163 protein-coding genes, 3 tRNA genes and 1 riboswitch (1 of these 167 running past the window's edge) are annotated in these 170,337 nt (G+C 68.1%); of the genes, 69 read left to right on the top strand and 97 right to left on the bottom strand.

Features of this window, described 5'->3' with window-relative positions:
* Window positions 1–111: 111 nt before the first annotated feature.
* Window positions 112–585 (bottom strand): Lrp/AsnC family transcriptional regulator, encoded by a 474-nt coding sequence (locus DL991_RS08440; RefSeq protein ID WP_034305441.1) that lies wholly within the window; start codon window positions 583–585, stop codon window positions 112–114.
* 122 nt (window positions 586–707) lie between these two features.
* Between DL991_RS08440 and hppD the strand changes: the two genes are divergently transcribed.
* From hppD to DL991_RS08400, 8 genes are all read left to right on the top strand, one after another.
* Entirely contained in the window at window positions 708–1,907 is a 1,200-nt protein-coding gene (gene hppD, locus DL991_RS08435) for a 4-hydroxyphenylpyruvate dioxygenase (RefSeq protein ID WP_125782657.1), read from the top strand.
* Window positions 1,908–2,160: 253 nt separating this feature from the next.
* Window positions 2,161–2,718, top strand: a complete 558-nt coding sequence (locus DL991_RS08430) for a YbaB/EbfC family nucleoid-associated protein (protein ID WP_125782655.1) — start codon at window positions 2,161–2,163, stop codon at window positions 2,716–2,718.
* Between the two features lie 32 nt (window positions 2,719–2,750).
* On the top strand, window positions 2,751–3,065 hold the full coding sequence (locus DL991_RS08425) for a type VII secretion target (protein ID WP_125782653.1): 315 nt from the start codon (window positions 2,751–2,753) through the stop codon (window positions 3,063–3,065).
* Window positions 3,065–8,191 (top strand): hypothetical protein, encoded by a 5,127-nt coding sequence (locus DL991_RS43225; protein ID WP_233598721.1) that lies wholly within the window; start codon window positions 3,065–3,067, stop codon window positions 8,189–8,191. Before DL991_RS08425 ends, DL991_RS43225 begins: the two co-directional genes overlap by 1 nt.
* The gene (locus DL991_RS08415) at window positions 8,175–8,621 is read left to right on the top strand and encodes a hypothetical protein (protein WP_125782651.1); all 447 of its coding nucleotides are present in this window, start codon (window positions 8,175–8,177) and stop codon (window positions 8,619–8,621) included. The genes DL991_RS43225 and DL991_RS08415 overlap by 17 nt, the downstream gene beginning before the upstream one ends.
* Complete coding sequence (locus DL991_RS08410) at window positions 8,621–9,064, top strand: hypothetical protein (protein ID WP_125782649.1); 444 nt, start codon at window positions 8,621–8,623, stop codon at window positions 9,062–9,064. The genes DL991_RS08415 and DL991_RS08410 overlap by 1 nt, the downstream gene beginning before the upstream one ends.
* Before the next feature lie 20 nt (window positions 9,065–9,084).
* Window positions 9,085–9,951 (top strand): ferredoxin, encoded by an 867-nt coding sequence (locus tag DL991_RS08405; protein ID WP_125782647.1) that lies wholly within the window; start codon window positions 9,085–9,087, stop codon window positions 9,949–9,951.
* Between the two features lie 120 nt (window positions 9,952–10,071).
* Window positions 10,072–10,350 carry a hypothetical protein gene (locus DL991_RS08400; RefSeq protein ID WP_125782645.1) on the top strand — a complete coding sequence of 93 codons (279 nt, stop codon included), beginning with the start codon at window positions 10,072–10,074 and terminating at the stop codon, window positions 10,348–10,350.
* 130 nt (window positions 10,351–10,480) lie between these two features.
* Here the strand turns inward: DL991_RS08400 and DL991_RS08395 are convergent, their stop codons facing one another.
* From DL991_RS08395 to DL991_RS08375, 5 genes are all read right to left on the bottom strand, one after another.
* Window positions 10,481–11,638, bottom strand: coding sequence for a cystathionine gamma-synthase (locus tag DL991_RS08395; protein ID WP_125782643.1), 1,158 nt, complete (start codon window positions 11,636–11,638; stop codon window positions 10,481–10,483).
* Between the two features lie 51 nt (window positions 11,639–11,689).
* Complete coding sequence (locus DL991_RS08390; protein WP_125782641.1) at window positions 11,690–12,280, bottom strand: hypothetical protein; 591 nt, start codon at window positions 12,278–12,280, stop codon at window positions 11,690–11,692.
* Between the two features lie 46 nt (window positions 12,281–12,326).
* Window positions 12,327–12,887 carry a hypothetical protein gene (locus DL991_RS08385; RefSeq protein WP_125782639.1) on the bottom strand — a complete coding sequence of 187 codons (561 nt, stop codon included), beginning with the start codon at window positions 12,885–12,887 and terminating at the stop codon, window positions 12,327–12,329.
* A 143-nt stretch (window positions 12,888–13,030) separates the two neighbouring features.
* Window positions 13,031–14,488 (bottom strand): hypothetical protein, encoded by a 1,458-nt coding sequence (locus DL991_RS08380; RefSeq protein ID WP_125782637.1) that lies wholly within the window; start codon window positions 14,486–14,488, stop codon window positions 13,031–13,033.
* Between the two features lie 233 nt (window positions 14,489–14,721).
* Window positions 14,722–16,092, bottom strand: a complete 1,371-nt coding sequence (locus DL991_RS08375; RefSeq protein ID WP_125782635.1) for a cystathionine beta-synthase — start codon at window positions 16,090–16,092, stop codon at window positions 14,722–14,724.
* 205 nt (window positions 16,093–16,297) lie between these two features.
* On the opposite strand from DL991_RS08375, the gene DL991_RS08370 reads away from it, so the two are divergent.
* On the top strand, window positions 16,298–17,518 hold the full coding sequence (locus DL991_RS08370) for an acetyl-CoA C-acetyltransferase (protein ID WP_125782633.1): 1,221 nt from the start codon (window positions 16,298–16,300) through the stop codon (window positions 17,516–17,518).
* Window positions 17,519–17,633: 115 nt separating this feature from the next.
* Here DL991_RS08370 and DL991_RS08365 read toward each other — a convergent pair whose 3' ends face one another.
* From DL991_RS08365 to DL991_RS08345, 5 genes are all read right to left on the bottom strand, one after another.
* Entirely contained in the window at window positions 17,634–19,166 is a 1,533-nt protein-coding gene (locus DL991_RS08365; RefSeq protein ID WP_125782631.1) for a DHA2 family efflux MFS transporter permease subunit, read from the bottom strand.
* Between the two features lie 224 nt (window positions 19,167–19,390).
* On the bottom strand, window positions 19,391–20,659 hold the full coding sequence (locus DL991_RS08360; RefSeq protein WP_125782629.1) for a YeeE/YedE family protein: 1,269 nt from the start codon (window positions 20,657–20,659) through the stop codon (window positions 19,391–19,393).
* A 212-nt stretch (window positions 20,660–20,871) separates the two neighbouring features.
* Complete coding sequence (locus tag DL991_RS08355) at window positions 20,872–21,453, bottom strand: hypothetical protein (protein ID WP_233598720.1); 582 nt, start codon at window positions 21,451–21,453, stop codon at window positions 20,872–20,874.
* Between the two features lie 111 nt (window positions 21,454–21,564).
* Window positions 21,565–22,077 (bottom strand): hypothetical protein, encoded by a 513-nt coding sequence (locus tag DL991_RS08350; protein WP_125782627.1) that lies wholly within the window; start codon window positions 22,075–22,077, stop codon window positions 21,565–21,567.
* 74 nt (window positions 22,078–22,151) lie between these two features.
* Complete coding sequence (locus DL991_RS08345; RefSeq protein ID WP_125782625.1) at window positions 22,152–22,991, bottom strand: Bax inhibitor-1/YccA family protein; 840 nt, start codon at window positions 22,989–22,991, stop codon at window positions 22,152–22,154.
* 315 nt (window positions 22,992–23,306) lie between these two features.
* Here DL991_RS08345 and DL991_RS08340 point away from each other — a divergent pair, with 315 nt between their 5' ends.
* The 4 genes from DL991_RS08340 to DL991_RS08325 all read left to right on the top strand — a co-directional run bounded on the left by DL991_RS08340 (window position 23,307) and on the right by DL991_RS08325 (window position 28,801).
* A complete protein-coding gene (locus DL991_RS08340) occupies window positions 23,307–24,773 on the top strand; it encodes a SpaA isopeptide-forming pilin-related protein (RefSeq protein ID WP_125782623.1) in 1,467 nt (488 codons plus the stop codon).
* Between the two features lie 10 nt (window positions 24,774–24,783).
* Window positions 24,784–25,476, top strand: coding sequence for a class F sortase (locus DL991_RS08335; RefSeq protein WP_125782621.1), 693 nt, complete (start codon window positions 24,784–24,786; stop codon window positions 25,474–25,476).
* Between the two features lie 99 nt (window positions 25,477–25,575).
* Complete coding sequence (locus DL991_RS08330) at window positions 25,576–27,567, top strand: SDR family oxidoreductase (RefSeq protein WP_125782619.1); 1,992 nt, start codon at window positions 25,576–25,578, stop codon at window positions 27,565–27,567.
* Between the two features lie 118 nt (window positions 27,568–27,685).
* Window positions 27,686–28,801 (top strand): cell division protein DivIVA, encoded by a 1,116-nt coding sequence (locus DL991_RS08325; protein WP_125782617.1) that lies wholly within the window; start codon window positions 27,686–27,688, stop codon window positions 28,799–28,801.
* Window positions 28,802–28,885: 84 nt separating this feature from the next.
* Here the strand turns inward: DL991_RS08325 and DL991_RS08320 are convergent, their stop codons facing one another.
* Both DL991_RS08320 and DL991_RS08315 read right to left on the bottom strand, forming a co-directional pair.
* Entirely contained in the window at window positions 28,886–30,211 is a 1,326-nt protein-coding gene (locus DL991_RS08320) for an amidase family protein (RefSeq protein WP_125782615.1), read from the bottom strand.
* Window positions 30,212–30,239: 28 nt separating this feature from the next.
* Window positions 30,240–31,334 (bottom strand): alkene reductase, encoded by a 1,095-nt coding sequence (locus DL991_RS08315; RefSeq protein ID WP_125782613.1) that lies wholly within the window; start codon window positions 31,332–31,334, stop codon window positions 30,240–30,242.
* Between DL991_RS08315 and DL991_RS08310 the strand changes: the two genes are divergently transcribed.
* On the top strand, window positions 31,333–31,815 hold the full coding sequence (locus tag DL991_RS08310) for a MerR family transcriptional regulator (RefSeq protein ID WP_125782611.1): 483 nt from the start codon (window positions 31,333–31,335) through the stop codon (window positions 31,813–31,815). The genes DL991_RS08315 and DL991_RS08310 overlap by 2 nt on opposite strands.
* 6 nt (window positions 31,816–31,821) lie before the next feature.
* Here the strand turns inward: DL991_RS08310 and DL991_RS08305 are convergent, their stop codons facing one another.
* Genes DL991_RS08305 through DL991_RS08295 form a run of 3 tightly spaced genes read right to left on the bottom strand, consistent with a single transcriptional unit; the run spans window position 31,822 to window position 33,268 of the window.
* On the bottom strand, window positions 31,822–32,397 hold the full coding sequence (locus DL991_RS08305; protein WP_125782609.1) for a TIGR03086 family metal-binding protein: 576 nt from the start codon (window positions 32,395–32,397) through the stop codon (window positions 31,822–31,824).
* Entirely contained in the window at window positions 32,394–32,888 is a 495-nt protein-coding gene (locus DL991_RS08300; protein WP_125782607.1) for an SRPBCC family protein, read from the bottom strand. The genes DL991_RS08305 and DL991_RS08300 overlap by 4 nt, the downstream gene beginning before the upstream one ends.
* Window positions 32,889–32,917: 29 nt before the next feature.
* Window positions 32,918–33,268, bottom strand: a complete 351-nt coding sequence (locus tag DL991_RS08295) for a helix-turn-helix transcriptional regulator (RefSeq protein ID WP_125782605.1) — start codon at window positions 33,266–33,268, stop codon at window positions 32,918–32,920.
* A 269-nt stretch (window positions 33,269–33,537) separates the two neighbouring features.
* On the opposite strand from DL991_RS08295, the gene DL991_RS08290 reads away from it, so the two are divergent.
* The 4 genes from DL991_RS08290 to DL991_RS08275 all read left to right on the top strand — a co-directional run bounded on the left by DL991_RS08290 (window position 33,538) and on the right by DL991_RS08275 (window position 37,931).
* Window positions 33,538–34,779, top strand: a complete 1,242-nt coding sequence (locus DL991_RS08290) for a glycoside hydrolase family 3 N-terminal domain-containing protein (protein WP_125782604.1) — start codon at window positions 33,538–33,540, stop codon at window positions 34,777–34,779.
* Between the two features lie 139 nt (window positions 34,780–34,918).
* Window positions 34,919–35,875, top strand: a complete 957-nt coding sequence (locus DL991_RS08285; protein ID WP_125782602.1) for a PHB depolymerase family esterase — start codon at window positions 34,919–34,921, stop codon at window positions 35,873–35,875.
* A gap of 108 nt (window positions 35,876–35,983) precedes the next feature.
* Entirely contained in the window at window positions 35,984–36,688 is a 705-nt protein-coding gene (locus DL991_RS08280; protein ID WP_125782600.1) for a TetR/AcrR family transcriptional regulator, read from the top strand.
* Between the two features lie 37 nt (window positions 36,689–36,725).
* On the top strand, window positions 36,726–37,931 hold the full coding sequence (locus tag DL991_RS08275; protein ID WP_125782598.1) for a cytochrome P450: 1,206 nt from the start codon (window positions 36,726–36,728) through the stop codon (window positions 37,929–37,931).
* Here the strand turns inward: DL991_RS08275 and DL991_RS08270 are convergent.
* Window positions 37,928–38,569 carry a histidine phosphatase family protein gene (locus DL991_RS08270; RefSeq protein ID WP_125782596.1) on the bottom strand — a complete coding sequence of 214 codons (642 nt, stop codon included), beginning with the start codon at window positions 38,567–38,569 and terminating at the stop codon, window positions 37,928–37,930. The two genes, DL991_RS08275 and DL991_RS08270, sit on opposite strands and share 4 nt — an antisense overlap.
* Before the next feature lie 98 nt (window positions 38,570–38,667).
* The gene (locus tag DL991_RS08265) at window positions 38,668–39,465 is read right to left on the bottom strand and encodes a TIGR03084 family metal-binding protein (RefSeq protein ID WP_125782594.1); all 798 of its coding nucleotides are present in this window, start codon (window positions 39,463–39,465) and stop codon (window positions 38,668–38,670) included.
* Between the two features lie 129 nt (window positions 39,466–39,594).
* Here DL991_RS08265 and DL991_RS08260 point away from each other — a divergent pair, with 129 nt between their 5' ends.
* Window positions 39,595–40,041 (top strand): MerR family transcriptional regulator, encoded by a 447-nt coding sequence (locus tag DL991_RS08260; protein ID WP_125782592.1) that lies wholly within the window; start codon window positions 39,595–39,597, stop codon window positions 40,039–40,041.
* Between the two features lie 109 nt (window positions 40,042–40,150).
* Here the strand turns inward: DL991_RS08260 and DL991_RS08255 are convergent, their stop codons facing one another.
* Complete coding sequence (locus tag DL991_RS08255; protein ID WP_125782590.1) at window positions 40,151–41,269, bottom strand: acyl-CoA dehydrogenase family protein; 1,119 nt, start codon at window positions 41,267–41,269, stop codon at window positions 40,151–40,153.
* 77 nt (window positions 41,270–41,346) lie between these two features.
* Entirely contained in the window at window positions 41,347–41,898 is a 552-nt protein-coding gene (locus tag DL991_RS08250; RefSeq protein WP_125782697.1) for a DUF4190 domain-containing protein, read from the bottom strand.
* Between the two features lie 224 nt (window positions 41,899–42,122).
* Here DL991_RS08250 and DL991_RS08245 point away from each other — a divergent pair, with 224 nt between their 5' ends.
* Window positions 42,123–43,322, top strand: coding sequence for a sensor histidine kinase (locus DL991_RS08245; RefSeq protein ID WP_199753860.1), 1,200 nt, complete (start codon window positions 42,123–42,125; stop codon window positions 43,320–43,322).
* Window positions 43,323–43,352: 30 nt separating this feature from the next.
* Complete coding sequence (locus tag DL991_RS08240; protein ID WP_125782693.1) at window positions 43,353–44,000, top strand: response regulator transcription factor; 648 nt, start codon at window positions 43,353–43,355, stop codon at window positions 43,998–44,000.
* Here the strand turns inward: DL991_RS08240 and DL991_RS08235 are convergent.
* The 5 genes from DL991_RS08235 to DL991_RS42570 form a co-directional block, all read right to left on the bottom strand.
* Window positions 43,973–44,551 (bottom strand): hypothetical protein, encoded by a 579-nt coding sequence (locus tag DL991_RS08235; RefSeq protein WP_125782588.1) that lies wholly within the window; start codon window positions 44,549–44,551, stop codon window positions 43,973–43,975. The genes DL991_RS08240 and DL991_RS08235 overlap by 28 nt on opposite strands.
* Window positions 44,552–44,597: 46 nt before the next feature.
* Window positions 44,598–45,434, bottom strand: a complete 837-nt coding sequence (locus DL991_RS08230) for an alpha/beta fold hydrolase (protein WP_125782586.1) — start codon at window positions 45,432–45,434, stop codon at window positions 44,598–44,600.
* 38 nt (window positions 45,435–45,472) lie between these two features.
* Entirely contained in the window at window positions 45,473–45,988 is a 516-nt protein-coding gene (locus tag DL991_RS08225; RefSeq protein WP_125782584.1) for a winged helix-turn-helix domain-containing protein, read from the bottom strand.
* A 1-nt stretch (window position 45,989) separates the two neighbouring features.
* The gene (locus DL991_RS08220; RefSeq protein ID WP_125782582.1) at window positions 45,990–47,249 is read right to left on the bottom strand and encodes a sulfite oxidase; all 1,260 of its coding nucleotides are present in this window, start codon (window positions 47,247–47,249) and stop codon (window positions 45,990–45,992) included.
* 100 nt (window positions 47,250–47,349) lie between these two features.
* The gene (locus DL991_RS42570) at window positions 47,350–47,778 is read right to left on the bottom strand and encodes a hypothetical protein (protein ID WP_158634394.1); all 429 of its coding nucleotides are present in this window, start codon (window positions 47,776–47,778) and stop codon (window positions 47,350–47,352) included.
* Window positions 47,779–47,994: 216 nt separating this feature from the next.
* On the opposite strand from DL991_RS42570, the gene DL991_RS08215 reads away from it, so the two are divergent.
* Complete coding sequence (locus DL991_RS08215; protein WP_158634393.1) at window positions 47,995–50,697, top strand: BTAD domain-containing putative transcriptional regulator; 2,703 nt, start codon at window positions 47,995–47,997, stop codon at window positions 50,695–50,697.
* 26 nt (window positions 50,698–50,723) lie between these two features.
* Here the strand turns inward: DL991_RS08215 and DL991_RS08210 are convergent.
* From DL991_RS08210 to nfi, 5 genes are all read right to left on the bottom strand, one after another.
* A tRNA-Leu gene (locus DL991_RS08210) sits at window positions 50,724–50,797 on the bottom strand.
* A gap of 24 nt (window positions 50,798–50,821) precedes the next feature.
* Window positions 50,822–51,313 (bottom strand): SLATT domain-containing protein, encoded by a 492-nt coding sequence (locus DL991_RS08205; protein WP_125782578.1) that lies wholly within the window; start codon window positions 51,311–51,313, stop codon window positions 50,822–50,824.
* Window positions 51,314–51,390: 77 nt separating this feature from the next.
* Window positions 51,391–52,719 carry an NAD(P)/FAD-dependent oxidoreductase gene (locus DL991_RS08200; RefSeq protein WP_007028829.1) on the bottom strand — a complete coding sequence of 443 codons (1,329 nt, stop codon included), beginning with the start codon at window positions 52,717–52,719 and terminating at the stop codon, window positions 51,391–51,393.
* Between the two features lie 84 nt (window positions 52,720–52,803).
* Window positions 52,804–53,496, bottom strand: a complete 693-nt coding sequence (locus DL991_RS08195; protein ID WP_125782576.1) for a uracil-DNA glycosylase — start codon at window positions 53,494–53,496, stop codon at window positions 52,804–52,806.
* The gene (gene nfi, locus DL991_RS08190; protein ID WP_125782574.1) at window positions 53,493–54,173 is read right to left on the bottom strand and encodes a deoxyribonuclease V; all 681 of its coding nucleotides are present in this window, start codon (window positions 54,171–54,173) and stop codon (window positions 53,493–53,495) included. The genes DL991_RS08195 and nfi overlap by 4 nt, the downstream gene beginning before the upstream one ends.
* A gap of 28 nt (window positions 54,174–54,201) precedes the next feature.
* On the opposite strand from nfi, the gene DL991_RS08185 reads away from it, so the two are divergent.
* The gene (locus DL991_RS08185; RefSeq protein ID WP_125782572.1) at window positions 54,202–55,707 is read left to right on the top strand and encodes a S10 family peptidase; all 1,506 of its coding nucleotides are present in this window, start codon (window positions 54,202–54,204) and stop codon (window positions 55,705–55,707) included.
* Window positions 55,708–55,830: 123 nt separating this feature from the next.
* Here the strand turns inward: DL991_RS08185 and DL991_RS08180 are convergent, their stop codons facing one another.
* From DL991_RS08180 to DL991_RS08125, 12 genes are all read right to left on the bottom strand, one after another.
* Window positions 55,831–57,489 carry a S8 family serine peptidase gene (locus DL991_RS08180; protein ID WP_199753868.1) on the bottom strand — a complete coding sequence of 553 codons (1,659 nt, stop codon included), beginning with the start codon at window positions 57,487–57,489 and terminating at the stop codon, window positions 55,831–55,833.
* Window positions 57,490–57,634: 145 nt separating this feature from the next.
* Window positions 57,635–58,633 (bottom strand): ABC transporter ATP-binding protein, encoded by a 999-nt coding sequence (locus DL991_RS08175; protein ID WP_125782568.1) that lies wholly within the window; start codon window positions 58,631–58,633, stop codon window positions 57,635–57,637.
* Window positions 58,626–59,618, bottom strand: coding sequence for an ABC transporter ATP-binding protein (locus DL991_RS08170; RefSeq protein ID WP_125782566.1), 993 nt, complete (start codon window positions 59,616–59,618; stop codon window positions 58,626–58,628). Before DL991_RS08170 ends, DL991_RS08175 begins: the two co-directional genes overlap by 8 nt.
* Window positions 59,619–59,624: 6 nt before the next feature.
* Entirely contained in the window at window positions 59,625–60,578 is a 954-nt protein-coding gene (locus DL991_RS08165; protein ID WP_125782564.1) for an ABC transporter permease, read from the bottom strand.
* The gene (locus DL991_RS08160) at window positions 60,571–61,497 is read right to left on the bottom strand and encodes an ABC transporter permease (protein WP_125782562.1); all 927 of its coding nucleotides are present in this window, start codon (window positions 61,495–61,497) and stop codon (window positions 60,571–60,573) included. Before DL991_RS08160 ends, DL991_RS08165 begins: the two co-directional genes overlap by 8 nt.
* Before the next feature lie 109 nt (window positions 61,498–61,606).
* Window positions 61,607–63,226 (bottom strand): ABC transporter substrate-binding protein, encoded by a 1,620-nt coding sequence (locus DL991_RS08155; RefSeq protein WP_125782560.1) that lies wholly within the window; start codon window positions 63,224–63,226, stop codon window positions 61,607–61,609.
* Window positions 63,227–63,482: 256 nt separating this feature from the next.
* Window positions 63,483–64,436 carry a Ppx/GppA phosphatase family protein gene (locus DL991_RS08150; RefSeq protein WP_125782558.1) on the bottom strand — a complete coding sequence of 318 codons (954 nt, stop codon included), beginning with the start codon at window positions 64,434–64,436 and terminating at the stop codon, window positions 63,483–63,485.
* Between the two features lie 22 nt (window positions 64,437–64,458).
* Window positions 64,459–65,667, bottom strand: a complete 1,209-nt coding sequence (locus tag DL991_RS08145) for a lytic transglycosylase domain-containing protein (RefSeq protein WP_125782557.1) — start codon at window positions 65,665–65,667, stop codon at window positions 64,459–64,461.
* 182 nt (window positions 65,668–65,849) lie between these two features.
* Complete coding sequence (locus DL991_RS08140; RefSeq protein WP_370305854.1) at window positions 65,850–66,365, bottom strand: DUF501 domain-containing protein; 516 nt, start codon at window positions 66,363–66,365, stop codon at window positions 65,850–65,852.
* 18 nt (window positions 66,366–66,383) lie between these two features.
* Window positions 66,384–66,746 (bottom strand): septum formation initiator family protein, encoded by a 363-nt coding sequence (locus tag DL991_RS08135; RefSeq protein WP_125782691.1) that lies wholly within the window; start codon window positions 66,744–66,746, stop codon window positions 66,384–66,386.
* Window positions 66,747–66,938: 192 nt separating this feature from the next.
* Window positions 66,939–68,225, bottom strand: a complete 1,287-nt coding sequence (gene eno, locus DL991_RS08130; protein ID WP_016337276.1) for a phosphopyruvate hydratase — start codon at window positions 68,223–68,225, stop codon at window positions 66,939–66,941.
* Window positions 68,226–68,329: 104 nt separating this feature from the next.
* Window positions 68,330–68,818 carry a glyoxalase/bleomycin resistance/extradiol dioxygenase family protein gene (locus DL991_RS08125; RefSeq protein ID WP_125782555.1) on the bottom strand — a complete coding sequence of 163 codons (489 nt, stop codon included), beginning with the start codon at window positions 68,816–68,818 and terminating at the stop codon, window positions 68,330–68,332.
* A 72-nt stretch (window positions 68,819–68,890) separates the two neighbouring features.
* Between DL991_RS08125 and DL991_RS08120 the strand changes: the two genes are divergently transcribed.
* Window positions 68,891–69,304 carry a tetratricopeptide repeat protein gene (locus tag DL991_RS08120; RefSeq protein ID WP_125782553.1) on the top strand — a complete coding sequence of 138 codons (414 nt, stop codon included), beginning with the start codon at window positions 68,891–68,893 and terminating at the stop codon, window positions 69,302–69,304.
* Between the two features lie 33 nt (window positions 69,305–69,337).
* Here DL991_RS08120 and DL991_RS08115 read toward each other — a convergent pair whose 3' ends face one another.
* The gene (locus DL991_RS08115; RefSeq protein ID WP_125782551.1) at window positions 69,338–69,907 is read right to left on the bottom strand and encodes a helix-turn-helix domain-containing protein; all 570 of its coding nucleotides are present in this window, start codon (window positions 69,905–69,907) and stop codon (window positions 69,338–69,340) included.
* Between the two features lie 54 nt (window positions 69,908–69,961).
* Here DL991_RS08115 and DL991_RS08110 point away from each other — a divergent pair, with 54 nt between their 5' ends.
* Window positions 69,962–70,882 (top strand): NAD(P)/FAD-dependent oxidoreductase, encoded by a 921-nt coding sequence (locus DL991_RS08110; RefSeq protein WP_125782549.1) that lies wholly within the window; start codon window positions 69,962–69,964, stop codon window positions 70,880–70,882.
* Here the strand turns inward: DL991_RS08110 and DL991_RS08105 are convergent.
* Complete coding sequence (locus DL991_RS08105; protein WP_125782547.1) at window positions 70,855–71,562, bottom strand: murein transglycosylase; 708 nt, start codon at window positions 71,560–71,562, stop codon at window positions 70,855–70,857. The genes DL991_RS08110 and DL991_RS08105 overlap by 28 nt on opposite strands.
* Before the next feature lie 153 nt (window positions 71,563–71,715).
* On the opposite strand from DL991_RS08105, the gene DL991_RS08100 reads away from it, so the two are divergent.
* On the top strand, window positions 71,716–72,126 hold the full coding sequence (locus DL991_RS08100; protein WP_125782545.1) for a PPOX class F420-dependent oxidoreductase: 411 nt from the start codon (window positions 71,716–71,718) through the stop codon (window positions 72,124–72,126).
* Between the two features lie 73 nt (window positions 72,127–72,199).
* Here the strand turns inward: DL991_RS08100 and DL991_RS08095 are convergent, their stop codons facing one another.
* From DL991_RS08095 to DL991_RS08055, 9 genes are all read right to left on the bottom strand, one after another.
* Window positions 72,200–72,760 (bottom strand): hypothetical protein, encoded by a 561-nt coding sequence (locus DL991_RS08095; protein WP_125782544.1) that lies wholly within the window; start codon window positions 72,758–72,760, stop codon window positions 72,200–72,202.
* A gap of 8 nt (window positions 72,761–72,768) precedes the next feature.
* Entirely contained in the window at window positions 72,769–74,142 is a 1,374-nt protein-coding gene (locus DL991_RS08090) for a hypothetical protein (RefSeq protein WP_125782542.1), read from the bottom strand.
* Entirely contained in the window at window positions 74,139–74,942 is an 804-nt protein-coding gene (locus DL991_RS08085; protein WP_125782540.1) for an ABC transporter ATP-binding protein, read from the bottom strand. Before DL991_RS08085 ends, DL991_RS08090 begins: the two co-directional genes overlap by 4 nt.
* A 17-nt stretch (window positions 74,943–74,959) precedes the next feature.
* Window positions 74,960–75,775: a zf-HC2 domain-containing protein gene (locus DL991_RS08080; protein WP_125782538.1), complete on the bottom strand. Its 816-nt coding sequence runs from the start codon at window positions 75,773–75,775 to the stop codon at window positions 74,960–74,962.
* On the bottom strand, window positions 75,772–76,314 hold the full coding sequence (locus tag DL991_RS08075; RefSeq protein ID WP_125782537.1) for an RNA polymerase sigma factor: 543 nt from the start codon (window positions 76,312–76,314) through the stop codon (window positions 75,772–75,774). The genes DL991_RS08080 and DL991_RS08075 overlap by 4 nt, the downstream gene beginning before the upstream one ends.
* Window positions 76,315–76,410: 96 nt before the next feature.
* The gene (locus DL991_RS08070; RefSeq protein ID WP_125782535.1) at window positions 76,411–77,334 is read right to left on the bottom strand and encodes a MazG family protein; all 924 of its coding nucleotides are present in this window, start codon (window positions 77,332–77,334) and stop codon (window positions 76,411–76,413) included.
* On the bottom strand, window positions 77,331–78,335 hold the full coding sequence (locus DL991_RS08065) for a hypothetical protein (RefSeq protein ID WP_125782533.1): 1,005 nt from the start codon (window positions 78,333–78,335) through the stop codon (window positions 77,331–77,333). The genes DL991_RS08070 and DL991_RS08065 overlap by 4 nt, the downstream gene beginning before the upstream one ends.
* 119 nt (window positions 78,336–78,454) lie before the next feature.
* Complete coding sequence (mfd, locus tag DL991_RS08060) at window positions 78,455–82,009, bottom strand: transcription-repair coupling factor (protein WP_125782689.1); 3,555 nt, start codon at window positions 82,007–82,009, stop codon at window positions 78,455–78,457.
* A 56-nt stretch (window positions 82,010–82,065) separates the two neighbouring features.
* Window positions 82,066–82,980, bottom strand: coding sequence for an LLM class flavin-dependent oxidoreductase (locus DL991_RS08055; protein ID WP_125782531.1), 915 nt, complete (start codon window positions 82,978–82,980; stop codon window positions 82,066–82,068).
* An 86-nt stretch (window positions 82,981–83,066) separates the two neighbouring features.
* On the opposite strand from DL991_RS08055, the gene DL991_RS08050 reads away from it, so the two are divergent.
* Both DL991_RS08050 and DL991_RS08045 read left to right on the top strand, forming a co-directional pair.
* The gene (locus tag DL991_RS08050) at window positions 83,067–83,831 is read left to right on the top strand and encodes a helix-turn-helix transcriptional regulator (protein WP_125782529.1); all 765 of its coding nucleotides are present in this window, start codon (window positions 83,067–83,069) and stop codon (window positions 83,829–83,831) included.
* A 47-nt stretch (window positions 83,832–83,878) separates the two neighbouring features.
* A complete protein-coding gene (locus tag DL991_RS08045) occupies window positions 83,879–85,063 on the top strand; it encodes a sorbosone dehydrogenase family protein (RefSeq protein ID WP_125782527.1) in 1,185 nt (394 codons plus the stop codon).
* Here the strand turns inward: DL991_RS08045 and DL991_RS08040 are convergent.
* Complete coding sequence (locus DL991_RS08040) at window positions 85,060–85,785, bottom strand: SDR family NAD(P)-dependent oxidoreductase (RefSeq protein ID WP_125782525.1); 726 nt, start codon at window positions 85,783–85,785, stop codon at window positions 85,060–85,062. The two genes, DL991_RS08045 and DL991_RS08040, sit on opposite strands and share 4 nt — an antisense overlap.
* Before the next feature lie 32 nt (window positions 85,786–85,817).
* Here DL991_RS08040 and DL991_RS08035 point away from each other — a divergent pair, with 32 nt between their 5' ends.
* Both DL991_RS08035 and DL991_RS08030 read left to right on the top strand, forming a co-directional pair.
* Window positions 85,818–86,339: an isochorismatase family protein gene (locus tag DL991_RS08035; RefSeq protein ID WP_125782523.1), complete on the top strand. Its 522-nt coding sequence runs from the start codon at window positions 85,818–85,820 to the stop codon at window positions 86,337–86,339.
* A gap of 3 nt (window positions 86,340–86,342) precedes the next feature.
* Window positions 86,343–86,735 (top strand): NUDIX domain-containing protein, encoded by a 393-nt coding sequence (locus DL991_RS08030; RefSeq protein WP_125782521.1) that lies wholly within the window; start codon window positions 86,343–86,345, stop codon window positions 86,733–86,735.
* A gap of 3 nt (window positions 86,736–86,738) precedes the next feature.
* On the opposite strand, the gene DL991_RS08025 is transcribed toward DL991_RS08030, so the two are convergent.
* The 3 genes from DL991_RS08025 to DL991_RS08015 all read right to left on the bottom strand — a co-directional run bounded on the left by DL991_RS08025 (window position 86,739) and on the right by DL991_RS08015 (window position 89,086).
* Window positions 86,739–87,341 carry a hypothetical protein gene (locus DL991_RS08025; RefSeq protein ID WP_233598714.1) on the bottom strand — a complete coding sequence of 201 codons (603 nt, stop codon included), beginning with the start codon at window positions 87,339–87,341 and terminating at the stop codon, window positions 86,739–86,741.
* Between the two features lie 102 nt (window positions 87,342–87,443).
* On the bottom strand, window positions 87,444–88,037 hold the full coding sequence (locus tag DL991_RS08020; RefSeq protein WP_037318732.1) for a TetR/AcrR family transcriptional regulator: 594 nt from the start codon (window positions 88,035–88,037) through the stop codon (window positions 87,444–87,446).
* Window positions 88,038–88,135: 98 nt separating this feature from the next.
* Complete coding sequence (locus DL991_RS08015; protein WP_125674120.1) at window positions 88,136–89,086, bottom strand: acyl-CoA desaturase; 951 nt, start codon at window positions 89,084–89,086, stop codon at window positions 88,136–88,138.
* A 173-nt stretch (window positions 89,087–89,259) separates the two neighbouring features.
* Here DL991_RS08015 and DL991_RS08010 point away from each other — a divergent pair.
* The 5 genes from DL991_RS08010 to DL991_RS07990 all read left to right on the top strand — a co-directional run bounded on the left by DL991_RS08010 (window position 89,260) and on the right by DL991_RS07990 (window position 94,637).
* A tRNA-Gln gene (locus tag DL991_RS08010) sits at window positions 89,260–89,331 on the top strand.
* Window positions 89,332–89,374: 43 nt separating this feature from the next.
* A complete protein-coding gene (locus tag DL991_RS08005; RefSeq protein WP_125782517.1) occupies window positions 89,375–91,123 on the top strand; it encodes a diguanylate cyclase in 1,749 nt (582 codons plus the stop codon).
* Window positions 91,124–91,167: 44 nt separating this feature from the next.
* Window positions 91,168–92,655: a bifunctional UDP-N-acetylglucosamine diphosphorylase/glucosamine-1-phosphate N-acetyltransferase GlmU gene (gene glmU, locus DL991_RS08000; protein WP_125782515.1), complete on the top strand. Its 1,488-nt coding sequence runs from the start codon at window positions 91,168–91,170 to the stop codon at window positions 92,653–92,655.
* Window positions 92,652–93,632 carry a ribose-phosphate diphosphokinase gene (locus DL991_RS07995; RefSeq protein ID WP_125782513.1) on the top strand — a complete coding sequence of 327 codons (981 nt, stop codon included), beginning with the start codon at window positions 92,652–92,654 and terminating at the stop codon, window positions 93,630–93,632. Before glmU ends, DL991_RS07995 begins: the two co-directional genes overlap by 4 nt.
* Before the next feature lie 129 nt (window positions 93,633–93,761).
* The gene (locus DL991_RS07990; RefSeq protein ID WP_125782511.1) at window positions 93,762–94,637 is read left to right on the top strand and encodes a TIGR03621 family F420-dependent LLM class oxidoreductase; all 876 of its coding nucleotides are present in this window, start codon (window positions 93,762–93,764) and stop codon (window positions 94,635–94,637) included.
* On the opposite strand, the gene DL991_RS07985 is transcribed toward DL991_RS07990, so the two are convergent.
* The 3 genes from DL991_RS07985 to DL991_RS43220 all read right to left on the bottom strand — a co-directional run bounded on the left by DL991_RS07985 (window position 94,631) and on the right by DL991_RS43220 (window position 96,466).
* Window positions 94,631–95,248 (bottom strand): NAD(P)-dependent oxidoreductase, encoded by a 618-nt coding sequence (locus DL991_RS07985; protein ID WP_125782509.1) that lies wholly within the window; start codon window positions 95,246–95,248, stop codon window positions 94,631–94,633. The genes DL991_RS07990 and DL991_RS07985 overlap by 7 nt on opposite strands.
* A 97-nt stretch (window positions 95,249–95,345) precedes the next feature.
* Complete coding sequence (locus DL991_RS07980) at window positions 95,346–96,353, bottom strand: hypothetical protein (protein ID WP_233598713.1); 1,008 nt, start codon at window positions 96,351–96,353, stop codon at window positions 95,346–95,348.
* Complete coding sequence (locus DL991_RS43220; protein ID WP_233598712.1) at window positions 96,308–96,466, bottom strand: hypothetical protein; 159 nt, start codon at window positions 96,464–96,466, stop codon at window positions 96,308–96,310. Before DL991_RS43220 ends, DL991_RS07980 begins: the two co-directional genes overlap by 46 nt.
* A 341-nt stretch (window positions 96,467–96,807) precedes the next feature.
* Between DL991_RS43220 and DL991_RS07975 the strand changes: the two genes are divergently transcribed.
* The 4 genes from DL991_RS07975 (at window position 96,808) to DL991_RS07960 (ending at window position 98,873) form a co-directional block, all read left to right on the top strand.
* Window positions 96,808–97,419 carry a 50S ribosomal protein L25/general stress protein Ctc gene (locus DL991_RS07975; protein ID WP_125782505.1) on the top strand — a complete coding sequence of 204 codons (612 nt, stop codon included), beginning with the start codon at window positions 96,808–96,810 and terminating at the stop codon, window positions 97,417–97,419.
* Window positions 97,420–97,429: 10 nt separating this feature from the next.
* Window positions 97,430–98,026 (top strand): aminoacyl-tRNA hydrolase, encoded by a 597-nt coding sequence (gene pth, locus DL991_RS07970; RefSeq protein ID WP_125782503.1) that lies wholly within the window; start codon window positions 97,430–97,432, stop codon window positions 98,024–98,026.
* 158 nt (window positions 98,027–98,184) lie between these two features.
* Window positions 98,185–98,544, top strand: a complete 360-nt coding sequence (locus DL991_RS07965) for a DivIVA domain-containing protein (protein ID WP_125782501.1) — start codon at window positions 98,185–98,187, stop codon at window positions 98,542–98,544.
* Window positions 98,544–98,873 carry a DivIVA domain-containing protein gene (locus tag DL991_RS07960; protein ID WP_125782499.1) on the top strand — a complete coding sequence of 110 codons (330 nt, stop codon included), beginning with the start codon at window positions 98,544–98,546 and terminating at the stop codon, window positions 98,871–98,873. The genes DL991_RS07965 and DL991_RS07960 overlap by 1 nt, the downstream gene beginning before the upstream one ends.
* A 64-nt stretch (window positions 98,874–98,937) precedes the next feature.
* Here DL991_RS07960 and DL991_RS07955 read toward each other — a convergent pair whose 3' ends face one another.
* From DL991_RS07955 to rsmA, 5 genes are all read right to left on the bottom strand, one after another.
* The gene (locus DL991_RS07955) at window positions 98,938–100,629 is read right to left on the bottom strand and encodes a fatty acyl-AMP ligase (RefSeq protein ID WP_125782497.1); all 1,692 of its coding nucleotides are present in this window, start codon (window positions 100,627–100,629) and stop codon (window positions 98,938–98,940) included.
* Window positions 100,630–100,680: 51 nt separating this feature from the next.
* Window positions 100,681–102,456, bottom strand: coding sequence for an ABC-F family ATP-binding cassette domain-containing protein (locus tag DL991_RS07950; protein ID WP_125782495.1), 1,776 nt, complete (start codon window positions 102,454–102,456; stop codon window positions 100,681–100,683).
* A gap of 67 nt (window positions 102,457–102,523) precedes the next feature.
* The gene (locus DL991_RS07945; RefSeq protein ID WP_125782493.1) at window positions 102,524–103,489 is read right to left on the bottom strand and encodes a 4-(cytidine 5'-diphospho)-2-C-methyl-D-erythritol kinase; all 966 of its coding nucleotides are present in this window, start codon (window positions 103,487–103,489) and stop codon (window positions 102,524–102,526) included.
* Between the two features lie 122 nt (window positions 103,490–103,611).
* Window positions 103,612–104,622: a methionine ABC transporter ATP-binding protein gene (locus DL991_RS07940; protein ID WP_125782491.1), complete on the bottom strand. Its 1,011-nt coding sequence runs from the start codon at window positions 104,620–104,622 to the stop codon at window positions 103,612–103,614.
* Window positions 104,623–104,832: 210 nt separating this feature from the next.
* A riboswitch (SAM riboswitch) is annotated at window positions 104,833–104,923 on the bottom strand.
* Between the two features lie 247 nt (window positions 104,924–105,170).
* Window positions 105,171–106,007 (bottom strand): 16S rRNA (adenine(1518)-N(6)/adenine(1519)-N(6))-dimethyltransferase RsmA, encoded by an 837-nt coding sequence (rsmA, locus tag DL991_RS07935; RefSeq protein WP_125782489.1) that lies wholly within the window; start codon window positions 106,005–106,007, stop codon window positions 105,171–105,173.
* A gap of 40 nt (window positions 106,008–106,047) precedes the next feature.
* Here rsmA and DL991_RS07930 point away from each other — a divergent pair, with 40 nt between their 5' ends.
* Together DL991_RS07930 and DL991_RS07925 are read left to right on the top strand one after the other, a co-directional pair.
* The gene (locus DL991_RS07930; RefSeq protein ID WP_125782487.1) at window positions 106,048–106,632 is read left to right on the top strand and encodes a GNAT family N-acetyltransferase; all 585 of its coding nucleotides are present in this window, start codon (window positions 106,048–106,050) and stop codon (window positions 106,630–106,632) included.
* Between the two features lie 145 nt (window positions 106,633–106,777).
* Window positions 106,778–107,800, top strand: a complete 1,023-nt coding sequence (locus DL991_RS07925) for a DUF222 domain-containing protein (protein WP_125782485.1) — start codon at window positions 106,778–106,780, stop codon at window positions 107,798–107,800.
* Window positions 107,801–107,860: 60 nt separating this feature from the next.
* On the opposite strand, the gene DL991_RS07920 is transcribed toward DL991_RS07925, so the two are convergent.
* The 3 genes from DL991_RS07920 to metG all read right to left on the bottom strand — a co-directional run bounded on the left by DL991_RS07920 (window position 107,861) and on the right by metG (window position 112,291).
* The gene (locus DL991_RS07920; protein ID WP_125782687.1) at window positions 107,861–109,240 is read right to left on the bottom strand and encodes a resuscitation-promoting factor; all 1,380 of its coding nucleotides are present in this window, start codon (window positions 109,238–109,240) and stop codon (window positions 107,861–107,863) included.
* 413 nt (window positions 109,241–109,653) lie between these two features.
* Window positions 109,654–110,490 (bottom strand): TatD family hydrolase, encoded by an 837-nt coding sequence (locus tag DL991_RS07915; protein WP_125782483.1) that lies wholly within the window; start codon window positions 110,488–110,490, stop codon window positions 109,654–109,656.
* 7 nt (window positions 110,491–110,497) lie between these two features.
* Window positions 110,498–112,291: a methionine--tRNA ligase gene (metG, locus tag DL991_RS07910; protein ID WP_199746447.1), complete on the bottom strand. Its 1,794-nt coding sequence runs from the start codon at window positions 112,289–112,291 to the stop codon at window positions 110,498–110,500.
* A 62-nt stretch (window positions 112,292–112,353) separates the two neighbouring features.
* Here metG and DL991_RS07905 point away from each other — a divergent pair, with 62 nt between their 5' ends.
* The 5 genes from DL991_RS07905 to DL991_RS07885 all read left to right on the top strand — a co-directional run bounded on the left by DL991_RS07905 (window position 112,354) and on the right by DL991_RS07885 (window position 116,895).
* Complete coding sequence (locus DL991_RS07905; RefSeq protein WP_125782481.1) at window positions 112,354–112,947, top strand: PadR family transcriptional regulator; 594 nt, start codon at window positions 112,354–112,356, stop codon at window positions 112,945–112,947.
* Window positions 112,948–113,035: 88 nt separating this feature from the next.
* Complete coding sequence (locus DL991_RS07900; protein ID WP_125782478.1) at window positions 113,036–114,046, top strand: ATP-binding cassette domain-containing protein; 1,011 nt, start codon at window positions 113,036–113,038, stop codon at window positions 114,044–114,046.
* Complete coding sequence (locus DL991_RS07895; RefSeq protein ID WP_125782476.1) at window positions 114,036–114,800, top strand: ABC transporter permease; 765 nt, start codon at window positions 114,036–114,038, stop codon at window positions 114,798–114,800. Before DL991_RS07900 ends, DL991_RS07895 begins: the two co-directional genes overlap by 11 nt.
* Window positions 114,801–114,892: 92 nt before the next feature.
* The gene (locus DL991_RS07890; protein ID WP_125782683.1) at window positions 114,893–115,507 is read left to right on the top strand and encodes a glycoside hydrolase family 25 protein; all 615 of its coding nucleotides are present in this window, start codon (window positions 114,893–114,895) and stop codon (window positions 115,505–115,507) included.
* Between the two features lie 110 nt (window positions 115,508–115,617).
* Window positions 115,618–116,895: an aminodeoxychorismate synthase component I gene (locus tag DL991_RS07885; protein ID WP_125782474.1), complete on the top strand. Its 1,278-nt coding sequence runs from the start codon at window positions 115,618–115,620 to the stop codon at window positions 116,893–116,895.
* A 1-nt stretch (window position 116,896) separates the two neighbouring features.
* Here DL991_RS07885 and DL991_RS07880 read toward each other — a convergent pair whose 3' ends face one another.
* On the bottom strand, window positions 116,897–117,856 hold the full coding sequence (locus DL991_RS07880) for a zinc-binding dehydrogenase (protein ID WP_125782472.1): 960 nt from the start codon (window positions 117,854–117,856) through the stop codon (window positions 116,897–116,899).
* Between the two features lie 177 nt (window positions 117,857–118,033).
* Here DL991_RS07880 and DL991_RS07875 point away from each other — a divergent pair, with 177 nt between their 5' ends.
* Window positions 118,034–118,510 carry a QsdR family transcriptional regulator gene (locus DL991_RS07875; protein ID WP_233598711.1) on the top strand — a complete coding sequence of 159 codons (477 nt, stop codon included), beginning with the start codon at window positions 118,034–118,036 and terminating at the stop codon, window positions 118,508–118,510.
* Here the strand turns inward: DL991_RS07875 and rsmI are convergent.
* A complete protein-coding gene (gene rsmI / locus DL991_RS07870) occupies window positions 118,507–119,343 on the bottom strand; it encodes a 16S rRNA (cytidine(1402)-2'-O)-methyltransferase (protein ID WP_125782468.1) in 837 nt (278 codons plus the stop codon). The genes DL991_RS07875 and rsmI overlap by 4 nt on opposite strands.
* 68 nt (window positions 119,344–119,411) lie before the next feature.
* On the opposite strand from rsmI, the gene DL991_RS07865 reads away from it, so the two are divergent.
* Window positions 119,412–120,983, top strand: a complete 1,572-nt coding sequence (locus DL991_RS07865; RefSeq protein ID WP_125782466.1) for a dolichyl-phosphate-mannose--protein mannosyltransferase — start codon at window positions 119,412–119,414, stop codon at window positions 120,981–120,983.
* A gap of 74 nt (window positions 120,984–121,057) precedes the next feature.
* Here the strand turns inward: DL991_RS07865 and DL991_RS07860 are convergent, their stop codons facing one another.
* Window positions 121,058–121,315 (bottom strand): hypothetical protein, encoded by a 258-nt coding sequence (locus tag DL991_RS07860; RefSeq protein WP_233598710.1) that lies wholly within the window; start codon window positions 121,313–121,315, stop codon window positions 121,058–121,060.
* Between the two features lie 10 nt (window positions 121,316–121,325).
* Here DL991_RS07860 and DL991_RS07855 point away from each other — a divergent pair, with 10 nt between their 5' ends.
* Window positions 121,326–121,667, top strand: coding sequence for a hypothetical protein (locus DL991_RS07855; RefSeq protein WP_233598709.1), 342 nt, complete (start codon window positions 121,326–121,328; stop codon window positions 121,665–121,667).
* A 78-nt stretch (window positions 121,668–121,745) separates the two neighbouring features.
* On the opposite strand, the gene DL991_RS07850 is transcribed toward DL991_RS07855, so the two are convergent.
* The gene (locus DL991_RS07850) at window positions 121,746–123,518 is read right to left on the bottom strand and encodes a serine/threonine-protein kinase (protein ID WP_125782464.1); all 1,773 of its coding nucleotides are present in this window, start codon (window positions 123,516–123,518) and stop codon (window positions 121,746–121,748) included.
* Window positions 123,519–123,702: 184 nt separating this feature from the next.
* Between DL991_RS07850 and DL991_RS07845 the strand changes: the two genes are divergently transcribed.
* Entirely contained in the window at window positions 123,703–125,574 is a 1,872-nt protein-coding gene (locus tag DL991_RS07845; RefSeq protein WP_125782462.1) for a propionyl-CoA synthetase, read from the top strand.
* Between the two features lie 108 nt (window positions 125,575–125,682).
* Complete coding sequence (locus tag DL991_RS07840; RefSeq protein WP_125782460.1) at window positions 125,683–127,260, top strand: family 20 glycosylhydrolase; 1,578 nt, start codon at window positions 125,683–125,685, stop codon at window positions 127,258–127,260.
* A gap of 55 nt (window positions 127,261–127,315) precedes the next feature.
* Here DL991_RS07840 and DL991_RS07835 read toward each other — a convergent pair whose 3' ends face one another.
* Together DL991_RS07835 and DL991_RS07830 are read right to left on the bottom strand one after the other, a co-directional pair.
* A complete protein-coding gene (locus DL991_RS07835; RefSeq protein ID WP_125782458.1) occupies window positions 127,316–127,927 on the bottom strand; it encodes a TetR/AcrR family transcriptional regulator in 612 nt (203 codons plus the stop codon).
* Window positions 127,917–128,612, bottom strand: coding sequence for an MOSC domain-containing protein (locus DL991_RS07830; protein ID WP_125782456.1), 696 nt, complete (start codon window positions 128,610–128,612; stop codon window positions 127,917–127,919). Before DL991_RS07830 ends, DL991_RS07835 begins: the two co-directional genes overlap by 11 nt.
* Window positions 128,613–128,652: 40 nt before the next feature.
* Here DL991_RS07830 and DL991_RS07825 point away from each other — a divergent pair, with 40 nt between their 5' ends.
* Window positions 128,653–129,225: a TIGR03086 family metal-binding protein gene (locus DL991_RS07825; protein WP_125782454.1), complete on the top strand. Its 573-nt coding sequence runs from the start codon at window positions 128,653–128,655 to the stop codon at window positions 129,223–129,225.
* Here the strand turns inward: DL991_RS07825 and DL991_RS07820 are convergent.
* Together DL991_RS07820 and DL991_RS07815 are read right to left on the bottom strand one after the other, a co-directional pair.
* Window positions 129,179–129,562 carry a DUF779 domain-containing protein gene (locus tag DL991_RS07820; protein ID WP_125782452.1) on the bottom strand — a complete coding sequence of 128 codons (384 nt, stop codon included), beginning with the start codon at window positions 129,560–129,562 and terminating at the stop codon, window positions 129,179–129,181. The genes DL991_RS07825 and DL991_RS07820 overlap by 47 nt on opposite strands.
* Window positions 129,562–131,085, bottom strand: a complete 1,524-nt coding sequence (locus tag DL991_RS07815; protein WP_125782450.1) for an aldehyde dehydrogenase family protein — start codon at window positions 131,083–131,085, stop codon at window positions 129,562–129,564. The genes DL991_RS07820 and DL991_RS07815 overlap by 1 nt, the downstream gene beginning before the upstream one ends.
* A 105-nt stretch (window positions 131,086–131,190) precedes the next feature.
* Here DL991_RS07815 and DL991_RS07810 point away from each other — a divergent pair, with 105 nt between their 5' ends.
* The 3 genes from DL991_RS07810 to DL991_RS07800 all read left to right on the top strand — a co-directional run bounded on the left by DL991_RS07810 (window position 131,191) and on the right by DL991_RS07800 (window position 134,080).
* On the top strand, window positions 131,191–132,672 hold the full coding sequence (locus DL991_RS07810; protein ID WP_125782448.1) for a helix-turn-helix domain-containing protein: 1,482 nt from the start codon (window positions 131,191–131,193) through the stop codon (window positions 132,670–132,672).
* 68 nt (window positions 132,673–132,740) lie between these two features.
* Entirely contained in the window at window positions 132,741–133,541 is an 801-nt protein-coding gene (locus DL991_RS07805) for an SGNH/GDSL hydrolase family protein (RefSeq protein ID WP_125782446.1), read from the top strand.
* Window positions 133,520–134,080, top strand: a complete 561-nt coding sequence (locus tag DL991_RS07800) for a TetR/AcrR family transcriptional regulator (protein WP_125782444.1) — start codon at window positions 133,520–133,522, stop codon at window positions 134,078–134,080. The genes DL991_RS07805 and DL991_RS07800 overlap by 22 nt, the downstream gene beginning before the upstream one ends.
* Here the strand turns inward: DL991_RS07800 and DL991_RS07795 are convergent.
* The gene (locus DL991_RS07795; RefSeq protein WP_125782442.1) at window positions 134,065–135,507 is read right to left on the bottom strand and encodes an NAD(P)/FAD-dependent oxidoreductase; all 1,443 of its coding nucleotides are present in this window, start codon (window positions 135,505–135,507) and stop codon (window positions 134,065–134,067) included. The genes DL991_RS07800 and DL991_RS07795 overlap by 16 nt on opposite strands.
* Window positions 135,508–135,601: 94 nt before the next feature.
* Between DL991_RS07795 and DL991_RS07790 the strand changes: the two genes are divergently transcribed.
* The gene (locus tag DL991_RS07790) at window positions 135,602–136,336 is read left to right on the top strand and encodes a DUF2786 domain-containing protein (RefSeq protein ID WP_125782440.1); all 735 of its coding nucleotides are present in this window, start codon (window positions 135,602–135,604) and stop codon (window positions 136,334–136,336) included.
* A 1-nt stretch (window position 136,337) separates the two neighbouring features.
* On the opposite strand, the gene DL991_RS07785 is transcribed toward DL991_RS07790, so the two are convergent.
* Window positions 136,338–136,673: a CPCC family cysteine-rich protein gene (locus tag DL991_RS07785; RefSeq protein ID WP_125782438.1), complete on the bottom strand. Its 336-nt coding sequence runs from the start codon at window positions 136,671–136,673 to the stop codon at window positions 136,338–136,340.
* Window positions 136,674–136,723: 50 nt separating this feature from the next.
* Between DL991_RS07785 and DL991_RS07780 the strand changes: the two genes are divergently transcribed.
* From DL991_RS07780 to DL991_RS07760, 5 genes are all read left to right on the top strand, one after another.
* Window positions 136,724–137,479 carry a GNAT family N-acetyltransferase gene (locus DL991_RS07780; RefSeq protein WP_125782436.1) on the top strand — a complete coding sequence of 252 codons (756 nt, stop codon included), beginning with the start codon at window positions 136,724–136,726 and terminating at the stop codon, window positions 137,477–137,479.
* A 28-nt stretch (window positions 137,480–137,507) separates the two neighbouring features.
* Window positions 137,508–137,849, top strand: coding sequence for a metalloregulator ArsR/SmtB family transcription factor (locus DL991_RS07775; protein WP_125782434.1), 342 nt, complete (start codon window positions 137,508–137,510; stop codon window positions 137,847–137,849).
* On the top strand, window positions 137,846–138,115 hold the full coding sequence (locus DL991_RS07770; protein WP_125782432.1) for a hypothetical protein: 270 nt from the start codon (window positions 137,846–137,848) through the stop codon (window positions 138,113–138,115). Before DL991_RS07775 ends, DL991_RS07770 begins: the two co-directional genes overlap by 4 nt.
* A 110-nt stretch (window positions 138,116–138,225) precedes the next feature.
* Window positions 138,226–140,406, top strand: coding sequence for an MMPL family transporter (locus tag DL991_RS07765; protein WP_125782430.1), 2,181 nt, complete (start codon window positions 138,226–138,228; stop codon window positions 140,404–140,406).
* Window positions 140,399–141,121 (top strand): class I SAM-dependent methyltransferase, encoded by a 723-nt coding sequence (locus DL991_RS07760; protein ID WP_125782428.1) that lies wholly within the window; start codon window positions 140,399–140,401, stop codon window positions 141,119–141,121. Before DL991_RS07765 ends, DL991_RS07760 begins: the two co-directional genes overlap by 8 nt.
* Here DL991_RS07760 and DL991_RS07755 read toward each other — a convergent pair.
* Entirely contained in the window at window positions 141,118–142,488 is a 1,371-nt protein-coding gene (locus DL991_RS07755; protein ID WP_125782426.1) for a UTP--glucose-1-phosphate uridylyltransferase, read from the bottom strand. The genes DL991_RS07760 and DL991_RS07755 overlap by 4 nt on opposite strands.
* 31 nt (window positions 142,489–142,519) lie before the next feature.
* Window positions 142,520–143,092 carry a 5-formyltetrahydrofolate cyclo-ligase gene (locus tag DL991_RS07750; protein WP_125782677.1) on the bottom strand — a complete coding sequence of 191 codons (573 nt, stop codon included), beginning with the start codon at window positions 143,090–143,092 and terminating at the stop codon, window positions 142,520–142,522.
* Window positions 143,093–143,310: 218 nt separating this feature from the next.
* Here DL991_RS07750 and glp point away from each other — a divergent pair, with 218 nt between their 5' ends.
* The 4 genes from glp to DL991_RS07730 all read left to right on the top strand — a co-directional run bounded on the left by glp (window position 143,311) and on the right by DL991_RS07730 (window position 146,374).
* Window positions 143,311–144,582: a gephyrin-like molybdotransferase Glp gene (gene glp / locus DL991_RS07745; RefSeq protein ID WP_005155621.1), complete on the top strand. Its 1,272-nt coding sequence runs from the start codon at window positions 143,311–143,313 to the stop codon at window positions 144,580–144,582.
* On the top strand, window positions 144,582–145,253 hold the full coding sequence (locus DL991_RS07740) for a GNAT family N-acetyltransferase (RefSeq protein WP_125782424.1): 672 nt from the start codon (window positions 144,582–144,584) through the stop codon (window positions 145,251–145,253). The genes glp and DL991_RS07740 overlap by 1 nt, the downstream gene beginning before the upstream one ends.
* 161 nt (window positions 145,254–145,414) lie before the next feature.
* The gene (glpR, locus tag DL991_RS07735) at window positions 145,415–146,230 is read left to right on the top strand and encodes a gephyrin-like molybdotransferase receptor GlpR (RefSeq protein ID WP_125782422.1); all 816 of its coding nucleotides are present in this window, start codon (window positions 145,415–145,417) and stop codon (window positions 146,228–146,230) included.
* 71 nt (window positions 146,231–146,301) lie between these two features.
* Window positions 146,302–146,374: transfer RNA gene (locus tag DL991_RS07730), tRNA-Ala, on the top strand.
* Window positions 146,375–147,295: 921 nt separating this feature from the next.
* Here the strand turns inward: DL991_RS07730 and DL991_RS07720 are convergent.
* The 3 genes from DL991_RS07720 to DL991_RS07710 all read right to left on the bottom strand — a co-directional run bounded on the left by DL991_RS07720 (window position 147,296) and on the right by DL991_RS07710 (window position 153,237).
* Window positions 147,296–147,766, bottom strand: coding sequence for a hypothetical protein (locus tag DL991_RS07720; RefSeq protein WP_125782420.1), 471 nt, complete (start codon window positions 147,764–147,766; stop codon window positions 147,296–147,298).
* 70 nt (window positions 147,767–147,836) lie between these two features.
* Window positions 147,837–152,168 carry an ALF repeat-containing protein gene (locus tag DL991_RS07715; RefSeq protein ID WP_158632634.1) on the bottom strand — a complete coding sequence of 1,444 codons (4,332 nt, stop codon included), beginning with the start codon at window positions 152,166–152,168 and terminating at the stop codon, window positions 147,837–147,839.
* 4 nt (window positions 152,169–152,172) lie between these two features.
* A complete protein-coding gene (locus DL991_RS07710; RefSeq protein WP_125782416.1) occupies window positions 152,173–153,237 on the bottom strand; it encodes a hypothetical protein in 1,065 nt (354 codons plus the stop codon).
* Between the two features lie 175 nt (window positions 153,238–153,412).
* Here DL991_RS07710 and DL991_RS07705 point away from each other — a divergent pair, with 175 nt between their 5' ends.
* A complete protein-coding gene (locus DL991_RS07705; protein WP_125782414.1) occupies window positions 153,413–155,500 on the top strand; it encodes an RICIN domain-containing protein in 2,088 nt (695 codons plus the stop codon).
* A gap of 1,089 nt (window positions 155,501–156,589) precedes the next feature.
* On the opposite strand, the gene DL991_RS07695 is transcribed toward DL991_RS07705, so the two are convergent.
* The gene (locus tag DL991_RS07695) at window positions 156,590–158,323 is read right to left on the bottom strand and encodes an NAD(P)/FAD-dependent oxidoreductase (protein ID WP_125782412.1); all 1,734 of its coding nucleotides are present in this window, start codon (window positions 158,321–158,323) and stop codon (window positions 156,590–156,592) included.
* Between the two features lie 169 nt (window positions 158,324–158,492).
* Between DL991_RS07695 and DL991_RS07690 the strand changes: the two genes are divergently transcribed.
* Together DL991_RS07690 and DL991_RS07685 are read left to right on the top strand one after the other, a co-directional pair.
* Window positions 158,493–159,068: a TetR/AcrR family transcriptional regulator gene (locus tag DL991_RS07690; protein WP_233598708.1), complete on the top strand. Its 576-nt coding sequence runs from the start codon at window positions 158,493–158,495 to the stop codon at window positions 159,066–159,068.
* Window positions 159,069–159,244: 176 nt separating this feature from the next.
* Complete coding sequence (locus DL991_RS07685; protein ID WP_233598707.1) at window positions 159,245–159,451, top strand: hypothetical protein; 207 nt, start codon at window positions 159,245–159,247, stop codon at window positions 159,449–159,451.
* Window positions 159,452–159,495: 44 nt separating this feature from the next.
* Here the strand turns inward: DL991_RS07685 and DL991_RS07680 are convergent, their stop codons facing one another.
* Genes DL991_RS07680 through DL991_RS07665 form a run of 4 tightly spaced genes read right to left on the bottom strand, consistent with a single transcriptional unit; the run spans window position 159,496 to window position 162,421 of the window.
* Complete coding sequence (locus DL991_RS07680; protein WP_125782410.1) at window positions 159,496–160,752, bottom strand: MFS transporter; 1,257 nt, start codon at window positions 160,750–160,752, stop codon at window positions 159,496–159,498.
* Window positions 160,749–161,096 carry a VOC family protein gene (locus DL991_RS07675; RefSeq protein ID WP_125782408.1) on the bottom strand — a complete coding sequence of 116 codons (348 nt, stop codon included), beginning with the start codon at window positions 161,094–161,096 and terminating at the stop codon, window positions 160,749–160,751. Before DL991_RS07675 ends, DL991_RS07680 begins: the two co-directional genes overlap by 4 nt.
* Window positions 161,093–161,251: a CopG family transcriptional regulator gene (locus DL991_RS07670; RefSeq protein ID WP_125782406.1), complete on the bottom strand. Its 159-nt coding sequence runs from the start codon at window positions 161,249–161,251 to the stop codon at window positions 161,093–161,095. Before DL991_RS07670 ends, DL991_RS07675 begins: the two co-directional genes overlap by 4 nt.
* Before the next feature lie 9 nt (window positions 161,252–161,260).
* Window positions 161,261–162,421 (bottom strand): MFS transporter, encoded by a 1,161-nt coding sequence (locus tag DL991_RS07665; protein WP_125782404.1) that lies wholly within the window; start codon window positions 162,419–162,421, stop codon window positions 161,261–161,263.
* Between the two features lie 77 nt (window positions 162,422–162,498).
* Between DL991_RS07665 and DL991_RS07660 the strand changes: the two genes are divergently transcribed.
* A complete protein-coding gene (locus tag DL991_RS07660) occupies window positions 162,499–163,056 on the top strand; it encodes a helix-turn-helix domain-containing protein (protein ID WP_125782402.1) in 558 nt (185 codons plus the stop codon).
* A 37-nt stretch (window positions 163,057–163,093) separates the two neighbouring features.
* On the opposite strand, the gene DL991_RS07655 is transcribed toward DL991_RS07660, so the two are convergent.
* From DL991_RS07655 to DL991_RS07615, 9 genes are all read right to left on the bottom strand, one after another.
* Window positions 163,094–163,501, bottom strand: a complete 408-nt coding sequence (locus tag DL991_RS07655) for a VOC family protein (RefSeq protein WP_125782400.1) — start codon at window positions 163,499–163,501, stop codon at window positions 163,094–163,096.
* Between the two features lie 59 nt (window positions 163,502–163,560).
* Complete coding sequence (locus DL991_RS07650; RefSeq protein ID WP_125782398.1) at window positions 163,561–163,848, bottom strand: DUF1905 domain-containing protein; 288 nt, start codon at window positions 163,846–163,848, stop codon at window positions 163,561–163,563.
* Window positions 163,841–165,223, bottom strand: a complete 1,383-nt coding sequence (locus DL991_RS07645; RefSeq protein ID WP_125782396.1) for an aminotransferase class V-fold PLP-dependent enzyme — start codon at window positions 165,221–165,223, stop codon at window positions 163,841–163,843. The genes DL991_RS07650 and DL991_RS07645 overlap by 8 nt, the downstream gene beginning before the upstream one ends.
* A gap of 12 nt (window positions 165,224–165,235) precedes the next feature.
* On the bottom strand, window positions 165,236–165,694 hold the full coding sequence (locus DL991_RS07640) for a DUF6463 family protein (RefSeq protein ID WP_125782394.1): 459 nt from the start codon (window positions 165,692–165,694) through the stop codon (window positions 165,236–165,238).
* An 80-nt stretch (window positions 165,695–165,774) separates the two neighbouring features.
* Window positions 165,775–166,419 carry a response regulator transcription factor gene (locus tag DL991_RS07635; RefSeq protein WP_125782392.1) on the bottom strand — a complete coding sequence of 215 codons (645 nt, stop codon included), beginning with the start codon at window positions 166,417–166,419 and terminating at the stop codon, window positions 165,775–165,777.
* The gene (locus tag DL991_RS07630; RefSeq protein WP_125782390.1) at window positions 166,416–167,648 is read right to left on the bottom strand and encodes a sensor histidine kinase; all 1,233 of its coding nucleotides are present in this window, start codon (window positions 167,646–167,648) and stop codon (window positions 166,416–166,418) included. Before DL991_RS07630 ends, DL991_RS07635 begins: the two co-directional genes overlap by 4 nt.
* A gap of 363 nt (window positions 167,649–168,011) precedes the next feature.
* Window positions 168,012–169,400 (bottom strand): tyrosine-type recombinase/integrase, encoded by a 1,389-nt coding sequence (locus DL991_RS07625; protein WP_125782388.1) that lies wholly within the window; start codon window positions 169,398–169,400, stop codon window positions 168,012–168,014.
* Entirely contained in the window at window positions 169,397–169,600 is a 204-nt protein-coding gene (locus DL991_RS07620; RefSeq protein ID WP_125782386.1) for an AlpA family transcriptional regulator, read from the bottom strand. Before DL991_RS07620 ends, DL991_RS07625 begins: the two co-directional genes overlap by 4 nt.
* Before the next feature lie 13 nt (window positions 169,601–169,613).
* Window positions 169,614–170,337 carry the end of a replication initiator gene (locus DL991_RS07615; protein ID WP_233598706.1) on the bottom strand. Its footprint extends 935 nt past the window's final position, so the window shows 724 of its 1,659 coding nt (coding positions 936–1,659); its start codon lies off the right edge, out of view; it ends in the stop codon at window positions 169,614–169,616.

The raw sequence follows: 170,337 nt of genomic DNA, 5'->3' as shown, positions 1-170,337 counted from the left end.
TGGCGGTGCGGGCGGATCGGCCTCGTACCGGGTCGTACTCGGCCGCATCCGCCCGTGCCGTCAGGGACCGCCTGGGCGCGAAGACCGCGAACATGACTTGCAGGACAGCGCCTAGCTCCGCGCCAGCCGTTCCAGCAGCGGCCGTACGCGCGGCGGAACCGGCGTCGACAACGCGATCGACGTCGACGTCCGCCGCACGTACGGCGCGCCGACCACCTCGTCCACCACCCGCTGCAGGTCGTCGTTGTTGCGCGCCACCATCCGCACGAAGAGGTCGCCCTGACCGGTCGTCGCGTAGACCTCGCACACCTCGTCGATCGCGGACAGCGCCTCCGCGACCTCGGCCCGGCGGCCCTGCGCGATCTCCAGGACGGCGAACGCGGTGAGGCCGTATCCCATCGCCGCGAGGTCGAGTTCGGGCGGGAACCCGCCGAGGATCCCGCGTTCGGTCAGCCGGTCCAGCCGGGCCTGCACCGTGCCCCGCGCGACGCCGAGACGGCGGGCGCATTCGAGCACCCCGAGCCGGGGCGAATCGGTGAGCAACAGCAGCAGCCGCGCGTCCAGCGCGTCGAGTGCTTCCGACATCGGGCCTACTTCCTACACAGGTTGTCCACTTTGACCGCGCTCTCGCAGCCATCACTGGTCATAGTGCACAGCGAAATCTTTGACCATTGCGCATTTTGTCACGCGCTCGGATCCTTCATGGCATGACGCACACAGTGGAACCCCAGGGTGCTCTTGACGACGTGAGCTACGACCAGCTGCGTCAGCTCGTCGGCCTCGTCGACCACGACTCTTCGACCGACCCCTTCCCGGTGAAGTCGATGGACGCGGTGGTGTTCATCGCGGGCAACGCCACGCAGACCGCGTGGTTCTACCAGGTCGCGTTCGGCATGCGGCTCGTCGCGTACTCCGGCCCCGAGACCGGGAACTTCGAGCGCAAGTCGTTCGTGCTGAAGTCCGGTTCGGCGCGCTTCGTGATCACCGGCGGCGTCAAGCCCGACTCCCCGCTGCTCGACCACCACCGCCGCCACGGCGACGGCGTGATCGACCTCGCGCTCGAGGTCGCCGACGTCGACCGGTGCATCGAGCACGCCCGCTCGCAGGGCGCCACCGTCCTCGAAGAGCCGCACGACGTCTCCGACGAGCACGGCACCGTGCGCGTCGCCGCGATCGCGACCTATGGCGAGACCCGCCACACGCTGGTCGACCGGTCGAAGTACACCGGCGTGTACCTGCCCGGTTACGAGCCGCGCGAGAGCAGCGTCGTCCGCCCCGAAGGCGCGCCGAAGCGGCTGTTCCAGGCCGTCGACCACTGCGTCGGCAACGTCGAACTCGGCAAGATGGACTACTGGGTCGACTGGTACCACCGCGTCATGGGCTTCGTGAACATGGCGGAGTTCGTCGGCGACGACATCGCGACCGAGTACTCGGCGCTGATGAGCAAGGTGGTCTCCAACGGCAACCACCGCGTCAAGTTCCCGCTCAACGAGCCGGCGATCGCGAAGAAGAAGTCGCAGATCGACGAGTACCTCGAGTTCTACGGCGGCGCCGGCTGCCAGCACATCGCGCTGGCCACCAACGACATCGTCGCGACGGTGAAGGCGATGCGCGCGGCGGGCGTCGAGTTCCTCGACACCCCGGACTCCTACTACGACGACCCGGAGCTGCGCGCCCGGATCGGCGAGGTCCGGGTGCCGATCGAGAAGCTCAAGGAGCACCGCATCCTGGTCGACCGCGACGAGGACGGCTACCTGCTGCAGATCTTCACCAAGCCGATCGGCGACCGCCCGACGGTGTTCTACGAGCTCATCGAGCGGCACGGTTCGCTCGGTTTCGGCAAGGGCAACTTCAAGGCCCTGTTCGAGGCCATCGAGCGTGAGCAGGAGCGCCGAGGCAATCTCTAACGGCGAGGCGCCATCGGCGCAGCGCCGCGGCAACCTCTGACCCCGGCAGTTCGCAGGGCGTGAAAGGGCTCTTCATCGCACTTTGTGCGGTGAAGGGCCCTTTCGCTGCGTGACGGGGCCGACTTTGTCGTCCCGGAGTGGTACACCGGATGAGCACTAGGCTGTTCGACGAAACTTTGCGCACACCGGAACCGGTGGCGTCTTCGGACCGTCAGTGTGAAGACGTCAGCATGCAGCTTTTGGAAGGGTCCCGATGCCGGACAACGTCGACGCCAGCGAACGAATGGTGGACAACTGGACGAAGCAGATCCAGGAGACCGCCGCGCGCTATCAGGCGATGGCCGCCCGCATGCAGGGCCAGACCGTGACGGAGCGGTCGAAGGACAACACCATCGAGGTCACGATCGACTCGAAGGGCCTGCTCACGAACCTCGTCATCGCCGAAGCCGCGAGCGGCAAACGGATGGCGGAGGTCTCGTCTCAGGTCATGCGCCTCGTCCAGCTCGCGCAGTCCCGCATCCCGGAACTGCTGCAGGCGGCGATGGCCGAGACCGTCGGAACCACCGACGAGACCGCGAGCCGGGTGATCGCGGAAGCGCAGAGCACCTTCCCGGAGGCTCCTCCGGAGGACGACACCGCCCCGCCCGAGCCCGAGCGGCACCACCGCTTCGGCCCGGAAGAGGAAGAGCCCCCGCCGCCGCCCTCGCAGGCGAATCCGCCCCAGAATCCACCTCAGCCGAAACCGATCCCGCGCCGCCGCCGCACGCAGGACGACGATGACGACGAATTCGGCGGCAGCATCCTTTCGTAGACGTTCATCCGGCCTGGTAGAGGGGAGAAACCATGGCAGGCAAGGGTTATGAGCTCGGTGCCGACCTCGACGCGCACGCCAAGCAGATCGACGGCATCGCCGACGGGCTGCGCACGGCGGTCGACGCCGCGCAACAGGTGAGCATGCCGACGGACGCGTACGGGATCATCTGCCAGCCGTTCCGGATGATGCTCGACCCGGTCGAGGAGTTCGGCATCAACGCGCTGAACAAGGCCGTCGAGGCCGCGACGACGGTGGCGAACAACGTGCGGTCCGCTTCCAACGCCTACCAGACGCAGGACGAAAACTTCGCCGCCGAGTTCAAGAACGCGCAGGTGCCTGACTGATGCCCGAGGGAAACCCGCTCGTCGCGAAGGCGCCGACGGATGGCGACGGTCCCGGACCGCTGACGGCCGGGAACAGCGAGTACGGCTACGCGGCGGGCATCGGTGTCGCCGAGTCGGCCATGGACGCCTTCAACGGCATCTCGAACGGTGACTGGATCGGCGGCGGGCTCGGCGTCCTGAGCCTCGCGGGCGAGATCGCCAGCGCCGCGATCGACCCGTTCGGCTACCTGATGTCGTCGGTGGCGTCGTTCCTGATGGAACACATGCAGCCGCTGAAGGACATGCTGGACGCCGTGGCGGGCGATCCGCCGGTCATCCAGTCGTATTCGGAGACCTGGGGCAACGTCGCCAAGAAGCTGGAAGACACCCAGGTCGAGTTCTCGAACGCGGTCAAGAACGGGACTTCGGGCTGGACCGGCGACGCGGCCGACCAGTACCGCAAGCAGGCCGCGGAACAGGCGGAGGCGATCAGCGGCGCGGCGACGGTCGCGGGCGCGATCAGCACCGTGGTGATGATCTTCGGCGAGATCGTCGCGTTCGTCCGCGAATTCATCCGCCAGCTCATCGCGGACGCGGTCGGCAAACTCATCGCGTGGGTCTTGGAGACGGTGTTCTCCCTCGGCTTCGGCACGCCCGTGGTGGTCGCGCAGGCCGTCACCGCCATCGCCGGGTGGGCCGCGAAGATCGCCGACAAGCTCAAGGAACTCTGCGACGCCATGCGGCGGGTCTCGCCGCTGCTGGGCAAGCTGGCAGACGTCTTCGAGAAGATCATCAAGATCTTCGGCAAGATCGCGGGCAAGGTCACCGGCCTGGACGTGATCAACACCAGGAACATCAAGCCGGGCGGCTTCGTCCAGCGCGGCGGCAGCGGTGGTGGGTCCGGCGGATCCGGCGGTGGCACGGGCTCCGGCGACGGCCCGGACGGCGATGGATCCGGCAGCGGCTCCGGCGACGGCTCCAACGGTTCGGGCGACGGCTCCAACGGTTCGAACGGCTCCAACGGTTCGAACGGCTCCGACGGTGACTCCGGTTCTTCCGGCGACTCCGGTTCTTCCGGCGACTCCGGTTCTTCCGGCGACTCCGGTTCTTCCGGCGACTCCGGTTCTTCCGGCGACTCCGGTTCTTCCGGCGACTCCGGTTCTTCCGGCGACTCCGGTTCTTCCGGCGACTCCGGTTCTTCCGGCGACTCCGGTTCTTCCGGCGACTCCGGTTCTTCCGGCGACTCCGGTTCTTCCGGCGACTCCGGTTCTTCCGGCGACTCCGGTTCTTCCGGCGACTCGGGTCGCTCTGGTGATTCCGGCGGCGACAGCCCGTCGAACACCACGCGAGCCGGCGACGGCGGCGGTTCACCGTCCACAAGGGACGGTGGCGGCTCCTCCCGCTCGGACGGCGGCTCTCCCGGCCGCGCGGGCGATGGACCGTCCACTTCGGACGGCAACTCCGGCGGCACGCCGGACGGGGGCTCTCCCAACGCCGCCCGCTCCGACAACGGATCTCCCGGCGATTCCGGCACCCCGAACCGCACACCCGACAACGGCTCCCCGAGCCGTGCGGACACCGGCGGTTCGCCGAGCAACACACCCGACGCCACTCCTCACACCCGCGCCGACAGTGGCGGCTCACCGAGCAACACACCCGCGCCCCACACCCGCACGGACACCGGCGGCTCGCCAAGCAACACACCCGACGCCACTCCTCACACCCGCGCCGACAGCGGCGGCTCACCGAGCAACACGCCGGACAGCGGCTCCCCCGCACCCCACACGCGCGCGGACAGCGGCGGCTCACCCAGCCACACACCCGACGCGCCGAACACCCGCGCCGACACCGGCGGCACCCCCAGCCACACCGGCGACGGCGGCGGCTCGCCCCGGACGCACGGCGGCGAGGGCGGCGGTTCACCCACGCCTCGTTCCGATCCGTCGCCCGGCCAGCACGGCGGCGGTAACGCCGGTGACGGCGGCAGTCCCACCCGGCCGACCGACAGCGGCACGACGACCAGCGGTACCGCGCCCACGGCACCACGTCTCGGCGACGCAGGCCCGTCACACGTGCCTTCGCAGCGTGGCGGTACCGGTGGCGACGGTTCGCCCGGTGTCCCGCCGCAGGGTCAGCCGATGGCAGGCGGCATGCCGCCCCAAGGCGCGCCGGGTGGCGCTCCCGGCGGCACCCCGGGCTCGCCCGGCGGCAGGCCGCAGGGTGGCGGCTGGACGGGCACGCCCGGTTCGCCGCGCACCCCGGACACGCACGCCCCGCGCACTCCCGACACCCACACCGGCCCCAGCCGCGGTCCGGGCCAGACCGGCCCCGGCGGACGGCCGAACCAGCCGCAGCCCGTCGCCCGTGGCAACGACTTCGGCCCCGGCGCCCAGCCGCACACCGGCACGCCCGGAACGCACGGCCCCGGCACCCGGCCCGGAGGCACCGGTCCCGGCAACACCGGACCGGGCGGCCGCGGCCCCGGCGGCCATTCCGGGCCGCCGCATTCGCCGGACGGTCACGGCCCCGACGGGCACGGCCCGCGCCAGGACCCGAACGGCCACCCCGACGGTTCACCGCACGACCGCGGCCCCGACGCCGAACCGGATCGTCCGCTGACGCCCGACGAGGTCAACCAGCGGCATTCCGAAGGCACCCCCGCGGGTAGCTCCTACCACCGCGGGGATCCCGACATGGGCGACCTCCCGCACCGGGTCCAGCCGGATCCGGACGGCCGCTACACGGTCGACGTCCACGTCACCCCGGACGGGCACGCCCGGATCGGCAACCGCACCTACACCCCGGAAGAGTTCGCGGACATCCTGCGGCGCAACGGGGACTACGACGGCCGCCCGATCCGGCTGATCGGCTGCGACGCCGGCTCGAACGACTTCGCGCGCCGTCTGTCGCGCGAACTCGACACCGAGGTGATGGCGCCGAGCAAGCCGGCGTGGACCGACTCGAACGGGCGCGTCTTCTCGTCCGACTACGAGATCGGCCCCGACGGCCGCACCCGGCCCCGGATCCCGCCGAACGGTGAATGGGACGTCCACAGCCCCGACGGCACCGCCCGCCGGGCGAGCGACGACGGCTTCACCCCGGACACCTCGCACGCGGACAAGCAGGACGTGGACGCCGACAGCGCCCGCGATCGCGGTCAGGGCGACGATCTCAACCCCCAGCACCAGATCGAAGGACGCTGGGACGAGCCCGATTTCACGCCGCCCGCCCGTCCCGTCCAGCTACGCGACGATCAGTCGTTCTTCGACCCGACGACGCCTCCGCGCAGGCTCGACCCGGACACGCGGTACGACGTCACCGACGCGGACGGCAACGTGCGCAGCCGGGTCTACACCGACGCGAACCGCAACGTGACGCACGTCGACGCCGTCGCGCCGAACAGGCTGCACGGCCCCGGTAACCCGGAGATCATGCGCCCGGCGCCGAACTCCGACTACCGCGTGCAGGTCGGTCATCGGCACGACACCTTCCCGACCGACGCGGACGGCAATGTCCGGACGGTGACGCACACCGATGTGAAGACCCCGCAAGGCACCCGGGACGTCACGAGGATCGGTGACATCGAGTCCCCGCCGAAGCCCCGTGACCAGGTGCGGATCGAGGCGGACGACCCGCGGGCGCCGGGTGCGGACGACGCGTTCAGCCACCGGACCGATCTGGACGCGAACACCCGCTACCACGTCACGGACGCGGACGGGAACTCCCGCGGCAGTTTCCAGACCGACGAGCACGGCAAGGTCAAGTGGGTCGACACCCACGAGGGAGCGAACAACCCGGAGCTGCGGGATCCGCTGCCCGACAGCAACTACCGGGTCGACCGCGGCCCGCTCCACCAGGAGTACCACGTCGGACCCGACGGGCGGCCGGAACACGGCCAGGGCTACCACCCGCCGCAGCCGACGGGGACCCCTGTCGATCACCCGAACGCGGTCAAGCAGGACGAGGCGTTCAACCGCCAGCACACCGACGAAAACGGGAACCCCAGGCTCGACGAGAACGACAGGCCGACGCTGGCGCCGAACAGCGTGCACCGGCCGACCGACGAGTTCGGCCACCCGCGGGGCGAGTTCCACACCGACGGGACCGGGCACATCAGCCACGTCGACACCACCAGCGGCCAGCGAGCCAGGACCAACCCGGAGGTCGCGGCCGCGCCGAAGGACGCGGACGTCACCCAGGACGGTCACTACGGAACCAGGAACGCCAAGAACGTCCAGGATTCGTGGCCCGCGCCCGACCGCGAAGTCACCTACTCGCACCAGGTTCCGCCCAAGAGCGAGAACGCGGTCGCCCACCAGAACAAGGACCCGCGCGGGTTCACCGACGGTGATCCGAGCTCGATGTCCGACGCCCAGCAAAAGGCGATCAGCGACAAGCTCGCGCACAAGGATCCGATCGCGGGCCGTGACGATCTGCCGCCCAACACCCGGATCCACGTGGTGGACAAGGACGGCCTGCCGTACGGGTCGTTCCAGACCGGGCCGGACGGCAAGATCACCCATATGCACACCGGGCAGCCGTTCAACGCGGATATGAACAACCCGCCGCCGAACGCGGTGGTCCGAGTCGACCACGGCCTGGAAATGCACGACGCCGACGGCAACCCGCTGGGCAGGCAGTCGCCCGGCGAAGTCCACCGGACGGACGCGCGAGGCAACACCGTGGTGACGTCGGCTCCCCCGGACCCGGGTGGCTCCAGCAACATCCGGCGTGACGGCTCGGCGCAGAGCCAGGTCGGCGGTATGGGCGGCAAGGACGCGTCCGGGAAGAACATCGACGACGGCGGCCACCACCGCGGCACGTCCGTCGGCGGCTCCGGCGAGGCGATCAACCAAGGCTCGCAAGGCCGTGTGGACAACAGCAACGCGGGCGCCAAGGAGCTCAAGGAGACCTACGACCCGGACGACAGCTGGTACCGGATGGAGCGGGATCGGGACGACACCGGCCTCGCGGGTAGGTTGGAGAACGAGGACACGTTCGAACTTCGGGATGCCGGTATCGACGACGCGCACACCCGCCAATACCGGGCTTACGGCCCGGACACCGAAGGCCGGATCTCGGTAATCGTCAGGAGTTTCCCCAATGACCACAACAACCCACTCTGGCCCGATGACTTCCGGGGGTGAGAGTCACGAGGACCTGATCCAGCAGATCGGCATCGCGCTGCTGAACCTCGTTCCGGAGGAAGGCTGGCGGCGCATCGACCTGGTCAGCTCGATGACCGTGCCCGTACAGGATCTCGGCCTGACCGTGATCATGGACGACGGCTCCCGTCCGGAGATCGCGCCGCCCACCGAGCTCAACGTGATCCTCGCGAAGCTGCGCACGCTGCTGTACGAGCCCGGCCGCGGAACCTGGTTCTCGGCACGCATTTCGCTGAATCCGCCGGGGCAGATCTTCTTCAACTACAACAACGACTACGAACCGGTCCTCACGCCGCCGATGGAACCGGGACACTACGTCGAAGACCTGAAGAAGTTCCCCAGGGATCCCGAGCACATCCCGGGCTGGCTCGACGCGAAGCTCGCGGCGGCGGAAGAGAAGGAGCAGAACTGATGCCGATGCCCGTTGTGCCCACGAGCGCGGCACAGGCGAACGAGCTGTTCAAGGACTTCACCACTTGGATGGTGCACTCCGTACCCGCGGACTGGGAGCAGCTGTTCATCATCTTCCGTTCCGTCGGTGACTACTACGAAATCTCCGCGCAGGTCCTGACCGTGATGGGCACCGGCACCCCGTGGACACCGCCTGAGGGCGTCGCGGACTTCTTCGTGGAACTGCGCGACAGCATGGCGAAGCCGGGCGAAGGCGCGTGGAGTTCGATCCGCTATCACCTCGTGCACCCTGGCGGGTACTCGGCCGAGTACAACTGGGACAACGAACCCGTTTGGGATCACGTCCCGCCCGCCGAGTTCTTCGCGCAGGAGCTGGAGCGCTACCCGCGGACCGGTGAGCGCGCGGAATGGCTTCAGCGACGTGCCGCCGGCCAGGCGGACTGACCATCGGTGAGCGAGGGCAGATGAGCCGACCACAACAACCGTTGAACCAGCAGCAGCAACAGCAGCTCGTCTGGCAGATCGGCCATGCCCTCGCGACGCCGCTGCCGCCCGGCTGGCAGCAGATGCGCGTCGAGTACCGGGCGGCGGGCAGGCATGTCGAGATCGACCTGCTCGTCACCGGTCAGGACGGTCTGCCGCGTCCGGTTCCGCCGAACCCGGAGGCCGCGCGACTGCTCGCGAACCTGCGGTCGGGGATGTACCAGCCCGGCCGAGGGACCTGGCTGAGCGCGATCCTGGTCTACGGTTCGGCGACCGTGCTCAGTACGGACTTCCTCGCGGATGTGGAGCCGCCGTGGCGGCAGGCGCCGCCATCGATCGGCTTCCAGGACGAGCTGCGCTTCTTCCCGCGAGCCGAACAGAACATCCCGGCGTGGCTGCGGCAGCGAGCAGGGCTCGACGCCGCGCCGCAGGCCGAGCCGCCGGTGGCCACTCCGCCCGCGCAAGCGCCGGAAGACTTGAAGTCGCCGCGGGTCTACGACGGGCTCGACGAGTCCGGTCGTCCGGTGGTGAACCGCGAGCCGTTGCCCCCCGCCGAACGGGATCGTGTGCTGGAGTACCTCGACGGCGCCCCGGTCGTACTGGCGTCGCGGACTTACGAAGCCGATGCCTTCGATCCTGACAGGGAACCGTTGGTTCCCTTGAACTTCCGCACGGACGGCCGCTGGTACTGGCCGGGCGCGGTCGCCTACTACCTGCGCGAGCACGACATGGCGCCCGACCCCGAACTGCTCGGCCACATCCGGGCGTCGCGGTTCACCCTGCCCGAGGTCGGCGAGCCCGAACGCGAACTCGCGGTCGCCGCCATCACCGGTCAACCGTCCACTTAGGACTACATGTTTCGCGGGCGTCCGGACGGCCGGATGATGCCACCTGACGGATACGTCACGTGACAAGTTCACCGTCCGGGTACTCTTGACGATGGCGGCGAAGGCGACCAGGGAGCGCGCATGACACGGGGGAACATCGGCAGGGTCCGGGCGACCCGTTCCGCCGGGATGCTCCCGGTCGTGCTGGCCCTCACGTCGGCCGCGCTGCTGACCGGCGCCGCCGTCTACACGGTCGACCGCGCCGGTTGCGTGGACCCGGGCCAGTACATCCGGCACGACAACCACATCGAACTCGTCGGCGGCTGCATCGACGGTTCCGAGTTGCCTGCCGCACCTCAGGGCACTTCGCACGAGGCGGACGCGAAGAGCGGCATCGCACCCAGCAACTTCCGCCCGTAACCGGGCGCTTCCTCCCACCACACCGCGCTGACCAGCGCGAACGGAGCAAGGGACCTTTGCTGTCACTTAGTTAGCGTGGGTACGCTAACGATAGCAAGGGTCCCTTGCTATCGCCTGGGCTCGGCGGCGGTCAGCCCAGGGCCTTGGCCAGATCGTCGACCAGGTCGCTGCCGTCCTCGATGCCGACGGAGAGGCGCACCAGGTTGTCCGGCACCTCCAGGGTGGATCCGGCGGTGCTCGCATGCGTCATCCGGCCCGGGTGCTCGATGAGTGATTCGATCCCGCCCAGCGACTCGGCGAGGATGAACAGCTTCGTCTTCGCCGCGACGTCGAGCGCGGCCTGCTCGCCGTCGATGTGGGTGAACGAGATCATCCCGCCGAAACGCCGCATCTGCTTCGAAGCGACCTCGTGGCCGGGGTGCTCCGGCAGGCCCGGGTAGTAGACACGCTCGACCTTCGGGTGCTTCAGCAGCATCCGGGCGATCAGTTCGGCGTTGTCGCTGTGCCGCTCCATCCGCAGCGCGAGGGTCTTGATCCCGCGCAGGGTCAGCCACGCGTCGAACGGACCGGGCACCGCACCCGCCGCGTTGCGCAGGTAGAACAGCTGCTCGCGCAGTTCGTCCTCGTTCGTCAGGATCGCGCCGCCGACGACGTCGGAATGCCCGCCGAGGTACTTGGTCGTCGAGTGCAGGACGACGTCGGCACCCAGCGAAAGCGGGTTCTGCAGGTACGGCGTGGCGAAGGTGTTGTCGACGACCAGGCGGGCGCCGGCGCCGTGCGCGGCTTCGGCCAGCGCGGCGATGTCGGCGATCCCCAGCATCGGATTCGTCGGCGACTCGCACCAGATCAGCTTCGTCTCCGGCCGGATCGCGGCGCGGACCTCGGCGATGTTGCCGAGATCGGCGACCGTGTGCTCGACGCCCCACAGGCTGAGCACCTTGTCGATCAGCCGGAACGTGCCGCCGTACGCGTCGTTGCCGAGCACGAGGTGGTCACCGGGCCGCAGGGTCGCCCGCAGCAGGACGTCACTGGCCGCCATCCCCGACGCGTAGGCCAGACCGTGCCGGGCGCCTTCGAGCGCCGCGAGCGCGACCTCCAGCGCGGTGCGCGTGGGGTTCGCGGTGCGGGAGTACTCGTAGTCGCCTTCGCGTGTGCCGCCGACGCCGTCCTGCGCGTAAGTCGAGGTCTGATAGATCGGCACGATGACCGCGCCGGTCCGGGGATCAGGGGTCTGCCCGGCGTGGATCGCGCGCGTCTCGAAGCCCAGCAGAGAGTAATCGTCGGCCATACGGTCCAGGGTACGACCACCCGCTCGAGATCCCATGGTCTGGGACCGAATTCACCACTGCCCGGGTGGTGGTCCACCCTGCTGCCGCCCACCGGGAGCGGGCGGATAGCCGGGCTGCGGGGGCGGATAACCGAAGTTCGGCGGCGGCCCGGCGAGGGCGGGCTGCTTCTTGGCCGCCAGCCAGCGCGCCGTCGGCGGGACCAGCGCCAGCACCAAGGTCGCGATCGCCGGGATCAGCACCACGATGAGGAGCCAACCGGCACCGAAGCGCAGGGTCACTCCGCTGTACGAGAAGAAGAAATGCGAGCCGATCGCCCGCATCAGGAAGATCGACGCCACGAGAAGGATCGTGGCCCCGGCCCCGATCACGGTGAGCACTCGCCCGGCGCTCTTGCGCAGGAGCAGCAGGAGCCCGCCGCTCAAGAGCAAGGCCGCGGAGAGGAAGTCGAGCACCGCGCCGACCACGAGGAACGAAACCGTGAAATCGACGAGTTCGATGACGTGGAACGCGAGTCCGGCGAGAAACCAGAGCCCGCCGAGGATCGCGAGGATCCCGGCGATCATCCCGGTGGCGCCGCTCGGTTGCCGTGCCGTTCCCGGTGGCGGGTAGGCGCCCTGCGGTGGGTACTGCTGATAAGTCATTTCTCCCCCTGTCGAAATCCTCGCCTCATCCTGCCAGCCGGACGGCTCACCAACCGCCTTGCCGGGGAAACTGATTCTGCGGCCGATAGGGCTGGACCGGGGCAGGCCGACGGCGCAGGTACTTCCACGTCGGCGGAAGGATCGCCAGCAGCAGCGCCAGCAGGCCGAACACGATCATGGCCAGGCGGAGAACGCCGTCGAAGGTCGCGAACCGGAGCAGGATGTCGAGGTGGATCCGGTACGGCACGCGGAACGCGATCGGCTCCAGCGCGACGGCCACGATGGCGAGCAGTGAGCCGAGGATCAGCAGGACGGCGCCGATCACCGATCGGAAGAACGTCGTCAATGCGCCGACCAGCAGGAACAGCGCGGCGAGCAGGTAGAGCACCAGTTCGACGAGCGCGAAGCCGGGCAGGTTCGAGAGGCTGAAGCCCGACGGGAGTCCGATGAAGTAGCGGATCGGGATGAAACCGGACGCGAGAGCACCGAGGAGCCCGAGCACCGCGGCGATGATCGCCGTCGCGCCGGAGGGCCGCGCCTGCTGCGCGGGATAGCCGAAACCTGCCGGTCCGGGCTGCTGTGCGGGATATCCGTACGGACCGGTCACGTCGCTCCCGTCGGCAAGGGGTGAGTCAACGGCGCTCACCCTAGCCCCGCGGCCTTGGCCGCGGCAGGCGAATCCGGAAACGCGGGAAGCCCCCGGCCGACGGGCCGGGGGCTTCCTGAGCGAAACCGTTCAGCGGTGGCGAGTCACCACTGCTGCGGCGGCTGACCGGGCTGCTGGCCCGGCTGACCGAACCCGCCGCTGGGCGGGCCCTGCTGACCAGGCTGCTGCCCGAAACCGCCGGGCTGCTGCTGCTGCTGCTGCGGCTGGCCGAAGCCGCCCTGCGGCGACTGACCCGGCTGGCCGAAACCACCGCTGGGCGGACCCTGCTGGCCCGGCTGCTGCCCGAACCCACCAGGCTGCCCCTGCTGCGGGAAACCACCCGAAGGCGGACCGGCCTGGCCGGGCTGACCGTACTGACCGGGCTGACCGGGCTGACCGGGCTGACCGGGCTGACCGTATTGCCCCGGCTGCTGCTGGCCGAACTGACCAGGCTGGCCGGGCTGCCCCGGCTGGCCGAAGCCGCCCTGCGGCGGTCCGCCGAATCCGCCGGGCTGGCCGCTCTGCGGGGCACCGAGCACCGAACCGCCGCCACCGAGACCGACGAACTGCGCGGTCGCCGGGATCAGGCCCAGCACACCCACGATCAGGATCAGGATGCCGAAGATCAGGTGCGGCAGGCCGATCCCGATGCTGACCCCGCTCGGGACACCGTCGCCCGACGCGGTCGTGGCGCCGAGGAGCAGGATGCCGAAGAGAAGCAGCAGCGCGCCGCCCGCGGTGACCGCGATCGGCACGATCTTCTTGAGCGAGGCCGGGAGCTTGCCTGCCAGCGCGAGACCGGCGCCGGCCGCGGTCGCGACGATCGAAGCGACCAGCAGCAGGATCACGTAGAGCCAGACGGTGCCGGGCGAAGCCAGGCCGAACTGGTCGAGGGCCTTGTTGATGGCCTCTTCGCCCATCCTGGAGGCCTGACCGTCGACGCCTTCGGAGAAGTCGCTCGCGTCACCGAAGTAGACGAAGCTGAAGACGAGCGCGAGAAGACCGAGAAGGCCGACGAGGCCACCGGCGATGAACCCGAACAGCGGGTTCCCGCCGGCACCACCACCGGCAGCGGGGCTGTAGCCCTGCGGCGGTCCGCCGAAACCGGGCTGCTGGCCGAAGCCGCCCTGAGGCGGTCCGCCGAAGCCCTGCTGCGGCTGGCCGTAACCAGGCTGCTGCTGGCCCTGCGACGGGTCGAACCCGCCCTGCTGGGGCCCGCCGAAGCCCTGCTGCTGACCGAAACCGCCACCCTGGGCGCCGTAGGCACCGGCGGCCGGGTTGTCGGCCGCGCTCGGCGGCGGGGCATACGGGATGGCGGGCGGCTGCGAACCCGGCGGCACGAGCTGGGTGGACTCGGCGGTGGGGGATTCCCCGCCGCCGCTCACCGGCTGCACGACCTGGGTCGCGTTCGCGTCGCCGGAACCGGGCTGGACCGGCTGCACGACCTGTGTGGGCTCCGGCGTGTCGCCGAACCCTCCACCCTGGGACTGCTCATAGGAGGGCTGCTGCCCGTACTGCTGTTGCCCGTAGTCGGGCTGGGGCGGCTGGCCGGGCTGGACCACCTGAGTCGGTTCCGGGGAACCGAACGGGTTGTCTTGCTGCGGCTGGGGGCCACTCGGGGGTCCCTGCGGTGGCTGGGCGCCACCCCAAGGCTGATTCGGTGGCTGCGGAGCACTCATTTGGGTCTTGAACCCCCTTGACGAGGACATAGAAGTTCAACTCACCCGACACGCTATCGGATAGCCGGGTGGGCCGCTCGTAACGCCCCGGCCCGACCATCCGATGAAATGCCTCTTTACCGTCCCGCGAGAAAAGCGAGCAGGTCGTGCCGGGTGACGACCCCCGCCGGCTTGCCGTCGACCAGCACCAGCGCGCCGTCCGCGCCCGAGAGCGCGTTCATCGCCACGCTGACCTGTTCACCGGCGCCGATGGTCGGCAGCGGCGGCGACATGTGCTGCTCGAGCCGGTCGGCCAGCTGGGCCTTGCCGGTGAAGAGCGCTTCGAGCAGGTCGCGTTCGTTGACCGCGCCGACGACCTCGGCCGCCATGACCGGCGGTTCCGCGCTGACCACGGGCATCTGGCTGACGCCGAACTCCGAGAGGATCGCCACCGCTTCGGCGACGGTCTCGTTCGGGTGGCTGTGCACGAGGCTGGGCAGCGAGCCGCTCTTCTTCATCAGGACGTCGCCGACGGTGGCGCCGCTGGAGTCCGGCGGCAGGAAGCCGTAGGAGGACATCCAGTCGTCGTTGAACACCTTGGTGAGGTAACCGCGGCCGCCGTCGGGCAGGAGCACGACGACGACGTCGTCCGGGCCGAGGCCCTCGGCGAGCTTGAGCGCGGCGGCGACGGCCATCCCGCACGAGCCTCCGACGAGCAGTCCCTCTTCGAGCGCGAGGCGGCGGGTGATGTCGAAGGAGTTCGCGTCCGACACCGCGATGATCCGGTCGGCGATGTCCCGGTCGTAGGTGTCCGGCCAGAAGTCCTCACCGACGCCCTCGACGAGGTACGGCCGTCCGGTCCCGCCGGAGTACACCGAGCCTTCGGGGTCCGCGCCGATGACCTGGACGCGCCCGTCGCTGACCTCCTTGAGGTACTTGCCGGTGCCCGAGATCGTGCCGCCCGTGCCGACGCCCGCGACGAAGTGCGTGATCTTGCCTTCGGTCTGGCGCCAGAGCTCCGGGCCGGTCGAGTGGTAGTGGCTGGCGGGGTTCTCCGGGTTGGCGTACTGGTTCGGCTTCCAGGCGCCCTCGATCTCGCGGACGAGGCGATCGGAAACGTTGTAGTAGGAGTCCGGGTGCTCCGGCGCCACAGCGGTCGGGCAGACGACGACGCGGGCGCCGTAGGCCTTGAGCACGTTGCGTTTGTCCTCGCTGACCTTGTCCGGGCAGACGAACACGCACTTGTACCCCTTGCGCTGCGCCACCATGGCCAGCCCGACGCCGGTGTTGCCGGAGGTCGGCTCGACGATGGTGCCGCCGGGCTTCAGCGCGCCCGAACGCTCCGCGGCCTCGATCATCCGAAGCGCGATGCGGTCCTTGACACTGCCGCCGGGGTTGACGTACTCGACCTTGGCCAGGATGAGCGGTTGCAGCCCCTCGGCCAGTGCGTTCAGCTTGACCAGAGGGGTGTTGCCCACGAGGTCCACGATGTGCTCGACGTATTCCACCCCGACAGCCTAAACGCCGCAGGTCGTGCTGTGTCCACTCAACCGGGCGGGGTGAAGACCGCGGCCGAACAGCGCGGTCCAGCGGCGCAGGTTAAAAGAGTGGCGTGGATCGCGTTCGCCTTTGACCCGCGCCTCCCTCCGGTGAAGGATGCGAGGTGAGCAACCGCTTAGCGCGTCTGGATCGAGAACAAGGGAGTGTCGTTCCATGCCCGAAGCCGTCATCGTCTCCACCGCCCGATCCCCGATCGGCCGCGCCGGCAAGGGATCGCTGGTGAGCATCCGCCCGGACGACCTCACCGCGCAGATGGTCCGCGCCGCGCTCGACAAGATCCCCGAACTCGACCCGACGCAGATCGAAGACCTCATGCTGGGCTGTGGTCTCCCCGGCGGCGAGCAGGGCTTCAACATGGGCCGCGCGGTCGCCGTCGAACTCGGCTACGACCACCTTCCCGGCTGCACGATCACCCGGTACTGCTCCTCCAGCCTCCAGACCACCCGCATGGCGCTGCACGCGATCAAGGCAGGCGAAGGCGATGTGTTCATCTCCGCCGGCGTCGAGACCGTGTCCCGCTTCGCCAACGGCAGCTCGGACTCGTGGCCGAACACCCACAACCCGCTCTTCGCCGACGCCGAGGCCCGCACCGCACAGGTCGCGGCCGAAGGCGCCGACAGCTGGACCGACCCGCGCGAGAACGGCACCCTGCCCGACGTCTACATCGCGATGGGCCAGACCGCCGAAAACCTCGCGCGGCTGAAGAACGTCTCGCGTGAAGAGATGGACGAGTTCGGCGTCCGCTCGCAGAACCTCGCCGAGAAGGCCATCGCCGACGGCTTCTGGGCCAACGACATCACCCCGGTCACCCTGCCGGACGGCACCGTGGTCTCGAAGGACGACGGCCCGCGCGCCGGCGTCACCCTCGAAGGCGTCTCCGGCCTCAAGCCGGTCTTCCGCCCCGACGGCCGGATCACCGCGGGCAACTGCTGCGCGCTCAACGACGGCGCCGCCGCCGTGATCATCATGTCCGACACCAAGGCGAAGGAACTGGGTCTGACGCCGCTGGCCCGCGTCGTCTCCACCGGTGTTTCCGGGCTGTCGCCGGAGATCATGGGCTACGGCCCGGTCGGGGCGTCGAAGCGGGCGCTCGCCCGCGCCGGGATGTCCATCGACGACATCGACCTCGTCGAGATCAACGAGGCCTTCGCCGCGCAGGTCATCCCGTCCTACAAGGACCTCGGGATCGACCTCGACAAGCTGAACGTCAACGGTGGCGCGATCGCCGTCGGCCACCCGTTCGGCATGACCGGCGCGCGGATCACCTCCACGCTGATCAACTCGCTGCGCCACCACGACAAGCAGTTCGGCCTCGAAACCATGTGCGTCGGCGGCGGCCAGGGCATGGCGATGGTCCTGGAGCGCCTCTCCTGACCCCCTGACCTGCGAAAAGGGAGCAAGGGACCTTTGCTACCGCTTGTCTCGACGTCGAGAGAAGCGAGAGCAAAGGTCCCTTGCTCCCTTTCGGGCCGGGCCTAGCGGGTCATGATCAGTGGGTCATGATCGGGGCCGCTGGGACCTCGCCGTCGGCCACGCCCTCGGGCAGCGCGGGCTTGGTCTTCGGCAGGAACGCCGCCGGGACAAGGCACAGCGCGAGCAGGATCAACGACCACAGGAACGTCGTCGAGAACGCGTCCGCGGTCAGCCCCGAAGCCGCTTCGTGCGTCGCCGGGTTCATCACCGCGGCCGTCGCGGCCAGCTGTCCCTGCGCGGTCGGCACGCCGAACTTCCCGGCGAGCAACGCCGCCAGGATGATCGACAGCACCGCCGCCCCGATCGCGCCCGCGGTCTGCTGCAGGATGTTCGTCGCCGTCGACGCCTTCGCCATGTCCTGCGGCTTGAGCGTCTGCAACGCGGCCGAGGTGATCGGCATCATCGTCGCGCCCATGCCGAGCCCCATCACGAACAGCGCCGAAAGCAGCAGCCAGTACGGCGTCGCCGCGGTGACCTGGGTGAAGGCGATCAGCCCGGCGAGCATCAGCACGAGACCGGGCAGCACGATCTTCCGCGCGCCGATCTTGTCCGCGAGCCTGCCCGCGATCGGCATGGTCAGCATCGCGCCGACCCCCTGCGGGGCGAGCAGCAGACCGGCGTTCATCGCCGATTCACCGCGTGCCAGCACGAAGTACGTGGGCAGCAACAGCATCGCGCCGAAGAACGCGACGCAGAAGAAGGTCATCGTCACCATGGCGACGGAGAACGACCGGTTCTTGAACAGCTTCAGATCGAGCAGCGGGTTCGTGACCCGGTTCGCCCGGAACACGAAAGCCACCAGCAGCGCGACCCCGGCCAGCGCGGGCAGCCAGACTTCCACCGCGCCGATCCCGCCTGCCGACGGGATGTTCGAAACACCGAAGATCAGCGCCGCCAGCCCCGGCGACACCATCAGCATGCCGAGGAAGTCGAAGCGCTCACTGGGCTCTGGCCGGTCCTTCGGCAGCACGCGCCAGGCCAGCACCATGGTGACGAGGCCGATCGGCACGTTGATGTAGAAGATCCAGCGCCAGCTCACCGCGTCGACCAGCCAGCCGCCAAGGATCGGGCCGCCGATCGGGCCGAGCAGCATCGGCACGCCGAGCACGCCCATCACGCGCCCGATCCGGTGCGGTCCCGCGGCCCTGGTCAGGATCGTCATGCCGGCGGGCATCAGCATGCCGCCGCCGAAGCCCTGCAGGACCCGGAAGATGATCAGCGATTCGACGTCCCAGGCCATGCCGGCGAGCATCGACCCGATCAGGAACAGCCCGATCGCGGTCATGTAGAGCCGCTTGGTGCCGAATCGGTCCGAGGCCCAGCCGGTGACCGGGATGACCGTCGCCAGCGCCAGCATGTAGCCGGTCGCGATCCACTGGATGGTGTCGAACGAGGTCTGGAACTCGATGGTCAGTTTCTGGAGCGCGACGTTGACGACCGTCGTGTCGAGGATCGCCATGATCGCGCCGAGGATGACGACGCCGGCGACCTTGAGCACGCCGGCGTCGAGTTTGTCGCCGCCCGGTGCGGCCGGGCTTTGCGTTGACATGAAAAGTCCGTCCCTGTTACTGAGTGGACGCGACGACCCCCGTGGTCGCGACTACGTAATCGACGCCCGGCACCAGGCCGAGCCTTCCCCAGTCGAGCTTGTGCCTTAATGCGCAAGCTCGGACATGTAGCCGAGCGTAGCCGAACACGGGTTTTACCTGCCAACTTTTTCCCCGTACGCGGGCCGAAAGGGCAGGCCCGCATACGGGTTGTCACGAAGAGTGATCAGCAGACGCTGTCCGTCGGAGCCGGGTTGCCCAGTCCGAACAGCGGTCGCAGCTTGAGCCCGATCCAGGTGCCGCCGAGCGCGAACACGCCCCACAGCCAGCCGTGCAGGCTGCCGACCGAGATACCGCCGAGGTAGGCGCCGATGTTGCAGCCGCCCGCCATCCGCGCGCCGACGCCCATCAGGATCCCGCCGAGCACCGCGGCGACGGCGGTCCGCCACGGGATCGAGCTGTGGATCTTCCACGCGCCCGCCGCCGCGGCCGCGACCCCCGCGCCGACCATGATGCCGATGTCGGTGAGGCTGTTCTTGTCCTTCCAGATCGGCCCGGCCAGCGAAGCCGCGTTCGCCTTGAGCCGCCAGAATTCCCAGGTCTCCGGGTGCAGGCCGAACACCTGAAGGATCTTGGCGCCCCACAGGCTGAACGCGCTCGTGACACCCCAGATCCCGCCGGAAACCAGGAAGACCGCGCCCGCCAGCACCCCGAGGACGACGGCGCCGACGAGGATCGGCCAGGAACCGCGGTAGATCCGGGCGAGACCGCGCGCGGTCGGGACGACGTCGACCGGCGGCGGGTTGCGGCGCTTCTGCACGAACCGCGTCCCCAGCACGATCGCGGCGAGGACGGCGACGGTGATCGCCCACGAACCGAACCAGCCGACGTGGTCGGCGAGCAGGACGCCCTTGAACTCGGGCCAGCCCGACAACAGCGGATACGCCCACGTGTAGAGGACGGAACCGGTGATGAAGCCGCCGAGGGTCAGGACGATCGTCGACTGGCCGGAACCGACCGCGAACAACGTTCCCGACGCGCAGGCGCCGCCCAGCTGCATGCCGATGGCGAAGATCGTCGCGCCGGCGAACAGCGCGAGTCCCAGCCCGCCCGCGGTCGGGTTCGGCGTGCTGCCGAAGAGGCCGGAACCGGTGCCCACGATCAGCGCGATCAACGTCGCGGCAGTACCGAGCAGCAGCGTGTGCGCCCGCAATCCCTGGCCGTTCCCGACCGCGATCAGCTGGCGCCAGGCCGAGGTGAAACCGAACCGGGAGTGGAACAGCGCGATGCCCAGCAGGAGGCCGAGGATAAGCAGGACCCCGAACTTCGCCCCGTGCGCCGCCCAGACGTACCAGGTCAGTCCGATCGCGAGGGCACCCGCGACCGCCAGCGGCACGATCTTGACCGGCTCCTCCGGTCGCGGGACCGGGGCGGCGCAGGAGGTCGGGAAGTCGAGGAGCTTCTTCTCACCGGCTTGGGTTTCTGTCGTCGCCACCAGGACTCCAGGTCGATCGGCGGGGTGGGGGACGAGCAACGTTAGGACCGGTGACCGCCCGGTCGCAGCCCGTCCCACACTGTGCGACGAATGGCGGCACGCGCGGAGCCGGATGGCGGCGGCGATACCAAAGGTCCCTTGCTCACCCGGAACGCGAGAAGGCCCCTTTCCCTCAGCCGAGCCGAGGGAAAGGGGCCTTCACGTGCTTGTGGTTACGGCGCCGTCTTGATGCAGATAGTGGTCGGCGGCGTCGAGTACACCGCCACTCGCGTCGCTTCGGTGCCCTCACAGGACGCCTGGTCCGCGGCGTTGGCGATCTTCACCAATTCCGCGTCCTTGGCGGGATCGGTGCAGGCCACCTTCTGATAGCCGGCGGTCTTCGACATGTAGCCCTTGAGACAGTCGCCCTGCTTGGCGTTGACGATCAGGCACAGCTTGTACGAGATCCGGCCGGACATCGAGATGCTGTCGTAGTCGCCCTCCGGGCAGGCCTCGTCGCCGCCCACGCGGGCGGCGATCTTGACGTTCGCCTCCTGCGCGCCGCAATCGGCCTTCTTAGGATCGTCGGCCGTCCGGGAGAACTCGGTCACGCTGAGGCATTCACCGGCCTGGGCGTTGCCCGTCCCGGTGAAGTGGTTGACCAGGAAGAGACCGCCGCCGATCACGACGACGAGCACCGGGATGGCGAAACGCAGCCAGCCGAGCTTGGATTTTTTGGGCGCTTCCGGCTGGCCGAAAGCGTCAGGCTGTCCCACCGGCATTTGGCCCCCAGGGGCCGGCTGGGAAGTGGTCACCGAGAAACCTCACAGTTGTGAAGAGGAATGAGAACCTCGGTATCCAACACTCATCGTGTTCAGCCCCGTGAAGCGGCCCCACGAACGGGTGAAAACCGCTGGCCGAGGCCGCTATTTCGTACTCTTCACACAGACCGTCGAAGGCGGGGTCGAGTAGCTCTTGAGATGCGTCGCTTCCGTGTCGTCACAGGTCGCGACACCGTCGACCACCTTCAGGACCTCCGCGTCCCGCGCGGGGTCCGAGCAGGGGACCTTCTGATACGCCACACTGTCGGCGAGGAAGTTCTCGAGGCAGTCGCCCTGCTTCGCGTTGAGGATCATGCAGAGCTTGTACGAAGCGAACGTCTTGTCGACGGTGAGCTGGTCGTACTCGCCCGCCGGGCACGCGCCGCCGGCGTCGGTCTTCGCCGCCGCCTTCGCGTTGGCCTCGGCCGAGCCGCAGTCCGCCTTGACCGGATCCTCGTCGATGTCTCCGAACGTGGTGACCGCGTAGCAGCCGCCCGCCTGGACGTCGTCCGTGTTGGAAAGATAACCGAGGATCCACGAAGACGCGCTGAGCACCACGATCGCGACCGGCACCAGGATGCCAACCCAAAACCATTTGGAACGCCTGTGTTCGGTCATGCCAGCAGGGTATTCGCCACCACGGAAAAGGGCGCCCCGATCGCTCGGGGCGCCCTTTCGCGAAGAGACTCCGGTCAGTCGTTTTGGAAGTACGACAGCAACCGCAGGATCTCGAGGTACAGCCAGACCAGCGTGGTCATCAGGCCGAAGGCGACGTACCAGGACCACTTCGAGGGCGTGCCTTCGCGGATCATCCGGTCGGCCTGGTCGAAGTCGAGCAGGAAGCTGAACGCCGCGACACCGATCACCACGAGGCTGAAGATGATCGCGATCGGACCGCCGTCACGCAGCGGGTTGAAACCGAAGAAGAGGCTGGTGACGAGGTTGACCAGCATCATGATCGCCACGCCGACCACGGCGCCGATGATCCACTTCGTCAACTTCGGGGTGACCTTGACGGCACCCGTCTTGTAGACGACCAGCATCGCGATGAAGACACCGGCGGTACCGACGATCGCCTGCAGCGCGATACCGGGGTACAGCGCTTCGAACAGACCGCTGATCGCACCGAGGAAGACACCCTCGACGGCCGAGTACGCCAGCGTGAGCGGGCCGCTCGGCATCTTCTTGAAGATGATCACCAGCGAGATCACGAGGCCGACGATCATCGAGCCGACGAGCGCGCCGATCACGGCACCGGGGATGCCCAGAATCTTGCCGGACGCCGACATCGGGATCTGGCTGATCGCCCAGATCGCGGTGAGCACACCGGTCACCAGCGCGGTGCCGAGGCTCAGCGCCGTCTTGATGACGACGTCGTCGACGGTCATCGGACGATCGCCGGCACCGGCGGAGGTCTGCGGAGGGCCGTAGCCGGGCACGCCGCCCTGGGGTTGGTTGAAGCCTACGTTGGGTCCGTACTCCGCCGCGCCACGCGGCAGGTTCCGGAACGCCGGGTTGCTACTGGATCGCACCTGATCCTCCTGGATCTACTGGCACCTGCATCGGGTTCAACGACCGCGTGGGCCGCCCGGTTCCCGTCGAAGTAAAGACGACTTTACTCACAATCGGCGCGACGCCCATCCCCCACACCGTATGCGGCGGAGATCACCGACCGTTCACCGATACCCCACCTGATGACCTCTTGCCAAAACCGCTGATCACACGGGACTCTCCACGGTGCGTGTTCGGACAAACACCGAAGGCGTGTCGGGGAACCTATCGATCGTGTGACCTGCGTCGACGTAAAGGCGCCGAAGGCAGCGCACGGCCAAAGGAGTCAACACACCATGGGGTGGACCACACGCCCGAGCGTGCGTTCGCGCGCCTTGACCAGCCTGATCGCGACGTGCCTGCTCGGCGCTTTGTCCGCCACCGTCGCGGCGACACCGGCCTCGGCCGTCGAAAACGAAGGTGTCGGCTACGAAGTCACACCTGGCCAGCCTCACAAGGCCGCGTCCGGCAGAGACTGGCTCGGTTCCTACGTCGTGAACGGCAAGCACGTGTTCTGCGTCTCGTTCCAGCTCAAGGCGCCGGGCACGGACGAGAAGTACAAGCCCGGCGACGAACTCCTCGACAAATGGGGCAAGAAGCTGCCTGCCGACGTCGCGGCCAACATCTCCTATCTTCTGCTGCGCTACGGCGCGGCGGAGAACAAGGCCGATTCCGCCGCGCTGGCCCACCTGCTCCACTCGTGGACGTCCAAGCCCCGCACCCCGGCCGATCTCGACCCGACACGGGACCCGGACCAACTCGGCTACGACGTCGGGTTCCACCTCGACAAGCTGAAAGCGCAGCACTCCGACGCCGCCGCGGCCGTCGAGAAGCTGACCAAGGACGCCGAGGCCAACCGCGGCCCGTGGACCACCGCCATCGCGCCGCCGAAGGACGACCAGCACATCGGCACCGCGGGCGAGTGGACCATCAGCGTCAAGAACGCCAAGGGCAAGGGTGTCTCCGGCGTGCCGGTGCAGCTCACGCCGTCGAACGCGACCGTCGACAGCGGCGAGAGCACGAAGCCCGCATCGACCTCCAATGCCAAGGCCGAGAAGGCCACCACGGTGAAGACCGGCGAGGACGGCACCGTCACGGTCAAGGTGACCCCGACCGGTGACCAGCCGAAACTGGCCAGCTCGCTGTCCGCCCCCGCGGACCGGCCGTACGTGCAGTTCCCCGTCGAGACCGGCGTGCAGAAGGTCGTGTCGACCGGCGGCGAGAAGGAACTGAAGGCCCAGGGTGTCGCGGTCGTCTCGAAACCGGGCAAGGTCCAGGTGACCAAGGTCGACGCGAAGACCGGCAAGGGCATCGCCGGCGCCGCGCTGCGGATCACCGCCAAGGACAAGGCCACCGCCGCCGTCGGCCACGACGGCAAACCGCTCAACGGCGCCGACGGCAAACCCGCCGTCGTCACCACCGAGGGCGAAACCGGCACGGTCACCGTGGAGAACCTGCGGACCCCGCAGGAGATCTGCGTGGTCGAGGTCAGCGCGCCGCCGGGCTACACCAACGCGTTCGACCCGAAGAATCCGCCGTCCGCCTGCGGTGAGCTCAAGCCGGGTGAGACGCTGGCGCTCAAGGTCGCCAACACGCCCAACGAGGTCCCGCGCACCATCCCCGCCGGCGACCGGCCGGTGGCGATGATGCAGGGCACCGTCGAGAACTCGGCGTCGACCGCCGGGATCCTCGGCGTCGGCGCGCTCGCGCTGCTCGGTTCGGTGCTGGTGGGCGTGGCCGCGCGGCGGTCCTCGCGACGCTAAGGATTCGGGAATGTCAGTACGACGCGGGTTCGCGCTGGGAGCCGTCACGATCCTGTGCGCGGACCTCGTCGCGGCCTTGATCATCTGGCCGCCGACGACCGTGGTGGCGGGGACGGCTCAGCCCGTCTCCGTCGCCGTCGCGGGCGGCGCCCCGGCCGCGCCCGCGCAGCAGGAGGTGCCGCCTCCGCCGGACATCGTTCCCACGACGCCGACGGCCGCTCCTCCCCCGCCGTCGTCTTCGAAACAACCCGAGGCTCCGAAACCCCAGGGTCCGGGGACGATCCAGCTGCCCGCGGGTGGCGCGGCGAAACTCGTGCGCAAGGAACTCGGACCGGGCGCGGAGCTTCCCGTGCCGGAGAACCTCGGCGAGGTGACCTGGTGGGGCGCCGAACTGAGCGCGGCCACGGGCGCGAGCGTGTTCGCCGGGCACGTGAACTGGAAGGGCGCGACGGGCCCCTTCGCGGAGCTGTGGACCGAACGGATCGGCGGCGCCGTCACCGTGGTCGACAAGGCCGGGAAGTCTTGGCGGTACAAGGTTTCCCAGCTGATCACGCTGAAGAAGAACGAACTGCCACAGCGGGCGGACGAGCTGTTCGGCCAGTCCGGTCCCCATCGGGTAGTCCTCGTGACCTGCGGCGGCCGCTGGGTCGGCGGGGAGACCGGCTACGCCGAGAACCGAGTCGTCATCGCCGACCCGGCATAGTTACCCGTGAGTAACTTCACTGGTGCCGTGGTGGTCCTCGCCGTCGTCATGCAGCACAATGCCGGTGGACGCGGGCGAGCACGGTGAAGGGTGAAGCGAATGGCGACTTTTCTGGTGACCGGGGCGACCGGACTGATCGGGCGCCACTTCACCCGGCTGCTGCTCACCAGGGAGGACGTCGAGAAGGTCGCGCTCGTCGTCCGCGCGTCCTCCCGGGACAAACTCGCGAAACTCGTGAACGCCTGGCCGCATCCCGAACGCGTCACCCTCGTCACCGGTGACCTCGGCGAGCCACTGCTCGGCGTCGGCGAAGACGACCGAGAGATGCTTCGCGGCGTCGATCATGTCGTGCACCTCGCCGCCCTTTACGACCTCACCGCCGACGACGAAGCCAGCATCAAGGCCAACGTCGAAGGCACCGCGCAGGTGATCGCGCTCGCCGCCGGACTGAACGCGGGCTGCCTGCACCACGTGTCCTCGGTCGCCGTCGCCGGTGACCACGAGGGCATGTTCACCGAGGAGATGTTCGACGTCGGCCAGCGGCTCGTCACGCCGTACCACCGCACGAAGTTCGAGGCGGAGCGCCTCGTGCGCGAGCAGCAGGACGTGCCGTGGCGGGTGTACCGGCCCGCGGTCGTCGTCGGGGACTCCGAGACCGGCGAGATGGACAAGATCGACGGCCCGTACTACCTGTTCCCCGCGATCAGCAGGCTGGCCGGACTGCCCGACGTGCCGATCGTCGGCCCCGACCTCGGCGACACCAACGTCGTCCCGGTCGACTACGTCGCCGAATCGCTGAACGCACTGGTCACCACGAAGGGGCTCGACGGGCGCGCGTTCCACCTGGTCAACCCGGAACCCCAGCCGGTCGTCTCGGTCTACAACGCCTTCGCGAAGGCGGCGGGCGCGCCGACGATCTCCGTGCAGCTCAACGACCGCTTGTCCAAGGGCATCGTCAACCTGGTGAAACTGAGTGAGCACATCCCCGGCTTCACGATCGCGCGCGACGCCGTGATGGAACGGCTCGGCATCCCGCCGGTGCTGCTGGAGACCATGGCGTTCCCGTCGGTGTTCTCGTCGGCGTCGACTCGCAAAGCGCTCATCGGCTCGGGCGTCGAGGTGCCCCGGATCGAGGACTACGCGCCCACGCTGTGGCGCTACTGGCGTGAGCACCTCGACCCGTTCCGCGCCCGTAAGCACGGCCCGCGCGGTGAACTGGACGGCCGCCGCGTGATCATCACCGGCGCGTCTTCCGGCATCGGCCGGGCGACCGCGATCAAGGTCGCGGCCGCCGGCGGGGTGCCGCTGCTCGTGGCGCGGCGCCGTCACGAACTCGAAGAGGTGCGGGACGAGATCATCGCCGCCGGCGGTACGGCGTCGGTGTACCCGGCCGACCTGACCGACGAGGAATCGGTGCACAAGGCCGTCGACGCGATGCTCGCCGAGCACGGCAGGGTCGACATGCTCGTGAACAACGCCGGCCGGTCGATCCGGCGATCGATCAAACTGTCGTACGACCGGTTCCACGACTACGAACGCGCGATGGCGATCAACTACTTCGGCGCGGTGCGGCTGATCCTCGCGGTACTGCCACATATGTCCGAGCGGAAATTCGGGCATATCGTCAACGTGTCGTCGATCGGCGTGCAGGGAATCGCGCCGCGCTTTTCGGCATATGCGGCTTCGAAGGCCGCTTTGGACTATTTCTCGCGGATCGCCGCGACCGAGACCCACGGTGACGGAATCACCTTCACGACCATCCACATGCCACTCGTGCGCACGCCGATGATCCGGCCGACGAAGATCTATGACGCGTTTCCGACCAAATCCCCGGATCAGGCCGCGAACATGGTGATGAAGGCGCTGAAGGAACGTCCGAAGCACATCGGCACGCCTGCCGGACAAGCGATCGGCCTCGCGTACACGCTCACGCCGGGGCTGACGGATGCCGTGGCCTACCAAGGATTCCGCGTGTTCCCGGACTCCGCGGCCGCGGGCGGCGAGGGCGGTCTCAAAATCGGGAAGGGCGAGCAGCATCTGTCCCGTGCGGCGATGGCGCTCGCCCGGCTCAGCCGCGGCTTCCATTGGTGACACTGCGCACACGGGTGGCGGCCGTTCAGGTGAGGGATCGCAGCTGAGAGCCGACACACGTCGGTGAATCACCAAGCCTGACAACGGCGACGCCGGGTACGCAGGTACCGTCGTGACCATGGTTCCCGAGCGAGACAACGGCCTGTTGCCCCTGCGGCGCGAGTACACCCAGGCCTGGCACGGCTTCGACCGGAACGAAGTGCGCCAGTATCTGGATCATCTCGAAGCCCAGCTGCATCGCGTGATCACCGACCGCGACGCCGCGATCGCGCAGGCGACCTCGGCCACCCGCGAACTCGAAACCGTCCGCCACGAGGTGGCGAAGCTGAACGCCCGGATCGAGGAGCTGAAGAAGCCGCCGGAGCGGCTCGAAGACCTCGACGAGCGGATGCAGCGCACCGTCACGCTCGCTCAGGCGCGCGCGGACGAGATCACGAAGCGTGCCGAGGTCGCGGCCGAGAAGCACTGGGCGTCTTCGAGCGAGGCTTCGAAGAAGCTCCGTGAGCGGTACACGCGGCTCGTCGCCGAGCTGGACAAGCAGGCGGACGCGCTGCACTCCGAACACGAATCAGCGCTCGCCGAAACGCGGGCCGAGGTCCACCGGCTGACCGTCGAGGCCGCCCAGCGCCGGGAACTGCTGGACAACGAGGCCGAGCGCAAGCGCCGGAAGATCGAGCGCGAGTTCGAGCAGACCATCGCGGCTCAGCGCGCCTCGCACGAGAAGCACATCACCGACCAGCAGACGGCCAGCAAGAATCAGGCCGAACGCCGGATCGCGGAGGCCACCGCGGAGGCCAAGCGCCGCATCGACGAGGCCACGGCCGAGGCCAAGCGCCGTCTCGACGAGGCCACGACGACAGCCGCCCAGCGCACGACCGCCGCCCAGCGGAAGGTCGAGCGGCTGGCGGAGATCCGTGAGCAGGCCCGCAAGAGCCTGATGCAGGCCGACGAGGTCCTGAAGGGCAGCGAGGCGATGCTCGCGGCGCTGCCAGAGGAGTCGGTGATCCCGCACGCTTCGAAGCTCGTCGGCGGCGACAGCAAGGCCGCGGAGACGAAGCCTGCCGGCAAGCCCGCCGAGCCGCCCGCGTCGAAGGCCCCGGCTCCCGCCAAGCCCGCTCCCGCCAAGCCCGCTTCTTCGGCGCCTGCCGCCGCTGCGCCGAAGAACGGACAGAACGAGCAGGGCGGCCCGAAGGCGAACGGCCAGAAGCCGTCACCGGCCAAAACCGGCTCCTGACCTGCGCGAAGTAGCAAGGGACCTTTGCTGTCACTCTCTCTCGGAGAGCGATAGCAAAGGTCCCTTGCTCTCTTTTCGACGCTGTCAGGAGGCGGTGGTGCGAGGCCAGGGATTGACCGCTTCGAGCTGGGCGGCGAGGCCGAGGAGGAGTGCTTCCCCGCCGGGTGCGGCGACGAGCTGGACGCAGGCCGGGATGCCCGAAGGATGTACGCCGACCGGAACCGACATCGCCGGGTAACCCGCGAGATTCCAGAAGCCCGCGAAGCCCGCCACGCGTACGGACGGTAGGACGTTGGCGATCCACCCGGCCTCATGCCACCTGCGGGCCTTGAGCGGAAGGGTCGCCAGCATGGGCGTCACCAGGACGTCGTGGCAGGCGAAGAACTCTTCGGCACGCTCCAGCCAGCGCTCGCGGGTGCTGTCCCGGACACGCTTGGCCAGCAGCCGCCCAAGCCGGACGTGGGTGCGCGTCCGAGGCTGGAGCGCACCGAGATCGAAGCCCTCGGCCTGCTCGGCAGGGCCCGCGACCCAGCGCGCGAAGAGACCACCGACGGCTCCGGCGCTGTATCGGGGCGCGCCGGGCGCGACGGTGTGCCCGGCCTCGCGGAACAGCTCGCCGGCCCTCGTGACGGCTCGGCCGAACGCACGCGGCAACGGCGCCCTCGTCAACGGGACCTGAGTCGACAGAGCGATGCGAGACCGCTTCGGGGCAGTGAGGTCCGCCAGGCCGGGCTCTTCGGCGAGGACCGACATCAGCACGGCCGCGTCGGCCACGGTGGTCGTCATCGGACCGTGCGTGGACAGGCCGAACCAGCCGCTCTCCCCCGGTACGCGGACCACGTCCTTACCCGGTTTGAGACCGACGAGCCCGCACATGGCGGACGGCAGCCGGATCGAGCCCAGCCCATCGGTGCCGTGCGCGATGGGCACCAGCCCGGCCGCGACGGCCGCGGCACTCCCGCCCGAGGAACCACCCGCGGCGTAGGCCGGGTTGCGCGGATTGCGCGCCACTCCGTCCGGACCGTCGCTCGATGGCCAGACACACAGCTCCGGCACCCGGGTCAGGCCGACGATCACCGCACCGGCGGCCCGCAGCCGCCGCGCTATCTCACCGTCCTCTGTGGACAACGCAGACGAACCCGCACGCGACCCCCACGAGGCGTATTCGCCCTCGACCGGCGCGACGTCCTTGACCGCGATCGGCACGCCGGCCAACGGCAGGTCCGCCAGGTCCGCGCGTTCGGCGACGGCGGCCGCCTCGGCGAGTGCCTCCTCATGCCTGACCCGGCGAAACGCGCCGACCACCCCGTCCGCCGCCGCGATCCGGGCCAACGCCTCTCGCGTCACCTCGACCGGGTCGAGCTCCTTGGCACGCACAGCCGCCGCGATTTCCACTGCCGTCTTGACCATCCCCGCACTGTAGAGCGACCGGCGAAGATCAGCTGCGCGCCGAACAGGCGAACACGGCCGAGTCCGGTTCGTACGCCGGGAAGTCGGTGTAGCCGTCGAGCCGGGCGCCGTAGTAGACGTCGTGGTCGGCCCGAGCGAGCGGGGCGCCCCGAGTGAACCGGGCGGGCAGGTCCGGGTTCGCGATGAACAGCCGTCCGAAGGCGACCACATCGGCGAGACCGGCTTCGATCAAGGACTCACCTTCGTCCCTGGAAGTCGGTTCCTCTGAACGCAGGTTCGCGACGAGCGTCCCCGGCCACAGCGGCCGCAGGTGGGACAACGCCACAGCGTCGGGAGTGTCGATGACGTGCAGGTACGCGAGCTCGTACCGGCGTAGTTCCTTGAGCAGTCGTGAGTACACCTCCTTCCAATCGTCTTCCACGATGTCGTTCTCCGGGTTGCCCGGCGAAATCCGCAGAGCGACCCTGGCCGCGCCGATCCGCTCGGTCACGGCCGCCACCACCTCGAGCGGGAAGCGGAGCCGGGCGGCGACCGAACCGCCGTAACGGTCCTCCCGGAGATTGGTGTTGCGGGCGAGGAACTCCTGGATGAGGTAGCCGTTGGCACCGTGGAGTTCCACGCCGTCAAATCCCGCCTCGACGGCCCGGCGTGCCGCCACGGCGAAGTCCCGGACGACCTCGCCTATCTCTTCCTCGCCGAGCGCGCGCGGTTCGACCGTGTCCGTCCAGCCGCCGGCCGAGAAGATCCGCCCGGCCTGCCGGACCGCCGACGGCGCCACCGGCGTCCGGCCCATCACACCGGGATGACTGACCCGGCCCGAGTGCCAAAGCTGCGCGAAGATCCGGCCGCCTTCCTTGTGCACGGCTTCCGTCACCGCACGCCAGGCCTCGGCCTGCCGTTCCGTCGCGAGTCCGGGGATGCCCGGACCGCTCTTGCCGGTCTTGTCGACCCAGATGCCTTCGCTCACGATCAACCCTGCGCTCGCGCGTTGCGCGTAGTACTCGGCCGTCCGCGGATGCGGCACGCCTGTGACATCGTCGGCGCGCCCCCGGGTCATCGGGGCCATCGCGATGCGGTTCGGCAACTGGATCGCGGTGCCGCGAAATGCTTCGAGCAACCTCATGAACGCGAAGCTAAACCCTGACACCGGCGTCACGGTCAACCTCGATTTCCGCGGCTACTGTGGACTGATGCGGATCGGCGAACTGGCGAAGCGGACCGGGGTGAGCGTCCGCTCGTTGCGGTACTACGAAACGGAAGGCCTGCTGCGTCCCGATCGATGTGGCAACGGCTACCGGACCTTCACCGAAGACGACATCGCCAGGGTGCTGCAGATCCAGCTCTTCTATTCGGCCGGGTTGTGCAGCGGCAAGATCGCGGAACTCCTTCCCTGTGTTTCCGGGGACCACACGCATTTGGTGCCTTCGCCGGGAATGGCCGACGAACTGGAGATCGCCAAGACTCGGATCCAGAACCAGATCTCCTTGCTCACCACCTCTCTATCGGTTCTGGAGCGTGTCCTGGCCGCGGCCAAGGGGACCGACACCGCCGAGGTACCGGTTCCTTCCCGGCCCGTCCGGCGGCACCGTGGAATCCATGTCTGAACCGGATCAGGCGTTCGGGTCGCGGCCCAGCAGCCCGAGCAGCCTGGCCTGCAAGGGCGCGTCTTCGGGCACCTTCACTTCAGGGCCGAAGACGACGATGCCGGGCCCGAAAGCGCCGGGGATCCTCATCTGTTCGGGGATCGCCTGCGCGCCTGGCCACATCCGGGCGACCTCCTCCGGATCGATCGTGTCGTCCTGACCGGTGGCACGGGCCAGATCCCAGCCATGGAGCACCATGTCGGCGCTGACGACCTGGTCGATGTGCTGTTCGGCGGTCAGCTTCCCGGCCGGTGTCTCGTGTTCGGTGGCCGCGAGCACAGGGTCGGCGAGGATGGCTTCGACATCGGCCCGAGCCGCCCGGAGGGCGCCGAGCGGATCATCCGAGAGCGCGGGCGCAGGCCCGAGATCACGTCCGAAGGGACGCAGCATCGCGCCGTGCATGTCGACGATGTGCCCGACGACATCCCTGGCGGTCCACTCTTCACAGGGCGACCTGTTCTCCCATTGCCCGGCTTCGACGGCGGCGACCTTGCTCTCGAAGGCGTCGGCCCGGGCGCGGTAGCGGTCCGCGATGGCGTTCATCGTGTTCCCGCCCTCTCCGGAGTGGCGACGACCTCGGCAAGCTTGTCGAAGCCCTCACCGACACCCCGCTCCATTCCGGATTCGAGCACTGCGTCCCGGATCCGCTTCGAGGCGTACCGCACGACCTGGGTCAGCGTGGTGACCCCGCCGTGTTCGACCAACGTCAGCGTCGCCAAGGCCTGACCTTCCGAGGCATCGCAATCCTCGTTCGTCTCGAGGGAGACGAGCCTTTCCGGACGGTCGATCTCCTGGTAGACACCCTGCAGCAGCATCTCCGTCCCGCCGTCTTGGCGCAACCGGTAACGCCATCCGCCGCCGACCCGCAGGTCGATCTCGCATTCGACGACCTCCCAGTCGCGCGGACCGAACCAGCGGCGTACCAGTTCCGGTTTGGTCCACGCGTCGAACACCAACGCCCTCGGCGCGTCGAAGGACCTCGTCATGACGATCTCGAGATCGCCGGATTTCGTCACGCTGAGAGTGCGTCCCATCGTGCTGTTCCTTTCCGCTCGTGCGGTGGTCAATCGGTCTCGTCCCGGCGCTCCGGGTGCTTCATCTCTTCGTCCAGGACGAGGTCCAGCCGCGAGAAGGTCTCGTCCCAGTGGCGGCGGTAGCCGCCGAGCCATTCGTTCGCGTTCTTCAGCGGATCGGCCACCAACCGGCAGGGGCGACGCTGGGCATCGCGCCCCCTTGCCACCAGTCCCGCCCGCTCCAGCACTTTCAGATGCTTGGAGATGGCGGGCTGGCTCATCGCGAACGGCTCGGCCAGCTCCGTCACCGTGGCCTCACCGTGGGCGAGCCGCGCGAGGATCGCACGGCGGGTGGGGTCGGCGAGTGCCGCGAAGGTGACATCGAGCAGATCCTGCGTCACGGTCGCCCGCCTTCCATTTCCCGAGTTCGAGTGGTTCTCACGACTTCCATTTCTCACGATCGGCGCTCATCGGCACCGCGACGGTGGATAACCTTGCGGTTTCATAACCATGTGGTAATCTACGGCGGAGCAGATCGAGTTGTCAAGGCCGAGCACCGGCTTGACGAGGGAGAACACGAAAGAGGAAGGAGGTGGGACCGAGCCGGCCTCGCACTAAAGGACACGCGAGCGCGTACGAAAGGGCAACTGGGGTTACCGTCGATACCGGCATGGACGACGAACGAAACGAGCCGATGAACTCCGGGCGACCGAAGACGACGAAGCGATGGACCACCGTCATCCTGGGAGCCGCCACCGTTCTCCTCACCAGCGTGCAGTGCGGCACGACGGACGACCAGGCAGGCTCGGCACAGCCGGCGGGGACGGCACCTCCGCCGAGCAGCAGTGTCGCTTCGAGCCCGTCCAGCTCCGGCAAACCCGCACCCTCGCCGTCACCGAGGGCGGAGCAGGCGCCTGCTCCGGGCTGCGAAGGGATCGTCGCCGGGATGAGCCCCCGGCAGCGACTGGCCCAGCTGGTGGTGGTCGGCGTGAACGCCGGCGACCCGCAGGCAGCGGTGAAACTGGTGCGCGATCAACAGGTCGGCGGGATCTTCCTCGGCGGCAACGAGACGGCCCTGTTGCAGAACGGTGCGCTGGACGAGGTCCAACGCGCGGCGAAGATCCCGGTATCGGTGGCGATCGACGAGGAAGGCGGTCGTGTTCAGCGGATCGACGCCCTCGACGGCAACATGCCCAGTGCCCGGAAGATGGCCTCGACCCTGACGCCGGCGCAGGTGCGGAAGAAGGCCGCCGAGCGAGGACGGCAGATGCGGGCTCGTGGCGTCACCGTCGACTACGCGCCCGACGCCGACATCACCGACCAGCCGGACCGCGACATCGTCGGCGACCGGTCGTTCGGCTCGGATCCGGAGGTCGCGCGCAAGTACGTCCTGGCGTTCGCGCAGGGCCTGCGGGACGCCGGAGTGCAGCCGGTGCTGAAGCACTTCCCCGGGCACGGACACGCCACCGGGGACTCACACAAGGGGCTGGTGCGGACGCCGCCGCTGGCCTCGCTGCGCAAGGTCGACCTGGTGCCGTACCGCGACATCGGCGAGTACGGCGAGATCGGCGTCATGGTCGGACATCTGAACGTGCCCGACCTGACCGGTGGGACACCGTCGACCCTGTCGGCGCCGGCGTACCGGCTTCTACGGAAGGACTACGCGTTCGACGGCCCGGTGATCACGGACGATCTCGGGGCGATGAAGGCGATCACGTCGCAGTACCCGTTGCAGACGGCCGTGCTCAAAGCCTTGCAGGCCGGGGCGGATCAGGCGTTGTGGTCTTCCGGCGGCAACGTCGGCACGGTGCTGGCCACACTGGAGCAAGCGCTTGCGTCCGGCGACCTCCCGGCCGCCCGGGTCGACGAGGCAGTGACCCGCGTACTCGCGGCGAAACACGCCTGCGGCTGACCTGCCCCAGCCCGCGCGGCGATCACGCCGGCGGGGTGACGTGAAAAGCGGCCCGAAAACTCAATGAACACAATGCTGACCAGGCCCGCGTCAGGGGTGACCCTGATCACCGCCCTGCCGCCCGATCAAGGAGGATCGCGTGCCTGGTCCCACGAAGTCCCTGCGCCGTCTCGCTCTGACGGCCGCCGCCGTTGCCGGACTGAGCCTGCTCGCCGCGCCGGTGGCGTCGGCCGCGCCGGTGACGTCGGCCGTGCCGTCGCCGATCGATCATCCGGTGCGGACCACCGGCTGTCACCGTCCGCCCCCGGTGCCGGCCGGGGCGACAACACTGCGGACCGTGACGTCCGGAGGCCTGGTCCGTGAGTACACGGTGCACGTTCCGGCGCGATACCGGCCTTCGCGGCAGTACCCGCTGGTGTTGTCGTTCCATGGCCACAAACGGACGTCGAAATATCAGGAGGAGCTGTCCGGGTTTTCCGCGTATGACGCGATTTCCGTCTACCCGCAAGGACTTCCGGGTACTGACGGCGAGTCGGCGTGGACCGGCGCGCCGTATTCCGCGGACGCTGACGACGTGCTCTTCACCAGCGATCTGCTGAACACGCTCCAGCGTGAACTGTGCGTCGACTCCCACCGGATCTACGCGACGGGCAAGTCGAACGGCGGCGGGTTCGTCGGCGTCCTCGCCTGCCGGATGCCGGGCCGGATCGCGGCGTTCGCCCCGGTCGCCGGCGCGTTCTATCCGCAAGGCGGCGAATGCCACCCGTCGCGTCCCGCTCCGATCCTCGACTTCCACGGAACGGCCGACGCGACGATCCCTTACACCGGAAATCCCGCAAAGGGCCTGCCGACACTGCCGGACTGGCTCGCCGCGTGGTCCGACCGGAACGGCTGCTTCCCGCGTCCGATCCAGTACTCGCCGCAGGCCGGCGTCACCGTCCAGCGCTGGCTCGGTTGCTCGCTCCAGCATTACCGGGTCGAAGGCGCCGGGCATGTCTGGCCGAGCACGGCGCCGAACAACGACTCCGCCACGCCGACCGTCATCGACGCCACGCCGGTGATCTGGAACTTCATGCTCGCCCATCGTCTGCGTTAAGAACTCGTCCATTTCCTTGCCGGATCCCCGCGCTTGGCGCTACCGTCGAACTTGACCGGATGACCAGATGAGCAAATCTGGTCACGAAGTCAGAGACTGGGAGCGCACGTGGCAGAACGTCCGGACCGCACCGCCGGCCGCGCCGATCGCATCCTCGACGCGGCCGGCGTCCTGCTGTCGCGGCTGGGCTATCGCAAGGTGACCATCGAGGACATCGCGAGCCAGGCGGGCATCGGGAAGGGCACGATCTACCTGCATTGGCCCACCAAGGAAACCCTCTTCCACGCGTTGCTCCTGCGTGAATCCCTTCGAGCCGCCGAGACCATTCTCGATCGGCTGGACGAGGATCCGGCGGAAGTCGTCCCGCATCGGTTCCAGCGGGCCGTTTTCCTGCACACCCAGCGAAACCCGTTGCTCGGCGCACTCATCACCGGCAACACCGAAATGCTGGGCAGGCTGAAGAAACATCCCTTGCAGGATCAGGACGCGGTCGTGACCGATCGGTACCTGAAGACGATGACGGACCGGGGTCTGCTGCGCGACGACATCCCGAACCTGCTCTTTTCCCTCCGCGCCTCGGCGCTGGGGTTCTACCTGATGGACAGCTTCACCACCGACGGCACCGGTCTCACCTCCGAAGAGAAGGCCGATGCCCTCGCGCACATCATCCGGTCGGCGTTCGAGCCGCCGGAGCCACCGTCCACGGCGGATGTGGCCGCCACCGCGGCCGAAGTGATCCAGGCGTTCCGTGAACTGATCTCGTCCTATCGCGCCTGGATCTACCGGAAGGACGGTGCCGGGGAGCCCGCTTGATCCGCGCTCCTCCACCACGAGAAGAAGGGGGCAAGCCATGACCACGATCGCCGAAACCTGGGGCATCCACGAAGGCCAGTTCTGGCTTCGAGGTGAATTCCCGGCCGACCCGGTCCACTTCGACGCCGAGACGGGCATGTGGAACGTCTACGGCCACGCCGAGGCGTTGGAGACCCTGAGTGATCACAAGGTGTTCTCGTCCGACACCGCCCGGCTGATCCCTCAGGAGATCGCACCGGACAAGGACCTGTTCGTCGAGGGCAACCTGCTCCAGATGGACCCGCCGGACCACAAGAAGCTGCGCACGCTGGTGAGTCACGCCTTCACGCCGAAGGTCGTCGCGGATCTCGAACCGCGGATCGCCGCGTTGACGAACGAGCTCCTCGACGCGGTCGACGGCGCGGACTCGATGGAACTGGTGACGCATCTGGCTTATCCGCTGCCGGTGATCGTCATCGCCGAACTGCTCGGCATCCCGGCGAGCGATCGCGACCTGTTCAAGGAATGGGTCGACACGATGCTGCGGAACAGCCAGCAGCGGTCGCTGATCAAGCAGACCGAGGAGGACAAGAAGGCCTCCGAGGAAACCTCGGAGCAACTGAAGAACCTGGTGAACTACCTTGCCGAGCACGTCGAGGACCGACGGAGGAACCCGCGCGAGGACCTGCTGACCAAACTCGTCGAAGCCGAGGTGGACGGCGCGAAACTCACGCAGAACGAGGTCGTCAACTTCGCGAACGTGCTGCTGCTCGCCGGGCACATCACCACCACGATGCTGCTCGGGAACACGGTGCTGTGCCTGGATTCCCATCCGGACGAGTACCGGCGCGTCCGCGAGGACCGTGCGCTGCTGCCCGCCACCATCGAGGAATCGCTGCGCTTCCTCAGCCCGTTCGCCCTCGTCGCCCGCGCCACGACGACCGACGTCGAACTGGGCGGACAGACGGTCCCTGCGGACAGCATGCTCGCCATCTGGGTCGCGGCGGCGAACCGGGATCCGCGCACGTTCACGGATCCCGGCACCTTCGACCCGGCGAGGGCGCACAATCCGCATCTGGCCTTCGGCCGCGGGATCCATTTCTGCATCGGCGCCCCGCTCGCCAGGCTGGAAGGCAAGACGGCGCTCAACATCCTGCTGGACCGGTTCCCGGCCCTGCGTACCGATCCGGCCGTTCCGCCGTCGTTCATCCCCAGCCCGAACATGACCGGGGTGAACAAGCTCCAGCTGCTGCTGAAGCCCTAGCGGTCGGCGAACCGGGAGACGAGCGGCACCACCACTCGCGGAGTCCGCTTTCCGGCGGTGTACCGCAATTCGGTGATGTTGCCGTTCGGCACCTGGTAGGTGTCGGCGAACGTCCGGAATCCGCGCATGGCCTCGCTGTCCGGGGTGGTGATCCCGGTCAGCAGTGACCACATGACCGCTCGGATGAAGAGCCCGTGCGTGAAGACGGCGATCGGCCCGGGTTCCCGTTCTCCCAGCCGCGCCAGGAAGTCCTGGGTCCGGGCGTAGAGGGCAGCGAAGGATTCCGCGCCGTTCACCGCGTGGTGGGGATCGGCCCGATCCCAGTAGGCCTCGGTGTACGGCTTACGGGTGGCGGTGGTGGTGACCTGTCCATGGAGTTCGCCGAGAAAGGTGAACTCCTGGACAGGCCACTCCTCGAGCTCCGCGCCGGGGAACCGCTCGATCGTCGGCTCGGCGGTCTGCCGCGCCCGCACGAACGGCGACGTCACGATCAACCGAGGCGGTTCGGCCAGCGAATCCGCGATTTCGACGGCTTGCCGCCTGCCGAGTCCGGTCAGCGCCGAAGCCCCCGGCTCCCCGCCGGGAAGACCCGCGTTGGACTCGCTTTCCCCATGCCTGATCAGCCACACCCTTGCCACGATCGCCTCCTAGACCCCGTGTGCCGACGACGATCGCACCGAGCGGAGTTGATCGCGACTTCCAGGATGCCGTAATCGCCACGGATGTGGCGCGGTTTTCAGCGGTCGAACTGTCCCGGCACGCGTCCCTCGCCCGCGGGGCCGCGGTACGCCTGCGCGATGTCCAGCCAGTGGTCCGCCAGCGCGCCTTCGGCACGGATGTCGAGGTCGTCGCGATGACGACGCCGCGTGACGAGGAGACAGAAGTCCTCCGCGCTCCCGGTGATCCGCTGCCGCGATTCCTCGGGTCCGAACGTCCACAACCGGCCGGACGGCGAGGTGATCTCGAACCGGAACTCCTGCTCCGGCGGAGTCAGGCCCCGCGCCTCGTAGCCGAAGTCCCGCACCCGGACGGCGAAGCCGACGAGGTACGCGAGCCGGTCCGTCCGCTCCGGCCGCACGCCCAGCGCGTCCGCGACGTCCTGCCCGTGGGCGAACAGTTCCATCATCCCGGCGCAGGCGAGGATCGCCGGCGGCAGCGGGTTGACCAGCCACGGCACGACCTGGCCCGCCGGGACCGCGGCGAGCGCCTTGATGCCGGCGTCACGTTCGGCGCGCCAGCGGCCGAGCAGGACCTCGTTGGGGTCGCCGAGGTAGTCGTCGAGGGCCGCGTTGACGGCGGCGTCGAACCCGCGCACCATCGAGCTCTTCATGACTTCGGCGAACTTCCGCGGCTCGCCCGCGGACAGTCCGGCGATCTTGAAGATGAAGGAGAGATGGGCGATCTGGTGTTTGACCGACCAGCCCGCCGCGGGTGTCGGCAGCTCCCATCCCGCGTCGTCCAGGCCGGCCACCAGGGCGTCGACCTGTTCGCCCTCCGTGGTGAGGTCCCTGATCACGTTCCGGAAGTCAGTCACCGTGCCGTCCTCTCGCCGTTTCCACCCTTTCGAATGATGCGGACGCGCGGGGCCGTCGTCTTCTCCTGGTGAGCCCAGTCGAATTCCGGGCTTGATTCTGGAGCCGGGTCCAAGTTCTACCCTCGTGTCATGCGAACCGAAGCGACGACGGCGCTGACGGCGTTGACCATGTCCCAGGTGACCGCCCGCGCCGGGGTGCGGCCGGACACCGTGCGCTACTACGAGCGCATCGGTCTCCTGCCCGCCCCGGCGCGGACGACCGGGGCGCATCGGCGCTACGACGAGAACGTCATCGACAGGCTGCGGTTCATCCGCGGCACCCAGCGGCTCGGGCTGACGCTGACGGAGATCGGTGACCTGCTGAGCGTGCGCGACACCGGGGTCTGCCCGTGTGAACCCGCCGAAACCATGCTGGAACGCCATCTCACCGAGATCGAAGCGGAGATGACGCGGCTCGGCGAACTGCACGCCGAACTCACTTCCATGCTGTCCGGGATGTCCGGCGCCAAGTGCGCCGATCCGCTTCCCGGCGCCTGGTGCCCGCCTGACCGCGAACCCGAGGGAGGAGGTGGATGACCATGCGTATCGACGATTGGTGCGACTGCGACTGCAGTGGCACCGGCTGCTGCTGACCCGCTTCGGCGGGACCGGCCGGGCTTGACGTCACCCGGCCGGCCATCCGAGGTCAGTCCTGCGGCAGGAGCACCGTCTTGCCGATCCGGTCCTTGCAGACTTCGGCCGAGTAGGCCATCAGGCCGCCCGCCTGCGCGTCCCGGAACAGCCGCTGGATCGGCGAAGTGCGCAGAAAGCCCGAACCGCCGCCCGCCTTCAGCGCCAGCTGGGCGACGTCGCGGGCGATCTCGTTCGCGAGCACCTTCGCGGTCATGGTCGCGGACAGGAATTCCGGCGAGTTCTGATCCGCCAGCCACGCCATGTTCCGGGAGTACATACGCGCGGCTTCGAGGCGCGTGTGGACGTCCGCGACTTCGAACTGCAGCCATTGCATTTCGGCTAGCGGCTGCCCGGTCACCGGGATGACGCGGCTTCGGGAGTGCGCGATCAGAGCGTCCTCCGCCGCGTCGGCGATCCCCAAGGACAAGAAGGCGAGGCCCGCCGCGATGTGGTTCGGACGTTGCTCGGCCGAGGGCGGGCACCTGCGGTCGTCTCGCAGGACCGTCCCTTCGAAGGAGACGAGCTGACTCCTGCTGGCGCGCAGTCCCATCGTGTCCCAGATGGGCACGAAGGTCATCGTTTCGTCCGGCGATACGCCGAAGAACGTCGGGACGCCGTCGACGAGCGCGTTCACCAGGAAGTGGTCGGCGACCTCGCAACCGGAAACGAACCGCTTGGCACCGGTGAGCCGGTGCCCGCCCTCGATGGGCTCGGCTATCTGTTGCGGCATCAGGAACATGTTGCCGCCGCTCGGTTCCGACAGCGCGTTGGCGAACCGCTTGCCGTCGATGAGCTCCCCGGCGTAGAGGCGGCCGACATCGGGAGCGGACAGCTGGACCAGCCCGACGGCGGCGCCGATGTGCATCACCCAGACGCACGCCGTCGACGAACAGGCCGCGCTGAGGATCCGGACGATCTCGCCGTAGGACCGGTAGCTGAGGTCTTCACCGCCGAATTCCGCGGGCAACGTCGCCCTGTCGAGTCCGGTCGCGTGCAACGCGCGGAGGTTGGCGATGGGCAGCTCGGCCGTCTCGTCGAACTCGGCGGCGCTCGCCGCGAAGTCCCTGGCCAGTTCGGTGACGGTTTCGATCCAGTGGCGTTCGTGGGCGGGCGGGGCGAACGGATGGGTCATGACCGCATCATGCCGGAATCGCGAAGGCCTCCCCGCCACCCCGAGAATGGCGAAGGAGGCCTTTCACGGTCCGGCCGTCACACTCCGGTGCAGGCGGCCATCGCGAATTCGCCGGAAGCGGTCTTGGTCGAAACCACGGCGCCGTCGACGGTGATCTTGCAGGTGACGGAGCCGCCGGTCTCGCCGGTGGTCACCGTGAGCGTCCCGCCCTTGTAGACGCCCTTGTTCTCGACTTCCTTGTTCCACGGCAGCGCCGGAATCGTTTCGGTGACGGGGTTGAGCACCTCGCCGTAGATGACCTCGACGTTCGTGGCGTCGCCGGTGATCTCGTAGGACACCTTCGCGGTGCGGTTGATCTCGTTGTTGACTTCGTTGACCGCCGCGTTGAACACGAAGATCCACACCACGCAGACCACGAGGCCGAGTGCGGACAAGGCGATACCGGTGATGGAGAGCCCCTTGTTGGAGGCCTTCCCGTTCTTGACGCGGATCAGCCCGATGATCGAGAAGATCAGGCCGAGGATCACCAGCGGCCACGCGATGACGCCGACGAACGGGATCGGGGAGAAGACCAGCCCCACCAGGCCGAGGACGAAGCCCGTGACGCCGATGCCGTTGCGGGGCGGCATCGGACTGGCGGGGGCTTGCGGGGCCGGCGTGTAGGGGGTTTGCTGGGTCACGAGGGTTTTTCCTTTCCAACGGGATGAACGAGGCGGCATACAACCAGTGATCCCGAGGCGGGCGCATCGTCCTCGGCGCGCCGACCCGTTACGACGAAAGTCGTAATCCGCGCGTTTCGAAGGATCGGTTCCGCTGATGCGGGTGGCCCGGCCCGCCTGCGTACGCTCAGCGCATGGCAAGGCGTGTGCTGGGTGTGGTGCTCACCGTGGTGGCGGTCGCGGCGTGCGTGATCAGCAGCATTTTCGTCTTCAGCGCCCAGGGTTATCTTCCGGCGACGCGATCGTTCGACCCGACTTGGTGGTCCACGCTCGGCTTCTTCACCGGTATCGGCGCCGCGGTCATGCTCTGCTGGCGGCACAAATGGCCGGAACTCGTCCTCGCCATCGCCTTGGTGCCGCCGCTTTGCTTCCGCTCCGACGCGCTGGCCGCGTTGGTCGCCCTCGCCGCGATGGCCGCGCGCCGCCGCGACCGTTTCCTTTGGCTCGGGTCCGTGCTCGTCTACCTCGCCACGGCGTGGGCGTTGTTCGGCGACGCCAACCGCCATCCCGACGTGACCGTCGCGGGGCAGGTCGTCGGCAAGCAGTTCTCCGCGGTGCAGGTGATGGGAACGCTGACGGTCGCCGTCGTGATGACGGCCGTGCCGCTCACCGTCGGGGTCGTGCGCGGGATGCAGGACACCCTCGCGATCCGTGAGGCCAAGGAAGAAGAACTCCGCGCCGAGATGACCCGTCGCGCGGAACGCACCCGGATCGCGCGCGAGATGCACGACGTCCTCGGGCACCGGCTTTCCCTGCTGTCACTGCAAGCCGGCGCGCTCGAGGTCAGCAAAGGACCCGCGACGACGGAAGCGGCGAAGACCGTCCGCACGACGGCGCGCCAGTCGCTCGAAGATCTGAGGCAGGTCATCGGTGTGCTGCGCGACGGCCAGGGATTCGGCGAAAACGGGGAGAACGGAACCCATCCGGAACCGCCGCAGCCGACGCTGGCCGACATCCCCGAACTGGTCGCCAACGCCCGCCGGGCCGGACTCGGGGTCAACGTGACGATCCTGCTCGACGACGCGGGCGGCGCGCCGGCGTTGCTCGGCACGACCGCGTACCGGATCGTCCAGGAGTCGATGACCAACATCCTGAAACACGCTCCGGGTGCGACGGCCGAGGTTTCGGTTCGCGGAGGGCCGGGGAACGGGCTCACCGTCGAGGTCGTCAATCCACTGCCCGCGACGGCTCCCGCCGGCAAGGCGCCGGGTGCGGGCTCCGGGCTGACCGGGATCGGCGAACGCGTCACGCTGATCGGCGGGAACGTCAGCACCGGCCCCACCGAAGAGCGCACATTCGCCGTCCGGGCTTGGCTACCGTGGGGACACCACTAACCTGTCCGGGTGAACCAGCGCCCACTGCGAGTGCTGCTCGTCGACGACGATCCCCTCGTGCGAACCGGCTTGTCGATGATCCTGTCGAGCGCGGGCGACATCCAGGTCGTCGCGGAAGCCGGCGACGGGGACGAGGCCGTGCCGAAGGTGACCATGCACGCACCCGACGTCGTGCTGATGGACATCAGGATGCGGCGGATGAACGGCCTCGTCGCGACCGCCGCCGTCACCGCGCTCCCCAACCCGCCGAAGGTCCTCGTCCTGACCACGTACGACCTCGACGAGTACGTCTTCGACGCGCTCGGCGCGGGCGCCAGCGGATTCCTGCTGAAAGAGGGGTCACCGCAGGAGATCATCGACGCGGTGCGCGTGGTCGCGGCGGGCGAGGCGATGTTGTCGCCGCGGACGACGCGGAAACTCATCGGGCATTTCGTCGCGACCAGGACGAGCCCTCGCCGCCATCGGGCGCGAGCGGGACTGAGGACCCTGACCGAACGCGAGCGGGACATCGTCACGGCTGTCGCGCAGGGCGGGACCAACGCCGAAATCGGCGCGGAACTGCACCTGAGCGAAGCGACCGTGAAGACCCACATCACCCGGATCTTCGCGAAACTCGACGCGACCAACCGGGTCCAGCTGACGATCTTCGCCTACGAAGCCGGGCTCGTCACTCCCTGACGGTCCGTCGCGAGCAACCCGGCGGCGACGGTCGCCCAGAGCACCACGGCGCCGCCGAAGCCCGGCACGAGCTGCCACGCGGCCGTCCACCCCGCGATCGCGAGCACGGCGGCCAGCACGGCGACGACGCACAACAAAGCGCTCAGCACCAGGAAACGCCGCGAGCCGAACAACTTCGCGAACGGCAAGAAGTGCAGCCCGACAACGAACAAAACCCACGCGGGCACGGCCTCGGGAACTTCGAAGACCGCCGAGAGCACCCGTGCCCCGGCGAAGATCCCCACCAGCATGAGCAGCACGGCGATCCCGTACCGCTTGCCGAACGGGCTTTCCTCCCGGCCTCCGCCCGCGGGCAGACCGGCACCGCGGCGGGCGGTCAGTGCCAGCCAGCCGGCCAATGCCAGCACCACGACGACACCCACCACGACCAGCGGCGCCGATCCGGCGGATGAAGCGCCGAAGAACCACCATCCGGCACCGAATCCCACGCCGATCGCGGAACTGATCAGCAACGTGATCAGATGTCCTTTGGTGAACTGTCCGTCCGTCATCGCTTTCGGGTCTCCTCCTCCCCCCGGCGGAACAGTACCCGCGGGACTACGCGAGCCCGGCGAGGACGGCGGCCGCCTCCTTCGGGTGGATGAGGAAACGGACGTGGCCGCTCACGAGCGAGCGCACGTCGGTCGGGTTGTCCGGGGTGAGCGCGTCCGCCTCCTTGATGAAGCGGTCCTGCAGCGCGAGCGGCATCGACCGGTCCTCGGTGAGCCTGAGATAGGTGCGCGGGATCCGGCCCCAGGTGGCCGCGTCGGCGCGTTCGGTACCGGCGTCGAGGCTCTCGTCCGGCTCAAGAGTGTTGAGGTAGGCCAAGAATTCCTGCTCGGTGCCGTCTTCGAGCATCGCCGTCTTCAAGGCGGCCAGCAGCGTGGGATCGGCGGTGCGCCAGTTCATCCGGAGCGCCCCGAGCACGGCGGGATCGGCGACGACGACACCGCCGACGTCGTTGAGCGCGCTGCTCGCGTACTCGGGTCCCTGCATGTACTCGCCCACCGTCGCGTCGACGCAGCACCACGCGGAGATGTAGACGATCCGGTCGATCAGTTCCGGGACGGCGTTGCCGACCCCGGTGAGCGTGACGCCACCCCGGCTGTGCCCGACCAGGACGACCGGCCCGTACTCGGCGACCTCGCGCACGACGTCCACCACCTGCTCGACGGCCTCGGCCAGCGTGACACCCGCCTGGTTCGACGGTGCCGTGGCCAGCACTTCGAGGTCTTGCGGCGCTTGGTAAGCGGCGTGGAAACCGGCGGCGAACCCGTGTCCGGGAAGGTCGACGGCCAGCGTGCGGTGGCCGAGCAGGGCGAGTTCGCGTTGCAGCGGACCCCAGGTGAACGAGGCGCTGCTGGAACCGTGCACGAAAACGTAGGTCGGAGTCACGGCTCGTATCCTGGCATCCAGGCTTTGTCCGGTGATGATCAGTCAGCGATGAGCACCTGGCCCGCCCCGTCGAACCGGTAGCCGACCCCGCGCACCGTCGTGATCGGCGTCAGCACGGGTTCGAGTTTCCCGCGGATCTTGCGGACGTGGACGTCCACGGTCCGCCCGTTGCCGCCGGACAGCCCCCACACCTGCGCCATCAGCGTGAGGCGGTCGAAGACGCGGTCCGGATTCCGGCTCAGGAACAGCAGGAGGTCGAATTCCAGTCTGGTGAACTCCAGTACCTCGCCACGCAGCAGCACTCGTCGCGAATCGGGTTCGATGCGCAGCGGCGGCGCGGGTTCGCCGGATCGTCGCCGTCGTCCGGCGAGTTCGATGACCTGGCCGGAATCCGCTGGGACGGTGCGAGCCGTCAGGGTCACGCCGACAGTGTCCTCAAAGGACTCAAGCAGGCGCGCGGCGATCGCGGCGGCGTGCTCCGAGTCGGTGCTCACCCGTAACGCCAGCGTCAGTTCGACGGCCGGTTCCTGGCTCAGCGCGAGCGGCTGTGTCATCTCACACCACCCGGACCGGATGCCGGACGACGGCGTCGAACAGGTAGCCCTGGGTGTTGAGCGGGGTCACTTCCGGCTGGGTGACACCGGTGATGTCCGTGGCCCGCGCCCGGAGGGTATGGGCACCGGAAACCGTGGGGCGCCAAGGGAATTCCCAGCGTTGCCAGCCCCGATCCGCCGCCGCGCCCACGAACTTCGCCTGCCGCCAGCCGTCGCCGGTGTCGACTTCCACCCGGCGGATCCGGCCGTTGCCCGACCATGACCGGCCACGCAGCACCGCCCTGCCGCCGGCCGTGAACTCGGCGTTCCACGGCAGTTCGAACGCGCTCTTGACCACCTGCCGGGTGACGACCGTGCCGTCGGCCGGATAGTCCGGTCCGAGCAGCCGGTAGTACTGCGTGCTCCACGGCGACACGAGTGGCGTTTCCGAGACTTCGATACGCCCCAGCCATTTGATGGACGAGATCCCGACCCAGGACGGCACGACGAGCCGCACCGGATGGCCGTGGTCCGGCGGGAGCGGGCGCCCGTTCATCTCGTAGGCGAGCAGAACGTCCTGCAACGCTTTCGCGACCGGCAGCGGGCGGCGCACCTTCCCCAGGTCGACCCCGCCGGTGACGTAGCCGGCGTCCAGCCCTTCCGGCAGGACGTCCACCGCGTGCCGCGTCAACCCGGCCTTGGCCAGCACGGTGGAGAGCCGGACACCGCGCCAGCGCGCGACCCCGATCGCGCCGAGCTTCCACGCCGTGCCGGACACCGCCTGCCCTTGCTGACCGGTGAAGAAACTCCGCCCGTTGCCCGCGCATTCGATCGCGGAAGTGATCGTCTCCGACGGCAACCGGAGCAGGTCACGGTAGGTGAATTCGACGGGCCTGTCCGCCGACGGCGCGCCGCGCAACCCGGTTCCGAACAGCTTCAGCCGCCAGGTGCCCGCGTCGATCGATGGGGTGGCGGTGTGGTTTCGCACGAAGAACCGCTCGACCGGCGTCAGATAGCCCTGCCCGCTCAACGCCTCCCAGCGCGTCTCCGCGTTGGTGCCGTAGACCTCGAAGATCTCCGGCGGCAAGGGCTTCACGATCGGCGAGGCCGCCGACGACGTTCCCGACACCGTGCCGAACACCGTCAGCGCGAGTGACCCACCGGCCGCCAGCCGAAGCAGCCCACGCCGCGATATCCCGTCACCCCGCGCCTCCCCCGCACGCCACTGGGCGAGCCGAACGCGGTCGTAGGTGGCTTCATCGGTCAGGCCGGTTCCGGTCATGCGGGTCATTGTCGGCAGCGGTGGACCGCGCGGACCAGGACGTCCACAGAGCGGAACGGGAACCCGGAAGCTGGCCGCCTTCCGGGTTCCCGTCAGGACATCACATGACCGCGACGTACTTCACCCAAATGCACAGTCCGCTGTCCCATTGCACGTCGACCTGGAACAGCACACCGTCGGCCTGCACCGCGGTGTTCTGCATGTTGATCACCGCGTTCCCGATGAATTCGACGCCACCGCTACCCGATTCGGCGACCGAAAGCACGGCCCCGTGACCGGGACGGAGACCGCCGATCGGCAGCCAGAGATTTCTCAGCCCCTTGATGCCGCAGTACTGGGCTCGTCCACCGTGGGCGGTCCCGGGAGCGAGGGTGGTTCGGTCGCCTTCGACCTTCTCCGCCCGCTGGACCTGCTGCGACGAAACACCGGACGCCCTTTCCTCCGTCGGCGACGCCTGCGCGGCGGCGGTACCGAAACCCGCCGCGGTCACCAGCGCGAACACCGCGGCCCACCTCAACGCTTTACTCATCGTTTCTCCCCTGAACTCAGAATTGTTTACCGGACCCCCACTGTGCGTTCTTCGGCGTACAAGCTCCGTACTCACCCGAGTACAGGAGCAGCTGCCCGAAAGGGCGAGATCATTGACACCGGGACGCCGGAATTGCTGGAATCGCCTCAGCGATCCGGGGGGGGGCGGGTTATGGAATTCCGAATATTGGGTCCATGGGAAGTGGTCGCCGAAGGGGTGCCTCGATCAGTGGGGCCGGGGCGGCGGCGCGCGGTGCTCACGGCGTTGCTGCTGCATTCCAACCGGGTCGTGCCGAGTAGCGAATTGATCGACATGGTGTGGGGTGAGCCGGCACCCCGGTCCGCCGCGGTCAACCTGCGCACCCACATCGCCGGGCTGCGGCGGGTGCTCGCGCCGGAGGGCGAGCGGCGGTTGACGGCAGGCAACGGCGGTTACCGGATCTCGGTGCGGCCGGAGGAGATGGACCTGGCTGTTTTCGAAGACCTCGTGGCACGAGGCCGAGCCGCTCAGCGGGCAGGTGAGCACGCGGCCGCGGCACTGCGGTTCGGGACAGCGCTGCGCCTGTGGCGCGGTCACCCTTTCGACGACGTCGAGTTGCACGGCGCCGCGGCGGCCGAAGCGGCTCGTCTGAACGAAATCCGGCTCACCCTCACCGAGGAGCACCTCCGCGCACGGCTGGGCACCGGGGACGACACCGTGGTCGGGGAACTGCGCGGCCTGGTGGTGGCACATCCGCTCCGGGAACCGTTGTGGATGTTGCTCATGCTCGCGCTTCACGGCACCGGGCGCCAGGCCGACGCGCTCGCCGCCTACGACCAGGCCAAGGAGCGTCTCGCGGGCGAACTCGGCATCGACCCCGGTCCCGCGCTGAGAGATCTGCGCCAGCGGATCCTCACCGAGGACCCGGCACTTCCCGGCACGGACGTCCGGGAGCGCACGGCCATCGCGCATCGACGCCCGCTGACTTCGCTCGTAGGCCGGGAATCGGAGCTGCGGACACTGGCGCGGCTGCTGGACGAGCAGAGGCTGGTGACCGTGGTCGGTCCCGCGGGAGTCGGCAAAACCCGGCTGGCCGTGGAGCATCTGGCCGGCCGGGAGGCGTGGCTGGTCCGGCTCGCCGATGTCGCTCAGGCGGCGGTGTTGCCGCAGGCCGTCGCCGACGCCGTCGGACTGGTCAAGATCGCGGGAGATCCGCGGCGCGCACTGGTCCGCGCGCTGGCGGTCCGCTCCGGCCTGCTGGTCCTCGACAACTGCGAGCATCTCGTCCCGGCCGTCGCCGGGCTCGTCGCGGAACTGCTCGCCGGTTGTCCCGGGCTGCGCGTCCTCACCACCAGCCGGGAACCACTGGACATCGACGGCGAGGCGATGCTGCCGTTGAGCCCGCTGCACACCGAAACGGCCGTGACGCTGCTCGTCGATCGGGTGCGCGCGGCTCGCCCCGGCTGGACGCCCTCACCCGACGAGCTCACCCACGCGACACGGGTGTGCGAGGCGCTGGACGGTCTTCCGCTCGCGATCGAACTCGCCGCGGCGCGCGCGAAAGTCCTCGGACTCGAGGAAATCGCCGAAGCGCTGTCAGATCGTTTCGCCGTACTCGGGCCGGTGCCACGCGGATCGCTGACCCCGCACGCGACACTCCGCGAAGCCATCGCCTGGAGCATCGAACCGCTTTCCGCCGCCGACCGGACGCTCCTGCTGCGTCTGTGGCCGTTCGAAGGCGGCTTCCCCATGGCCGCGGCCGCGGGCAACGCGTCGGAGTTCGCGTCGCTGTCCTCGCTGATCTCCCGCTCGGTGGTGCTGGCCGACACGACGACTACGCCATCGCGCTATCGGATGCTGGAAACGATCCGCGCCTACTGCGAGTCAGCGGATCCGACGCCGGGCGCCACCCGGGACGGGCACGCCGTATGGGTACGGGGGTTGGCGGCCGACTGCGCCGTGATGCTCATCGGCGACCAGTCGGGCCTGGCGGTGGCCGCGCTGAACCGTGAGTGGCCGAATCTGCGCGCCGGCATCAGCCACGACCTTGCCCACCGCCCCGCAGCGGCCCTGCGCACGGTCGGTTTGCTCGACTGGTTCTGGACCCGCAGCGGTCACCTCACCGAGGGACGGGAACTGGTCGGCGCCGCGCTGCGCGCCACGACCGACGCGGCGACAGCGGACCGGGCACACGCACTCTCCGCGGCCGCCAACCTCGCCTACTTCGCCGGCGACATCGCCGAAGGGCGCCGCCTCGGCGACGAGACCTTCGCTCTCACCGGCGGGCAAGTCGACGAAGAGCACCAGATTCTGCACGGCTCGGCGCTCTTCTATCACTCGGTGGCGTGGTTGCACACCGGCGAACTCGGCCAAGCACGAGCCGCCGCGGAGAAGGCGATCGTCATCGGCGGACTGACGCGGTCGGACTGGCTGATCCGGGGAGCCCGCATGGTCCTCGGTGCCGTTCTCGTCGAGCGGGGACAAGTCCGCGCCGGTGAGGAGACGCTGGCCGAGGTCGCCCGCTCGGCCGACAACGGCTGGCTCGCGGGATGGGCGGAGTTCGCGCTCGGCAAGTCCCTGCTGGGGCGCGCGAAAACCGCTGAGCAGCTCGGCGACGCCGCGGGCGCCGTGCGACGGGCCATCGTCCGGTTCCAAGCCGAAGGCGACGTCTGTCATGTCCTCTTCACGATGAACGTCGCCGTGGAGCTGCTGCTGCGCGTCGGCAGGCCCGTCGACGCGGCCATCTTGGAAACCGCGATCGTCCACCGCGCGGACCAGCTGGGATTGGACCGGGCGAGTGTCTCCTATGCCGGCGCGGGCCCGCACGAGACCGAGCTGGCCGAAACACTCACCCCAGCGCAGCGCCGCACCGCGAACGCCGAGGGCGTCCGCCTGAACTGGACGGAAATGATCGAACTAGCCATGACGGCGACGATCTGACGATCTTGGTGGGGTACGACTGGCTGTGCCCCGGACGGGGATCGAACCCGCACTGGGTCGATTTTAAGTCGACTGCCTCTGCCAGTTGGGCTACCGGGGCACGGGACAGCCTAGGCGATGTCCCTCAGTTCGCGGCTTCAGTACGCCGATATTCGAGCCAGCGGAGACCGAGTTCGTTCCAAACTGCCTGGTATTCCTCGAACTTCGCGTTGATCACCTGGGGATCGACCTGCTCCGGCGGGGTCGAAGCGAGGTAGAAGCTGAGCTCGTCGCGCAGCCGATAGAGCCGGAACTGGACCTCTTCCATGAGGACCCACAGGGAACGCCAGGCGAAGAAGGGTTCGAGTGCGCCGACCACGGTCGTCACGGCCACGAGAGCGAACGCCACACCGGTCCAGCCGTTGAGGTTCTGCAAGCCGAGAATGATCGTGGACGCCGAGGCCAAAGCGAGCAGCAGAAGCCTGATCGACACGGCACGCCAGCGAAAGCGCCTCTTCCTGGAGCGGGCGTGCGCGTTGTCACGCTCGATCCTCTCCAGAACGTGCTTCGCCAAGTCGGCCGGGGCCAGACCGGTGGCGAGCGGAACGGCGGGTACGGACTTCCGGAATGCCTGCACCGGCACACCTTAAACGCCGTGAAGGCCTCCTTCCCTACCTTGAGCGTAGGGAAGGAGGCCTTCACGGACCTCCGGACTCAGGACTTCGACAGCCGGTCGAACTCCTCGCGCGGGTTGTTGATCTGGCCGAGCGAGATGACCTCGCGCCGGAACAGGCCACCGAGCATCCAGTCGAACAGGATGCGGATCTTGCGGTTCCACGTCGGCATCGCCTTGAGGTGGTACGCGCGGTGGAAGAGCCAGGCCGGGAAGCCCTTGATCTTCAGGTTCAGCGCGTCGGCGACACCCTTGTGCAGGCCGAGGCTGGCCACCGCACCCAGGTTCTTGTGGTAGTAGTCCTTCGGCTTGCCGCCGCGGATCACCTTGATGATGTTCTTCGCCAGCAGACGCGCCTGGCGAACGGCGTGCTGCGCGTTCGGCGGGCAGGTCGCGGTCGGGTCCTGCTCGGTGCGCGACAGGTCCGGCACGGCGGCGTTGTCACCGGCGGTCCAGACGTCGGGGTGCCCGACGACCTGCATCGCGGCGGTGGCCTCGACGCGGCCGCGCTTGTCCAGCGGCAGGTCCGAGCTGGCGAGCACCGGGTTCGCCTTCACGCCGGCGGTCCAGATGATCGTGTCGGTGTCGAACTCGGTGCCGTCCGAGAGCACGACGTGGCCGTTTTCGAACGACTTCGCCGCTGTCGACAAATAGACTTCGATGCCGCGCTTTTCGAGCTGCTCGACGGTGTACACACCGAGCGTCTCGCGCACCTCGGGGAGGATCCGCCCGGCCGCCTCGACGAGCACCCAGCGGATGTCCTCGACCTTGAGGTTCGGGTAGTAGTTCTCCACCGCGAAGCGGGTCATGTCCTCGAGTTCGGCGAGCGCCTCGATACCGGCGAACCCGCCGCCGACGACGGTGAACGTCAACAGGCGTTTGCGCTGCTCGGGATCGAGCGTGCTGGCGGCCTCGTCCAGCTTCGTCATGACGTGGTTGCGCAGGTAGATCGCCTCACCGATGGTCTTGAAGGCGATACCTTCCTCGACCAGGCCCGGGATCGGCAGGATGCGCGCCACGGCGCCGAGCGCGACCACGAGGACGTCGTAGTTCAGCTGCTCGACGTGCCCGTCGGCGGCCTCGACCGTCACGGCTTTGCGCTCGTGCTCGATCTTCGTCACGCGCGCGGTGAGCACGTGACAGCGCTTGAGCACGCGCCTCAGCGGCACGACCACGTGCCGCGGTTCGATCGCACCGGCCGCCGCCTCGGGCAGGAAGGGGGCATAGGTCATGTGCGGCTGCGGGTCAACGACCGTCACGGACGCTTCGTTGGCCCGGAGCATCTTCTGGAGCCCGTACGCCGTGTAGAGCCCGACGTATCCACCACCAAGGACGAGGATCCGTGTCGGTTCCGACTTAACACCAGCCATATTCCTATAGTCGCACCCATCTGCTGAGATCGCTCGTAGACCCCATCCGGCTGTGACCAGCGTCGCCACGGCTTCCGCACCGATTCAGTTCAGGCCGGCCACCGAGGTCGCGGAGGCCAGGACGTCGCACACCATGTCAAGGGTCAGGCGGCCGGTCTGGACATTGCGCTGCGACACGTGATAACAGCCGAAAAGGCGCAGGTCGCCGAGGTCCACTTCGACGCCGTGGCCGAACTTCGGGCGTGGCGCGGGCACCGGCCAGCCCACCTCCGCGAGCACCGGCAGCAGCGCCTGCCAGCCGAAGGCGCCGAGCACCACGACGGCTTTCAGTGTCGGCCGCAGCAACTCCAGCTCGGCCGCGAGCCACGATCGGCAGGTTTCCCGTTCCTCAGGTGTGGGCTTGTTGGCGGGTGGCGCGCATCTCACCGGGGAGACCATCCGGGTCCCCCGCAGCTCGAGACCGTCACCGATATGGGTCGACGTCGGCTGCGAAGCGACCCCGACCCGGTGAAGTGCCTTGAAGAGAACGTCACCGGACGGGTCGCCCGTGAACAGGCGGCCGGTCCGGTTGGCGCCGTGCGCCGAAGGAGCGAGGCCGACGATCGCCAGCGACGCGTCCGGCGGGCCGAAGCCGGGCACCGGCCTGGCCCAATAGGTCTCGTCGGCGAAGGCCGCGCGTTTGACCACGGCGATCTCCTCGCGCCACGCGACCAGCCGCGGGCAGGCGCGGCAGCCGATGACCTCGGCGTCGAGTTCGGCGAGGTCATGGAACCTCATAACGCCTCCTTCAACGCGTCGCGGGCGAGACGGTCGGCGTGCCGGGTCGTCTCCGGCTGGCGGAACGAGGGGCACAGCCGCAGCACCTGGCGGCACGCGTTGTCCAGCGAGATCTTGTGGCCGACGGAGACATAAACGGGTTTCACGCCGTCCTGGGTGCGCAGGACCGCGCCGACGACCTCGCCGTCGTCCAGCAAGGGTGCCCGCGAGCCGCGTTCCGCGCCGGGTTCGCCGTGTTCGCCGACGAACCGGGTCTTGCCGACCCCGATGGACGGCAGGCCGGTCACGACACCGACATGGCACGCGAGCCCGAACCGGCGCGGATGCGCCAGGCCGTGCCCGTCGCAGACCAGGAGATCCGGGACGTGGTCGAGCGCGCGGAGGGCGTCGAGCAGCGGGGGCAGCTCGCGGAAGGCGAAAAGCCCGGGTTCGTACGGGAACGAAACCCGGGAAACGACGGTGCGCTTTTCCACGACGCGGAACCCGGATGTTTCGAGGGTGACCGCGGCGGCGGCGATGAGGTCGCTGCCCTCGTCGTAGGCGACGTCGAGTCCGGTGACCGTGACGATCTCTTGTGGACAGCGGTCCTCGGGATCGACCAGGCCACGCAGGGTTTCCTGGATCTCGATCGCCTGCCGAGGAGTGCTCGGGCGATCATGCGCCGTGACGATGTCCACTCCTACAGACTGCCAGTAAGTTGGGGGTATGCCGGACACCAATCCCGATTCGAACACCGCGAAGGCCGCCGACGAGAAGGACGCCCCGTCGGCGGAAACCAAGGTCGAGCCGACCGACGACCTGGTCACCACGAAGCACACGCTGACGCTCAAGCGCAAGAAGCTCGCCTACACGGCCCAGACCGGGCGGATCGTGCTGAGGAAGGAGGTCATCACCGACGGCAAGTCCGAGGGCTACAAGGCCAAGGCCGAAGTGTTCGTGACCTCCTACACGCTCGACGACGCGGAGCCCGGCTCGCGCCCTGTCACGTTCGCGTTCAACGGCGGGCCAGGCTCGGCGAGCGTCTGGCTGCACATGGGCCTGCTCGGCCCGCGCCGCGTACTCTCTGGCGACGTCGACGACCCGGCCACACCGCCCTACGGATTGACCGACAACCAGGAAACCCTGCTGGCGCACAGCGACCTGGTGTTCATCGACCCGGTGTCGACCGGCTACTCGCGCGCCGTGGACGGCGAGGCCGCCAAGGAATACCACGGCTACACCGCCGACATCGAGTCCATCGGCGAGGTCATCCGGCTGTGGGTCTCGCGTAAGCAGCGCTGGCTGTCGCCGAAGTTCCTGGCGGGCGAGTCCTACGGCACGCTGCGCGCGGCCGGGCTGGCGGCTCATCTGCAGGAACGCCACGGCATGTACCTCAACGGGCTCCTGTTGATCTCGTCCGTGCTGGATCTGGGCACCCTGCGGTTCACCGAGGGCAACGACCTGCCGTACTCGCTCTACGTGCCGACGTATGCGGCGATCGCGCACTACCACGGCCTTCACGGCGACCGGCCGCTCGACGACGTCCTCGCCGACGCCGAGGACTTCGCGGCCAAGGAACTCCCCTGGGCCCTCGCACGCGGCGCCCGGCTGTCCACACAGGACCGCGCGGAGGCCGTGGCGACGCTCGCTTCCCTGACCGGACTCAGCGAGTCCTATGTGGACCGGGTCAACCTGCGGATCGAGCACGTCCGGTACTTCACCGAGCTGTTGCGGGACAAGGGCCTCGTCGTCGGCAGGATGGACGGCCGGTTCACCACCTGGGAGCCTGACGGCGGCCGCGAGCACATGAGCGACGACCCGTCGATCTCGCGGATCATCGGCGCCTACACGGGCGGGCTCAACCACTACGTTCGCGCCGAACTCGGCTACGAGAACGACCTGCCGTACGAGGTCCTGTCGACGGACGTCTTCAAAGCCTGGTCGTACTCCGACTTCGAGGGTCGCTCGGTGTCCTCTGTGGACTCGCTGGCCTCGGCCATGCGGGCGAACCCGCACCTTCGGGTGCATGTCGCCTTCGGTCACTACGATGGCGCTACGCCGTACTTCGCTTCGGAGCACGTGCTGGCGCGCCTCCAGATCCCGGAGGAACTGCGGGAGAACATCGACACGGCCTACTACCCGGCCGGGCACATGATGTACGTGCACGAGGAGTCGCGGGTGCGACAGGCGAAGGACCTGGCGAAGTTCATCAAGACCGCCTCGGGTAAGTAACCCTCTCGGCCTCCCTTCTGCCTGCAGGTGCGCAGGAGGCCACCCCCAGCGCTGCAATGAAGGGGCCTTTCATAGCAAATTTTGCTATGAAAGGCCCCTTCATTGCACTAAAGAACCGAGGGATCAGCCCCGCAGGTACTGCGAACCCCGCGTAACAGCCGACCAGGCGTCCACGGCACCGTGACCGTAGAAGCCGTTGAACGAAGCGTCACCGGTGCAGGTCGCGGTGAACGACGCGTCCCGGCCTTCGTCCAGGTAGTCGACGGTGCGCGGCACCGGGCAGGCGACGTCCGAAGCCGTGCCCTCGAGCACCCGCTGCACGGAGTCCGGGTTCATGCCGAAGTCGCGCGAACCCTTGCCGTACTGCGAAACGATCAGCGCCGCGACACCCGCGGCGTGCGGGGACGCCATCGACGTGCCCTGCAGCCACTGGTAGTAGCCGACGCTGCCGTCTGCGGCGGTCGCCTTCTTGATGCCGGCGGTGACACCGGCGGGCGTGATGTTCCCGGCCGCGTCGATGTTGCCTTCCGCGACGCCGACGTTGCGCGGGTACGTCGAGAGGATCTGGTTCTCGATCGTGCGGAACCACGGAGTGCCGAAGCCGTCACGGAAGTACCCGCCGGGCGCGGAGACCGAGATCTGCTCGACGCCGTAGTTCGAGTAGTCCGCCTTCGCCTGCGAAGGACCGAAGGACGAGACGCCGATGGTGTGCGGGCCTTCGATGGGCAGCGAGAGGCAACTCGCGTTGTCGATCTGCCTCGGGTGCGTGCTGTTCGACGGGTAGCCGGGGCTGGAAGCGTCCGGCTGCGGGGCGGCGAGGTCGCTGTGCTGGTTGCCCAGCGAGACGACCTGGGTGACGCCCTTGCGGTGCGCGTAGTTCAGCGCGCGGGTCGTCGCCTCGATGATGGTGCGCTGCTCGGCCTGCTGCGCGGGCGTGTCCGCGGGGTTCGCGGCGCAGTTGTACAGCCACGGGTCCGTGAAGAAGCTCATGTTGACGACGTCCACACCGGCGTCGCCCGCGTAGGTGATCGCGTCCACGGTCGACTGCAGGAAGAAGAAGCCCGAGTCCTGCCCGGCGCGGATGTTCACCAGCGTCACATTCGGCGCGACACCCGAGACACCGAAGCCGTTCGCGGCGGCGCCGATGGTGCCGGCGACGTGCGTGCCGTGCCCGTTGTCGTCGTGGTCCGCCGGGTCGACACAGCTGCGGTATTCACACGGTCCGTCGACCACGGCGCCGTTGACGTCGGCGACGATGTCCTTGGTGAAGTTCCGCGACGCCGCGCGGTCGAAGTTCGGCGCGATGTCCGGATGGCTCCCGTCGACGCCGGTGTCGATGACGCCGACCTTGACGCGCTTGTCACCAGGCTGCTTGGTCCGCGAAAGATCCGACCGGACGGACTTGAGCCCCCAAAGCTGATCGTCGAGCGGGTCCATGCCGACGGCCTGCGCTTGCGCCGGCTTCTTGGCGGACGGGGCCGCGGCGCCGCGGCCCTCCTTCTCGACGACGCTCGGCTTGACCTTCGCCTTGCCGTTCTTCGGCGCGGTGCCGATCGGCTTCGCTTTCGCCGCGCCGAAGACCGAGCGGTCCGCGGAGACGCGTTCGGCGAAACCGTTGGCGGGCGCGGTCGCGGTGATCAGGCCGACCGCGGCGTTGCTCGCCACGACGGTGCCCCCGGCGGCGCGGATCGCCTTCTCGACCGAAGCCACACTTTGACCTTCGCGGGCCAGAACGGAGAATTCGGTGGCGGCGCCGGAAAGCTGTGGTTGCGCGGACGCCATCGGCGCGGCGACGATTGCACCGAACAGCGGTACCGCCAGCGCGATGACGAGAGATCTGGGCTTTTTCACTTCCTGCCTCCTGAAGAAAACTATTCGTGCAAGCTACGTCAGTGATCTCTTCTTATCAACGAAGTCCCTACGAAAGTCAGGGGACGACCGTTTTCTCCTCCGCGAAATGACAGGCCGACAAATGCCCGCCGGACCGCGTGATCAATTCGGGTACCTGATCCGCGCAAATGTCCTGCGCCTTCCAGCACCGCGTGCGGAATCGGCAGCCCGACGGCGGATCGAGCGGGCTCGGCACGTCGCCTTCCAGGCGGATCACCTGTCGCTGCCCGCGCAACGCCGGATCCGCGACCGGCACCGCGGACAGCAACGCCTGCGTGTAGGGATGCGACGGATGCTCGTAGATCTCCTCTTCGGTCCCCATTTCCACGATCTTGCCGAGATACATCACCGCGACCCGCGTGGAAAGGTGACGGACAACGGACAGGTCGTGTGCGATGAACACATAGGAAAGGCCGAATTCCTTCTGCAGTTCACCGAGCAGGTTCATCACCTGCGCCTGGATCGAAACATCCAGCGCGGAAACCGGCTCGTCGCAGATGATCACTTTCGGCCGCAACGCCAGTGCCCGCGCGATCCCGATGCGCTGACGCTGTCCGCCGGAGAACTGGTGCGGATACCGGTTGATGTGCTCGGGGTTCAGCCCGACGACGTCGAGCAACTCCCGCACCTTCGCCGCCCGCGACCCCTTCGGCGCCACCTCGGTGTGGATCTCGAAGGGTTCACCGATGATGTCACCGACCGTCATTCTCGGATTCAGCGACGTGTACGGATCCTGCAGCACGATCTGGATCTCACGCCGCAACTTCCGGAGTTCGGCACCCCGCAACGCGAAGATGTCGCGGCCTTCGAAGGTCGCGAGGCCGCCCGTGGGTTCCTCCAGCCGCATCAGCACCTGGGCCAGCGTGGACTTGCCGCAACCGGATTCGCCGACGACGCCCAGCGTTTCCCCTGGCATGAGGTCGAAGGAGACGCCGTCGACGGCCTTCACCTGCCCGATAGTGCGTTTGAACAGGATCCCGGCGCGCACCGGGAAGTACTTCACCAGGTTCTCGACCCGCAGAATGGGTTCAGACACGGCCGCTCACCACCTCGTCGGCGAAGTGGCAGGCGCTGACCCGGCCGAAGCCGAGGTTGCGCAGAGCCGGCCGTTCGGTCTCGCACCGGCTCTCCGCCCGCGGGCAGCGCGGATGGAACGGGCAGCCGGGCGGGACGTTCAGCAGGCTCGGCGGCAGTCCCTTGATGGTCTCCAGCGTCTGTCCTTTGAGGTCGAGCCGCGGCAGCGAGGCCATCAGCGCCTCGGTGTAGGGATGCCCCGGCGAGCGGAACAATTCGGCGACGTCGGCCTGTTCGACGATCCGGCCCGCGTACATCACGGCGATCCGGTCGGCGACCTCGGCGACCACGGCGAGGTCGTGCGTGATGAGGATCAACCCCATCCGCCGTTCGGCCTGGATCTCCGCCAGCAGGTCCATGATCTGGGCCTGCACGGTGACGTCGAGCGCGGTCGTCGGCTCGTCCGCGATCAGCAGATCGGGGTCGAGCGCGAGCGACATGGCGATCATCGCGCGCTGCCGCATCCCGCCGGAGAACTGGTGCGGGTACTCGCGGATCCGGCGGGCGGCGGCGGGGATGCGCACGGTGTCGAGCAGTTCGATCGCCCGCTTGCGTGCGTCCTTTTTGGACATCCCGAGCCGGACCCGCAGCTGTTCCTCGATCTGGAATCCCACGGTGAAGACGGGGTTCAGCGCCGAAAGCGCGTCCTGGAAGATCATCGCGATCTCCCCGCCCCGGACTTCACGCCGCCGCTCTTCGGTGGCCGTGAGCAGATCCTCGCCGCGGTAGCGGACGGCGCCACCGGTGACGACGGCGGGCGGACTGTCGAGGATGCCCATCACCGTCTGCGCGGTCACGCTCTTGCCGGAACCCGATTCTCCCAGCACGGCAAGGGTTTCCCCGGCGCGCACGGAGTAGTCGACGCCGTTGAGCACGGTCGCGACACCGTCGGACGTGCGGAACTCGACGTGGAGGTCTTCCACCTCTAGCAGCAATTCGTCGGTCACAGCCGCTCACCGGGCCTTCGGGTCGAGCGCGTCGCGGATCCCGTCACCGAGCATGACGAACGCGAGCACGGTCATGGTGACGAATCCGGCGGGGAACAACAGCATGTGCGGGTTCACCCGGAAGTAGTCCCGCGCGTCGCTGATCATCACGCCCCACGAGACGACCGGTGGCCGCACGCCGACACCGAGGTACGCCAGCGTCGCTTCCGCACCGATGAACGCGCCGAGCGCGATGGTCCCGTAGACGAGCACCGGCGCGACCGTGTTGGGCAGCAGATGCCGGAACACGATGCGCGGCGTGCTCGCGCCTAGTCCGCGCGCGGCCTTGACGTAGTCGAGTTGTTTGGCCACCAGCGTCGCCGACCGCATGATGCGCATCGCCACCGGCCAGCTCAGCGCCGCGATCGAGACCACCACCTGCACGATGATGGTGACCGCGCCGGGATTCGAGCCGGGTGCGTTGAAGGTGGTCAGGATGACGATCGCGCCGAGCACGAACGGCAGTGCCGCGAAGATGTCGCCAACCCGTGAGAACAGGCTGTCGACGAGGCGGCCGTAGTACCCGGCGACGATCCCGACCACCGAGCCGATCAGGATGGTCAGCACCGTGGCGAACACGCCGACCAGCAGCGACGCCCGCGCGCCGTGGATGGTCCGCGCGTAGACGTCGTAACCCTGGTTGTCGTAACCGAACCAGGCGTCCGCCGACGGTCCTTCGTTGGCGTGGAGCAGATCGCTGAAGCCGGCGGGCCGGGAACTGAACAGGTCGGGCGCGATCGCGATGAGCACGACGAGCACGATGATGACGGCGGAGATGACGAACGACGGCCGTTTGCGCAGCATCCGCCAGGCGTCACCGCCGAGGCTGCGCGGTTTGTGCGCCACCGCGGAATCGTCGGCGACTCCGGCGCCGGCGACGTCCACAGAGGACACGCCACCCGCCACATTGGGGTCAGTCATAACGGATCCTCGGGTCGAGAACGGCGTAGAGCAGGTCGACGGTGAGACTCACCAGCAGGTACACCATCACCAGCAGGACGACGACGCCGGTGACGGTGGCGCCCTCCCGGTTCTGGATACCGCGGAAGATGAGCCCGCCGATGCCGTTGATGTTGAACACGCCTTCGGTGACGATGGCCCCGCCCATGAGCGCGCCGATGTCGGTGCCGATGAAGGTCAGCACCGGGATCACCGAGTTCCGGAGCAGGTGCACGCCGACGACGCGGCTGCGCGGCTGTCCTTTCGCGATGGCCGTGCGGACGTAGTCGGCGTGCCGGTTTTCGGCGATGCTCGCTCTGGTCAATCGGGCGATGTAGGCCATGGAAAGGCTGCCGAGCGCTATTCCCGGCACGATCAGTTCGCCGATCGTGGCGTCCTCGGAGACGCTCGCGTCGATGATGCCCCATTCCGAACCGAGGACGATCTGGAGCACGATCGCGGTGACGAACACCGGGATCGAGATCAGGAACGTGGTGGACATCAGCACGAGGTTGTCGAGGAAACCCTTGCCTCGCAGGCCGGTCAGGATACCGGCGGACAGGCCGATGATCGCTTCGATGGCCACCGCGATGAGGGCGAGCCGGACGGTCACCGGATAGGCGTTCCCGATCAGTTCGCCGACCGAGACGCCGTTGAAGGTCTCGCCCCAGTCGCCGGTGAACAGGTTGCCGAGGTATTTGAAGTACTGGACGAAGATCGAATCGTCGAGGTTGAACTTCGCGGTCATCATCTCGATGTAGGCGGGCGGGCAGCTGACCTGACCGCATTTGCCGGCGAACGGGTCACCGGGCACCGCCCACACGAGGGCGTAGATGAGGAACGTCGTGCCGAAGAAGACCGGGATGAGTTGGAGTAGGCGTCGGAGGATGTACTGGGACATGGGCGTGCCGTCCTGGGGATCGCGTGGTGGGAGCTGTCGGTCCGGCGGGTCGTGAGTGGCGATTCGGGTTAGAACCCGAATCGCCACTCACGACCGCACGACCACGCGATTACTTCGCCGCGACCTCGATGGACGAGTAGTCCGCGAGACGACCGAAGTCGAGCTTCACGGTCTTGAGACGGTTCGACTTGCCGCCGACACCCTTCTCTTCCCACACGGGGATCTGCGGCAGATCCTTCGCGATCAGATCCTCGGCCTGCTGGTACAGCTTGATCGCGGCCGCCTTGTCGGCGGTCTGGTCCGCCTGGGTCAGCAGCGCGTCGACGGCCGGGTTGTTGTAGGTGGAGTCGTTCGACGAACCGGTGCTCTTGTAGCGCGGGTTCAGGTAGTTCTCGATCGACGGGTAGTCGGCGGACCAGTCGGAGCGGCCCATGCCGGTCAGCTGGCGGTTGTTGACGATGCTGCGCCACTGCCCGAAGTCGGTCGCCGGCACGAAGTCGCATTCGACGCCGAGCGCGTTCTTGATGCTGTTGCACGCCGCGACCAGCGGTTCCTTACGGCCACCGTCGGCGTTCGACGCGATGGTCAGCTTGCCGGTGTAGCCGGACTTCGCGAAGAACTCCTTGGCCTTCACCGGATCGAACTTGCAGAACTCGCCGCAGACACCGGGCCGGTAACCCTCGATTCCGCGCGACACGTAGCCGTCGGCGGGCGCGTAGGTGTCGTTCATGACGGTTTTGACGATCTGCTCGCGGTCGATGGCCAACGAGATCGCCTTGCGCAGGTCCAGGTTGTTGTAGCCGGGCACGTAGTACGGGAGCGCGAGCGCGCTGATGCCGAGCAGCTTCCCTTCGACCAGACGCTCACCGAGGTCGGTCTTGTACTTTCCACCGGCCTTCGCCGCGGGCGGGAGCGCCTCCATGAAGTCGAGGCGGTTGCTCAGCAGATCCTGGTACGCGGTCTCCTGGCTGGTGTAGATGCGGACTTCCAGGTCCTTGAACTTGACCTTGTCCTCGCCCTGGTACTCGTCGAACCGCGTGAGCTTCATGTTCTGGTTGGGCGTGCGCGAAACGAACTTCAGCGGTCCGTTGCCGATCGGGGCCTTGGCGAACGCCTCCGGGTCGGCGAAGAACTTGTCCGGCAGCGGCGCGAAGGCGAGGTAGCCGATTTTGGTGGCGAACACCGAGAACGGGCCCTTGAGGGTGGCCTGGAACTCGTAGTCGTTCACGACCTTGAGCCCGGACATCTCCTTGACGGCGGGCTCCTTGGCGCTGATCTCGTCGTAGCCCTGGATCTGCTCGAAGAACGACGCGTTCTGCATGCCGTTCTTGCCGTTCGCGCTGTAGTTCCAGGCGTCGACGAAGTTCTTGGCCTTGACCTCGGTCCCGTCGTGGAACTTCCAGCCCTTTTTGATCTTGATGTCGAAGACCTTCGAATCGGTCGTGGTGATCGATTCGGCCATCAGGTTGTACGGCTCGGCGGTGTCGGATTTGTAGCCGACCAGCGCCGAGAAAACCGGCTTGAGGGCCTTGGACCCACCAAGCTCGTTGGTGTTGGCGGGAATCAGCGAGTTCTCCGGCTCGGTGCCGTAGACCGAAACCGCCGCGTTGGCATCAGCGGCGCCGGATCCCTTGTTCTCACTGGACCCACCACCCCCACAGGCCGTCAGCAGCAGGGCCGCCGTGGCCACCACCGCCGTCGCTCCCCAGAACCCGCGTGAAGCCCGCATGTCCCCTCCAACTCTCGTCGTCGGATTGTCGGCGGGCGCTGGTCGCGCCCTACCGCCCAGAAGGTGAGACGACGCTATGGGACAGGTGAAGCCGATCACAGTGCGTTGGTGTTGCAAATGTGTGACGGTCTTCCGGACCACCCGGTCAGAGCACAACGTTGGTAGGAACACCGCTGCGCCGAATGGCCTAATCCGGACTGGAGGTCACCGCTTGATCACCTAAAGAAATGGCTTCACGTAAGAGAAAACCCGGACCTCAGGCCAACGAGAGCGCGATCCCGTCGAGGATGTCGTGCTCGGAGATCACCAATTCGTCGGGACCACTGCGCGTGGCGAACTGCTCGGCCAGCACCTGCACGATCACCGAACCGCCGCCGATCACATCGACCCGGCCCGGGTGGATCACCGGGTTCGCCGCGCGGGTCGCGTGGTCGGCCGTGAGAAGCGACCGCGCGACACGGTCGATGTCCGCGTGGGAGAGCTTCGAGAGGTGGGTGCGCTCGGAGTCGTACTCCGACAGGCCCTGCGCCACGGCCGTCAAGGTCGTGACCGTCCCGGCGACACCGATCCACGTCTTGGCGGTGGACACGTCCACGACGTCGAAGGCCTCGGTGAGGACCTTGGCGGCCAGCTCGCGGGCTTCGGCGATCTCGGCCGCTGTCGGCGGGTCGGACTTCAACGCGCGTTCGGTGATCCGCACACAGCCGATGTCGACCGACTTGGCCGCGATGACCTCGGCCTGGCGGCCGTCCCAGGTCCCGACCACGAGTTCGGTCGAGCCGCCGCCCACGTCGACCACCACGAACGGGCCGTCGTCGGGATCCTGCTCGCCGACGGCGCCGGTGAAGGACAGCCGCGCCTCTTCGTCCCCGCTGATGACTTCGGCCTCGGTGCCGAGCACCTCGCGCGTCATCGCGAAGAACTCGTCGCGGTTGCTCGCGTCACGAGTCGCCGACGTCGCGACCATGCGGACCTTTTCGACGCCCTTGCGGCGCGCGGCGACCGTGTAGTCGGCCAGCGCCTTGCGGGTGCGCTCGAGCGCCTCGGGGGCCAGCCTGCCGGTGGCGTCCACCCCTTGGCCGAGGCGGACGATCCGCATCTCGCGATGCAGGTCGCGCAGGTCGACCGTCCCGTCGTGACGGGGGGTCAGCTCGGCGACGAGCAGGCGGATGGAGTTGGTCCCACAGTCGATCGCGGCAACACGAGGCATGCCGCCAGGGTAGTCAATGCGATCAGGGGGACTTGGTACCGCTGGCGTCCGTCGGCGTCGTTGTCGTTGTCGTTGTGGTCGTCGTCGGCGACGTACAGGTCGACGGCGGAGTCGGAGTCGAAGTCGAAGTCGTGGTCGTCGGGCTGGTGCTCGTGGTCGAGGCCGTCTCCGTCACGGTCACCGTCGGGCATTGCGGCGGCTTCGAGCTTGACGTCGAGTTCGACGGCGAAGAACCCGGATTCGTCGGCGGCAGCGAACTCGACGGCGACGGCGTCAACGAACCGGGTGGCGTCGACGGCACCGGAGGCGGCGGCACCGACGCGGGCGGCGGGGCGGCTCCGGCGTTCGGGGCGCCGATGGGCACCCTGCTGTCCGGCGTCGGCAGCACACCTGTGCGGTAGGCCTCGGCCCAGATCAGCACGGTGTTCACGTAGGTGTCGGAGTTGTTGTAGCGGAAGACGGCCGCGCGCAACTGGTCCGGTTTGGACAGATCGAGCCCGCCGGAGCACAGGTACCGCCCGGTGCCCAGCGCCGCGTCGAAGATGTTGTTCGGATTGGACTCGCCGTCGCCGTTGCCGTCGGAGGCGTAGCCCTTCCACGTCGACGGGATGAACTGCGTCGGGCCGACGGCGCGGTCCCACACCGTGTCACCGTCGAATTTGCCGCCGTCGGTGTCCGGGATGGCCGCGAACGGTCCGGCGCCGTTGAGCTGCGGGCCGAGGATCGGTTCGAGGGTGTTGCCCTTCGCGTCGACGTAGCCGCCGCGCGCGTGGTTGGACTCGATGCGGCCGATACTCGCGATCAAAGCCCAGTCGATGTGACAGGTGGGCTGTTCGGCGATGAGGATGTCGGCGGCGTTGCGGTACGCGGCGAGCGCGGTGACCGGGATGCCGAGCGGTCCGTTGGGGAGTTCGTCCGCGGGGAGCGGGAGCGGGGTCGGGGCGTTCGGCAGGCTGCCGTCGACGCCGATCTGCTGGACGAGCGGGTTCTTCGGGTCATAGCCGCCGACGAGGGCGACGTTGTCGGAATGAACAGTGCTCGCCGTGGCGGCCCAGCTGCCGGCGGCGATGACCGCGGCACAGGCCGGGACGATGGCGAGGACACCTCCGGTCACCGCGGCGATCGTGCGGTGCCGGAGACAGAGTCTCCGGACGGCTCGAGGTACGCGTCTCAGGCGAGAGCCCATGGATACCGCACCGGTCACCGCGCCTGGCACGTGCCTCACGCGCATACCTCAGAACCCTCCCGGCGGATCGCGATGTGGCGATCCGGTACCTGCCAACCCCGTCAACCCCGACCGTGCCCAGCCTGCCGCATACGGTGACCGGTTTCACCCCATAGGGGAGGACCAGTTGGTCGACATCGGGTGAATTAACCCACCTGGAGGAACTATCTGTGCACCAGGGGTCGGTGTTACCCCTGGCAGTCGCCCGACGGCCACCCGTTGGCTTTGAGCAACGCGAGGGTTTCGTCGCCGAACGGGTTCACACCGGGGCCGACGGCGAGTGTGTGCGCCAAGTGGACGTGCAGGCATTTGACGCGTCCGGGCATCCCGCCCGCGCTGACCTCGTGGCCGAGCGGGTCGATGGCGTCGCGTTCGGCGAGGTAGCTCTCGTGGGTCCGCTGGTAGGCGGCCGCCAGCTCGGGGTCCTCCGCGAGCCGGTCGGTCATCTCCTTCATCAGCCCGGACGCCTCGAGCGTGCCCACCATCGACGTCAGCTTCGGGCAGGTCAAGTAGTAGAGCGTGGGGAACGGGGTGCCGTCGTCGAGGCGGGGACTGGTCTGCACGACCGACGGGTGGCCGCTCGGGCAGCGCGCGGCGACGGCACGCAGCGCACGGGGTGCCCGGCCGAGCTGTTCCGCGATGATCTCGCGGTCGGCGTCGGTCACAGGCTCGAAGGAAGACTTTTCCGTGCTGTTCACGTCCATAAGGCTAAACGGAGAGCTTCAGCCGCCCGCGACCTGATCCCACAGCTTCTCGTACCAGGAGCCCGCGGGCACCGGCTGCTGACCTTGCGGCTGTCCCGGTTCGGGCGCCTTGTCCTCGGGGAGCTGCACGATGTACGGCGTCTCGCCGGGCTTCACGAAACCGAACCGCTTCCGCGCCTCCGCCTCGATCTGCGCGGGATCGCTCAGCTCGGCCTTGCGGCCTTCCAGCTGAGTGACGCTTCTCTGCAATTCGGACTGCAACTGCTGCTGCTCGTTCACCTCGGACTTCTGGCTGAGGTACGTGCGCAGCGGGACGGCGATGGTGAACGCGAGCGCGCACACCACGATCGCCACCACCGCGGCCCGGCGGGTGGTGGACATGCCGAGCACCTTCGCGGCGCCCGATGCCCGTTTCGCCGCCAGGCTGCGGCGCAGCCGGGTTCGGGCGCGGACCTCCGTCGTCGTCGTGCGACGGGCACTCTCCGGACGGCGGCCCCTGCTGGAGCCACCGCCGCCCGCGCGCCCGCTGCTACGACGGGTCGTCCGCGCCCTCCCCCGGTCCGCCATGGCTGCTTACCCCTCCGGGCTGAACCGCGGGAACGCGAGGTCGCCGGCGTAGCGGGCCGCGTCGGCGAGGGTCTCCTCGATGCGGAGCAGCTGGTTGTACTTGGCGATCCGCTCGCCGCGCGCCGGGGCGCCGGTCTTGATCTGGCCGACACCGGTCGCGACGGCCAGGTCGGCGATGAAGGTGTCCTCGGTCTCGCCGGACCGGTGGCTCATCATCGACTTGTAGCCGTACGAAGTGGCCAGCGAGATCGCGTCGAGGGTCTCCGACAGCGTGCCGATCTGGTTGACCTTCACCAGCAGCGCGTTGGCGGCGCGGCGGGTGATGCCCTCTTCGAGGCGGTCGGGATTGGTGACGAACAGGTCGTCGCCGACCAGCTGGACCTTCTCGCCGATCTCGGTGGTCAGCTGGACCCAGCCGTCCCAGTCGTCCTCGCTCAGCGGGTCCTCGATGGACACGAGCGGGTAGTCGCGGACGAGTTCGCCGTAGTAGGCGGACATCTGCTCGGCGCTCTTCTTCGCACCTTCGAAGGTGTACGCGCCGTCGGAGAAGAACTCCGTCGCGGCGACATCAAGCGCGAGCGCGACGTCGCGGCCCGGGGCGTACCCGGCCTTCTCGATCGCCTGAAGGATCAGGTCGAGCGCCTCGCGGTTGTTCTTCAGGCTGGGTGCGAAGCCGCCTTCGTCGCCGAGGCCGGTGGCCAGGCCGCGACCCTTCAGGACCGACTTCAGCGAGTGGTAGACCTCGGTGCCCCAGCGCAGGGCCTCGCGGAACGACTCGGCGCCGATCGGCGCGATCATGAATTCCTGGATGTCGACATCGGTGTCGGCGTGCGCGCCACCGTTGAGGATGTTCAGCATCGGCACCGGCAGCACGTGCGCGTTCGGCCCGCCGAGGTAGCGGAACAGCTCCAGCTCGGCCGACTCGGCGGCGGCCTTCGCGACGGCGAGCGAAACGCCGAGGATGGCGTTCGCGCCGAGGCGGGACTTCGCCGGCGTGCCGTCGAGGTCGACCAGCTTCTGGTCGACGATGCGCTGGTCCACGGCGTCGGTGCCGACCAGGTCCGGGCCGATCTCGTCCAGGACGGCCGCGACCGCGCGCTCGACACCCTTGCCGTTGTACCGGCCGGTGTCGCCGTCACGCAGCTCGACGGCTTCGTGTTCGCCGGTGGACGCACCCGAGGGGACCGCGGCCCGCGCCAGCGTGCCGTCGTCGAGAGCCACCTCCACTTCGACCGTCGGGTTGCCTCGCGAGTCCAGAATCTCGCGAGCGCCTACCTGCTCGATGAGCGCCACGCCATGCTCCTCATGTGGGTTGTGCCTGCGGTGACCGCGCCCAGCCTAGCCGTCGGCGCCGTTCACCCGTTGGAGGCACGCGCCACAATGCGCGCCGACCAGACCTACGAGTCGGCTGGTTCACCTGCGCGAACTTCCCGCCACCCCGACGGCAGCTCGACGGTGTCGGAGAACTGCTGCCAGAAAGTCCAGCTGTTGCCGCCGATGTCGGAGACGGTGAACACGCGGGCGCCGTAGGGCTGATCCTGGGGCGCGTCGATGTCGGCGTCGTCGCCCAGCGCGGCGCGGACGCGCTCGTACTGCGCGTCGGCGTCGGGGACGTACACGATGTTCAGCTGCCCGACCGGGCCGTCGACGCCCTTCGCCTGCCAGTACTCGGGGCCGACCCCGGCCAGCTGGATCTTGGCCGGGCCGGCGCACAGCGTGGCCTGGAACACCTCTCCGGAGGCGTCGGAGAAGCGCACTTCCTCGGTGAACCCGAACACTCTGACCAGCCACGCGACCGCTTCGGTCGCGTCGGCGTAGTAAAGATACGGCGCGAGACCGAGGTAGCCGGGCTCGGTTTCGGGCCTATCCGCTTCGGCACTGCTCATGGCAGGACAGTCCACCATGACCGTTTCAGCGCCTCGTGAACGGCCCTGCTCCCGCGTATCATGGAGCGGACCATGATGGATGCCGAACCCGCCCCAGAACCCGGTCAGGACCCGTCCGGCGAGTCGCGGTTCCGTGCCTTCCGACAGGCGGAGGCACTGGTCGAAAGCCGCAGGCCGCTCGACGCCCTCAAAGCCCTCGAACCCCTGCTCGAAGAGGAAACCGACAAACCGAGTGTCCAGTTGCTGGCGGGCCGCGCGTACTTCCACTCCGCACAGTTGCGCCGGGCCGAACGCGCCTTCACCCGGGTGCTGGAACTGGACCCCACCGATCATTACGCCCGGTTCGTGCTCGGGCGGACCCTCCAGCGCCTCGGCCGGTTGACCGAGGCGCTCGCGCAGATGCGGATCGCGTCGGCGATGCATCCGATCCCGGAGTACCTGGAAGCGATCAGCGAGGTCAGCGCGCGGATCGCGTTGCGCGACTGACTTGCTCGCCGCGGGACCAAGGGACCTTTGCTCTCACTTCGACCTGGCCCGCAGGTGGGCGCGCTCGCCCTGCTTGCCGAACAGCACCAGCAGCTCCACCGGCCCAGGCCCCGCGCTGCCGAACCAATGCGGCACCCGCGTGTCGAACTCCGCGGCTTCGCCGGGCCCCATCGTGAAGTCACGGTCGCCGAGCACCGCCCGCAACCGTCCACTGAGGACGTACATCCACTCGTAGCCCTCGTGCGTCCGCTGCACCGGTTCGACGTCCTCGACCGGGATCAGCAGTTTGAACGCCTGCGGCTGCCCCGGCTGCGCGGTCAGCGACCAGGCGGTGAACCTGCCGAACTTCTGCGCTTTCATCCGGACGCGGGGATCCGCCGGTTCGGGTTCGCCGACCAGTTCGTCGAGCGGGACCTGATGTGCCGCGGACAGCGTGAGCAGCAGCTCCAGCGTGGCCTTCCGCGTGCCCGATTCGAGCCGCGAGAGCGTGCTGGCGGAGATCCCCGTCGCCTCCGAAAGCGCGGAAAGGGTAGTGCCGCGTTCCTTGCGAAGCTGCTTGAGCTTCGGGCCGACCTCGGCGAGCCGCCGTTCGATGTCCTCCATGTCTCCAGTTTGCCAAATCGGCAATGAACTTTGCCATCTTTCGAAGAAATCCGGATGCTCGGGAGCATGAACAACGACTACGACGTGGTGATCATCGGTGGTGGCGTCGCGGGTCTCAGCGCGGCACTGGTCCTGGGCAGGGCGCGGCGCGAGGTCGTCGTGATCGACGGCGGCACCCCGCGCAACGCGCCCGCCGCGCACGCGCACGGTTTCCTGACCAGGGACGGCATTCCACCCAAAGAACTGCTGGAGATAGGCCGTGACGAGGTCCGCGGCTACGGCGTCGAGATCGTCGAGGACGTCGTCCACCGGTTGCGGCACGACAAGGCGGTGGAACTGGCGAGCGGCCGGGTCATCACCGGTCGCCGCATCGTGGTGACCACCGGGCTGGCCGACGAACTGCCGGACGTCCCCGGCGTCGCGGAGCGTTTCGGCGCCGACGTGCTGCACTGCCCGTACTGCCACGGCTGGGAAGTGCGCGATCAGCGCTTCGGCGTGCTCGCGACCTCCGAGAAATCGGTCCACCAGGCGCTGATCGTCTGGCAGTGGAGCAAGGACTTGACCTTCTTCACCCATACGCAGCAGATCTCGGCCGAAGACCGGGCGAAGCTGACCGGGCTGGGCATCCGGATCGTCGACGGGAAGGTGTCCGAGCTGGCCGTCGAGAACGACCGGCTGACCGGGGTCCGGCTCGTCGACGGCGAGTTCGTCGAACGCGATGTCGTGTTCGTCGGCCCGAAGTTCGTCCCGCACGACCGGCTTCTCGCCCAGATCGGCTGCGTGCGTACCGAAACCGGCTCGATCGCGGTGGACGCGCAGGGCCGCACGAACGTGGACGGTGTCTGGGCGGCGGGGAACGTCGTCGATCCGATGGCCCAGCTGGTCGTCGCGGCGGGCGACGCCTACCGGATGGCGTCGGCGCTCAACTTCGACCTGGTGCTCGAAGATCAGGGCGCGACGCTGGCGTCCGCGTAGGCGTCGGCCGCGCTGAAGACTTCCTGGGCGTAGGGCACGGCCGGGTTGAACGTCCTCATCGCCTTCCACCAGCCGACCGGGGTGGCGACGTCGTCGCCGTCCGCACACAGGAACCGGGAGGTGGCGAAGGCGGCGTCGTCGAGGTCCTTCGGGTCCGGCTGCTTGCCGTCGCTCCTGGCCCTGGCGGCGTGCTTGGCCCAGACGTCGGGCGGGAGCGTGATCGGGCCGGGCCTGCCCTGCGCCGCCTCGACATGGGAGATACCCGCGAGGGTCGCCCACGAGAGGTGACAACCCGGCTTCTGCCGCCGAAGCCACATCTCGGCGCGGCCGTAAGCGGACAGCTCGGTTTCGGACAGCCGGGTCTTCGCCGCCACCCGTTTCGCCCAGGTCTCGAGTTCGGCCGCGTCGGAAACGGTGGGCCGGTCGGGCGGCGCGGCGAGCCCGGCGCGCGGCGTCGCCACCCCCGGCTGGGGTTTCTGGTCGGGGACCGCGAGCGCGGGCTGGGGCTGCGCCGGCGGGGGCGGTTCCTCCCCGCCCGGCCGGTTCACGCCGACGGTCATGATCAGCACCACGCCCGTGAGCACGAGCCCGCCCGCGAACGCGAGCCTGGGGACGTACGGCGGCAGAGGGCGCGCAGGGTGCTCCGGGGCGTCGGTGCTCGACTGGGTGGTTTCGGCCACCCGGTCAGGTTACTTCGCCACACTGCCGGGCGATGACCCATTCGGCTTACGAAGCCGACTGACGGTAAAGCGGATCGGCGATTCCGGCTGTCGCGAAAGTACCGGCACCGCACACTTGACCTCCAGTTAAGTGGAGATCGCAGACTGGATCCCATGTTCAGTGAAGCGGAACTCGACTACCTCGCCACCCAGGGACTCGGACGGCTCGCGACGGCGCAGCCGGACGGCACGCTGCAGGTCAGCCCGGTCGGTTACACCTACAACACCGAGACCCGCACGATCGACATCACCGGCTACGAACTGGCGAAGAGCAAGAAGTTCCGGAACGTGGCCGCCAACGGGCAGGCCGCGTTCGTGGTGGACGACATGCCGTCGCAGGATCCGCCGAGGATCCGCTGCCTCGAGATCCGCGGCCGGGCGGAGGCGCTGACCGGCGCCAACACCCCCGACGGCCATCTCGACGGCGCGGTGATCCGGCTCCACCCCTCGCGGATCATCAGCCTCGGTGTCGACGACCCGGACCACGACCCGCTCGATCTCGTCCCGCACAACCGAAACGTCTGACCGGGGACGTCATGAAAGGGTCGTTCCTGACGAAATTCGTCAGGAACGACCCTTTCATGACATTTCGGCGAAGTCAGCGACGGGCGCCGTAGACCGCGTAGCCACCGAAGCCCACGACGGCGAGCACCACGGCGGTCCACAGGGCGGTCGCCACGTCGGCAGGTTGGAACAACCAGGTCGCCACCAGGTTCACGGTGTCCGTACCCGACGACGCCATCATGACCACGAAAGCGACCACGAGCGCGAGCAGCGGCAACGTCCACCCGAACGCCCCACCGAACAGCACCGCGGCGAGCCCGGCGAGACCGAGCAGTCCGGCCGTGTTCCGCACGATGATCTCCATCGGCACCCGCTCCGCCTCCCACAGCCGCGGCAGGAGCACGGCTCCGACGCCGAGGCCGCCGATCAGCAGCAGATGCAGCCCGCGACGGGGAAGCCACCGGATCGCGGCGGTCCGGTCGAGATCGACGTCCTGCCCGCTCAGCCCGGTGGCCGTCACCGCGACCGCCACCGCGAGCGCCAGGGAAACCGGGATCTCCGACCAGCGGTCCCGCGCCAGGAACCAGATCACCGCCATGCTCACCGCCAGCGCCGCGAAGGACGCGGGCATGGCACGCGAGCGCGCGTACAGCACCGCCCACCTCATCGGGCGCCGCCGCGGAGGATGTGGAGCTGGTTGCCCTGGCAGGTCAGGCCCGCCTGCCGCTGCGCGATGATCCGCGTGCGCTGCACGTCGGGCGGCAAGGCACGGAAGGTCTCCCAATCGCGGAGGACCTCGTTCTTCTTCTCTTCGCTCAGCCAGGAACCCTCGAGCATCTTCCACTCACCCAGGAACCAGCTCGAGGTGATCGACCGCGCGGTGAGTTCGTCCAAAAAGGCCCGGTCGGCGCCGTAGATGGTGTAACAGGTCGGCGTCCCGGTGCCGGCGACCAGTGCCCGCGTCATGTCGTCCGCGTTCTTGGTCGAGCGGAAGGACCAATTCAGCAAGTCGACCAAGACGGTGTCGGCGGCACGCGGCGGCACCTCGTCGGAGGCCAACCGCCGGTTCAAGGCCGTGACCCTGACCGGTGCGTCCGGCAGTGTTCCCAAGAGCCGCAACGCTTCTTTGCCAGGCCCGGCGACACGGGCGAGGTCGGGTTCGAGCAGGCGGGGAACACAGACCGGGCCGTCACAGACCATCGCCGTCGCGCGCGGGTCGACGGCCACGGCCTCCGCGTAGGTCGCGGGCAGGATGGGCATCGCGATCGCGACCGCCACCAGCGCGGGGACGACGGAGAGTGCCTTCGTCCGCTTGGAACGAGCCGCCAGCAGAAGGAATCCGGTCGCGGCCAGCCCAGCGAGCCAGACCCCCTGGCCGAGATCCACCCTGCTCGCGGTACTGGTGAATGGATCGTTGGTCATGTCCACCGCAGGAGAGAGCGAAGAGACCCAGGCCGGAACAGCGCCCACGAGCACGCTGCCCTGCGCCCCGGCGAGCTGCAACACCAGCACCGTCACGAGAGCGGCGACGGCCACCGCGGGCGCGGTCAGCGGATGCGGCAGCAACCGGCCGATCCCCAGCCCGATCCAGGCGCCCGCGAGCATCGCGAGCACACCGACCACGACGAGCGGCAGCCAGCCGAAGGTGAAGAACGCGCCACTGAAGATCACTTGGGCGGCACCGACGGCGAAGATCAGCAGATAGCCCAGCACCAGCAGGCCGCCCAGCGCGCCGGCGAGTTTCGCGGCGCGGTGCCAGCCTGGTCGCGGCATCGTGGTGAGCAGTTCGGCCATCCCGGACCGGCTGTCCCGCATGCCTTGGATGGCCCCGGCGCCGATCGCGATCGGCCACAGGAAGACCAGCAGGAACCGGCTCCACTCCGCGGCGGGCACCCAGTTCTCGTCCCAGGCGAGCGGTGCCTTCGACCACGGACCGCTGAACGAATACAGGAACCCGAACGCGACGACGAGGATGGCGAGTGCCGCCCAGGGGGCGATGGAACGGCGGAGTTCGGTCCGCAGGATACGAGTGTTCACCAGTTCCCCCTCCCCGGCTCGTGCCCCAGCAGCGCCGAGTAGCCGCGCTCGATCGGGCTGTCTCCGACGTACTCCTCGCTCCCGGCCGCGGCCAGCTCGTCCGGCGTCCCCTGGAAGACGAGTTTCCCGTTTTCGAACAGGACGACATCGGTGCAGGCCGTCGCGACGTCCTCGACGAGATGCGTCGAGACCACCACACAGGCGTCACGGCCGATTTCCTGAAGAAGGTCCCGGAACCGCACGCGCTGTGCCGGGTCGAGTCCGGCGGTCGGCTCGTCCAGCAGGAGGACGTCCGGATCGTTCACGATCGCCTGCGCGATCCCGACCCGCCGCACCATGCCGCCGGACAGCGTCTTCATCCGGTCGTCGGCACGATCGGCGAGACCGACCCGTTCGATCGACCGCTGCACCGCTCCCGGGATGTCTTCCTTCGCCATTTCCTTCAGCCACGCGATGTACTCGACGAACTCGCGGACGGTGAAACGCTTGTAGAACCCGAAATTCTGCGGCAGGTAGCCGATACGGCGGCGCAGGCGGCGCTGATCGGTGAACCCCCCGACGGATTCACCGAGCAGCGCCAGCCCTCCCTCCGCCGGCCTGAGCACCGTCGCCAGTGCCCGGATCAGCGTGGTCTTCCCCGCCCCGTTCGGGCCGAGCAGACCGTGCACCCCCGTGCCGAGTTCCAGGTCGAGCCCGTCCACGGCGAACTTGCGTTTGCCGACCCGGACCTTCAGTCCCTCCGCCTTGATCTGCCACGCGTAGGTCGTCGGTGCGACCTCCGCGGCCCCGACAGCACGCATCATGTTCTCCCCTTCGTTCATCGTTCGGATCCGGTGAGCAGGCCGAAGACGCTCCTCCGGAGCACCACCACGACCGCGGTCAGCGCGAAGATCGCGCCCCACACCGGGAGCAGCCGGGGTTCGAGCGCGGTGGCACGCCCCTGTGAAGCCACCGCGGGTGCCAAGATCACCGCCACCCAGATCCCGGCCAGGACGTAAGCCGCCCGCACCACCCCGATCACACCGCCGAGCGCGAGCGTCCCGGTGGTGAAGGCCAGGCTCGGCAGGAGACCGAGCCCGAATCCGTCGCCGCCGAGCCAGCCCGAGAGGGCCTGTATCGGCAAGACGACGGCGAGGACCGCCGTCGTCCGGCGCAGCAGCAGGTACAGCCCGGCCCGCGGTGTGGAAGTGACGAGTTCGTAGGCGGGGTCGAGACCCTTGGACCACGACACCGCGACCCCGAGCACCGGCAGCAGCGGCGAGAAGAGCTGGACGAACGAGTACCCCTCGGTCCCGGTGAACCCGACCCAGTCCAGCAGGAAGCCCAATGCCGGGATCAGGACGATCATCACCAGCCACGGCAGCATCACCGGCGTCACCCAGGTGTGCAGCCGTCCGGCCCACCGGCTTCGCATCGGCCCAGGCCCCGCTTCGGCGAGTTTCGAATCCAATCCGGCCCAGACGTCGTCCACCAGCGCCGACACCGCCGGCATGCTGACCGCGGACAGCTTTCCCCGGCATTCCGCACAGGATTCGAGATGGGCTTCGACCGCCCAGACCTCGTCACCGGCCAAGCCGTCGTCCCCGCGCACGTAACCGGCGAGGAGCTGTTCGGACACGTGTTCCTTGTTCACGACAGCGCCTCCCGCATCGCGATCCGAGCCCGCCTGGCGCGGGTTTTGACGGTTCCTTCCGGCAGGCCGAGCAGCACCGCGGTCTCGCGGACGGTCAGCCCGTCGAGCACCATGGCCTGCAGGACCTGGCGTAGTTCGGGAGCGAGCCGGCGCAGCGCGTCGCCGACGTGGTCGCCGACCGCACCGGCCAGCGCCTCGTCCTCGGCGGCGGGCGCGACGGCCGCTTCGGCGACCGGCAGCGGCTGCGCGTATTTCGCCCGGCGGCGGAAGGCGTCGACCAGCCGCCGCGCGGCGATCGTCCACAGCCAGCCGACGGCGCTCCCGCCGACGGCGGAACCGGCGAACGCCCCCGCCGCACGCCAGACCGCGAGGTAGGTCTCCTGCATCACCTCGGCGACGATCTGCTCGTCGGCGCAGCGACGGCGCAGGCGCACGGCCAGCCACGGCGACGTGCGGCGGTAGAGCTCCTCGAACGCCGCCCGGTCACCTTTGGCCGTGCGGCGGACGAGCTGCTCTTCGTCCGGTTCCGTTCCCTTCACACCCGGCAAGACGCGGAGACCGCCGAAACGGTTCTCACTCGATTGTGTTCCGCGTCACAAGCGCCGATCACTAGTGGGAAAGGTGCGAACCGGCCATCAGGAAGTCGGCCAGAACTTGCGCCAGCCGTCGGCCTCCAGCGTCGTCGGTTCCAGACCGGCGTCGCGCGCGGCCTGTTCGGCGTCGCGGATATCGCGCGCGAAGCGCTTCGCCACGGCACGAAGCTCGCCTTCGGGATCGATTCCCGCCCGGCGCGCGGTCGCGGCCACCCGGAACAACTGGGCCGCCGCTTCGGAACCTTCGGGGAACAGGTCGAGCGGGATCCCGGCACGGCCGCTGCGCTGCCCGAGCTTCCCGGCGAGCGCCACGGCGGGCTGGCCGAGCGCGACGCCGTCCACAATGGACTGGCGGCTCTTCTCGGCCTGTTTCAGTTCTTCCCACTTGAGGTTCTGGTCGCTGACGGTCTCGACCCGGGGCGCGTCCGCGAAGACATGCGGATGACGGCCGACGAGTTTCGCGACCAGTTCGGAAGCGACCTCGTCGATCCCGAACGGATCATCCGCGTCTTCGAACGCGACGCGCGCGTGGAAGAGCACTTGGAGCAGGACGTCGCCGAGTTCCTCGCGCAAGGCGGCCCGGTCGCCCTCCTCGATCGCGTCGAGCAGCTCGTAGGTTTCCTCGACCAGGTACTGCCGCAGCGACTCGTGCGTCTGGACGGCGTCCCACGGGCAGCCGCCCGGCGAGCGGAGGCGGTCCATCACGTCGGCTGCCTCGACCAGCGGCGGAACGGGTGCTTCGACCACCCGCGCACCGGCCCCGATCAGCGCCGCGGCCTTCGGTTCCCTTCGCGAACCGGCGATGAGCACAAGGTCGCGCACCCGCGTGTCACCGAGCGCCGGTACCCCGAAGACCTCGGGGTCGACATCGGAAGCCGCGTACACGGCACTGCTGCTCCGCAAGATCGGGAGTGCCGCGGCGGGCAGCGTCGCCCCGCGGGCGATCACGACGACGGCAGCGGTCACGGGTTTTGCTGGGCGGCACCGTGCACAGGCAGCACGATGCCCTTCTTCGAAGCTTCGTTGGGCGCGAGGTCCATGCCGACAACATCCCATACGCCGTAGCGCGGGTTCACCTTGAGGTCGACCTGGTCGAGGTACGACTGGAGGAGCCGGACACCGACCTTCGCCAGCTGCTGAGCGCTGGGCTGCGCGGCCTGATCCGAAGCGACGGGCTTGTCGGCGGTCCGCTCACGCACCACGACGATGACCCACAGCGGCTGCTGCGGTGTCGGCTTGAACGCGGCGACGGTGTTGGGTTCGAGACCGAAGAGGACGGTGGCCGCGGTCGCGGGCGACTGCATCGCCGGCAGTTTCTGTCCGGTGCCCGCCTGCATACCGGGCGTCTGCTCGTCCTGCGCGATCAGCTCGGCCGCCGCGGTCGGCGAGGCGGCGAAGCGCCGGGCCTTCTCGATCGCCTGTTCGCGCAACTGGTCCGCGTCGGAACCGGTGGCGTCGGTCGAGGAGACCGAGCTGAAATCGAACGAGACGCTGAGCTTGTCCAGGTATTTCATCGCGAGCTGGGTCTGGATCGCCGCGTCGACCAGGGATTCACGGTGGTCCCGCACCCTCGCCACGAGCTGCTGGACGCTGAGCTCGGGATCGTCCTGGGGGTTGGCCTCCATCGGCTTCGCCAGCGGATCGTTCTGCAACGCGTTCACCACGAGGGATTCGTCGACCCCGATGCCTTCCCGCTGACCGGCGCGCACAGTGAGGTCGTGCAGGATCTCCTGGCGGACGATCTCGCGGCCGACGAGGTCGAGCTTGTGCTCCTTGGCGAGCTGCTGCCCGTACGGGTGCTCACGAACCGCCTTGTCGATCAGCTGCTGCACGCGATCCACCGAAACGGTCTTGCCGCCGACGATCGCCGCCGTACCGACCTGCCCGGGTCCGGCGTTGCATCCGGTGAGAATGAGAGAACCGGCAAGAACCCCGACCAGCGCGCGACGGCGCCCCATGATCCGCATCACAGCGCCTACCCTCTCACACCGCTCCGGGCGTGGAAACCAGTCGTGAGTGGCGATTCGGGTTCTAACCCGAATCGCCACTCACGACCAACGCGACCCGGTCCCGTCCGACGGCCGTGTCACGCGACGGGCGCCGGCGACTTCATCAGATTCGTCAGCAGCTTCGCGCACCAGTCCAGCAGCTCCTCGTCCCGCAGTGTCGGGGCGCCGATCCGGCCGCCGGCCGGGCCCTCGGTCGGCCTCGGCACGGAAACCGTGTTCGTCACCGCCTTGTAGAGAGCCTTGGGATACAAGCGCTTCAGCCGCACCAGCTGTGAATCCGCCAGCGGCAGCGGCGCGAACCGGATCGACGTGCTCTGCACGGCGACCTCGGTGACGCCCGCCGCGCGGCAGGTGTGCCGGAACGCGGCGACGGCGAGCAGCCTCCGCACGGGAGCGGGCGGCTGGCCGTAGCGGTCGATCAGTTCCTCGCGGACGGCGTCGAGCCCGGTCTGGTCGGGCGCGGCCGCGATCTTGCGGTACGCCTCCAGCCGCAGTCGCTCGCCGGGGACGTAGTCGTGCGGGATGTGCGCGTCCACCGGGAGGTCGACCCGGACGTCGGCGAGTTCTTCCTCCTCCGCCGTGTCCGCGCCCGCGTGACGGCGGAACGCGTCGACCGCTTCGCCGACGAGCCGCACGTACAGATCGAAACCGACGCCCGCGATATGCCCGGACTGTTCTGCGCCGAGGATGTTGCCCGCGCCGCGGATCTCGAGGTCCTTCATCGCGACGGCCATGCCCGCGCCCAGTTCGGTGTTCTGCGCGATGGTCGCCAACCGGTCGTGCGCGGTCTCGGTGAGCGGCGCCTCCGGCGGGTACAGGAAGTACGCGTACCCGCGCTCCCGCCCGCGCCCGACCCGGCCACGCAGCTGGTGCAGCTGCGCGAGCCCCAGCAGGTCGCCTCGTTCCACGAGCAGCGTGTTCGCGTTCGAGATGTCCAGCCCGGTCTCGACGATCGTGGTGCAGACGAGCACGTCGTACTCGTTTTCCCAGAAGCCCTGGATGATCTTCTCGAGTTTGTCCTCGTTCATCTGTCCGTGCGCGGTGACGACACGCGCCTCCGGCACCAGCTCGCGAATGCGCTTCGCGGCCTTCTCGATCGAGGAAACCCTGTTGTGCACGTAGAAGACCTGGCCGTCACGCAGCAGTTCGCGCCGGATCGCGGCGCCGACCTGTTTGTCGTCGTACGTGCCGACGTAGGTCAGGATCGGGTGCCTGTCCTCGGGCGGGGTCAGGATCGTGGACATCTCACGGATCCCGGCGAGCGACATCTCCAGCGTCCGCGGGATCGGCGTTGCCGACATGGTCAGCACGTCGACGTGCGTCCGCAGCGCCTTGATGTGCTCCTTGTGCTCGACGCCGAACCGCTGCTCCTCGTCGACGATCACCAGGCCGAGATCCTTGTACCGGACCCCGGTCTGCAGCAGGCGGTGCGTGCCGATCACGATGTCGACGTCGCCGGAGGACAACTGTTCGAGAACCGCGTCGGATTCGGTCTTGTTCGTGAACCGTGAGAGCCCCCTGATCTTCACCGGGAACGCACTCATCCGTTCGGTGAAGGTGTTCAGGTGCTGCTGCGCGAGCAGTGTCGTGGGCACGAGCACCGCGACCTGCTTGCCGTCCTGCACCGCCTTGAACGCCGCGCGCACCGCGATCTCGGTCTTGCCGTAGCCGACGTCACCGCAGATGACGCGGTCCATCGGGACGCCGCTTTCCATATCCGCCTTGACCTCGTCGATCGCGGCGAGCTGATCGTTGGTCTCGGTGAACGGGAAGGCGTCTTCCAGTTCGTTCTGCCACGGCGTGTCCTGCCCGAACGCGTGCCCCGGCGCGGACTGCCGCGCGGCGTAGAGCTGCACCAGTTCGGCGGCGATCTCCTTGACCGCCTTCTTCGCCTTGGCCTTGGTGTTCTTCCAGTCGGACCCGCCGAGCTTGTTCAGCGTCGGCAGCTCGCCACCGACGTAGCGGGAGACCTCGTCGAGCTGGTCGGTCGGCACGAACAGCCGGTCCCCCGGATGCCCGCGTTTGGAGGAGGCGTACTCCAGCAGCAGGTACTCGCGGGTGGCGCCGGCGACGGTGCGTTGCACCATCTCGATGAACCGCCCGATGCCGTGCTGGTCGTGCACGACGTAATCGCCCGTTTTGAGGGCGAGCGGGTCGACGGCGTTGCGGCGCCGCGACGGCATCTTGGTGCTGAAGTCCTTTGTGGACGTTCCGGCGCCGGAGCCGCGGCCGGTCAGATCCGATTCGGACAGCACGACGAGGGCTCGCTCCGGCGAGACGAAGCCGTCCGAAAGGCCGCCGCACGTCACCGTCACGACGCCGGGCGTCAGCGGACCGGTGATGCCTTCCGCGAGCGAGGCGGGCACCTCTCCGGCCGACAGCTGCTCGACGGCGCGGGCCGCGGTGCCGTGCCCGGCGACGACGAGAACCGCCGTCCCGCCCGCGGCCGTATGCGCGCGCAGGTCGGTCGTCGCCCGCTCGACCTCGCCGCGGTAGTTCGGCGCGGCCTCGATCGAGACGCGGTAGACGTCGGGATCGTCGCTGGCCAGCTGCGTCAGCGTCCACCAGGGGCGCTTCGTCTCCTGAGCGTGCTTCGCGATCTCCGCGAGGTCCTGGTACGCCGACGCGCCGAGGTCGATCGGCGCCTGCCCGCCCGCGGCGGCCGTGGTCCAGGACGCTTCGAGGAACTCCTGCCCGGTGCGGACCAGGTCGGCCGCACGGGCTCGGATCTTCTCCGGATCGGCCAGCAGCACGTGCGTGCCCTGGGGCATCGCGTCGGTCAGGAGGTCCAGCTCGCCTTCGCACAGCACCGGGATGAGGGCCTCCATGCCCTCGACGGGGACCCCGCCGGAAAGCTTGGTGAGCATCTCGGTGAGCTGGGCATCCGCTTCGTACGTCGTCGCCAGCTCGGCGGCCTTCGCGCGCACCTGCTCGGTGAGCAGCAGCTCACGGCACGGCGGGGCGCTGACGTGCCGGATCTCCCCCGGCAGCGACCGCTGGTCGGACACCGCGAACGCACGGATCTCGCTGACCTCGTCGCCCCAGAACTCGACGCGCACCGGATGCTGCGCCGTCGGCCCGAACAGGTCGAGGATGCCGCCGCGCACGGCGAACTCGCCGCGCTTCTCGACCATGTCCACCCGCGTGTAGGCGAGCTCGACCAGCCGTTCCAGCAGCCCTTCGAAACTCTGCTCCTCGCCGACCACCAGGTCGATGGGCGCGAGCGAGCCGAGCCCGGGCGCCATCGGCTGGATGAGGCTGCGGACGGTCGCGACGACGACGCGCAGGTCGTCGGCCCCCGTCTTCAGGCGATGGAGCACCTCCAGCCGCCGCCCGACGGTGTCCGCCCGCGGGGACAGCCGCTCGTGCGGCAGCGTCTCCCAAGACGGGAAGTCGGCGACGGCGCCTTCGCCGAGGAACGACTTCAGCGAAGCGGTCAGCTCGTCGGCCTCGCGGCCGGTGGCGGTCACCGCGAGCACGGGGCGGCCGGCGCCCTCGTCCGCGGCGAGGGCGCCCGCGACCAGCTGGCGGGTGGCGATGGCGCCCTGGAGTTCGAGCACCGGGGCACCGGCCCGCTCGACGACCCCGCGCAGGGCCGGATCGGGAAGGATGGAATGAAGGAGTCCGGACAATGGAGCGTTTGTCACCGTCCCAGCCTACGTGGGGGCACCGACAGTCCGCCGCGCGATTACCTCGGCAGAGCGCCGGCCACCTTCGGGAGCTGTTCGTCGAACTCGGCCGGTTCCTGCGTCGCGACGCGGATCAGCACGTGTTCGGCACCCGCGTCCTGGTATTCGCGCAACCTGTCGGCGACTTGCTCGGCGCTCCCGGCGATCTGCACTTGGATCTTCTCGACGAAGTCCAGCGGAACGCCGTAATTCCGCTGTGCGTAGTCCTCCAGCCGCTCGCGGGCCCTGATCGGGTCATTCTCGATGAGCACTGTCGCGAACAACGCGGGCGTCACGGGGCGCACGGCCGTTTCGCGGATCTTCGCGAGGCCGTCGACGTAGTCCGCGACATCGGGCGGATACGGCAACCAGCCGTCGTAGAGCCGTCCCGCGCGGTCCAGCGCGCCCGGCGTGAACGCCGCCAGCCAGACCGGCGGGCCACCGGGACGGTGCGGCTCCGGGTACTCCGGAAGCGTGTCGTAGTGCAGGACCTCTCCGTGGAACGGGCCGCTCTTCCCGTTCCAGACGTGCCGCCACAACATGACGATGTCGTCGAGCCGGGCGCGGCGCCGTTCCCACGGAACGCGGGTGAAGGCGAATTCGGGTTCGCTGCGGCCGGCGAACCCGGCGCCGACGCCGAGCGTGATCCGGCCCTGGCTGAGCAGGTCGAGCGAGAGGATCGCGTTCGCGGAAAGCACCGGATCCCGCAACGCCGGCAGCAGCGCGGCGGTGCCGAGGGTGACCCGTTCCGTTCTGGCGGCGAACGCGCCGAGAAGCGTCAACGGATCGATGGGTGCCTTCGCGAGGGTGTCGCCGACCCAGACCGAATCGAAACCGAGGCGTTCGGCTTCGACCGCGACGGCGACCATTTCCGGCGCGGTGCGCCCGGCGTCGAGGATGGACCGATAGGTGGGGACGACCAGACCGAATTTCATGCCGGAAGCATCGCCGCGGCGGGGAATCGTCTCAATTCCTTCGAGGGAATGGCGGCGCCGCGCGCGACTCGGCCAAGATGACGACCATGGTTTCCGGATTCGGCCCCGCGCTCCGGGGCTGGCGCGAGCGGCGGCGGTTGTCCCAGCTGGAACTGGCGCTACGGGCCGGAACCACCCAGCGGCACGTGAGTTTCCTGGAGGGCGGCCGGTCGATCCCCGGCCGCGGTCTGGTGCTGCGCGTCGCCGAATCGCTCGAACTCCCGCTCCGGGAACGCAACGGCCTGCTGCTCGCGGCCGGCTTCGCGCCCGGATTCCCCGAAACGGAACTGGACGATCCCAGGTTGAAGCCGGTCCTCGACGGCATGCGGCGGCTGCTCGACGGGCACCGGCCGTATCCGGCCATCGTGGTCGACCGGTACGGCGTGCTCGTCGCCCGCAACGACGCGCTCGACCTGCTCTTCGAGGACGTGGCGCCGGAGCTGCTGGAGGAACCGGTCAACACCCTGCGGCTCGCGCTGCATCCGAAGGGGATGGCGCCGCGGGTGCTGAACCTCGCGGACTGGGCACGGCACATCCTGGAACGGTTGACACAGGAGATCGCGCACGCGCCCGACGAGCGGCTCACCGCGTTGCTGGCCGAACTCGAAGGTTACGTTCCGGAGCCGGGACCGCCAGGGCCCGATCACCTCGGTTTCGCGGTGCCGATGCGCTTGTCCACTTCGGCGGGTGAACTGCGCCTGATCACCGCCATCACGACATTCGCGACCGCCGCCGACGTCACGGTGTCGGAATTGAAACTGGAGACGTTCCTTCCCGCCGACGCCGAAACCGCCGCGATCCTCACCGGATGACCGGTTCGTTCCTCGCGGGCGATTGGCGAGGCTGGCATGCTGATGCCATGCGCACAACCGCCGTCGTCGCGTTCGCGTCCCTGTCCTTGCTGGTCACAGCCTGTTCCGGGGCGTCGAGCGAACCGGTGCAGAGCGCCCCGCCGGTCACCTCGAAGCCGGCCGTGACGACGCTCAAGGTCGAGCAGGTGACGGCCGGGCTCGAACACGGCTGGGACGTCGGCTTCCTGCCGGACGGGAAGATCCTCGTCACCCAGCGGCCCGGGAAGCTGGCACTGGTCGACGGCGGCACGAAGCGTGACGTCGCCGCGGACTTCTCCGACGTCCACGTACGCGGCGAAGGCGGTCTGATGGGGATGGTGATCAGCAAGGACTTCGCGACGTCGCGCGAATTCATCACCTGCCAGACCCACAAGGAGGGTGACAAGGCCGTCGACATCCGGCTGGTCACCTGGCGGCTTTCCGAAGACGGCGCGAGCGCCACGAAGGTCAAGGACCTGCTCACCGGCCTGCCGGTGAACTCCAGCGGCAGGCATTCGGGCTGCCGTCCCGCGTTCGGAGCGGACGGCGCGCTGCTCGTCGGCACCGGCGACACGGCCCGCCCGCAGCACCCGCAGGACCGGACGAGTCTCGGCGGCAAGGTGCTGCGAATCGACGCGAAGACCGGGAACGCGTTGCCGGACAACCCGTTCATCTCGTCGGCGAACCCGAACGAGCAGCGCGTGTTCACCTTCGGGCACCGCAACGTCCAGGGCGTCACGGTGCGGCCGGGCTCGGGTCAGGTGTTCACCGCCGAGCACGGGCCGACCATCGACGACGAGGTCAACCTGGAACGCGCGGGCGCGAATTACGGCTGGGACCCGTCGAAGGGCGGCACCGAGACCAGCTACGACGAGAGCGTGCCGATGACCGACAAGCAACGCTTCCCGGACGCCGTCAGTCCTTTGTGGACGACCGGCGAGATCACCGAAGCCATTTGCGGCGCGGAATTCCTCACCGGATCGCAGTGGGGCCCGCTCGAAGGCTCGCTCGCCGTGACCGCGTTGAAGGGGCAGAAGCTCCTGCTGTTCCGCCTCGACGACACCGGCAAGGTCACCGAAGTGACGCTGCCGCCTGAGTTCGACGACAAGTTCGGCAGGCTTCGCGCCGTCCGCAGCGCGCCGGACGGTTCCCTCTACGTGACGACCTCGGAAGGCGAGGACGACAAGCTGCTCCGCGTCACCCCTGGCGCCTAGCTTCCGAGGTACGCGCCGCCGTTGACGTGCACGACCTGACCGGTGACGTGCCGCGCTTCCGGGCTCGCCAGGAAGGCCACCACTTCGGCGACGTCCGCGGGCTCGCCGGCGCGTTTGGTCAGCGTGTTGCCGATCAGCCACGCCCGGCGCTCGTCGGAGAGCTTGCCCTGGAAGAACTCGGTGTCGCCGACCAGTCCCGGCGCGACGATGTTCGCGGTGATCCCCCGCGGCCCGAATTCCCTTGCCACGTCGGCGTTCCATGCTTCCAGCGCGGCCTTGGCGGCACCGTAGGAACCGGCTCCGGTGTGGGCGGCGATGGAGCCGATGGTGACGATCCGCGCGTTGTCGGCGAACCTTTCCCGCAGAGCGCGGGTGACCAGTACGGCACTGAACACGTTCGCGTCGAGATTGGCCTGCCAGTTCGCGGCGAACGCTTTCAGGTCTCCGGCCGACCCGTTCCGGAAATCGGTGTTTCCGCCCGCGTTGTTGACCAGGACGTCGACGCGCTCCGGCAGTTCGGCCAGTGCCCGCTCCACCGCGTCCGGGTCGGCCGCGTCGAACGGGACCGGATTCGCGCCGAGCAACGTGGCGGCTTCGGTGAGGACCTGTTCGCGCCGGCCGGTGATCGTCACCCGGTCGCCTCGCGCGGCGAACGCCGCCGCGACCGCGTAGCCGATTCCCGTTCCGCCGCCGGTGACCACGATTTCCCTGTGCTTCCCCATATCTCCAGCATAGGGACACTAGGCTTCCTCGCATGACGAAGATCGACCCGGCGACGACCGCGCTCGTCCTGATCGACCTCCAGACGCGGATCGTCGCACTCGAGACTGTCCCGCTCGAAGGCACCGAAGTCGTGTCGAATGCCGTCCTGCTGCGAGACGCCTTCAGCGCGGCCGGCTCACCGATCGTCCACGTGCGGGCGCACCGGCCGGACGTCGACGAGCAGCCACCCGGCAGTGAGCTGGTCGCCGAGCTGACGCCCCGCGAAGGCGAGCACCTGATCACCAAGCACACGATCGGCGCGTTCTACCGCACCGGACTCGACGAACTCCTGCGCGGACTCGGCGTGAAGACGCTGGTGCTCGCCGGGATCGCCACGGAGTACGGCGTCGAATCGACGCTGCGGGCCGCGATCGACCACGCCTACGAGACCATCGCCGTTTCGGACGCGATGGCGGGCATCGCCGCGATCTCCCACGAATCGGCGATCACGAAGGTGTTCCCGCGGCTCGGCGAAGTGCTCACGACCGCCGAGACCGCCGCGGCACTGGGCTGAACCATGATCGACAAGATCGCTTGGCTGCATTTCCAGGACGGCCGTGTCCTCGGCGCTCGCTCGCGCGGGAAGTCCGTGTTCTATCTGCCCGGCGGCAAACGCGAACCCGGCGAAACCGACACGGAGACCCTGATCCGCGAAGTCCGTGAAGAACTGACCGTCGAGATCGATCCGGCGAGCATCGAGTCCGCCGGGGTCTTCGAGGCGCAGGCCGATGGCCACGCGACCGGACTCCTGGTCCGGACGACCTGCTACACCGCCGAATTCAGCGGAATTCTCAAGGCCGGCAGCGAGATCGACGAGATCACCTGGCTGGGCTACGAGGACAGGGACCGGCTTTCGGCGGTGGGCAAGATCATCTTCGACCACCTGCGGGAGACCGGCCTCCTGCGCTGACCGCTACTTCAGTTCTTCGAGGCAGAGCACGCGTTCGCGCGGGATCAGCCCACCCGCGCCCGACGCCCAGGTGAGCTTCATGTCCGTCCCTGGCACGGAGGCGCACGTCGTGGTCCCGATGGAGACCTCGGGTTCCCTTTCAATGGCGAGTACCTTGAAATGCGCTTCCGCGCAGTCCATCTTTTCGAGCTTCTTCGCCGCGAAGAGGTCCCCGGCGAAGCAATCCCCGACGGCCGGCAACCGCGGGCCCGGGTCCTTGAGGTTTTCCAGGCAGAGCAGCACGCCGTCGTCAGCCGTCTGCCTACCCTGGAAGTAGTACAGGTCGGCGTTGAGGTAGTCGTCGCATTCGGACCCGCCCGAAAGCAGTATCCCGCCTTCCGACTTCCCGCCCTGTTTCCCGACGACCTTGAAGTTCGCTTCCGGCGACCCGCACTCGACGTTTCTGATACTTTCCGCGTTGTCGACGTTGCCCTTGAGACAGGCGCCGACCTCGGTACGCGACGCCGTCAACGGATTCTCGGCGAAGATTCCGAGCAGGACGATGGCACCGAAGACCCCCAGGATGATGACCGGCTTCAGCCACGGTCTCTTCTTCTGCGGCACCATCTGATCGACAGCAAACGTGGGAAATTTCTCCACGGTGTTCCCCCAGTCGGATCTTCTCTATGGGGGACGTAGCGCTCACAACCCGGGAAACGTTACTGCTTCTCAGTACAGCCGCAGCTTCGGTTTGTGTTCCAAATTGGACAGACCGTTCCAGGCGAGGTTGACCAGATGCGCGGCGACCTCGTCCCGCTTCGGCTTCCGGGCGTCGAGCCACCATTGCCCGGTCAACGCGACCATGCCGACGAGCGCCTGCGCGTACAGCGCGGCCAGCTTCTCGTCGTAGCCCCGCGCGGCGAACTGCTGCGCGAGGATGTGCTCGACCTGGCTGGCGATGTCGTTCAGCACCGTGGAAAACGTGCCCGTCGAACTCGCGACCGGCGAATCCCGGACGAGGATGCGGAAGCCGTCGTGCGAGTCTTCGACATAGGAGAGCAACGCGATCGCCGCCTGCTCCAGCATCACCCTCGGGTGCCCGCCGTGGAGCGTGGAGACCATCCGGTCGAGCAGCAGCTGGGTCTCGCGGTCGACGACGACGGCGTAGATGCCTTCCTTGCCGCCGAAATGTTCGTACACCACCGGTTTGGAGACGTTCGCGCGGTGCGCGATCTCCTCGATGGACGTGCCTTCGAAACCCTTCTCCGCGAAAAGGGCCCTGGCGACGTTGAGCAGCTGCTGCCTGCGCTCGGTCCCCGTCATCCGCACCCGGGCCACCGGGGCGACAGGACGCGCCCCGGTGACCGCTTCACGTTTGGTCCGCCTTCTCCCCGCCATCGCAGAAGACTAACGCGACCTCGCTATTTGCTTTCAGTGGCGATGCGCGCGAGGCGCTGCGGGGTCGGCCAGCGCACGTCGTAGGCCCAGCCGAACTTCTCGAAGATCCAAATAAGCCGCGCGGAAATGTCGATCTGGCCGCGCTGGACACCGTGCCGTGCCGAGGTCGGGTCGGCGTGGTGCAGGTTGTGCCACGACTCGCCGAAGGAGAAGATCGCCAGCGGCCAGAAGTTGGCCGACTTGTCACGGGCGGCGAACGGGCGCTCACCGATCATGTGGCAGACCGAGTTCACCGACCAGGTCACGTGGTGCAGCACGCACACACGCACCAGACCGGCCCAGAAGAACGCGGTCACCGCGCCCCAGAACGACCAGGTGATCAGTCCACCGAGGATCGCGGGCAGCACCAGGGTGAGCAGGCTCCACAGCCAGAACAGGTCGTCGACCTTCTTGATGGCCGGATCCTTCACCAGATCCGGCGCGAACCGCTCCGCGTTGGTCTGGTCGCGGTCGAACAGCCAGCCCATGTGCGCGTGCCAGAAACCCTTGGCGATGGCGACCGGTGTCGTTCCGAACAGCCACGGCGAATGCGGGTCGCCGTCGCGGTCGGAGAAGGCGTGGTGGCGCCGGTGGTCGGCGACCCAGGTGATCACGGGGCCCTGGACGGCCATGCTGCCGGCGATCGCCATCGCGACGCGCAGCCACGGCTTGGCCTTGAACGAGCCGTGCGTGAAGTAGCGGTGATACGAAACGGTGATACCGAGTCCGCTGATCGCGTAGAAGACCACGAAAAGGCCGACGTCGACCCAGGTCAGTCCCCAGCCCCAGGCGAACGGGACGGCCGCGAGCAGCGCGGCGAGCGGGAAGATGACCCCGAGGTAGACCGAGAGCTGCACGCCGCTCGATCGATGTCCTTCGATTACCGGCTTGGGGCCCTTCGCGGGCTTCTGGGAACGGTCCAGGGTAGCCGTCATGCAGTCACTTCTTTTCTATGCGCAACCCTCGAGGTTTCCCTAAGGGTGACCTTACCTACGATGCCGTAAGTTACGGTACAGGAGGTTTCGTCCCCTGTGGAGCGCCCGCGAAGGTGAGGCAACCCCCGGGCGCACGCGGGCGTCTCCGGCATGGCTATCCTGACCAGGATCGATCCGCCGTAGTGTAATCGGCAGCACTTCAGATTTTGGTTCTGACAGTTCAGGTTCGAATCCTGGCGGCGGAGCAGACGAACAGATGACCAGCGGCGTTTTCAACGGTGGGGGTGTGTGCGGCTGACCGAGGACGCGACGACCAGCAGCAGGCGGCCGGCGCTTGCGGAGATGTCCGACGCCTGGCTTCATGGTCGCGCGCGCGAACTCGGTGCGGCCATCCAGCGCGTCAGCTTCGCCGAACAGCTGGACATCGTCACCAGTCTCGACGAACTCCTCGACGAGACGCAGCGCCGCGGCGAACCCTTGCTGGTGGCCCAGCTGCTGCGTTACTCGGCGATGGCGAGGCTGGTCACCCGCGGTCTGGCCGCCGAAGCCGAACCCAGGCTCGACGAGATGCTCGCGCACACCAGGCGGCACGGTCTCGCGCTGATGCGAGCCGACGCGCACGCCATGCGCGGCCGCCGTCTGGTGATCGCCAAACAGGAGGACGCCGCCCTCACCGAGATCGCCAGGGCGCTGGCCATCCTCGACGACTCCGCCGTTCCGGACCGCCAGGTCGGCAGGCGCAACTGGGACCGGATGCTCTCCACGACCCTGGTCGACTGCTGGCTGGTGCTGAACCAACTGGGCGTCTACGAGGCCGCTGAAGAGGCCATCGCCCGCGCCGCGCAGGCGATCCGCGACAGCGCGAGTCCGCACGAGATCGCGCTCCAGCTGATCAACCGGGTCAAGATGCTGCTGGGCTGGGGCCTGCGGCTCGAACGCATCGAGCGCTACGACGAGGGAGCGGACAAGTTCCGCACCGCGGCGTCGATGGCGCAGGCGGCCGAAGGTCCGTTCACCGAGTCGCTGTTCCCGCGCAAGGCCGGGGTGCCCGCGATCGACCAGGTCGGCGTACTCGCCGCGGCCGCCGCGCTGGCGTCACCCGATTCGTCCCATATCGACCGGTTGAACTCGCTGCTGCATCCGGAACTGGTGTTCCCGCACGAACGCGAGATCATCGCCATCGCGCTGGCCCGCTGCCTGGACAACGAGGGCCGCCGCGAAGACGCGCTGCAGGTACTCAAAGACGTTCGCGAGGACAACGAGGACGGCTCGCTGCCGTCGATGCGGTTGAACCTCGCCCGCGAGCTGGCCAGGCTCGACACCACCCCGGACTACGCGTCCGGGGCGAGCCAGTCGCTGATCGACTACGCGACCATCCTGGAAACGGAGATGTGGTCGCTGCGGGAATCGCAGATCGCCACGCTCAACGCGCGCCGGGAGCACGAACGCCTGTCCGCCGAGCACGGCGCGATCACCCAGCAGGCGTTGCAGGACCCGCTCACCGGGCTGCCGAACCGGCGCGCACTCGACGAAAAGCTGCGTTCGCTGGCGTCCTCCGCCGACGCGCAACCGCTCGCGGTCGCGCTGGTCGACCTCGACGGCTTCAAGGACGTCAACGACAAGCAGTCGCACGCCGAGGGCGACAACGTGCTCCGTGTCATCGCGAGCACGCTGCGCGACGCCCTGCGCGGCGACGATGTGGTCGCCCGCTACGGCGGAGACGAGTTCATCGTGCTTCTACCTGGGGCTCCGGCGTCGGCGGCGAAGCAGGCGCTCGGTCGTTCTGTGAATGCCGTCGCATCTCTGCCGCACCACCTTTCGCACGGCGTCACCCTCTCCGTCGGGCTCGTTTCCCTTCGGCCGCAGGAGCGGGCCGAACAGGTCCTCGCACGCGCCGACGCGGCCATGTACCAGGCGAAACGCGGCGGCGGGAACCAGGTTTCGTCGGTGAACTCGATGGCCATCGATCCGGCGACCGGATGGCCCGGTGAGGATGCTCCGACCGACCCCGCGTGGGACGCCGAGCAGCCCACGTAGGATCAATGCCCGACAACCACCGTTGGTGAAATGTTGGGAGTGCCGTGACCGGCCCGCTGAGCACGTTGATCCTCGCCGCGGGTGAGGGCACCCGCATGCGCTCGTCCACCCCGAAGGTGCTGCACCCGATCGCCGGCCGCCCCTTGGTCGAGCACGCGGTCCGGGCCGCCGCGGGACTGAGCCCGGATCATCTGGTCGTGGTCATCGGCCACGGTCGAGACTCGGTCGGCGCGCGGCTGGCGAAGGTCGGCGAAGCGCTCGGGCGCGAGGTCGTCACGGCCGTCCAGGAGGAGCAGAAGGGCACCGGGCACGCCGTGTCTTGCGCGCTCTCGGCACTGCCGGGCGGACTGACCGGCACCGTCGTCGTCAGCTACGGCGACGTCCCGTTGCTCGACACCGAAACACTGTCTTCCCTGGTCGCCGAGCACACCTCCACCGGAAACGCGGTCACCGTGCTGACCGCGGTCGTCGAGAACCCGACCGGCTACGGCCGGATCGTCCGCGACGAGAACGGCGTCGTCACCTCGATCGTCGAGCAGAAGGACGCCACCCCCGAACAGCACGAAATCGCCGAAATCAATTCCGGCGTCTACGCCTTCGACGCCTCGATCCTGGTCGACGGGCTTTCGAGGCTCTCGACGGACAACGCGCAGGGCGAGCTCTACCTCACCGACGTCCTCGGCATCGCCCGCGGCGACGGCAAGGGCGTCGGAGCGCTGGTCATCGACGACCCGTGGGTGACCGAAGGCGTCAACGACCGCGTGCAACTCTCCGTCCTCGGCGCCGAACTGAACCGCCGGATCGTCCGCGGCTGGCAGCGGGCGGGCGTCACCGTCGTCGACCCGGCGAGCACTTGGATCGACGCGGGCGTGACCCTGTCGCGCGACGTCGTCATCGAGCCCGGCGTGCAGCTGAAGGGCTCGACGTCGATCGGCGAAGGCGCGCAGATCGGCCCGGACAGCACCCTGGAGAACGTGTCCGTCGGCGCGGGGGCGTCGGTGGTGCGGACGCACGGTTCCGATTCGGAATTGGGCGACGGCGTGAAGGTCGGCCCGTTCACCTACCTGCGTCCCGGATCCAAACTGGGGACCAAGGGCAAACTCGGCGCGTTCGTCGAAACGAAGAACGCCGACATCGGCGCCGGCACGAAGGTTCCGCACCTGACCTACGTCGGCGACGCGACCATCGGCGAGAACAGCAACATCGGGTGTTCCAGCGTCTTCGTCAACTACGACGGCGTGAACAAGCACCACACCACGATCGGCTCCCATGTACGGCTCGGCGCGGACAACACGTTCGTCGCCCCGGTGACCATCGGCGACGGCGCCTACAGTGGGGCAGGCACCGTGATCAGGCAAGACGTGCCCCCGGGCGCGCTCGCCGTGTCCACCGGGCCGCAGCGCAACATCGAAGACTGGGTGTCCCGGCGCAGGCCGGGCACACCCGCGGCGGAAGCAGCTTCCGCCGCGAAGCAGGACACCACCGCCGTGTCCGATTCGAATAAGGGAAACGACGGGGAGTCGCCAGCATGAGCTCGAAGTCCGGTACACCGAAGAAGAACCTGATGCTCTTCTCCGGGCGCGCACACCCGGGACTCGCGGAGGAGGTCGCCAAGCACCTCAACGTGTCGGTCGTTCCGCAGACCGCGCACAACTTCGCCAACGGGGAGATCTTCGTCCGGTTCAACGAATCGGTGCGCGGGACCGACGCGTTCGTGATCCAGAGCCACCCGGCGCCCATCAACGAGTGGGTGATGGAGCAGCTGATCATGGTGGACGCCCTCAAGCGCGCGAGCGCCAAGCGGATCACCGTGATCATGCCGTTCTACCCGTACGCGCGGCAGGACAAGAAGCACAAGGGCCGCGAGCCGATCTCCGCGCGCTTGATCGCGGACCTGTTCAAGACCGCGGGTGCCGACCGGATCATGACGGTCGACCTGCACACCGCGCAGATCCAGGGTTTCTTCGACGGCCCCGTCGACCACCTGCTCGCGCAGAACGTGCTGGCCGCGCACATCAACAAGACCTACCAGGACGAGAACATCACCGTCGTCTCGCCGGACTCGGGCCGGGTGCGGCTCGCCGAGAAGTGGGCGGCCCAGCTGGGTGACCGGCCGATCGCCTTCATCCACAAGACCCGTGACCCGGACAAGCCGAACCAGGCCGTCGCCAACCGCGTCGTCGGCAAGGTCCGCGGTCAGCTGTGCGTGCTGATCGACGACATGATCGACACGGGCGGCACGATCGTGAAGGCCACCGAGGCCCTGCTCGACGAAGGCGCCGCCGACGTCGTCATCGCCTCGACCCACGGCATCCTGTCCGACCCCGCCACCGAGCGGCTGTCGAACTGCAAGGCGCGCGAGGTGATCGTCACCAACACGCTGCCGATCCCGGAGGAGAAGCGGTTCCCGGGCCTGACCGTGCTGTCCATCGCGCCGCTGCTGGCGCAGGCGATCCAGCAGGTCTTCGAAGACGGGTCGGTCACGTCCCTCTTCGACGGCAACGCCTGACCCCATCGCAGCAAGGGACCTTTGCTATCGCTCTCTTCCGGAGAGTGACAGCAAAGGTCCCTTGCTTCGTTTTCGGCTCCTCGCGAAACGGCGCGCGCCCGGGCACCCGGCGTGACTAGGTTGCCGTTCATGGGGAAATTCAAGTTCGGCGTGAACCTGTGGGGCGCCGAGAACCGCGAAGACTGGGTCGCGAAGTGCCGTCGCGTCGAGGCCCTTGGACTCGATGTCATCTCCGTGCCCGATCATCTCGGGCCGGGACGGAACGCGCCTTTCCCGGCGTTGACCATGGCCGCCGCCGTGACCCAACGGCCACGCGTCGGCACTCTCGTCACCAACATGGCCTTCTACAACGCCGCGCTCTTCGCACGCGAAGTCGTCACGACGATGAAGATGACAGGCGGGCGGCTGGACCTCGGCCTCGGCTCCGGCCACATGAAATCGGAATTCGACAGTGCCGGCCTGCCGTGGATCCCGGCCAAGGAACGGATCGAGCACCTCACCGAAAGCCTGGATCACCTGCGCGAACACTTCACCGACGAAGGGGCCACGCCCCCTCCGCTGCTCCTCGCGGGCAACAGCGACGGCGTGCTAGCCCTCGCCGCCCGCGAAGCCGACATCGCCGGCTTCGCGGGCCTTCGTCAAGCGCCGGGAAAGCCTCCGGGCACCTTCCGTCTCGACGACGCCGATCGCATGGACGAACGTGTCGCCTTCTTCCGCTCGCACACGAACGGCCGGACTCCCGAACTGAACATGCTCGTCCAGCGGGTCGTGATCACGGACGACCGGCGCGCGGCCGCCGAGGCCTGGCGTGAAGAGGTCAAAGACCAGGACGGCCTCGACGTCGACACTCTCCTCGAAACACCTCAGTTGCTTTTCGGCACCGTCGCCGAGATCGTCCGGCAACTCCAGGAGCGTCGCGAGCGGTACGGCTTCTCCTACATCACGGTGTTCGAGCCGATGCTGGAAACGTTCGCGCCGGTCGTGAAGGAGCTGTCCGGTCAGTAAGCGACGCAGAAACGCTGACGGCGGTGTTCCGGCTTGTCGATCTCGTCGACGAACGCGATCGCGTAGTCGGCACCGCCGATCTTCGAACCACCGTTCTCGTCGGTGAGGAGCACGTCGCCGCCGAGCCGGAACTCGCCGGTCCGCTCACCCTCGGCCCACGCGCCGAACTCCGCGGCCGGGCTGACGTAGAACCAGTCGACATCCTCAGGAAGCTTCCGGAACGCCTCCAGCACCTCGACGTGCGCCCCGGCTTCACCCTTGTACTCGTCCGGGAACTCGGGAGTGTCGATCAGCCGCGGCCCGCCCTCGGCCACGTGCAGGCTGCCCGCCCCGCCGACCACGCCGATCCGCGCGCCGTTGTCCTTCGCGACCTGGGCGATCGAGGGCACCGCGTCGAGCAGGCCGCTCTGCCCGTGCACCGCGATGACCAGGACGTCGGCGCCCTTGGCGGCCTCGGCGAGGAAGGCCTCGTCGTACAGCGACCCAGCCCGGGTCCCCTCACCTTCGGCGTTCCTCGACACCGCCAGGACCTCGTGACCGCGGCTACGAGCCTCCTCCGCGATCTTCCCGCCCGCGTATCCGGTTCCTCCGAAAACAACCAACTTCGCCATTCGCGTTTCTCCCTATTCATCGGCGACCACGCCGATGTTAAGAACGCGAGTTCGGCTACTTCAACGTATGCAACGCACCCCGGGGTGAGTGTGCAGGTCAGCCGCCCAGCGTGGCGAACTCGGACTTGAGCTTTTCGCGAACGCCGTTGACGTCGACCGGGACCCGGACTTCACCGCGCGCCGACGGCTTCGCCTGGACCTGGTAGCTGGCGTTCCGATTCGGCAGCTTGAACTTGACCTCGCAGGTCATGCTCGTCGTGGTGTCCGGTGCCGCGTCGGCGGCCGCCGTGCAGGACTGCGCGCCGAGGGACTGCGCGGTGAAGTCGACGGTCAGCGTCAGGTGCACGGGCGTCCCGCTCACGCCGCCGATGACGGTGTTGGCGACGTCGATGGTCGCCCGGCAGCTTCCGACGAAGTCCGTGCAGTCCAGCTTGTCGTTGACGACGCTGACGTTGACCTGGGTGAGCGCGTCGAACGGCTGCCCGATCCCGCCGACCGCGGCGTCCAGATCGGTCTGGAGTTTCTTGAGCGCGTCCCCCGCGAGCGGCTCGACCCGCGTCTCGGCACCGAGCGTCTTGCCGCCCGCCGCAGCGACGAGGGAAGGCGCGAAACTGACGACGCGGTGCGGCGCGGCTGCGGTCACCCGCAGTGCTCCGAGCCCGCTCCCGACGTCGTAGACCTCGGTCCCGTCCGGCAACTTCGACCGGACCGGATCGGTCAGCGGGTTCATCCCGGCCACCGCGGTCCGGAGTGTCGACGCGGCCTTGCGCGGGTTGAGCACCTCGACGGCGTTCACCGGCAGGTCCGAGCTGTCCGTGCGCACCCAGCCGGTGCCGTACAGGTCGCTGTTGCCGAGCCCGTGCGCTTTCCAGTACTCCGGGGTCGCCGAGACGTACAACTGCTTGTCCGCCGAGATGACCTGAATGGCCTTGCCGTCGACCGGAAGCGCACCGTGCGCGCTTCCGTTACGAGTGATCCGGAACTGCAGTTCCGAAGGTTGACCCGAAGCATCCTTAATTGTCGACTTGTAGACAACGGCTGGCGCCTGTTCGAGTGCTTTCAGCGCGCTCTCGACAGCGCCACGCTGCTCGGCACGCCGGTCCACCCGCTGCTGCTCGGCAGGCGCGTCCCCGCCGCGCCGTCGATCGCGACGTCGCAACCGGCCACGAGGCAGCACAGGGCGGCGATCGCGCCGATCCTCGACCGTCGTGCCGGCATACGGCCCCCTTTGTTCTCAAGTGCGAGGAGATCACACCTTAGAAAAGGGGTCACGCACCACCGCATCCGCGGGTTCCCGAAGCAGCTGTCACCGAGTTGTCACCTGAACGAGCCACCCGGCGGGACCCCCGCACGACCGGTTGGTCTACACTTTCCCGGTCTCGGCGAGGCGGGTTCCGTGAGCACCTGGTGCCCGACGTGATCGACGCGGCGGCTTGAGTGGCCACACGCGGTCGAGCACGCCTGTGGAATTCGCCGCCGAACACCAGAACCGCCCCGAACCATCCCCACCTCAGCATGATTTCGCTGAACATGTTGGTGAATTGAAGGAGTGCTACACCGTGTCCGAGGTACGCCTGTCCGTCGAGCCCCGCACCGAATTCGGCAAGGGTGCCGCGCGCCGCACGCGTCGCGCCGGCAAGATCCCCGCGGTGCTGTACGGGCACGGCTCGGAACCGCGCCACTACGCCCTGCCCGCCATCGAGTTCGCCCGCGTCGTGCGTGAGAACGGCAGCAACGCCGTCATCACCCTCGACCTCGAGGGCAAGAGCGAGCTGGCGCTGACGAAGACCATCGTCGTCCACCCGCTGAAGAACTACATCGAGCACGTCGACCTGCTGGTCGTCATCCGCGGCGAGAAGGTCACCGTCGACATCCCCGTCGTCGTCACCGGCACCCCCGGCCCTGGCACCCTGGTCACCACCGACCTCGACGCCATCCAGATCGAGGTCGAGGCGCTGCACATCCCCGAGCAGGTCGAGGTCTCGGTCGAGGGCGTCGTCGCCGGCACCCAGATCAACGCCTCGGACGTCGTCCTGCCGAAGGGCGCCTCGCTGGTCACCGACCCCGATGCGCTGGTCGTCGCCGTGAACGAGTCGCCGTCCGAGTCCGCGCTCGAGGGCGACGAGGGCGCCGGCGAGGCGGCCGAGACCCCCGCCGAGGACGCCGAATAAAGTCACTGGTGTGACCGAAGCAGTACTTCCCGGGGCCGGCGAGCAGATCCTGCTCGCCGGCCTTGGCAATCCCGGCCCCCAATACGCGGGCAACAGGCACAACGTCGGCTTCATGGTGCTCGACGAGCTCGCCCACCGCGTCGGCGGCAAGTTCAAGGCCCACAAGAGCGGCGCCGAAGTCCTCGAAGGCAGGCTCGCCGGGCAGCGAGTGGTCCTGGCCAAGCCTCGCACGTACATGAACCTCTCAGGCGGCCCTGTCGTGGGCGCGGCCCGTTTCTACAAGATCCCCCCGGCCGATGTCGTGGTCGTTCACGACGAGCTGGACGTCGACTTCGGCGCGCTCAAGATGAAACTGGGCGGCGGCGACAACGGTCACAACGGTCTCCGCTCGATCACCAAATCGCTCGGCACGAAGGACTACTACCGTGTCCGTTTCGGCGTCGGCCGCCCTCCGGGACGGCAGGATCCGGCGGATTTCGTGCTGAAAGACTTCTCGACGGTCGAACGCAAAGAGCTCGCTTTCGAGATCGACCGTTGCGCCGACGCCGTTGAAGCGCTTATCAGCACCGGTCTCGCCGCGGCCCAGAACACCTTCCACGCTGGGTGAAACCGCTCACATGGCGGTGTGTTACAACTCGTCACTCGAAGGCGTTTCACCACGCCCCTGATCGAGTCGTGGAATAGCGCGAGCTCTTCCGGGGAACTCTCAAACCCGTTAGGACGGAATGCGGAGATCGCATTCCCCACCGAACCGGAGAGAGTTTCATGTCGTTTACGGCCGAAGACATCACCGGCGCCACTTTCCCGAACGCCCCGATCGGGCGGCGCGGATACGCCAAACACGAGGTCGACGCGTTCCTGGAGCGGATCGCCGACACGATCTCGGACCGGGACGACCTGACGGCCGCCGAGGTCCACCACGTCATGTTCTCGCGCCCGTTGATCGGCAAGCGCGGCTACGACGAACGCGAAGTCGACGATTTCCTCGACAAGGTCGAAGAGCAGCTCGCCCACCGGACCGGCCAGCACGTACCCGGCGTGCCTGGCGCGCGTGGAGAGGACGAGGCGACCGCCGAACGCGCCGTTCCGGACCGCGGTCCCGTCGAATTCCTGCGGGAGCGCTAGTGCCCGTAAGCGCGTTCGAGGCCAGAACCCGGCAGTTCGACCGGGCGCCGATCGGCGCCCGGGGTTATCACGAACCGGCGGTCGACGCGTTCCTCGAACGGGTCGCGGCGACTCTCGACGGCGACGACGACTTGTCGGTTTCGGACGTCCACAACGTGGCGTTCGCCAAAGCACCGCTTTCGAAACGAGGCTACGACCCGACGGCCGTCGACGCGTTCCTCCGGGACGTCGAGGGAACGCTGGCCGGACTCTCCCAGTCGGCCGGTTACTACATCGCGCCCGCCTTGGAACACACCCACACCCGTAAGCCACCCTGGCGACGCCGCTGACCAACGGGAGGTGCTGCGAGAGGGCCGGGCCGCCCGGGATATTCGCGGGCCCGGCCCTTTCGGGTCAGCTGGCCGCCGCGTTCTTGGCGATCTTGTCCGCGAACTGGGTGGCGGTCGCGGCCCGCTTCACCTTGCCCGAGGGCGTCTTGGGCAGGCTTCCCGCCGGAAGCACCACGACCGCGAAGGGCCGCATGTCGACGGCGCCGCGCACCTTTGCCGCGACCTCCTTCGCCAGCGCCTTCTCTGTCTCCGGGTCCCCTGCGAGTTTCGATTCGACAACGACGGCGAACCGTTCCCGACGGCTGCCGGCGTCGATCCGCACGGCCACGGCGTTCCCCGCCCGGACCCCCTCGACCGAGGTCGCCGCCCGTTCGATGTCGGTCGGGTACAGGTTCCGGCCGCCCATGATGATGACGTCCTTGCGACGGCCGCAGATCACGATCATGCCGTCGACCAGGTAACCGAGGTCGCCGGTGAGCAGCCAGCCGTTCTCGTCCTGTGTCGCGAGCGGGCCTTCCATCGTCAGGTAGCCCGGCGTCACGGCCTCGCCGCGCAGCCGGATCTCCCCGACCTCACGCTCGCCGAGCACGGTGCCCTTGGCGTCGACGATCTCGGCTTCGAGCCCGTCGAGCGGCGGCCCGAGCACCGCGAAGGACCGGACCTCATCGGTCCCGCGCCGCGGGTCGCCTTCGGGGACCGGCACCGCGCGGTTGTCCGCCTCAAGCGCGTCGGCCTCGATGACGTCCAGTGTCAAACCGGTGAACAACGGCGCGAACGAAACCGCGAGGGTCGCCTCCGCCATGCCGTACGCCGGGAAAACGCATTCGGCGGGCATCTTGAACCGGGACCCTGCCTCGACGAATGTCTGGACGGCCGTCTCGTCGATCGGCTCGGCGCCGTTCAGCGCGATCCGCAGCTTCGAAAGGTCGTAAGCGTTGTCGTCCTCGACACGGGCCATGCGCCTGCCCACGATCGCGTAGGCGAAGTTCGGCGCGGCCGTGGTCGTGCCGCTGTACTTGCTGATCAGCTGCGGCCAGATCAACGGTCCCGAAAGGAACTCGAGCGGCGTGATCTTGACGAGCTCGACGCCGAACGTCATCGGGACCGTCAGGAAGCCGACCATCCCCATGTCGTGGAACGTGGGCAGCCACGAGACCATCACATCGACGTCGAAATCGAACTCGGCGCGTTCGACCATCGCCTTGACGTTCGAGTACAGGTTTCCGTAGGTGATCCGAACGGCCTTCGGGTCGGCCGTCGACCCACTGGTCAGCTGCAACAGCGCAGTGTCCGATTCGGCCGTCGGCACGGGCTCCGCCAGCGGTTCGGCCTCGAGCAGCTCGGTGATGACCTGGAAGGCGATGCCGTGCTCGGTGAGCACCGGCGCCAGCTGGTCGAACGGCTCACCGAGCAGCACCAGGCCGGAGCCGATCATCCGCAGCACACGAACCGTGTCCTCGGCCCATTCGGCGAGGTCGGTGCGCTGCGTGGGCTGGTGAAGCATCGTCACGCTGCCACCGGCGAGCCATACCGCCTGAACCGTCGGCGCGATCAACGACGGTGCCGCCGCCAGGACCGCCACCGCTTTGCCGGGCTCGAGCCCGGCAGTCACCAGACCGCCGGCGACCCGCTTGGCTTGCTCGTGAATCTCGGCCCACGTACGCCGAACCGGCTCCTTGGGCTCCCCGGTGACCATTCCCCGCTGCTGACCTCGCCCCGCCGCGGTGGCGACGAGCGTGTCCACGAACCGACTCATGCGCGTCACACTACTGTCCGCGCCGAAAGACGCGCGCGCCGTCGAGTGAACTCACTCCGCGTCTTCGGAGGTCTCCAGCCACTGGGCTTCGACCTCCTCTTTCTCCGTTTCGACGGCTTTCAGTTCGGTGTTCAGCTCGATGAGCTTCGTCGGGTCGGTGGCCGCCCCGAGGAGTGCCGCATGCAGCTTTTCTTCCTTCGCGTGCAGCTGGTCGAGCTTGCGCTCGAGGCGGGACAGTTCCTTCTGCGCCGCCCGCTGTTCCGCGGCGCTCTTCTTGGGACCGGAAACCTGCCCGTTGCCCTGCTTCCGGTCGGCACCGGCCTTCTCGAGACTCTTGGCGCGCCGGTCCAGGTACTCCTCGATCCCGCCAGGCAGATGCGTCACCTGCCCGTCCCCGAACAGGGCGACGATCGTGTCGCAGACGCGTTCAACCAGGTACCGGTCGTGCGAAACGACGACGAGGCTGCCCGGCCACGAATCGAGCAGGTCTTCCAGCTGCTGCAGAGTGTCGATATCGAGATCGTTCGTCGGTTCGTCGAGCAGCAGCACGTTGGGCTCGGCCATCAGCAGCCGGCACAGCTGGAGGCGTCGCCGTTCACCACCGGAAAGGTCTTCGACCGGAGTCCACTGCCTCGACGCGGGGAACCCCAGCTTTTCGGCCAGCTGCGAAGCGGTGAGTTCCTGCTTGCCGAACACGACCCGCCCCGACACCTCTTCGATCGCCTGCAGCACGCGCAGATCACCCGGCAGATCGTCGAGCTCCTGCCGCAGGTGCGCGAGGCTGACCGTCTTGCCCTGGATGCGCCGTCCGGTCTCAGGCTCGGTGTCGCCGCCGAGCAGCTTGAGCAGTGTGGTCTTGCCGGACCCGTTGACGCCGACCAGGCCGATCCGGTCGCCGGGCCCGATCCGCCACGTGACGTGATCGAGCAAGGTGCGGTCGCCGCCGACGGTCAACGTGGCGTCCTCGATCTCCAGCACGGTCTTCCCCAGCCGACGCCGGGCGAAAGTCTGAAGTTCGACCGAATCCCGCGGCTCCGGCACATCGGAGATCAAGGCTTCCGCCGCCTCGACGCGGTAACGCGGCTTCGACGTCCTGGCCTGCGGGCCGCGACGCAGCCATGCGAGCTCCTTACGCGCCAGGTTCTGCCGCTTTTCCTCGGCCGTCGCCGCCAGCCTCGCCCGCTCGGCCCGCGCGAAGATCCAGTCCGCGTATCCGCCTTCGTACTGCTCGACGCGACCGTTGGCGACCTCCCAGGTCACACTCGCGACCGTGTCGAGGAACCACCGGTCGTGGGTAACGACCACGACCGCGATCCTGCGGTTGAGCAGGTGATCCGCGAGCCAGCGCACACCTTCGACGTCGAGATGGTTGGTGGGCTCGTCGAGCACGACGAGGTCCAGTTCACCGGTGAGGGCCGCCGCCAACGCGACGCGGCGCCGTTCGCCACCGGACAGGTTCGCCGTCGCCTTCTCGATTCCGAGAGCGGTGATTCCCAGACCATCCATAATGGACCTGACTCGCGCGTCAGCGGCCCACTCGTGCTCAGCGCCGTAGCGCTCCAGAACGACATCTCCGACCGTGCTGCCGTCGGGAAGTTCGGTCCGCTGGGTGACCACGGCCATCCGCAAGCCCCGGACTTGACTGACACGTCCCGTATCCGGCTCGGCGATCCCCGCGAGGACCTCCAGCAGCGTCGTCTTCCCGCCCCCGTTGAGACCGACGACGCCGATACGCTGCCCCTCCGCCACACCGAGCGAAACACTGTCGAGCAGCGGGCGCACCCCGAAGGACTTGCTCACCGACTCCAGGTTGACCAAGTTGGCCATGCCTCAGCCGATCCTTTCCAAAAAGCTTGCAACACAACGAATTAGTCGGTGTCCATTTCGGACACCCTCATGCGTGCACCCGAGGCGGCGACGGTCGCGGCGCGTCATCCCCGCCGACCAGCCGGGCTCCGGGGACCGGCCCGTGCGCGACACGAACCGTGCGACAGACCCCCGCACCGGACAACTCCGCGGCGACCTCGACGGCCGACTGCGCGTCCGCGCACAGAAAGGCACAGGTCGGCCCGGATCCGGACACGGTGCCGGCAAGCGCACCGGCGTTGACCCCGGCCCGCAACGTGCGCCGCAGTCCCGGACGCAACGAGACAGCGGCCGCTTGCAGGTCATTGCCGAGAAGCAACGCCAGCTGCCGCGGATCACCGGACGCCAGCGCCTCGACCACCGGAGTGTGCGAACCGATCCGAGGCGGGCTGCCTTCTTCACGCAACCTGTCCAGCTCGCCGAACACCCGCGGAGTCGAAAGTCCACGCTGGTCGAACGCCAGAACCCAGTGGAACGTGTGCCTCGACAAGACCGGCACCAGCTGCTCGCCCCGGCCGGTACCCAACGCGGTTCCGCCGTAGAGCGCGAAAGGAACATCGCTGCCGAGCTTCGCGGCGATACCGGCCAGCTCGTCTCGGGAAATGTCGAGCTTCCAAAGCGACGCGAGGCCCACCAGGGTCGCGGCCGCGTCGGCGCTGCCACCGGCCATCCCGCCCGCTACCGGGATGCCTTTACGCAGCACCACTCGGATCTTGGACTCGCCGTCCGCCTTGCCGACGTGGGCCGCCAGTGCCTGCGCCGCCTTCCAGGCGAGGTTGTTGGCCCCTGTCGGCACGGCACCTTCGCCTTCGCCGTAAACCTCGACACCGGGGTCTTCTGTGACCGCGACGGTCACCTCGTCGGTCAGGGAAAGCGCCTGGAACACGGTCACCAGCTCGTGGTAGCCATCCGGGCGTACGTCACCGACCGACAGGTGCAGGTTGACCTTGGCGGGGACCCTGACGGTCACTGGAGGCGGTACGACGGCGAGCACCAGTCAAGACTACGTGGCCGCTCCACTTGTGCTGTCACCAGGAGAAAAGAGAACGGGACGAGTCAGACACGAAACGGGCCGCCCGGACAGCTTTCGTCCTGGACGGCCCGTTCGCGGAGTAATCAGGCGGCGACGCCCTGCGGTCCGCGGACCGGGTGGGTCACGTGGCCGCCGCGTTCGGCGATCCAGGCGAGCGCGGCGTCCGCGCGCTCACCGCGCACACCGAGGCGGAACCGGCCGACCGGCGTGTCACCGATCCGGGTCAGACCGCCGCCGATCGTGGCGAGTTCGACGTCGAAGCGACCGGCGGCTTCCGGGAGCAGCGCACCAACCGAAGCGAAGCCGACGAGCACGACGTCCACCGCGCGGTCGTACTTCGAGGCCTGTGCCCGCCCGGTCTCGATCGCGGGAAGCAGCGCCTGCGCGGTCCGGCTGTTCGGGTCGGAGACCAGGTCGAGCACGGTTCCCCGTTCGATGATCGCCCCGGCCTCCAGGACCGCGACGTCGTCGCAGACACGGCGAACCACGCCGGCGTCGGGAGTGGTGAGCAGCACGGTGACTCCGAGCTCGGCACGCGCCCGGTCGAGCACGGTCAGGACCGCGCCGGACTCCTCGGGCTGCACGCCCGCGGTCGGGTCGTCGGCCAAGAGCACGGACGGCCCGGCGGCGAGAGCCTTGGCGATGGCCACCCGGCGCAGCTGCCCCTCGGTCAGGTCGCCCGGCCGCTGCCCCGCCCGGGGGGTGAGCCCGACCAGGTCGAGCAGGTTGCCGACCCGGTTGCGGCGCTGCGGACCGTCGAGGCCGAGCTGTTCGAGCGGCGAAGCGATGTTGCCGGCGATGGTGCGCTCGGCGAGCAATTCCGGTTTGGTGCTCACGACACCGACCTGGCGGCGGATCTCGCGAAGACGCCGTCCGTCGAGGGTTCCGGTGTTGAGGCCGTCGAGCCGGACGACGCCGCGGTCGGGGCGCTCCTGCAGGCCGATGCAACGAGCGAGGGTCGACTTGCCGGAGCCGGCCGGACCCACGACTCCGAATAGCGAGCCCGCTTGGATGTCCACGCTCACATCGCGCAGGGCAACGACCGGATTTCCGTTGAGGGGAAAGGATTTGGACAGGTTTTCGACAGTGATCACGAAGGGCTCCATGCACATGGGGCGCTGCATCTTTCGAGCGCGCCGACCGTCACCGAGTAACCGTCCGGAACGGACGGATTCAGAGATAAGGGAAAGAACTCAGGCAGTAACGGTGGAGCGTCGACACGCACTTACCGTGCGGCGACCTTCATCGACAACGCGTCGCCTGGTCAGCAGGAGCGGGTGGGTGACCCTGTTCATTAGGCACAGCCTCCATCGGTCCTGGCTGTAGCACCTGCCCTGTGGAGGGTGGTTGCTGCGACTTCGGCGAGCCAGGTCTCTCAGTCGCTCGGGATGGTTCACTGAGTAAAACCGATCCCACTGGATGAAAGCAAGCGCGTAGGCGCAGATCACACGTCTGGTCGCGTCCATCATACAGGATTCGCTGCCCATACTTTGAGACAGCGACAGGTGCTCTTGGACCTCGGCAGGGACGCTGCCTGCTAAGACGTGCCGGACTCGGGCAGATCCAGAAGAGGGCTTACGCACTCGTGCTGACCTTGACCAACTCGCGTCGGCGCGGTGCCGGTCACATCTTCCACGGTCGGTCAGACGGCCGCCGCGGCGATCCGAGCGAACTCGTGCACATCCAGCTGCTCACCGCGGGTCTTGGGGTCGATCCCCGCCTTTTCGAGCAGCTCCCCCGCGCGTTCGGCGGAACCGGCCCATGACGCCAACGCGGCACGCAAAGTCTTCCGCCGTTGAGAGAAGGCGGCGTCCACCACCGCGAACAGCCGCTCCCGGTCAACGGACGACACCACTTCGCCCCGCTCGAAAGCGACCAGTGCGGAGTCCACATTCGGAACCGGCCAGAACACCGCGCGGGGCACCGCGGCGACCTTGCGCGTCTTCCCGTACCAAGCGAGCTTGACGCTGGGCACGCCGTAAGTCCGGCTCCCCGGGCCTGCCGCCATCCGATCCGCGACCTCGGTCTGGACCATCACGAGGCCGCTGGTGAGCGACGGCAGCTCGGCGAGCAGGTGAAGCACGACGGGAACCGCGACGTTGTACGGCAGATTCGCGACGAGCGCGGTCGGCTGCGTTGGCAGGTCGCCCGCCGTGATCCGCAAAGCGTCCGCACCGACGACCTTCAGCCTTTCGGCCCCGCCTCGTTCGGCCACCGTGTCCGGCAGCCGCTTCGCCAGCACGGGATCGATCTCGACCGCGACGACCTCGGCACCGGTCGCGAGCAGTCCGAGGGTCAACGAGCCGAGACCCGGCCCGACTTCCAGCACGACGTCACCTTCGCCGATCCCGGAAAGATCGACGATGCGGCGCACGGTGTTGGGATCGTGCACGAAGTTCTGGCCGAGCTTCTTGGTCGGACGTACGTCCAGCTCGGCCGCAAGCGCCCTGATCTCCGCAGGGCCGAGCAGTTCAGTCACCCGACAATCGTAGTCAGCCTCGGCAAGCCACGATTGGCCGGTGGACGACGTCGTACTCGAAGGTGAGAAAGTCCGGCTGCGCGACTGGCGGCCATCCGATCTCCGATCGCTCGAAGACCTGCTCGATCCCGCGCGGCCTTGGCACACGACCAACGGGCCCTACTTCGGCACCCCGACCGCAGCTGCTGTCGCATCCACGGCGAGCGAACTCACGACCACCAACGCCGAACGGCCCGATCCCCGCGCCAGCCTCGCCGTGTGCGACCTGAGCGATGGCAGGTTGATCGGCAGGGTCAGCTGGTACTGGGAAAGCAGGCAGACCGACTGGCGGCGGATGGGGCTGGTCATCTACGACGAGCGGTACTGGGGCGGCGGATTCGGCACCGAAGCCTTGCGCCTGTGGACGACTTACCTGTTCTCCCGCACCGACACGCTGCGCCTGGACTTCGCGACGTTCTCGGGGAACCCGGGAATGATCGCCGTCGGACGACGGCTGGGTTTCGTCGAAGAAGGCCGGTTCCGGCGCGCTCGACGCTGGTCCGGCGGCGTGCACGACGCCGTCGTCTACGGGGTGCTCCGCGAGGAGTGGGAACAGCTCACCCCCTCAGGCAGGGGTCCGACGTGATCCGCTCCCATCATCCTTGTGGCGTTTCGAACTGACACCCATCCCACTCCAGGGTGATACGCGCAGGTCGGCGCCCCCGGAGGGTAATGATCATCCACCCGATCGATACCGTGCATTAGTTCGAATCTGCCTCGACAATCGAGGGATGACCAGCACAAACATTCCCAAGGCCTTCCCGCTCAACCTGCCGGAAGGTGACGCCGAACTGCTTCTCGACGAGTTGCAGACACGGCTACGCGAAGGGCGACGTCTGATCGCCGAAGTCGGCCAGATCCTGGCCGAGATCGAGTCCCGTGGTGTCCGTGAGCTCTACGGATACAACTCGATCGCCGTCTTTTACGAGCATGTGGCTCGGGTTCCTCGAGCGGAGGCCCAGAAGGTGACCGCTCGAGCGGTCGCGCTCAATTCGAGACGGGTGCGCGACGGCACGTCGATCGACCCCGTCGCGCCTTTGACCGGTACCGCGGCCTCCACCGGAGCGCTGGCCGAGGCCGGCATCGACCGGATCGTCACCGTCATGAAGCGGCTGCCCGACCACCTCACCGCGAGCACGCGGCACGAGGCCGAGAAGGGCCTGGTCGAGCTCGCCTGCGTCGCCAGACCACGCGACGTCACGGTGGCGGGGACGGAGTTGCTCGCGCATCTCGACCCGGACGGGAACCCCAAAGAGGATCCCAGTCCGAAACTTCAGCGAAGCGAGTTCTGGTTGCGTCAGAAGCGCACCGGTCGTTGGGACCTGCGTGGCAACCTCGACCCCGAAACAGGCGCCCGCCTGAACGCGCTTCTGGTGCCGCGGGCGTATCCGGCTCCGAACAGAGAAGCCGACGACCGTACGCCGGCGGAGAGACGCGGTGACGCACTCTCGGAGATCGTCGATCTCGCGGAAAGCAGCCCGGACATCCCGTTGCCCCGGCAGGCGTCGGAGCGGGTCACCGAGCAGCCTCCGCCCGCGGAGCCGGCCGAGACCCCGGTAAGCCGCCCCAGACCGCCCCAGGCACGGTCCCAGGGCTACCAAAGCCCACACCGTGGTGACGGAGGCGTCCGAGAGGGCAGTGCGGCTCAGCGATCCCGGAATGTGGCCCACATACGGCCGCCTCGCTGGTGGGCACGACTGTCGAGACCGAGATCCGGAGGCACTACACCACCGCAGGAGCCCTTAACGGCCTGAAGGCCACCTTGCGGGACGGAACCCACACGATGGCCTTCAGGAAGGAGAACTATTTGGCGGTCAGGCCTTCTTGCCACAGTGCGGCCAAGCGCCGTAGCCACCGCGGTCCTCGCGGACCTTCTCGGCGACAGCGATCTGCTGGGCCTTGCTGGCCTGGTGCGGGTACGCGGCGTACTGGTCGCCACCGTAGGCATCCCAGGTGCTCTTGTTGAACTGCAGGCCACCGTAGTAGCCGTTGCCGGTGTTGGCGGACCAGTTGCCGGTCGACTCACACTGCGCGATGCGATCCCAGGCGCCGGCGTCCCCGATGACCGGATCGGCGGGCTTCTTCGTACCGACCTTGACGATCTTGGGCTTGGCCTCGGTGATGACCTCTTCCGAGACCTTCTCGCGACCGACCTCTTTGCCGTTGCGGTTGGTGACCTTGTAGGTCACGGTCTTCTGGCCCGGGGTGCCCGGGTCTTCGACCTTGGTCTTGCCCTTTTCGAGCTCCGGGTCGTCGACCTTCTGCTCGGGCGGAGCGATTTCCTCGTTTTGCTTGACCATGGTGACGCCGGTCCGGCTGATGTGGACCTCGGCGCCGTCGATCAGCTTGACGTCGAGGCCGCCGACGGCCTCGTCGTCCGGGCCGAGGGTCATCCGGAGCTCACCGAGGAATTCCTTGGTGGTGACCGAGTTGGTCTGCACCTTCCGCGGGTCGTTCGCGCCGTCGTAGACCGTGACGTTCTTGAGGGTCTTGACCTCGACGGTGGCGCCCTCGAGCGGCAGCTCACCGTTCTGCGGGAGCGACGTCCAGGTGCCGGCCTTGGCGAGGTCTGCGCGACCGAGCTGGTTCAGCGCGTCGCCGAGGTTGGTCGCACGGACCCAGGACTCCTGCTGCGGCGCGCCGTCGACGATCAGGTTGAGCTTGCGGCCGCGCTCCAGCTTGATGACGCCGCCGTCGCCTACCTCGGCCTGCGGCGAGGGCGAGAGCGAGTCGTGCGCGCCGACCGAAAGACCGGCGTCTTCGAGGACCTCGCCGACCGTGTCGCCGAAGCTGTGGACGGTCTGCTGCTTGCCGTCGATGTCGAGCGTGACGCTCTTGTTCATCGCCATCGCGGCCGCGCCGCCACCGCCGAGGGTGAGCAGCACCGCCATGACGGTTCCCTTGAGGAACCGCTTCTTCCAGACGCGGGTCGCGCTCGAAATGACCTCGTCCTTGGTCGCGGCCTTCATCGGCGCGCCCGCGGTGCGGTCTTCGGCCAGCTCGTCCGGAATGACGATCGGCGGAAGCATGGTGGTCTCGGCGCTGATCAGACGGATCAGCTCGTCGACGTCGACGTCGATCTCTGCCATCAGGGTGTCTGCGTCGGGGCCGAGTGCGGCCAGGACGTCCTGATGCGTGATGCGCGGATCGTCGGAGTAGTCCAGCTGACCGTACTGAGTGTCGCGGTCGAGCACGGCAACCGAACCGGAGGAAGCGAAGGTGTTCGTCTCTGCGCCGAGGCGCGAGCCATCCTGCCTACTGCTACCAGTCACTGGGTCGTTCCCTTTCCCAAGACGTCGAGGAGCTCTACAACCACTCCACTACGTCCTTCGTCTCGATGCGCACTTCGGCACACCTCTAGAAGTCCGACACCCGCAGCCAGCGCCATCGTCACGGTTCCAGGCCGTACCTCTCCTGGTCCCGCTTCCCCGACGTGCACTGACGTGACTGTGGGCGTAACAGCCGGAAACCGCATGAGCGGGTACCGACCGGCACGATCACGGGACAGTAACGAACCTCGCCGGGTTGCGCAAACACCGCCCGGAGTGTCGTGACGTTGGTCACTCATCAGAGTGGACCATTGTTGATCACTAATGTCGCAATCCGTTCAACCGATGGTGACTGTCGGCAAACCGAAGACCCGCTCAGCGGTCACTCGCACCGATTCGGCCACCTCGTGCACCGCCTCGCCTCTGAGTGAGGCGAGGTGCCGAACCGTGTAGGCGGCGCAGTAGGGCTCGTTCGGTCGCCCACGGAACGGATGCGGCGTCAGGAACGGCGCGTCCGTTTCGACGAGGTACTGATCAGCCGGCACGATCCGTGCCGCCTCGTGGAGCCCGCGGGCGTTGCGGAAACTGACCGTTCCCGCGAACGAGAGGACATATCCCGCGTCGACGCACCGGCGCGCGATGTGCTCGTCCCCCGAGAAACAGTGGAAGACGACGCGGTCGGGCGCCCCCTCTTCCTCGAGGATCCGGAGGACGTCGTCGTGAGCGTCTCGATCATGGATCATCAGCGGCTTGCCGATCCGCTTGGCGAGATCGATGTGCCACCGGAAGGCGTCCTGTTGCGCGTCGTGAGGCGAGTAGTCCCAGTAGTAGTCGAGGCCGGTCTCGCCGACCGCGACCACTCTGGACTCTTTCGCGAGACTCTCCACTTCGGATTTCTCGGCCTCGCCGAATTCCTTGGTACGCGTGGGATGGATCGCGACGGCGGCCCAGACCCGAGTGTCCCAAGTGGACGCTTGCGCAGCCCAGCGAGCGGACGCGAGATCGTCCGCGACGGTGATCACCCGGGAAACACCGGCGCGTTCGGCGCGGTCGACCATGGCCGTCACATCGGCCGCGGTGACCGCGCCGCACGCGTCGAGGTGGGTATGCGCGTCCACCACCGAAACCGGCAATCTGTCCGGGATCGGCGGCAGCTCCTTCTTCTCCGCACCCATCAGCTGATCATTTCGAGATCGGCGCCCATTCGGGACCGGTCTCGCCGAGTTCCGGGTCCAGCTTGGCGAACAAGGGAGTCGGCTTCTCCAGCGGCTTGCCGACCTCGATCGGCACGGACTTCCAGCGCGCCTGCTCGGTCTTGTAGTCCCCGGTGATGATGGGGTTGATCCGGCCGGGGATGTCGAGGTCCTCGACATCCTGCAGTTCCGGCTGGGCCGCCCAGACACCGGTGCCGCCGAGAGCCTCGTGCACCTTCTGCGCAGAGTGGGGCAGGAACGGGGTCAGCAACGTGTTGGCGTCCGAGACGACCTGCAGCGCGGTGTGCAGGACACTGTCGCGGCGCGCGGGGTCGTCCTTGAGCTTCCAGGGTTCCTGGTCCGAGAGGTACCGGTTCGCGGCGGTGACGACGCGCATGGCCTCGCTCGCCGCGGCTTTGAACCGGGACCGCTGGAGGTGGGCACCTGCGGTGTCGAACGCCTTGCGGGAGAGCTCCTTGAGCTCCTCGTCGGCGGCCGTGGGGGCGTCGGGACGCGGAATGGCTCCGACGTTCTTGTGAGCCATGGCGATCGACCGGTTGACGAGGTTGCCCCACTCGTTGGCCAGCTCGAAGTTGGTCCGGCGGACGAATTCGTCCCAGGTGAAGTCGGTGTCCTGGGTCTCGGGGCCCGCGACCGAGATGAAGTACCGGAGCGTGTCCGGGCCGAACTCGCGCAGGAAGTCGTGGACGTAGATGACCGTGCCGCGCGAGGTCGAGAACTTCGAGCCGCTCATGGTGAGGAACTCGCTGGAAACGATCTCGTCGGGCAGGTGCAGCTTGCCGTACTTGCCCGCCACGCCGCCGCGATCGCCCTCGCCGTTGTGGCCGAAGAGCAGCGCGGGCCAGATCTGGGCGTGGAAGGTGATGTTGTCCTTGCCCATGAAGTAGTAGGAGCGGGCGTCCGGGTTGTTCCACCACTCCTGCCAGGCGTCCGGGTTACCGGACCGGCGCGCCCACTCGACGCTCGCCGAGAAGTAGCCGATGACCGCGTCGAACCAGACGTAGAAGCGCTTGAGCGGCTGGTCGCGCCAGCCGTCCAGCGGGATCTTCACTCCCCAGTCGAGATCACGGGTGATCGGCCGCGGCCGCATGTCGTCGATCAGGTTCTTCGTGAAGTTGAGGACGTTCGGGCGCCAGTCGGTCTTGCTGGACAGCCACTTGCCCAAGGTTTCGACGAACGCCGTCAGGTCGAGGAAGTAGTGCTCGGTCTCGACGAATTTCGGTGTTTCACCGTTGATCCGCGACTTCGGGTTGATCAGCTCCGCGGCGTCGAGCTGGTTGCCGCAGTTGTCGCACTGGTCGCCGCGCGCGCCGTCATAACCGCAGATCGGGCACGTGCCCTCGATGTACCGGTCGGGCAGGGTCCGGCCGGTCGACGGGCTGATCGCGCCCCGGGTCGTCTTGGGGACGACGTAGCCGTTTCGGTGCAGTGCGAGGAAGATCTGCTGCGTGACGTCGGCGTGGTTACCCGTGGTGGTGCGGGTGAACAGATCGTAGGTGAGACCGAGTCCCTGCAGGTCCTGGCCGATTTGACGGGTGTACTTGTCGGCCGTCTGCTGGGAGGTCATGCCTTCTTTGTCGGCCTGGACGGTGATCGGGGTGCCGTGCTCGTCGGTACCGGACACCATGAGCACCCGGTTGCCGGCCATTCGCTGGTAGCGGGAGAAGACGTCGGACGGGACGCCGAATCCGGACACGTGGCCGATGTGGCGGGGGCCGTTGGCGTAGGGCCAGGCCACCGCAGTCAACACTGGGGTGCTCATGCTTGTTTAGCCTACGGACGTCGTCTAAGGCATTGTTGTCCGGGAGAGGATCGGAGGCCTCGGTGTCCGCCACGCGTCTGCTGGTGCTGGGTGTCGTGCGCATGTACGGGAAGGCACACGGCTACCAGGTCCGGCGCGAACTTCTCTCGTGGGCGGCCGACAAATGGGGCAATGTCCAGCCGGGTTCGATCTATCACGCGTTGAAGAAGATGACCGCCGAAGGCCTCCTGGAACAGGTCGAGGACGTCGAGGCGGGCGGCGGGCCCGATCGGACCGCGTACAGGCTGACCGAAGACGGCGAGACCGAGTTCCTCGTGCAGCTCGGCAGGGCGTTGTCGAGCGACGACGCGACCGGGTACTCGCTGTCGGCGGCGGTCACGTTCATGCCGACTTTGCCCCGCGCGCAGGTCCTGGCCCTGCTGAAACAGCAACTGGCGAATATGGAAGCACACGCCCAGTCGACTCATTACGCCCGCGAACACGCCGTCGACCTGGGGAAACCGCCTCACGTGAGCGAGCTGTACCGCCTGTGGAGCGCGCACGCGGAAGCGAACGTGACGTGGATGCGAGATCTGATCGGCCGCCTCGAAGCCGGTGAGTACGTGATGGCGGGCGAGGGCGACGACGAACCGGTGTTCGGCGCACCGCCCAAGTAATCAAGTTTGACTACGGAACGACACCTAAGGCACAGTGCGTCCGGCAACTAGTCAAACTTGACTAGTTGGGCATCGGAAAGGGGCAGACATGATCAAGGCACGCGGCCTTGAGCGGCGTTTCCGCCGCAAGGGCCGCAATGGGGGCGAGGTCCACGCCGTCAAAGGCGTCGATCTCGACGTGTCGGCCGGAGAACTGGTCGGCTTCCTCGGACCGAACGGCGCCGGGAAGACCACGACCCTGCGCATGCTGACGACGCTCCTCAAGCCCACCGCGGGCGAAGCGACGGTCGGCGGCTGTGACCTGCTCACCGACCCGCTGGGGGTGCGCCGGCGAATCGGCTACGTCGCCCAAGGCGGCGGCACCGCGCCGGCGAGCAAGGTCGTCGAGGAGATCGAGTTCCAGGGCAGGCTGTACCGGATGAGCAAGGCGGACGCGCTCGCACGCGGAGCCGTCCTCGCCGAGCAGCTGGACTTGGCGGGGCTCGACCAGCGCACGACCGCGACCCTGTCGGGCGGGCAGCGCCGTCGGCTCGACATCGCGCTCGGGCTCATCCACTCGCCCGGTCTCGTCTTCCTCGACGAACCGTCGACGGGGCTCGACCCGCAGAGCCGGGCGAACCTGTGGGACCACATCCGCAGGCTGCGCGACGAGCAGGGAGTCACGGTCTTCTTGACGACGCACTATCTGGACGAGGCCGACGCGCTCTCGGACCGGCTGATCGTCATCGACGACGGGAAGATCGTCGCCGAGGGAACACCGGACTCGTTGAAAGCGAGGGTTTCCGGCGACAGTGTCGTGATCGGGGTCTCACCGGAATCGGCGGCGGAGACCGCGGAGATCGCGGGCCGCCTCGAAGGGGCGCACGAGATGACCGTCACCGAAGGCACCGTGCGGTTCCGGGTGCCGCGCGGGGACACCGCGATGCCCGAATTGCTGCGGGCGCTGGACGCGCGCGGCATCGCGATGACGTCCATGCAGGTGCACCGGCCGACGCTCGACGACGTCTTCCTGACTCTCACAGGACGGAGCCTGCGCGACGCCGAAGAGGGCGCGCAGGTCGACGACGCCGCCGAAAAGGAGGCCACGCATGTTGCATGACACCTGGTTGATCTTCCGCCGCGACATGCTCGCGGCGTTGCGTAACCCGACGTGGCTCGTCATCGGCATCATGCAGCCGCTCCTCTATTTGTTCTTCTTCGGTCCGCTCCTGGTGAAGGCGCTCAACGCGCAAGGCCTGTCCGATGTGGACGGCTGGATGATCTTCACTCCGGCGATCATCGCGCAGCTCGCGCTGTTCGGCAGTTCGTTCGTCGGGTTCGGGCTTCTCGCGGAGTTCCGTTCGGGCGTGGTCGAGCGGATGCGGGTCACGCCGGTGAGCCGGGTGGCGTTGCTGCTCGGCAAGGTGCTCGCCAACGCGCTGCAGACCGTCGTCCAAGCGTTGCTCATCATCGCGCTGGCGTATCTGGTCTTCGACCTGAACGCGCCGTTCAGCGGCGTCTTGCTCAGCCTGGTGATCGTCTTCCTTCTGTCGGTCACATTGGCGTCGTGCTCATACGCGCTGGCGCTGACTCTCAAGAGCGAAGACACCTTCCCGGCTTTGCTCAACGCGGTCCTCATGCCGTTGCTGCTGCTTTCGGGAATCCTGATCCCGATCACCGCGGGCTCGGCGCCGGAGTGGCTGTACACGATTTCCCGGATCAATCCGTTCCGGCATGTGGTGGATGTCGAGCGGAACAGTTTCCGCGGCGACTTCTCGATGGACGCGTTGTTCACCGGGAGTGTCGTGGTGCTGGTCATGGCCGTTCTGGCCATCTGGTGGGGCGCGAGGACGTTCCAACGCGAAAACGCCTGAGACACGCTGTACCGAAAGGTCGCCTCACGGCCGGTCCGCCGACGTAAGGTGACCTTTCGGTCGTACTGGGGCGAAATTCGAGGCAGGTGAGTTTGATCGATCCGGAAGGTGAGCACGGCGTCACCCTGTCCCACCGCGAGACGGTGACGGACTGGGCGGCGGTGCGCGGTGCCGACATCCGGTTCGCGTCGGTCACCGTCACCGAGAACACCAACTGGCGGGACGTCGCGGCGGAACGCAATCTGGCGGGCGCGCAGCACGCCGGTATCCACACCGGCGCACGGCACTACGCACGCCCCGGCGCCGTCCACGACCAGGCCGACCATTTCGTGCGGACGGCGAGCGCGCTCGGCGCCTTCGCACCCGGTTCGCTCGCGCCGGCGCTCGAAGTGGAGGCGCCGAGCGTCGACGACCGGTTCATCAAGGCATGGATCAAACACGTCAGGCACGCCGCGCGCGTCGAACGCGTTCTCGTGTACGCCGGGCTCGACTGCTGGACGAACCGCTTGCGGCCGGACAAGTGGGCGGACAGCGAAGTGGTGTTGTGGCTGGTCAGGCACAACGAGATCCCGGGAAGGCCGGGCTGGTTCCACTCGCGGCTGGGATTGCACCAGCACGGTTTCGGCACCGGGCTGCCCGGTGTGGACGGACCGATCGCGCAGGACGCCGTGGTCTATCCCTTCAAACTCACGGACGTGCTGCTGTAGTGCCCGCTCCGTGACGACGGGTATGCGTGTTGTCACCGCATGGGTCGCGGATCTCACTTTCCGGCGGAGGCGGGTTGCGTTTCCGGCCACTCGAACGGTGACAATGGCGCGTGCGGTTGATGTGCCGGAGGCTGCGGACGGACGTCGGGCCCGAACGGGCACTGGCGGTTCTCGGCGTACGCGCCAGGAACCTCGGACTCGCGCCACCTGCCGCGCTTTGCGGAGACTGGTTCTCGTCGCGCGCGGTCATCGCGCTGAGCGCTTCCCTGATTCCCGTCCGGAATGCGGCCGAAGCCTTCGCGATCCCCGCTCGGATGCCTTTCGTTCGTGACGCGGTGCCCGGCGCCGTCGGAGGCGGCTGGTTCGGCTACCTGGGTTATGACCTGATCGATCCGTCGGGCCGCTCCGGCGCGCTTCCTCCGGCGGCCTGGGGTTGGGTCGACAGGGTGCTGCGGCTGGACACGGACGGTTCGTGGTGGTTCGAAGCCCTGATTCCCGACGGCGCCCCGGATCCGGTCGACGAAGTGGCCGCGGTGGAATCTTCGCTCGCCGAGGTTCCCGAAGCGCCGGCTTGGAGTTCCGGCCCGTTATCGCGTCCGCTTCCGTCGGAGCACTTCGACGCCGTCAAGGCGTGTGTGCACGCGATCGAAGCCGGCGAGCTGTTCCAGGCGAACATCTGCGCACGCTTCAGCGGGGAGTTCACCGGCGATCCGATCGCTTTGTTCGCCGAAGGCGCCCGTCGCCTCGGAGCCCGCCGGGCGGCGTTCCTCGCCGCCGACTGGGGCTCGGTCGTCTCGTTCTCTCCTGAACTTTTCCTTGCCAGGCAAGGGCAACGTGTCCGGTCGACGCCGATCAAAGGGACGCTGCCGCGGCGGGACGCCTCAGACGAACACCTCGCGCAGCGCCTGCGGGAATCCACCAAGGACGTCGCCGAGAACGTGATGATCACCGATCTCGTCCGCAACGACCTCGGCCGGGTTTGCGCCACCGGCACGGTGCGTGTCCCCGAACTGCTCGCGGTCCGGCCCGCGCCGGGCGTCTGGCATCTCGAGTCCACTGTGGAGGGATCGCTCGCCGAGGGGATCGACGACGCGGCCTTGCTCGCGGCCACCTTCCCGCCGGGTTCGGTGACGGGCGCGCCGAAGATCCGGGCGCTGGATCTGATAGCCGAGCTGGAACCGGCCGCGCGCGGCGTCTACACGGGCGCGATCGGACTCGCGTCGCCGATCGCCGGGTTGGAACTGAACGTCGCGATCAGAACCTTCGAAATCCACGAAGGCACGATCGAACTGGGAGTCGGCGGCGGGATCACCGCCGACTCCGACAGCGAAGCGGAATGGCAGGAATGCCTGCACAAGTCCGCTCCGCTGGAGCGTCTGCTCGGCTGAGCTACTTGGCGGGGTCCAGCAGGAGCTTGCCCATCGTGCCGCGCGACCGCAGGGCCTCGTGGGCGGCGCGTGCGTCGGACAGCGCGTACTCGCCGCCGGCGATGGCACGGACCCTGCCCGCGAGCGCCAGTTCGAAAAGCTCGTCGAGCGCGCGGCCGAAAACGTTTCCGGGGAGTTTGAAGGCGTGCGGCAGCCACATGCCGGACACGGTGGTGCTGTGCCCGAGGAGATTGCGTGCCTCGATCGGCTTCGGCTGCTCGCGGCTGGCCATGCCGTAGAACGCGAGGCGGCCGAACGGCGCGAGGGCGGCGATGCTCTGGTCCGTGACGGTGCCGCCGGTCATGTCGAGCACGATGTCGACACGCTTGCCACCGTTCGCCTCGCGGAGCACGTCAGTCATGCTTTCGGCGCGCGAGTCGATGGCGACGTCGGCGCCGAGCTCGAGAGCGAGGGCGCGCTTCTCGTCGCTGCTGGCGGTCGCGATGACCCGGCCCGCTCCCCAGGCTTTCGCGAGCTGCACGGCGATGGAGCCGACCCCGCCGGCGGCCGCGTGCACGACGACGGATTCGCCGGGTTCGAGGTGGGCGGACTTGCGCAGCAGGAGTGAGGCAGTGGTGCCCTGGACGATGAAGGACAGCGCGGTCAGGTCATCGACGCCGTCGGGCACCTCGAAGCTGGTGACCCCGTCGGCCACCGCGCGCTCGGCGTAGCCGCCGCCTCCGTTGAGCAGCGCGACGACACGCTTGCCGTCGGCGGTCCGGCCGACGACCTCGCCACCGGGCACGAGCGGAAGCTTGCTCGGCGCGAGGTAGGAGTTCTCGGCCTGGTGCGTGTCGGCGTAGTTGACGCCGATCCGGTCGACCTCCACCACCAGCTGGCCCGGGCCGGGGACGGGATCGGGCAGATCGACGAGGTTGAGCACCTCGGGCCCGCCGAATTCGGTCACCTGTACTGCGCGCATCCGCATCCTCCTCATCGAGATGAGACATTCTTGCATATGTCTCATACCTGAGACATGGCGTGATATGTTTCACTCATCGAAACCGCACTAGAACGCCAGTTGACTTCGCCGCGCCCAGACGCTCTGCGCGCGTTCACGATCGCGCGCGCCCGGTTCCTGGAAGGGCGCCGCGTGGACATGGGCGACCTCGCTGGCGAGCTGAGGATCAGCCGCGCCACCCTGCACCGGTGGGTCGGCGGCCGGGATCAGCTGCTCGGCGAGATCCTCTGGTCGATGACCGTGGAGGTCTTCGAAGCTCGGGCCTCGGGCAAACTCGGACGCGGCGCGGAAGGGATCGCGGAGCTCGTCGGCACGTTCGTCCGGACCGTGAACGGCTCGAAACCGTTCCGGGAGTTCCTGCGCAACGAGCCCGAGCGAGCGCTGCGGATCCTGACGACGAAGGCCAGCGTGGTGCAGAGTCGCGCGATCGCGAAAATGCGCGAGTTCCTGGACGAAGAGGTCGAGGCCGGACGACTCACCCCGCCCTTGCCGGTCGAGGACCTCGCGTACCTGCTGGTGCGGATCGGCGAGTCGTTCATCTACACCGACGTCATCACCGGCGCGGAGCCCGATGCCGCGAAGGCGTATGCGGCCGTGACGGCCTTGCTGTCCTAGCTCTTACGGGAGGCGAGCACGGCGTCGTAAAGCTCCTTCTTCGACACACCTGTCGCTTCGGCGACTTCGGCGGCGGCGGACTTGAGGCGTTCACCGGCAGCGACCCGCGACGAGACTTCGGGAACCAGGTCCTCGACGCTGACCGAACGGGGCGGCGCACCCGAGAGAACGACGGTGATCTCGCCCTTCACTCCGTCGGCGGCCCAGGCGGCCAACTCCGGCAGATTGCCGCGTTTGACCTCTTCATAGGTTTTGGTCAGTTCGCGGCACACGGCGGCTCGACGGTCGGGACCCAGGACCTCGGCGGCGTCGGCGAGCGTGCTCGCCAGGCGGTGCGGAGACTCGAAGAACACCGCCGTGCGGGGCTCGTCCTTCAGCGAACCGAGCCATTTCGCGCGTTCACCGGGTTTGCGCGGGGCGAAACCTTCGAAACAGAAACGGTCACACGGCAGGCCGGACAGCGCGAGCGCCGTGGTCACCGCGGACGGACCGGGAAGGCAGGTCACCGGCACGTCCGCTTCGACACAGGCCGCCACCAGCCGGAATCCGGGATCCGAGACGCTCGGCATGCCGGCGTCGGTCACCAAGACCACCGTCTCGCCCGACTTGAGCGATTCGAGCAGTTTCGGCAGGCGAGCGGTCTCGACGTCCTCATAGAAGCTGACCACGCGGCCGACCGGCGAAACGTCGAGGGCGGCGGTGAGGGAGCGCAGGCGCCGGGTGTCCTCCGCGGCGATCACGTCGGCCGTCGCGAGAGCTTCGGACAGGCGCGGCGAAGCGTCACGGACGTCTCCGAGCGGGGTGGCTGCCAGCACGAGGCGTCCTTCGGTCATTCCCGAAGGTTAACCGGTTCGCAGATCCGGACACCGAGTTCACTCTTCCGCCCGTAGGATCATGCCCCGTGACCGCACTGCTGACCCGTGACAACGAGAGCGTGCGGCCGGATCCGGTCGACGCGCTCCGGCCACCGAGCGATCGGGAGGCCTCACTCCTCGGCCGCGGCATGCCGACCGATCGCCTGCGGGGCTGGGTCGTCACGCTGGTGCTGACGCTCATCGGCGGCATCGTCCGGATCCAGAATCTGGGAACGCCCACGGACAAGGGCACGCCGGTCTTCGACGAGAAGCACTACGTCCCGCAGGCGTGGCAGATGCTGCGCAACGGCGGTTACGAAGACAACTACGGCTACGAACTGATCGTGCACCCGCCGCTGGCGAAACATCTCATCGCGATCGGCGAGTGGCTGTTCGGCTACAACGCCTGGGGCTGGCGGATCATGCCCGCGCTGGCGGGCACGCTGATCGTGTTCCTCGTCATCCGGATCGCCCGGCGGCTCACCCGTTCCACCCTGCTCGGCGCGGTCGCCGGGATCCTGGTGATCAGCGACGGCGTCCTGCACCTGCAGTCACGCATGGGCATGCTCGACATCTTCATCGCGTTGTTCGTGCTCGCCGCGTTCGCCTGCGTGCTGTGCGACCGCGACCAGGTGCGGCAGCGGCTCGCCGTGGCCGTCCGCGAAGGCTGGATCGACGAATCCCGGTTCGGCCCGAAGCTGGGTTTCCGGTGGTGGCGGTTCGCCGGCGGCCTGATGATCGGGCTGACCTTCGGCGTCAAATGGTCGGCGCTCTACTACATCGCCGCCTTCGGGCTGCTCACCGTGTTCTTCGACGTGGCCGCGCGCCGGGCCGCCGGCGTGCAGCGACCCTGGATCGGCACGCTGCGCCGCGACGTGCTGCCCGCGCTGTGGGCGATCGTCGTCATCCCGATCCTGGTGTACTTCGCCTGTTACTGGGCCTGGTTCGCGAGCGAAACCGCGACAGACCGCAACTACGTGGCGATCAAGGACATCGATCCGGGTTTCTGGGCGTGGATGCCGCCCGCGTTGCGGTCGCTCGGCGACTATTCGATGAACGTCCTCGACTTCCACGCGAACCTGGTGACACCCAAGGACAAACCGCATCCATGGGAGTCGAAGCCGTGGACCTGGCCGATGGGGCTGCGGCCGATGCTCTACGCGTACGCGGGCGGCACCGACGCGACCGGATGCGGCGAGTCGACCTGCGTGCGGGCGACGATGCTGATCGGGACGCCGGCGATGTGGTGGCTGGCGCTGCCGATGCTCGGCTGGAGCGTGTGGCGGTCGTTCTTCCGCGCGGACTGGCGCTACGCCGCTGTGCTCGTCGGCTATCTGGCCGGGTTCCTGCCCTGGTTCACCAACCTCGACCGCCAGATGTACTACTTCTACGCGACGCCGCTGGCGCCGTTCCTGATACTCGGGTTGACGCTGATCCTCGGGCACATCCTCGGCGGCGCGAAACGCGGCTTCGAACGTCGGGGCACCGGCATGCTCGTCGTCGCCCTCTACGTGGGGCTCGTCGTGGCCAACTTCGCCTGGTTGTGGCCGATCCTCAACGGCAACGCGATCACCAACGAGCACTGGAACGCCGAACTGTGGCTGCCGTCCTGGAAGTGACCACCTGATCCTCAGCTGACATGGCGGCCTGGATCGACTTTCCCGATTCAAGTGTGACACTTCGACGAGAGTTGTTACTCTCCCCTGGTCAACAGCAGTCCGACAGGGGGCATCATGACGATCCGACCGCTCGGAGCGGCCTGCGCGGCCGCGGCCTTGTTCTTGATCGCGGGCTGCGAAGAGCAGACACCGGGGACCGCGTCACCACAGACTTCGGCCGTTCCGAGCACTTCCGAAGCGCCGAGTAGCAGCTCGAGCGCGCCTACATCGACTACGCGCTCCAGCACTACAGCCCCGTCGGCGACCGCCGGGACGGTCACCAAGCCCGCCACCGGCGGGGCGGTGGCGCATACGCCGGACGGCGCCGCGAGCGTGATGGAGGAGTTCCATCACGCGCTGGGCGCCAAGGACCTGGACACCGTGTGCCGGATTTCGGCGCCCGCCTACGACGGCGGGATGAAGGAGTGCCGCAGCCTCACGCCGATGCTGTTCGAGATGTTCACGCCCGCGGATCTGAAGAACCTGAAAGCCACCCGGGTCGACCGCGCGAAGGTGCAGAGCAAGGGGCCCGACCAGGTGACCATCCCGCCCAACGCGATCGCGCCGAAGGCGACGATCATGGACGGGGATCCCAAGATCTTCACCATGGGCTGGCGCGGCGGGACCTGGGTCATCATCGAGTAAGAGAGCAAGGGACCTTTGCCAGCGTTGGTTAGCGTACTAACGAACGCTAGCAAAGGTCCCTTGCTCTCTTTTCGCAGGTCAGCGCGGGTGACGCTGAGGCTGCGGCTGCTGATGGGGCTGCGGTTGCGACTGCGGAGGGCGGCGCGGGACGATCTGGGTGACCGGGCCGTCCGGCGATTTGCCCGCGCGAGCGAGCCAGCCTTCGACGTCGCGCCGCACGGCGCTGAGCGTCGGGCGGCGGCGGGGTTCCTGGTCAAGCGAAGCGATGAGGATCCGCGCGTGCGCGCTGCGGTTCGGCAGCTTCGACACCGGTTCGGCACGGGCGGCGGCCATCAGCGCGGCCATCGGGGTCTCCCGGGTGCCGCGCGGAGGCTGACCTGACAGCGCGTAGCTGACCGTCGCGGCGAGCTGCCAAGCGTCCGAAGCCGGGCTCGCCGGCGAGCCCATCGCCTGCTCCGGAGCGACGAAGTCCGGCGTGCCGATCATCATCCCGGTCGCGGTCATCTTCGAGTCGCCCTGGCTGCGGGCGATACCGAAGTCGATGAGATGAGCGAGCCCGTTGCGGTCGAGGATGATGTTCGACGGCTTCAGGTCCCGGTGCAGCACACCTTTCTCGTGCGCCGCGGCGAGCGCGCCCGCCATGGTCGACCAGAGCCGTCCGGCGGAGATGTCGTCGAGCGGGCCCTGCGAGTCGACGATCTCGGCCAGCGAGCGCCCTTCGAGGTACTCCATGACCAGCGCGAGACCGTCGGGCTCCTCGACGAGGTCGTACACGCGGACGCAGTTGGGGTGGTTCACCACGGCCAGCGCACGGGCCTCGCGCTGCATCCGCTCTTCGGTGTCGCGGTCCGGCGCGTGCGCGATCTTCAGCGCGACAGTGCGGTTCAGCTGCGTGTCGACGGCTTCCCACACGGTGCCGAAGCCGCCGTGGCCGAGCCGCCGGACGCGCTGGTAGCGGCCGCCGCCGGAGTTGCGGGAACCCGGAGGTGGCGGGACCGGGCCGGGGACCGCGGCCAGCGCGGGAGGTTCGGGCGCCTGTGCCAGCGCCGTCGCCGGGTACTGCTTGGCGGGCGGGGGCGGCAGCTGCTGCTGCGGTTTCGGAGCGGGCGGCTCCGGGCGGTACGGCTCGACCTTCTGCCGGGGCTGCGGGTCCGGTCGGTTGATCACCGACCACGGCGGCGGGCCCACCAGCGCGACCGGGATCAGCCCCAGCACGCTGAACGGCAGGAACCCGAGCCAGAAGTGCACGGCGGTGTTCGCGCCCATGCCGATACTCGCCAGCACCATCAGCACGAACGGGATCCAGAAGAACCGCGAAGGCCACTTCGGTCCGCGGCGGAACGCGGTCCGTGCCTGCAACATCACGAAGAGCAGCGACAGCGCAGGCAACCCGACCAGCAGGATCAGATAGAAGATGTAGCTCAGCTGCATCCCGCTCGGATAGAACAGGACCTCGTACACGTTCTGGCCGCGACCGAGGTACTCGCTCTGCGCGCCGATCAGCGGGCTGTAGTCGGAGTTGAAGGTCGACAGATCGCTGCCGGAAAAGCCGGACTTACCGCCCGCCTTCGACGACGCGGCCTCCTGGTAGACCTGCGAAACACCGGTGGCCAGCAGCCACGGCAGCAGGAAGACGGCGACGACGCCGATCCCGCCGAAGATGGACAGGGTCACCACGTCGTAGCGATTGCCGGTGCCTTTGCGGATGATCGCGACGACCATCGCTCCCAGTGCGGGCAGCAGCGCGACCAGCGCTCCCGCGGTGCTCGTCGCCCACACCCAGTCTCCTGGCCAGATCCCTGGCCCGAACAGGCTGTGCGCGAACGAAAGCAGCGCGCTCGCTAGTCCCATGGACCCTGCTCCCCTCGCTCGTCGAGGCCGTTTCCGGCCTTTTTGCCCCTAGTCCAGCTTAGGACGCTCCATGCCAGCACAGGGTTGCCGGGTTGTCGCGGGCGTCTCCCCGCCGTTATCACCGGGCATCGAGGTGACCGGAAGTCCATGATGGGTCCGGTACCCGAGCGCGAAGGAGCATTCGATGCACGCCGAGACGTATCTGCGGAGCCTCGAAGACCCGGAGGGTTTCTGGCTCGAAGCCGCACAGGCGATCGACTGGACCCGTCCGCCGACGCAGGCCCTCGACGCGTCGAAGGCGCCCTTCTACCGCTGGTTCCCGGACGGGGAGCTGAACACTGCGTTCAACGCGCTCGACCGGCATGTCCGCGACGGCCGCGGCGAGCAGACCGCGCTGATCTGGGATTCTCCCGTCACCGATTCGGTACGCCGGTTCACCTACGCGGAACTGCTGGACGACGTGGCGCGCTTCGCCGGCGCGCTCGCGTCTCTCGGTGTCGGGAAGGGCGACCGCGTCATCGTGTACATGCCGATGGTCCCCGAGGCCGCGGTCGCGATGCTCGCGTGCGCCCGGCTCGGCGCGGTGCACTCGGTGGTGTTCGGCGGGTTCGCGCCCAAGGAGCTGGCGGCGCGGATCGAGGACGCGAAACCCAAGGTCATCGTGGCGGCCTCGTGCGGGATCGAGCCGACGCGGGTCGTCGAATACAAGCCGATCATCGACGAGGCGCTCGCGGGCACCGCCCATCAGCCGGACAAGGTCGTGGTGTTGCAGCGGGAGCGTGCTCGCGCCGAGATGGGAGCACGCGACGCGGACTGGACCGAACTGGTCTCGAAGGCATCCCCCGCCGACCCGGTGCCGGTCGCCGCCACCGATCCGCTGTACATCCTGTACACCTCCGGCACCACGGGGAAACCGAAGGGCGTCGTGCGCGACACCGGCGGGCACGCGGTCGCGCTGGCCTGGTCGATGGGCGCGATCTACGACATCCGGCCCGGTGACGTGTGGTGGACGGCGTCCGACGTCGGCTGGGTCGTCGGCCATTCCTACATCGTGTACGCGCCGCTCCTCATCGGCGCGACATCGGTCATGTACGAGGGCAAACCGGTCGGGACCCCGGACGCCGGCGCGTTCTGGCGAGTCATCGCCGACCACGGAGTGAAGGCGTTGTTCACCGCGCCGACGGCGTTGCGGGCGATCAAGAAGGTCGACCCTGACGCGGCCGAAATCGAGAAATACCAGCTCAGCGAGTTCAAGACGTTGTTCATGGCCGGTGAACGGCTCGATCCGGAGACCTATCACTGGGCGCACGACAAGCTCGGCGTGCCGGTGATCGACCACTGGTGGCAGACCGAGACCGGCTGGCCGATCGCGGCGAACCCGCGCGGACTGGAGCCGATGCCGGTCAAACCCGGTTCCGCGACGAAACCGGTGCCGGGGTGGGACGTACGGATCCTGGACCAGGCGGGCGAGCCGGTCCCGGCCGGCCGGGAAGGCGCCATCGCCATCAAGCTGCCACTCCCGCCGGGATCGCTGGCCACGTTGTGGCAGGACGACGAGCGGTATCGCGAGGCGTACCTTTCGCGGTACGACGGCCACTACCTGACGGGTGACTCCGGATACGTCGACGAAGACGGCTACCTGTTCGTCATGGGCCGCACCGACGACGTCATCAACGTCGCGGGCCACCGGCTTTCGACCGGTTCGATGGAGGCCGTGCTGGCTTCACACCCCGCCGTCGCCGAATGCGCGGTGATCGGCGTCCGGGACCAGCTCAAGGGGCAGCTTCCGCGCGGGTTCGTGGTGCTGAAGTCTGGCGTGGACTTCGACGCCGAAACACTCAAGGCCGAATTGGTCGCGCTGGTGCGGCGCGACATCGGGCCGGTCGCTGCGTTCCGTGACGTGTCCATTGTGGACGCGTTGCCGAAGACGCGCTCCGGGAAGATCCTGCGCAAGACCATGCGCGGGATCGCCGACGGCCGCGACGAGCAGGTGCCTTCGACCATCGAAGACGCGAGTGTTCTCGACGCCTTGAAAGCGGTTCTGCGCGGCGGGTGACCGGTGATCGGCACGGCGTACTGGTCCGATCGGGTGTTGTCGTGTTTGCCCTATTGGTCTATACCTCTATGAGCAGAGAGTCTCCAGGTACCCGACCGGAGGTGCTCCATGAGTAAACGCCTGTCCAGAACCGTGCTCGGCGTGGCCGTCCTGAGTCTCGTGACGTTCGGCCTGCCCACGACGGCGAGCGCGGGACAGCACGCGAAAGCCGAACGGACCGTCGCCGAGGTCGTTCCCGCGCCTGTCGACGCGAAGCCCGATCCTCGTGCGAACTTCCGGCTCAACCCCGCCACCGTCATCCGCACCGACCGCGAAGGCAAGCAGGTCGCCGAGTACCTGGCCGGACTGCTCCGGCCCGCCACCGGCTACCGGTTGCCCGTCGTCACCGGCCACCGCGGCGGCCCGGCCATCTCCCTCGAAACCGGTCACGCGAGCGACCGGGTCGGCACCGAGGGCTACCAGCTCAAGGTCTCCTCTTCCGGCGTGACACTGAAGGCGAACACCGACGAGGGCCTGTTCCTCGGAGTGCAGACCCTGCGCCAGCTGTTCCCGTCGGCGATCGAGGCGAAGACCGTCCAGAAGCGGTCATGGGTGGTTTCGGGCGGCACAGTGCTCGACTATCCGCGCTTCGGCTACCGCGGCGCGATGCTCGACGTCGCCCGGCACTTCTTCACGCCGGCGCAGGTCAAGCTCTACATCGACCAGATCGCGCAGTACAAGATCAACACGCTCCACCTGCACCTGAGCGACGACCAGGGCTGGCGGATCGAGATCAAGAGCTGGCCGAAGCTGGCGACCGTGGGCGGGCAGACGGCCGTCGGCGGCGCCCCCGGCGGGTACTACACGCAGGAGCAGTACAAGGACCTGGTGCGCTACGCGGCTTCGCGGCACATCACGATCGTTCCCGAAATCGACATGCCGGGGCACACGAACGCGGCCCAGCACTCCTACGCCGAACTGAACTGCGACGGGGTCGCGGTGCCGCCGCGCACCGACATCGAGGTCGGCTACAGCTCGCTGTGCATCAACAAGGACATCACCTACAAGTTCGTCGACGACGTCATCCGCGAACTGTCGGCGATCACCCCCGGGAAGTACATCAACATCGGCGGCGACGAGGCCCACTCGACCACCCCGGCGGACTACCAGACCTTCGCCACGAAGGTGCATCCGATCGTCGCGAAGTACGGCAAGACGATCACCGGCTGGCACGACATCGCCAAGACGAAACCGCCGGTTTCGGCCGTTCCGCAGTTCTGGGGCACGACCGGCACGGACGCCAACGTGGCCGAGGCCGCGGCACGCGGCAACAAGATCCTGATGTCGCCCGCGAACAAGGCGTACCTGGACATGAAGTACCACCCGGGGACGCCGCTCGGCCTGGACTGGGCCGCGCTGATCGAGGTCAAGGACGGCTACGACTGGGATCCGGCCACGTATCTGCAGGGCGTGTCGGAGAAGAACGTCATCGGCGTCGAGGCGCCGCTGTGGTCGGAAACGCTGATCACCAGTGACAACATCGAGTTCATGGCGTTCCCGAGGCTGCCGGGGCACGCCGAGATCGGCTGGTCACCGAAAGCTTCCCGGGCTTGGGACGCGTACCGGCTCCGGCTGGCGAAGCAGAGCCCGCGGTGGGTTCAGCAGGGCATCGACTTCTACCGGTCCACGCAGGTCGACTGGAAGTAGCGCTCAAGTGCAATGAAAGGCTCCTTCATTGCGAAATTTGCAATGAAGGAGCCTTTCATTGCACGGCCGCGGCGTCGAGGCGGGCGGTGATGGCGGCGCGGGCCAGCGCGTAAGGCTCCGTGCCGCCGAACATCACCGAATCGGCGTTCGCGGCCCGGCCGAGCGCGTGCAGTTCGAAGGCCAGCCGGTTCACATCGACGGACTCCAGCAGGTGCCCGGCCTTCCGCGCCTCGACGACGGTGGACCGGATGAACTGGGCGAAGCCCCGGCTCGCCTTCGCGACCGCGTCGTGGACCCGGCCGGTCCGCGCGTCGAACTCGGCGCCGGCGTTGAAGAAGAAACAGCCGCCCGGGAAGACGCGGCGTTCCGAGTAGTCGAGCCAGTTCGCGCAGAGCGCGCGCAGCCGGGCGATGCCCTGCTCGGCCTCCAGTGTCGGCTCGACGACGTTCTCCGCGAAGATCGCGCTCGCCGTCTCGACCGCCGCGAGCTGCAATTCCTCCTTGGAACCGAACAGTGCGAACACCCCGGATTTGCTCAGTTCCAGCTCGGTGGCGAGCCTGCCGAGGGACAACCCGTCGAGTCCTTCGACGGACGCGATGTCGACGGCGCGCCGGAGCACGATCCGCCTCGTCGCGTCGCCGCGGGCCACCCGGCCGTCAACCGGCATTCCGTTCCTCTCGCCGCCGTTTCGCCGATTCCAGGCCGTCACGGTACTGCCGGGAAAGCGCCGGCGCCGCGAGCACCCGGTCCAGCAGCGCCCAGTACGCGTCCCGGCGGCCCTCGTCCAGCTGGGCGACATTGGTGAACGACGCGACGTACACCTCGGCGATCGTCGGGTTCACCGGATCGCGTTCTTCGAGCGTCATCCGTCCCGAGGTGGGGACCTCACCCGTCCGGAGCACCCGCAGGTACCAGCCACTGCGGCCGGAGTCGATCATCGCCGGGATGACGTCCTTGCGGCCGGTCTTCATCGCGAGTTTGAAACACGGCGTCCGCGGCTGCGAGACCTGGACCAGCGCCTCTCCCCAAGCCCAGACATCGCCGACACGCACGTCGTACTCATCGGCGCCGGTCACCGACGCGTTCTCCCCGAAGTCGCCCGCGACCACCGGAAAACCCTGCTCCGACCAGGCCGCGTAGTGCGTCGCGGGGTAGACGTAGACCGCTTTGTCGACGCCACCGTGGACACTCCGGTCCGCCTGATCGTCACCGGCCAGATTGATCTCGTCCAGCTTCAAGAACGGCGCCTCCACCCGCGATTTCGCGATGGCGCTGTACACCGGTACGTCGCGCTTCGTTCCCAGCACGGACGGCCGCCCGACGAAGACCTCGTTCACCTCGAGTGTGCTCACACCCTAGAATATAGCACGATCGTTCGTATACTTTGACCCCATGGACTTCCTCGCACTGACGACCCGGGCACATCACGCCACCGGAACCACGATCGCCGGAATCGGCGCGGACGACTGGGACCGCTCGACCCCCTGCGCCGAATGGACCGTCCGCGACATCGTGAAACACCTGATCGACAACAACGAGCACCGCGCCGCGCAGGCGGCAGGCCTTCCCAGGAAGACCCGGCCGACAGCGGACGACGACCTCGCCACGTCCTATGAAGAGAGTTCCGCCGAGTTCCTCGCGGCCTTCGGCGGCCCGGCGCTCGAAAAGACCTTCGACTTCGGGAACTTCGGCCCGCTCCCCGGCAAGAACGCCTTGGCCGTGCTGTTCGTCGACACGCTCACCCACGACTGGGACCTCAATACCGCCCTCGGCCGTGAACACCGTTGGGACGACGAGCTCGCGGCGGCCGCGTTGAGGGTGGCGAGCCGCTACCCCGACGTGATGCCGGTGCGCGGGCCCGGCGGCGCCTTCGACCACGCTGTCGAGGCACCGCCGGGCGCCGCGCCGGGCGACCGGCTCATCGCGTTGCTCGGCCGTTCAGCTCAGCCGACTCTTCGTCGCTGAACAGCCGGGAGCGGACCAGGAAGCGGACTCCTTCGGGCGCCTCCAAGGAGAATCCGCTGCCCCGGCCCGGAACGACGTCGATGGTCAGATGCGTGTGCTTCCAGTACTCGAATTGGGGGCCCGACATCCACACCGGAACGTCGTCGATGCCCTCGACGCTCAGGTCACCAAGGTGGACATCGGACGCCCCGGTGCGGAATTCGCCTGCCGGGTAACACATCGGGGCGCTCCCGTCGCAGCATCCGCCGGACTGGTGGAACATCACCGGCCCGTGGAGTGACACCAACCGCCGCAGAAGATCCGCGGCGGCCGGTGTCAAGCCGACCCGCTCGGCCATCAGAAGAACCCGAGCGCACTGTCCGAATAGGACACGAGCATGTTCTTGGTCTGCTGGTAGTGGTCCAGCATCATCTTGTGGTTCTCGCGCCCGATCCCGGACGCCTTGTAGCCGCCGAAGGCCGCGTGCGCCGGGTAGGCGTGGTAGTTGTTGACCCACACCCGGCCCGCCTGGATGTCGCGCCCGGCGCGGTAGGCGGTGTTGCCGTCACGCGACCAGACACCGGCGCCGAGGCCGTACAGCGTGTCGTTGGCGATCTTCAGCGCGTCGGCGTAGTCGTCGAACCTGGCCACCGAGACGACCGGGCCGAAGATCTCCTCCTGGAAGATCCGCATCTTGTTGTCGCCTTCGAACACCGTCGGCTGCACGTAGTACCCGCCGGACAGTTCGCCGCCGAGGTCGCTGCGCTCGCCGCCGGTGAGGATCTTCGCGCCTTCCTTCTGGCCGATGTCGATGTAGGAAAGGATCTTCTCCAGCTGGTCGTTGGAGGCCTGCGCGCCGATCTGCGTCTCGGTGTCGAGCGGATGGCCCTGCTTGATCTTCTTGACCCGCTCGACGGCGTCGCCGAGGAACCGGTCGTAGATGCCGGACTGGATCAGCGCCCGCGACGGGCAGGTGCAGACCTCGCCCTGGTTCAGCGCGAAGAGCGCGAAACCTTCCTGCGCCTTGTCGTAGAACGCGTCGTTGGCCGCGGCGACGTCGTCGAAGAAGATGTTCGGGCTCTTGCCGCCGAGTTCGACGGTGACCGGGATGATGTTCTCGCTGGCGTACTGCAGGATCAGCCGTCCGGTGGTGGTCTCGCCGGTGAACGCGACCTTCCGCACGCGGTTGCTCGACGCGAGCGGCTTGCCCGCCTCGACGCCGAAACCGTTGACGATGTTCAGCACGCCAGGCGGGATCAGGTCGCCGATGAGCGACATCAGCAGGTGGATCGACGCCGGGGTCTGCTCGGCGGGTTTGAGCACGATCGCGTTGCCCGCGGCGAGCGCGGGCGCGAGCTTCCAGACCGCCATGAGCAGCGGGAAGTTCCACGGGATGATCTGGGCGACGACGCCGAGCGGTTCGTGGAAGTGGTAGGCGACGGTGTTGTCGTCGATCTGGGAAATGCCGCCCTCCTGAGCGCGCAGGGCGCCGGCGAAGTAGCGGAAGTGGTCGATCGCGAGGGGGATGTCGGCGGCGAGGGTCTCGCGGACCGGCTTGCCGTTCTCCCACGATTCGGCGACGGCGATCGCTTCGAGGTTCTGTTCCATCCGGTCGGCGATCCGCAGCAGCACGTTCGACCGCTCGTCCACCGACGTCCGGCCCCAAGCCGCGGCCGCGCCTTCCGCCGCGTCGAGCGCGCGGTCGATGTCGGCGGCGGTGCCGCGGGCGATCTCGGTGAACACCTGTCCGGTCACCGGGGTCGGGTTCTCGAAGTACTGACCGCTCGCGGGCGGTACGTACTCGCCTCCGATGTAGTGGTCGTAGCGCGACTCGTAGCTGACGACGCTGCCTTCGGTGTTCGGTGCCGCGTACTTGGCCATCTTTCCTGCCTCATCGCTAGGGGTGACGGATGGCGGCGAAGCTAGGCCGGGTGAGGTTGCACGCACGTTGCAACGAAGTGAGCGCGGTCACCTATCCTCGGAAACGTGGCGGAGCTGCCCGGAGGTGAAGCGTCGCCGCGTGACCCTCAGGCGTACGCGCGGCTGCTGAAGGACGTCCACGACGCCGTCCTCTCCGGTGTTCCCGCGCCGCGTTCCCCCAGGTCGATCGTGTCGGCTTCGTGGAATCGCTCGCTCGCCGCGCGTGTCGACCCGGACAAGGGCGTCGCGCCATTGGTCTACGACTCCGGCGAAGTGCACGGGCTGCGCGACGAGCATCCGCTGGCGCCGGTGCTGCCGATCCTGCGGCAGACGCTGGTGAGCATCGCCGACGACGCCGAGCACATGATGATCGTGACCGACGCGGCCGGGCACATCCTGTGGCGTGAGGGCGCGGCGGGCGTGCTGCGGCGCGCGGACGGCGTGATGCTCGCCGAAGGCACCCGGTGGAGTGAAGACGTCATCGGGACGAACGCGATGGGCACCACGCTCGCCACCGGGGAACCGGTGCAGATCTACTCGGCCGAACATCTGGTGCGGACCTATCACGGCTGGACCTGCGCGGCGGCGCCCGTGCGCGATCCGGAGACCGGCGCGCTGCTCGGGTCGATCGACGTCAGCGGTCCGCTGCGGACGGTCCATCCCGCGATGCTCGCGCTGGTGACGGCGGCCGCGCAGCTCGCCGAAGGCCAGTTGCGGGCGCGGCTCGCGATGCGTGACGAACGGCTGCGGGCAGCGAACATGACTCATCTGGAAGCGTTACGCGGCGCGCCGGGAGCCCTGCTGTCGGCGAAGGGTCGCGTGCTGGCGGCCGAAGCCTGTGGCGATCTTCCCTCCACTGTGGACATCCGGCCCGGCGGCGGCGCGGTCACCCTGCCCGACGGACGGCTCGGCACGGTGGAGCCGTTGACCGAGGGCTACCTGCTGCGCCTCCGGAACCGGGCTCCGTCGAGGCGTCCCCGGCTCGCGCTGGAGTTCCTCACCGATGGGTTTCCATCGACCACAGTGGACGGCCGCGAGGTGCCGTTCACCTTGCGGCACGCGGAGATCCTCACTCTGCTCGCCCTGCATCCGGGCGGCCTTTCGGCGGAGCGACTGGCCTTGCTGCTCTACGGCGAGAGCGGCAACCCGGTGACCGTGCGCGCGGAGATCCACCGGCTGCGGACACAGCTCGGATCGGACATCGTGCAGACGCGGCCGTACCGGCTTTCCGCCGAGGTGGACGCCGACTTCCTGCGGGTCCGCGCGGCGCTCAGGACGGGCGACGTCCTCGGCGCCGCGAAAGCGTTCCGCGGTCCTCTGCTGCCCGAATCGGAGTCGCCCGCCGTGCGCGAGGAGCGCGAGTCGGTCACCGCGTCGGTCCGCCGCGTCGCGCTCGGCAGCGGGGACGCGGCGGCGCTGTGGTCGTACTGGGAGACGCCGTGCGGGGCCGACGACCTGGAGATCGTCGACGCGCTGTGCCGGGTGCTCCCGGACGGCGATCCGCGGCGCGCCGTCGCCTTCACCCATCGTGCTCGCCTGGAGCACTGAGTAGACAGCGTCTACATCAGTTTGATAGACAGTGTCTACAAGGTGAACTCGCGGTTACGGAGATCTGGATGGGCTACCAACGTTTCGTCGCGCTCGGCGACAGCTGCGCCGAAGGGCTGGCCGATCCGCATCCGTCGGGTGGTTTCTACCGCGGCTGGGCCGACTTCGTCGCGGCACGTCTCGCCGAGGAAGAGCCCGGTTTCCGCTACGCCAATCTCGCGGTCCGCGGCCGCAGGCTCGACCAGATCCACGCCGAGCAGACCCCGGCGGCGACCAGGCTCCGGCCGGATCTGATCGCGTTGTTCGGCGGCGGCAACGACGTGATGAGCCGCGGCTGGGACGCGCGCACGGTCGCCCGCCGCGTCGACACGGCCATCCGCGCCTGCACCGAGATCGCGCCGATGGTCGTCACCTTCACCCTCAGCGACATCTCCCACCGCATGCCGATGGGTCACCGCATGCGCCCGCGCCTCACCGCGCTGAACGACGCCGTCCGCGAGGCGTCCGTCAGCTACGGAGCGACCCTCGTCGACCTGTGGCCGGACGACGCCGCGCACGATTCTCGCTATTTCGGGCCGGATCGGCTGCATCTGTCCGAGCAGGGCCACCGACGCCTGGCCGGACACGTGCTCGGCAAACTCGGCGTCAGCCACGACCCGGCCTGGCTCGCGCCGCTGCCCGGTTCGGCCGGGCGCCCCGGCCTGCGCGCGGATCTGCGGTGGCTGACGCGGGAGGTCCTCCCGGTCGCGGTCACCCGTTTCCGCAACCGGCTCGTCGGCCGCCAGCCGGGCGACGGTTTCCTGCCGAAACGCCCCGACCTCCTGCCCGTCCACGAGGAGACCCGGTCGTGGGCGCCCGAACCCGCCTGATCGACACCGCGGCGAACCTGCTGGCCGAAGAGGGCGTCGGCGCCGTGACGCTGCGCGGGATCGCCAAGGCCGCCGGCGTTTCGCACGGCGCGCCGCTGCGTCATTTCCCCGGCCGCGCCGCCCTGCTCTCGGCGGTCGCCACCCGCGGCTACACCGAACTGCTCGATCGCGGCGCCGGGCTGCCGGACGGGACACCACGCGAACGGCTCATCGCGGCCTGCCACGGCTACCTCGATTTCGCGCTGGCCAATCCGGCGATGTTCGAGCTGATGTTCCGCCGCGATCTGATCGACGCGGACGATCCCGAGCTCACGCGGGTGAGCAGCGCGGTGTTCGACTTCTTCGCCGCGATGGTCGCCGAACTGCAGGAAGGCGGCTGGCATCCCTCGACCGATCCTCGGCTGCTCGCGTCCTCGCTGTGGGCGTCGCTGCACGGTCTCGCCCAGCTGTGGCTGTGGGGCGGGCTGGCAGGCGCGAGCTTCGCGCCGACACCGGAACGAGCGCTGGCCGTCACGCTGGACGCCTACCTCGGGTCGTGAATCAGACGCTCGAAATCCTTGCCCAGCACGGATTTCGCGGCATGCCAGCCGCCCATTCCGTGCACGCCGGGCCCCGGCGCCGTCGCTGCCGAACACAGGAAGACGCCGCCGAGCGGGGTCCGATGTGGATTCCAGCGCGGGACCGGCCGTCCGAGCATCTGCCGCAGGTCCACCGCTCCGGCGGCGATGTCACCGCCGGGATAGTTCGCGTTGTAGGCCTCGAGTTCCGGCGCGGTGACACAGCGGCCCGCCAGGATCGTGTCGGTGAACCCCGGCGCGAACCGTTCGATCCGCCGCCGGACGAGTTCGGTGACGTCTCGCGGATCCCCGTGCGGCACATGGCAATACGCCCAAACCGGCCGTTTGCCCGGCAACCCGCGGGACGGGTCGATCGCCATCGGATCGGACACGAGCACGAACCGGTCTTCCGGATCTTCCCCGCGCAGGATGGCGTTTTCGGCGGCGTACACCTGGTCGCGCGTTCCGCCGAGATGGACGGTGCCCGCCTTGCCGACCTCCGGTACCGCCCACGGAACCGGTTCGGACACCAGGAAATCGACCTTCGCCACGCCGGGACCGTAGCGGTAGGACTCCAGCGCCTTCCGGTATCGCGGCGGCAGCAGGTCGCGGGCCATTTCGAGGAAACCACGCGGGGCGATGTCGAGGATCACCGTGCGCGACTTCGCCAGCTGCCGCAGATCCGTGATCCGGCTGCCGGTGTGGATCCGGCCACCGTGCGCGCGGACGTCGGCGGCGAGAGCCTCGGTGATCGCTTGGCTTCCGCCGCGGACGATCGGCCAGCCCGTCGAATGCGCGAGATGGCCGAGCAGGAGCGTCGCGCCCGCGGCGGCGAGCGAAGGCTGACGGCTCATCACATGCGCGGAAACACCGGAGAGCAGCGCGGGCGCTTCGGGACCGGTGAACAGGCGCCGCTCCAACCCGGAAGCGAGCATCGCCATCCGGGCCGGGAGAAGGGCGGCGACCCGAGGGTCGCGGGGCGGCCGGCGCAGGTCCCCGAGCAGCAGATCGGCCAGTTCACGGCTGTGCCGGGCCAGCGGTCCCAGCAAGCGGCGCCACCGCGGGCCGTCCGTACCAAGGGCATCACAGGTCCGGTCGAGATCTTCATAGGCGAGTCCGGCCCGGTTACCGTCGAGCGGATGCGCGTACGCGATCTCCGGCCGCAGGAGGTCGACTCCGTGCCCGGCGAGACCGAACCAGCGGAAGAAAGGCGACGCCGCCGCCAGCGGATGTCCGGTGGCGCAGATGTCGTGACGGACTTCGTCGTCGAACAGCGACGCCGTCCTCGTTCCGCCGCCGATCTCGTCCGCCGCTTCGTGCACTTCGACCGACAGGCCCGCCCTGACCAGCAAGACCGCCGCCGCGAGCCCATTCGGGCCCGCACCGACCACCGACACGTCGATCGACATACCGCCCCCTTGCCGGGATGCGGACATCCCGCCCGAATATTGTCGGACCTCTCTCCTAGATTGATCCGCTCCAACCCAATCAGGAAGGAGGGCCATGCCCGACCATGACACGCTGCTCGCGCGCGTCCGGAAACTCCTCGCGAAGGCGGAGGACCCGGCGGTCACCGAGGCCGAAGCCGAGTCGTACAACACCAAGGCCGCCGAACTGATCGCCAGGTACGGCATCGATCAGGCGTTGCTGGCCGCCTCCGGGGCGACGGCGGACGAGATCACCCAGATCATGATCCCGCTCGACAACCCGTACAGCCGGGACAAGGCGGGACTGCTCACGAACATCGCGCATCCGCTGCGCTGCCGGGCCCTGCTCCACCGGCTCGGCCAGTCGGTCACCGCGGTGACGGTGTTCGGCTTCCGCTCCGATCTGGAACGGACGGAACTGCTGTACACGAGCCTGCTGCTGCAGGCGACCACCCAGCTGACCCGGGTCCGCCCGGAGAACCGGGTGTTCGCTGGCGAATCCCTGGCCGCGTACCGGCGCACCTGGCTGCACGGATTCTCCGGCGCGGTCTACGAACGGCTCCGCAACAGTGAAGACACCGCGGCCCGCACCCACACCACCGCGGCGGGCCATCGCTCCGCCGAACTGGTCATCCAGGACCGGACGGCGATGGTCAAACAGGCGTACGACGAGCAATACGGAGACCTGCGCTCGGCACCGCCGAGGCGGTTGTCCGGCAGCGGCTACCTCGACGGTCACTCCGCCGGCGAGCGCGCCAACCTCAACACCACCGGCATCACCGGACGGCGCCGCGCGCTGCCCGTACGCTAGTTCAGTACCGCATCCGCTTCACCCGCTTGACCTTCGCGTCTTCGGGCAGCGGACGAGCGCTCCCGCCGGGAGGAATCTCGTCCGGTTCCGGAGGACGGACATTGTGGATATGCGCCTCTTCGCAGGCACCGTGAAGATCGAAGTTGAGCCGAGCCACCGTGAGCGACAGGCGCCCGTTGGGCCCGCCTCGGACGACGTTCGCGTCGTGATCATCCTGCCCGTCGTCCTCCCAGAAGCAGACAGGGCAGATCTCGTACACGCCGCGCTCGCCCACCGTGAGATAGCCACAGCAAGGACAGGCGTGCACCCCGCCGCCTGGTCCGCACTCGGCTCGCATGGCTGAAATCCACCTCGTGAGAATCGCGTGTCCTCGGCTCTACTGAGGACATGATCGTAATCGAAGACCTGGCCACCCGGCCCGACCTGCGCGAGCCCGTGCTCGCCCTCGGCGGTGTCGGCGGTGAATTCCTCCGGCACGACCTGGCCGGTCTGCTGGCGAAGTCGTCCCACCTCGCCGCCCGCTGGCCGGAATACTTCCTCGTGCTGCTGAAAGACGATGTCCCGGTGGCGAGAGCGGCCGCCGTCCCGGTCGGCTTTCCGACGGCCGAACGCCCGGAACTGCCGGACCACGGCTGGGACGCCGCCTTGATCTGGGCCGCGGAAGATCTGCTGAGCACCCGTGAGACGAAGACGCTGATCGCACTCGAAGTAATGGTCGCGCCAGGCCGTCGTGGCGGCGGCCTGGCCACAAAAGCGTTGGAGGCATTGAAAAAGCGCGCCTCGGAAACAGGTATGCGCAAGCTCGTCGTGCCGGTCCGCCCGGCCGGGAAGGAGAATGCGCCAGGACTGTCCTTTGAGGACTACATCGCGCGCCGTCGCGCGGACGGGCTGCCGGAAGATCCGTGGCTGCGCACTCATGAACGGGTCGGCGCCCGGTTCGTGAAGGTGGCGCCGTTCGCGATGACGGTCACCGGCATCTTCGCCCAATGGAAGGCGTGGACCGGCGTCGACCTCCGGGACGGTCTCACGGCCGTGCCGGGCGGGATCGCGCCGGTGCTCGCCTCCTCGGCACTGGACCTCGGCGTCTACGTGGAGCCGAACGTCTGGCTGGAGTACCTGGTAGATCAACCCGGCACCTGCTAGATTTCTTTGGCATGTGCAGGAGCGCGGCATGACCGCCACCGGACCGTCCGGCGACGAGCTGCTGCGACTGCTGGGGGCGCTGGCGAATCCACACCGGCTGCGGATCGTGGCGGCGCTGCGTGCGGAGCGCGCGTATGTGAGCCAACTGGCGCGAGCGCTCGGCATCAGCCGCGCGCTGTTGCAGCTCCACCTGCGCAAACTGGAGGCGGCCGGGCTCGTGTCGGCCGCACTGGAGCTGTCGGAGGACGGGAAAGCGATGAAGTTCTACGAGGTGAATCCGTTCTTGATCGAGCTGAGCCCGGACACCATCGCCGCCGCGGCGCCGACGCTGAGCACACCGGCACCGGGTGACGAGGGGGAACGACCGTGAAGTGGCATCAATGGCAGGAGGTCGCCGGGCTGATCGGCATCTTCGTGTTCCTCACCGTGGTGATCACGGTGGTCGTGTGGCAATTCGGCGCGACCATCCGGGCCAAGGGCGCCCTCGCCCGCGAGCACGAATACCGCAGGCTCGCCGAAAAAGCCGTCCAGGCGCAGGAAGAGACCGAACGCAAACTCACCGAACTCGACGGACGCCTCGCCGATCTACGGAAGAGCGTCGGCACGGTCGAGCGGATCCTCAAGGAGGTCGACTGACCACCGGTGAAAGACCCTGGGCCGCCGAGCGGCAACTCGACGGCCCAGGAAAGAAGAAGCAAAAACCTCGCCCGAGGCATCTCACTCCTTCACGCAAAGGACTGTAGTTCATGCTGCCCGAAAAGATCGCCGCCTGGTCTCTGCGGCACCGCGCAGTCACCCTCGTCGGCTGGGTCGCCCTCGTGGTCCTCGCCCTGCTGTCGGGAATGCTGCTGGACGGCGAAAGCCGTCGAAGCACCGATCCCGGCGAGTCCGGTCGCGCACAGACCGCTTTGAATGCCCAGGACACTTTCGAACCGTTACGCGAGAACGTTCTCGTCCAGGCGAATGAACCCGGCTCGCGACCGTTCGCCACCGACGAGGAACTCCGGCGAGCGACCGAAGACCTGGTGACGACACTCACCCGATCCGGCTCCGTCACCGACGTCCGCTCACCGCTGGCCACCGACGGTGCCGAGCGGATCTCGGCCGACGGCTCGTCCGGCCTCGTCGGCTTTTCGATCGCGGGCGGGGAGAAGGACATCCGCCCGAACTTCGAAACCGCGTCCGCACTGGTCGACAAGGTCGCTTCCCGGCATCCGTCCGTCCGGCTGGGCCAGTCCGGGGATCTCAGCCTGTCGACCGTGGTCGACAAGGGCATCCGGGAGGACGTGAAGCGTTCGGAACTCCTTTCGCTGCCGCTGACGCTGGTGATCCTGCTGATCGTTTTCGGCGCGCTGGTCGCGGCGTCGGTGCCGTTGTTGCTCGCGGGCACGACCGTCGCGGCGACATTCGGCTTCCTGTCCGTCGTCGACGACTTCACCCCGATCAACGGCGCGACCACGGTGATCACGCTGCTCATCGGGATGGCGGTCGGCGTCGACTATTCGCTGTTCTTCCTGAGGCGGCAACGAGAAGAACGCGCGCGCGGCCACTCCGTCGACGACGCGATCCGCATCGCGGCGCGGACCTCCGGGCACGTCGTGGTCGTCTCCGGCGTCACGGTGGTCCTGTGCGTGAGCGGGCTGGTGTTCACCGGACTCGACAACTTCACCGGCCTCGCGATCAGCACGGCGTTCGTGGTCGGGCTGGCCGTGCTCGGCGCGGTCACCGTCCTCCCGGCGCTGCTCTCGCTGCTGGGCGGCAAGGTCGATCGCGGCCGGATTCCCTGGCTGGGCAAGCGCCGCACCGCCGCGGAGAAGTCACGGTTCTGGTCCGCGACGGCCCGCGTCGTCACCCGGCGGCCGTCGCTGTGGGGCGGACTCGCGGTGGCGCTGCTGATCCTGCTCACGCTCCCCGCCCTCGGCATGCGGCTGCAGGATCCGACACCGGCGGAGAGCCTGCCGCGGTCGGTCGCGACGATCGACGTCGCCGTCCGCACCCAGGAAGCCTTCCCGGGAGCCGTCTACCCCGCGACGGTGGTGCTGACGGCCGAAACCGGCGGCCCGGTCGACAGCCCGGCGCTGCGGTCGGCGATCACGGATCTCGACCGGCGGATCGGGGAGACCTCCGGCGTGCTCAACAAACCCGTCACGGTGGCGAACGTCGACGACGCCGTGGTCGTCCGGGTCCCGCTGTCCGGCGCGGGCCGCGACGCGGAAGCCGATGCGGCGCTGGCGAAACTGCGCAACGAGGTACTCCCGCAGACGATCGGCGAGGTGGACGGAGTCGAGTTCGCGGTTTCGGGGCGCACGGCGAGCGCCCGCGACTTCGCCGACCGAGTGGTCGAGCGGATGCCGCTGGTGTTCGGGTTCGTCCTGCTGGCGGCGTTCGTGTTGCTGCTGCTGGCTTTCCGGTCCGTGGCGGTGGCGCTCGGGTCGATCTTGCTGAACCTGTTGTCGATCGGCGCGGCGTATGGCGTGCTCACCTGGATCTTCCAGGACGGCCATTTCGCTTCCCTGCTGGGATTCACCCCGTACGGCGGGGTCGTCGGCTGGCTGCCGATGTTCATGTTCGTCCTGCTGTTCGGGCTGAGCATGGACTACCACATCTTCATCCTGAGCAGGATCCGCGAACACCGGGCCGAAGGCGCCGTCACCGCGATCGTCCGCGGCACCGGCACCAGCGCGGGGGTGATCAGCGGTGCGGCGGTGATCATGGTCGGCGTGTTCAGCGTCTTCATCACACTGAGCGCGATCGAGTACAAGATGATGGGCGTCGGGATGGCGGTCGCCGTGCTGATCGACGCCACGCTGGTCCGCGGTGTGCTGCTGCCCGCTCTCCTGACCACGCTGGGAGAACGGGCCTGGCGGCGCGACGGTAAATCCGTGGCCCTCGAACGCGTCCCGGAACTATCGTCGCCGAATGCCTGACGCGCTCTTCGCCCACGCCCGGCTCGCGCCGATCTACGACGCCTTCGACGGCGCTCGCGACGACCTGGACCACTACCTCGCCATCATCGGCGAGCTCGGGGCGAAGAGAGTGCTCGACGTCGGCTGCGGCACCGGCTGTCTGGCGGTTCTCCTGGCCGGTCGCGGGATCGAGGTCGTGGGGGTCGATCCGGCCGAGGCGTCGTTGGAGATCGCGAGGGCCAAGGACCCTCAGGGGAAGATCACCTGGGTCCACGGTGACGCGAAGGCCGTGGGCGCGGCGGGCGCCGAGCTCGCGGTGATGACCGGGAACGTGGCACAGGTCTTCCTGTCCGACGGCGAATGGCGCCGGACGCTCGAAGGCGTCCGCACCGCGTTGGTGCCCGGTGGTCACCTGGTGTTCGAGATCCGGCGCCCCGGTCGCCGCGTGTGGGAGGACTGGGCCGCGGACACCGCGCACGACATCATCGACGTTCCCGGCGTCGGCGAGGTCGAGCAATGGCGTGAGGTCACCGAGGTGGACCTCCCGTTCGTGTCGTTCCGGTACAGCTACCGGTTCGCCGACGGCGAGGTCGTCACCTCGGACTCGAAGCTGTGGTTCCGCGAACGTGAAGATCTCGAATCCTTGCTGGCCGAACACGGCTTTCGCGTCCTGGACGTCCGGGACGCCCCCGACCGTCCAGGACGCGAGTACGTGTTCATCACCCAGCGGGACTAGAGGACTTCGCCGTCCGGAACGGTTTTCGGCCCGGTGATCTTCACGTCGCCGCGGACGACGACGTTCTTCCCGAAGGTGACGTCGCCGTCCACCGAGAGGCTCGTGCACTCCTTCAGCGAAGGGGCGGAAGGGATACGCGCGTCGAAGTCCGGCAGGAGCTTGTAGAACTCCTTGCTCAGCGACACGACCGGCGGGGCGGTGAACTCCGGGATCATCTCCCCGCCCTCGTCGAGCACGTACGCGTCGGACCGGACGACGAGCAGGTCGTCGGTGGTCTTCACCGGCGCGAAGCGGCTCCGCGGGATCTCGATGGCCCGCGCGCCCTCGACCGAGCCGATCGCCGCGCCCATCGCCGTCTCGAGCTGGATCACCGGCGTACTGGCCGAATCGGCCGGATCGACGGTCTTCCGGTTCACGATCAGCGGCAATTGCGGCGCGGCCGGGTCGGCGTCCTGCAGGGCTTTCAGCCGTTCGAGGTCGACCCAGATGTTGTTGGTGTTGTAGAAACGCCATTTGCCGACATCGCCGAACGAGTCGTCGCCGTCGGGGACCTGCGCGGATTCACGCAGGACGATCCGGCCCGCGCGCCGCGCGAGGTGCCCGCCCTTGCGGTCGGCAGCGGTGCCGAGCACGGTCTCCATCGCGAACGGGACGTTCTCGCTCGCGAGCCACGCGGCGATCCGCGCGTCCGGCAGCGCGCCGAGGTTGTCGGCGTTGGACACGAAACACCAGCGGATGCCCTCCGCCAGCAGCGTTTCGAGCATCCCGCTCACCGCGAGCGCGATGTAGATGTCGCCGTGTCCCGGCGGGCACCATTCGAGTTCCGGGTTCGCGGGCCATTCGGCGGGCCGCCCGTCGGCGGTGATCTTCGGTTCGCGGCCCTGCAGGAAGTCGGCCGGGATGACGTCGTCGGCGAGATCGGGGTACTTTTTCAGCAGTTCAAGCGAAGGTTCGCGGGTGCCCGCCGAATTCATCAGGATCAGCGGAAGCCGCGCGTTGTACTTCTCGCGGGTCGAAAGCACCTGCATGGCGATGACGTCGAGGAACGTCTTCCCCGGCTTGATCTCCAGCAGCGACTTCGGACCGGTGAGCCCCATGCTCGTGCCCAGCCCGCCGTTGAGCTTCAGGACGGCGGTGCGGTCCAGCACCCGGCGCGCTTCTTCGGCGTCCGGCTCTGGCAGGTCGACGAGCCTGCTGATGTCTTCGAGGGGTTCGAGTTCGTTTCCCGGCAATTGACCAGCGCCGGGTTCGGACAGCTGCTCGAGACGCCTTCGCAGGGCGGCCAGCTCCATGGCGTGGGCCCCCGCGGAACGCATTTTCGACAGCGTTTCGGCGAACTGATCGGACAGGTGCGCGTCAGAGCTCATTGTGCCCTTTCTGAACCACTGCGTCGGGGCGTCAGTCTATTACCGGTCGCGGCGCCAGGCCGTGCTCCGGGGTCAGTACCCCGGTCATGCGGACGTCATGCGGTTCCGCGGGCAACTCACGCACGAGTTCGGTGTCGCGGACTACCGCGATCAGCGCCGCACCGGGCGCGGCGAAGGCGAGCGACCGGTCGTAGTAGCCGGCACCCCGGCCCAGCCGGACGCCTTGATCGTCGACGGCGAGCGCGGGGATCAGCACCAGATCCGCCGTCCCCAGCGTGTCGGGACCGAGGCGGCGCCCCGTCGGTTCGAGCAGCCCCCGCAGCCGGCCGGGCCCAAGGCTCGGCGGGCCTTCGTAGACGGCCCACTCCAGCGGCCCCGGCGCTTCGGGGACGACTGGCAGCAGCACACGTTTCCCCAGGTCGAGAAGTTGATCAAGCAGTCCCGTCGAGCCGGGTTCGGTACCGAACGGGACGTAGGCGCAGACGACCTCGCCCGGCAGCCGAGCGGCCGCGACGGTGAGCGCCGCGGCCTCCCGCAGCCGCTCTTCCGCCACCTGCGAACGTCGTTCGGCGGTTATCCGGGAACGCCACTCCGCTTTGCTCAGGTGTTCATTGCCGGGCTCGACCACGCGGTCAGGTTAGGCTTCACGCCTATGACAGGCGCAGCGACCACCCCGGCGGCACGGACCACGAGGAGCTTGCCCGATCGGGCGATTTCCGCGGCTTCGGACCGCATCACTCCTGGTAACGGTGGTGAACTTCAGTTCACCGACGGGCCTTCATCGCGTGCCTGGTCGAACGAACGGATCGAGATCCCCCAGTCATGACGGAGCCCATCGCCGAAGCGGCAGAGACCGAAGACGCGGGACAGTTCCGTTCCGTCGAGGATCAGATCGCGCTGACCCTGGACGCCGCGGTACGCCCGCGTCCGGTCCGGGTCGCCATCTCCGAGGCCCAAGGCCTCCTGTGCGCCGAAGAGGTCGTCGCCGAACACGCGCTGCCCGGTTTCGACCAGGCTGCCGTCGACGGCTACGCGGTACGAAGCGTCGATGTCCGCACCGCGGGCCAAGAGCCGGTGCAGCTGCCGGTGGTCGGCGAGATCGCGGCCGGTTCCCGCCAGCCGCGGCGGCTACAGCCGGGCCAGGCCGTGCGGGTCGACACCGGCGCGCCGCTGCCGACACTCGCCGACGCCGTCGTCCCGACCGCCTACACCGACGGTCACCAGGCCAAGGTCACCGTGCACAAGTCCGTGCCGTCCGCGGGCTACGTGCGCAGGACCGGCGAGGACGTGCAGATCGGCGACGTCGCCGTACGCAAGGGCGACACCATCGGCTCGGCCCAGGTCGGCCTGCTCGCCGCGGTCGGCCGGGCGAAGGTCCTGGTCTACCCGCGGCCGCGGGTTTCGATCGTGTCGGTCGGCGACGAACTGGTCGACATCGACCGCACGCCGTCGGTCGGGCAGGTCTACGACGTCAACTCCTACGCGCTGTCCGCCGCCGCGCGCGACGCGGGCGCCGAGGTGAGCCGCGTCGGCATCGTCCCCGGCGATCCGAAACGGCTGCGCGAGATCGTCGAAGGCCGCCTGCTGATGTCGGAGATCGTCGTCGTCGCGGGCGGCGCCGGCGGAAGCGCGGGCGACGAGGTGCACGCGGCACTGTCCGACCTCGGCCACATCGACATGACCCGCGTCGCCATGCATCCCGGTTCGGTGCAGGGCTTCGGCAGGCTCGGCCCCGATTCGGTGCCGACGTTCCTGATCCCCGGCAACCCGATGAGCGCGCTGGTCGTGTTCGAGGTCCTGGTCCGCCCGCTGATCCGTGCCGCGCGCGGCACCCGCAACCCGCACCGCCGGATCGTCGGCGCGCGGCTGCTCTCCCCGATCACCTCGACCAAGGGCCGCAAGGGTTTCCTGCGCGGGCAACTCCTGCGTGACGAGGGCAACGGCGAGTACCTGGTGCAGCCGCTGGGCACCTCCGGCGCGCATCTGCTGGCGTCACTGGCCGAGGCGAACTGCCTGATCAACATCGACGAAGACCTCACCGAGGTCGCCGCGGGCGAGCAGGTCAAGGTGACCTTCCTGGCCCAGCGGGCGTAATGGGCGCACCGATTTCCGGCGTCGCGTATCCGATCGAGAGCAGGCATCCGGGCTGGCCCGCGAAGCTGGGGCCGCTCCGGGTGCCCGCCGGGATCCTCGCCGTCCGGCCGATCCGGCTACGGGACGCCGGCGAGTGGAGCCGCGTCCGGCTGCGGGATCGCGAACACCTCGAAATGTGGGAACCGACCGGTGTCGGGCCGTGGCCGGACCGCAACGCGTACTGGTCGTGGCCGTCGCAATGGCTGGCCCTGCGCGGGCTGGCCCGGCGCGGGCAATGTCTCCCGTTCACCATCACGGTGGATGGACGCTTCGCCGGGCAGATCACTGTGGGTAACGTCATCCGGGCGTCGCTCCGGTCCGCCTGGATCGGCTACTGGGTGTCATCGGACATCGTCCGCGGCGGCGTCGCGACCGGCGCCGTCGCCCTCGTCACCGACCACGTCTTCGACTTCGGCGGGCTACACCGGCTCGAGGCCACCGTCCGCCCCGAAAACACCCCCAGCCTGCGGGTTCTCGCCAAAGCGGGGTATCGCCAAGAGGGCCTTTTCGAGCGATATCTCGACGTCGCGGGCGGCTGGCGCGACCACTTCTGCTACGCCGTCACCAAGGAGGAAACCGGTGACGGACTGGTGTCGCGGCTCGTCGCGAAGGGCCACGCGGAGCGCGTTTGACCCCGTCACCGGGTCGTTTCGGTGACCGCGTTACCACATGCTGTGAGATTCACCTAATTTGGTGATGCATTTTCCGTGATCGAAACCGGCGAGTCTGCGCGGCGTGTGTGACTGTTGTGGCTAGCGTGACTACAGCAGTGGATCGGGGGAGGTGACGGGAGATGCCCAGTTCGGTGATCATCGTCGCGCTCGCAGCGGCATGGCTCGTCGTTCTCGTGCCCATGGTCGCCCGCAAGCGCCAGCAGGTCGCACGGACGACGGACTCGGCCTTGGCGGCGCGAGTCGTGCGGAGCGGGAGCACACGCCACGAGGGACCGGAGGAGTTCGCGATGGCGGAGAACACGGAACCATCGGTAGAAGACGACCTGGCCGAACTCGAGGCGGAGCTCGACGCCGACCTCGAAGACGAGGAGCCGGAAGCCGAACCGCTTCCCCAGCCCTCGCACGCGGCCCGTCCCGAAAGAGAACGCCAAGGCGCCGGCTACCGGCCGGGCCGGGGCGGATTCGACCCGGAGGCGGCGGACATGGCCGCCCGCGCCAAATACGCGTTCCGGCAGCGGGTCGTCATCGCGCTCCTGGTGCTGGTCGTCACCACCGCGGCCGTCGCAGGCTTCCTGACCCCGACGGTCTGGTGGGCGAACGGTGTCGTCGACGCGGGCCTCATCGGCTACCTCGCGTACCTGCGCCGCCAGGTGCGCATCGAAAACGAGATCCGGCAGCGCCGCCTCGCCCGCTTCAACAACACCCGCGCCCCGCGCCGCCCGGCGACCGCCGACGACGACGACGAGTCCCATGAGTCCCACGAGGACGTCGAGGTCGTCGCCGCCGAACGCCCGGCCGTCGTGGAGCGCAAACCGTCCCCGATGTCCCGCCTCCGGCGCCAAGCCGTCGTCGTCGACCTCGACGACGAGGATCCGGCCTTCCACGAGCTCGATGAGCCCGGGACCAGGCCTTTCCGCCGGGCTGCCGGAGAGTGACCCCCGGATTTCGGGGCTCCATGAGCCACTGATAGGCTCATGGAGCTCCAAATGAGGGGCAAGTTTCACCAGGGGCTGTAGCGCAGTTGGTAGCGCGTCTCGTTCGCATCGAGAAGGTCAGGGGTTCGATTCCCCTCAGCTCCACCGAAAGTTCGATTTTCGCGGTTTGACCTGCGGGTTTGCATGCCACAGTACCCTCTCGCTCATGGCACGAGCGAGAGGGTTTTCGCTGTTCAGGACATGTTTGGTGTTTTAGTCCAGTACTGTGCGGGCCTGGTGGGCTGACGTTGTTCAGGTCACAGCGTGGCGGGCCACAGCTCATGGTTGGTGATGCGGTCGTCGGCGAGGGGAGCCGACGGAAGAGCATGCGTTTGAGTAGTCGCTGGTGGTTCTCGGTGCAGCCTTGGTAAGCCTAAGCCAGTATCACGAAGCTATCGACGGCATGAACTGACTGTTCCGTGGCTCACCTCGCCAAGCGCCGAAGAAGGTGCCGCACCGGCGGAGGTCCAGACTGGCCGCGAGCCTGCTTGCCGATCTTGTCGTGTTCAAGCAGGGAGATCAATTGGAGCGGACCGTCGGCGACAGGTCGCCGATCGGCACCACAAACTCAGCGGTAGGCAGTCTCGTTCGAACGGGCTTCCGTACTGCGCTACAGGTCCGCCGTCAGTTTCGCGTTGCGTCCCTGACCAGCACCATCCCGCCCTGGTGGCGATCCCATGCCGCCTCGTCGCGCCCGGCGAGGCGTAGGTTGGACGCCTCCAGTGCGCGTTGCACCGCCCAGCCGGGGCGAGCTGAGCGAAATGCCGTACTCGTCGTTGCCCGCGTAGCCGTCATAGCCGAACCGCAGGCCTTATACGCGGCGAGCAGGCGATCGGTGGCACGCGTATCGAGCCCCTAGTCGCCGTCGGCGATTATCGTGCTCATGCCCGCCACGATGCGTGCGACGGTCTAATCCAGCGTTTCGCTCATCCGGCAACCTCTCTTGGTGAATCCCCGAACGGCAGCGACTTTCGGCGAGCCGGCCCGTCAACCGTATCGGGTTCTTGATCTTGCGTTGGCGGGAAGTCACAGGCCCTCGGCTTCCTCCTGCGTGATCGGTATGAGATCGCCGCCCATGCTGTCGCGTTCGAGCTTGCTGCGGACGTAGCTGCGCCGCCAGCCGGACGAAGTGTGCGTCTCCTCCAGGTTGTACCCCTGAGGACTGATCCACGTCCGGATCGCCAGAACCGTCCTGCCGAGCTCCACGAGCTTGAAGTACTCGTACTTTCCGTCAACTGGGTCGAACATGTGGACACGGGCGTACTGGATGGCCTCGAACCCGAGCCCAGCCTCCTCGGTGATCGGGCGAATCTCAGCGCTTCCATCGGCCTCGACATCGCTTAGTTCCCTCGAAGGCTCCCAGGCGAGCTCGTCGGTGAAAGCCTCCTCATGCAGGACGCCCTGCGCGTCAACCCATCGACGGCAGACCAGCGCAGGTTCCTCAACACGAGGGAAGGCAGTTGTCATGATCGCGTAGTACAGATACTGCCATTCCATAGGATCCTCGTTCCGCAACGAGCCGCGCCCCTGGCTGTGGCCACCAGGGGCGCGTCCGTTGTGACTGTCGTTAAGGTTTGGTGGGCGAGATGTTGATCGCGCCCACGGGTGTCTCGACCGGACCGAAGATGAGCGCGGACTGCCGCTCGAATTCTTCGATCTCCTCCAGGATCCTGATGCGCACTGCCGCTCGCTCACGTTCAGGGTACTGGTTGAAGTCGACCGCTTCGAGCGCTCGCTTCTGCTCGTAGCCCCAGTGCTCGACTCTGTCCTTGGCGTGGAAACTCTCCGGCGTGTGGAACTGGACCTCGAACAGCTGTCCGTCCTTCGTCCTGTACGTGACGTTGATGCCGGGATAGTTGCCCTGGCCCGCTTCCTTCTTCACCCAGAAGTTCTTGACCTTGACCTCTTCGAAGTGCTTGGCGAACTCCCACAGCGCGTTCTGGGCGCCGAGCGCGTAGGTGCCCTTGGGGAAGTTGATCGTGTACCGGACAGCGTCGTTCATCTTGTCCGCGACCTGGTCCGGCGATCGCTTCGGCGGCGTCGGATCTCCGGGCTTGTCCGCCTTCGGGTTCATCTCGTCGAACAGCTTGCGCTTGTACGAAGGGTAGGGGGCCTGCCCCTTGTCCTTCAGCTCGTAGCTTTGGCCCACGCGCTCCGCCGTCGGGATCTTCTTCGCGACCTCGTCGACCTTGGCCGTGATCGCCGGCTCCCGGGCTTTGGCTTCGTCCATCTTTCGGTTGGCCCAGGCGTTGTCCTCGGGCGAGAGCCGGACCTTCAGCGCACCCAGCGACGTACCGGCTTGGTATCCAAGGTCAATGTCGTGCTCGTAGGAATTGTCCGGGTTGGTCTTCGGTCCCTCATTTTTTCCGCAACCCGCAGAGGCCACCGCCATGGCAGCGACTGGACAGTACTTCGGTGGCTCGACCTTCAGCTTGGCGCCGTCGAGTCTCGCCAGGCCGTTCTCGATCCGCAGCGTGCCGCCTTCGAGGCGGATGATCGCCCCGTCAACGAGATTCGGCGAGCCCTCCGGCCGGACCGTGAACGGCTCCATCCGGTACAACCGCTCGTCGACGACCGCGATGGCGCCGTCGAACTTGGCATCTCCGTTGTCGAAACGCGCCTTCAGGTTGAGGAGCTCACCGACCGCATTCGGCAACTTGTCGCGGACGGACTCGTGCAGCTTGACCGCATAACGCTCCAGATCGGCCAACTGCTTCGACAGCGGGCCGGAGCCGCCGTCGATCTTCTTGGAAAGTGTTCGGACGGTCTTCCACGCCGCACCGCCACTGCCACCAGCGTAAATGGTGGCTACGGTGGCGGTGATGTCGAACGCGAGCCCGCCGAACGCCTTGCCGGGGTTGGTCTGCCACTCAGGCAGATTGATCCACATGTACGGGTTCTCGATGGCGTAGATGGCGCCGTCGAGGATCTCCTTGCACTTTGACCAGTTACCCGTGTCCACGCCGGAGATGACGCAGCCGCCGACCTCCCACACGGTGACGAACGGGCTGACTGCAGCTGCGGCGAAACCCTTGATCGCTTCCCAGGAGAATTCGAGGGCCTTCTTCGTTTTCTCGTGATATCGCGTGCAGGCGTCCGCATCGACGCCGGACGAGCACCAGAACCAGTCTTCGATGTAGTTGCCCAGGGCTTCAAGATCCGCCCCGATCCGCTCCTTGATCTTGCCCAGCAGCTCCTGGCATTTCGGATCCAACGTGTCGGACTTGCACTTGATGGCCGTCATCAGGGTGTCGAACGTCAGCTTGTTCAGCTCTTGCCGCTTGCGCTCGGCCTCCCCCGCGGCCAGGCGCACAGCTTCGTCGTACCGCTTGCGGATGTCGATGACCTGCTTCAGGCGGTCGCTGACCGACTGCTCGAAGGCGTCGAAGCCCTTGGTGACTTCCAGCGCGGCGCTGCGGATCCTCTCCGCCGCTCCCGCTGCTTGGCCCGCCGCCGCTGCGGCCGAAGATGCGGCGTTGGCGGACTGGCTTGCCAGTGTCGCGTCGGACCGGGCCGAGTTCGCCCACTGCGCGGCCGTGGCCGCCGAGCCCGACGCAGCAGTCGCGTGCTGCGCCGCCGTGTTCGCCGCGTCGTTGGCGGTGAGTGCGTCCTGTGCGGCCGCGTTCGCCGCGGCGACGGCGCGGGCGGCCGCCTCATAGGCCGGTTTGATGTCGGCGACGGCCTCGTCGGCCGCTTTCTGCGCACGGACCGCGGCCGCTGCCGCTTCTGTCGCCTTCCCCCGTGCCAGACGGGATTGTTCCTCGCTGATGAGCAGTGCTTCGGCGGCGCTCGCCAGCGCTCTGCGGGCGTCGGCGTTGATCCCGGCGAACGGCTTGAGGATGCTTTCCGCCGCCCGCACGGGATCGATGACCAGTTCGGCGGATGCTGCCGCAGCTGCTGCCGCTCGGTCCGCGATCATGGACTGGTACACGGACTGGTTGGCCTCACGCACTGCGGACTCGGCCTCGCGCTGCACCATCTCGGCCGCGTTGTTGGAGGCGACTGCCGCGTTCGCGGCCTCCAGCGCGAGGCGGTGCGTTTCGTCCGCAGCACGGCGTGCCGTCACCGCTTCCTGGTTCGCGCGCATCGCCGCCTGGTGCGCCGCGTTCGCCGCGTTCGTCGCCTTCTGCGCCTCGGCACGCGCGGTGGCCGCAGCGGCCCTGGCCCGGCTCGCCCACGCCTCCGACTGGGCGGCGGCGGCCTTGGCCTTGTTGGCCTCGGCCTCGATACGCCGGTACTCGTCCCAGGCCTCGCCACCGAGCTGCTCGGCCTTCCTGAGCGCGTCCAGCAGCTTCGGCTCGTACTCGTGGTAGAGCGCGGCGTACTGGCCGTAGACGGTCTCCGCGTCCTTGAGCTCTTGCCCGAGCTGCGCGGCCTTCTGGACTGTCGCGTCCATGTCGGCCTTGTACTGGACAGCGTTGTTGTAGGCGGTCGTGGCGTCCTTGGACTTGGCGATAGCGTTCTTGGCCGCGCTTTGCGCGTTCGCCCGGGCGGTGCGGGCGTTCGCGGCGTGCTGCTTGGCCTGCGCCGCCTTTTGGGCGGCAAGGTTCTTCTGCTGTTCGGCGCGGTCGCGGGCTGCGAGGGCGATGTCACGCTGAACCCTCGCCGCCGCGGCCAGGTCGAGTGCCCGCTGCGCCTGGCGTTCGGCTTCCGCGCGGTACTTGTGAGCGTTGTTCGCGTGCTCCTGCGCGTTGCGGTCCGCATCGAGCGCGCGGCTGTCGGCCAGCGTCGCCTCGATCGCGTGCTGTGAGGTCTCCGCAGCGAACGCGGTCGCCTCGACGGCATGACTGATGCCGATGGTGACCTTGGCCCAGTCCAGGCCGTTGGTCAGACCTGCCTCGACGAGGCGGGCCGCGGCGTTGTGGACCTGGGTGTTGATACCCCGGGCTTCCCCGGCGACGCGGCCGCCTCGCGCGGCGTACTCCGTCGCCTCGGCACGCAACGCGTCGATGTCCTGGTTTCGCCCCTTGGCACCGTTCACCCGGCCGGGCTTATCTTCCTGGAAGATCTTGTCGGCCTTGTGCGCCGCCTTCACGGCCATCTGCATCGCGAACAGGCCGTCTTCCATGACCTTGACGGCGTTGATGTTCGCACGCATGATCTCGGCCCGTGCGTCCGCCGCCGCTTCCGCGCGTCGCGCCAAGGCGTTGAGCTCGGTGATCGCCTTGTTGCGATCCTCCAGCGCCTTCTCGATGACCTGCTGGAAATCGTGATCGCGCTGGTTCGCCTCGGCGTAACCGGTCAGGTAGAACTCACGGATGCGGGCGTAGTCGCCGGTCAGCAGGATCGCTTCGCCCTCGACCTGCACTTGTGGTCCACCCTGCGCGACCATGTCCCGCACGCGCCCGGTGATGCGATCCTGTTCGGCCTTCGAGTCTTCGGCGTCCTTCTGGTCCTGCTTCTCGGCGATTTCCTTGCCGTAGGCGACGAAGTCGGCGATCACCTTGTCGTCGCCGGAGTCGAGTGCTGTCTGCGCCCCGGCCCGGACGTGCGGTCCGCCGGTCTGCGCCCAGCCCTGCACCAGTTCCCGGTTCTTCGCCGCAGTGACACGTTTACGTTCCGCCGCCTTGGCCTTGGCCTCCGCCTCGCCGTAGTCGAGGAACCAGATGATCCTCGCCGGATCGTTCGAGTCCAGCGCCGCCTGCGCGGCCTCCCGGACCTCGATGTCGGGCGCGTGCTTGGCGATGTCCTCGACCAGCTCACGGTTGAACTGGTCCTCGTCGTCCAGGGGAGGGGGATCCTCCGACACGACGGTCGTGGCCGCGACAGCAGGCGCCGTCGCGGGCGCCGCAGCGGCCTGGGCGGGGACAAGGCCGCCCAGCAAAGCCATGATCATCGTGAGGACTACGGCCGTCACCGGTCTGCGCCACAGCGCGGCGCCAGTAGATGTCTTGTTCATGCGGTTACTGATCCCCTCGGTCCCGCTCGGTGGCCGCTGTGGCGTTCGCTCGTGCTTGTGCGGCGATCGCCTGCCAAGCGCTTGCCTGCTGGATGGCCCACTCGGCCTCATCGGCCCACGACGTGTTGCCCTGCTCGGCGCGGGCGAGGACACTTGCCCAGTCCTGTCCGGTCGTCGCGGCACGGGCGTGCGCGGCGACCTCGGCCCACGCCGCGGCCTGAGAAGCCGCCTTGTCCCGTTCGGCCGTCCAGTCCACAGACGACTGACTTGCTTGGTCGTCGATCGAACGCCACGCCGCGATCGCGTCGGCGCGCGCCTTCCGCGCGAGCTCACCGCTCGACTCACGCTCGGCCTTCTCAGCAGCAAGCGCGGCCTCGGTCAGCAGCCGGATCTTGCTGTGCCACAGGGCGTTCAGATCCGCCGCGGTGCGACGGAAGGCCTCGTCGTCCAGCTTCGCGGCGCTCGCCCAGTAGTACTTGAAGAACAAGCCGATCGCGACATCGTCACCGACCGACAATGCGCGCCCCGCGGCGGCCCGTACCTGCGGGCCGGGATCGTGCGCGGCGAGCTCAGCGACGTAGTCGCGATCAGCCCGTGCCTGCGCGGCGATCTTCTCCTCGTACCTGTTGTCGTTGATCTGGTCCAGTTCTTGCGCTTTCGCGAGGCCGCTCTGGACATAGTCGACTTTTTCACTGTCCGAGCCCAGCAGAACGCGGGAAGACGTAGCACGCACCGCGCTCCCGGGAATCGAAAACCTGTTGACATCCAAAATGTATCGGGTATTACGGGCGACTGTCTCCGCTGCCCGGTTCTTCGCTTTCTGATATCCGAAATCCAGGAATTCCCTTATCGCCTCGGCTCCCCTGGAGCTGAGTATCGCGTGCCAGGCCTCAGCCGTTACTTCCGGCCGGTAATCCCGCGTCGCTATCCGCCGGACACGACTGCGTTCCACCTGTTCCACCTGGTCAGCCGCATCGGCGACGGCGATGACGTCTCCGCCTGCCGCTGCGGGCGAGCCGGCCGAAACGATACCTCCGGCAGCGATTGCCGCGACCAGTGCCGTGCGCATGAGTACATGACGGCCCAATTTGTTCCCCCTAATGAATCCCCCGAACAAACAGCCTGGCGAGCAAGAATGCTCGCCTAAGTCTTAGCACGCCTCGAACGCAGGCGATCAGTGATCTAGACCACTCGTGGTTGCTGGCCCCGTGTGAGTCATGTCAATGTTCAAGAAACATTGACCAATGGTGTCACGACACTACTTACGACATAGTCCATATGGGCGTATTGCATTGGTCTCAGAGGGGGAGAATTCTTTGTCCAGATTCAGTCTGGTCCGCTGCGGCGTGCGCGGAATAGCCGCGCTATCCATCGCTGCGACGCTGGCCGGTGGCGTCGCAGCGGCTCCGGCACAAGCGACCGAGCCCACTCCGTCTTCGGCGGCGTCCACGCAGGCCGTGCCGGAGTCGACCACCGACGAAAAGGCCGCGGCCGCGCGTGAGCTCAACCTCCTCCTCACGCCCGAAATGGCGGTGATGAGCGATAAGAACTTCGTGATCACGTTGTGGCAGAAAGCCCGCGAGGGCAGTCAGGTCAAGTCCGCCGCGCTCAAGGCGTTCACAGACACGACTGACGAGAACGCCTGCTACACGTTCATCAAGACCGGCATTTTCGAGGCCGTCCGGCTGGACCAGATCGAGCTGGCGAAGAAGGCAGAGCGCGACCGTCAGCGGCTTGCGGCCGCTGCCGAGATCGGCTGGGTCACCGTGCCGCAGGCGCAATTGGACGGTTCGCTGGAGAACTTCGTCTTCAAGCTGTGGGAGATGTCGGAAGAGGGCAGCGATGTCAAGAAGGGGGCCGCGGCTGTCCTGAAGACGGGTTCTACGGACGACCAGCGCCAGGAGTTCGTGGTCACGGGGATCTACACTGCGTCTGCAGCCGACAAGAAGCGCAAGATCGAGGAAGCCGAACGTCTCGAACGCGAACATCTCGAGCGCCAGGCGAACCGGACGGCGAAGGAACGCGCCTGGGCGGCCGCGACGAAGTCGACGGCCACCGAAGAACTCAAGAACCTGCCCGATCACGAGTTCATCTACGAGGTGATCAAGCGCGCCATCGGCCCCAAGGTGAAGGCGGCGGCGCAGGTTGCCTACGACAGTCGTGACGCGGCGGCGTGGAAGGCGTTCATCTTCACCGGTGTGCACGAGGCACACCAGGCGGACATCAAAGAGCAGGAACGGCTCGACGCAATCGAGGCCGAACGTCAGATCCGGGTTATCCTCGACAGGGCCGAACGCGACGGCTATCAGCCGAACCTGGTCGCCGCAGCCCGCGCCGCCCTCGCAGGCACCACCGCCCAGCGCAACGAGTTCCTCCTCACCGGCCAGCACGCCGCGGCCAAACTCGACCTGATCAAGCCGGCCGACAAGCGGGTCGTCGAACTGCAGGGCATCCAGTCCGGCCGCTGTCTTTCGGTCGCCGGCCTGTGGGACACGCCGGGCCGGGGCGCGCTCGCCGCCGGCGCAAGCGGCGAGCTCTGGGACTGTGCCCGCAGCCCGAAGCAGGTCTGGGAGCTGCAGGCCACCGGCGGCAGTCAGTACCGTCTGCAGAACCTCGCGTCCAAGATGTGCTTGGACATCAGCGGCGACAACGTGATCCAGAACCCATGCAACGACCACCCGAACCAGCGATGGGAATTCCTGGAAAACGCCGACGGCACGTTCCAGCTGAAGAACGTCGGCTCCGGCCGATTCGCCACCGCGGCCGACTCGGGTACCGGCAACGCGACCTTGATCGTGCAGTACACCAACACCAACTCGATTGACCAGCGGTGGCGCCTCATCGATCCGACCCACGTCTCGTGGACCGTCGAGATGCGACTTGGCACCATTCAGATCAAGGGTGTTCACTCCGGCCGGTGCGTCCAGGTTGCGGGTGTCTGGGGCACGCCGAATCAGGGCGCCAATGCCGACCTCGCCGGCACCGAACTCTGGGACTGCGCTGGCGGAGTCAAGCAGGTCTGGGAACTGGTCCCCTTGGGCGACAAGAAGTACGGCTTGAAGAACAAGAACTCCGGAAAGTGCCTCGACGTGCGCTACGGCGAGGTCGCCAACGGCACACCGCTGATCCAGTTCGGCTGCCACTACGGCGGCGCCCAGCAGTGGGTGTTCGTCCAAGGTGACAACAACACCCTCGGCCTCGCCAGCGCCCTGACCGGCAAGTTCGCCGACGTCACCGGTTGGCAGACCGGAAACGGTGCGGGCATTTCCCAGTACGACGGCACCGGCAGTGCCAACCAGCGCTGGACGATCATCCAAATGACCACCGCGTAACCGACGGTATCTCTTCGAAGGCCGCCATCAGTGAGAGCGTTCCTGGTGGCGGCCTTCACTATTCGGCTGATCACTGCTTTCGGAGCGGCCTTGGCCGAAGGGCCCAGTACTCCCACGGCAGATAGAGCCGGGACAGCGCACTCGCGATGGCAGCGAATGATCTAGGGGAGATGCCATGCGCGATCAGCACTACGCCAGTCGCGAGCACAGCGATGAACGAGTCAGTTCGGAGGTTTCCACTGCACGCGCACAGCGTGGCGCATCGGTGCCGCCGCTGTTACCGAGCATGTTTGCCTGCTGTCGTCGAATGGCTTCGAACCCGGACAGTCGCCCATCGTTGCCGAGGCAGGCGGGGCCGCCCGTGAGTGTCATGGGTCGGGCCACCGCGCTCCCGCAACCTAGTCAAGACCGTCGCATGGTCGACGTTAAGGTGTTCTCCGACTCGAGCCAGGGACCAGCCGAGATTGTAAAGATGGATCGCTTCATCGACCTGCTCAGGTGACAACCCCCGTCGGCGTATCTGCACACCATTGCGATGAAGAATGTCGCTGACCGTTCGACGATTGATGCCAAACCGGGCGCCCAGATCGTAGGTCGTGGCCCCTCGAGGTAGCCATCGATCAGCGCTTGGATCTGGACCGCGTCGAGTTGCCGCGCCCGCCTCGGTTTCGACCGGTCGACAGACGACGCAGCGAACTCCGACGGGTCAGGAAGCTTCCGAAGCAAGGTCTCCATGGCTTCTACCTGGGGTTTTGTGTTGTAGCAAGCTCCCCCAGGGTCCACCCTAGAGTTCTTACTAGAACAATTGCCTGAATGAATGCGCAGCGGGCTGGTCGGCGTTCGCGGTTTCGAACCCCCCGCTTTCTACGCTAGCTCGCGACATCGCGGAGCCTCTCCTCGACTTTGGTCCGAGAAAGAATGCTGTCCGCTCGCGCAACCGGCGTGCGCACTTTTCTGATCACCGATTACGGCACGACCTGGTCGCGCATTTCGGGGCTGAAGCGAATCGCCGTGTAGTGCGGCCCTGCCGGCGCGGCCCAGGAGAGGTTGCCGATCTCGTCGGCGTGGCGCCGGACCGCCCGGGCTGCTCTAGCGGACGGGGGCCTTCCCGGTAGAAGTGCGGCGGGTGCGGGTGGCGAGTGACTTGACGGTGGCGAGGGTGTCGAACTCGCCCGGCGGGTCGGCGGGGATCCGGGCGGGGTCGCCGAGAACGGAGCCGCTGAACACCTCGGCGGCGATGTCCCTGCCGAGGACGGTGCCCGCGGCGTGCAGGCCGGACAACGCGGCACCGGTGACGCCGGGGCCCCAGGCGGTGCTGACGCCCGCGATGAACAGCCCGGGGATCTCGGTGCGGGGGCGTGGCCGGAACGGGCCGAACTGGCCGACCGAGCATTCGATGCCGTAGGGGGTTCCGTCACTGACCCGGGTGTAGCGGGTCTGGGTCATCGGGGTGGCCGCCTCCACCCAGCGGATGTGGTCCTCGATTCCGGGAAAGGTCTCCGCGACCCGCGCCACCATGGCATCGGTGGCGAGCTGCTTCATCTCGCGATAGGTCTCGCGGTCGCCGTAGGCACCGTCGTCGGCCGGGTCCAGACCCCAGAACTCCGGGTCGGCGGGCACCATGCTCATCGCCTCGATCACCGATCCACCGCGCGGCGCGTACCGCGTGCTGTGCGGGTCCTTGGTCGTGGTGACGGTGATGAAGGCCGGCAGCCGCCGGTGTGCCTGCCGGGCTCGTTCCTGCCGGTCGTAGCCACCGGCGTTCTCACCGAGATCGCGGATCAGCGCGCCGACGTCCTCGCCGGTCGGGCAGGCGAAGTAGTTGGTGTTGGGCATCCGGTCGGCCAGATCGATGTCGACCCCGAGATAGACGTTGAAGAACGGCATCGACATCCGATACGCGCGGATCCTGCGCAGTGTCCGCGCGCGCAGGTGCTCCTCGCCGACCAGATCCAGGTAGGTGCGTTTGATGTCGGCGGTGGACACGACCACCGGTGCGCGCAGCGTCTGGCCGCCGGCCAGGCGCACGCCGGCCGTCCTGCCGTTCTCGATCAGGATGTGGTCCACCTCGGCGCGGGTGCGGATCTCGCCGCCGTGGGCGACGATCGCCTGCGCGAGGCGTGCGGAGAGCACCTGGCCGCCGCCGCGCGGGTACCAGCCGCCGCTGCTCAGGAAGTACTGCAGGAAAGCGGCGTGCAGCACTACCGGCGTGCGGCTGGGCGGGGAACCGTACGCACCGCAGTGCACCGACAGCACCGCACGCAGCTTCGGGCTCAGCCGGTGGACGTCGAAGAGCCGGGCCAGTGGCACCATCGCCCAGGGTGCGTACCGGCCGCAGCGGGCGGCGAACCTGGCGATCTCGGTGAGCGAGGACGGGGTGGCGCTGAGGTCGACCTGCCGCCCGATCCGCTCGAACACGCGGACGATCCGGGTGATCTTCCTTGCCTCATCGGGGAAGGCGTCGATCAGGTTGCGCCGGTACCCGTCCCAGCCCCGGGGGACGCGCACGGTGAGATCGGGGAAGGTGATCGTGTCGAACCCGTCCGAGTCCATCGGCAGGAACTCGACCCGCCCGGCCTGGCCGAGTCCGTTGAGCAGCATCGGCAGTTTGCCGCCGGGCAGGCAGTCGCCGAGGTAGTGAACGCCGACGTCGAATTCCCACTTGCCCGCCCGGCGGAAGACGTGGGTGTTCCCGCCGATCACGTCGTAGGACTCGAGGACGAGTACCCGCTTTCCGCTCACGGCCAGGTATCCGGCCGCGGTGAGCCCGCTCATGCCCGAACCGATCACGAGCGCGTCCCAGCCGTTCTCCGCTACATCCATGACAACCTCCACCCTTGCTTCCTGTTACCGGAAGTCATAGTTACTTATGACGGTCGGTATAGTCAATGCCAGCGTGAGGAACACGCGAACCGGATGAATCGAGCGAAGTAGCAGGTCTCATGCATGAGCGCGACCCAGAAGGTATGCCGAGCGATATAGGATGTCGGCTATGGCAGACCCTGACTCGGCGCGCGAGCGCATGATCGGCGGCGCGATCGACCTGTTCCGCCGGCGTGGCGTCGCCGCGACCTCGCTGGCCGACATCGTGGCGCACTCCGGCGCGCCACGCGGATCCGTGTACCACTACTTCCCAGACGGGAAGACCCAGCTCGCGAGCGAGGCGACCGAACACGCCGGGCGGGTGATGGGGGCGGCGATCAGCGGGCTGGTCAACACCAAGGGGCCGGTCGCGGCGCTGGACAGCTTCGTGGCGTTCTACCGGGACCAGCTCGTGTCGAGCGAGTTCACCTCAGGCTGTCCGGTCGTCGCCGGCGCGCTCGGAGCCGGTGAGTCCGACGGCGTCCGCGCGGCGGCGGACGCGGCCTTCACGTCATGGGAGGAGACGCTCACCGCGGCACTGTGGCAGCAGGGACTGCCCACGCAGCGAGCGGGCAGTCTGGCCACCCTGGCGATCTCGGCCATCGAAGGCGCCTTGGTGCTGGCCAGGGCCCAGCGATCGACGCGTCCGCTGGATCGCGTCGGCGAGGAACTGGCCGCACTCGTAGGCGGCCTGCTCGGCCGGTGACCGCGGTCAAGGTCAGCCGACCGGTCGGAGGAGACGTGCCGATTCACCGTGTGAAGGCGTAGTGGATGCTGGTATCTCGATCGCCAGGGTCTGCACGTCGACCACGCCGGACGGCCGAGTCCGGCAGGGCACGGGACACTGCCGCGCCGGGCTGATCGCGTTCGCTGTCCGAACAAGTGCCCTCCGATCCCCCGTTCTCCCGACGTTCGCTGCTGCGCGCCGACGGTGATCTCGCCACGACGACTGCATTGCTCGGCACGGGCGCGGTGTTCGCCGGGCCGGCTTCGGCCGCGGTGCCGCCGTCCAAGCATTTCGACCTCACCAAGCCCTCCTACGACGAGTTCCGCGGCAAGATCCTGCAACGGCAGGACCGGGCACGCTGATGGGCAGGCGGTCGAGCCGCGGCGCCATCTTCGGGCCAGCTGACTCATTCCCGGCGCGCCGCGGCGTAGGTGGCGGCCGCCAGCGCGGCCGCGAAAAGTGTGTACGAGGCGAGCAAACCGGTGCCGGAGGAGCTCAGTGCGCCGCCGATGGCCCGGCCAAGCAGCTGCCCGACGCATTCCGCGGTGATGACGGCGGTCGCCAGCTCCGCCGCGGTGAAACCGCTCGCGTCCGCGGTCGTCGCTCTGAGGTAAAGGCCGGGATAGGCGAGTCCGACGCCGATTCCGGCGACGGTCCAGGCGACGAGGGCCACGGTGAAGGAACTTCCGAAGGCAACAACAGCGGTGCCGAGGGCGGTCAGGCCCAAGCCCACGACGGGAAAGCGCGCCGAGGTGATCTTCGCGGCCACCAGGCTGGTCACCGCCCAGCCGAGCGGGGCGGCGCTCAGGACGATCGCCGCCTGCCCGAGGCTCACCTCGAGCTCGCTCGTCAGAAGCACGGTGATCAGGCTGTCCGCGCCGAAATAGCCGATCGCGAACAGCACCATCGCGCCGAGCGCGGCGGGGGTTCCGGACCGCAGCCGTGCGGTGCCTGGAGGCAGGATCGCGATCATTCCGGCGACGGCGATCACCGCCCCGGCGAGCGCGAGCGGCCAGAAGCCCTTGCCGAACACGACAAGCGCCGCTCCGAGCGGCACCGACAACGTCCGCAGCAAGGGCCGGGGCGCGTCGTCGCGTGTGTCGTCGCGGGCAGCGCGTACGACCAGCAACCGTCCGAAAAGGACGAACGGCACCGGCAGCAGCAGAGTCCATCGCCAGCCGACGAGCCGTTCCAAGCCGAGGGTCGCCGCCGGGCCTGCCAGGGCGGGCACGATCCACATCGCCGAGGACGCCGCGATCACGCGGATCCGCAGCCGGTCATCGAGATGCCGGATCGCCGAGCTGACACCGAAGATCGCCAGCAGGCCACTGGCGAGCCCGGCGGAGAACTGGCCGAGGGCGAACATCCACGCCGCCCGCGCCATCGCGGCCAGGAAGAGACCGCCGAGGTAGGCGATCATCCCGATGGCGAGAGTGCCGCGCGGCCCCAGGCGGGCGAGAACCCGGCTCGCCAAGGGAAGTGCGACGAAGAGTCCCAGCGTCGAGCCGGCGATCAGGAGCCCGAGGTCGCTCCGCGCGCCGAGATCGCCGGCGACGACGGGCAACAGGGTGGAGGCGACGAATCCGGTGACGGCCGCGGCGAACTCGAGCGCGACGATGCCGACCGCGAGGAACAACGGGCTCGCGCGCCGGGTTCCGATCACGTGTAGAGGTCTCGGTCGTACAAGTTGAGCTGCACCCAGACACCGTCGGGATCCTGGACGCGCATCGAATGCCCGAAGCCTTCGTCCATCGGCGGACCCGGCTCGAATCCGGCGGCCCTCAAGCGCTCCGCGACGTCCTCCAGGGGTTCGTCGACTTCGAAGGCCAGTTCGCATCGGCCCACGTCGTCGCCGGAAGACCGGTGGACGGCCAGCATCCCGCCCTCAGCGGGCATCTCGACCCAGCCGCCGGGGCGCGACACCGGCCCGACCCGCAGGCCGAGTACCTCGTAGAACCGCGTCATGGCCTCGACGTCCGAGCTGTACCGGATCGGCATAACCTTCATCGTGCGCGTTCCTCACTGGTCCGCAGGTACTCCTCCAGCACCCGTTCGACGAACGACGAAAGCGATTCGTCGGCGTCGACGGACGCGTGTTTCACCCGCTTGATGAGGTCGTTCGGCAGATAGACGTTGAATTGCCGTTTGGCGACCTGGGTCATGCTCGCATGCTAGCAAGTGAGCATGCGGTCATGCGAGCGATCGCGGAGCACCAGCGGGACCGTGGCCAGCGCCAGTGCGGCGCCGATCCAAGGGATGGCGGTCAGCGAAGCTCCCAGGTTCAGTGCCCCGGCGGCGAAGGCCGGGGTGAGGCTGATGCCCAGCTGGAAAGCCGAGACCGTGGTCGCTCCGGCGAGGGTCGGGGCGGAAGAGGCGATGGTGAACACCCGCCCGTAGAGCGCCGGGTTGAGCACGAAGGCCGCGACTCCCAGCAGGAACACCGTAGGCACGACAACCCAGGCGGAATCGGCGAAGAAGGCGAGCAGCGCCGAAAAGACCGCGATGCCGACGGCGCCGCCGAGCAGGGCGTCGTGCGGGCGCCTGTCGGAGATCCGGCCGCCGAGGGACAGCCCGGCGAAAGCACCGATTCCGAACAACGCGAGGACCGCGGGGATCCAGACCGCCGGAAGGACGTCCGCCAGCATCGCCGCCAGGTAGTTGAAGGACACCATGTACGCGGCGGTGCTCAGGATCGTGATCGCGTAGATGCCCCAGAGGCGTGGCGTCCGCATGGCGAGCAGTTCCCCCGAAAGGCTCGGCGCGGCGGACGCGGTGGCGGGCAGGCCGACGGCGCACGCGACCACGCCCAGCACGGTGAGCATTACGACGCCCCAAAAGCCGCCGGTCCAGTCGGTGAGGTTGCTCAGCAGGGTGCCCGCCGGTCCCCCGGCCACCATGGCGACGCTGAGTCCGGCGACGACGACGCCGGAGGCGCGGGCGTTGCGGTCGGGAGTCACCAGGCTGATCGCCGTCACGGCCGCGACCGCGAAGAAGCCGGCGTAGGCCAGACCGGCGACGAACCTGGTGACCAGCAGGATCCAGTAGTCGTCGGCGAGCAGGCCGGTCGCGATGGCGGCGGCGAAGACGGCCTGCGTGGTCATCAATGCCGTTCGCCGCGGCCACTTCAAGCTCAGCACGGCGAACGGCGGGCCGCCCAGCACGACGCCGAGGGCGAACGCGGTGATGAGCGCGCCCGCGGAGGACAGGGAGACGCCGAGATCGGCGGCGGCCGAGGGCAGGACCCCGGCCATCAGGAACTCGGCGCTCCCCATCGCGAACAGGCTGAAAGCAAGGAGATAGACCCCGAGGGGGAGGCGTTTGGTCTCGATCATGGCGCCAGCATCGGCGGCTTCTGGCTGTTTCGGCAAAGAACTTTGCCGGAACCGGGACGACCTGCTGTGCTGGCGATATGGAGAGCGACCCCACTGTCACCGCGGCGATCGAACTGATCGCGCCCCGGCTGCGCCGCGCCCGGGAGAAGAAGGGCACGACGCTGATGGAGCTCAGCCGCGCCACCGGCATCTCCACCAGCACCCTGTCCCGGCTCGAATCCGGACAACGCAAGCCGAGTCTCGAACTGCTGCTGCCGGTGATCGCCGCGCTGGGCCTGCGCGTCGACGAGATCGTCTCGTCACCGAGAGTGCTCGAACCGCCCTCGGACGGCCGTGTTCTCATCCCGCTCACGCGGCACGAGAACGGGCCGCGCGCCTACAAGATGACGATCCCGGCGGGCGACGACGAGCCCCGGCCGCGAACGCACGCCGGCCGCGAATGGCTTTACGTGCTGCGGGGAAGGCTCCGGCTCGTCCTCGGCGACCAGGAGGTCGTGCTCGGTCCCGGCGAGGCCGCCGAGTTCGACTGCCGGACGCCGCACTGGTTCGGCGCCACCGGCCGCGGGCGGGTCGAGGTGCTCAGCCTGTTCGGCGAACAGGGCGAACGGGTCCACGTCCGCGCCCGCACCCGGTGATGTCAGTGCCTTTGGCGGAACCCGCGACTACCAGCGCTCAGACGCGCTGCTGGATACGGATCAGGTTTCCGGACGGGTCGCGGACGGCGCCGTCACGCAGGCCGTACGGCTGATCGGCGGGCTCCTGGATGACCTCGGCGCCCGCCTCTTGGAGGTGTTTGAAGAGGCCGTCGAGGTCGTCGGAGGAGAACAGGATGCTCGCGTAGGTGCCCTTGGCCATCATCTCGCCGATGACGCGGCGCTCGTCCTCGGTGATACCCGGGTCGACGGCCGGCGGGTGCAGCACGATCGACACGGGCTGCCCCGGCGGGCCGACGGTGATCCAGCGCATGCCGTCGTAGCCGACGTCGTTGCGCACCTCGAAGCCGAGGGTGTCGCGGTAGAACGTCAGTGCGGCTTCGGGGTCGGTCTGCGGGAGGAAGCTCCCGTGAATGGCGATGTCCATGACGGTCACGCTAGGTGAGACCGGTTCGCCGCGCTTCTCGATTCCTGATCGGTCCTCGGCTAGGAGATCCGCTTGGTCAGATGCACGGTGACCCGGTCGCCGATGTCCTTCTTGATGATCTTCCGGAACGGCTTGCGCAGCGGCATCATGTGCACTCCGCCACCGATGGGCAGCATGCTCACCTCGTAGTCGTGGCCGTCCACGGTGCCACTGACCTTGACGGCCTTGCCGGTACCGAAGAACTCCGCGGAGTCCGGCATGTTCACGCACGGCCAGCCGCTGTTCGAGTCGGGGATGACCTCGGCGGTGAACGTCACGTCGATCGCCCGCGGTGTCGTGTCAGCCATGCTTTTCACTCTTCCTTGCCGCCTGGATCGCGGCGACAGCGCGGTCGACGTCGGCTTCGGTGGTGCTCCAGTTGGACACGGAGATGCGCATCAGGCGCCTCCCGTGCCAGGTGGTCGCGCCCATCCAGCACTCGCCGGAACGCTGGACGGCTTCGACGATCCTGTCCGTTTCGTCGCCGAAGCCGACGAGGACCTGGTTCAGCACCACGTCGCTCACGACGGTGATGCCTTCGCTCGCTTCGAGTTTCTCGGCGAACCTCCTTGCCAGCGCGCAGCATCGTTCGACCATCTCGGCGATCCCGGCGCGGCCCAGCTCGCTGAGCGCCGCCCACGTGGCGAACCCGCGGGCCCGGCGGGAGGACTCCGGCACGAAGTCGCTCGGCGCTCGCACCCCGCCGTCTCCCTGGCCGGTCAGGTACGCGGCCGTGAGCGCCATCGCGGCCCTGTGCGACTCGGGATGGGCACAGAAGGCGTAACCGCTGTCGTAGGGGACGTTGAGCCACTTGTGCCCGTCGACCGCCCACGAGTCAGCCGTTTCCAACCCCGCGGTCAACTTCCTGAGCGAGGGGGCGGCGGCAGCCCAGAGCCCGAAAGCGCCGTCGACGTGGACCCAGGCTCCGTGCCGGTGGGCGATCTCCGTCGCGGCGGCGAAATCGTCGAAAGCGCCGGTGTTCACGTTTCCGGCCTGGAGGCAAACGATTGCGGGCCCGTCGAGCGCCTTCGCGAGGTCCGCGATGTCGATGGCGCCTTGGCCGTCCGCGCGCACCGGCTTGACGGCGTCGGTGCCCAAGCCGAGCAAGCGGAGGGACCGGTCGATCGTCGCGTGCCGCTCTTCACTGGCGATGACCCGCAGCGGCGGCGCCCCGTGCAATCCACGGCGTTCGACGTCCCAGCCGGCCCGCGCCAGCACGTGATGCCGGGCGGCGGCCAGGCCGACCGTGTTCGCGCCCTGCCCGCCGGTCACGAACCCGAAAGAGGCACCGGACGGGAGGCCGAGAACGTCCTTGAGCCATTCGCCCGCCACTTCCTCGACGATCGCGGCGGCAGGCGAGGTGACCTTGTTGAACGCGGGCTGATCCCAACCGGTCGCCAGCATGTCGGCCGCCGTCGCCGCTTCGAGCGCTCCCCCGGTGACGAACCCGAAGTACCGCGGCCCGGTGTTCGCCACCAGCGCCGGCTCGACGGCGTCGGCCAGCCGCCGGATCACGTCGGCGGGTGGGACCGGTTTCTCGGGCAGGTCACCGAGCTTTTCCCGGACACCCGTCGTGTCGTGCGGGAAGACCGGGCCGTCGGCGACGCTTTCGCGGTAGCCCGCCACGCGGGCGGCGACCTCGGCCAGCAGACCGCGTAACTCTTCTTTGCCGCGGGGCTTCATTCGCTCATGCTTTCACGACCGCGGCCGTGAGGGCTCCTTCTTGAACCAGGCACCGGCCAGGAACAGAGCGCCGATGAGCAGCAGGATGATCGTTCCGGCGTCGAAACCACCCAGCAGTCCGAGCAGGACCGCCCACGCGACGACGCCGCAGCCCAGCCAGCCGGGCGCGCGTTCGCCGCGCCGGGTCGACCGGACCACCAGAGCGCCGAGCAGCAGCAACGGCACCCCGAAACTGCCCGGGCTGAGCCAGAACGCCTCGGCCATGGGGAGCCGGTCGGGCGAAGGGTCCAACGTGACCGTGTTGAAGAATCCTTCGTCGAAGATCCGCGCCCAGACTTCCTGGCGCATCGTAGCGGCGACCACGGTGTGGAAGAGGCCACCGCCCAGCGCGAGAATCCCGCCCCAGGTGGCAGGGTCGCGCCACCGGACGCGGATGGTGGTCGCTTCGGTCGTCTTGTCGATTGTCGTCATACGCATCAGGCTGCTCGCCTGCTCGACGGGAATCCTCGGCCCGAGGTCGCCGGTACCTCCACCGAAATGATGAGATCGGCTCAGCTCGGACGCACGAGTCCGTTCTCGTACGCGAAGATCACCGCCTGCACCCGGTCACGGACCCCGAGCTTCGCGAGGACGTGGCCGACGTGCGTTTTCACCGTGGCTTCGGAGAGGAAGAGCCGCTTCGCGGTCTCGGCGTTGGAGTATCCCTGCGCGATCTCCAGCAATACGTCGCGTTCGCGCCCGGTGAGCCGGTTCAGCAACGGAGAAGTTTCGCGTGCGACCGCGAGCTGGTCCAGCATGCGACGGGTCGTGGAGCGCGCGATCACGGCATCGCCCGCATGGACGGCGCGGATGGCGTGCAGTACTTCGTCGGCCGACGCGTCCTTGAGCAGGAAACCGCTCGCGCCGGCGCGCAGGCCGGCGATGGCGTACTCGTCGAGGTCGAACGTCGTCAGCAGGATCACTTTGGGCGCGTTCTCGCGGGCAGCGACCACTCCGGTGGCCTCGACCCCGTCCATGCGCGGCATCTGGACATCCATCAGCACGACGTCGACCCGTGTCTCGGCGAGCTTCGCGACCGCCTCCACCCCGTCGGCGGCCTGGAGGACGATCCGGATGTCGTCGGTCGCGTCGACGACCATGGCCAAGCCGGTCCGGACCAGTTCCTGGTCGTCGACCAGTGCGACGTCGATCGTCATCCCGAAGCTCCTTGTTCGCCGACGCGGAACTCCGCGCGCACCCTGAAACCGCCGTCGACGGGACCGGCATCGAACGTACCGCCCGCGGCTCGCACGCGTTCCCGGACACCGTTCAGGCCGGCGCCCGTGCCGGGAAGCGACGGCCGCTCGCCGGCACCGGCTCCGTCGTCCTCCACGACGAACACCGACGCGTTCGGGGTGTGCGTGATCGTGACCGCGACAACCGTGCACTGGCCCGCGTGTTTGACGCTGTTGGTCAAGCCTTCCTGGACGAGCCGGAACGCCGCCATGGCCGCGCTCGCCGTCAGCACGCCGGGCCTGCCCTGTTCGGTCAGCCGGACATCGACACCCGTCGCGCGGACACGCTCCACCAAGGCCGGGATCCCGGCGAGCGAAGGCCGCGACTCGGTCTCCCGCAACACCCGCAACGTGTTCCGCATGTCGGCCAGTGCCTCGCGGGCGGTCCCGGCGATGACGGAAAGCGCCTGTGCCGCGCGGTCCGGCGACTTGGAGGCGATGGCGGAGCCGCCTTCGGCCTGGCGCACGATGACCGCCAGGGAATGGGCGACGATGTCGTGCATGTCGCGAGCGATGCGCTGACGTTCGCCTGCCGCGGCACGCTCGGCGGTTTCCGCGGCCTCGTCGGCAAGGCGTCGTCGCCGGTCGAACCGGAAACGGCCAACGACCCAGGTGCCCGCCACCGCCGCGACCAGGGCGAGAACGGCCAGCAGCAGGGTGAGCCACCCCGTGGGGAGCGCGCCGTAGGCCGTCGCCGTCCGAGCCGTGCACAGCAACGCTCCGAGCACGCTGATCCCGAGGGCGAGCAGGCTTTCGCGCAGCGGCCGTCGTGCGGCGACGGCGTACAGAAGCACCAGGTACGCCGCCGACGTCGGGAGAAAGAACAGCGGGATCTCCATGCTGTCGCTCGCGCTCGCCAGCCCCAGTGGCGCGGGCCGGACCGTCGTGTTCGGCAGCGCGACGGTCACCGCCATCCCGAGTCCGGCGGAGATGAACGCGGCTTGGGTGGCGATCCTCCGCAACGCGACGGTGGCCAGCACCGTGAACCCGCAGAGGCCCGCCACCCACAGCGTCCAGGCCGGGGAGTCGGCCACCAGGAGGATGTCGAGCGAAGGCGGCCCCAGCAGTGCGGCGATGGCCACGGCGAAAAGGGCGTCCAGAACGGTCGGGTGTGTCCGCGTCCACCGGTCCACGCGGTCGGTCCACGTCACGGCCACGATCGTAGACACCGCTCACCGCGCGGTACAGATCGCTGACCAGGCGGGGATGTGACGTTGGGAAACCTTGTTTGACCTGCGCCGGAATGCCCCGGTACCGTGTTGTGTTAGCACTCTTGTCGGCTGAGTACCGGCGAAAATCCGGTTACACTCTGCAACCGCCTGCCCGGCAGGTTCAGGGCGCATTTCCTTGTCTCGCAACAGAATCACCGCGTTGCCGAAGTATCAGCGTCTGGCACCGTCTGTGACTGTCTCCGGCAGCTTGGTGGCGTCCACGGAACAGGTACGGAACAGACCCGGAACGCGGATATGCCCCCGGACCTGGTGTTTGTCCGAGGGCATATCCACTCTAGCTCGCTACTCGCCGCCATCGTCCAGGAAGCCTTCGATCCGACGGTTGGCAGCGTCACGCGTCCCGTGGACGAACTTCGCGTAGATCTTCGTCAGCATGTCGACCGTGTGCCCAGCTCGCTCCGCGACGTCAGGCAGAGCGACACCCGCAGCGATCCACGACGAGACCGCCGCATGGCGAAGGTCGTAGGGCCGAGCGGCCAGCGGCGAGGCGACCTCTCCCGGCAGCAGCGCCAGCGGCCGGACCAACCTCCAAATGTCACTGTAAGAAGACTGGCTGATCGGACCGCCCTCGCTGGTTCGGAACAGCCGACCATCCGCCGCCAGGCCCTCCCTGTCGATGTACTCGGACAAGATCCGAACAAGCACCGGAGGAATCGGGACGGTTCGCCGGTGCTCTTCCGGACGGTGCTTCAACGATCGAACCTGGTACGTCTGCCCGTCGTCGCTGTATCGCGCGGCGGAACTCCCTAGGGAACTCGGCAGGACCAACTCACCCCAACCCGACTGAGGCAGCTTGCAATGCACGTCAGCAAGGAAGCGGGCCTCACCGGGCCGAAGCGCGGCGTAGTAGAGCGTGGCGAAGAAGGGCCGCCACGACCGGTTCCCGCCGCGCGGGCGAACGTAGGTGACCGCAGTCAGCAACTCCCGGGCCTGGACCGGGTTCACGACCACTCCAGGGTCAACCTCTCGCTCACTACCGAAGTGGACCAACTTCACCCCGGAGAGTGGATTCCCTCCGAGGTAGCCGCGCCGCTCAGCGAAGTCGAGAGCTGGAAGCACCGCGCTTTTACGGGTGTCGACTGTCCGGGTGGCCGCCTGCCGACCATCGAGCTTCCGTCGAAGCGCACGCCCGAGCTCCAAGATCCCGTCTTCGGTCGCAAGGTCACCCACCTTCCGAGAGTGGCCCTCAAGCCAGGCTGCAACGTCTCGAATCTCGTCCGACGGCTCAACCCGGGAGACTTCGGGCGGCAGCACAAACGTTGTCAGCGCACGCCGCACCAAGGCCGGTTCAATCCCCGGTTCTTCAGCCAGAAACCCTTGCACGGCAACAGCTAGGCCATCTACGAGCCGATCACGCGACCGAGGCGACATGTCCGGCCAGACCTGGTCAAGGTACTCACGTGCCACCCGCAGCAACGTCGGTGATCGTTCCTCCCGGTAGATCGATTCGGGTAGCCCGGTCTCGATATCGAAGGCTTCACCACGATTCATGGCCTGCTGAAGCTTGGACAGCTCCGCCTTGGCCAATGCCTTGGTAGCAAACCATTCCGAGTGTTCCTTGCCCGCCGTGATCCAGCGGACGCCGTAAGGCCGCCGACGCTTCTTGCCGGTCTTCTTGTCCGGCGGCATGGTCTTGATCTCCCATAGCCGGACTTGGCGCGTCGGTTTCATGCCGCACGCTCCTGCCTGCCGTTCAGCCACTCTCGCACCGCCGTGAGCGAGAAGCGAAGGTGACCGTTAGGCAGCTTGATAGCCGGAGGCGCCGTGTTGATCTCCCGCCACTCGTACAAGGTGTCCCGACTAATGCCCAGGAACTCGCACAGTTCCGGCGTGCTGAGAAGAGTTTCTAGCTGAATCGCGTTGTTGTTCATGTTGTCCCCCAATTCAGGCCGCTAGCGGAGTTGCCGAAGTTTCCGGACGTTCACTAGGTGGCCCTTGCGCGGCGAGTAGCGCCCTGTCGTACTCCGCTCTCCAGGTGATCCGTTCGGAGATGGCGCGCATCACCAGGTGATCCCGTGGCGGACAGTGGGTGTCTCCAGGTTCAACCTTGCGCCAGACAAACCGATCCGGTGCAGGTTGTTCCTTGGTGATCCCGACAGCGGCCAGCGCGTCCAGGACGAAGCCCTTCCGGTCCGCCTTGTGATCAGCCACCGTCTTGCCCGACCACTTCCGAGACACCAGAACCCGCCGCCCAGGAAGCCCGAGCGTCGTTCGACGGTGGGCACGGCCCTTGCAGTGGCCGGGGACGGTCTTACCGTTAGCTCCCTTGGGGTTGATGCCGTACAGCAGCCACACCGCGCACCGAGGCGAACACGGGGTCACCGACAGTTCAGCGTGCAACCGGTCGTGATGATCCCGCTGCGCGGCAGTGTCCGCGTCGACCACCTCACCGGTGGACTTGGTCAGGTACTTGGTGAGGTAGCCGATGTGACGCCCTGATTCCTCCGTACCTCCCAAGATGCCCTTCGAGTGCACCTGACGGCCGAACGTCACTACGTGCGCGGGTTCCTCCACCGCCTCCCGAGCTTCATCGAACGACGGCAGAGGCTCCCGCGTGTCCGGGTCCACAAAGGAGCGGGAGTCCATGTCCCACAACGGTTCCCGGTCC

Origin of the sequence: Amycolatopsis sp. WAC 01375, from assembly GCF_003947325.1 — a bacterium.
GTDB lineage: Bacteria > Actinomycetota > Actinomycetes > Mycobacteriales > Pseudonocardiaceae > Amycolatopsis.
Note: the sequence above shows the minus strand (reverse complement) of the source record. Positions and strands in the feature narration are given on the sequence as shown.

Coding starts and splice junctions, on each gene's coding strand:
- DL991_RS08440 (WP_034305441.1), bottom strand. CDS start 585: ATGTCGGAAGCACTCGACGCGCTGGACGCGCGGCTGCTGCTGTTGCTC.
- hppD (WP_125782657.1), top strand. CDS start 708: ATGACGCACACAGTGGAACCCCAGGGTGCTCTTGACGACGTGAGCTAC.
- DL991_RS08430 (WP_125782655.1), top strand. CDS start 2,161: ATGCCGGACAACGTCGACGCCAGCGAACGAATGGTGGACAACTGGACG.
- DL991_RS08425 (WP_125782653.1), top strand. CDS start 2,751: ATGGCAGGCAAGGGTTATGAGCTCGGTGCCGACCTCGACGCGCACGCC.
- DL991_RS43225 (WP_233598721.1), top strand. CDS start 3,065: ATGCCCGAGGGAAACCCGCTCGTCGCGAAGGCGCCGACGGATGGCGAC.
- DL991_RS08415 (WP_125782651.1), top strand. CDS start 8,175: ATGACTTCCGGGGGTGAGAGTCACGAGGACCTGATCCAGCAGATCGGC.
- DL991_RS08410 (WP_125782649.1), top strand. CDS start 8,621: ATGCCGATGCCCGTTGTGCCCACGAGCGCGGCACAGGCGAACGAGCTG.
- DL991_RS08405 (WP_125782647.1), top strand. CDS start 9,085: ATGAGCCGACCACAACAACCGTTGAACCAGCAGCAGCAACAGCAGCTC.
- DL991_RS08400 (WP_125782645.1), top strand. CDS start 10,072: ATGACACGGGGGAACATCGGCAGGGTCCGGGCGACCCGTTCCGCCGGG.
- DL991_RS08395 (WP_125782643.1), bottom strand. CDS start 11,638: ATGGCCGACGATTACTCTCTGCTGGGCTTCGAGACGCGCGCGATCCAC.
- DL991_RS08390 (WP_125782641.1), bottom strand. CDS start 12,280: ATGACTTATCAGCAGTACCCACCGCAGGGCGCCTACCCGCCACCGGGA.
- DL991_RS08370 (WP_125782633.1), top strand. CDS start 16,298: ATGCCCGAAGCCGTCATCGTCTCCACCGCCCGATCCCCGATCGGCCGC.
- DL991_RS08365 (WP_125782631.1), bottom strand. CDS start 19,166: ATGTCAACGCAAAGCCCGGCCGCACCGGGCGGCGACAAACTCGACGCC.
- DL991_RS08350 (WP_125782627.1), bottom strand. CDS start 22,077: ATGACCGAACACAGGCGTTCCAAATGGTTTTGGGTTGGCATCCTGGTG.
- DL991_RS08340 (WP_125782623.1), top strand. CDS start 23,307: ATGGGGTGGACCACACGCCCGAGCGTGCGTTCGCGCGCCTTGACCAGC.
- DL991_RS08335 (WP_125782621.1), top strand. CDS start 24,784: ATGTCAGTACGACGCGGGTTCGCGCTGGGAGCCGTCACGATCCTGTGC.
- DL991_RS08330 (WP_125782619.1), top strand. CDS start 25,576: ATGGCGACTTTTCTGGTGACCGGGGCGACCGGACTGATCGGGCGCCAC.
- DL991_RS08325 (WP_125782617.1), top strand. CDS start 27,686: ATGGTTCCCGAGCGAGACAACGGCCTGTTGCCCCTGCGGCGCGAGTAC.
- DL991_RS08320 (WP_125782615.1), bottom strand. CDS start 30,211: ATGGTCAAGACGGCAGTGGAAATCGCGGCGGCTGTGCGTGCCAAGGAG.
- DL991_RS08310 (WP_125782611.1), top strand. CDS start 31,333: ATGAACGCGAAGCTAAACCCTGACACCGGCGTCACGGTCAACCTCGAT.
- DL991_RS08315 (WP_125782613.1), bottom strand. CDS start 31,334: ATGAGGTTGCTCGAAGCATTTCGCGGCACCGCGATCCAGTTGCCGAAC.
- DL991_RS08305 (WP_125782609.1), bottom strand. CDS start 32,397: ATGAACGCCATCGCGGACCGCTACCGCGCCCGGGCCGACGCCTTCGAG.
- DL991_RS08300 (WP_125782607.1), bottom strand. CDS start 32,888: ATGGGACGCACTCTCAGCGTGACGAAATCCGGCGATCTCGAGATCGTC.
- DL991_RS08290 (WP_125782604.1), top strand. CDS start 33,538: ATGGACGACGAACGAAACGAGCCGATGAACTCCGGGCGACCGAAGACG.
- DL991_RS08275 (WP_125782598.1), top strand. CDS start 36,726: ATGACCACGATCGCCGAAACCTGGGGCATCCACGAAGGCCAGTTCTGG.
- DL991_RS08260 (WP_125782592.1), top strand. CDS start 39,595: ATGCGAACCGAAGCGACGACGGCGCTGACGGCGTTGACCATGTCCCAG.
- DL991_RS08255 (WP_125782590.1), bottom strand. CDS start 41,269: ATGACCCATCCGTTCGCCCCGCCCGCCCACGAACGCCACTGGATCGAA.
- DL991_RS08250 (WP_125782697.1), bottom strand. CDS start 41,898: ATGCCGCCCCGCAACGGCATCGGCGTCACGGGCTTCGTCCTCGGCCTG.
- DL991_RS08245 (WP_199753860.1), top strand. CDS start 42,123: ATGGCAAGGCGTGTGCTGGGTGTGGTGCTCACCGTGGTGGCGGTCGCG.
- DL991_RS08235 (WP_125782588.1), bottom strand. CDS start 44,551: ATGACGGACGGACAGTTCACCAAAGGACATCTGATCACGTTGCTGATC.
- DL991_RS08225 (WP_125782584.1), bottom strand. CDS start 45,988: ATGACACAGCCGCTCGCGCTGAGCCAGGAACCGGCCGTCGAACTGACG.
- DL991_RS08220 (WP_125782582.1), bottom strand. CDS start 47,249: ATGACCGGAACCGGCCTGACCGATGAAGCCACCTACGACCGCGTTCGG.
- DL991_RS42570 (WP_158634394.1), bottom strand. CDS start 47,778: ATGAGTAAAGCGTTGAGGTGGGCCGCGGTGTTCGCGCTGGTGACCGCG.
- DL991_RS08200 (WP_007028829.1), bottom strand. CDS start 52,719: ATGGCTGGTGTTAAGTCGGAACCGACACGGATCCTCGTCCTTGGTGGT.
- DL991_RS08195 (WP_125782576.1), bottom strand. CDS start 53,496: ATGAGGTTCCATGACCTCGCCGAACTCGACGCCGAGGTCATCGGCTGC.
- DL991_RS08185 (WP_125782572.1), top strand. CDS start 54,202: ATGCCGGACACCAATCCCGATTCGAACACCGCGAAGGCCGCCGACGAG.
- DL991_RS08180 (WP_199753868.1), bottom strand. CDS start 57,489: ATGGCGTCCGCGCAACCACAGCTTTCCGGCGCCGCCACCGAATTCTCC.
- DL991_RS08165 (WP_125782564.1), bottom strand. CDS start 60,578: ATGACTGACCCCAATGTGGCGGGTGGCGTGTCCTCTGTGGACGTCGCC.
- DL991_RS08160 (WP_125782562.1), bottom strand. CDS start 61,497: ATGTCCCAGTACATCCTCCGACGCCTACTCCAACTCATCCCGGTCTTC.
- DL991_RS08155 (WP_125782560.1), bottom strand. CDS start 63,226: ATGCGGGCTTCACGCGGGTTCTGGGGAGCGACGGCGGTGGTGGCCACG.
- DL991_RS08150 (WP_125782558.1), bottom strand. CDS start 64,436: ATGCCTCGTGTTGCCGCGATCGACTGTGGGACCAACTCCATCCGCCTG.
- DL991_RS08145 (WP_125782557.1), bottom strand. CDS start 65,667: ATGCGCGTGAGGCACGTGCCAGGCGCGGTGACCGGTGCGGTATCCATG.
- DL991_RS08140 (WP_370305854.1), bottom strand. CDS start 66,365: ATGGACGTGAACAGCACGGAAAAGTCTTCCTTCGAGCCTGTGACCGAC.
- DL991_RS08135 (WP_125782691.1), bottom strand. CDS start 66,746: ATGTCCACCACCCGCCGGGCCGCGGTGGTGGCGATCGTGGTGTGCGCG.
- DL991_RS08125 (WP_125782555.1), bottom strand. CDS start 68,818: ATGAGCAGTGCCGAAGCGGATAGGCCCGAAACCGAGCCCGGCTACCTC.
- DL991_RS08120 (WP_125782553.1), top strand. CDS start 68,891: ATGATGGATGCCGAACCCGCCCCAGAACCCGGTCAGGACCCGTCCGGC.
- DL991_RS08115 (WP_125782551.1), bottom strand. CDS start 69,907: ATGGAGGACATCGAACGGCGGCTCGCCGAGGTCGGCCCGAAGCTCAAG.
- DL991_RS08110 (WP_125782549.1), top strand. CDS start 69,962: ATGCTCGGGAGCATGAACAACGACTACGACGTGGTGATCATCGGTGGT.
- DL991_RS08100 (WP_125782545.1), top strand. CDS start 71,716: ATGTTCAGTGAAGCGGAACTCGACTACCTCGCCACCCAGGGACTCGGA.
- DL991_RS08085 (WP_125782540.1), bottom strand. CDS start 74,942: ATGCGTGCTGTCGGGGCCGCGGAGGTCGCACCGACGACCTACGCGTGG.
- DL991_RS08065 (WP_125782533.1), bottom strand. CDS start 78,335: ATGCGGATCATGGGGCGCCGTCGCGCGCTGGTCGGGGTTCTTGCCGGT.
- DL991_RS08055 (WP_125782531.1), bottom strand. CDS start 82,980: ATGAAATTCGGTCTGGTCGTCCCCACCTATCGGTCCATCCTCGACGCC.
- DL991_RS08050 (WP_125782529.1), top strand. CDS start 83,067: ATGGTTTCCGGATTCGGCCCCGCGCTCCGGGGCTGGCGCGAGCGGCGG.
- DL991_RS08045 (WP_125782527.1), top strand. CDS start 83,879: ATGCGCACAACCGCCGTCGTCGCGTTCGCGTCCCTGTCCTTGCTGGTC.
- DL991_RS08040 (WP_125782525.1), bottom strand. CDS start 85,785: ATGGGGAAGCACAGGGAAATCGTGGTCACCGGCGGCGGAACGGGAATC.
- DL991_RS08035 (WP_125782523.1), top strand. CDS start 85,818: ATGACGAAGATCGACCCGGCGACGACCGCGCTCGTCCTGATCGACCTC.
- DL991_RS08030 (WP_125782521.1), top strand. CDS start 86,343: ATGATCGACAAGATCGCTTGGCTGCATTTCCAGGACGGCCGTGTCCTC.
- DL991_RS08025 (WP_233598714.1), bottom strand. CDS start 87,341: ATGGTGCCGCAGAAGAAGAGACCGTGGCTGAAGCCGGTCATCATCCTG.
- DL991_RS08020 (WP_037318732.1), bottom strand. CDS start 88,037: ATGACGGGGACCGAGCGCAGGCAGCAGCTGCTCAACGTCGCCAGGGCC.
- DL991_RS08015 (WP_125674120.1), bottom strand. CDS start 89,086: ATGACGGCTACCCTGGACCGTTCCCAGAAGCCCGCGAAGGGCCCCAAG.
- DL991_RS07995 (WP_125782513.1), top strand. CDS start 92,652: ATGAGCTCGAAGTCCGGTACACCGAAGAAGAACCTGATGCTCTTCTCC.
- DL991_RS07990 (WP_125782511.1), top strand. CDS start 93,762: ATGGGGAAATTCAAGTTCGGCGTGAACCTGTGGGGCGCCGAGAACCGC.
- DL991_RS07985 (WP_125782509.1), bottom strand. CDS start 95,248: ATGGCGAAGTTGGTTGTTTTCGGAGGAACCGGATACGCGGGCGGGAAG.
- DL991_RS43220 (WP_233598712.1), bottom strand. CDS start 96,466: ATGCCGGCACGACGGTCGAGGATCGGCGCGATCGCCGCCCTGTGCTGC.
- DL991_RS07965 (WP_125782501.1), top strand. CDS start 98,185: ATGTCGTTTACGGCCGAAGACATCACCGGCGCCACTTTCCCGAACGCC.
- DL991_RS07955 (WP_125782497.1), bottom strand. CDS start 100,629: ATGAGTCGGTTCGTGGACACGCTCGTCGCCACCGCGGCGGGGCGAGGT.
- DL991_RS07950 (WP_125782495.1), bottom strand. CDS start 102,456: ATGGCCAACTTGGTCAACCTGGAGTCGGTGAGCAAGTCCTTCGGGGTG.
- DL991_RS07925 (WP_125782485.1), top strand. CDS start 106,778: ATGACCAGCACAAACATTCCCAAGGCCTTCCCGCTCAACCTGCCGGAA.
- DL991_RS07915 (WP_125782483.1), bottom strand. CDS start 110,490: ATGGGTGCGGAGAAGAAGGAGCTGCCGCCGATCCCGGACAGATTGCCG.
- metG (WP_199746447.1), bottom strand. CDS start 112,291: ATGAGCACCCCAGTGTTGACTGCGGTGGCCTGGCCCTACGCCAACGGC.
- DL991_RS07900 (WP_125782478.1), top strand. CDS start 113,036: ATGATCAAGGCACGCGGCCTTGAGCGGCGTTTCCGCCGCAAGGGCCGC.
- DL991_RS07895 (WP_125782476.1), top strand. CDS start 114,036: ATGTTGCATGACACCTGGTTGATCTTCCGCCGCGACATGCTCGCGGCG.
- DL991_RS07880 (WP_125782472.1), bottom strand. CDS start 117,856: ATGCGCGCAGTACAGGTGACCGAATTCGGCGGGCCCGAGGTGCTCAAC.
- DL991_RS07875 (WP_233598711.1), top strand. CDS start 118,034: ATGGGCGACCTCGCTGGCGAGCTGAGGATCAGCCGCGCCACCCTGCAC.
- rsmI (WP_125782468.1), bottom strand. CDS start 119,343: ATGACCGAAGGACGCCTCGTGCTGGCAGCCACCCCGCTCGGAGACGTC.
- DL991_RS07850 (WP_125782464.1), bottom strand. CDS start 123,518: ATGGGACTAGCGAGCGCGCTGCTTTCGTTCGCGCACAGCCTGTTCGGG.
- DL991_RS07845 (WP_125782462.1), top strand. CDS start 123,703: ATGCACGCCGAGACGTATCTGCGGAGCCTCGAAGACCCGGAGGGTTTC.
- DL991_RS07840 (WP_125782460.1), top strand. CDS start 125,683: ATGAGTAAACGCCTGTCCAGAACCGTGCTCGGCGTGGCCGTCCTGAGT.
- DL991_RS07835 (WP_125782458.1), bottom strand. CDS start 127,927: ATGCCGGTTGACGGCCGGGTGGCCCGCGGCGACGCGACGAGGCGGATC.
- DL991_RS07825 (WP_125782454.1), top strand. CDS start 128,653: ATGGACTTCCTCGCACTGACGACCCGGGCACATCACGCCACCGGAACC.
- DL991_RS07820 (WP_125782452.1), bottom strand. CDS start 129,562: ATGGCCGAGCGGGTCGGCTTGACACCGGCCGCCGCGGATCTTCTGCGG.
- DL991_RS07815 (WP_125782450.1), bottom strand. CDS start 131,085: ATGGCCAAGTACGCGGCACCGAACACCGAAGGCAGCGTCGTCAGCTAC.
- DL991_RS07805 (WP_125782446.1), top strand. CDS start 132,741: ATGGGCTACCAACGTTTCGTCGCGCTCGGCGACAGCTGCGCCGAAGGG.
- DL991_RS07795 (WP_125782442.1), bottom strand. CDS start 135,507: ATGTCGATCGACGTGTCGGTGGTCGGTGCGGGCCCGAATGGGCTCGCG.
- DL991_RS07790 (WP_125782440.1), top strand. CDS start 135,602: ATGCCCGACCATGACACGCTGCTCGCGCGCGTCCGGAAACTCCTCGCG.
- DL991_RS07785 (WP_125782438.1), bottom strand. CDS start 136,673: ATGCGAGCCGAGTGCGGACCAGGCGGCGGGGTGCACGCCTGTCCTTGC.
- DL991_RS07780 (WP_125782436.1), top strand. CDS start 136,724: ATGATCGTAATCGAAGACCTGGCCACCCGGCCCGACCTGCGCGAGCCC.
- DL991_RS07775 (WP_125782434.1), top strand. CDS start 137,508: ATGACCGCCACCGGACCGTCCGGCGACGAGCTGCTGCGACTGCTGGGG.
- DL991_RS07765 (WP_125782430.1), top strand. CDS start 138,226: ATGCTGCCCGAAAAGATCGCCGCCTGGTCTCTGCGGCACCGCGCAGTC.
- DL991_RS07760 (WP_125782428.1), top strand. CDS start 140,399: ATGCCTGACGCGCTCTTCGCCCACGCCCGGCTCGCGCCGATCTACGAC.
- DL991_RS07755 (WP_125782426.1), bottom strand. CDS start 142,488: ATGAGCTCTGACGCGCACCTGTCCGATCAGTTCGCCGAAACGCTGTCG.
- glp (WP_005155621.1), top strand. CDS start 143,311: ATGACGGAGCCCATCGCCGAAGCGGCAGAGACCGAAGACGCGGGACAG.
- DL991_RS07740 (WP_125782424.1), top strand. CDS start 144,582: ATGGGCGCACCGATTTCCGGCGTCGCGTATCCGATCGAGAGCAGGCAT.
- glpR (WP_125782422.1), top strand. CDS start 145,415: ATGCCCAGTTCGGTGATCATCGTCGCGCTCGCAGCGGCATGGCTCGTC.
- DL991_RS07720 (WP_125782420.1), bottom strand. CDS start 147,766: ATGGAATGGCAGTATCTGTACTACGCGATCATGACAACTGCCTTCCCT.
- DL991_RS07715 (WP_158632634.1), bottom strand. CDS start 152,168: ATGAACAAGACATCTACTGGCGCCGCGCTGTGGCGCAGACCGGTGACG.
- DL991_RS07710 (WP_125782416.1), bottom strand. CDS start 153,237: ATGCGCACGGCACTGGTCGCGGCAATCGCTGCCGGAGGTATCGTTTCG.
- DL991_RS07705 (WP_125782414.1), top strand. CDS start 153,413: ATGGTGTCACGACACTACTTACGACATAGTCCATATGGGCGTATTGCA.
- DL991_RS07695 (WP_125782412.1), bottom strand. CDS start 158,323: ATGGATGTAGCGGAGAACGGCTGGGACGCGCTCGTGATCGGTTCGGGC.
- DL991_RS07690 (WP_233598708.1), top strand. CDS start 158,493: ATGGCAGACCCTGACTCGGCGCGCGAGCGCATGATCGGCGGCGCGATC.
- DL991_RS07675 (WP_125782408.1), bottom strand. CDS start 161,096: ATGAAGGTTATGCCGATCCGGTACAGCTCGGACGTCGAGGCCATGACG.
- DL991_RS07670 (WP_125782406.1), bottom strand. CDS start 161,251: ATGACCCAGGTCGCCAAACGGCAATTCAACGTCTATCTGCCGAACGAC.
- DL991_RS07665 (WP_125782404.1), bottom strand. CDS start 162,421: ATGATCGAGACCAAACGCCTCCCCCTCGGGGTCTATCTCCTTGCTTTC.
- DL991_RS07660 (WP_125782402.1), top strand. CDS start 162,499: ATGGAGAGCGACCCCACTGTCACCGCGGCGATCGAACTGATCGCGCCC.
- DL991_RS07655 (WP_125782400.1), bottom strand. CDS start 163,501: ATGGACATCGCCATTCACGGGAGCTTCCTCCCGCAGACCGACCCCGAA.
- DL991_RS07650 (WP_125782398.1), bottom strand. CDS start 163,848: ATGGCTGACACGACACCGCGGGCGATCGACGTGACGTTCACCGCCGAG.
- DL991_RS07645 (WP_125782396.1), bottom strand. CDS start 165,223: ATGAAGCCCCGCGGCAAAGAAGAGTTACGCGGTCTGCTGGCCGAGGTC.
- DL991_RS07640 (WP_125782394.1), bottom strand. CDS start 165,694: ATGACGACAATCGACAAGACGACCGAAGCGACCACCATCCGCGTCCGG.
- DL991_RS07635 (WP_125782392.1), bottom strand. CDS start 166,419: ATGACGATCGACGTCGCACTGGTCGACGACCAGGAACTGGTCCGGACC.
- DL991_RS07625 (WP_125782388.1), bottom strand. CDS start 169,400: ATGAAACCGACGCGCCAAGTCCGGCTATGGGAGATCAAGACCATGCCG.
- DL991_RS07620 (WP_125782386.1), bottom strand. CDS start 169,600: ATGAACAACAACGCGATTCAGCTAGAAACTCTTCTCAGCACGCCGGAA.